We start from the raw sequence: 230,686 nt of genomic DNA, 5'->3' as shown, positions 1-230,686 counted from the left end.
ATGGTTGAGCCACAATACGTTCTCCCTGATAGGCAAACAGCAATATCAGAGTGATCAAAAGAGCTGAAATAGAAACGGGTTTAAATTTTGGAAGGAATTTTGACGTATACCACTCCTGCCCTTTCCTCGCGATGACTACTTTGTGTGTCAGATATCCGGCCACCAATGGGATCACCACAAAAACCACAATGGAGGCTGCCAGGGTATTCCACGGGATCGTGATGTCAGTGATGCCCAATAACAGTCCCACAATGGGAATGAACAAAATGAGAATAAGCAGATCATTTACGGATACCTGAACCAGCGTGTAGTTCGGATCTCCATCCGACAAATAGGACCATACAAAAACCATGGCCGTACAGGGGGCCGCACCCAATAATATGGCTCCGGCTATGTACTGATCCGCCAGTTCGGGGCTTACCCAGGCCGAATAGATCTGATCAAAAAAGATCCAGGCAAAAAAGGCCATCGTAAATGGCTTGATCGCCCAGTTAATGATCACTGTCCAAACCACGCCTTTGGGTGACTTCCCGATCTCTTTGAGCGAGGCAAAATCTACCTGCAGCATCATCGGATAGATCATTAGCCAGATCAGGATCGCAACGGGTATGTTTACTTTGTAGATCTCCCAGTCACTGATAACCTGAATGGAATCACCGGCCAGATATCCCACCCCTATTCCAATTCCAATACATATAAGTACCCAGAGAGTCAGATATCTCTCAAAGAATGCGATCCGTTTATCAGCCATGAATTAAGTGTATTATTGGTTTGAATTTATATGGATTTAATTACTTATGAGCGGGGATAAAAAAAAGTGGTTTTGAGGTATGCCGTGCCACGCGAAGGCTGTTGCTGCCAATGAAAACGTCTTCTGCATACCCCTTACCCTGTGAACCCATCAGGATCATGGATGCATCTTTTTTATCAGCAAATTCAGTGATCTCGATCCAGATGTTGCCATGACGGGTTTCACTTTGAACCTCCCTGACACCGATCCGTTTCAGGTAGTCCACTCGTTCCTGAAGTTTTTCCGGTTCACCCTCTTTGGGCATGGTCTGTACATTCAGCACGGTCACTGATGCATCCCGAAGTTCCTTCTGCTGAAATGCCTCCATGGCTTGATCGGCCGCCTCAGAAAAATCGATCGGCAGTAGTATATGTCGCCTGACGTTCTTACAAATAGAGACTTCCCCCTTACCCGGCTTATCGGATATGCGAAGCAGTAGCAATGGGACATCAGCCCGGTGGATCACCTCTGATGCCACACTGCCCAAAAACATATCAGCAAGCAAGGTGTGACCTTTATTACCGATCACCAACAGGTCAGCACCGATCTTATCCATAGATTCAAGGATCTCAGTTGGTGCATAGGCTCCTTTCTCAACTTTCAGGATCCAATCTGCCTGCAGGCCGTGTTTCTCGAGTAAGTCTGTGTAATCAGTCAATTTGCTTTCATAGGATGATCGGTCGAACTTTTCTTTACCGTTGGGATAATCTTTTGTCACAACGGTCAGTAGTGTCACTTTCTTAATTCCGATCTCTTTCAGATCAGCCATTCCATGAACCAGATCTTCACTGGAAGCTGACAGGTCGAGGGCAAGCATAGCATGTGAGAATGTCATAATGGATCTCCGTAAATCAGGTTTTTGGAAGTATGTACCTTATTTAAAATACTGTGCTTATTTAAAGAGAATATTAATTCAAGACCACAAAGCGGCTATTCAAGCTATTCAAATTTAACTGCCATACTTCAATGCCAGGGAAAGCTGTCCTGAGTGTAAGGCCGTATGCGTCATGATCCGCGCCAAAGCCTGTGCCTTGGTTACCGTTCCAAATTCAGCCGTCGTCACTTTCACTTCCCAATCTTCTATACCCTTGATGGCATCATCAAGCTCTTTTTCTGCTCTTTTGATCAGATCAAGCAACTCGTTCAGATCCGTAAATTTTCCACGGTCTTTAGCCAGCGAACCGATAGTCTGGGCTTTGATCTCGAGATCATTCCCAAATACATTTTTGGCAAACAACAACTCCACCTCTGCCATATGGCGAAGCATCCATCCTACTGAATTTGAGTCGGGATGAAGACGTTTGCTCAGATCTTCTGCCGTCACTGAATCAAGTTGATTTGTTAAGCGTGTCCTGCCGGTTTCCCACATCTCATACATCATGGTTCATTGTTTTAAATGCTGGGTTATTTTTACCTATATATGGTGCTAAACGCTTTCACCTGCGATCTTAACAGCAACCTGCCAATTGGCCGGTCGTATCAACCCGTGGTTTACAAACGGTTGGTTTTACGATGAGCATAATGGTTACATCCTGAGGGGTTTCCACTATGCGTCCCACAGCATACCGGATGGTGTGATGCGATGAATCCCCAAATTCGATCAACAGTTCTGCCTCATCCTTATACTCGATCTTTTCACCTACGATCTCAAAGATCTTGAGTGCTTTTTCTGTTCTCCATTCTGCTACATCCCTGGAATCTTCATTGATCCAAAGCTGAACCACTGTTTCATCATACTGATGTGCATTCCCACCACAATCCACTGAATCAACCTTATGGTTTTGAATTTCCGTGATGTGCAGGTCACCCGAAAGGCGCGTATCATCAGGTAAAATGAAAGACAGGTCTTTGTTGGTGTTTGATACTAAGGTATTTATAAAGGTGTTGGTATTCATTGGTGTAACCTCATGTGGATTGATCTCAATTCGATATAAAATTTACTCATGGTTGTCACCCCGAGTCGTGTTTTGGTGTGTAAAAGGTTGAAGTTGTATTGCGCGAGGGGTCTCAAAGCTTGAACCAGCGAGCTGTATTAAACATTGAGATCCCTCGTGTTAAAAAGATCGATCCTTGGCCACTTTTCAGCCACTCGGGATGACAACTTCAAAGACATTTTCTCGAGTTCACGGTTGATAATTAATTATTTGATCTCACTAAATTCATCATGTAGAACATTTCGGTAGCGATCTGCCGGCAACGCTCATCATAAACCTCTGCTTCCCGTTCTGTTCCGTCTGCTTCCTTGGGATCTACATAGGTGATCGGTTTTCGGAATTCGGCTCCCGATACAAAGGGACAGTTTTCATCGGCATCGGAGCAGGTCATAATGGCGGCCAAGTTATTATCAGGGTTGATATCATCATCAAATTTCTTGGAGAAGCAGATCATGGGTTGCGACTGTTCACTGAATGAAACTTCGTACCGGGGATTATCTCCGCCGGGATCCTCAACTTTAAAGCCTGCCCGTTCAATAGCTGCCACTGCCCGGGGATTGAGGGCAGTGGCTTCGGTTCCACCGGAATAGGTTTCGATCTTATCAATATCATAGAAGGCGGCAGCTGTTTGTGTCCAGATCTGCGCCAGGTGACTTCGCCGGCTGTTATGCGTGCAGATGAAGTTCAGTTTGGCCGGTTTGCCGGCCGATAGTTTGGTCCTGATATAATTGGCAACTTCCTTCAGGTCCTTCTTTCGATCTTCTGAAATGGAACTGAAGTCTGATACTAGCCTCGTTATATAATTTTCTAATGTTGGGTACATATTCTTACTTATCGGTTCTCCTGTACCGTAGGGGCAATTCATGAATTGCCCCTACGGTACAGGGCTGTTAAATTGCCGGCTACAATTTTTTATCAACAACACCCTGAGCCCGGCTCACATGAAGCTGCCTCATCAGATGCTATCATGGTAACTTGATTCTTCTCGCCACCCGCTTTTTGTGCAAATACGGTAATACTGTAAATGCCGGCTTCACCTGAATTGAACTCTTCAATTTCCTGCTCATTCAGATACTGGCTCAAAATATCGACCGGGATCTCGATCGGCTTCTCTTTTTGGATCGTTAAATTCTCAAAACCGGCTTCTTTGATGTATCCCAGGTATTCATCCTTCTGTATGGCTCCTGCCACACACCCGGCATACATTTCTGCATCTTCACGCAAAGCCTCAGGAAGCTCTCCCTCCAGAACGATATCAGATATGCTGAAATGACCCCCGGGCTTCAAAACCCTGAAGATCTCCGATATTACTTTAGGCTTATCAGGCACAAGATTAAGCACACAATTACTGACCACCACATCTGCGACACCATCAGCAACCGGCATGTCTTCAATATCTCCATATCGAAATTCTACGTTGTTGAATCCGAGTTTATCAGCATTTTCCCGGGCTTTTTTGATCATGGATTCTGTAAAATCAATTCCCAGTACTTTACCTTCAGGTCCTGTTTCATGTCGCGCCACAAAACAATCGTTACCGGCTCCGGATCCCAGATCGATCACATAATCTCCTTGTTTGATCTTAGCAAACTGAGTGGGCAACCCGCATCCCAACCCAAGATCGGCATCCTCGCTGTAACCCTCGAGCTCACTGTAATCATCCGTCATGATATTATATACTTTTACCGAGTCTCCACCTGCTCCGCAACAGCTCCGTGCGTTATAGTCCTTCCCTTGCCGGCTGATCTCATCATATTTTTTACGAACGGTTTCTTTGAGTTCTTCAGGAGATTTTATATTTGTTTTCATGATATGAGTGTATGGGTCTTTGTTAAATTCAAATTGGCTAGCTAATTCAAAACTATCAGCAACAGTTAGGATTCTTACTTTTCAGATCTGAAAAGAATTCATCCAAAATTGACCTGAATGCTGTCAGGTTATCTTCGTCCAGGCAATAACAGGTTCTGATACCTTCTATCTCACCTTTTATAATACCTGCTGTTTTCAATGCCTTCAAATGCTGAGATACCGTCGATTGCGCCAGCGGAAGTTCTTCCGTGATGTCTCCGCAATAACAGGCATTTCGGCGAGCCAGGATCTCAAGGATCGCTATGCGGGCCGGATGTGACAGAGCCTTTGCAAATTCTGCTGCTTTCACTTCTTTTTTACTAAATAATTGTGCTTTTGTAATTGCCATGATCGTTTATCGTAATTATACGATGAAAGGTAATGTGAATTCTAATCATTCACAACAATTAGTTCAATGCTGTAAGGGCGTATCGTACTAATCCATGCAATCAAACATATCGGTATTAAAAAAAAAAAAAGAGAACCCCGGTTCCCCGGAGCTCTCCTTGATCAGCACACCTCACAGTTATGTGAGACGTATATTTTGACACAGTTCTAATTTAGTATCAGAAGGAGTACTTGTATCCGACACTAATACTGCGATGTTCATTATAGCTACTAAAGATCTGATCAGCGGTATTGAAGCCCTGGTAAAATTCATCTCTGGAGTCATCAAGTAAGTTGGTTACATTCAGACTGACCGAGGATTTTCCTTCCTCTCCCAATGTTTTATTCAGGCTAAAGTTCAAACTGTGAAACGGCTGAGAATACACATCAGGGAAAAGTCCACCACCAACGGCTGTCAGGGTCTCTCCTTTTACGTTATAGAAGAAACCGGCATCAAGTCCCGCTTCTGCGTTATCGTAGGTGAAGCCTGCATTGATGATATAAGGAGCCTGCCCGGCCATATCCCGTGTATCATCCACATTCTGCCCTTCTTTTTCTCCATTCTTTCGGGCTATGAATTCCTGCTCGGTCATATCGATCACAGACCGTACCAGGGTCACATTCGTACTTATTCCGAAATGACGGATCGACTCCGAAATGAATCCCAATGATTTACGGATCTCAAATTCTGCCCCGTATACTTCTCCATCTCCCACATTTCGCGGCTGAAATTCACTGGAAGTTTGCTGAACCTGAATGCGAACGAGTTCGATCGGGTCCTGAAATGACTTGTAGAATAAACTGGCAGAAAGCATTTCATTAAGCCCCATATACTTTTCCCACCGGAGGTCAACATTATTGATATAGGTCTCCCTCAGGTTACCATCCCATTCTCCAATGGCAAACAGACCGCCATTAAAGATACGATCGGATACCGGATCGAGGATCTGTGCAAAGGAAAGCTCTTTGAAGGAGGGCCTTGCGATGGTTCTGGAATAGGCCAGTCTTAGGTTTTGGTCGTTTCCTAATTCATAGCTCAGGTTTGTTGACGGAAACAGGTCAAGGCCATCAAGTACCTTTTCGTTATCAAGGTTATTTCCGGTTCCACCCTGAGCAAACAAGGCATCCCGGCCCGTATGTCGCTGAGTATACTGTTCAGCTCTCAATCCAACATATATTTTCAGTTTTTCGAATAAACTGAATTCATTGGATACATAGGCTGCGTAACTGTTCACGTTTGAATTATAGGCATTCGGGTTCGGATCCGGGTTTCCTGACTGATAGTAGATGGTTCCACCGTTTCCATAAATATTTTCATCAACCAATATCTCAGATGGATCCCCTTCCAGGGTTGGTTGTGAACCGAAAAATTGCATATTGAATGAGAGGATCTCAAAATCCCGTTCTTTGTACACATAGCTGCCACCTAACTTTAGTTTAGCAGGCATGTCGAACAGGTCGTATTCACGGGTAATATCTAAACGGTTGGCATAGTTCACCTCGTCCATATATCTCCAGATGCGACTTGGGAACCCTCCTGCCCCGGCATTGAATCGTGGGTTTGCCCCTGTCAGCGATAGTGTATAAGCCGTTTTACGGATATCGGGATCGGTCATTGATGATAGGGTCATTGCTGATCTCCAATTGACCTCCCAATTGGTGTTATCAAAGTAATTGACCCCGTTCAACATCAAGTTGGTGATACTTCTCTGACCATACTCCAGATTATAGGAATCAGCCGTATAACCGGATTGCCCGGGAGCATCCTGACTATTATCAATAAAGAAATTACCGGCTGTACTCTCTCCATTCTGAAGATGCATGGCCGTCAACTTATACTTTGAGTTGTCTGCCTTGAATGCTATACCGGTTAAACCACCAAGAAGAACACTTTGCTCAGATAATGTTCCGTTTTGCCTTGTTGCATAGATAAGGTCATAAGCGGTCGGATCAGGTTGATTCTGATACTCACCCAACTGATAGTTACTGTAATGATTTGACGAACTCTTGTACGTCAAAGACATGATATAACCTAGCTTTTTATCATCGAACACATTGTATTGGTTACCGAGAGTAAAGCTGGCACTGTAATTTGCAAAATTGGTTGCGGTGTAAGGACCCAAAGTCGGATTGAAACCGTTTACGAAATCATACACTTCCTGACTTGAGTTTCCACTGATCGGGGATGGGATATCAGAGTTACCGGCACCCTCAGGGAGTTCCCGCGTACCGCTGTCAAATCCAAGAAAATCGGTATTGCTTCCATCATAGGTCAAAAAGTCACTGTTGAAGTGCATGTCAGGATTATAATCGAAGCTCATTGAGAAATCGTAGATGGGTTCTTCCGGAAAATCGATAGTTTCAATATCAACGATCCCACCTGTAAAATTAGCCGGCATCTCTGCTACAGCTGTTTTTGTGATCACCATGTTATTGATCAAATTAGTGGGAAAGATATCGATCTGTAAGCTGTTGCGGTCCGGGTCCAGACTTGGGATCTCAACCGAATTCAGCATGGTTTGAGTATATCGGTCACCCAAACCTCTTACATATACATACTTACCACCTTCCACAGATACGCCGGTCACGTTCTTCAGGGCTTCCGCTGCATCAGAAACTCCGATCTTTGAAAAAGCTTCAGCGGAAATACCATCAATAACATTCGCTGAATTCATTTTTGCCGTCATAATGGCGGCTTCGGAAATTGTAACACGTGATGAGGTCACTACCACTCCATCGAGTTCAGTAATAGCAGGATTCAATCGGATGTTACCAAGATTGGTTACCTCACCTTCATCTATCTCAACATCCTCAACTTCTATGGTTTGGTAAGAGATATAAGAGATTCGAAGGGTATATTCGCCGGGATCCAGTTGTAATTCAAACTTTCCGTCAAAATCGGACGTGGTTCCGGTTCCTTCACTTTGAATATATATAGTTGCACCGAATATGGGTTCGGCTGTTTCATCGTCAATTATAGTTCCTCTTAGTGTCCCTTTTTGAGCAAAGGCATTAAGTGAAAAACTACAAGCCAATAATAATATTGGCAGAAATTGTTTTATCATTTTCATTTGTGCTGATCTTTTTATTTCGAGAAAATGGGTGTTAATAAAAATTGCCTGCCCTTCTTTCATAAAGGGCAAGCAATTAACTGGTTGTCTATGTTTAAAGTCCTATGCTGCTTAGTGCACCTGAAACGCTGGCCCATGTGAAGCCGAATACACTTACATCTGCACCTACCGTTGCGCTTGCTACATCATTTACTGCAGTAACTTCAGCATCAAGTCCACCTGTGAAGTAATCTGCAACAGTAAGTCCGCTTGGGATAACCGCTTCGATATTGGTTATAGAATAACCGTTAGTGTTTGAGGCATAATCTGTGTAATCGCTTGAGATCACGTGAGCAGGTGAGCCTTCATTCACTCCCAGTCCAAAGAAGAATATGTTATTCATATTCACATCCGTGTTTGCATCCACATCGATCATAAGCTCAGAACCATTTCCTTCCATGTAGACGGTAGCATTCTGAATGGTATGACCTGTGCTTGTAAATGAACCTTCAGGGCCATCCAGCTCAAAAGCTGATCCACTTGGGCTTACAATAACAACGTTATCCAGGGTTCCTGACCAGGCCTGATCGGAGTCGATGGAATCATCACCGCTGTTCCATACCAGTACATTAGTTACATTCACTGTTCCGCCGAAGAATTCAACACCATCATCCTGATTCGCAACGATCTCGATGTTTTCAACCACGGTTCCGTTTCCTACACCACCAAGTGTCAGACCATTGATCTCGTTTCCTTCACCAATGTTGGCACCACCATGACGAATAGTTATGTATGTAAGTGACCCGGAACTATCAGTTGGGTCATTACCGCCGTACAGGCCATTTGGATCAGAAGATGGAATTCCTTCGATCTGAATTTCAACAACATCACCACTGGTATTGGAAGCAGAGATAGGGGCATTACCGAGAACGATCACTCCTCCCCAAAGTCCATTGATATCAGCATCCAGGTTTGGACTTCCGAAATTACCGGCGTCCACATCTTCCGGTGTGATCTCATCTGCAACAGAAGTAAAGATAATTGGTTGTGTCGGTGAACCATCGGCTAAAAGGGTTGCATCACGGGCTACAAGAAGAGCGGAGGCGTTTGACCCTGTTCCAGCTTCACCCTTAATAATAACACCGGGCTCTATCTCAAGAGTAGCACCGGCTTCAACAGTAATCCGTCCACCAAGCACATAGGTTTTACCATCTTTCCAAATAGTGTCTGAAGTAATATTATCAGTCACTGTAATTGTATTACTTACGTTTATTACAGCCGTTGCATTATCGGTCAGGCCATCTGAATCGGTTACTTCGAGTTCAACCGTTCCGGAACCTATTGCTGTTGGTATAAATTCAACTACCACTGTACCAGAGGTTGCGCCAACAGATGGCTCAGAAGTAATAGTGGCTGTGCCATTTTCTGCGGTTACACTGGCAGAGGCATAACCACCGTTAATGGTAATATTGAAAGTGATCTCTACCGGTTCGTCAACCGTTCCGCTAGATTGTGCCGGTGTTTCAACAGATGGGGCTTCTGATTGTTCAGCACCATTAGAGTTGTCGTCACCGCAAGAGATGAATAGTACTGATGCCAACGTAATTGTGGCTAAATACTTGAATGTATCTTTGAGTTTCATGGACTTTTTGTTGTTTTGAATATTGGATTTTGATTTCAAACAGAACCAGAAATTGAGTTTCACAACTTGGAATCAGATTTAATACTGCTGTACTGTTTTCACGAGCTAAAATAGAGGGCGCACGTTTATGCAATGTTACCCATGAATTATCCTTTAGTTATCCGAACTTTATGCTAATGTTAAGAAGGGCACTCATTAGCTTATTTCGATGAAGGGCATAAAAAAAGAGGCACTGAACCGTTCAGTGCCTCTTCAAACTATTAATAAAAATGGGGTATTATTCTTTTTCTTCCTCAGATGATGTCTTTTCTTCTTCAGCTACCGACTCCTCACTGATGATCTCAGCATCCGAAGCTTCTTGTTCAGCTTTCTTACTTTGAGCAGGAGATCCATCTGACTTACCATTCTTAGATTCCTTGGAATCTTTCTTCTCAAAAATGCCGTCCGGATATTTTCCGTGAGGCCGGTCTCCCAACAGGTCTCTTAATGCATGGTGATCAAGTACTTCTTTCTCAAGCAGGGTCTCAGCTAGTTTTTCCAACTCCCCTTTATGTTTCTTAAGCAGCTCGATAGTGCGATCATGATTCTTGTCTATGATATTTCGCACTTCCTGATCGATCTGCTGACTTGTGGCTTCAGAATATTTCTTATTGAAACCATAACTGTTTTCAGCATTTTGTGAATCTTTCAGGGAAATGTAACCAAGTCCTTCACTCATACCATATTCTGCCACCATGGCAAATGCCATTTTGGTAATTCTCTCAAGATCGTTTTGAGCACCCGTGGATATTCTGCCAAAAATGATCTCCTCGGCAACTCTTCCTCCAAGTAAGGCACAGATCTTGTCATCCAGTTCCTCAGTGGTCATCAGGAATCGTTCTTCCAGAGGTGTTTGCAAGGTATAACCCAATGCAGCCAGACCACGAGGAACAATACTTACCTTCAGAACAGGATCGGTATGTTCAAGGAACCAACCTACAATGGCATGTCCCGCTTCATGATAAGCTACTATCTTTCGTTCCTGAGGACTGATCAATTTATTCTTCCTTTCAAGTCCTGCGATCACTTTCTCAATGGAATCCTGGAAGTCTTCCATCTGAATATTTTCTTTCTCTCTACGAGCTGCCAACAGTGCTGCCTCATTACATAGATTTGCCAGGTCGGCTCCGGCAAAACCGGGAGTTTGAGAAGCCAACACTCTCAGATCGATATTATCACCGAGCTTAAGTTTTTTAGTATGCACTTTAAGTATCTCGACTCGACCATTCAGGTCAGGTTTATCGATCATGATCTGACGGTCAAAACGACCAGGTCGGAGCAGAGCAGAGTCCAGTATATCCGGACGGTTGGTAGCAGCCATCAGGATCACACCCTTATCAGAGTTGAACCCATCCATTTCACTCAGAAGTTGGTTCAATGTGTTCTCACGCTCATCATTGGATCCCATTGCCATTCCACGTCCCCGCGTTCTACCAATAGAGTCGATCTCATCAATGAAAATGATACATGGTGCTTTTTCCTTAGCTTGTTTGAACAGATCACGTACACGGGCAGCTCCAACACCCACAAACATTTCAACAAAGTCTGAACCACTCAGGCTAAAGAAAGGGACACTCGCTTCACCGGCCGTTGCTTTTGCAAGCAAGGTTTTACCGGTTCCGGGAGGACCTACAAGTAAAACACCTTTTGGAAGCACGCCCCCAAGCTTGGTGAATTTTTGAGGATTTTTAAGAAACTCCACAACTTCCTCAACTTCTGCCTTGGCTTCCTGCAAACCGGCAACATCTTCAAATGTTACCTTCGTCTCGGTCTGTTGGTCATAAAGAGATGCTTTATTTTTACCAATGTTGAGAACCTGTTGTCCCGGGTTCATTTTTCTGAAGATGAAGATCCAGATAACGATAAGTACCGCTATCGGTATCAGCCAGATAAAGATCCCGCTGAACCAGTCTTCCTCGATCCTCACGTCAAATGCTACGTTATTAGACTCAAGTATTGGTCGAATTTCATCATTTCGCAACATGGTAGTACTGAACTTTTTAAACTGTTCAGTTCCACTGGTGGCAAAAGGATTATTATTTTCAGATTGATCAGGGCGGGATATGATTCCATCAGAAAGTGCCTTATCTGAATATGTACCCGTGATATCAACACCATTAGTGATGGTAATATCAGAAACGTAGCCATTCTCTACATGGTCCAGAAATTCACTGTATTTAATTCGGTTACCGGGTTCAGCCGGAAAAAACAGAACTTGTGCCAGTAAAAGCACGAAGAATAAAACAAAAATACTCCAGGTAGGAAATTTTGGGGAATTACCTTTTCCCTTCTTCCCGTTTGGTTTGATCGATTTCTTTTTTTTGGGATTATTTTGCGCCATCAAATATTAGCTTATGAAATTTTTATAATAGAAGTAATATAAGGAACCTGATACTCAAATAAGTCAGATCAGGTTATTAGTGTAATGATTGAAACGGTAGTTTGGCAAAAAACGTGCCATTGCTCATGTTATGACAAATCATCAAACGAAACGAGATCCCCTTCTGCTGTTTGCATTTTCATACCCTCTTCATTAGGTCTCATTCTACCTATAACCACAAAATCATTGAATTCCTTGGCAAATTTTTCGACCTGTTTTTCGGGAAGCGTAAACATAAGTTCAAAATCTTCACCTCCAAAGAGCGCGTACCGGTCTACATCTTCCTGCATTTCGTCTGCTACCTGCCTTGTTTCTATGGCTATTGGTATAGCAGCCTGATATATAGTTGCCCCAATTTCAGAAGCTTCGCATATGGCACTCAATTCACTCACTAACCCTTTGGAAAGATCGATCATGGAGCTTGGGATCAAGCCATGTTCTTTCAGGCCCTCAACAAGGTCTTTTCTTGCTTTGGGAACCAGTTGTCTTTTTACTACAAACTGGTAATCCCCTAATTCAGGTTGCACGGCATCATCTCCGTGCTCTTCCCAGTGTTTTTTCTCTCTCATCAATATTCTAAGTCCGGCAAGGGCCCCGCCAAGGTCTCCGGTCACGCAAATTGCATCCCCGTCTTTAGCTCCCTTTCGATAACTGATCAAATTCTTATCTGCCTTTCCATACACACTTATAGAAACTACCAGATTGGCATGATTGGCTTTCAGATCACCGCCAACCAATTCAACTCCATATTCTTTGCCTGCAGTATATATCCCCTTATATAGGTCCTCGATCATTTGTACAGACATCCTATTAGGTGCTGCCAGATTGATCAACATGGTTTCCGGTTCACCGTTCATGGCATAAATATCGCTTACAGCAGCAGAAACGATCTTATAACCTAAATGATGAAAAGGAGTATAGGTAGGATCAAAATCCACTCCCTCAACAAAGGTTTCTGAAGTTAATAGTGTGAGACTGCCATCCTTTTCTTTTACAACAGCGGCATCATCACCTACTGACTGTATGACATTCTCGTTCTTAAATGAATCAAAGTTGGTGAGCTTATCTAACAGGCCTTTAGAGCCTATACTTTGAATGGTCTGAAAAGTATCGGACATGAATTATAGCTGGGTTAAAATAAAAAAAGGCACCTGCATCCGGAGACACAGTTGCCTTAAATCGTTATACGATATGCTTAAGGTTCGCGTCTTGTAGAGTAGTTGATCCTAAAGGCACTCGCTTTTTTCAGTTCTTCCTGTACATCGGTTAGAAGTCCGAATTCAGAGCTCTCATCTACACGCAATGATACAATCAATTTTGGTTGTTCACGCAGTTTATCGTACATGAGATTACGAATTGCTCCAATGTCTTCCACTATGGCATCGTCGATCTGAACTTTATCTTCACCAAGTTGATTACCCGGTAAACGTTCAGGACCAATGTAAACATATGAAAGCAATCGCTTTTGTTCGATCTTTTCGATGTTTTCAGCCTGAGTCAAATTGACCCTAACCTTTAGAGTTACTTCTCTCAACACGGTGGTAACCATGAAGAAGAAAAGAAGCATAAATACAACATCGGGCATCGCAGAGGTTGGTACCTCCTGCTTACTTCCACCTCGTTTTTTCTTGAAATGTGCCATTAGCTATCTCCCGGTTCTGCGATTGATATTTTCTTAGGATACATATCAGTGATCTGGTTATACTGAGGGCTGTCGTCCTGTAATGCACCGAAAGGTACACCATAGTTTGCCCGTGATGCAGCATCACGCAATTCTTTATATGCTCCCATAACCTCATCCAACATATCTACATAAATGCGATAGGGTGTCTGACGTTGTGTTTTCACAGATACAATGGCCATATCCGGAGATTCGGATAAATTAGGGTCATTGGTAGGGTTATCAATGAACTCTTTCAAGCGTTCTTTAACTTCTGTTAGTTGATACGGTTGATCATCCATCAATACGCGTCCTTCTGCATTCACCAGAATATTCATCAAGTTTCTCTCCTTGATGGGTGGTGGTTCCTGATCTTCTTGTAATGGTGGTGGTAGCACCAGACCAATACCGGTATCCACATTAATAGTGGTGGTTACCAGGAAGAAAATAAGGAGAAGGAATGCGATATCGGCCATAGATGACCCATTGATTTCAGCACTTTCCCGTTCTCGTTTCTTCAATAACATATTTGAGTCCTAACTAAAACTTAAATGTTCCACGAAGACCCGTAAGGGCGATCGTGAGTATCATAAAGGCCATCATAATGGTAGCGGTCAGCACACCAGCTTTGGCATATTCGCCAGTCACTGCATATGAGATACCGAACACTACAAATGGAACAGCCATCATTCCGATCTTTTTATAATCCTGCTTACCGAGCATGAGGCTTCTGACACCTGCAAATACCATCGTCAGAACACCCAGTAATATCAAACCGGCAGCAAGTCCTACACTAATTGTTTCCATTGTTGAATCCTTTTATTGATTTGAGTTCTTATTAGGCGTCGTTATCAGCCTTAGGAACAAGGTCTTTTCCTTCATTCAGAAGAATAATGGAATCAATAAGAGTGATGGAACTTTCTTCCATATCAGCGATCAGACGGTCAATTTTAGATACACAATAGTTGTATCCGATCTGCAGAATAATACCCGCTATCAAACCACCGGCTGTTGTTAAAAGAGCTGTTTTAATACCACCGGCTACAATACTTGGGGAAATATCGGCAGCAGCTTCAATATCATCGAATGCCTCGATCATACCTACTACTGTTCCAAGGAATCCAAATAGTGGAGCAATGGCAATGAATAGTGACAACCATACAAGACCTCTTTCGAGGAAGCTCATTTCAATAGAACCATAGGCAGAAATTGCTTTCTCTGCAGCTTCGATCCCTTCGTCAGACCGCATAAGGCCGGCTTGGAATACGGAGGCAACAGGACCGCGAGTTTGTGCACATAATTCTTCAGCAGCATCGATGCCACCTTCCTGAAGTGCTTCTTGTACGTTAACGATAAATTTACGTGTATTGATGTCAGCAAGGTTGAGGGTAATAATACGCTCAAGGAAAATAGCGAGACCGAGGATCAATGTGATCAATACAGGCCACATCCACCCGCCTTCGTTACCTTCGTTAAATTTTGCTACGACAACATTAAAAAACCCTTCGTCAGCAGGGGCTTGTAAAAGAAAAAGAGCAATCGACGATATCATGTCTACTCCACTAATTGTTTAATTGTTAAAGGCTAAGATTAATGAGCAAAAAGAATAGTTCATTTTATACTAAATGTCAAAGTAACATCGTTCTTAAAAAATCTTTTTTACGTAATGTTACTCTATTTGCGGAATTGATTCCCACACTCTTTAAATCCCATTTCTGACATTAAAAATTAGCACTTAATACCAGTTTTGCAACATGAATAGCAGGATTTCCCTGAACTGTTCGCCCATCATAGTTAAATGTTAAACGCAAGAGATCACTCGTTCTAAGGCTACCTGTGAACGACCAGATCAAGTTACTACCCTCCCCGGTCCCTTCTGTTAGTTCGTAAGTACCGTAAGTTGTTGACCGCCCATCTAAGCTTGTATTTCTATACTCCAAACTAAAATTCGCCTGTAGCTTTCTCATTATATAGGTACGCTGTACAGTTCTGACTTTCCACAATTCGGCCCGGGTTTCTTCAGTTTGTGCGAGATCGGTCTTATTTATATAGGATATACTCAGATCCATATTCCAGTTTCTACTAATGGTTGCATTGATTCCCGGAGTCAAAGAGTAACTTCTAATATCAAAATTCCTATTTGTGATGGTACTGCTGATCGTTGTGTTCTTTCCCCTGACCATATCAAACCTTGCCTGAGTCCTGCTGCCAATATCGATCATTGCGTTCAGATACTGAGTCAACAACTCTGTTTCAAGGGCCTCTCTGCTGCGCCGGTTCAAACTATTACTGTTGGTAATCCCAACTGAAACATCAGCACCCTTAACCGCCCCCAGGAGGTCAAGTTCCTGTTCCCACCGGATTCGGCCAAACAGGGTGGTTGAATCGTTTTGAAAACTATTCAATCTCAGTAGGTATACATTTCCAATTTCATCAGTGGTCGAGTTCTCAGTGATATCAATTCTTGATCTGAGGCTTAATCCTGAATACCAGGCCTGATTACTGCCTCCATTAAATGGCCGGAAGGTATTTATAAAACGGGTATTAAGATCCACAACGGGTAATAGATCGTCATTTGGCAAGAATTGCCTGATATATGTACCCTCATTGATACTTACTTCAGGAAAGAATTCGTCTATCTGTCTCACACCATCGTTATTCAGGTCATCCCACACATACTGTCCAATTTCAGGCCCCACTTCAATGTATGCTTCCTCAAGCAGTGCGCGGCGTTGCGTATTGGCTTCATAAAATACCTCACCTTCAAATAGGCTCATATCTGAACCATAATCCGTGACTGACCTTACCAGTATACCTCTTCGGTTTGCAACAGCCCCACTGTTCAAAAATGCGTCTGAAAATTCTTTGTTTCTGATACGCACCTCATTTGTCGTATTGAAATTTCCCGAGGGGTTAACGGAAAGTCGGTATCGCTGCTCGATCGCTTCTGCCCTTTTTTCAAAACGGTTATTCAATATACCTGCCTCACTTCTGTAGGCCATACTTACATCGAGGTCAAATGTCCTGAATGCAATTTTCACCCCCGGCCCAACGTCATAGAATTTTTCTGACCTTGGTAACAGTGAGTCTGATGATAGATTCCTTTGGTTTCTGTTTTCCTGCTCGAAACTCACATATGGCATAATTTGAGTTGAACCGACCTCAAAAAAAGTCGAAAGATCCCCCTTCTGCCTAAACCAATTGCCCTTTTCAATTAACTCTTTATCCTCACTTGTGACCCAATCCTGGGTATATGAAAAGCTAAGATCATCCGGCAGATCTATTGAAACGGAAGAATTCTGTCTCTTACCCTTAAAACGATTCAGGTCGATGGTGCCATAACCGGCAGAGATAATTGTAGAAGCATTGGGGCTTAAACTGGTCTTCACTTCATTGATGATTTCTTTCCCGACTGACCCTCTGTTAATATTCCAGGTCCTGTCAAACTCTATCTCTCTGGTTCGCTCAAAGAATTCAAAATTATTTCCGGTGTATCTTCGGTTGAATTGAGCGCTGAAGGTTCCCAATCCGGTATCGGTCTCTTTAATCTTTACTCCTGATGTGTAACCAATATCTGTATTATCTCCGTCGTCTGCATTTGAAAACCGATTGGCATCGTAATCACTAGTTGCAAACTCACCCGTCAATTCGATGTGATCATTTACATTGTACCCTCCTCTGAGTGCTATCATCTGTTTAGCTTCCGGGGCATCAAGCTCCCTGAAAGGGGTATAATCTCCGTTTCCTTCGCCTACCCACTCATACAAAAATCCGTTCGTTTGACCTGTTGCCCTCCGATAGCTTCCTTCTCCCTGAGGCACCTTCGTAAATTGAACTCTATATATAGATGAAGGGTCACCGGGCCGATGCTCGTATATTGTAAGGGGTTCAGCATTTATAGTAGTATCCACTTTCGTATAAAGTATATAACGCTCTCTCTCCTCTGCGGTTGCAATCTGAGCCCCATCGATCACAGCCTGATCCAGATCATCTCCCACCTGCTGAAGCAGCTCAATATCAGACGAACTTAGTGTACGCTGTGATAGCAATTCGTCTCCATCTGCCTGCCTTATCACTGTTGCACCAAGTTCCAACCTGCCATTAAAGAATGAAGTTCTTGTTTCTCCGGCAATTGCAGTATTGGTGAAATTTTGATCCAGATATTCATATTCAATGATGATCCTGCTTTCATCTGTAATGAGTTGCTGATTGGTAAATGTGATCTCCCCAATTCCATAATCAATGATATAATCATTTTCAGCCCCCCTGCTCACCCGTTGACCATCGATATACACTTGCTCCGTTCCAGCTAATATGGTTATAAACTCCTGCCCGTTTGAGTTTGTTAATCTATAAGGTCCCTGAACGCCATCCTGCCCGTTAAACCGCATTGACCTGTAAGTACCTCTGACCACAGAAAAAGCAGCCTGATAATCTCCATGATCCAGACTTAGTGCTCCGGTTGCTCCTTGCAACCTGCGGTTAAACCTTGCAAAAGAGCTGTTATTCAAGCTAAGATCCACGTCACCCATAGCCACTATGGAATTAGGAGCCTCGATCTCTATAAAGACCTTGTCAAACTCTCTCAGGTTTTGAGTGGTACCGTCAGGTTGAATTGGGATGCTTTGATCCGTAAGTGAAGCATTGATATTTATGCTCTCAGTCAATGCGCCGGAAAGTTCAAAATTCAATCCACTTTCCAGTGAAAAATCCTGATTGGACCCCACGATTATGCCACGACTCAAACTTCCGGATTGCCTGAGGTCTGAACCATAGAGTGTGTTACTTCCGGAATTTCTTAGTGCCATTTGCAGTGAATCCGGTTCATCATACCAGGAGCTGTCAATTTGCCTGGGTACAAGATTCTGATAATTCCTGGAAAAAGAATATGGCAATTCGCGGAATCTGATCTGAACATTATAGTATACGCTTACCCCTCTACTTCCCGGGAGAAAGCGTAACCTTCCCTCCTGCTCATTGAATATCCAAAGTGAATCTCCAATAACCGTATCGCCGGATGAGATATCAATGGTGTTTGGCATAACCCATTCACCAATGAAAAGGGAAGTATCTGTTGGCAGAGAGGAATACTTATATACACGCTCAATGGATGACTGAGCATTAGATTCAGACGTACCTAAAAAGCACTGCATCATAATGCAGATGGCATAGATTATAGCGTACTTGAAAGGCCGGGCTGTCAGAAAATTTAAATTTAGTTAGCAGTTGGTCAAGGCTAAAGCTTTCAAAGCTAATGGTCAACCGTTAACGATTTTTAAAAGCCCGAAGTCCTTTATCCAGAAATGCTATAAAATCTTCTTTTTTACTATAGCCAAGGCTCTGAGCGATCACCCTTTCAGTTTGGGGATCTACGATGGCGTAAGTTGGCAATGCTACGTTACCGGTCAGTTCAAACTGAAACATCTGGTTTTCGGGACCATCGGGACCACCGTCCGTATACAGTTTTACCAGTTCCATTTGCTCGAATCGTTCAACCACTTCAGCCAGTGGAAATACATTGGACTCCATAGCCCGACAGTTTGTACAGGTGTATCCTGTAAAATCAATAAAGATCGGAACACCTTCTTGAAGAGCAATTTCTTTAGAAGCTTCAAAATCCTTGGACCATCCTTCATCTACACTGTTAGCAGCACCTGTACCTCCAGTAGTACCGATGGATGCCACTAAACTGACATCCGTCGCTTGTTTTGGAGGTAAAAAAGCATCCCAAATTCCAAGTGAAGACCCCAAAAGTCCCGGTATGAGATAAAAACTAAATAACAAGAATGGAATGGCTAACAGCATTCTTCCTGTGGATATACTTTCCGGTTTTTTCTCATGCTTAAGTGAATAGCTGCCAAGCAGGTATAATCCTGTGAGCAGAAATATGGCGATCCATGCCGCAATTGTCAGGGGACGTGAAACAACTCCCCATTCCCAAACCAGATCTACATTAGACAGGAATTTGAAGGCTGCTGCCAATTCTATAAAACCGAGGATCACTTTTACGATATTCATCCAGGAACCACTTTTGGGTAGTGATTCCATCCATTTTGGGAAAACTGCCAATATTACAAAGGGGCTTGCAAAAGCAGCAGAAAAACCGATCATTCCTATGATCGGATAAAACCACTCCCCCCCGGTCGTGGCTGCAAATACTCCTCCAACGAAAGGTGCTGTACATGAAAATGAGACGGCACTGATCGTCAAAGCCATAAATAAAATACCGGCGACTCCTGAGCTTTGATTGCTTTTGCGATTCAACCAATTGGTAAGCTGATGGGGTAACTGAAGCTCGTACATACCCAGCAGGCTGAAAGCAAAAGCTACAAGAACAAAAGCGATAAATAAATTAACCCATGGGTTTGATGCAAAATTCTGAGCCCCGGAAACCCCGAACACGGCTGCCAGTAAAATACCTAAAAGTGTAAATGTAGCGACAATAGCTAAACCAAAGAGAAAGGCTTTACCTACGGCTTTGCCACCCTCATCCTGTTTGGCAAAATAGGATACGGTGAGCGGGATCATAGGGAAAACACATGGGGTCAATAAGGCTGCAAAACCGGCAAGAATAGCGATCCATAGGAAGGAAAAGATCCCATCTCCTCCAATGGCTGATTCTCTGATCTCAGCCTGTGAACCTGATACTTCGGCAGTATTACCATCAGAGAGCGCTTCAGATACAGGATCGGCTGCTACTCCGGTTACCATAACCCCTGCCACAATAGATTTAGTAGTAGGCGGTAAACATACCTTATCATCACACACCTGATAATATACTTCAATATCCAGGTTTTGCCTTCCTGTTTCAGAAGTTTTGACTGCAACAGGAATGGTGAACTCAGCAAAATTACTATGCCACCCTAATTCGGCTTCAAAGTTGGGATCGAATTCAATATCTGCATCCGATTCCTGAGCTTGTCCGACGATCACAAAATTGGCCGATTTGGCAGAAAATTCAGTGGGGAACGGGCCAGCGTCCTTATCATTAAGGACAGAATATAAGTGCCAATTACCTTCGATAGAGGCATCCACCTTAACTTCAAAGACCTCCCCCGCTAATACGGAATCAGGTGCTTCAGAGAGGGTGAATTTGACAGGATCAGGTATTTGTGCCTGAATAAAAAATGGGGATAACATCAGAATGATGATCCCCATTAATTTGATTTGCAATGATTTCATTTAAACTAATTTCTGTAGTTGTTCAGGTTAAACCTGTTCTAAGATGATGTACACTGAATGAAACTTACTTTTTTCGAAATTAGTGCCTGAAATCCCGAATGATTAGTATCATTCGTCTTTGACAACCCAAAATTTAACTTGTGGTTTCAGGTCACCTACCAGGCTTACAGTAGCGGTATATTCACCGAGACCTTTAACTTCCTGATCAAGTGTAATATCTTTTTTCTCAACAAGAATATCACGCTCTTCCAGTGCCTTGGCAATATCTGCGTTGGTAACGGTACCGTGGATCTTGTCTTCATCGCCGGTAGTTACTGAAATAGTAAGTGAAGTTACTTCAAGTTGTTTAGCCAGTTCTTTGGCTTCATTTACAGTCAATTCAGCCTGACGTGCAGCTTCTTTCTTCAATCTTTCAAGTTCCTGAATGGCTCCTTTAGTTGCCATTACTGCTTTGCCTTGTGGGATCAGGTAATTTCTACCATATCCATCCTTCACATCAACAACTTCTCCGGATTGTCCTAATTTTTCTACGTCTTCTCTAAGAATGATCTTCATAATACTGTTCTATAAATTTTATCGAAGGTTTTCAGCTACATACGGCATCAGTGACAAAAAGCGAGCTCGCTTGATGGCCGTTGTTAACTGGCGTTGATGTTTTGCACTTGTTCCTGTAACACGACGTGGAAGGATCTTTCCCTGATCGTTGGTAAAGCGCTGAAGGGTATCAACATCTTTGTAGTCAATGTACTCGAGTCCGGCACGTGTGAACTTACACTGCTTAACTTTGCGCTGATTCTTTTTCGGGTGTGATGGATTCTTAATCATAATTCAATTCCTTTAATGAGTTTTGCTGTTTAATCGTCGTCTTCTTCGTTGTCCTCATCTTCGTCTTCAATAGCGAAGATATCAGGAACTTCATTCTTTCTCTGAAGCTCTCTGTGACGCAACATTTTTGCATCATATTTGAGGGTTAAAAAGCGAAGAACGTTATCGTCAATACGTAACTGTCGTTCAACAGAAGCGATCGCTTCAGCAGGAGCTGTGAAGTACATATTCACATAGTATCCACTTCCTTTTTTGTCGATGTCGTATGCAAATTGACGCAAGCCCCACTCATCAACTTCATCAATTTCACCGCCGTTATCTTCGATAAGCTTGTTAACTTTATCAACGGTCTCTTTAAACATGTCCTCTTCGAGAACAGGATTTATGATATAGGTAAACTCGTAATAGTTTTTGCTCATTTTATATATGTTTTTCTTTGGGTGCTTTCTGAGATGAAAGCAGTCACTCTGGTACTTTACCGAGCAACAGAAGACCTGAAGATACGCTTTTTTTAGCCATTATTACAACAGCAGAATTGTATAACAAACTTTGTCTTTACTCTGCTTCTATAACCGTGTTCAGATATAGATTTAAAGTAATAAAATGATTCTCCGGTTACGGCATATAACCATGAATATGCTTAAGCCCCTTTTATGAGCTAACGTCCTCTATTGACCGGGCGAGATCAATATCCTTTTGAGTTACTTTATTACCTGCATCATGAGTACTCAATGAGATCTTAACTGTGTTGTATACATTGAATAATTCAGGATGATGTCCATGTTTTTCAGCTTCCAAACCAACCCTTACAATAAAACCAAGGGCTTCGCTGAAATCACCGAAGCTAAACTCTTTATTTAGCTTATCATCTTTGAATTCCCACCCGGTTAATGAATTAAGTTCTTTATCGATATTTGATCGCTTCATTGGGTCTGCCATATCTACGCTGTTTTAGATTATCGTTATTACTATTTACACTTACAGAGTGAGTCTGAATTCAAAATAGTTCCATAAACCCACCTTCATTTCTGATTTCAATGAATCACCTGTGAACTTCATTATCCCTTAATATAACCTGCCTATTGTTCGTGCTCTTAAATTAAATATTTGTGTAAACCCGGAACGCAAAAGTCATTTACAATATTTAAAGGATATGAGACACCACTTTTGATAATCTTTCAGAGGTTATTTAACTATCTCTATTATTTAAATATCGTTGGTTCACCTGTTCTAATAAAAGTCTAATTAACATTTTAAGAATATTTCAGAATTTGTATGTTAATGAGCATTAGAAAATTAATAACAAACCTAGTATTGTCTAAATTTTGAAGTCATTATCAGCTCAAAACCTCATTGCCTCTTTTATCAGCCTGATGGCTTTTTGGTATGTTATGAGTGGTTTTTTTGATCTAACACACTCTGTGATGGGGATTGTGAGCGTGGCAATCGTGATGGCTGTAAACTACAGGCTTAAGGCACACTCATATTTTGCTGATGAAACGGATGTGATCAAAGATCTGAGGTTCATTTATATGCCCTATTACTTTGGCTGGTTACTGGTACAGATCATTACTTCAGGGATACAGGTTGCCAGAATTTTGTTAAGTCCTTCTTTACCTATTAAGACATCCGTGGTAAAGTTCAGGGTTGAATTTCCTAATCCCCATTGTAAAATGATTCTCGGAAACTCTATCACTCTGACACCGGGCACCTTAACTGTTGACATAATCGGAGATGAATTCATTGTTCATTCCATATCACCGGTTTCATTTGAAAGCATTGCCAGTGATGTAATGCCTCAAAAGGTCTTAAAATTGTTTAAAGCAGAAGCTGAACAGGTTGTGTACGATTTCAGGGTCATCCATAGCAAAGAGGAGCTGATCTAATGGAAAGTTTCTTCCTTTACAGTGCCGTCATACTTACTGCTATTATTGCAGTGCCTGCCTACCGTGTCATCAAAGGTCCAACAGTTTTTGATCGCCTGGTAGGCACTAATGCCATTGCAACCAAAACGATCGTTTTGATCTGCCTTATTGGGTTCATTTATGACAGAATAGGCATGTTCATAGATATCACACTGGCCTATGCTATCCTGGGATTCGTAGGCTCGCTAACTATTGCAAAATACTTCTCATCTGAGAACACAAATTTCCGTTACGATGATTGAGATCAGTAATATCCTGACCATATTTTTTGTTGTTGCAGGTATCTTCTTTCTCCTAATCGGGAGTATTGGCACAATACGGCTGCCCGATTTTTATTCAAGAACTCATGCCACCAGTAAGAGTGATACCCTTGGTATGATGCTTATCATAATCGGTTTGATCATATATGAAGGCTTTAATATCAACAGCGGAAAGTTATTCCTCATACTCCTGTTCATCCTACTGGCTAACCCGATCGGTGCTCACGCATTGGCAAGGGCTGCAATTAATTCTGGGTTGATGCCAACCTTCAAAGATAATGGCAAGAAAAAGGAGGATGGCTGATGTATTGGGAGCTGGAACTTATTTTATTCATTTTTTTATTGATCACCGCACTTATTGCTCTTGAGTCTAAAGACCTGCTTGTAGCTGCAGTGATGTTAACCCTATTCAGTTTTTTGATGGCTCTTTTATTTACGACCATGGGAGCTGTTGATGTTGGATTTACTGAGGCTGTTGTAGGTGCAGGTGTCACCGGAATATTATTGGTCGTAGCAATTTATCAAACCACATTCAAAACAGAAGATTGAAGTACCTTAAACTACTTTTGATTCTTGTATTTGCGTTACTGCTTTTATTCGCTGCATCAGATCTTCCTTTTCGGGGAGATCCTGACAATAGAATGAATCAGCGAACGAGCATGACAGGTACAGAAGTGCCGGGAAATTACTATATCCGTGAGGCGTATAACGATGCTCACACACCGAATATCGTGACAGTGGTACTTGGTGACTATCGTAGTATTGATACCCTGGGAGAACAGATCGTGATCTTTACAGCCGGTATGATCACTTTCCTTTTATTAAGAAAACGGAGGGAAGACGATGATAAATAGGTCTCCCAGCCCGATCATTCTACTAGGCACCCGTTTCCTCAGCCCATATATCATGCTTTTCGGGTTTTATGTGATCTTCCATGGTCATTATTCGCCCGGGGGTGGATTTCAGGGAGGTACTTTACTTGCTGTTTCGCTGTTGCTGGTACGTATTGCCAGTGGGACCAGGATCGCAAACCTGCAGTTCAAAGATTATTTGGCAACCCCATATGCTGCCATTGGTGTTATTATCTATTTTGGAACCGGTTTACTCGCACTGATCATGGGAGGTTATTTCCTGGATTACGAACAACTTCCAATTCCGGGATTAGAAGGTGCAGACCTCAGATACTGGGGCATTCTGATCATTGAACTTGGTATAGGCCTAACCGTAATGACCGTTTTAGTCCTGATCTATGATAATATGGTAAAAGGAGAAGATTATGCTTGAGTTCTTTATGGGCCATTATGCTTACTGGTTTACCATGATCCTGCTATCGGTAGGATTGTATGGCATGCTGTTAAAAAAGAATTTGGTGAAAAAAACGATCGGCCTCTCGATCTTTCAGGCCGGTGTAATACTATTTTTTGTATCTGTTGCGATGAAAGAAGGTGCTACCGTTCCGGTGAAGGCTTATGACCTTCCTGTAAGTGAAGTGTCAAATTACATGAATGCCCTGCCACACACCTTAATGCTGACTGCCATTGTAGTTGGTGTGGCAACCCTTGGAGTAGCTTATGCCCTTCTGATCAATATTTACAATCGTTACGGTACCCTGAACGAAGAAGAACTTATAGATAAGATTCAATGATAGGATCAGAGATACCGGCCTTAATACCTGTTACCTATATTCTGTTTGCTATCCTGGTCCCACTTATTGGGTTATGGAAGCGTGAGATCGTATGGCATTTAAGTGTTTTAGGATCCGGATTGGCTACTTTCTTTTCAGCCTGGGGATTCCTTCATCTTATACAAACCGGTGAAACGATCCGCTACTTTTTTGGTGGATGGGCACCTCCCATCGGCATTGAATTTGTCTATGATGGACTGGCAGCCTTCATGGTTCTGGTCATTAATACCGTCGCATTTTTGGTTCTGATCCATTCAAAACAGGTCAGTAAGGCCGAATTCCCCGATAAAAAGATGCCGTATTACACAATAGCCATGCTTATGATGCTTGGTTTTAATGGCATGGTCCTAACGGGTGACCTTTTTAATTTATATGTTTTTCTTGAGATCTCATCCCTATCCAGTTATGCCCTGATCGCCATAGGAGAAAAACGCGCACCCCACGCTTCTTTCCGTTACTTGATAATTGGTACGGTTGGTGGATCTTTATATCTACTGGGAGTTGGATTTCTTTATACAGTAACCGGTACCTTGAATATCATTGACATGCACGCAATGTTACCGCAAGTGATCGGTCACTCTTCAGTAATAGCCGCACTCGTACTTATGGTAGCGGGAATTGGCGTGAAAGCTGCCCTTTTTCCTCTGCATGGGTGGCTCCCCGATTCGTATACCTTTGCCTCTTCCTCTTCATCAGCTTTGATCGCCCCTATTGGAACAAAGGTAGCTGCATACATACTTTTTAGAATTGTACTCTTTTTATTTGGAGTAGAACTGATCGACGACCAGCTTCCTATAACCACCATCATAGGTATTTTTGCTGGTATTGGCATTCTTTACGGTTCCATCATGGCAATTGCACAGTCGGAGCTCAAGAAAATGCTGGCCTACAGTTCAGTTTCTCAGATAGGTTATATTATCATGGGGCTTAGCCTTGCCAACCCATTTGGATTTATTGGGGCGATACTTCATGTTTTGAATCACGCTTTGATGAAAGCTCTTTTATTTATGGTCTCCGGAAGCTTAAGACTTAAAGAAGGCCATTCACTCATTACAAGGTTTGATAATAGTTACCGAAAAAAATACCCCTGGACGATGGCTGCCTTTACTACCGCAGCGATCTCAATGGTAGGTCTTCCACCACTTGCCGGATTTTTCAGCAAATGGTATCTCGCATTGGGAACCATTGAAAACAGCAATTGGATATTACTCTCGGTCATACTCATCAGTTCACTTTTAAATGCTGTGTATTTCTTTAGAATATTGGAAAAAGTCTATTTAAATGATCCCGATACTGAACCTTCCGGAGAAACTGAGATTGTAGAAAGAGACGAAGTTGGATTCAGTATGATGTTACCAATGGCCATTATGGCAATTGGTTTATTAGTAGTAGGTATTTTCAACGCTTATATCGTAAATGTAATTTTCACCATGTTTCCGGCAGGATTTTAAATAGGTAAATAATCGCAATGGAACTTACATATGTCCCTTTATATGCTGTACTGGTATCGCTGGCTGCGGTACCGTTCATCTTGCTGAGTTCAAAAAAACCGAATCTCCGCGAGTTCTGGACCATCCTTGCCGGTGTCATTAAATTCCTGTTGGTGCTCACCCTACTTCCATCAGCCTTGCAGGGAAATACGATTGAACTCGAATTGATCGAGATCGCCCCGAATTTACCGCTGGTACTCAAAGCTGATACCTTTGGCGTATTCTTTGCACTCATCGCCTCCGGACTTTGGATCTTCACCTCCTTTTACTCCATAGGCTACATGCGTGGTCATCATGAAAAAAAGCAAACACGGTATTTCGCCAGTTTCGCCGTTTGTTTGAGCTCAACTATTGGTATTGCGTTTTCAGGCAACTTACTGACATTTATTATCTTCTATGAGATGCTAACGCTTGCCACCTATCCCCTGGTTATTCACAGCGAAAGTAAGAAAGCCATTGCTGCCGGCCGCAAATATTTAAGCTATACTCTTACTGCCGGACTTCTGTTGATAGCCGCAGCCGGTATCACATATTCGATCACCGGAACGCTGGACTTCGTTCCCGGTGGTATATTTGGTGATGTCGAGCTAAGTAAGTCAATGGCAGTGATCATATTTTTACTGTTTCTTGGAGGCGTCGGGGTTAAGGCAGGTATCATGCCATTGCATAGTTGGTTACCATCTGCCATGGCAGCTCCAACTCCTGTCAGTTCACTTTTACACGCTGTTGCAGTAGTAAAGTCTGGAGTGTTTGGTGTGATCCGTGTGGTTGGGTTTATTTTTGGACCGGATGTAATGGCTCAGTTTGGTTTGAACGACATCTTAATGGTACTGGCCGGATTTACCATCATAGTAGCTTCACTCCTGGCCTTCGCACAAGATAATCTAAAACGAAGATTGGCGTACTCCACGGTAGGGCATCTTTCTTATATCGTTCTTGGTGTTGCATTACTAACCGAGACAGGACTTATTGGGAGTATCTTACATATTTCCTTTCACGCTACTATGAAGATCACCCTTTTCTTTTGCGCGGGGGCGATCATGGTGAATTTGCATAAAAAGAATATCAGTGACCTTAATGGAATAGCTAAAGTAATGCCATGGACCATGGCAGCTTTCACCATAGGTTCAATGGGACTGGCCGGAATCCCTCCGGTTAATGGTTTTGTAAGCAAATGGTATCTGGCATCCGGGGCCCTTGAAGGCGGAATGCTGGTACCTGTCATCATTTTTGTAGTAAGTGGATTACTGAACGTGGGATATTTTTTCCCCATTATCCAGAGAGCTTATTTTAGGAAAGGAGGCCCGGAATTAGAAGGTCATACCGAGGCATCCCCATTTATGGTGGTTCCTTTATTTGGCACGGCCGTTCTTTCCATATTATTTGGATTGAATCCTGATCTGTTTTTCCACTTTTTCGATATGGCTTCATCTGTAGCTTCAACCATCTTTAATTCTATCTGACCATGAAGAACTGGCACTGGATTTTATTGGGATTACTTTTGATCGTGAGTCTGATACTGGAATTTACCTATCTGGCTGACTACGACTCACATTGGTGGAACAGCATCCCGGCATTTTATGCTTTATGGGGCGGATTGGGAGCTATTATTCTGATATTTGGTTCTAAGTTTCTTGGCAAAATATTCATCTTAAGCAACGAAGATTATTATGATCGTTGAGCTCATATCTATACCTGCCACTATATTGATACTGGGTGCCCTTGTGTTGCCGCTGATACCGGAACGGGCAAGAAGCACTGCCTTCATTACCTTTCCTCTGATCGCATTGGGTATTCTCTGGAACCTGCCGGAAGGTGATCTGCTGCAGGTCTCATTTGCCAGTTATGAGCTGCAACTCCTGTCCGTAGATGGCTTAAGCCGTATTTTTGGTATCATCTTTTCACTCATTACCATTATTGGTGGTATTTACGCCTATCATATTAAAGACCTGGGCCAACAAAGTTCAGCCCTTGCATATGCAGGTGGTGCTTTAGGTGTAACATTTGCCGGCGATTACTTTACCCTGTTCATTTTTTGGGAGTTGATGGCTGCTGCCTCAGCCTATCTGATATGGGCAAGAAGAACCACCGAATCTGATAAAGCAGGAATGCGTTATATACTGGTTCACATTTTTGGAGGAGGGTTATTATTTACCGGAATACTACTGCATTTAAATTCAGGTGGGTCTTTGTATATCGAACAGATATTGCCTGAATACACCCTTGCCAATATATTCATCCTTTTAGGTGTGGCCTTGAATACAGCTGTGCCTCCCTTACATGCGTGGCTCGCTGATGCTTACCCAAAGGCAACAATTACCGGAGCCGTTTTTATGTGTGCCCTAACCACCAAATCAGCTGTTTATGTTATGATCCGGTTGTTCCCGGGCTGGGAGATCCTTATTTGGGTCGGTGTGATCATGGCAATATATGGAACGATATATGCTCTGCTGGCAAATGATATTCGAGAGATATTAGCCTATAGTATAATTAGTCAGATCGGTTATATGGTCACAGCAATAGGTATCGGATCTGAACTCGCCCTTAATGGTGCAACTGCTCACGCTTTTAATCACATTATTTACAAATCCCTGCTATTCATGGCAGCTGGTGCCGTGATCTTTTCAACCGGTACAAGTAAGCTAAGTGAACTTGGGGGGTTGGCTAAAAAAATGCCTTTGATCCTTGGTTTGTATATGGTCGGAGCGTTTTCAATTTCCGGAGCTCCCCTTTTGAATGGTTTCATCAGTAAGACGATGATCTCAGGTGCCATGGGTGACGCTCATCTTGAATGGCCTATTCTCTTATTAATCATTGCTACTATTGGTACCTTTATTCATACCGGTCTTAAACTACCATATTATACCTGGTTCAAGGAAGGATCTACTGAAATTGAACTAAGATCCATTCCCGGCAATATGAAGATCGCAATGGGATTTGGGGCTTTATTCTGCATCTTGTTTGGCTTGTCGCCCCAACTGCTTTACAATCAATTGCCATTTGTCACCGATTTCCACCCCTATTCAGTTTACAATGTCGTCGAAATGACCCAAATACTGGTTTTGGCATTCATAGCCTTCTGGTTCTTCAAAGATCGCCTGAATACCTCTTCAAGTATTTCACTGGATACCGACTGGTTCTATCGCAAACCGGCTGGTATCGTTGAAAAATTATTCGTGACATTGCCTAACCGTTTGTTTGGCAAAGCTGAACAGTTCGTTTATTCTATTGCAGGTCGGGTTTCAGTCCTTTCAAAGAATCCCCTAAAGCTACTTTTACCATCATTTGCTGCAGAAGGACGAGAAATAAGTTCTGACGGGTTTTCTGCTTCAATAGGTGCAGCACTCTCATTTATCTTGTTCGGCTTTATTGTCGCCCTTCTCGTGATCCTCATTTGAATCTTTCAGTAAGGAGCACCCCGTTCATATTTCTTTTCTATAAGAGTATAATCCGCTTATCTTTACTTCTGTAATAAATAACGTATTAAAATATCACGATCATCCAATTGAACAATTCAAGATCATTTTCGCTGTTAGTTCTGATCTTTGTATCAATATTGCCACATGCCTCTTTAGCACAGGATATCCCCGGAAACAGCAATAGAAATATTACTGTAATTGATACCCTGGAATACGCTTTCTTGCCGGCATTAGGGTATAATAGTGACTTTGGCCTTATGGGAGGTGGGATCGTGAGTCGATATTATTATAAGGATGGGATCAAACCTTTTAATTCTTATATGATAGCGAATGCCGTTGCATCTACAAAAGGGTTGTTCTCGGCTTCTGTACTTTATGACAAACCCCGGATTTTCACCAGAAGAGAACGATTAACTACAGAATTCTTCATTTCCAGGTTTTTAAACGATCAGTTTTATGGGGTTGGCACCTATGAGAACCTGACCCCATCAATATCAGATGATCAGGAATTCTATTACTACGAATCCTTCTCTTTTGGGATCGAAACCATACTCAGACATTCGTTGAATAAAGACCCTCTCGGGAGAACATCCGATATATATCTTGTGGCTGAATTTGATTATCACAACCCGGTGAATATCCAACCAAATTCATTTATTTACCAAATGAGTCCTGTTGGCTTGGAGAACTCAGGAACTGTCTCCCTTGGAACCGGCTATATTTATGATAGTCGTGACAGTGAGTTTGATCCACGTCGTGGATTTTACGGAAAGGCGGGTTTTCGATTGATCAAAGATTATACAAGGACAATTGACATTTTCCCTCTTTTTGAAAGTGAAATCAGAACCTACCATAGTTTCCATCTAATCAGGGATATCACTTTCGCCAACCGACTCACATTCAATCATTTATCAGGTGAAGCTCCATTCCGAAAATATCCTGTTATTGGCGGCGAGGAAACCATGAGAGGTTATCCTGAAAATCGCTTTATTGATGAAAATGCTTTATTGATGAATACGGAACTCAGGACTTGGCTGTTCGATTTTCCAACCTATGATGTAAAATTTGGAGGAACACTTTTCTTTGATATTGGCAGAACATTTAGCAACGACACTCCAATGCAGGACGTCATAGACGACCTTAAATATACCCATGGGTTAGGCGGAATAAGTTCCTTTTTTAACGAGAATTTTATATTCAGAGCTGACCTGGGCTTTTCTGAAGATGGTTATGGGCTCTATTTTACAGCCGGTTATCTCTTTTAACTGATCCCATTCTGGATCAATAGGTAGAACTAAGCAATTCCCGGTTTCTATACATGATATCTTTAGCCTTTTCCTTCAATAATGCAGCTGCATCCATAAGCATGAACTCATCATTGGGAAATGGAACTGAGTTTCGTTCAATTATATCTTTAGAGTCCTGACTCAATGCTCTCTCATCGCCGGTAAATGAACCGGATATGTGTTCAAAAACGGCTGTTACGCTAATATTTTCTGATCTCACCAATTGTTCAGTTCGCAGATCCACATAATCCAGGCTTCCACCAACCATGGCCTCTTTGAACTGACGCTGGGTTTGAATTTCAGCGGTCACATTCACCATATTCGGTACTTTAATGTCGTTACCCAATGAATCTTTCATAACGTTTCCACGGTCATCCAATACATATCTTGTGCCATCCTGAATCTCAGTGATCTCTGAGTATTTTTCACGCTCCAGGCCTTCAGGACTCATTGAAATTCTGTTGATATTCAAAGCAACGAAATAATCATATTCTACATCCTCATTTTCATAGACACTGTATTGGATCCATCGGTTATTAAGGTCTCCGAGGCTAATTTTTCTCAATTCTGATTCAAACCTATCCGGTAACATAATCTCTGAATTATTCTCTACGACAAACAATACCTGGTTCGTTCCAAGGTATGCTGCTTCTCTTTGAAGATCATTAACATCTTTATAATTGGGATAAAGTGATTGAACATTCTCAAATTCGTAAAAAGCCCTTCTTGCATTTTCCTTTCCACCCAGATCCAGGTAATCCAAACCCTGTTGATAGGCAGTTTCAGCTGCTTGTTCTTTTGATGCAATGAGCTGATCGTCATAGTTAACGATCCTGAATTCATTCATGAGTCGTGACGGTAGCGTTTTGATACGATCCTGACGGCGGTCCAATCTCCCATAAAGCTGATAAATGCGAACATAATTCTCGCTTCTACCCTCTTTTTCAAGAAATGAGATCTGCTCGAGGTCAAAGGTGTTTGCCTTGGTGTAAGCCTCTTTGAGTACATACAGCTCTTTGTCGTTACCGGGGTCTTTGCGAAGTTTTTTTACCGCTTTTTCAATGGCTCGATCATATTCCTCTTTTTGCAATAATTTTTCTGAAGAATTACATCCGGTCAGGATCAAAACTGAAAATAAGAGTACAAATATTCGTTTAACCATGTTTTACCTTAATGTTTGTTGATAAGAGAATGTAATAAAGACCTGATAAATTCTTCTATTAAAAAACAGCAATGGATCTTTGACGTCTCAAACAAAGAAATAAAATAGCCCTATACCACCTGCGATCCAGCAATAATAGGCAAAATAATGAAAACCTCGTCTTTTCAGGATAATAATGAGATATTTTAAAGCATAGTAACCTGAGATAAATGCAGCCAGAAAACCGATCACCAGGTTAATTAGTGCTGCATCTGAGATACCTATCTCCACAAGTTCTTTAACTTCCAATAACATAGCGCCTGCTATCACGGGTATAAGCATAAGAAATGAAAAGTTCGCTGCAGCTTCCCTTTTTACTCCAAGCCACAGGGCTGTAGAGATCGTGGAACCTGAACGACTGATCCCGGGTATCATTGCAAAAGACTGCGCTATACCAATAAGGAAACTCTTTGACAGTGAGACCTCATTGGATGTATCTTTCACAAACTTTGTGGAAAAAAGCATTAAACCGGTTAAGATCAGCATTCCGGACACTATTAACGGAGAAGAGAATATTGACTCAACTTGTTCTTCCAAGGTAAATCCAACGATCATAGCGGGGATCATACTCACTAAAATAAACCCGATCAGTTTAACATTCGGTTCCTCTTTATGTTCGGATGGAGCCCCTAAAAAGCTGATACCTGAACTAATGAGTTCCCAGATGATCTTACGGTAGTAGACAAGAATACTGCATAGAGTACCAAAGTGTACAACCACTTCAAATGTGATACCCGTTTCAACTTCAACCCCAAGAATTTGTTTACCTAAAACAAGATGCCCCGAACTGCTAATTGGTAAAAATTCGGTTAAGCCTTGAATAATACCTAATAAAAAAGATTGTAAAATGTCCATTTATTATATTTGTTCACTTTTTTAAGGCGAGAAAATAATCATATCATCAGCTAATACTAAATAAAGAAATCATAAATATGAGCGAATTCGCAGTAGATATGGAAGCACTGACCAAAAAGATAGAGAATGACAGTGCATTCATTGAAGACATCAGAAACGAACTAAATAAGGTAATCATAGGTCAAAAATATATGATAGACCGGTTGTTGGTTGGATTACTGACAAACGGGCATGTATTGCTTGAAGGGGTTCCGGGCCTGGCTAAAACGCTCACAGTTTCGAGTCTGGCAACAGTATTGGCAACCTCATTTCAGCGTATTCAGTTTACGCCAGATCTGTTGCCTGCCGACCTGATCGGTACGCTCATATATAACCAAAAAGAAGGTGATTTCTTCGTTAAAAAAGGACCGATCTTTGCCAATATCATTCTGGCTGATGAGATCAACCGTTCACCGGCTAAAGTACAGAGTGCCCTGCTCGAAGCCATGCAGGAGAAGCAGGTGACCATTGGTGAAAGTACCTTCTTGCTGGAAGAACCATTTTTAGTGCTAGCAACGCAAAACCCTGTTGAACAGGAAGGAACCTATCCACTTCCTGAGGCACAGGTTGACCGATTTATGCTTAAGCTTAAGATCGACTATCCTACTGAAAAGGAGGAAATGCAGATCATGCGCATGCAGGCAAAAACAGGGGAAAAAGAAAAACTTAATAAGGTGGTTGAACCACAGAAGATCCTGGAAGCCCGCAAGACGATTAACGAGATCTACATGGATGAAAAGGTAGAACAATATATCATAGATCTTGTGTTTGCCACACGTAAACCAAAAAATTATAATCTGGATGACCTTGAGGACCTGATCAGTTTTGGAGCCTCACCAAGGGCAACCATTAATCTGAATCTCGCAGCTCGTGCACAGGCATTTATGGAGCACAGAGCCTATGTAACACCGGAAGATGTGCGTACCATTGCTATGGATGTACTGAGACATCGCATCATACCTACCTTTGAAGCTGAAGCTGAGGATATAGGACCTGAAGACATTATAACCAAGATCATGAATAACGTTCAGGTACCATAGACCTTTAAACTATATCGGCCGGAAATTAAAAAGCCTCACACCCTTTCATCAGGTTGTGAGGCTTTTTTATCATGTCATGTCATGTCATGATCTCATTCATTTTCGTCTTTATCAGACTTCTTGTTCATTTGATCATAACCGATCGGAATGGCAAAACATAGAATTGCTAAAGCGGCGATTATGATTGTTGCTGCATCAATTTCCATTTCATTTTCATTTTAAGTTCATAGGTATAGCGATCCATTGTTATATGGAATGTGCTTTTGAAGTGTCTGAGATACCGATCTGAACTAAGTATGAAAATGAAATGGGAAGATAAGTTTTCTAATCCCAAGGCCTGGCTCGATATAGATGCTGTCTCTCTTGTACTCTTCCTGTTTATTTAGAAAGTGGTTGGCCCTTACCTGACTTTCCAGTAAAACATGTTGCTCTGTTGATTCCTCAGAATGAATGAGTTGGTTCTGAACATTCTGCGTTTCTCCTGACCCGTTGTTATGAAACGAATAGTATAATGCAAGCTGTGGCGGTAGTGACTCATCATTGATCTTTACCCCTGATTCTTGGATTTGCGATATGGCAGAGCCTGTACTAAAACCGCTAACTGAAGAAGCGGTCAGTATCACAAAACAAACAGAAATATATAAGATCCGTAACATTTTCATGAACGAATGTAAGGGTTTTTAGGTGTTTTATACATAAAAAAAAGCCTCGTCCAAATTAATGAACGAGGCCTTATATCATTTAGCTATAAAGTGAAGATCACTCTTCTTCATCAGATTTTTCTTCTGCTTCTTTTTTAGCTTTTGCAGCATCTGCTTTTTTCTGAGCTTCAGCTTTTTCCTTTTCTTCCATATCTGCTTTCAAAGCTGCCAATCCTGACATTTCACCAAGTGTTGGAGCACCGGTTTCCATGTTAGAGGTATCAACCTTCTTCTTGGCTTTTTTGGCCTTGTCCTTATCAGAATCCAGCTGGCTCAATTCAATGTTCTTGCTGTTTTCGTCAAAGTTAAGAACAAAGGCATCTTCTACCTTGTCGCCTTCCTTGTACTCAGCTTCTGTAGCTTTGGAGTAGTTAAGGAATGCTTCAGCTCCTAATGGAAGCTTAACAAATACGCCTTTATCAGTAGTCTTGATAACTTCACCTTCAACTTTGTTTCCGGGTGCGTATTCTTTAGCATATTTCTTCCAAGGGTTGTCTTCAACCTGCTTGTGTCCAAGTGTGATTCGTCTGTTGTCGAAATCCACACCAAGGATCACAACTTCGATCTCCTGATCTTTATCTACGATCTCGTTTGGATGATCTACTTTCTCAGTCCAGCTTAGGTCAGATACGTGGATCAGACCGTCAATACCCGGCTCAAGCTCAACAAACACACCGAAATTGGTGAGGTTGCGAACAATGCCTGTATGTTTTGAACCGACTGGGAATCTTTCCAGGATGTCTGCCCATGGATCTTCCTCAAGTTGCTTAACACCAAGAGATATCTTTTTCTCATCTTCGTTGATATTGAGGACAATACATTCGATGATGTCGTCTTTTTCAACTAACTGTGATGGGTGTTTGATATGTTGTGTCCATGACATTTCAGAAATGTGGATCAAACCCTCAACGCCTTTTTCAAGCTCGATGAACGCACCGTAATCGGCAATAGATACCACACGACCCTGAACTTTCATTCCTTCAGGATACTTCTCTTTGATTCCTTCCCATGGGTGAGGCTGCAGTTGTTTCAGACCCAGAGAAACTCGTTTACTCTTTTCATCAAAATCAATAACAGCAACGTTCATACGCTGATCCAGTGAAACGATCTCGTTTGGATCATCAACACGTCCCCATGAAAGGTCAGTGATGTGCAACAGTCCGTCAACACCACCAAGATCGATGAACACACCGAAGTCAGTGATATTCTTAACAGCACCTTCAAGCACCTGACCTGCCTCAATAGATTCAAGAATTTCTTCTCTTTGGTCTTCAAGGTCAGACTCAATAAGAGCACGGTGAGAAACAACAACGTTCTCAGCAGCCATATTCAGTTTTACAACCTGGAATTCCATGGTCTTGCCTACATAGGCATCAAAATCACGAACCGGACGAACATCGATCTGCGAACCGGGAAGGAAAGCATCAATGCCAAGTACATCCACAACCATACCACCTTTGATACGTCGTTTGATGTAACCTTCAATGATATCACCATTGTCATGTGAAGATTCAATTTTCTCCCATGCTTGCAGAATATCCGCTTTACGGCGGGAAAGAATGAGTTGGCCTTCCTTATCTTCTACGCGATCAAGGAAAACTTCGATCTCATCGCCCACTTCCATTTCTTCGAGGGCTTCATTGGAGAACTCATTAACCTGAATAATACCTTCAGATTTAAAGCCGATGTCAACAACAACATATTTGTCATCAACGGAGACAACACGGCCTTGTACGATTTCTTTTTCTTCAATTTCGTTGAGGGTATCTTCATACATACCCACCATCTCATTGTATTCTTCATCAGAGTATTCGTCAGAAGGTCTTTGAAGGTCTTCAAGTTTATATACATCACCTTCTACATCACCTGAAAATACGTGAGTAAGTGTTTCTTTTCTCTCTTCAGCAGCTGTTTCTTCTGCCTGGGTTGCTACTTCTTCTTCAGTTGCAACTTCTTCGGTTTCGTTCGCAGCTTTGGTTTCTTCGACCGGTGCTTCAGCTGCTTCGTTTTGTTCTTGTTTCGTTTCTTCTGTCATTATGTTTGGTTATTGGTTTACCTCACAATTGACTTTCAACTGTGGGATAAGTTAGGGTTTACTTTATGTATTCTGTTCTGATAACTTCGTTTTTATCATATTACTAATGAAAGTGACCTGATCTTCAAAAGTCATATCAGAGGTATTCACTTCAATAGCGTCATCGGCTTTTTTAAGAGGATCTGAACTTCTGTTCGAATCTCTATCATCCCGTTGAGCTATATTATTTTTAATTTCCTCAAGTGTAACTTCAGGATCGGTTTCCTTTATCTCATTATATCTGCGCCTGGCCCGGGTTTCCAGATCTGCCACCATATAGAATTTAAGCTCAGCATCAGGGAACACTGCGGTTCCAAGATCTCTTCCATCGGCTATATAAACGTCATGCTTGACTGCTTCTCGCATTAAATTATTTATATAGGCCCTGACTTTAGGATCTGAGGCTACTTCACTTACATTATCAGAGACATTCATATTTCTGATATCCTCGGTGACATCCTGCCCGTTTAAGAACGCATGAAATTTTTCTTTTTTGAAATAAAAGGAAATCTCACTTTCTTCAAGTTGTTCAAAGAACGATCGGTTATTGTTGTGGCTGTTCAAATAAACAAGAGTAGCCACGCGATACAACGCTCCTGAGTCAAGAAATTGAATCTGAAGGTTTGCCGCTACGGCTTTTGCTGTCGAACTTTTTCCTGAGCCTGCTGGCCCGTCAATTACCACTATCATAACAGATCAGTTAAATTAAACTTATATTGTTAATTATTCAATCATTTCTTGTTTAATATTTGCATAACTCTTAATTTTGGGATCTCGATAAAATTCGAGGAATGATTAATTTTAAAAGCATATTAAACAATGCCAATAACCCAACAAGCCAAAAAACGTGTACGTCAGGCTGAGCAACGCCGTAAGCACAACCGAAGCAGACGTTCTAAAATGAGAACGCTTATTAAGAATGTTTACGATATTTCTGACAAGAGCAAAGCTGAAGAGGCACTCAAAGAAGCTGTTTCTTACCTTGATAGAATGAGCGTTAAAGGAATTATCCACGAAAATAACGCAGCCAGAAAAAAAGCACAGCTTACTAAGTACGTTAACAACCTATAGATCTTAGTTGGATGGCCAACCCTGAGTCAAAAGCACTGCTTGTCATTTTAGATGGATTCGGGTTGGCTGAAGATCCAACCGTCAGCGCAATAGATAAAGCTGATAAGCCCTTCATTGATTCCCTGTTCGAGACATGCCCTCACTCCAAGCTTTCCGCGAGTGGGGAAAACGTAGGATTACCAGATGGACAATTTGGGAATTCTGAAGTAGGTCACCTAAATCTTGGTGCCGGAAGAATTGTTTGGCAAGAACTTTCGCGAATCAACAAAGCTATCAGAGACGGTTCATTCTTCGAGAATGAAGCACTATTGGCTGCTATTGAGAAGGCTAAAGAAAAAAATAAGATCCATTTGATGGGTCTCTTTTCTGATGGCGGCGTTCATAGCCACAACGAACACTTGTTTGCCCTGCTCAAATTGTGCAAACAACATGGTATTGAAAATGTCTATGTTCACGCATTCACAGACGGTCGTGATACCTCTCCACATGGTGGCATAGAGTATGCAAAAGAATTTGAACATCAAGCTGAAGAGATTGGTGTTGGTGAGATCGCAAGTATCATAGGCCGATATTATGCCATGGATCGCGATAACAGATGGGAGCGAATTGAGCTGGCTTATGACCTTCTGATCCACGGCAAAGGTGAAAAATTTGATAACACGGAGCAAGCCTTCAAAAGTTCGTATGAGAACAATATCACGGATGAGTTCATCAAACCCATTCTGATCAATGATGACCCGTCCTCCAGAATTGAAAAAGAAGATGCAGTTATCTTCTATAATATTCGAGGCGACCGTGCCCGTCAGATCTCAAGAGCACTAAATGAAAAAGACTTCTCAGAGTTTAAGGCTGAGAAACTTGATCTTCATTACACTACTTTCACTTCATACGATCAGACCTTTAAGTTCGCTAAAGTAGCTTTTCCTCCACAGGTACTTAACAATACCATGGGTGAATGGATCAGCCAAAAAGGAATGAAGCAATTTCGTATAGCTGAAACCGAAAAATATCCTCACGTTACTTATTTTTTCAATGGTGGAGTTGAAACGCCCAATGATGGAGAGGATAGAACAGTCATTCCCAGCCCGAAGGTTGCCACTTACGATCTTCAACCGGAAATGAGCGCAGAAAAGGTGGCAGACACCCTGTGCGAAAAGCTCTCAACGGAAGAATATCAGTTTGTAGTACTCAATTTTGCTAATCCTGATATGGTTGGTCACACCGGTGACATGAATGCCGCAATAGAGGCCGTTGAAGCTGTGGATATTCAGCTTAGAAAGGTTATAGAGACAGCAAATAAACATAACTACCGATCACTGATCATTGCTGACCATGGTAATGCTGACTGCATGATCAAAGAAGATGGAAGCCCTCATACTGCTCACACTACCGCCATGGTACCGGCTATCATTGTTAACTATCCTGAACAAATTAAGATGCATGATGGCATTCTGGCTGATGTATCACCAACAATATTAAAGCTCATGGGCTTGGATCAGCCTGAAGAAATGAGCGGCACACCATTATTTTAATACTTCTCTCAAGCATTTAGTTTGCATTTACTACACCGCCCTACTACCTTCGAGTAGTGATGAACTAAAGATGTGTTAGACACGTTTTTAAATACATCAATAGAAACTATTATATACCAAAAGGACTAAGGAACACGCCAGATGGAGGGAAATTTTTCAAGTAAGGTTCGTGATGTTATTCAATTCAGCCGTGAAGAAGCGCTGAGATTGGGACACGACTACATCGGAACTGAACATTTAATATTAGGAATTGTACGTTTGGGCGATGGTGTTGCAGTCCGGATCTTAAAAAACCTGGATTGCGACCTTTTTAAACTCAAAAAAACAATAGAAGATACTGTAAGAGGTACCGGCGGGTCGGTACAGGTCGGAAATATACCACTCACAAAACAGGCAGAGAAAGTATTACGCATTACCTATCTGGAAGCAAAACTGTATAAAAGTGACACGATCGGAACCGAGCACCTGCTTTTATCATTGCTCAGAGACGATGAAAACATTGCAGCACAGATCCTCCAGCAATTCAGCATTTCTTATGATGCTGTTCGGGAGGAACTTGATCTGATCATATCCGGTAAATCACGGGATGATCAAAGTGATTCTTCAACCATGAAAGCAAGTGCCGCTGCTTCAAAAGGACCCAGCGGCTCGGGCAGTTCCAGAGAGAAAAAAATGGATAAATCAAAAACTCCCGTCCTGGATAACTTCGGGCGTGACCTGACTGAGCTTGCTGAAGAAGGCCGCCTTGATCCGATCATTGGACGTGAAAAAGAAATTGAACGTGTAGCTCAGGTACTGAGCCGCCGAAAGAAAAATAATCCGGTCTTGATCGGTGAACCCGGCGTGGGAAAAACTGCTATTGCTGAAGGACTTGCTTCCCGTATCGTGGAACGTAAGGTATCCAGGGTTTTATATGACAAGCGCGTGATAGCTCTGGACCTTGCAGCATTAGTTGCAGGCACCAAATACCGAGGTCAGTTTGAAGAGCGGATGAAAGCCGTCATGACAGAGCTCGAGAAAACGGATGATGTCATTCTTTTCATTGACGAACTCCATACAATTGTGGGCGCCGGTGGGGCCAGTGGTTCCCTCGATGCTTCTAATATGCTTAAACCGGCACTCGCACGCGGTGAGGTCCAGGCTATTGGTGCAACTACTCTAAACGAGTACAGACAGTTTATTGAGAAAGATGGAGCCCTTGAGCGTCGCTTCCAGAAGATCATGGTTGATCCAACTACACCGGAACAGACCATTGAGATTCTGAATCAGATCAAATCAAAATATGAGAAACATCACAGTGTCAGATATACTGATGATGCCCTTGAAGCATGTGTTAAACTCACAGATCGCTATGTTTCTGACCACTTCTTACCCGATAAAGCAATTGATGCTTTAGATGAAGCCGGAGCCAGAGTTCACTTATCGAATATCACGGTTCCACAAAATATCATCGATCTGGAAGAAGAGATCGAAACAACCAGCGAAGAAAAAAATTCAATGGTTAAGAAACAGCGCTTTGAAGAAGCCGCACGACTGCGCGACAAAGAAAAACGTCTTATTGAAGAGCTGGAAATTGCTCAGCAAGAGTGGGAAAAAGAATCAGAAAACATTGTATATGATGTTAATGAGGAAGACGTGGCCTCTGTCATTGCTATGATGAGCGGTGTTCCTGTAAATAAGATCAGCCAGAAAGAGGGACAAAAACTTCTGAAGATGAAGGAAAGTCTCTCTGGCAAGGTGATCGGTCAGGAAGAGGCGATCATCAAACTCACAAAAGCTATTCAAAGGACCAGAGCCGGTCTTAAAGACCCTTCTCGCCCTATTGGTTCATTTATATTTTTAGGGCCTACAGGAGTTGGTAAAACAGAGATGGCCAAAGTTCTTTCAAAATATCTGTTTGATAAGGAAGACACCCTTATTAGAATCGATATGAGTGAGTACATGGAAAAATTCTCAGTTTCGAGATTGGTCGGAGCTCCTCCGGGATACGTTGGATATGAAGAAGGTGGTATCCTAACCGAAAAAGTAAGGCGAAAACCTTACAGCGTGGTGCTTTTGGATGAGATCGAAAAAGCTCACCCTGATGTATTCAACATACTGCTTCAGGTTCTGGATGATGGAATTCTAACTGACAGTCTTGGCCGAAAAGTAGACTTCCGAAATACGATCATCATCATGACATCTAATATAGGTGCCCGTGATATTCGTAACATGGGTAAGGGAATCGGCTTTGATACTGATGACTCACCTTTCGACTATGCGAAGATGAAATCCACTATTCAGGATGCTCTTAAGAAAGTTTTCAATCCTGAATTCCTTAATCGTATTGATGATGTCATCACCTTCAAGCCACTTGAAAAAGAGGACATTTTCCAGATCATCGATCTGTTGAATGAAGAACTATTTGACAGGATCAAAGAACTTGGCTTCGAAATACAAGTTACCAAGGCTGCTAAGGAGTTCATCACTGATAAAGGCTTTGATCAGAAATATGGGGCGCGTCCACTTAAACGTGCTATCCAGAAATACATTGAAGATCCTTTGGCAGAAGAGATCCTTGAAAATGAACATAAAGCCGGTTCTGTGATCAAGATCAAGATGAACAAGTCCAGAGATGGATTGGATTTTGACTGGACTGAAGCAGATCCTGCTGAGCCTGAGTCTGAAAATGGAACTTCAGCTTCTGACCATGAGGAAGATGCCTCAGAAGAAGCGAAGAAAGCATAACAGACCAATAATTCTATAAAATTTAAAAAGCCCTGTTCATTGAGCAGGGCTTTTATTTTATCCATACCTGTTGAAAACGTACCAGAAATTAAAATTGAATTCTAATATCCACAGGATTATTGAAACCCTCTAACCGATATCTGTAGGCACTATTTCTTTGCAGGGTAATCGGTACTTTAGAACTGACCCCAAGCTGACCATCAAATTCCTGCCTTTCAATAGTTCGCTGCTCAATATTGATCGCGTGAAATTCGATATCAGATAACCTATTACCCCTTGATTCAGCTGTCATAGCGACTATAGTATTCTCATCCGACACAAAGGTTGCAAAATATAATCTGGACCTGAAACTTGTGCTTCCAATTCTTTCACCGCTTAATATATTGTAGACTCCAACCCTTCCGTTAGATCTGATAGTGACAAAGTTTCTGTTTGTTGAAAACTCAAAATCCATGATCGACTGATCAAATGAGATAGTATTCAATTCATTGCCGAAACGATCAAACAATGATAGCTGGTCATCTCCACTTCCAAAACTTATCACCCCAATGAACTGTCCGTCATTTGATATTTTTACACTCCTGATGGCTCGGTCTGAGCTATAAAAGAAGTCTTCAGTAGTATAATTAGACTCCACAACCCTGGCTCTTGATCCTTCAATGCCATCTCGTACGATCTTGGGGTTGTATAAGACTATAGTTTTAAAAGCTGGGTCTGCAGCGAGCTCAGAGATAGATTCCCCTTCCGTACTTTGTGAACTGTTTGAGACTGATTGTGCTATATCAGCTCTGGCATCATAAAAAAGAAAGTTGGCAATATTTTCCCTAATTATGAATGAACCGTTCAAACCTGTATAGATCTTAAGAGACTCATCACCGGGAGCAGTTGATATATCAGATGAATAAAGCTGTTCAGAGCCAATTGAGTATATACCAACTTGATCTGCTTTCAGTACAGTAGAGATCCCGGTAATGCTATTAATATCACCGGATAGTACCGATGCTGAATTTAAAAATGAATCCTGCCCCAGGTTCACCTTTTTTCCGGCGACTGTAAAAACCTGAGAGGCATTATTTCCACTGACAGAAACTGATATTTGTGCAACTGCAGTAGTATTAAAAAGGAATAAAATTAAAGCGATTTTTGTGAGATAATTCATAAATACATTTGATAAAATTTTCGGTGCAAACTTACTGAAAAAAAATAAGAGCTATAAGTTTAATATGGATCTTGCCAGAGCTTGTAATTACTTATTTTAAACAGTACCATTTCAAAAAAAAGAAACCTTTGATCTCATTTTTAAGTGTGTTTCCACCCTATCGTGGTGGAATTGCAACATTCAGTGATTTCTTATTCGATCAATTACAGGGTAGAGTTGATATTAAGGCTTACAACTTTACTAACCTGTATCCTTCTCTTTTGTTTCCGGGTAAAAGTCAGTACCTGGATCCAAAGGATATCGAAACAGAATATGCAAACAGGTTACTTCATTCCTGGAACCCATTGAACTGGAAACAAACTGCCAGTGAAATTGCCATAGAAAAGCCTGAGCATCTTCTCATAAGCTATTGGCATCCGTTCTTTGTACCGGCTTTTATAAGGATAATTGCACACGTTCTAAAGAACTCTCCCGATACAAAAATCTCAATACTTGCACACAATGTCCTGCCGCACGAAAGGTTTCCACTTGGAAAATTCCTGACCAAGATATTATTGAAAAAAGCAGATCATGTCATAGTTCTCTCCGAAAAAAGTAGATCTGAAGCTGATACTCTTTCTATCAGTACAAAAGTCACTAAACTATTTCATCCTGTCTATGAACAAGATCACCCGGATAAAACGAGATCTAAACTGAGGAAGCAGTATAGTTTTTCCGATGACGAATTTGTTTTGCTTTTCTTTGGTTTGATACGGCCCTATAAAGGTTTGGATCTGATGATCAAAGCCCTCAATGAAATGGATCTGAAAGCTAAAGGTATCCGTCCGTTTATAGTGGGAGAATTCTATATGGATAAAGAACAGGTTCTGTCAAAAATTAATGAGACACATCGAAAGTTCTATACCATAATAGATCGATTTGTTAGCGATCAGGAAATGGCTGAGATCTTGACATTATCGGATGCTATGGTAATGCCTTATCGCTCTGCTACTCAAAGTGGAATTCTGGCAAATGCCATTAATTTTAAACTGCCCTGCATCGTATCCGATCTTGATGGCTTAACTGAGCATATTGAAGCGGATAAAAGTGCCCTGGTATTTCCTTCAGAGAATGTACCAGAATTAAAAGAAGCTATTTATTCGATCTTGAAAATTGATACACGCACGACTATAGTCAATCATTTGGAGAAGATAAAAGAAGAGCTGAGTTGGCAAGCGTTTACAGACCGTTTACTGGGTAAACTAATTGAAGAAAATCCTTAAAAGTATTTGCCTGCAATTAGTATGCTTCGTATTTTTGGAATCTGTTTTGAAAACGGAATCCGGGGAGTGGCGCAGTCCGGTAGCGCATTCGCTTTGGGAGCGAAGGGTCGCAAGTTCAAATCTTGTCTCCCCGACACAGAGATTTCCTGATTACTTGAATATGATCAGGAAATCTCACTTTTTTTGACATATTGTTAAGTTGAGCGCCCGTAGCTCAACTGGATAGAGCAATTGCCTTCTAAGCAATAGGTTACAGGTTCGAGTCCTGTCGGGCGTACTAACTTAGCTGCTTTAAAAGGCGACATGGCCGAGTGGTTAGGCAGAGGTCTGCAAAACCTCGTACGGCGGTTCGAACCCGCCTGTCGCCTCAGTAGTGGTTAAAGCTCTTTTTTGACTTATTGATTTTATGTATATGCCGCGTTCGTCTAGGGGTCTAGGACGCCGCCCTTTCACGGCGGTAGCACGGGTTCAAATCCCGTACGCGGTACTTTAAGATGGAGCTCGTAGCTCAGTTGGTTAGAGCGCTAGGTTGTGGCCCTAGAGGCCGTGGGTTCAAATCCCATCGGGCTCCCTTTTTATCAAGCTGTGGATATTCAAACCATCCACGGTTTTTTTATTGAATAGTTTTTATGCCGCGTTCGTCTAGGGGTCCAGGACGCCGCCCTTTCACGGCGGTAGCACGGGTTCAAATCCCGTACGCGGTACAACAGATCAAGCTTCCCGAAAACCGGGAGGCTTTTTTTGTTTATGCAGCTTTCACCTTTTGCTTTATTACTATTGACTGAACTTTTTTCTCAAACCTAACAAAATTTGCCCCGTTACAAGTGGGATAAAGCTCATTGATAGAATTACTCCCCACATTGCCATACTTGGTGGTGTCAGGCTTAGTACATCCGACAAAACAGGAAGATGAATGGCTGATAGCAATAATCCCAGACAAAGGACTATTGCACCCCAAACCCACCTATTTCTTGTGATCGAATTATAAAAGACCGCGGTGTTCACATCCCTCATATTAAAGACATGCCACAACTGGGATAATGCCAGCGTCAAAAAACTCATCGTAACTGCACCTTCATCGCTCACTTCCAGCCAGTGCATTCCTACCATAAAAGCTCCCAAAACTGAAGCAGTGATGATCAAACTGTATACCCCTATCATTTTCCAATGCCGGCCCGTCAGGATTGATTCATCTGAATCTCTTGGTTTTTCTCTCATTATGGATCTGTCCCCATCCCCCAAACCCAAAGCCAGTGCTGGGAATACATCCGTAACCAAATTGAGGAAAAGGATCTGAAGCGGCAATATCGGTAAAGGCATGCCGATAAATGAAGCTATGCCAACCACAGCCACCTCACTTACATTACACGAGATAAGGTAAAACACGAATTTCCTGATATTATTGAAAATGATACGTCCCTGCTCAACGGCCACCACGATCGTTGAAAAAGCATCATCTGTCAATACGATATCAGCCGCCTCCCGGGCTACTTGTGTACCCCTCTTCCCCATTGCGATCCCAATATCGGCCTTCTTCAAAGCGGGTGCATCATTTACCCCATCGCCTGTCATTGCCACGGTTTGATTTTCTTTCTGGTACATATCAATGATATCCAGTTTTTGCTTGGGATCAATTCGTGCATATACAGATGATTTTAGCCTTGTTTCTTTATCAATATCATATAATTCACTGCCGTGAATGACAATGCTGCTACTTTTTCCTTCCAGCCTCAATTCATTTGCGATATATCGGGCGGTTTCAACCTGGTCTCCGGTCACCATCACTACACTGATGCCGGCTTTCCTGCAATCTTCGATAGCCTGTTTCACACCTTTTCTTGGCGGATCCATGAGAGCAACCAGCCCAACAAAACATAGGTCACTATATGAATTTTCTGCGGGATCATCTGATGTCTTTGTTGCCAAAGCGATCATTCGATACCCCTGGGAAGCAAGTTTTTTGTTGAGTTCCTTCCAATATTCTATTTCCTCACTCTCAAGGTTTTTACAGGATCCATCTATAAAACAGGTGGAGCATGTCTCCAGTATGGCTTCGGGTGCCCCTTTTGCATAAACCCTAAATTGATCACCACCCATTCTGTTCCAGGTAGCCATCATCTTGGTAGTAGAATCGAAAGCTTCTTCCCTGACCTCCGGATGAGCTTTCAAAAGGTCCTCCTGTATCAAACCTCCTTTATCACCTAACTCGAGAAGAGCAATCTCTAATGGGTCACCTGTATTATCTTCTGAGTTTGCATGAAAAGTGGTATTGGTACATATCATTCCTATTTCCAATGCAAAACTAAGGTCATCATCGGTTTCCGTATTAAGTGGAATACCGGCTTCAGAAAAGGTCTTATCAGTTTCACCATTTACCAATATCTCCCTTCTATAAAGATGAACTTGTGTGGCTGTCATCTGATTTTCAGTCAGAGTACCTGTCTTATCAGTACATATAACGGATGTTGCCCCTAATGTCTCCACTGAAGAAAGTTTATTGACAAGAGCATTCTTTGCGGCCAAAGTTTTCAAACCTTTTGCCAGGGAGATTGTAGCCACAATAGGCAGCCCTTCAGGAATGGCTGCAACCGCAAGGGCAATACCCGTTTCGATCATTAATACGATCTCTTTTCCGCTGAAGATCCCTGTGATGACTATAGCTATGATAATACCAACCGTCACATAGATCAGCTTATATCCTAATTTATCAAGACGTTCCTCAAGTGGTGTTTCTTCGTCTTCTGTAGTTTCAACCAGTGAGGATATCTTACCCAGTTCGGTATTCATTCCAGTATCAACGACCAACGCAAGTCCGGCCCCTCTTGTCACAGCTGTTCCTTTATACAGCATGTTTGATCTCTCAGCCAATATGGTATCCACAGTAACAATTTCCTCATTCTTTGAAACTGGAAGGCTTTCACCTGTTAAGGCTGATTCGTTTGCCTGAAGCTTAGAAGCGCTGATGATCCTAAGATCTGCCGTTATTACATCCCCTCCCTCAACTACTACAAGGTCCCCGGGTACCAGATCTTCAGCATCTATTGCCATCACCTTTCCATCTCTCCTCACTCTGGTCTTGACAACACCGAGTTTATATAATGCCTCCATTGCGCGTACGGCTTTCAGTTCTGTCACAAAACCGATCAGGGTGTTGATCAGGATGACCACTACAACAGCCCATCCCTCTACCCATTCACCGTAAATAAAGGCGGCAGCTGCTGCAACTGCAAGTAGTCCGATGATAATACTTTTGAATTGGGCCAGAAGGACCGACCAGGTTCCTCTCTTTTTATGATAGCGAAGCCGATTCGGGCCAAACCTTCTTCGACGGGAAACTGCTTCAGTTGAAGTTAATCCTTGTTCAACATCCACCTGCAGGGCTTCAAGAATATCCTCTGAAGACAAGGAGTATGCCTTCTCTGGTGTATAATTATTCTCGTGTTCTTGAAACGAAGATGTCTGATTAATCAAATTCCATGCTCCCTGTTATGATTATGTCAATCAGGGCTTATCACTACCAAGTCATGTTACATAATATCATACTTATGTGCTGTCTCTTTTTTGATCTTTCTCTTAATAAGTCGTGCTCTTTTAATGATCTCTAAGCTAATATTATTAACGGTACATATTTGGTCAACTAATCCGCCCTCAGCAATATCTACTAAAAGCTTAGAAGCAAAAAATCCTTCAGGGTTTAGAATAATTATATCTCCACCATGATTTTTGAGTGACCTGGCTCCAGGTACGCCATCATGCCCATATCCACCTAAGAGAAGACCTAATGCCCCTGATCCTGCCTGCCTGGCAATTGAGCGAAAAGCTACATCGAGTGAAGGTCGCTCCTCATTTTCTCTTGGGCCTTTATGCAATCTGATACAATATCCTGAATTTCTCTGAACAACTTCTCCATGTTGCCCTCCCGGAATGATCCATACTCTGCCAGGCACCAATTCAGCACCGTCAAAAGCTTCTTCTATATTCAATTCAGATTCGGTATTAAGAAATTCAGCCAGCTTTTTTGTTAGGATCTTTGGGAAGTGAGAAACCACTATCATTGGTGCTGCTAAACTTGCAGGTAATTTACTTAACAAAGTGTAAATGGTTTTGATACCCTCTGATCCACATCCAAGTATCACGATCTTTGCTTGTTTTGGTCTTGACTTCTGATTCCGCAAAATGGGCAATTCACTTATCTTAAACTCGGTATTATTTTGAGCCATGTTCTTTAAAATATGATCGATCCGTTTTTTAAAGTGGTCATGTGCCATTAATACCGATGTTTGCTTCAATGGTATGGTGATGAAATCAACAGCTCCCTTATTCAAAGCTTTTATTATGCTTTCAGATCCCCATTCAGTTCTTTGAGCCAAAGCTACCAACAAAATATTGGGATTTCTGTTGGTGAGAATATCAAAGATCATTTTACCGGAGTCACCGTTTTCTTCCACATTAACAAATGCGATATCAAAATTTTCGGCTTCAACTATTGGCAATAGGTTCTCAAAATCACAAATAACCTTTGTTTCAACAGATTTATATGTATCCAAAATGTTGTAAAAAATTCGACGGACAAATACATCATTATCAATGACCAAAACTTTTATGAATTTCATTTTCGCCTCATTTCGTTTTTTATCAAATACGACCTACTCTCCTAATATTTTAATCATAAACAGGAAATGAGAATAATGATGTACGGTTTATCGGTTTCGGACATGTAAGGTTGTAGACTACAAGATATTAAGCTTATATCGGCTTCTCTTGGTTTTTCAGAGATACATTACTTACCAATCGAACTATTACATGATGTTCAGAACCATCTTGTTTCATATTAATATACGCTGTCTTTCCTTTGGCTTTCCTTACTACCCCATCTACCTCAAAAATTAGGTCGCCTGTTTCAAGCCCTTCATTATTTTCAACTACAAAAATATATTTTGTTTTACGATCAGGCATCATCCATTCTACTCGATAGGATTTCCATTGTTTACCGATCGATGGCCGTACTTCCATAACCGCCCCCTTAAGCTTCAATCCGAGTACTGATTCAAGGGTAACTTTATACATCCATCCCGCAGAACCGGTGTACCATGTCCAACCACCTTGTCCAATATATGGAGGCTCTCCATATACATCAGCAGCAACAGCATATGGTTCTGTTTTATAGGCTTCAATTTTTTGAGGATCTCGGCCAAAATTGACCGGATTGATCATGTGTAGATACTTAATGGCTTTTTCACCTCTCCCACTTTCGGCAAGTGCTTTTATTGCCCATAATGCGGCATGCGTGTACTGTCCGCCATTTTCTCTGACACCCGGTATATAACCTTTAATATATCCTGGATCTTTTTCCGTTTTATCAAAAGGGGGATAAAGTAACCGGATGATACCATCCTCTTCTGAAACCAGGTTCTCTTCCAGAGCAGTCAGGGCTTTTGAGGCTTTATCGGGAGTCGCAACTCCTGATATAACAGCCCAGGACTGTGAAATGGCATCAATTCTACATTCAGTATTCCGGCTTGAACCGAGAGGGGTTCCATCATCATAAAAGGCACGTAAATACCACTCTCCGTCCCACCCGTTTTCATTCAGGTTATTTGACAACTTAGTTGCCACTTCCCTGAATCTATGCGCTGTATCATTATCATTTTTGTTTTCGGCATACCCGGCAAAGCATACCAAGATTTGATATAGAAAAAATCCCAACCATACACTTTCTCCCTTTCCTTCATGGCCAACACGGTTCATACCATCATTCCAGTCGCCACCGCCTATCAATGGAATTCCATGTACTCCAAATTTCAGAGAAACCTCAATTGAACGAAGGCAATGCTCATATAAACTCCCTTTCTCGGTCGTTGTGTGTGGTTGCAGATATACCTCATGCTCATCATCCTCTAATTTACGAGCTGATATATAGGGCACTATTTCATCTAAAATATTTATATCACCCGTAAACTTAATGTACTCATCTACTACATATGGTAACCAAAGCCTATCGTCTGTGATACGTGACCGAATACCACGCCCTGTAGGTGGGTGCCACCAATGCAATACATCTCCTTCAGGAAATTGATGGGCCGCATGTAATAATATTTGTTTTCTTGTCAGGTTTGCATCAACGTACATTGCAGCCATACTGTCCTGTAACTGATCACGAAATCCAAAAGCTCCACCGGCTTGATAGTATCCCGTTCTTGCCCACATTCGGCACACTATAGTTTGATATTGCAACCAACCGTTCATCACGGTATTCAAAGAATCATCTGGGGTTGTAACTTGAATCATTGAAAGTGATTCATCCCAGAATTTGGTCACTTTTGTAAGTGACTTCTCAGTATTCTTTACTTCATGATAATATTTAATCAGCTTTTCAGCATCCGATCTGCTCTCAGTTTCTCCGATCAGAAATACAAATTCCTTCTCTTCATCAGGTTCAAGCCAGGTCTCAATTTTAAAGGCCGCACAAGGATCATCAGCAATACAAATTTCATTATTTAGGTCAGCTTTCTTGCATACCGATTCTGGGTTCTCCAATGAGTTATTTCTCCCAATAAAAGAAAGTCGATCCGTAGAAAATGAGAAGTTGTTTTCTTTGGTGTAGCTAATACAACTAGAAAATGCGATCCTTCCTGCAAACTCATTGTTATACCAATTTTGAGCAAACAGAGACTTAAAGTTTTCATCAAATTCCTGCAGTACATATCGGGATGATTGATCCCTGCGAACACCCATAACCCACTCATTGTATGAGAATAATGATACTTTTCTTCTTTTAGAACCGAAATTTTTCAATTTGATCTTTGATATCTTCACCGGATCTTTCACATCCACAAACTGGGTCAGCACTGATCTAATTTGCATGGTTGTATGCTTGAATGTCGTGTGCCCGAAACCATGCCTTACCTCATACTCAGATTCACCTGCTGCAGGTAACGGTGTTAGAGACCAATATTTTTTATCAAGTTCATCCCTTAAATAAAATGCCTCTGAGGGTGGATCCAATACCGGGTCATTAGCCCATGAGGTAAGTTTATTTTCTCTACTGTTTTTACTCCATGTATACCCGCCTCCACTTTCTGTTACGAGGAATCCAAATCCAGGATTAGCTATGACATTGATCCATGGTGCCGGAGGAAGTGTTGGTTCTCCGGTTTCTGAATTTCTTTTTGAAAAGATATGATACTCTTTTCCATCTTCAGTGAAACCACCATACCCATTGAAGAATTTTAACGATCGTGATCCATCGCTTTCAGCATTCAAATTAGGTTTAATTCGGCTATATGTAATATCATCGCTGATCTGGTTTTCATTTCGATACTGAGCTGACAACTCATCCAGGTTTGGGAAAGAGCCTTCCAATACTACAGAGGCATATGTTAGCATAAGGGTTAGGTCTTCTTCCGGGAGCCGTTCTGTGCGGTGTAAGATTACTTTGCCATGATCATGGTCTTTAAGCCTGTGTTGATGATGTTCCATGGCCGCCTGAATACCTTTTTCTACTTCATCTGCATAACTTGGCGGATGATCGTTTAAGATCAACAGGTCTGTATGTAATCCTCTATGTTCCCAAAAATGACGCCCTTTTAACATTCTTTCCACGTATTTTAACTGTTCGGCTTGCTTTACCCGAAAAACAACCAACGGTAGGTCTCCAGAGATTCCATAACCCCACAAATGAGACTGCTGATTACGGTTCTTACTGATGACTTCCCGCTTTGCCCGAAGTTTCGAATCATTATAGACAACATACGATGCCAATTTCTGAAACAAATGAAACTGTCCACTGCTAATTCCAATATGCTCCAGTTCCACATTATTATAGATCACTGATAGGTCGAAAGCACGCTCCACAGCAAAAGGATTATCAAATATGTCCGTGAGTTTTGTTGCACCTTCCAAAGTCTCCGCCCATCCGGTTCCAAAAGTAACTTCAATTTTCTCTCCCGGAGGGATCACTGCAATTTTGCGAATGCTAAATATTGGGTCTGAAACATTTCCAAGAGTACCGCTCAGTTGAGAACCTGAATCCATTGCCTTTGGATTTTTCAGGGATCTCCCTCTCCCGATAAATTTTGAACGCTCCGTCTCAAATTGCAATGGTTCAACCAAGCGATCCAGATCGTCACTTGCCAGTGTATGAACCAGATACACGGGACTCTCATCACTGCTTCTGGGTCTTCTCCAGGCAATTATGGAATGATGCTCAGCGAAATAGTCGGTTTGCACGAATAGCTTTGAAAAAGCAGGATGAGCTACGTGACTTTCCCAACGGTTCAATACGATCTCACCATAGCTTGTAAGTTCAATTCTCCTTTCCCTATCACTGTAATTTGTGAGTGTAATTTTCCGAAGTTCGATTGGATGGTCTGGTGAGATACATATTTCGGTTGTCGTATCTATCCAGTCATCAACACGCGATGTCTGGATTTTCCCATTATGAAGCCAGGAATCATATCGATCTGCTTTACGTTGAACCGGCTGATGAAAAGCGGACCAATACGACCCTGTCTCAACATCCTTGATGTATACAAATATTCCTAAAGGATCTTCCACCGCATCAGGTTTCCAACCGGTTAATGTAATATCCCGGTAATTTAAGCTACCTGAACCCGAATGACTCTCAATGACATGTAATTTTCCATTTGAAAGTAAATGTATTCTTGGCGGTGTATCATCAAGATCATTCTCATTAGCGTTTTCAATGATATGATGAAGACTTAGTTGCTCACCAGGTTCCAGTTCCACATCTATTGGGTGCGGTTCTTTGATCGGTATTCCTCTTGGGATACGTTCCTGAAGCAATAGCTCACATGCCTTGATCATGGGATCAGAATGGAAATAATTATGGATTGGCCAGCCTTTAAGTACATTCACCAATGCGATCATACTCATGCCGTGGTGATGAGCCATGTATATCTTGACCACTTTATAATCCTCTCCCTCTTCCAGGTGCTCTCTGGTAAAGTCAATCGCATCATAATAGCCCCTTAGTCCAAACGCACCCAGTTCATTAAGCTCTTTTAAGTTTCGATATGAAGATACCGGATCTACCATGAGTGCCAATAGTGTCGCATATGGAGCAACCACGAATTCCTCTGCCAATCCTCTTTTCAATCCCAATCCGGGAGCACCAAAAGCACGATATTGATAATTCAGATCCATATTCAGGATATTATATGCACTTTCTGAAAACCCCCAGGGCCTGTCGAAACGTTTGGCATAAGATCGCTGCCACTCAATTATGTGTTTATACGTATGACTTAACAACGTAAATGGATAAGATCGCATGAATAGCAGTGGCATCAGATATTCAAAGACAGTTCCTCCCCATGAAAGCAGGAATTCGTTTTGATTTAGACTTGTGAGCCGTCGTCCCAAACGGAACCAATGTTCTGAGGGAACATCCCCCTTGGCTATTGCCACCAGTGAAGCAATACGAGCTTCACTTGCCAGCAGATCATAACTTCCTTTATCAAGTTGAGCCCTGTCTACACTGTATCCGATACTGAATAACCCACGCTTTTTGATATACAGGAACCGAAAATCCATTTGTTCCACCAGATTGCGGCAGATCTCTTTTATAGTAACCATTTGTTTATGCAGGTTTTGCACTAAGTCTGGTTTCTCTCCCTCAAACCGATCTGCAAAAGATCTTTCCCCCGATTCTGAACCCGTCATTATTAATTCATTTTTGTAGGACTCAATTTGATTCAAAGGTGCCTCAAGCCAATGCATAAGGTCTTCGACAGTATCGTCACCAAGGGTATTTCTCAAACTCATAAGGTTCGATGCACTCAGTTGACTGGCGCAGTGCTTCAGAGATTTTAAAATTGGAATCGACTCTTCAACCAATATGGTATCAGTATCAATATTGTTCAACTCATCCGTTAACCTCTGAATGCAGGTTTCTATATTCAATTGTACATCAGCCTGATCTCTAATCTGTTCTTCAAATTCCCCTATAACAGATTTAACGGTTTCTACCGTATCCATTAAACCTTCCCAAAACGCCCCGTTTACATTTTTTTTATGCCAAATACTCTCAACAGCCTGAGCCGCCGTGATCAAACCGGCTGCCAGATTACCAGAATCTACTGTAGAAATATACCTGGGATTAAGCACTTCCCCCGTTCGGATCTCGTACCAATTATAAAAATGTCCTTTATACCGGTCTAGCCTTGACAAAGATTTTAGCGTTTTTTCTAACCTTGAATAAAGATCACTTACAGTTATGTACCCCATTTCATACGCTGCCACTATTGAGGTTAGTGCCAGGCCAATGTTTGTCGGTGATGTCCGGGCAACGGGTGGCAGTTCAGGATCTTTTTGATCATTATCAGGAGGGAGCCATGAATATTCTTCCTTCATTAACCGTTCAAAATAGTACCAGGTTCGTCTTGCTTTGGTTCTAAGATCCATCCTTTCTTCAAATGATAACTCCGGCACCTTATCTCTTATGGGCTGGCTCAGGAACCAGGCAAATACCGGTGAAGTGATCCACAACAGAGATATTGGAGCGATCACCCAAAGGTCAACCGGATCGATGAGTATAGCTACCACCAAGATCATCGTACCTAAAATAATCGAAACCGCCATCGACCTCATGTAAGAACTCAATGAATTGGCACTTACCTTTTCTGCATTTAAGGCCGGTGTCCATTCGAGCCTGTGTTTCCCAGATACGTATAATCGCCACCAAACTCGCACCATTGCGTCCACATTCAAAATAGCCTGATGTGGTAATATTGCTAAAGTTGAAATAGCCTGTATGGTATTTACTTTTAAATTTAGGCGAACTTTTTCAAAATAAAGTTTCCACTTTATTCGAGAGGGGCGATTCAATATATCCGTTGAAAAACTGATATAGATCGGAAATGCAAGAATACCAAAAGCCAAAAGTGTCCATAGTAAAGCTGAACCCGGTAGCCAAAACCATCCTGAAATGAACAACACCATCAAAAAAAGTGGATTCAATGATCGCCGTAGATTATCAAATATCTTCCATCTGGATAGTAGGTTGATAGGATTTTTGCTCCGGCCTTCCTGCCCCGGAACTCCAGGAAAAAGCCAACTCGCAATTTGCCAGTCACCCCGAACCCAACGGTGATTTCGTTTACAAAAACTATTATAATTGCTCGGGTAATCATCAAATAGTTCAATATCAGTACTAAGGGCCGTACGAATATATGTGCTTTCCAAAAGATCATGTGATAGAATGCGATCCTCCGGAAATCGTTTATTCAAAACTGCATCAAAGGCGCAAACATCATAAATACCCTTACCCGTAAATACACCATACCCAAAAAGGTCCTGATAAACGTCCGAAACGGCTGTTGTATAAATATCGATTCCAACATTTCCGGAGAAAAAGCGGGTAAAATGGGTTTTATAAGCTGAATCCGGAGCAATAGAAATACGAGGCTGAATAATACCGTAACCCTCCTTCACTATACCCATATCCTGATCAATGACAGCCCGATTAAGCGGATGCGATGCAACTCTAATCAGTTCTTTTATACTTCCCGGTGGAGTCCTGGTGTCTGCATCAAGAGTAATTACAAATCTTACCGGTGTTTGTTTTAAGTTTTTCTGAAAATTCCCAAACATAAAGTGAAACGGGTGATCATCATCCGGGTGACACAGCAGATGATTGAATTGTTCCAATTTTCCTCTTTTTCGCTCCCAGCCCATCCATTTATGTTCTGAACTATTCCATTCTCGTTTACGGTGAAGTACAAAAAACTTTTCCCCATAGCGGGAAGAGTAACGTTCGTTCAATGAGTCTACAGCCTGCTCAGCTGCTTCAAGAATATGACCATCAGAGAGCATGATCTTTCGGTTGGAATCAGCAAAATCACTCAACAGCACAAACTGTAATCCAGGGTCCGGATTAGCCAGTGCTGTGATCTCCAGTTTCTCAAGATGGCGTTTCACGTCATTGACATCATTCAGTATGACCGGAACCACCACAAGACTTCGATCTCCTTTGGGTATATCAAATTTTACCATCATTTTTGGCAGTACACGAGGTGGAAGGGTAAAAGCAAACAAACGATTAACTGTAGAAACTGATAGCTCTAAAGCCGGAAAGAATGCAATCATTATCACTGCCATCTTAATCAAGAAGACATTTGAAGCCGCCCCCGTCAAAAACCATAACATGGCCAAAAAAGCAGTCGTTAATAACAAGATCAGTAAAATATATAAAGGGGTATTGCCTTCAATCTTATTTCGGGCAACCTCTCCCACTGTCTTTTTATAATTAAGCTCTTCCCTAAACAGCTTGGTTCCATTACCGATCAAATAATATCCCACGTGGGTTGTTAGTACAGAGGGATCGAAAAATCTTGAGGCAGATGTTAGTTCGACATCGATTCGGTTTCCTTCAGTGATCTCCAGAACTTTCTCTGCGACTTCAATTTCTGAATAATCGGACCTCCCACTTAGTCGTTCAATGGTTCGTCGATACTGATCCTTGGTCTTATGATCCATCAGTGGATACACTCCCATCGGATCAAGCTTGAGAATTCGGTCAACTAAGGAACAATCTTCAACAAACTCTTCCCACTCTATTTCCGTTGAACGCCTGAAAGAGATCACAGCATTTTGAATGCTCACCTGCAATTTCGATTGACGTTGTGATTCTTCCCTGAGACTCTCGTCTAAGCTGGTACCAAAAGAACTGAACCTGTATTCGAACCAATTCTTAAGTTCACTGGTCATTATCCCTTCTGCACCTAGCTGAAGGGAAAGCTCAACCAACAAACTTAGATTTTGGTTACCGTCTTCTTTGGCACTCAGCCAGTCGATGATATTACGAAGCAGAAAACTTGGTTCACCGGTTTCGGCTTCCAGCCAATTTGATATTTGATCTTGAACTTCAACTTTAGATTCTCTCCTTTTTAGGATGGCGGTAGCTTTGACGGCTAATTGATTAACCAGTACCAACCTTACCATGATCGGTATCGCCCACAATTCCCCCAACCTGAAAGTTGAATCTTGCTGATAATGTTGGGTGTAAAGGGTCAGATTATCGATGCTGATGATATTATCTGTATGATGAGCAAGATTATAAACGAGGTCGTATACCCTCGGAAGCCCTTTATTGATTCCTGACTTTAGGTGAGGAATATTGCGCTGAAAGCCAATGGGGAAATCCGTTTCGATCTGTACGATCTGTTCCTGGATAATGTAGAAGTTGTCGATCAACCACTCCGCTGCGGGTGAGATATCCTTGTTTTCTTTTGCTGAAGTCGCTAAAACCCTATATGCCTGTGTTAGAAGCTCCTTGTCATGTTGAAGCAGTGGTTTGATGGGAACCATATCTTTCTTTTTCTCGGAGATCTCATGTCTGCGAGACAGTTCCCTGGCATCCTTCTTTAGTAACTCAGGTTGAAATAAAAGTTGGGAGACATGCTCCATCAATGATCAGTTAACGTGTTTCAATTATATTTTTCGTTCCATCCTTTTCAATTACTTCAAAACTTAAGATCCAGCCGCTTTTCTCTTCATCCACATAGATCTCTTCCGGGTGATTGATGGTTCGGTTCAAACCATCCACCTGAATTTCAAAAATGTCACTTCGGTCATCATATGTTAGCCCTTTAAGTGGCATCCACTGCGTTTCAGTCTGTTCTCCAATCTCATTATTCATTACCCGAATCTCTACATATTCAGGTGTTTCGTCTTTTAAGTATCTCCTGGTAAAACTATTGAAGTATTCTTTCCACTGATCCTTTTTGAGTTTTTTAATAGCCATAGTTCCTATTCCATTAAGTTCCTATTTAATAGTTACTCAATTTAAAATGTACTGGATCACTGAAAAGCAGGAGGAATCAACAATCTTTGACGGGGAATCTATTACAGCTTTATAATCTCTCTCTTTACAGAATATTAGCTTCAATTCTGCTAATTATCGATGGGTTATTTTAAACTGTTCACGGAACATAATACTGCAGATATGAAAACTAATATCATTTTAACCGGACTTTTGATCATATTTATGACCGGTCAACTTCGAGCCCAAGGAAGTACATATCGCAGCGGAAATATCGTCCGAATTTCTGATGCAGATTCTATCCAAACGCAGCTTTTTGCTACCGGGGGTACCGTGGAAATATTAGGCTGGATAGGCAACGACCTGATCTCAGCTTCTGATATACTGGTTCTTGATGGGGAAATAATGGATGATGCCATAATATCGGGCAGTGACTTATACGTTAGAGGCACAGTGCATGATCTATTGGCAGCTGCAGGAGAAACTATAGTTCTTGATGGACAGATCTATGGGGATGTTTTTGCCGCAGGCGCTACTATACGAATAACGAATAATGCCGTTATCAGAGGAAATGCAAATCTTGCCGCTAACCATATCATGTTTGAGGGAGGCATAATTGAAGGAAACTTAAAGGTAACCGGCCGTAAAATTGACCTGAACGGCGTGGTCAAAAGCAAAACACAGATCCATGGATACAATATTCATTTTGGACCTGAATACAGTGCTAATTTTGGAACCGATATTTTTAGCGACCGGCCAATTTATCCGGAGAATCTGGGAGATCTTCCAGAAGACCTGTTTATAAGTGAGAAAACACCCAATGTATTTCGCATCTTGCTTTTTAAGAGTGCTCTGTATTTTTCGCTTTTCATCGCAGGAATACTGTTGATCCAGACTTTCAAACGAACCAGTCGGGATCTGTACAAATTTTCTACCAGACAATTCTGGAAACATACCGGGATCGGTTTACTGACATTTTTATTCTATCCGGTATTGCTGATCATACTGGCTGCCTTGGTATTCACTCTGCCTATATCCTTTTTGTTGTTAATGGTATATGGATTATTGCTACTCATAGGTTATTTATTAGTAGCTATGGTAGTCGGCGTCAGCAGTCTAAAGTTTTTGAAGAAAAATGATACAGATATATCCTATAACTGGGGCCTCCTTGTTGGTATGGTATTGGTCGCAGTAATTGTAAACCTGCCATTTCTTGGATGGCTGTTTCACGCCATTTTCATCTTCTTTGGACTGGGAAGCCTGACCCTTTATCTGTGGCACATGCGTAACTTAACTCAGGTAAAAGCAAAGTCAACCTAATGGATCCATGATCGAGCAGCTTTTCAAATCGCTCCAACCATTTATACGCTGGGTGATTATTAAACCGGTCAGGGTCGTTTTGATCAGCCTTGGATTTGCCATTCTTGGATTTTTGATGGCCAACAACCTTACAATTGATACCGATCTATCGAAACTCATTCCCAAAAGTTATAACAGTGTACAGGCTTTAAATACACTTACCGAGCAGGTGGGAGGTGAACATGATGCCACCGTCGCGATCGAAAGCCCTTCTTTTGAAGCAAATCAAAATTTCGCCGATTCACTGATACCAAAAGCTCTGGAATTACAGCGGGCTAAATACGGAGAACCGTATTTTACGCGAGTAGAATATAAGCGTGAGATCGAGTTCATGAAGCGGAATGCACTCTATTTTGCCACTTCATCTGAATTGGACCTGCTAGAGGAATATCTGGAAGCCGAGATAAATGATGCCAAAAATAAAGCGAATCCCTTTTACTTTGATCTGGAGGATGACACCGGACTTAACACTGATTCATTGGGTAATGAACTAAACTCGAAATACGATGAACTGGTAGGCTCCGAATATAATATTTCTCCTGACTCTACGGTCCTTGTTGTCAAATTTTTCCCGAGTCATGCTCAAACGGAGTTAACATTTATCCGGGATGCTTATTCCGATCTCAACAAGTTAATTCGTGAGTTGAACCCCTCTTCCTTCCACCCTGATATGCAGGTTTATGCAGCAGGTCGCATGATCCGTACACTCATAGAAATTGAAACGATCGTCGATGATGTTAAAGGCTCATTCGGCATCGGGGTACTTATATTAATGCTGGCTGTGGTTGGATACTTTTATATTAAAAGTTATCGTATTCGATTCGGGAATGTGTTAAATGGCAGAAGACTGTTGACTCAGCTCAAGGAAGTTCCGGCTCATACGATCATTATGGGATTACCTTTGGTGCTTAGCCTGTGCTGGACTTTTGGACTCGCCTACCTGCTCTATGGTCACCTCAATATTATGACCTCAACACTTGGTTTGCTTTTATTCGGCATGGGTATTGATTTTGGGATCCATTTCTTTGCCCGGTACACAGAAGAACGTGGTACCGGAAAACCAGTAGAAGAAGCTATTGAGACCACATTTATGACAACCGGTCAAGCCATTTTTGCTGTTGGTATAACAACCGCTGCTGCTTTTTTCATACTTATGCTTGCCGATTTCAAGGGGTTCAGTGAATTTGGAACTATATCCGGAATTGGCCTGATGCTTGCGATAGTGGCTTATATCATTTTTTTACCGGCTTTGCTCGTTTTACTTGAACGCAGTCCATTTCTGAACCTTCATACCGAAACTTTAACACCACACAAAAGTGACGCTGAATTTCCTGTTGGTTCAAACAGAAATATTAACAAGTGGAAATTTATTTCCATGGGTGTCATTGGGCTTTCGGTAATCATAACTGCCATAGCTGTGATCGAAATTCCAAACCTTTCATTTGAATATGATTTTGGAGAATTAGAACCTGAATATGAACGTTATCATGAGATGAACAGAGTAGCTTCTACAGCCTCACGGGGCCGAAGTGATCGGAACTCAGCCTACATCATTGTAAACGATCCCTCAGTAGCTATTCAGGTAGCAGATATATTGAGAAAACGTATGGATATGGATTTCAGCTCCCCCACTATCAAAGAGGTTGAGATCTTTCAGGACCGTTATCCTTTTGATGTCGATAGTGCCAATAAAAAGATCGAGCGAATTACCAAGATCAATGAATTACTGGATGACCCTTTTCTTATCAAATCTACGAACCGGGATATTCTTAGGCTTAGGGAGGCCGCTTCTACACAACATATCATACCACTAGACAGCGTACCCGATTTCATAAAGGCCCCTTTTACATCTGTTTCAGGTTTAGTTGGGAATCTTGTGATCATTCGCCCTGCCGTAGGGTTATCTGATGGGCGTAACTCTATGGATTTTGCAGATGATGTGAGCTCAGTCACCTTAGCCAATGGAATCACTTACTATGCCGGTTCTACGTCTATTGTGGCTTCAGATATGTTGCGATTGTTAATGGATGAAGCTCCGCTAATGGTTGCACTCACCATAACCTTCATTATCATATTTAAGTTGTTGATCCTTAAAAATATCAAATGGGTGATCCTGGCACTTTTACCTTTGATTGCCAGCTTTATTTGGCTATTTGGAATAATGGTCTTATTTGGCTGGAAATTGAATTTTTATAACCTCGTGGTATTTCCAACCATTCTGGGTATTGGAGACGACAGTGGAATTCATATGGTGCATAGATATAAAGAAGAAGGAAAAGGATCGATCGGAAAAGTGCTTAGGTCTACCGGAGAGCATATTAGTGTTAGCATCTTTACTACCATGCTTGGTTTCAGTGGCCTGTTGTTTTCTATCCATCCGGGGCTAAGAACGATTGGAGAACTAGCCGTTTGGGGAATTGGTCTTTCACTGCTTGCAGCTTTGGTGTTGCTGCCAAGTATCATCTTTATGATGGAATATTTATCAGGAAGTAAACAAAAATAAATCACCCTACAATATTAGCCCGGAAAATACTTACATGATATTGAGTTATTACCCTGCTTTATAAGACCCTTTCATGGTATAGATTAATAACAGATTCTTTGACTTAATGGTAGTTAGTTTAAATAAAGTGTACAATCTTCATCTCTTTAAATAGAATGAAGATCAACTGGGAAAATATGCCGCCAGTTACTGATCAGACAGGTCTTTATTGATCTTTTTAGTTAGTGTATATCGGTTATCAATAAGGAATGCCCGTTAAACGGCAAACCAGAAAGCCGACCATTGAGGGTGCTTGTAATGAGCTGAGATCATACCTCAATAACTTGATGCGGACTATACCGACGAAAGGAAATGGCCGACTTTCTAATTATTGAGTAGCCCGAAGCTTAATTGCTTCGGGCTTTTTTTATGTAATTATAGATTACGGGTAGTGCAAGTCATGAGCATTACATTTTAGGAGTGGAAATTCCTACAACCCGATTCTCCTATTCCCTGCATCTGTTCACATTGGCATGAATTACATTAGGTCAGAGTCTTTGATTTAATGGTAGTTAATTTTAAAAAACAGCATAATCTCTGATCCTTTAAATAGAACAGGGATCAACCGAAAAAAGAAGCCGTCGGTTACTGCTAAGATCAATCCAATGGATTTTTTGAAGAGTATGCTTCGGTTATCAGTAAGGAATGCCCGTTAAACGGCATACCCGAAAGCGAACTGTTGAGGGTGCTTGTAATGAGCTGAGATATTACCTCTATTACTTGATGCGGTTCATACCGACGTAAGGAAACAGTTAACTTTCTAATTATTGAGTAGCCCGCAGTATTTATACTGCGGGCTTTTTTTATACCTGGATGCAGTGAATTCTACTACAAAAAAAATAAATATCTGCTGTCAGTAAATATTCATCTGGAGTATTAAGATCAGTGAGTGGTCTTAAATTTAATTACACTAATCCCTAATTCATCGCCATGGAGATCTCTAAAGTCAATATCCCTTCTTCTCCCCTAGATAAAAGATCACTGGACTATTTCAGAAAGATACTTTTGTCTAAACGTAAAAATGCTGAAGAAGAGATCCGCTTGCTTACTGAGAATATCAACATACTGGATAATGATAATGACCCGGATTATATGCCGGCCTCTGATATTCAGGAAGCAGGAACAGATACACAAAGCGACACTCTTAATTATCAGCTCATGGAGAGAACCCGAAAATATATCAAACAAATAGACGACGCATTGGAACGCATCGATAATGGAACATTTGGTATATGTCAGGCGACAGGTCAACCCATTTCCAGGGCTCGTTTAGAAGCTGTACCACATACACGATTTAGTATCAATGCGAAAAATTCAAACCTTTCTGATTATGAAAGTTAAATTGACCAAACTGAGAGAGGCAGTCCGCCAAAACCCGGATTGAAAAACCCATGTTCAAAAACCGACAGGATGCCGCAATTAAATTGGCAAGGGCTTTAGAGAAATATAGAGAGGAGAAGCCCCTGATATTGGCCATTCCAAGGGGTGGTGTTGAGATCGGATACTACCTGGCGAAAGTTCTTAACTGCGATTGGTCTATACTCATATCTCGAAAACTGGGATATCCAGGACAACCTGAGACCGCTTTTGGTGCTATTGCAGAGGATAAAAGTCTTTTCTTCAATCCACGGATCAAATCACATCTTGATCGAAGTTTGATAGAAAAGGTTATTAAGAAGGAGCAAACAGAGATCAAGCGGCGGATCCATACTTACAGAAAAGGAGCTCCGATCCCGGATATAAAAGACCGAACCATCATCTTAGCGGATGATGGTATTGCTACAGGGGCTACTCTATTTGCTGCCATTCAAATGTGCAAAAAAGCCGGGGCTGCTAAGATCATTATTGCTGCTCCGGTATCAGGTCCTGAGATCCCAAGGCTATTGAAGGATGTTGTATCTGATGTTGTGATTCTGGAAACACCTGAGAATTTTTACGCGGTATCCCAGGCATATGAGCATTTTGAGAATCAAAATGATGCAGAGGTACTAAAATTCATTAAACGATCAAAATTCAGAAATGAGCCATTAATGCTTCAAAAGGTATAAATATAAGCTGTATGAAAGGAAAGAGATATTATTTTAAACAAGAACGTACCCGGATCTTTGACGATGACCGCCACGACCCTTACCAAAGAACGCAGAAATTGCCTGATCCTACCATTTGTCCGGATTGCGGATCTGTTTTTACTAATGGGCGATGGACTTGGAAATCCTTAGAATTTATTGATAACAAACAGATCTGTCCGGCTTGCCAACGCATCCGGGACGATTATCCCGCAGGATATATCGAGGTCGAAGGATCATTTTTTCAGTCTCATAAAGATGAGCTCCTGAATTTGATTCGAAACCTTGAAAAACAAAAATCTGAGCAACATCCTCTGGAACGTATCATCAAGATCTCTGAGTCTGATGGTAAACTGACCATTACTACAACAGGAATGCATCTGCCAAAAATGATCGGGGATGCTTTGAGGAATTCGTATGAGGGTGAACTGGATATATCCTATGATGCTGAAAGTTTAGCTCGTGTACGCTGGATCCGGTAGTTTTTTAAGGTACAGCCTACAGATTATAATTTCTGATATTCTAGACTCTCCTTTATGTAAGGGTATTCCTTACCCTCATTTTGCCAAATACCTGACCGTACCGAATCCATGCAATATATATCATTGTCCTAACTTATCACTCATATCCCATCACCATGAAGTTATTGATCGTATACGGTACTGTAGAAGGACAAACCCGTAAGATCTGTGAAAGATTAAAGAATGAAGCAAGATTGAACGGACATACAGTCTCACTGAACAATTCCACCGGTCCAAATTTAAGTCCGTTTGGCTTTGATGCAGTCATAATCGCCTCTTCCGTTCATAATGACAAATTTCAGGACTCTATTGAGCAATATGCCGGTGACTATGCAAAGGTCATGAATAATGTTGTTGGCGTCTTTGTGACCGTTAGCCTGACTGCTGCCAATGATGAACCCGAGGGTTGGGAAGAGCTTGAAGAAATTACCAAGGATTTTTTGAGCCGAACAGGTTGGCATCCAACTTTTATCGAACATTTGGCCGGAGCTATTCGATACTCAGAATATAATTTCTTTAAAAAATTTATCGCCCGTAATATTGCTCCAAGAAACAACACTCAAACCGACAATTCAGATGACCATGAATATACGGATTGGGAACAGGTAAAACGGATCTTAACAAAGATCGAAAAATCGGTATCTGAAATTAGCAGAGTGTAAGTTATTTAACTTAAGACTACTTTACATTTTTAAATGTCAGTTCATTAATAACTGCTGCATTTGTATCGGGATAAAGCAGGATATCTTCAATATGGTGATAATGAAAAGCATTGATCAAAAATAGAACGGCCCAGGTACCCTGAAATGCAAAGAATATACCATCCCCGGGTAAAAACCACAGTCCAATGTATCCATTTATGATACCTGACACCACGCCCCAGAATAAATTCCCTTGAAAAGATATACCCTCTTTTTTGATCGTTGACCCTGTAACAAATCCGATCAACAAGCCAACCGTAATAAATGAGTACAATTGCATCAATTCAGACATGATCCTCTCCCGTTTTGTTATGTGTTAAATAATATAACTCAACAGCTTTAATATTAATGCAGGGCATTACCTGACATCCACAAATAAAAAACGGCAGGGAGGAATTCCTTACAAATAGATCCACTTGTTTCCCTGAATTTATATACAACCCTTTTGCTATTATTTACTACCAATTTAACATCCGTAAAAGAAATTTATGAAAGGATTGGATCTATATTTTATACCATGGGTTTTTTCAAATCTTGCAGGTCTGCTGATCTTATTCGCAACCTGGAAAAGCCCAAAGATCGGCAGGTTTATATTTGCTCTTTTATTTGGCTGGGCGGCCTGGAAGAATTTAACGGTCGTTTCTCAGACACCTGACCTCTACATCGAATTTGCTTTCCTTGCCATTCCGATCTATCACGATCTCATTCTAGGCTGGTTTGCTGACCACATAACCCCAATAGTCACATTGATAGCCATAGGGCAGGCATTAATAGCATTGGGCATGTTCATGTATGGTTATTGGGTAAAAATTGCATCTGCAGGTGCTATGATCTTTTTGATCGCAATATCTCCCCTGGGTGTGGGGTCTGCTTTTCCTTTCCCGTTAGTTGCTGCATATGCTGCTTTCCTGATCCTAAAAGAACGAGGTGATTTCTCATCTTTAGTTCCATTTAATAAGAAACCGGAAATAACTTCTAAAGGTCAAAAAAACCTGCATCGTATATGAATTTGCATGGATTCCAGAATACACTATCACAACAGATTTGGGCTCGAAAATACCGAATGGAGTCAGGTTCTTTTGGTACAGAAAAATCTATTGAAGATACCTGGAAGCGTATTGCTAAGGCATTGGCAAATGCCGAAGATAAAGAGCAATTAAAATGGGAAACAAACTTCTACCAGGCACTTAAAGCCTTTAAGTTCATACCGGGCGGGCGCATTATTGCAGGAGCAGGAACCAAGCATAAAGTGACTCTTTTCAACTGTTTTGTGATGGGGAAAATGCAGGATTCCATTCCTTCCATCTTCGAAAACCTAAAAGAAAGTGCCCTTACCATGCAGAAAGGTGGTGGCATCGGGTGCGATTTTTCCACCTTAAGGCCCAAAGGATGCATCGCCAAGACAAGCAATACCGTTTCTTCAGGTCCCGTTTCTTTTATGAAGATCTGGGACTCTATGTGTGCCACTATGCTTTCCACCGGATCTCGTCGCGGAGCGATGATGGCCACCCTGCGCTGCGATCACCCCGATATCTTTGAGTTCATAAAAGCAAAACATAAACCGGGTGAGCTCACAAATTTCAACCTTTCCATATTAGTAACAGATGAGTTCATGCAGGCTGTTCGGCAAGACAAGGAGTGGCCACTTATTTTTCCTACGGGTGATATCAAAGCAGAAACAACAAATTCAATTGTAAAAAAAGGATGGCAAAATACGGATTCCCCTCTATCCTACTCGGTCATGCGGGTGGTCAAAGCCCGGGAAGTCTGGGAGGCACTGATGAAAGCAAACTATCATTATGCAGAGCCGGGAGTACTTTTTGTAGATCACATCAATTATATGAACAACCTGTACTATTGTGAACATATTACAGCCACCAATCCTTGTGGAGAAGTCCCTCTGCCACCATATGGAGCTTGTGATCTCGGTTCCATCAATCTAACACAGTTTATCGACCGACCTTTTTCGGATCAGGCCAATTTAAAAGAGGAAGCCCTGAAAAAGATCACTGCCACAGCCGTACGCATGCTAGATAATGTGATCTCGATCTCCCGGTTCCCACTCAAAGTACAACAGCTCCAAGCATTAAAAACGCGGCGAATTGGTCTTGGTATCACCGGTCTGGCTGATGCTCTCATAATGATGAAACTTCATTATGGCAGTGAGGAAGCCCGATTGATGACCGGAAACATCATAAAGCTGATCGCACACACGGCTTATCAGACATCCATTGGACTGGCCAAAGAAAAAGGAGCATTTCCACTTTTTGATAAGCAACGATACCTGCAGTCACCGTTCATTAAAAAACTACCCAAACATTTAAAAGAAGGCATTGAGATGAAGGGAATCCGAAATAGTCATCTTTTATCCATCGCACCTACGGGGAGCATCAGTTTGCTGGCAGGAAATGTATCAAGTGGAATAGAGCCGGTTTTTGATTTTACCTACCACCGTAAAGTGTTGGATGCAGAGGGAAATACCGGATCGCACACCATAACTGATTTTGCCTATCAGAAATGGCTCATGGGGAAAAAGCAGCATGAGCCCCTTCCCGAGTATTTTGTAACGGCGCGACAGCTATCACCCAAAGATCATCTTAAGATGCAGGCTGTAGTTCAGCATTATGTTGATAATTCCATCTCTAAGACCATCAATATTCCTGAAGATCACCCTTTTCATGATTTCAAGAATGTGTATGAATTGGCCTATGAACTAAAGCTGAAGGGCTGTACCACCTTCCGCCCAAACCGAGTAACCGGCTCCATTCTTGAACCTGAAAATGGAGAAACGAATATCCATTGCTGTACTCCTGATCGAGAGGCGGATTAAGGTCTATATCCTCAGTACGGTCACTCCCGGTGAGAAACCGCCTCAAACCCCGCCATGATATCCAAAAGTTCTTCAGTGATGGAGGCCTGTCGTTCGTGTAAAAACTCATTTCGTAACTGATCCAACCGTTGTTCGATCTTCTTCTCAGCCCGCTGCATAGAACTTAGGCGACTCCCATTTTCAGCTGCCAGTGATTCGGCCAGGGCTCTGAATAACGAGACGAACAAATATTGCCGCAATAATGACATGAACAGCAGATCTATATCCATAGTGAACTGAGGTAAATTATTGGTAGGCCATGGGCGGTTGGTAAGGTGATCAAGCCAGGCTTTATTCAGTGGTAATAAATGCTGAACCCTGGGCGTAAATCCCTTTCGAGCCATTGGTTTGTTATGTATCAGAATGATGGAACCGATCTTTTGTTCCACCTGCCATTGCTCAATACCATTCAGTACAGCCAGTACTTCCGAACTGATACCTTCAACGCTCCCCGGTATCTCAAGCCTCTTGTCGACCGTAAACCCATCATTTTGCAAATGATCTGCCAGTCGCTCGCCCAACACCAGGAAATGAAGGTCTTCGATCTTAAAATCCCCAATTTTTTCATGGATATAGGCTGTTAGCGTTTCATCAAAAGGACCACATAGCGATTGTCCGGACCCAATGGCTATCACTCCTTTACTTGAATTATCTTCATTTTTCTCTATAGACAAAATGTTAGATCGAGCTGACCTCAATACGATCTGCATTCCCATTTCCAGGGTATCAAAATATTCAGCCAGAGACTTAACCGCTTCCTCAAATTGTCGAATGCTGACTGCTGACAGGATCTTCATGGTTCGGGTGATAGACTGAAGTTCCTCGGCACTATGTACTTTACGTTGAAGGTATTCCAGCTTTTGCATAGTTAACCCTCCTCCGGTGATAGCATGATCAATGGGCGAACAATATCCAACAGAAATTCCCGGTCATTTTCTTCAAGATGATCCTGCCAATTCATTCTATGATCTATTTCCTCCGACATAGAAGTTACTTTTGCACGAATTCTCTGTTTTAGAGCTGCAATATCTTTTGGAGGAATATCATCCAACAGATCAGATGTAGCTGCCAAGAGTATTACAATCTGTTCTTCCACAGAAACGGGACTCAACTGAGGTTGTTTCAGGATCTCCCTGATCAATCGTCCGCGACGAATCAGTTTTTGGGTTTCCTCATCCAGCCGGGAACTGAATCGTGAGAAAGCCTCGAGTTCTTCAAACTGGGCATAAGCTAATCGTAACTTTTTAGTAACTGATCGATAGGCCGGAAGTTGTGCATTGGAACCAACCCTGGAAACAGATCTCCCCGTATCTACAGCTGGTAAAACATCTTTTTGAAATAACACCGGTGACAAATATAACTGACCATCCGTAATAGAGATCAAATTGGTTGGAATGAATGCAGAGATATTCTGAGCCTGGGTCTCTACGATAGGTAAAGCGGTCATGGATCCGCCGCCATAAAGCGGTTTCAAATGAGTAGAGCGCTCCAATAACCGCGAATGTATGTAAAAAATATCTCCGGGATAGGCCTCCCGACCGGGCGGCCTTCTCATTAACAAAGCCAATTCCCGGTACGCCCGTGCATGCCAGGTGAGGTCATCATATACGATCAGTACGTCTTTACCCTGCTCCATGAAATATTCCCCAATGCTGGTTGCTGCGTACGGCGCTATGTACTGTAAGCCTACCGGGCTGTCACTGCTTGCCGAAACGATGATCGAATACCTCATTGCTCCTTTTATCCGCAAGTCCTCTATCACCCGGGCGATGGCTGCATTTTGTTTTCCAATGGCACAGTAAATGCAGATCATTTCCTTGTCATGCTGATTGATAATGGAATCTACAGCTATGGTCGTTTTACCGGTTTGGCGATCCCCAAGAATGAGTTCTCGCTGACCGCGGCCGATGGGAAAAAGTGCGTCGATCACTTTAATTCCGGTTTGCAGCGGACGTTCAACCGGCGCCCGGTGAATAATGGGTGGAGCCGGTCGTTCTACCGGGTACTTCTGTTTTGCTATAAGTGGTCTTTTCCCATCCAAAGGTCGTCCCAGGGGATCTACTACACGGCCAATCAATTCTTCACCTACCGGTATTTCCAGGATGTTACCGGATCGGTATACTTCAAGTCCGGCTTCAATATCCTTTTCCTCCCCTAAAAGAATGATACCAGTCTCATCAGCATCCAGGTTATAGACCAGGCCGGGACATCCATTTTCGAACCATACCAACTCTTCGGTTCCGGCATTGGGCAAGCCGGTGACACGGGCAAAACCTTCACCCACGGATATCACTTTTCCATATTCCCTTAGCTGCAACCTTTTATCCTGATTAAACACTTCTTCAAACCCTGAAAATGTACTTGATGCCACCGATATCAGAGATCGATCATTCATAGGATAGGTTCCTCAGTGGAATTCAGGGTTTCTTCACCGGCTGCGCGCCTTAAGATGGAAGCCATATCAGTTCTCATTTCTTCCAGATAGGATCTCAGATTCCAGCCCATTTTCCATCCGGAGGTCCTTATCTCGATACCCAACCCCAACTCCGGTCGTTCTGAAAAACCACATTCAACATCAGTGGTAAAGATCTCACGCAAAATTGCTATCATTTTTTGCTTGTCCTTTTCTTTCAAGGGGAAAGCGGTCGTGATCTCAAGTGTATGATCTGTGCTTTGAGTAAATATTTCGATCTGCTCAGGTGAAATGGTTTCTACCTTTTGAATGAAGTTGGTCAATACATGATGTTCCAGCTCTTGATCTGCTAATTCATGAATGATCTTTCGCACTACATCCAAAACCTTCTCGAATGAACGCTCTTCTAAATCCGTCAAAAATTGTTCTTTTTCCTCATCAATGGTCTTACGCCAGCGATCCTGCAGTTTTTCGATCTCATATCGTGCTTCTGTCAGTAAATTCTTTCGGTATTCTTCGGCTTCCTGCCTGGCTTCGGCCAACATTGACTTTTCATTTTCCTCAAAGTGGTCGAGTTTTTGTTGGTGATCTGACAATTTTTCCTGTGCGTCTATCAGGGTAAGGCGAGCCTCTTCCAGACGGTTGGTGATCTCTTTTTCCCGATTTTCCATTACCTGCTGAACCGGTTTATACAGAAACCGCTGCAACAACCAAAGCAGGATGAGAAAATTGATGATCTGTGCTACAAAAGTGAACCAGTCAAGTTCCACGCTACCCTCCCATCACATAATTCCAGAATGGATTGGCAAAAATGAGTATCAGTGCTACCACAAAACAATAGATAGCCGTTGATTCCACCATCGCCAGACCTACGAAAAGCGTTCGGGTAATAGCCGGTGTTTCATCAGGTTGCTGAGCAATGGCCATGAGTGCCTGAGCCAGAGCCTTCCCCTCTCCCAATGCCGGGGCGATCGAACCTATAGCGATCGTGAACCCTGCCGTAATGATCGATACCATGCCAATAATGCCTTCCATTTCCATAATTACTCCATGTTTGTGGTTAATGATCCTGTTTCTGTTTCAGATTTTTTTGCAGGATGTGTACGAGTGGCCGAAGCAATATAGACGAGGGCCAATATTGAGAACACATACGCCTGTATAACCCCGATCACCAACCCAAAAGCCTGCATGACCACCGGAAAGAACAAAGGACTCAAACTCAGCAACACCGCTACGATCAGGCTCCCACTCATTATGTTCCCAAACAAGCGAATGGCCAATGCCAGGGTTCTTGATAGTTCTCCGATTATATTGAACGGAAGCATCACCGGTGTGGGTTTGACGTACTGTGAAAAGTAATCTTTAAAACCCCGTGCACTCACACCAAAAACCGGTATCGCAACAAAAACGCTGAATGCCAGAGCAGCTGTTGTTGTGAGTGAAGCTGTTGGTGAATGCACTCCCGGTATCACCCCGATCACATTCGAGAATGTAATGAACAAAAAAAGGGTGCTGATGAATGGGAAATACCGGTCCGCTTTCTGCTGTGTGGCTTCCTCAATTTGAGTAACAATAAATACCACGAGTGATTCATAAAATGCCTGACGCCGGTTCATATCAATGCCTGAAGTTAAATTTCGGGAGATAAGCCAGCCCATTCCAACCAACAGCCCCATGATGAGCCAGGAATACAAAAGCGTGGCATTAATTTTCAAAAACCCCCATTCCCAATAGATGATATCATCAATATTAAATTCCATAGTCCTCTCCCGCCGACAAGTGTTTGACCGGTTTGAATCGCTGAATGAATACGGACCTTGTTATCAGAAACCCAATAAAGGCAACAGCTAAATACGTCCAACTAACCATCACTAACCAATAAAACGTTATCAATAATATCCCGATCCGAATAACAAAACTGCTGATCATCCATAAAACCGGATACAATGCGGTGTTGATCTTCTGAACACTAAGCCACAAACCTCCGAAATACAGAAAACCCAATCCAACACCGATCAAAAGTGGTAATATTAATCTGATCCATTCCATGTTATCCTCTTGATTCTTTTGTGATCCAATACCAGGCATTCATGCAGCCGATCCCAATTCCAAGAACCAGAAGCATCAGGGTCCAGGAGTATTTGCTTTTATAGCTATGATCTATCCAGATACCGAGTGCCAGCGCCAAGAGCGTTGGAATACTGACTGCCCAGCCTACCAAACCAAACATGCCCAATCCATACCAAAGTCCCTTATGCTTCTCTTTTCGGGCACGAAGCTTGCGAGATGATTTATCACCTATCTTCTCTGCCAATTGTTCTCCTTGTTTATCTTCTTCCAACTTTGCTCATAAATTTGAATTATTGGTGTTTTTCGAATTCCATAAACCGTAGCAGTAGATCAGCTTCCATACTTTTTAAAGCAATTTTTGATGCTTGATTCATCGCTTCCGTTTTTTTGAATTCCTTCAGGATACGCTGTTTCAATTCTTCCAGGGTATCCCCTTTTATAGCATTCAGTACAGAAACCAACACTTGCCTTCCACACTTTACCAAAACTCCTTCATCCACTGCGACATAGTGTTCCTGATCTCCCGATGTGTAAAGCAATATTCCGGTCTTCAAGACTGACACAAAATCCACATGCCGGGGTTCCAGGCAGAACGAACCATTTTGTCCTTCAGCAATCACTTTATCAGCCTGTACATCCACGATCATCTTTTCGGGCTCCATAACTTTAAGCTGCATCATGTTGTTTGACCTCGTCTATATTTCCGATCATGAATAATCGTTGTTCGGGTATGTTGTCAAATTCACCATCTAATATTCGTTCGCTTCCTGAGATGATCTCCTCAATTCCTACCATTTTGCCTTTCACACCGGTAAATTGTTCAGTAACGGCAAAAGGCTGTGTAAAGAATCGTTCTAAACGCCTGGCACGATTTACCAGCTGCCGGTCTTCAGAAGAAAGTTCTTCCATTCCCAGCATAGAAATGATATCCTTAAGTTCTTCATAGTGAGCCAGAGCCTCTTTTACAGCCTGAGCCACGCGATAATGCCGGTCGCCCACTATATGTGGAGCCAACATTTTAGAACCTGATTTCAGCAGATCTATCGCGGGATATAATCCCTGACTAGCCCGTTCTCTTGAAAGGACAATGAAAGATGAGAGGTGTGAAAACGTATGCGTCACAGCCGGATCAGTAAAATCATCGGCCGGAACATACACAGCTTGAATAGAGGTGATACTACCGTTTTTGGTGTTGCAGATTCGTTCCTGGAGTTGTGCCAGTTCGCTACCCAATGTGGGCTGATAACCCAGGCGGGAGGTTACTTTCCCCATCAATCCGGATACTTCTGAGCCGGCCTGCACAAATCGAAAAATATTGTCGATCAGTAAAAGAACATCCCTGCGATGCACATCTCTAAAATATTCTGCGATGGTCAATGCCGTCTGCCCTACACGAAATCGGGCACCGGGCGGTTCATTCATTTGGCCAAATACCATGATGGTGTTTTCCAATACGCCAGCGGCACTTATTTCCCGGTATAATTCCTCGGCTTCCCGGCAACGCTCCCCGATACCACAAAATAAACTGATACCCTCGTGGCGGGCTACCATATTTCGGATCATTTCCATGATAAGAACCGTTTTCCCGACACCTGCTCCTCCAAAAAGTCCGGCTTTTCCCCCTCTTTCAAGAGGTGAAAGCAGATCCATAGCTTTTATTCCGGTGGTTAAAATATCCTGTCCGATTTGTTGAGCTGATAACGGAACGGCCGGTTGAAATACCGATCGATATTCTGCAGCTTCGACCTCACCTTTCTCGTCGACCGGTTCACCGAATAAATTCAACATACGTCCCTTGAGATGTGGCGAAACCGGAATTTTGAGGGCATCACCGGTATCATAAAATACCGTTCCCTTTTGGAGTCCGGCAGTAGGGTTAAGTCCCAGTGCTCTCACGGTTTCTTCATCCACATGAGCAGTTACTTCTGCAAATATGGATCGTTTAGAGTCAGATACCAGCAGCGATTGCAATTCCGGAAGGTGCTGTTCAAAACGAATATCAATGACACTTCCTCGAACCGAACGTACCCGCCCGATGGCTCTCTCTTCACCGGCCGTTGCGATCTCTACCAAGTCGCTTTTCGGTATGTGGTTATTTTCATGCATGAAACCATGATCAAGCGGGTACTTCTTTTTTCTCGGCATTTATAATTTTTTCGATGGTGGATATGACACTATCTGGATTCAGTGATATAGAATCGATCTCACACTCTACCAGGAAAGTCGCGAAATCCGGATCATCACTTGGAGCCTGACCGCAAAACCCGACCTTTCTCTTCGATTCATGAGCCCTTTTGATGACATCACGTATGGCTTTCTTAACGGCTGGGTCATTTTCATCAAACAAATAAGCAAGCTCAGCAGAATCCCTATCAACACCCAAAATAAGCTGCGTAAGGTCATTGGAGCCGATCGAAAACCCATCAAAATATTCAGCGAATTCTTCCACTAATATATAGTTGGATGGAATTTCACACATCATATATACCTCAAGCCCATTTTCACCACGCTTCAACCCATTTAAAGACATTTCCTGTTGCACTCTTTCGGCCTCATTCAGTGTTCGGCAAAATGGGATCATTATGATCACATTTTTAAAACCGATTTCTTCACGAACTTTCTTTAGGGCCTTACACTCCAACTTAAAGCCATCACGATAACCTTCACTGTAGTAACGGGAAGCTCCTCTCCAACCGATCATTGGGTTCTCCTCGTGTGGTTCAAAACTACTACCTCCTATGAGGCGAGCATATTCATTGGTCTTGAAATCACTGGTGCGTACAATGACCGGATGAGGATATTGAGATGCAGCTATTTTTGCGATACCTGCCGATAACTTGTCCACAAAATAGGTCTCGTGATCCTTATAGCCTTTTGTAAGCTTTCTCACTTTCTCAAATTCTTGTTCACTCTCGATCTTATCAGGATGTACCAGTGCCATGGGGTGAATTTGAATATGATGGCTGATAATGAATTCCATCCGGGCAAGTCCAATACCCCGGGTCGGTAGTTTCCACCATTTAAAGGCCGACTCTGGAGTAGCCAGATTAAGCATAATATCCACTTTAGTAGGCGGTAATTTTTCCAGGTCTACTTCCTGAATTTTAAAGTCAACGAATCCCTCGTATACCTTACCCCGGTCACCTTCACCACAGGAAAGGGTGACCATATCTCCATTATTTAATATTTTGGTAGCATTCATGGTACCTACCACCGCAGAAATTCCCAATTCCCTACTAACAATAGCAGCATGGCAGGTCCTTCCACCAAAATCGGTTATAATACCTGCGGCATTCTTTAGCGAAGGTACCCAGTCCGGTTCTGTCATCCTTGTAACAAGAATGTGGTTGGATTGAATGTGCTTCAGGTCTTTGGGGCTTTTTACCAATTTCACTACCCCATGTACTACACTGCTTCCGATACTAATTCCCTGAGCTAATACCTCATTGTTATTTTCTTCAATGGTATATGTGGTTAAAACCCTTCCTGACTGCTGTGACTGTACTGTCTCAGGTCGGGCCTGAACAATGTATAGGTCTCCTGTGTCATCTTCTTTTACCCACTCAATATCCATAGGAGTTTGGTAATGTTCTTCGATGGCAACCGCCCATCTTGACAACTTCAGAATTTCTTTATCACTAAGTACAAATTGCTGACGTTCTGCTTTCTTGGTTGGAATGTTATGAGTATTGGTATTACCATCTTCTGAATAGACCATCTTAAGCTCTTTACTGCCTAAGGTCTTTTCAATAATAGGCGACCTGCTTTTATCCTTTAAAAATGGTTTGAATACATAAAACTGATCCGGGTTTACTGTGCCCTGAACAATATTCTCTCCCAACCCCCATGAACCATTTATCAAAATTGCATCCGGAAAACCTGTTTCCGTATCAACAGTAAACATTACACCGGAACAACTTTTATCGGCACGCACCATTTTTTGGATCCCTATTGAGAGGGCAACTTTCATATGCTCAAAATTCTTTTCTTCCCTATAGGATATAGCCCTGTTTGTAAACAAAGAGGCATAGCACTTTTTACAAGCCTCAATAAGTTCGGCAGTGCCCCTGATATTCAAATAAGTTTCCTGAAGTCCGGCAAAACTAGCATGTGGAAGATCTTCAGCCGTGGCACTACTGCGTACCGCAACATCTATATTTTTGGTACCATATTGGCTTTCGAGCTGTTTGTAATTTTCAGTGATCTGCTCGCCAATTGAGGCCGGGAATATGCCATTCAAAATATGCTGCCTGATACTGCTTCCGGTTTCCTCAAGAGATATATGACCTGCTTTAAATTCGTTTAAAATGGCATTTATTGGTTCTTCAAGATCATTTTCTTCTATATAAAGCCGATATGCTTCAGACGTAGTGGCAAATCCATCCGGAATATTGATGCCTTTTTTACCCAGGTTATGGATCATTTCCCCAAGAGAGGCATTCTTACCACCCACAAGCGGTATATGTTCTATTCCAATATCACTGAACTTCACTACAAGCTTTTCATATATCTCTTCCATGACTGCTCCTTTCCATTAACCTGTTACAGATCCGGTACCACCATTCAACGGATTACTGATGGTAAATGAATGAACTACTTCATCCGAAGTATTGATAGCCCTATTTGATCTGTCAGGTATCTTCATTATTTATTCAGCCTTCTTTTATCCCATTATCGTGGTCTGATCAAACTGCGATGACCTTTTTATGATTAAAAGGACAACCTTGTGGTGACAATCCTATTGGCAGGATCAGTGATGTAGCAGACATAGCTATCCTGAAGTAAGATCCGTCACGGTCAAGGTTGTCCAAAATAGTTGGTGTTTTAAAACCTCCTGGGTTCAGATCAATCAATTGTAACCAGTTTAGGTTGACTTACTTCCACTTTAGGGGCGGTAACAGTAAGTACTCCATCCTTGAACGAGGCTTTTATCTTATCTTCCTTGATCTTGGTTGGCAAAGTGAGGGAGCGAATAAATTCACCGAAATAGCGTTCCCGATGTAAATAATCTTTTTCCTCTTCTTTGGTTTCTTCCTTTCTGCTTCCTTTGATGATCAAACGGTTATCTTCGTAGTTGATCTTGATGTCTTTCTTTTGGAACCCGGGCAGATCAACCGCAACGATATATTCCTTCTCGGTTTCCATCATATCAGTATCCGGTGTCATTAGGTCCAAACCCATTAAACTTTCATTATTGCTTCTCAGGGTAAATGGGGACAGGTCATCAAAAAAACGATCCATTTGATGTTTTAATGATTCTATCGGAGATTGTCGGGTGTATTTCGCAATTCTGTTCATAATTCCTCAATTTAATTTGTAAGTATTTCTCAATTCTTCGGCTTAATGATACCTTACATAAAAGAAATACATTATTTGGGCTATATTATGACAGAACTTCCTTAGAAGGGATGTAGGTAAATGATGGGGAACTTTTTAGTGAAATCCCTTACAAAGAATAATCTCAGGTTTTTAGAAGGGTAAATATTTATTTCGCTTTCTTTTCATTTTCCACAAATTTTACGGCATGCATCATAAGTTCGGTGGCATTATCCAGGTTCAGCTTTGTTTTAATGCGTGCTCTGTATGATTCTACCGTTTTAACTGAAAGGTGAAGACGTTCAGCTATCTCCCTTGTATTGTTTCCCTGGCCGGTCATTTCGAATACTTCAAGTTCCCGGTCACTCAAAAGATCGATGGGTGACTGCGATAGATTTTTTTGCCCCGAAGCCATTCCCAATAGGAGTTTTTCACTGACCTCATCACTTACATAAATTCCACCATTCAATATTTTCCTGATCGCCTTCAGCATTTCATCACCGGCTTCCTGTTTCATGACATATCCTTTTGCACCGGCTCTCAAAGCTCGCTCGGCGTATAAGGTCTCTTCATGCCTGGAAACCACCAGGATCTTCAGGTTTTGGTTCATACCGATCAGGTTCTTAATAAGTTCAAGACCACTCATTCCAGGAAGGGAAATATCAACAACGGCCAGATCCGGATTAAGATCCATTGAAGTTTGAAGGGCTTCTTCTGCCCGGCTGAACTTTCCGACCACCTCAAAACCGTGCTCGGCATCCAATGTCATCACCAATCCCTTGAGCATCATTGGATGGTCATCCACTACAATTACTCGTTTTTTAAAGTTAAAACTCATCTTTTTGCTCCCTTTAATTGACTTTTTTATTCACTTGGAATCGGAATGATACACCTTACCCTGGTCCGGCCATCCGATGTATTATCAATGCTGAAATTACCTCCCAGAATTTCAGCACGGTATCTCATTGTATTTAGTCCCATCCCTTTTTGCATTTCTATCTCGATATCATTCATCAATCCATCCCCGTCATTCTCTACCAACAATACAATGTAATTCTCATCTTTCTTAATCTGAACCTTGATTTCCTTAGGCTTTCCGTGTTTTATCGCATTTTGTATGGCCTCCTGAACAATTCGAAATAGATGCAGGGTTGTAATATTGTCTTTTATCTCTAAACCCGGGCTGCAAACAAACCGGCAGCGCGTATCTGACAATAACTGAAACCGTTCGCACATTCTTTTCAATGCAAACTGAAGCCCCTCATTCTCCAGTTCTACGTGAGCTAGGCCATGTGAAAGTTGTCTTACCTCCTGATCAGCCTCATGGATCATATCAGTGATCTCATCTAACTCTGTAGCTAAAGAAAGACCATTGGCTCTAGCTTTTCGAGCCAGATTTCCACTGATCATAGCGATCGCTGAAAGCATTTGCCCAACTCCATCATGCAGGTCCTGCCCGATCTTGAAGCGTTCTTTTTCTGCTATTTTCAGGATCTCAGCCTCTAGTTTACGGCTCTCACTTATATCCCTGATGAGTCCGGTATAGAAAATATCATTACCGGCGGTAATTTTGCTTAGGCTTAGTTCAACCGGAAAAATGTGGCCATCTTTATGTATAGCCTGTACCTGACGTTTTTGGCCCATCAGCATCCTTCTCTTACCTACTAGATCCGCTTCAGCAAATTCTGATGTTGGTAAGGTGATAAACGATGATATCTCTTCTCCTACCATCTCAGATTCACGATATCCAAATATTTGTTCCACCGCAGGGTTCAAATTGAGAATATTCCCATTTTTATTGGTAGTGAGTATACCTTCTGCTGCAGATTCCAGAAAAGCTTCCACCCTTGCTTTATTCCTGGCAAGGTCACGCTCCATGATCTTCAGCCTGGTGATATCCGAGGCAGTCCATAATACCAATCCTTCTGACTGTGACTTATTCGGTTTTCTGACCTTAACATCGAGCCATTTCTTTGTTTTATTCGAAAGCTGGATATTTAAATTAAACGAAACGGTCTCTCCAACATTGGCCTTCTGCTTCCACTTATTGAAAAGCCGCTCCCCTTTATCCTGCTCTTTGTAGAGAAACCATACTGGCAGATCCTGGAGGTCCTGAAAAGAGAAACCCAAAACAGTTTCTATATATTGATTGGAGTACACAATTTTACCGTCCAGATCGGAGATAAGGATCATCACTGGAAGATCATTAAGCACTATCAGAGATTTATCTTCCAAATCTGATCTACTTGATCCTATGATTTCCATGAAGCTCATTTATACACTCCAATATTTGATGATATGACATGATAAATTAACGATTTATTGTCTCACCTTTATCATAATTATTTACTTAGAAATATATGTTAATGGACTTCCCTACAACAATGTAATCTTTTCCCCCACTTATAAAAGTTGCTTTGCCCTTTTATAGTTATGATCAGGATTTCATACTTATTCAATGGCAGGATCTAAAAATACTCTCTCCTATTTTAAACCTTAAATACGAGCTAATGAAAAAAAATGACATTATTGATCTCTATGACCTCATGATGGAACAGCTCCGGGATCTATACGATGGTGTGAATCGAAAACTGATATTCCTGGAAGAAGCGGTTGATATTTCTGAATCAGACGAGTTGGATGACCTGATCATCGTTCAGATCAAGCATACCAAACACCAAAGAGAAAGACTGCAACATGTATTTGAGATACTTAAAGAAAACCCCAAAGGGGAACATTGTGTTGGAATAAAAGCTCTTATTAAAAGTTCTATTGGCCTGGCCAACAGATGTCAGATCCCGGAAGTCAGGGATGCAAGCCTTATAACTTCCATACAGCATATTAATCATTATGAGGTGGCCGGGTATGGAACATCAATTGCGTATGCTAAGGTACTGGAGCAACACGACATAGCAGAATCCTTACTTAGCAATTTGCAGGAAACCAAAGACGCAGATATCTGGCTAAGTGAACTTGCTGAAAAAGACATTAATCGAAGTGCTACCTGGAATGCCTTAGTGGCAGCTGCCAATAAAACTGAAATTCGCTGAGTTACAGTTTGAAAAGGTATTCAATTAAAAAAATTATTAATTTGTGACCCAACGACGGCATTAAGTTAACCCTCAATTATATTGTACACAATATAGATCAACTTAATATTGTATATACGTATAGAGTCTTGTAAGCAAATCCTTTACAAGAACAGTTTTTTAAATGACTACAACAACCTTTTAATTTAAAACTGAAATTAAAGGAAGAAGCTAAAGCTTTTAAAAAAAGACAATAAAACCACCCAATGTATTCAGAGTTAATGAGGAAAGTATATTTGTAGTGAAAACAGACGATGCAGCTTATAAGGTTAATGGCGATAAAAAATTAAATGGCATAGATACCAACGTGGATACAGTATGTACAAGATGTGGTGCATTATACACCAATAATGAGTGGACCTGGAATACGCTTCCGGATAAATATGAACACGGTGTTTGTCCCTCCTGCAAGAGAATTGAACATAATGAACCTGCTGGCCGCGTTGTCCTGAAAGGCACCTATTTTTCCGGCCACAAGGATGAAATTATTCAATTAATCGAAAATATTTCGAGATCTGAACTTTCAGCCCACCCCCTTGAAAGACTTATGGATATGAGGAACGGAACAAAGGATACTGAATTCACAACTACCGGGATTCATTTAGCGAGAAGGATCGGAAATGCCTTACAGCTGGCATATGAAGGGAAGTTGATAACTACACTAACTGACGATGATCATCTTATCGTTGAATGGGAAAAAGACCTCTGATCACCATCAAAAGTAGATGAAACCCTTACATCTATTTGATCACTTGTATTACAAACTTTACTGAAGATAGCGGTTATAATCAATGTAACCGACAACGATGGAGATCGAAATGAGTCTGAAAATTAAGAACATACTCTATCCTACCGACTTTTCAGAAAACGCCAGGCATGCTTTGTCCTTCGCTATGAGTCTCGCCAAGGAGAACAAAGCAAAATTACACATTATGCATTCTATAGAGGAGCCCTATGATTTTGCTCCTATGGTAGAAAACATCAAACAAAATGTGACCCGTAAAGTTGAAAAACTTTTCGAGGAAATGATAGAGGATATACATGGGCAAAATGAATATGAAAACCTGAAAGTTAAAAGCCACTTATTTGAAGGCAGGTCAGTCTATTCCGTTTTGAATGCAACTTCAGAGTATGATATAGATCTAATTGTAATGGGTACACAGGGCAGAAGTGCCTTAGAACGTCTTTTCTTTGGCAGTACTACTTCAGAAATTGTTCAGCAATCTGAGGTTCCGGTTCTTGTTGTTCCTCCATACGGTGAGTATACGGGTTTTAAGAACATCCTGTTTACATCAGATTACGGTCCCCATGACATGAATGCCCTAAAATTTGTATGCGACCTGGCCTCACATCATGATTCTCTATTGAAGATCATTCACGTTACCAAATCAATGGATAGAAAAGAAGATCTACTGTTTCGCGGACTTAAGGATTATGTTGCTGAGAATATTAAATACACTAAGATCGAATATGAACTGATCGAATCAGAGGACCTTTTAAAGACCGTTAACGAGGAAGTGAATGAACATAATTTTTCTTTGATCGTTACGGTTCGGTATCAAAATTTATTTTCAATAATTGGCAAAAAACATTCAAAAGAAATGAGCCAGGGTACCATGGTTCCACTATTGGTTATGCCCGGGAAACCAGAATCTTCTAATGCTACTGTCATCATTTAAATCCGGAACTGAAATGAAACCTGAATCCAAGCGACCTAACACCCTGCATAATATCAAATTCGAGATACTCCCTGAGCAATTAACGGCTCCTGATATTTTTGAAGAGATCAGATGGGAAAATGATGGTGGACAGACACCGGACTTGATCAATATGGTAGATGATAGTGACCTACCATTTCATCCCGGAGCCACCTTTAAAGTGCACAAAGGAGAACTGATACGAGAAGGAGAGAGATATTTTTATTTGGCTGAGATAGAATTATTACCACCTGATCGATAATCAATGGTTATCAATCTTTAACTTTTTTAAGTAAGGAATTATATCCTTTCTTGAGATCTTTCCAGATCACTTCAACCTCTTTTTGTATTAGTTCGAAGGTCTCTTCCCCTGAACTTTCAAACATTCTCAGCTTATATTCCATTAACCTGCGTTTGTAACGAAGAGTATCCATACTACTGATCAGTTTCTCTTTTATTGAAAGAACCTTCTCATCGATCTCATACTCTAAATCGTTTAATTCATTATCCCATTTATTAAGGTCTGACCTGAATTTTTTTAAAAATCTCTTTCTTTTTCGAGTTAAACCTGTAGCTCTAGATTTGGAAATTGGCATGACTAATTGATTTTAAATGTTAATGCATTTCTAATTTTATACTTTTTTCCCAATAATCTTTAATGTCTTTAGGCAGAGTATCACAAATATCATCAAGTTCACCATCACTTATGTATGAATGCAGGATCATAACCACTGAACCAAAAGCATCCTGAGGCTTTAATTTAGGTGTACCCCTTAAAACCCTTTTTAAACGTGTCTCAATCTCGCTAACGTGAAATTTATCCGGTTTATCTGATACTGAATAACCTTCAAAATACATTCCCCGAATAAGAACCGGTAATTGGGCTGAAAGGTGAAAAACCTCTTGTATAGTTATTCGGTCCCGGATAATATGCATAACTTCCCTCAGCACCTTCCAGGCAATGTCTTTTCTTTCCCAAACTCCCAGCTGATTTGCTACGGACTCTATCCATTTAAACGCCTCGTTAATATTGGGATCAAAAAAAGTATGGTCATCAAAATGCCTGGATCTCTTGTTGTTTGACACTCTAGCTTCTACTTTTGGGGAACCATCCCTGGGAAGTTTTTCAAACCATTTGGCATATTTTTTGTCTTCCATATTGTGGCCTCATTTCCTGTTTTCTTGATGTTAAACATAGGAAACCACAATTGTAGATTGAGAGGGTGTATCCCTTATAAAATTGAAAGGAAATTGATTACAACGCTATTTGGTATTTACTCTCTTCAAGCAGACTTTAAACAATTTCACGTATCCTGGGTTTTTGCTTTTCTACATGGTTTTTGTTGATCAATTCCCCAAGTAATCCAGTCGAGAAAAACTGAACGCCTACCACCATCAATAATATGCCGAGAAACAGTAAAGGCCTGTTTCCTATTCCCTCACCCAAAACCATTTTTACATACACCATGTATAAATTTATGAATCCACCGGCAATCAATAATAAGACCCCGATGGTACCGAAAAAATGCATGGGTTTTTGAAGGTATCGCTGAACAAAAGTGATCGTCACCAGATCTAAAAATCCATTCATAAATCTGGATAGGCCAAATTTGGTCTTTCCATATTTTCTCGGGTGATGTGTAACTACTTTCTCAGCTATGCGGCCATAACCCTCTCTTTTTGCAAGCATAGGAATGTAGCGATGCAGCTCTCCATATAAATAAATATTCTCAACCACTTCTGCCCTGTAAGCTTTCAATCCGCAATTAAAATCATGTAGCTTGATACCGGCCACTTTTCGGGTTACATAGTTAAAGAATTTTGATGGAATGGTCTTTGAGACCGGATCGTGCCTTTCCTTTTTCCAGCCACTAACGAGATCATACCCATCTTTCAGCATTTGGATCATTTCCGGAATTTCATTCGGGTCATCCTGGAGGTCAGAGTCCAAGGTCACAACAAACTCTCCCCGGGCTTTTTCAAAGCCGGCTTGCAATGCTACGCTTTTTCCGTAATTATGATGAAATGAGATCCCGTGAATAAAAGCTTGCCTGGCCGAAAGCTCTTTGATCACACTCCATGAGTTATCTGAAGATCCATCATCCACAAAAATGATCTCATAGGTATACAGACCTGACAAAGCCTTTGAAATAGCTTCCTCCAGCTCTGGAAGTGACTCCTCTTCATTGTAAACAGGGATCACTAAACTTATATCAATATGTGAATCAGTATCCTTATCTTGCAAAATGTTACCTTTTATAAATGATCAAAATTAGTTTACTTTGGTAAAATAAAACGGTTTTAAAATACACTTTCTGCCTGCTATGAAAAAATTGTATTACTCAATGGGTGAGGTCAGCAAATTAACCGGGCTCGAACCTCATGTTCTAAGAAACTGGGAAAAAACCTATACTGAATTAAAGCCTAAAAAAAACAGTGCCGGTAATCGGGTCTATAAGGAAAGTGAACTGGCTTTGATCTTCAGAATAAAGGAACTGCTCCATGACAAAAAATATAGCACTGAGGGAGTACAGGATATATTAACAAATGGAGAAAAAAAGAAGACCTCTGATCTAAGTGCTGAAGCTCAAAAAGATCTGTCTGAGATCCGGGTATTTCTCAATGATCTCCTTGAGCGACTGTAGACCTGGGCACCTAAGATCTTGTGAATTCGTATATAACTGAGGGTAATTATCTCGGATTCAACGGGATAATTAATTTTTACACTATCACTCGTCTATAAGAGTATTTCTTTCCAAATAATCGGTAAAGATCCTAACAAAAATCAGGAAATTGTCTTAACTTCATGATTGCTTCATAAAGCAGGATCTGATTAAGCACAGTAAATGAATTCAGCTAACGAAAACGTATTTATTAACAGGCCTTTCACTGAGGTCATCTCTGATTACTATCAACTTACCAAACCGGGCATAACGATGTCCGTATTGGTGAGCATGCTCGTTGGTTTCATTTTGGGCAGTGGAACTGATATTGATTTTACCATTCTGATCCATGCTTTGATCGGAACATATTTGATAGCTGCAGGAACCGGTGCTCACAACCAATTCATTGAGCGGGTTTCTGATAAACTTATGAAAAGAACAGCAAATCGCCCGCTTCCTGACCAGCGAATTGATTCACAAAGTGGTAAGATCTTTTCCCTGACCCTTATCTTTACAGGATTATTCTATCTTATCCTACTCGTAAACCCTATTGCCGGTGCGGTATCATTTATTACAGCACTGATCTACCTGGGGGTTTATACTCCAATGAAGAAAGTATCACCGGTTAATATCGCTATTGGTGCCATTCCCGGAGCTTTGCCTCCTGTGGGTGGATGGGCTGCTGCAACCGGTAACATAGCAGAACCCGGCATGTGGTTACTCTTTGGGATCATGTTCTTCTGGCAGGTTCCTCATGTACTATCCATTGCATGGCTATGTAAGGATGATTACTCCAGCGCCGGTCTTAAAATGCTGCCGAAAAAGGACGATGAGGGTTACAAGACCTTATTCTGGTCTATGATCTGTGTACTTGGTTTATTCCCGGTTACCCTTGCTCTCTATCAGTTAGATATATCCGGGATGATATTCCTTGTTCTTGGGATGCTTTTTGCCCTGGGTTTTACAGCTTACACTATCAATTTTGGAATGAACCGAACCAAGAAGAACGCCAAAAAAATGATGTTTGCTTCTATTGCCTATCTGCCTTTGGTTTGGATCGCTGTATTTTTAGACCGATTCATTTCATTCTGAATCGTTGAGCAAATTTTAAGTCTTTGCCTTCAGATAGTTAGTATATCCTAAAAAAAGTGGCAGATGCCTTTATTCAAAGAACATCTATCACTTATTCAATTTGAGATATAATTACTTTTTAGACCTGAAACTTAGTAAATGTCCGGAAATCGTGACGGGTCAGCCTCGCTCATAATGGAATAGATCGCCTCATAGATATCTTCGGCATTTGGCTTGCTGAAGTAATCACCGTCAGATGCGTATGCCGGTCTGTGAGCTTTTGCAGTCAGGCATTTAGGCTCAGAATCCAGGTTAAAATATCCATCCTGATCTTCGAGAATATTTTGCAGTATGTATGCCGAAGCACCACCGGGAACATCTTCATCAACGATCAACAGTCTATTGGTTTTATTAAGTGACTTGCCAATTGTATGATCGATATCGAATGGAAGCAAAGTCCTTACATCTATCAATTCAATTGATATCCCCGCTTTATCCAATTGAGGTAAAAGACCCTCAATAATATTAAATGTGGAACCATAAGATACTACGGTTATATCAGTTCCTTCATTGACGATCTCCGGTTTGCCCAATGGTGTCGTGAATTCTCCCAGATTAGTTGGCAGGTCTTCTTTGAGCCTGTAGCCATTCAATGGCTCTACCACGATAGCAGGATCATCACCCTGTAATAATGTGTTGTAGAACCCGGCAGCCTGTGTCAGGTTACGAGGCACACAAAAATGCACACCTCTCACGCCATTGACGATCATTCCCATTGGAGACCCGGAATGCCAGATCCCCTCCAATCGGTGACCACGTGTTCTTACTATCAGCGGAGCCGCCTGACCTCCTTTGGTACGATATCGAATGGTTGCAAGGTCATCAGAGATCCCCTGAAAACAATACAGCAGATAATCCAGATACTGGATCTCGGCTATTGGGCGCAGGCCACGAATTGCCATACCTATTCCCTGACCTAGAATTGTAGCTTCCCGAATACCGGTATCACTTACGCGGATCTCACCGTATTTATCCTGCATACCCTCCAAACCTTTGTTGACATCACCAAGCTGGCCGGTGTCTTCACCAAAGACAAGTGTGTTAGGATATTGCTCAAAAAGCTTATCAAAATTATCTCGAAGCACAAGCCTGCCGTCTACTTTCTTTGGTTTTTCATCATACTCAGGCTTGATCTCTTCAATGTTTAATGGGGAATACTTAGTTTCACTGTATAAATGTGATGAGTATCTTTCGTGATTCTCTTCCATTGAATTTTCTACCCATTCTGCAAGTTTCTTACGAGAGGATCCCGATTTACCGGCTGTAACAGCCAGTGATTTCCTTGCAGCAGATAGAATATCTTTTCTGATGGCTGTTGGGTAATTCTTCAGTGCTTTCGCATATTCCCCGACTTCATTCACACCGGTTTCATCCAGCAGGGATGCTAAAAGATCCAAAACGATGTTCTTTTCCTCCTTGATCGGTTTCATAAATGCATCCCACGCCGCCTTCTTGGCTTCGTTGATCTCAGTCTTAGCCTCTTCTTCAAGCTTATCCAGCTCTTCATCTTTGGCAATGTCGTTCTCGAGGATCCATCTGCGCATTCTTTCAAGGCAGCAGTATTCCTCTTCCCATTTCAGGCGCTCGTCATCCTTATATCTTTCATGTGAACCGGATGTTGAATGCCCCTGGGGTTGTGTTACTTCCTGTACATGAACCAACACCGGAACATGTTCCTTTCGTGCTATCTCAGCCGCTTTTTCGTAGGTATCTAATAACTTTTCATAATCCCATGCTTTAACCGTAAGGATCTCATATCCTTCTTTATCTTCGGTTCGCTGGAAGCCACTAAGGATCTCAGATATGCTTTCCTTGGTGGTCTGATATTTCTTTGAAACTGAAATACCATAACCGTCGTCCCATACGGAAACCACCATTGGAATTTGCAATACTCCACCGGCATTTATGGTCTCCCAGAAAACCCCCTCAGAGGTACTGGCATCACCAATGGTCCCAAAAGCGATCTCATTACCCTTGTTTGAAAATTTCTTCCATTCTTTGCCCTTCAGAGCCTTTTCATTGCGGTAAACCTTTGATGCCTGAGCAAGTCCCAATAAGCGTGACATCTGCCCTGCTGTCGGTGAAATATCGGAAGCGGTATTCTTGTATTTGGTTTGATCTTTCCACTCCCCATCTTCATCGATCAGGCGGGAGGCAAAGTGTGAGTTCATTTGTCGCCCGGCTGAACTTGGATCTGCCTTTACATCAGCATGGGCATATAACTGAGCAAACAACTGCTGTGGAGTAACCTCCCCGATAGCCAACATGAAAGTCTGATCCCGGTAGTAACCTGATCTGAAGTCGCCCTCTTTAAACTGTTTTGCTAAAGCTATTTGTGGAATTTCCTTACCATCACCAAAGATCCCGAACTTTGCCTTACCGGTTAACACTTCCTTGCGTCCGATAAGTGACATGTGCCGGCTTACCCAACCCAGTTTAAAATCACTGAGGATCTCTTTTTTTTGAGCTGCAGTAAATTTCTTCGTCTTCGATTTTTTCTTCGCTTTAGCCATTTTATAAAATTAGTTCTGAAATTTGGTAAGCACCATCCGAAAGGGGCGACAGTATAAGGAAAAGCGCTTTTTTATGAAACAGGTTTTGGCCTTCTTAACGTTCTATATCAATCGCTAAGAAGGCTATCCACCATTATTCCGTAAAGCCGCCCTTGGTCATCTTGATCGGGTCCAGTGCCTTATCCAGTTCCTCATCAGAAAGATCGGTCATTTCTTTAGCCACTTCTTTCAGTGGACGAGATTCTGCAAATGCTTTCTTAGCTATTTTAGCAGCGAGGTCATACCCAATAATTGGGTTCAAGGCGGTAACCAGGATAGGATTTCTACCCACCATATCAGCGATCTGTTCTTTTTTGACCTTCAACCGTGAGACTGAACGATCAGCCAGATTTCTGGCGGCATTTGCCAATATATCGATCGACTCTAACAAGTTATGAGCCACAACCGGAAGCATTACATTTAGTTCAAAATTTCCTGCCTGCCCTCCAATAGTGATAGCAGAATCATTACCAATTACCTGTGCACATACCATGGTCAGTGACTCTTCGATCACTGGATTGACCTTACCCGGCATAATGGATGACCCCGGTTGAAGAGCGGCTAGCTCAACTTCACCAATACCACTGTTAGGTCCGGAATTCATCCATCTAAGGTCGTTACCGATCTTCATCATACCAACTGCAATGGTCTTAAGCTGTCCACTTAATTCTACCGGGGCATCCACCGTAGCCTGTGCCTCAAAGTGGTTTTCAGCCTCGGTAAACTTCTCACCGGTCAATTCAGAAATTTTTGCCGCAAAATCCTTTCCAAAATCTTTATGTGTATTGATCCCTGTTCCAACCGCAGTACCACCCTGTGGCAGTTCACTCACTCTTTCCAAAGCTGACTCAACCCGTTTGATCCCCAATTCAACCTGGCGGGCGTATCCACTGAACTCCTGCTCTATAGTTACAGGCATGGCATCCATAAGGTGAGTTCGGCCGGTCTTAACCACATCTGAATATTCTTTTCCTTTTTTCAGGAACGTCTCCTGCAGATGCTTAAGTGCCGGGATCAGATTATTATTGACTGCCTTAACAGCAGCTACTCTGATGGTGGTAGGGATCACATCGTTCGAACTCTGTCCATAATTGATGTGATCATTTGGATGAATAGTTACATCCACGTTATTTTTAAGTTCATTGGCTCTGTGAGCAATAACCTCATTGGCATTCATATTTGTTGAAGTACCTGACCCGGTTTGAAAGATATCGATCACAAATTCCTTGTCATGAATACCCTCAATAACTTCCTGGGCAGCAGCCTGAATAGCTTCAGCAACTCCCTTATCTAAAAGACCAAGATCTGCATTAACTGCAGCTGCTGACTTTTTAACGTATCCAAGTGCTTCAATAAATTCTCGGCTAAATTTGATGCCGCTGACAGGGAAATTATCGTGTGCACGTTGTGTCTGTGCCCCATAGAGAGCCTCTTTTGGCACTTTAATTTCACCCATTGAATCCTTCTCTATACGAAAATCACTCATCTTTCTTATTCCTTTTAGAGGTTAAGTTCATCGCTTTGCTTTCATTTGAATCCTTTCATGCAAAGCAAAGAAAATTTTATTTCATAGCCTTAAAAAGATAAGGAAAAACTATGTAGATGTTGTGAAATGGTTGTTAAAAATGGTCAGTCACTCAAAGCGATTTTGAGTACATCCTGTAGGTCTTGTCCAGTTTACCACCGATGCGTTCAGCAACGCGTATCATTTCCGGATTTGATTCAAGTACCCAACTCATTTCCGATTCGGTCTTATTTTCACCTTTCAGGCCGTTTTGTATGGACCGGTGATGTAATAATGCATCTATTCCCTTGCCCTGATGTTCCGGAACCACCCCCATAAGTGCCGTTCTAAGCGTGTTTAATTTCCTTTTTTTCCATAGCAATTTAAAGATCCCAAAAGGAAATAGATTCCCATTCATCGTTTTCAGGATCTCATTAATGTTTGGGATTCCGATCGAAAAGCCTACTGGCTTCCCTTCCATTTCAGCAATGTGTGCAAAATCCGTATCAATAATGAATTTCAGGTCTTTTGCGACGGCATCAAACTCAGCCTCGGTCAAAGGAATGAACCCCCAGTTCTTCTTCCAGGCCTGGTTAAAGATCTCTCTTACGATCCTGATCTCAGATTTTAGGTTTTTCAGGTCAACCGGCCGGATCTCGATATCAGGAAGCCGGTGTTTAACAATTTTCATGGCACGGTTCATCCTGTCCATAGAAACGGTTTCGGTATCAACCATATAGGCATACAGATCCATTTCTTTATCAAACCCGGCAGACTTGATGAGCCTGTCGTAGTAATCATAATTATAGGGCATCAATACGTAAGGATCCTTGTCAAAACCATCTATAAGTACCCCAATAGTATCCATCATACTTGGGCTGGCAGGCCCCATCACTTTATTCATTCCCTTATCTCGCAGCCAGTCAGAAGCTACCCGAAATAATAGGTTTGCAGTGTGTTGATCATCAATACATTCAAAAAAACCAAAGTGCCCCGTCTTTGAGTTATGGAACTCATTGAATCGATGGTCAACTATAGCCGCGATCCGCCCCACGTCCTTTCCACCTTTTTCAGCTATAAAAAGCTCTATTTCGGCATTTTGAAAAAAAGGATTCTTATCAGTATCAATAAGCTTCTTTTGATCCATCCGCAGCGGTGGAACCCAATGCTCTGCATCCTGATAAAATGAGTAGATAAACTCGAGGAATCGTTTCCGTTCATCTTTGGTAGAAACAACTGTGACACCGGAGCTATTCATTTGGTACTACTTTTTTGGGTTACTCAGTACCTGAATGTCCGTTTCTATCAATAATGCCATGTTTCAGACCCACTTTTCGGAAAGCTTCCAGTATCTGATCCAAATGTTCATCCGTGTGGCTGGCCATATAGCTTGTTCTAAGTAAAGATTGTCCTTTTGGTACAGCCGGAGGAACAACCGCATTGGCATAAACCCCTTCTTCGAATAGGTCCTTCCAAAAGCGGAAGCAGTCCATCATTTCACCGATCACAACAGGTATGATCGGGCTTTGACTGTTCCATACATTAAAACCAAGGTTTTTAAGTTCCTTACGCATGTAGTTGGCTATCTCTTCCAATCGCTCCAGTCTCCAAGGTTCTTCCTGAAGGATCTCCAGGGCTTTAAGTACTGTAGCAACATTGGCGGGAGGCATTGAAGCACTGAATATGTGAGCAGGGGAATTGTGTCTTATGAATTCAATAACTGGTTTATCACCAACTAAAAATCCACCCAGTGATGCAAAAGACTTTGAGAAAGTACCACTGATCAGATCCACTTTATCGGTCAGTCCAAAAACTGATGCAGATCCGCGGCCTCCATCTCCAACAACCCCTACTGCATGGGCATCATCTAAGTAAAGTCTTGCATTATACTTTTCTGCAAGTTCAACCAGCTTAGGAACATTGGCCAATGTACCTGACATTGAAAAAACACCATCGGTGATTATTATCTTACCGGATTCAGGGTCAGCACGCTGCAGCAACTTTTCAAGCTGATCCATGTCGTTATGGTGATAACGCACGGTTTTTGCATTAGAAACAAGGGTACCAACCACAATACAAGCGTGATTATCCTTGTCAGAAAAAATAATATCGTTACGCCCGGCTATGGTTTGTATTGAACCTTCATTGGTTTGATATCCGGTACTGAATAATACACATGCCTCCTTGCCCATGAATTCAGCAAGTTTTTCCTCAAGTTCGAGGTGGCTGTCAAGAGTACCATTCAAATACCTTGAGCCGGTACAACCAGTTCCGTATTTGGTGAGGGCATCTTGTGCGGCTTTGATCGTTCGTGGATCATTGGTCAACCCAAGATAATTATTGGATCCTGCCATGATAACACGGTGACCTTCGATCTCTACTATGGTTCCATCTGTAGCTTCAAGCGGTTTAAAATATGGAAATAATCCCGCTGCTTTAACTTCGTCGGCTTTTTTGAAATTATATGCCTTGGAAAAAATATCTGATTTCTTGGCGCTTGTTTTGTTATCGGCCATTAGGTGATTTCCTTAAAAAAGATTCTAAATAAACATCAAAATATAGTCGGCAAAAAGATCTTAACGCTTTATAATTAAGAATGTTATAAATACCGACTGCTGATATAAAAAGTAATTATCTGAGCAAAGATAATAAATTTATAAGAATGCTTCTGAATTACATGCAAATCTATGCCCAGGGTGAGAAATATATTGAACTAGTAACTGTCCTTTGTATCCAATAATTCCTGGTATGTTTCAAACAACATTTTAAAATGCCCTTCCATTGTCACTATATCATTTTCTGCAGCTTTTTTTGTTGCTTCAACCAGTTTAACCCTATCACGGTTTACAATATCCAATACAGCTTTAGTGAATGATTCACTGTCTCCGGGTTCATAAGTTTCACCCAATTCAGGATTTGCTATATCAGCAGCCCCCCCTCTTTCAGGAACTACTACCGGAAGTCCGCTACAAACAGCTTCTGCTACAACAATACCATATGTTTCAGCCGCAGAACCGTGTAAAAAATAATCAGATGACGCGAGAATATTGGCCAGTTCGTCCCTGTTTTCAGTGAAACCCATCAATTTTACGTGTTCTGATTTTCCTGCTTTGATATCCACATACTTTCTGATCGGGCCATCACCGAAAATCATAAGTGCCATTGGTTTTTTTTCCGAAGCTTTTATAAAACCATCGATCATGGTTCCCAACCTCTTTTCAGGGTGATGTCGACTGATAGCTATCATTAGATGGGCATCCTCTGGCAACCCAAAGTCTGCTAACAGTTTAGCCCTCAGATTCTGATCCCTTCTATTTGGTGAAAAGAAATCTTTATCGATCCCAAAAGGAACAGCAATGGGATTATTCACGCCGTGTTTTCCGATCCGGTCGGCCAGCCAGTTACCACTTACAATAGTTGCATCAAATCGATCACTCAGGTTCTGGAGGTATTTCCAGTAAAAGCCAAAAAGCTTATCGATCTTTTCAAAACCTATAGAATGACCAAAAAAGGTTTGAGGGTAGGCCGCTATCGGATCCTGATGAAAGATGAATGTTTTAACTGCATCACCTTTCCACCTCCCGGCAAACCAGCCGCCGGTCCATGGCGATGACCCTTCCACAATATCCGGTTTTTCACGATCAAGGATCTGATGTACGGCTTTTTCTCGCCACAAAATGTAGTACCTCCAGTCAACCGGTAAACGGGGACCTTTCACCCAGATAACACGACCACCGTCACGCTCTTCTTCACCCCAGTCTTCACCGGGAGCAACGATCACGATCTCGTGACCCATCTGAGATCCAAATTTAAGCTTTTGATTGATGTAGGTCTTAACTCCTCCACCCTGATCTGTATAAAACTCGGCAACGTCAATGATCTTCATAAAAGGGAGATCCTTAAATTATATTTTCTTTCTTTGTGGGGTATTCAATGCTTCCCTGTAATTTTGAAGCAACTGCCCATTAATTTGATCCCACTCATAACTGAGTGCTTTTTTTCTGGAGCTATCACCCATCTCTTTTCTAAGGCTTGCACTGCTGATGATCTTTCTCAGCTTGTTTGTAAAATCTTCTTTGTCTTGTGGTTCACCTAAAAATCCATTCACACCATCCTCTACCAACGAGCGACTACCGGTGGCGTTTGCCACAAGACAGGGCAATCCACAACTCATGGCTTCAAGAGTCACGTTACCGAAAGTTTCGGTATGCGATGGAAACATGAATACATCACTGCTGGCATAAGCTGTGGCAAGTTCTTCTCCGTTTAAAAAACCGGTGTAGACTGCTTCCGGCATTAACTTTTGTAGTTCTTCTTTAGCTGGCCCGTCACCCACTATCATGGCTTTTATATTTTTATTTTCAGCAGACAGTTTCTGGACACTTTGCCGGAACGTATCAAGTTCCTTTTCCCAAACAAGACGCGACACAAAGGTTATAACGATGTCATCGCTGTCAAATCCCTGCTCCTTTCTCCAGGCATCACTCCTTTTTTCCGGTGAAAAAAGATCTGTATTCACACCTCTTGCCCAGATCCTCATTTCCGTCTCAAAGCCATGTGGTATCAGTTCATCGATCATGGATTGAGAAGGAACATACACATGAGTACAGGCATTGTAGAACCAACTCAAATATTTCCAGGCCGCAGATTCGATAAGCGTTAACCCATAATATTTTAGATAGCTTGTAAAATGGGTATGATAAGAACCTACTAATTGAACATCATGTTTTTGTGCCCATTTTTTGGCTTTTAATCCACCAATATCCGGAGTGGCAATGTGAACCAATGTTGGATCAAAATCTTCGAGTGCTTTTTTTGCCTTACGTGACAATCCAAGAGTAGCTCGGTATTCCCCTCTTCCGGAAACCGGCATTCTCACTGAAGGCAGTGGGATCAATGTTCCATTATGCTCCAGGTCCGGCTCATCAATGGTTGGTCCAAATACCAGAACAGGGATGTCTTGGTCTTCAAGAAACTTGACCAACCTATTCAAAGTGAGGGAAACGCCATCTTTGATGTGATTATAATTTCCTGTAAAAAGGGCGATTCTTAATTCTTTCATAAAAATTTAAAAGCAGGTGGCAGATTCGTATCTTGATCGCCCTGCAATGAAATAGAGATTCTTATTATTTTATTTCTGTAAACAATCTTTAAATATAAGGAATTTAATGAAAGCCTTTGTAACCGGTGGAACTGGTTTTATAGGAAGTCATCTTGTTGAAGCACTTTTAGATTCTGGGCAATATAATGAGATCCGCTGCCTTGTCAGAAATAATGAAAAATGGCTGAGCGGTCTTAACTACAAAAAAATTTCCGGTGACCTCAACGATCTGAAAGCATTGGGAAAAGCCCTTGATGGAGTTGACGTCTTATTTCATGTAGCAGCTATTGTGAAAGCCCCGACAAAAAAAGAATTCACGCGCGCAAATGTCGAAGCCACTGAGAACCTGGTCAGGTTGGCTCAAAAAAAAGGGGTAACCAACATTGTTCTGCTTTCATCCCTCGCTGCAGCCGGCCCAAGTAATGGATCTCCAAAAACTGAAACAGATCCTATGGAGCCTGTCAGTATGTATGGGCATTCAAAGAAAGAAATGGAAAACCGGGTCAAACAAATTGCCACCGATAAAGACAGTATAAAGATAATTAGACCTCCTGCGGTCTATGGGCCCAGGGAAGATCAGATCTTTTCTTTCTTCAAAAGTTGTTCGAGAGGTATTTGCCCGATCATCGGGGATGGGAACAATCCAAGAGTATCAATGGTGTATGTAAGTGACTTGGTGGATGGCATATTACATGCAGCCCGTAAGACAGACAAAGGCACTTTCACATATTTTATTTCAGGTGAAGGAACTCATTCCTGGAATGAAATACGTGCGGTTACTTCAAAGGTACTTGGAAAAAAAACTATCCCACTTAAGATCAAACCAAACCTGGTAAAAAAAGCAGCGGCGGTTATTGAAAATATTTCATCATTATTTGGGATCTATCCCGTTGTGAATAAAGAAAAAGCTAACGAGCTTATATTGGAATGGACTTGCAGCTCCGATAAAGCTCAAAATGAAATGGGTTATTTACCCAAAATCTCACTGGCTGAAGGTATTTCACGCACCATTCACTGGTATAAAATGCACAATTGGTTATAAAACTATGAGATCATCTATCACAAAATTTTTGACGCTATTCTTTATTGTTGTTATCACCTTTCCTGTTCAAGCTCAGGATAGACTCATGCAGGATTTCTCGAGAGTGATGGAGATCCCGGAGATCATCGCAATGGAGTCTTCTCCAACCCATCTTTACATCCTGTCTGAAACTGAAGGTATGGTTGTTTTCAGAGCCTATTCCGATTCCCTTCAGTGGCTTTATACATCTTCAGGAATGCAAAGAAGAGGTGACACTATAATGGCAGATAGCCGTTTTGCATATCTTTTTGGAGACACTAACAGATTAACCATCCTTGAGCCCACTTCCGCTTTGGGGGTTTATTCTTCTACACTTCTTCCCCAAAAACCATTTGCAGCTGCCAGAATAGGCAATGCCCTTTTTATTGCTCTTGGCCAAAATGGATTAGGCAAGATCTCCCTTGAAACACCCGAGACTGTAGACTCAGCACCTGAGATCATTGGCAGAGGCCAGATCTCCGGCAACAAAGTTCTTGATGTACGATCTACAGCTCTAAGTAAACAATTATTTGTGCTTACCGATGCACCATCCCTGCTTGTATTTGAATATGAAGACCAAGCTTTGGATCTCAGTCAGAAGATCACTCTCAATACCAACCTCACTAACATATTTGTGGACAATGAAAATATCTGGGGAGCTAATGACAGAGGTGAGATTTTTGTGATCCGCTCTACCGGTATTGGACAACGATTAGGTACGGTGAACGAAAACGTTCACAGTATTTATAATTGGAGTAACAGAATATTTGTAAGAACGGCTAATGGGAAAGTGTGGGTATACAGTATGGATTCAAACTCACTGAATCCATGGAAAACTGATGGTGCAGCTAAAAATTTCCTGACCAAGAATAAAAACAGATTATGGATCGCTGAAAATGATAAGGTCTCTGAATTAAAAGTTGGTAATACATCCGGGTCAACTATCGCTGATAATAATACTCAAAACTCAGGCTTTAAGATCAAAGCTATTCCCAATCAGATCATAACTTACCCTGCCCCTCTGTTATTGCCACTGGAAATGGAAGGAAGTCAGTCTGCACAGGGTGTTGAATTCTCTTATCGATCAAATGTTAAAAATGCTCTTATCCGCAAACAGGGGTTTTTCTGGCAACCAAATGTAAATCAAGTTGGAAGTCACTGGTTCACTGTGGTTGCAACAGACAGTGACGGCCGTTCTGACAGTACCCGTTTTTTAGCAGATGTGAGGTCTTTTAATTCACCCCCACGATTTAGTCCGGTTAGAAATTCAAGCATTGCTGTGAATGAAAAGTATGAACTCAATTTCAGTGCCATCGACCCAGATAACCCTCAAAATTCGATCATCAGATTTATAGGTGTTGATATGCCGGACGGTGCGACTTTGAATGAAAAGACCGGAACATTTGTATGGACTCCATCAGACCGTCAAATTGGTGAATCCACCTTTAAAGTGATCGCGACGGATAAACTTGGAGCAGCTTCTTCTGTAGAGGTCACTCTTAACGTACTTGATATCTCACGAGATTCTCCACAGAACGGCAACTGATCAAAGAGCCGAAATTAATCGCAGTTCAGACTTACTCAATACGTGCAACCTAAGGACTTCCGTTCCGAACTTCTGAAATGGTACCGACACCACAAACGTGAAATGCCCTGGCGGGGTGAAGCCGATCCCTATAAGATCTGGGTTTCAGAGATCATGCTACAACAAACACAGGTTCAGCAGGCAACTCCCTATTTCCAAAATTTCATTTCACTGTTCCCTACCGTTTATGAACTCGCTAAAGCTGACCAACAAGATGTTTTGAAAGCATGGGAAGGCCTTGGATACTACAGTCGTGCCAGAAATCTTCATTCCGCAGCAAAAATGGTGGTTGATGATTTCAATGGTCGGGTTCCTCAGACGTACGATGAGATCATAAATTTGAAAGGTGTAGGTCCCTATACAGCGGCAGCAGTAACCAGTATAGCCTTCAATGAACCAAATGCCGTAGTGGATGGTAATGTCATCAGGGTGCTCACAAGGTATTATGGTATTGAGGATGACACCCGCAGAACCAAAACCCGTAGGAAGGTGCAGGAATTGGCTGATGAGCTCATTGATAAAGACAAACCGGGTGATTTCAATCAGGCCCTAATGGAATTAGGATCTGAAGTATGTACCCCTTCAAAACCCGTTTGTAACGAGTGCCCGGTACAGACAGGTTGTGTTGCTGCTAAAATGGCAAAAACCGCTGTGATCCCATATAAATCTCCGGCCAGGAAAAAACCTCATCATGTTATTGGTGTTGGTATTATTGAGCGTGATGCAGATAATAAGGTCCTGATCGCTCTTCGCCCTAACAATGCTATGCTTGGTGGGCTTTGGGAGTTTCCAGGTGGCAAAAAGGAAGAGAATGAGACCATTCAACAAACCGTTGAAAGAGAATTGAATGAAGAACTCGGAGTTGAGGTAAAGGCATATAGAGAGTTGATGAACTTCAAGCATACCTATTCCCATTTTTCCATCACCATGCATGCATGGCATTGTAAACTTCTTTCCGGGGAACCAAAACCAAAAGAAAGTCAGGAAGTGCGATGGGTTACGAAACAAGAGCTTGAGGAATACCCCTTCCCAAAGGCCAATAAGGTACTTACCGAAAAGTTAGTGGGATAACCCATATCATTTTATCGCGACACCGGCAATATGTAGAATGATCGGTAAAAAGACGGTCCTGCTATTGAATTCTTCGAGTTCTACCCTTTCAAATGAAGCCATCTTTATGCTGTTGCCGGTATCCCTGGTTACAACGCATCCGTTAAAAAACCATTTCCATGGTTTTTTTATAAGGTTCTGAAATCTGCATAACCATGTATGATGATCGGCTTTTATATGCTCAATAAAAACATACTTTCCTTCCTTTCTTAATACACGATGGATCTCTGATAAAACCTGATCAGGCAGTTCCACAGTACAAAGAACCAGGCTACCCAATACCATATAAACTGAATTCGAGGGCAGGTTAATATCTTCCGCTCCAGAATTATAGATCTCTATATCAATATTGAATCTAAGGGCTCTTTTTTGAAGGACCTTATTGTAGGAGTCATCTGGTTCAATCACTATCAATTTTGTGCCCGGTCTCAAATATCTGAAATTGGAACCATAGGCAGCCCCGATCTCAACTACTGTCGATGGATGACCTTTAAGCATTCGTCTCTTTCTTTTGCCATAATGGGCATCCATATAATGGTCTACCAGCGTTAAAAACCAATCATTAATTATATGAATCAATTTGACAGTATTTTGTTTGTATAATTGTGATATAACCGTCCATAAAATCGCTAACGGTAAAATTGTAAACCCCTTCAAAGTATAAAAATTCCTTGCCCCGAAAGAGAAAAAGATATCGAACGATCTCTAAGAATAAACTCATAAAACTTAAGCCATTTCTTGATGATCTGAATAATAAAATTGAGCAACCTGATTATATTAACGATGATCCGGTTCAGTTCATGCATGCATTTGAGAAAAAGAATGATCGTGAACTGGCTGGCTTCTTTGCAGCCACCATGGCCTGGGGGCGCCGGGATATTGTAAATGCAAAGGTGGAAGATCTGCTACTTCGAATGAACAACTGTCCGGCTGATTTTATCAGGAATTACTCGGACTCTGATGCCAAACAATTTGACGGTTTTAAGCACCGTACTTTCAAACCTGTAGATATGCATTGGCTCACCAAATCATTGCGATCCATTCTATTGAAGTTTGGTGATTTTGAAAACTTCTGGTCTTACTGTTATGATCTGGCTATGCGGGAAGAACGTGAACTTATGGCTGTATTCCATGAGCAGTTTTTTAGCTTTCATCCGGAAACACCTCAACGGGTTCGTAAACATGTATCAAATCCGGAAAAGAACAGTTCTGCCAAAAGATTGTACATGTACCTGCGATGGGTTGTGCGAAAAAACAGTCCTGTAGATCCCGGTACTATGAATTTTATATCACCAGCCGAACTTAAGATCCCCCTGGATGTACACGTAGCACGACAAGCCCGTAAACTTGGTCTTCTGTCAAGGAAGCAAAATGATTGGAAAGCCGTCATTGAACTTACCAAAAGAATGCAGGTACTGGACCCCAAAGATCCTGCCAGATATGACTATGCACTATTTGGGATCGGGGTTTTAGGCACTGACATACCGGATGAGTTGATCATCAACAAGCGGGTAGAGTGATCCTCACCGACGCAGAGCGTCAGAGCGAGGTAGTGGAGTTCCATCTAAAAGAAGATCCTGATTGGTTACTCACATTCTTCAACAATACGAATTACACCTGGTTCTGACACTCTGTGTCGGAACCAACCAGAGATTTGCATTAATTTTTTATCAGTAAAAGAGTTTGTATATTTAATGTTCCCAATTATGGGAACCAAAAATCAAAAGAAAGGATGTGATACTTCATGTTAGGAGTCGAAGTAAAAGACAACGAAAGTGTTGATCGCGCAATAAACCGCTTCAAGAAACTGGTAACTCGATCACGTGTTCTCAACGAATACAAAGATCGTCAACAGTATACGAAGCCTTCAGTTGAGCGACGCGAAGCTTTGAAAAAAGCCAAGCGAGAACAACGACGTCGCAATCGCGACAACTTCTAAACGAAGTGTAACGAATTCGAGCCCTCCGGTTTTACCTGAGGGCTTTTTTTATGGCTTGATGTAAATACCTGATACCATCTTTCTGTTTTGAATCAGGTGAAACAAGATCCTTGAATCCAAGTTTTTTTGCTTCTTTGATGCGTTGCTCTAAATGTGGAACAGTACGCACTTCTCCCCCTAACCCTACTTCACCGACAAAGGCCATATTTTGGGCTACAGCTTCATCCATCAGGCTTGAAACAAGAGCACAGCACACACCAAGGTCACCTGCCGGATCATTCAACCGAAAACCACCGGCAATATTCAGATAAACATCATGATTGGAAAAATTCTTGCCAACCCGTTTTTCCAAAACTGCCAGCAGCAACAATAACCGATTCCTGTCGAACCCATTCGCTGTTCTTTGGGGAGAACCGTAAGCAGATGGAGTAACCAACGCCTGAACTTCGATCAATAGTGGTCGGGTACCTTCAATCGTGCAAACCACCGCATTTCCGCTTACCCCTGCCGTTTTATCTGAAATAAATAACTCTGATGGATTGGAAACTTCGCTTAACCCATCTGATTTCATCTCGAAAACACCAACTTCCTGGGCTGCCCCAAATCGGTTTTTAAGGCTTCGCAATAGCCTGTATGTATATTGTTTATCCCCTTCAAATTGAAGAACGGTATCAACCATATGTTCCAGAACACGTGGTCCGGCGATGTCCCCTTCTTTAGTTACATGACCGATCACCAAAGTGGTAATATTCTTTCGCTTTGCCAATTGTTGAAAAAGTGCTGCACACTCCTTCACCTGCTGAATACTACCCGGCATACTTGATAACTCGGTTCTGTATACGGTTTGAATAGAATCCACGATCAATAGATCAGGCTGCATCTTTTGGGCTTCAGCTATGATGTTATCTACCTGAGTATCGTTGTAGATGAGCAGGTTTTCAGATTCCACACCTAACCGGGCAGCTCGTTGCTTGATCTGTCCGGCTGATTCTTCTCCGGCACAATATAAAATAGTCAATTCAGGATTGGCTTTAGCGATCTGGAGGGTCAGTGTACTCTTGCCAACTCCCGGTTCACCTCCAATCAATACATAAGAACCCGGTAAAAACCCTCCCCCCAATACACGATCCAATTCGCTGATATTACTTCTGAAACGGGTCTTTTCTGAGGTCTCTACATCTTCCAGTTTTTGAGGAGCCGCTGTAGACTCAAGTCCTTCAACTTTTGCTTTATGATTTGTTGACGACTTTCCCTTTGATACTGTTTTTTCTACAAAAGTATTCCATTCCCCGCACGAAGGACAGCTTCCATTCCATTTTGGGGAAATATACCCACAGTTGGAACATTCAAATTGGGTCTTCGTTTTCGCCATTCTAATCCTTATTAATTTCCACTACTTTTTGGTTCACATACCAGGTAGTTGCCATGATACCCAGGCCGATGCTAATGTAATAGCTAATGATCCTCCATAGAAATACAGCAAGACCAATAAAGCCTTCCCGAGCTATCAGTGGTCCCTGAAAAAGTACAAATAGACCTTCCACTCCTCCACTGCCACCGGGAGTAGGAACAACTAGAAATGCCAGGTTCATAGCCAAGCTTCGCAGAACCGATAGTATTTCAGGAGCTGGTAATAAACTGAGAACCACGATGGTTGGCAATGCAATTCTCATTAACCAGGACATAGTAGATAAAAAGAAGGCCTTCAACAGGAAACTGAACGGTTTCTTTCTCAGTTGATGGGCATATTCTTCAAGGTTTTCTGCTTCTATCTCGATCTTATCGCTCATTTTTCTAAGGATCGGCAGCTTGAAAACTATTTTGACCACTTTTTTTATGGCAGAGGGATTTACCAATACCCCATATGCCAATACGCTCGCATAACTCAAAAGCCCGAGATATAACAACCACATTGAAACATCGCCTACTAACCCTATTTCAGGTGGAACAACCTCGTAGAATATTCCGGCAAATAACAAGATCGGTATGGCCATTGCAAACCAAAGCTGATCCAATAAAACGCCATATAATATGATCGCACCCGAATCACCCAGCTTGAGGCCCTCTTTGGTCATCGCGTAGGTAGCCATTGGTGCTCCACCGATTGTTGATGGAGTGACAGCAGAAGTAAAGTCCCATGCCAGAACTACCCTGATCGAAGCCAGCCAGCTTAGTTGTTTATCAGCCAGAAACCTGATCTTAGCAGCTGAAAACCATACCCTAAGCAGGGATACAACAAGAGCGATGCCCAATCCCGGTAACCTTTTGGGAGCTAAATGTTTTAACACACCCGGCGTATAGGTCCAATATATAACAGCGCCCATTGTCACTAAACTCAAAAATACAGAGATGATCAAGTATTTTCGGGAAAATAATGACTGAGGTTGTCTTATATGTTTATGCTCCGAACTCAACTGATATGACCTAATGAAATGGATAAAAAAAGCCTTGCAGGAATACCTGCAAGGCTGATAAGATTTCAGGCAACTTTATGCCAGTGTGATGTCATCATTCAGATAAACGTCCTGGATCATATTCAGAAGTTTTACCCCTTCACCTAATGGTCTTTGAAATGCTTTACGACCACTGATAAGTCCCATACCACCTGCTCTTTTATTAATGATCGCAGTTTTTACGGCATCAGCAAAGTCGTTTGTACCTGAAGCTCCACCTGAGTTGATCAAACCGGCACGGCCCATAAAGCAGTTCGCTACCTGATAACGCGTCAGGTCGATCGGATTGTCAGATGATAATTCAGTATAGATCCGCTCGTCCAGTTTTCCATAGCTGGAATCACCGGAATTAAGCGCTTTATAACCACCGTTATTTGTCGGTTGCTTTTGCTTGATAATATCAGCCCCAAGAGTGGTACCGATATGGTTAGCCTGACCGGTAAGGTCTGCAGAACTGTGATAGTCAACGCCATCCACTTTAAATGCATTGTTACGTGTATAACACCACAGAATGGTAGCCATGCCTAACTCATGCGCGTAAGCAAAAGCTTGTGCTACTTCCTGGATCTGACGGTTTGATTCTTCTGAACCAAAATAGATAGTTGCACCAACAGCCGCAGCTCCCATATCATAAGCCTGATCGATCGTGCCAAACATGATCTGATCGTAGTTATTTGGGTAAGTCAAAAGTTCATTGTGGTTTATCTTTACCACGAAAGGGATCTTATGCGCATATTTTCTGGAAACTGAAGCTAGGGCTCCAAATGTTGAGGCAACTGCATTACATCCTGCTTCCATAGCAAGATTCACGATATGATCCGGGTCAAAGTAATCCGGGTTCTTGGCAAATGATGCACCGGCTGAATGTTCAATACCCTGATCAACAGGAAGTATTGACAAGTATCCGGTTCCACCCAAACGGCCATTGTTTAAAAGTCGCTGCAGATTCTGAAGTACCCTGTTATTTCTGTCGGAATGATACCAAACTTCGTCTACATAAGAAGCAGATGGTTGGATCAATCTGTCTTTACTGATGGTTTCACATTTGTGCTCTAAGAGTTCGGAAGCCTCATCTCCCAGTAGTTCTTCGATACTGTTAATTCCAAGTGACATAATTTATTTCCCTTATTTAAAATTGTTTTTTATGAGTGAGTAAGTGGGTAGAAAATATAAGCCTAAAAGAGGGAAATGGCTAAAGAGAACTTTAAGTAATTATCCAATAGCAGCAGACCATATAGTGCTATGCTTTTTTATTGAGCTCAGCATAAAACTGTCCAATAACCAGCAACTCACTGAAAAAAGACTAAAAGCTTTTCTCATTGAAAATTATACTCACGCACAAAAAATGACTGACCGTTCAATATTTTTTTATAAAACAAGAATACATCTGCCTGGTTTTGTTTTTACCAGGTTACAATTGTAACCGCTTTTATGCGCCTTAAATACCATATGAGGTCCCCCAATGCAGTTATAATAATTTTAAAATAAAGTTTCAGTACCTGATAGTAATATTGAAACTATTCTTCGTAGTTTTCGTTTTGTCAATCATGCAGAATACCAGTAATGATTCTTAACGAATATATATAAATGACTAACAGTCAGTAAATGGGAATAAAAGAACGTAAAGAGCGAGAAAAAAATCGGCGCAGAGACCAAATACTTGATGCTGCCATTGAGTTGACCGGCCTTCAAGGTTTCGAAAAAACCACCATGGATGAGATCGCAGAAAAAGCTGAGTTAAGTAAAGGAACTCTTTATCTGTATTACAAAGATAAATCCAGTCTTTATCAGGCTATAAAGAAACGTGCACTGCAATCTTTACATGAGCAATTCCTGGTCTCTCTTCAGCAGGACAAGCCGGGTTCAGAGCTCGTAAAAGGCATGGTTTTTTCATTTCTGGATATGATACAGGAGAACATCACTTTTACAAAAGCCATGTTGTTATACAGAAACTCCGGTTCCGTTGAAAATGAACAAGAATCCTCTATAGCTGAAAAATGTATTCACATTGAAAACGATCTGAATATGCTGATGTTGAAAGCCATACAGATCGGCATTCAGGATGGCAGTATCTCTACAAAACTGGATCCAAAGATACTCACTCTCCAGATAGGCTTCCAAATGAGAGGGATTCTCCAGTTTTATATTCTAGATAATAAAAATCAGGGGACAAAGATATTCAAGGATCAGGAGTTATCCCTCAATGAACTCATGGAGCAATTTTTAAATGTCCAATTCAGTCAATGATTAAAGGCATGCCAACAAGAAATTCTTTAAAACATCTTATCAATAATCAACCTAATGTCATGAACCAATTTTTACGCAGTTCCTGGGCGCTAACCGGGATGCTCATCATATTATTCTGTGTTGGGATATTTTCCACCTCTAATGCACAGGATATTCAACAAATAAGGTCAGCAGAAACGCAGACATTGGATCTGCGGCAGTCCATTCAGATCTCTCTTGCCAATAATACGCAAATGAAGCGGTCTTTACTTTCAGTCAGGGATGCTGACCAACAGGTGCGAAATGCCTGGAGTAATGTTATGCCTGAGGTGTCTGCTTCAGCAAATTACACACGAAATCTTGAAGTACCTGTTAACTTTATTCCGGCTATCATATTTGATCAGAATGCCGATCCTGATGAATTGATACCGGTTGCATTTGGAACAGATAATAACTGGCAAGGTGGCCTAACTGTCTCTCAAACCATCTTCAGTGGACAAGCCTTCGTGGGTATTAGCAGCTCTGAGCTCTATAAAGCTGCTCAATCTGAAGGTATGAGAGCAACAGCACAGGGTATAGTCACACAAACCCGGATCACTTATTATCAGGCGCTGGTTGCTAAAGAACGGTTACGATTAGTCCAAACACAGATCGAACGAGTCAGGGAGAACCTTGAAGATACCAAGAAACTTTTTGAACAAGGGTTTACTGACGATTATGCCGTACTGCAACTTGAAGTACAACTGAGTAATCTTGAACCTCAGCTAACTCAAGCTGAATTTGCTGTTGATGAAGCACTTCGTGAGTTACTAGATGTAATGGGATTACCGGTTCAACTCTCTGTTGATATCAAAGGAAATTTGAGTGATTACAGGATAGATTCAAACTCGTCCGCCGACCCAGAAAATAAAGAGTTGCGAGAGATCGACTCCATGACTCCCCTGGTTCTTAGTACAGATTCCGCAGAAATTGAACAGGCATTCGACCTGCGGGGTGACTTAAGAGTCTTAGACATTCAAAAACAACTGCAGGGTAAACAATTTGATGCCCAACGCAGCTCTTACCTTCCAACGGTTTTTGCTAATTATGGATTGAACTGGACCGCCTCTCAAAGGGGGAAGCCTGTATTCTTCGGAACCGAACAAACACGGGCAAGAGCTCAAACACTGACCATCGGTGTTCAACTTCCAATATTTCAGGGTTTCAGCCGTGATGCAGCCATTCAACGCTCGAAGATTCAGATCAAGGATACCGAGTTGCAGCTATATCAGGCTAAGCAAACCGCAAACAAAGAGATCTATTCAGCTAAACAAGGCGTTAGACAGGCTTTACAAACCAGTGACGCCTTGATGAAAGCTTTAAAACAGGCCGAACGTGGATATGAACGGGCATTGATCCGCTACCAAAACGGAGTCGGTTCACAACAGGAGGTCACAGACGCTGACCTTCAGTTGAGACAGGCTGAGATCAACTATGCACAAATGGTATCAGGTTACCTCTCGGCAAAGGCACAATATGATCAAGCTATCGGCCAGGTTCCTTTTGTAAGTCAGGATATCCAAGACATTAAAGAAAAAATCGAACTCAAATAAGATGAAAGTATTTAGCATGAAATTTCAAATATCGGTATTAGCAATATTCTTATTAGTCACGGCTTGTGGCAATGGTGATCAGGGAAATGGCGCAAATGAGACCCGATCCAGTACCCCTGTCTATGTAAATGAGGTTCAGACCTCCACATTCAGGCATTATGTGAATGTTCAGGGTGATGTTGAATCTGATAAAACGATCATGATCACCCCAAAAACATCTGCAACAGTAGAAGAAATTCTGGTTCGTGCAGGTCAACAGGTTAAAAAAGGAGACATTCTCGCCAAACTTGATGGTGAGATCACTCGTAACCAACTCGCTCAGGCCGAAACGCAGCTGGAGCTGGCTAAGACATTATTTGAGCGTCAGCAAAACCTTCGTGAACAAAACATCGGTTCAGAGGTAGAGTTTTTGCAGTCCAAGACACAGTATGAATCAGCCAGAAGTCAGCTTGCCAGCTTGAAAGAACAATATGACTACTACACCATCAGAGCCACCATATCCGGAACTGTTGACAGAGTTGACCTAAAAGTGGGTGAAACTGTAGGTCCTGCCCTACCCGTTTTTCAGATATCAAATTCTGATGCATTGAAAGTAACAGCTGAAGTTTCAGAAGCCTACATAACCAGAGTTGATGAAACCGACAGTGTGGAGATCACCTTTCCAAGTCTCAATATGTCAGTACAAAAACAACTGGATGTAGTGAGTAAAGCCATTAACCCTTCCAACCGAACATTTGGAGTCGAAGTATATCTGCCCGGTGGTGTTGAAGGGATCAGACCGAATATGATGGCAAGGGTCAGTATAAACGACACAAAGCTTGAAAACCAGATCGTTGTACCTGTGAATACGGTACAGCAGGCTAACAATATCAGATATGTTTTTGTAGCTGAAGAAACAGAAGAGGGATGGATCGCCAGAAACAGAGAAGTGACCACCGGCCTTAATTATGAAAATGACCTCATTATCACAAGCGGCCTGAACACCGGTGATCTCCTAATAACAGCAGGTTATGCAAACCTGTCTGATGGTTCAGCCATTTCCATACAAGAAAATTAACAGATCAGAACTGAGTAACAGAAAATGAATTTTAAAGAATTTAGGATCTCGAGTCTTGCGATCAACAACCGAACAACAGTATACCTGCTAACGGTATTGATCACCATCATTGGTATCTATTCGTACATTACGTTACCCAAAGAATCTTTTCCAGAGGTAGAAATACCAATTTTCAATGTCGTAACCATCTATGCTGGCGCATCACCGGCAGATATTGAGAACGTCATCACCCGGCCTATTGAGGAAGAACTACAAGGAATTGATGGGATAGATAAGATCAGCAGTGTTTCCAAACAGGCTGTATCTATTATCACAATTGAATTCACTACCGAAAAGGATAAACTTGTGGCCCAACAGGAAGTAAATGATGCTGTTGAGAAAGCCCGGACTGAACTGCCTGCCCAGCTTACACAAGAGCCACAGGTAAACGATTTCAACCTTGATGATCAGCCGATCTTAAACATTAATTTATCCGGTAATTTTGACCTGGTAGAACTGAAAAAATTTGCTGATGAAATACAGGATCGCATCGAGAGCTTAGCTGATGTGAATGAGGCTGAGATCATTGGGGCATTGGAAAGAGAGATTCAGATCAATGTGGACCTCCATAAGATGCAAGCTGTAGGCCTGACATTTGATGATATCAGAACTGCCGTTCAGAATAAGAACCTGACCATATCAGCCGGACAGCTCGAAATTGGATCCATGGAACGCTCTGTTCGTGTAGATGGAGAAATTGAAGACGCCGGTGACCTGGAAGAACTGATCATCACTAATGTGCAGGGTGATGAAATCTACCTGAAAAATATTGCCAGCATAGAAGATGCTTTTGCAGACCGCGAAAGCTACGCGAGTCTCGGTGGCGAACCTGTGATCACCATCAATGTAAAAAAGAAAAGTGGAGGGAACCTCATTGAGACCTCAGAGGCAAGTATGGCGATCATACAAGATCTGAAGGAGAATCAGTTTCCCGAAAACCTGAATATTACGATCACGGGAGATCAATCTCAGGACACAAAAGACAGTGTTTCAAACTTATTCAATACCGTTATCCTGGGATTCTTCTTTGTTGTTTTAGTATTGATGTTCATCATGGGAGTTCAGAATGCTGTATTTGTTGGGCTCGCGATCCCACTTTCCTCCCTTATTGCTTTTGCGGTTATGCCGACCATCGACTTTTCGATCAATATCGTTGTGTTGTTTGCACTTATTCTTGGATTGGGTATTGTGGTTGATAATGCTATTGTGATCGTAGAGAATATTTACAGGCATGTCAACAAGGGTGAAATGGGTAAAATGGAAGCCGCTAAAAAAGCAGCCGGTGAAATTGCACTTCCTGTGATCACCGGAACCCTTACCACAATTGCTCCCTTCTTCCCCCTACTATTCTGGGGTGGGATCATTGGCCGGTTTATGTTTTACCTGCCGGTTACCATCATTTTGACACTTGTAGCTTCCCTAATTGTTGCCTTGATCATGAATCCGGTGTTTGCCGTTTCCTTCATGAGTGAAAATGAGGACCACACTAAAAAAGAAGAAACGGATAACAGGTTTCTTTGGATCGCAACCGGTGTTGTTGGCGTACTCGCAGTTATATTTTACTTAACGGGTGGACTATTCGTAGCCAACCTTCTAATTTTCCTTTATTTGTTATGGTTGCTTGAACGGTTTGTACTTAAGCCGCTAATTCGCAAATTCAATGAGAAAACATTACCAAAGATTCAGTCCGTTTATCATGACCTGATCGAGTGGCTACTTGTTGGATGGAGACCCTGGATCACGCTGGGAGGTACCTTTGTATTTCTCATCTTCAGTATTTTTCTACTTGGTTTGGTTTCTCCAAAGGTGGTTTTCTTTCCGGAAAGTGAACCGAACTTCGTATATGTTTACAACGAAATGCCGGCAGGAACTGATCTTGATGAAACCAACCGTGTAAACCGCCAGATCGAGGAAAGGGTTTATGAAGTGATCGGCCGGGATAATCCTGTCGTAAAATCAGTCATTTCCAATGTTGCGATCGGTGCAAATCCTCCCAACAGTATTGATCCAACCCCCTCACCTAATAAAAGTAAAGTGACGGTGGAATTTGTTGACTATCAATATAGAAATGGTGTTTCCACTGAAGATATACTTAACGACATTCGCGATAATGTTCAGGATATTCCGAATACCACCATTACGGTTGAAAAAGAACAAAACGGTCCCCCTACCGGTAAACCGATCAATATTGAGATCACCGGAGAGAGTTTTGAAGAGCTGATCACACTAACTGAGAATGTTAAAAACTTTATTCAGAAGCAGGAAATTGAAGGCATTGAAGAACTCCGCTCAGACCTTCAGGTAAACAATCCTGAGATCATCGTTGATATTGATAACGAGAAAGCGAATAGCTACGGGATAAGTAACATCCAGATAGGTGGTACAATCCGAACTGCATTACTTGGCGAACCCATCTCGACCTTCCGTGAAGACGAAGATGAATACGATGTGACGCTTCGACTGTTAGAAGAAGATCGTTCTAATATCACTGATCTTATGAATATGAAAGTGGGTACACCAACCGGCTTCATTCCTATCTCTGCTGTAGCCACCCCACGTTTATCAAATAGTGTTGGTGCCATAAACAGAATTGACCTGGAGCGAGTTGCAACACTGTCTTCCAATGTTCTGACCGGATATAACGCAAATGAGATCAACGCTCAAATCAGGGAGGCCTTACAGGAATTCAATATTCCACAAGGGTATGAAGTGAACTTAACCGGCGAACAGGAAGAACAGGCAGAAACCGGGCAATTCCTTGTGGTTGCACTTTTTTCTGCCATCATGCTCATCTTTCTGATCCTGGTTGCACAATTCAACTCAATCGGGAAACCACTTATCATCATGTCTCAGGTCTTGTTCAGTCTTATTGGGGTATTCATCGGTTTTGCTACTTTTGGAATGGATATCTCTGTGGTATTGACCGGTATGGGCATCATTGCCGTTGCCGGAATTGTGGTAAAGAATGGGATCATTCTGGTCGATTATATCGATATTCTAAGAAATGAGGGTTCATCCCTTAAGGAAGCTGTAATTGAAGGAGGTTCTATACGTTTGAACCCCGTTCTGCTAACGGCAGCCTCAACAATTTTAGGGTTGATCCCCCTCGCCATTGGGCTCAACATCGATTTTTATGGACTTTTTGCCAGCTTTGAACCTAACCTATATTTTGGTGGAGATAACGCTAGTTTTTGGGGTCCCCTGGCCTGGACCATCATTTACGGTCTCGGTTTCGCCACTTTCCTAACCTTGTTTTTGGTTCCATCCATGTACTACATAGGCGTGAATTCAAAGCAGTGGTTCAAAGAGAAATTCAGTACAGTTCAGGAACAAGATTAATATATGATCCCATATTCAGTTTTAGATCTGGCAGTTGTAACCGAAGGCAGTGATGCGAAGGAAGCCATAGAGCGTAGCCGCGAACTGGCAATACATGCAGAAAAACTGGGCTACAATCGCTTCTGGATGGCTGAACACCATAATATGGAGCATATTGCCAGTTCTGCCACCTCTGTACTCCTGGGACATATGGCTGAGGCGACCTCGACCATTAGAATTGGTTCCGGTGGCATTATGTTGCCCAATCATTCGCCATACATTATTGCCGAGCACTTCGGAACTTTGGCAACTATGTATCCCGGGCGAATAGATCTGGGCTTGGGACGAGCCCCCGGCACAGATCAAACCACCGCTCACGCCATCCGCCCTGACAGAATGAAGGAGATCTACAACTTTCCCAAAAATGTAGCACTTCTACAAAAATATCTTTCCGGTGAAAATGCCGAAGCCAAGGTACGGGCTTTCCCCGGTGAAGGAACTGATGTTCCTATCTGGATCCTTGGTTCCAGCACCGACAGTGCCCATCTGGCAGCAAAATTAGGTCTGCCATACGCTTTTGCCAGTCATTTTGCCCCGCAACAACTCATGGAGGCCATTCAAATTTACAGGGAGGAGTTCCAACCTTCAAAGCAATTGAGTGAGCCTTATGTAATGGCCGGGATAAATGTGATAGCCGCTGATACCACTGAACAGGCAGAATATCTGTCAACTTCAACAAAGCAAATGTTTGTCGGAGTGATCACCGGAGAACGCAAGCCATTACCACCACCTGTTGACAACATTAATGATGTTATACCGTTACAATATCAGGCAGCACTGAAGCAAATGTTGGCTTACTCCTTCATTGGTGATACGCATAAAATTAAAGAGAGCTTATCCCAATTTATTGATCAAACCAACGTTGACGAAGTTATTACCGCTTCATATATCTATGATCATAAGGAACGTTTGAATTCCCACCGATTGTTTAAAGAAGTAGTCGATAACATGACCTTCAAAACTGCATAACATTTTTTGTACCCCGAAAACCAGGCCTCATCAGGTGAAACTGATGGGGTCTTTTTGTTTGAATCCGTTAGTTCTTAAAAAGACTTCAGAAATATCTTATCTTTCTTACTTGTTCTAAAAATCAAAAATAATTTAATCCTATGAATATCGGTCCAATAGAATTACCGGATCAACCTTTATTTCTTGCCCCCATGGAGGACGTAACTGACTCCCCATTTCGACAGATCTGTCGGCGTAAAGGGGCTGATATTGTGTTCACTGAATTCATCAGCTCGGAAGCACTCATTCGTGATTCTGACATTGCCATGCAGAAAATGGATTTCGAGGAAATGGAACGGCCATTTGGTGTTCAGATCTTTGGGGGACGTGAAGAAGCTATGGAAGGTGCTGCAAAAGTAGCTGTTGATCAAGATCCGGACCTGGTCGATATCAACTTTGGGTGCCCGGTATACAAGATCGTTAAAAAAGGCGCCGGTGCCGGATGTCTCAAGGATCTTGGAATGATGGAGCGCATGGCTGGAACTGTTGTTGATGCAGTAAAGGACCGTCCGGTTACAGTTAAAACACGTTTGGGATGGGATGATAACACCATCAAGATACAGGAAGTTGCACTGATGCTTCAAAATCTAGGAGTTAAAGCTCTTACGGTACATGCCAGAACCAGGGCTCAAAAGTATAAAGGGGATGCCCGCTGGGATTGGCTTAAAAAGCTAAAGGATACACCCGGTCTGGAAATACCGATCATCGGAAACGGAGATGTTACTTCACCTGAACTTGCAAAAAAAATGTTTGAAGAAACGGGTGTGGATGGTGTAATGATCGGGCGAGGTGCAATTGGCAATCCCTGGATCTTTGAGCAAACCAAACACTATCTTGAAACAGGTGAATTGATACCCGAACCAACTGTAAGGCAAAGAGTGGAATTATGTGCCGAACAACTCAGGCTTTCAGTTCAGCAACATGGTGAACGATATGGGGTCATCATCATGAAAAAACATTATGGACAGTATCTTAAAGGGGTACGAAATGGGAAAAAGCTTCGCATGGAATTAATGGAACATGATGAAATGCAACCCATTCTGGAATTGCTACTGAACTTTGATGAGACGGAGATTCACGCAGTAGCCTAATTAATATAAATTGATGAAGTGTGTCGTTTGAGTAATTCTTCATTACTGATATACTTGATCGATTCATCACCTGCGTTAAATTGAATCTTTTTAGTCGAGAAATCGTAGGCAGCTTAAACTGCACTAATTATAATTACCCACAATATGTTTACACGTATAGCCCGACTAATTAATTCATTCATTGGAGCATCTGCGGTTGCGGCAGCTCCTCTTAAAGCTATCACCGGCATAGTGATCAGTTTGATCATCCCTTATCTGTTGTATGCCTTTCTGGGTGGATTTGGCTTAGCTCTCGCTCTTGTTGGCATTATTTGGGGTGTAATCTGGTTTTCGAAAAAAAACGTCTGACATTGTACCTTTCATCATAAAATAGTCCCTGCAACTTACTTATTACAGGGACCATTTCAATTTTGATTCTTAACAATAGCCTGATACAAAGATCTATTCGGATTTCTCATCATCTTCTTTGGTTTTTTCAGCCCGTTCCCATGGAGTCCAGTCTATTCCTAAAGTATATTTCTGGATCCATTTGATCTCTTCAATATCTCGGGTTCGCTGATTTCTTGGCTCCCGGAATCCATGTCCCTCTCGTTTGAATTTGATATACCGTGTATCCACTTTTCCAATATCCTGAAGGTATGTAAAAAAGATCATGCTCTGTTCAGGAGTATCCACCCTGTCGTTGGCTCCATGTAAGAACAGGGTTGGTGTGGTAACTTTCGCAGCATGTGTTGCCGGTGATCGCATCCTGTAATCTTCCGGATTTGTCCACGGCTCACCGCCAATGTACCAAAGCCTTACATCAAAATTGAAGCCAAGGGCATACTCAGAAGACCAATCGGACACCATAGCCCCAAGAGAAGCAGCTTTGAATCGATCCGTTTTTGTGATCACGGTTCCACCCAGAATACCACCGTAACTCCAGCCACGTACTGCCATCCTGTTTGGATCGATCTGTCCTTCGCTGATCAACCTATCAACTCCGGTCATAAGATCCTGATAATCACCATCACCTATATCACGCATATTACCTCTCAGGAAATCATCTCCATAAGCTGTACTTCCACGTACATTTGGCGCAAGCTGAGTATAACCCAATCCTGCCCAAACATGGTATCTGGCAGAAAATGAATTCGTAAACACACCGGCGGGACCTCCATGAATATGCAGTAAAAATGGGGCTTTCTCGTTCTTCTCTGATCCTTGCGGAAGATACTTTATTCCTTCGATCTCCAGGCCATCGCTGCTTTCCCATGAAATAATCTCATAATCTGCCAGTATCAGGCTGTCTCGTACCATCGGATTCAGATCTGTTAAACGTGTAGGATCAGCTAACTGATCGATCTCGGCTACATACAGATCAGTTGGGGTCACAATATCCTCTTTCGTAAAAAGGATCCTGGATCTGTCCCGGTTAAAATCTACAACCCGTAATGTACCTGATATATCGGTATGCTGTTTCACTTTTCCATTCTCAGTATTTATGGAAAACAAATTGGTATTCGTTTTTACCGTACCACTGAAATAAAGTGTTTTCCCATCAGGTGATAACTCATAGCCTCTGATATCCCCATTATAATTCCCTGAGATCATTTCATATTGCTGATCTGAAGCATTCATCTTCCAAAGTTTGTCCTGCCTCAGTTCATGCTCTTCATCATCAGGAGCGCTGAAAATGAACTGATCGTTATCAGGAAGCCAGGTCAGGCTGTTTTCAGGAGCTTTATTATCTGTTAGCTGAATAGCGACGCTATCTCCTATCGTAAGTAAAAAGATCTCGGACAGGTTTCCCTGATTACGTCTGTTCTCAAATCGTGCTGTATAAAGTAATTTTTTCTGATCCGGGGATACTTCAAATTCACCAATTATATGTTCATCATGAGTGATCTGTGTCTCTTCCTTTGAGTCAACTTCGAACTTCCATACGTGATTCCACTCACCTTCCTGTTGACCATTCGGAGCTTCATCTACAAAAAAATGATCGTACCCGGCTTTGTATTTCTTCTCCTCTTCTTTAGACTTTGGCACATCCGATTCGAAGTAGATATTCTTACTATCTGAGGACCATTCATAGGAACCAACACTATTCTTATGTTCTGTCAGTTGAACAGCCTCACCACCGGCAGTTGGCAGCAAAAAGATCTGTGATTTATCATCTACATTTCTTTTCAGGGATAAGTACTTGCCATCCGGTGAGAATTTCAGGTCACTTCCTCCCTCTTTACCCAAATACTGATACTCTTCCTCACCCTGTGATGAAATACGATAATATTTTGTCTCATATTTATTGTCATCCCAGTTCAGTGTTGATTTACCAAAGATGACAAAATCACCATCAGGTGAAATAATGGGGGAACGCAGATTGACCATATTAAGATAATCATCTGTGGTCATCGCCCTTTTTTGCGCCACGGCAGGCAATCCAATTAACAAAAGAAGGAAAAGTAGAAACGGCTTTTTCATATCAACACTTTGGAGTTATTAAAATTCGCTCCAAAATAACATTTCCTTCCTCAAATCAAATTGAATTACTCCATAAATGAAGTGAGAACACCTCAATTTTGCATTGATTTACAGATGGTCACGCCCAAAAAATGGTTTGAGAACATCAGGAACCCTGACCCGGCCATTTTCCTCCTGATAAGCTTCCAGAATAGCTGATACCACTCTTGGCAGTGCGAGTCCAGAACCATTAAGAGTGTGAACCGTCTCAATATCCTTCTCATCCTTTCTATACCTTAGCTGCATTCTTCGGGCCTGAAAGCCTTCAAAATTTGAACAGGAACTAACCTCCAGCCAGCGTTTTTGTCCAGGACTCCAGACCTCAAGATCATATTTTTTACTTTGAGTGAATCCCATATCGCCTGTGCACATCAATAATGTTCGATATGGCAGCTCCAAGGCCTCAAGTAATGATTCAGCATGCTCACGGAGACTCTCAAGTTCATCATATGAATCTTCCGGTTTTACCATCTTGACCAGTTCAACCTTATCAAACTGATGAAGTCGGTTCAAACCACGGACATCCTTACCGTAGGAGCCGGCTTCCCGCCTCCAGCACGGGGTATGGCAAACATACTTTTTAGGAATTTCTTTCAACTCAAGTATCTCATCCCTGTGAAAATTGGTGACCGGTACCTCAGCCGTTGGAATGGTGAAGAACTCATCTCTGGGGATCACGTACATCATATCCTCTTTATCAGGGATCTGACCCGTTCCGCGTGCTGAATCCTCATTCACAAAATATGGAGCCTGTAATTCTGTGTAACCATTTTTCACGGCTTCATTGATGAAGTAATTGATCAAGGCACGTTGAAGTTGTGCAACAGGCCCTACATAAAATGGAAAACCGGCACCGGTTACTTTCACCCCGCGTTCAAAATCGACCCAACCGTGGCGCTCTGTCAATTCCCAATGTGGTTTCAGCCACTCTCTCTCATCCGGTTCGCCCCAGGTTTTGAAGGTCTCATTGCTATCTTCATTCGCACCAACAGGAACACTTGGGTGCGGCACATTAGGTATTCTAAGCAGAAGTTCATCACGCTCTTTACGTAACTCTTTTACTTTTTCATCGATCTCTTTGATCTGCTCTTTCATGGCAGATGTTTCCTTGATGATGGCCTGTGCTTCTTCTTTTTTACCTTCTCCCATAAGTTGACCGATCCTGGAAGACTTTGTATTGCTCTCGCTTCTTAATTGATCACCCTCGTGAACTTTTGCTCTCCATTTTTGGTCAGCAGTCAGCACTTTCTCAACTATTGAAGTATCTTTTTCCCCTTTGTTGATGATCGCATTTTCTACTGTTTTCTGGTTATCTCTGATAAAATTGATGTCGAGCATTGCCTGTTATTCTTTCTGATTGATTTTTCTCAAAGATAAGAGGTATTCCATTTTATATCGCACCTTTTTTAGAAGCAGCGATCAATTTGATGATAATTATTTTGGAAGCGCTTTTTTGATTGACTACCTAAATAATTAAGGTTATCATTGATCATTCAAAGTATTTTAAGGCATTAACCCCATTAAAATGAGCCAATTGTTAGACGAAACCGACATTGCGATCCTAAATCATCTTCAGGAACACGGGCGTGCACAGCGCAATACTATTGCGGAGATCGTGAATTTATCTGTGCCTTCTGTTTCAGAAAGAATGAAAAAACTTGAAGAGCGTGGTTTGATCGAAGGATATAAGGCTATTCTGAATAGCAAGAAATTCCACTTTGATATCACAGCTTTTATATTTGTTCAGGTTGATGGCTCTGAAAATTATTCCAACTTTGTTGATAAAGCTATAAGTGAAGTCGAAGTTCTCGAATGTCATTCCATTACGGGTGATGGTTCACACTTCCTTAAGGTCAGAACCAAGAATACAGGTTCTTTTGAAGCACTCCTATCCAAGATCCAATCTTGGGAAGGCGTGAGCAAGACCCGATCCAACCTGGTTCTTTCCAGCTTTAAAGAAACAAGACAGATACCTGTTGAGCACGCCACCGAACTTCTCAAGCAGTAAACTGTTTCCCATTTTCAGTGTAGTTTAAATTTACTTACTAAAGTAAGAATCATTAACTTACGCCAATCTGTCAGTAAGTAAATCAGAGGACGGTTTGAAAGATAGACTTCCGGCCTCAGTATTCATGAATCATTATATATGGACCGAGAAGTATTTCAGGAACAATACGGATTACTAGGTAAATCTGAAGCCATGCGGCAAGTGATCGATAAGATCATGCAGGTGGCAAAAACAGATATTACCGTTACCCTTCAGGGTGAAAGTGGCGTTGGTAAAGACGTAACAGCGAGGGCCATCCACGCTATGAGTAACCGTAGCAGGAATAATCTTGTGATAGTTAACTGTGGGGCTATACCGGAAGGTATTATTGAGAGTGAGTTATTCGGACATGAAAAAGGAGCCTTTACCGGAGCAGAAACATCCCGGGAAGGCTATTTTGAAAAAGCAGACGGTGGCACCATTTTCCTGGATGAGATCGGTGATACACCCAAGAATGTACAGGTAAAATTACTCAGGGTACTTGAAAACGGAGAGTTCTTCAGAGTTGGTTCCAGCAAGGTTCAAACAACCGATGTTCGAGTGATAGCGGCAACCAATCAGGATCTCTGGCAAATGGTACAGGATGGTGATTTCAGAGAAGACCTCTACTACCGTCTTGATACTGTGCAGATCAAATTACCGCCGCTCAGAGACCGACAGCAAGATATCATTCCCATATTCAGAAAATTCGTGGAAGAGTATTCTGCCCGTTATGATTCGGTGTTTAAGGGATTCTCTGACGAAGCTAGGGAATTGCTGATCTCCTACCGCTGGCCGGGAAATATCAGGGAGCTGAGAAATGTAGCGGAACAGTTGGTGGTACTTGAAAAATCCCAGTTTATCGACAAGGAAAAACTTCAAAAATATTTAAAGGGCAGGCAGCATCAGGGAAGCGCAGATAACCTGCCAATGGTTGCTCAAGGCGATCGTGAAAGTAATTCTTACGAAGACAATGAACCACTTGATAAGAAAGACCGCGAATTGGTCTACCGGGCATTGGTTGAGTTACGCAATGATATTGCAGATGTGAAAAAGATGTTTGCCAACTTTCTATACTCATCATTCTCAGCCAAAAACTTAAAAGCCCTACCTCCGTCTGTTAAAGAAGAGGTAGACAAAACCGATGTGTCTGGTGTGAATATCAATTTGGGCGATCATGCAACCCTTGGCATGCAATCCATGCCGGAGGATGAGGAAATAGAGACATCTGAAGAATCAGAATTGGCCGGTTTTCTCCAGAATGATGAGATACCTTCCATTGAAGAAGCTGAGAAATTTTTGATACAACAAGCTTTAAAACGTTTTGATGGTAACCGAAGAAAGGCCTCAGAAACACTGGGTGTCAGCGAAAGAACCCTTTACAGAAAACTGGATCAGTATGGGCTTGACTAAATTGCGTATACTTCTGTTGATCCTGATCAGCTTTAGTTTTTCAGGGTGTATTACTTATAGTTTTACCGGTGCCTCCATTCCCAGTGGAGTCAATACCATATACATCCCTTTCTTTCCCGATCAATCTAACAGTGGCTTAGGTGAACTTGGTGATCAACTCAATCAGGTTCTGATTGAGCGTTTTGTAAACCAAAGCCGGTTACAATTGTCAAATACGGAAGAAGATGCGGATGCTATTCTGGATGGTACTATCACTTCATACTCTAACCGGCCATTCAGTATAAGCGGTGATGAACAAACAGGGCAAAATCAGGTCTCCATTTCAGTTCGTGCTTCTTTTAAGTATGCCTCCAAAGAAGAGCCTGAATGGAATAAAACCTTCAATGGGAGAGCCACTTACGATCCTGCCCAAAACCCCATTGACGGAGAGCGAACAGCTGCCCGGTCTGCATTAGAACAAGTAGCCAACAATATGTTCAATGATGCAGTTAGTAATTGGTAGGCAAATAGCTTTGATTGTAAGTACACTACACGTTATTATTGATCAGCCTTAATTCTACCTATGCAAGATTTTCCATTTAACATTCCCAAATCACTCTCTTCTTATGTGGAGAAGTTTGATGAGGATCCTAAGCTGATCTCTCAAAAGCTAAAAAAACATCTAAAAAAGAGAGGTCCTGATGCTGTTGGGCATTTTTTACTCTCGTGGTTCTATCACCTGCGGGGCTTGGATAAAGAAGCTATAGCAGAAGCACTGAAAGCAAAGACCTACGCACCCGGAAGTCCCTTGATGGAACACCTGCACTACTTTCTGGTTCATCCCGAAAAATTTGATGCTACTGTACCCTCTTCATCATACAATTCGGGTACAACAAAACTTCAACAGGCCGCTCGCCATTCTTCTATTCTGGATCTGGATCGTCTTATTGAAATGCTTGAACAGGTTGAATCCAAACGTATTCAAATACCGGGTGAGGACGAAGATTTTGATGATACGGATCTCTCCAAGGATTCGGAAGAAGTGGATGACCTTGTGTCAGAAACCCTGGCCAAGATACATGCTAACCAGGGACGCTTGAAAGAGGCAATAAAAATGTATAAGTGCTTGATCGAGATCAACCCTGAAAAAGCAGAACACTATCAGCAACAGATAGATAAGCTAAAAAAGAAGAAAGACTAAAACTTATGATCCCTGAACAAAGGGATTGTTCTTCTTTTCGTGCTCAATAGTTGTCTCAGGGCCATGCCCCGGATAAACCACCGTTTCACCCGGTAGGGTATAAAGCTTTTCTCTGATGCTTTTTTCCAGCACATCAAAACTACCTTTATAAAGATCGGTTCGCCCAATACTCTCTTTGAACAAAGCATCACCGGCTAATAGTATCCCCTCTTCTTCAAAATAAAGGGATAGATGGTCTGGTGAGTGTCCCGGTGTATACAAACATTTGAACTTGAATGAGCCGATCTCGAATTCCCCATCCGTTGGTAAATTATCAGGAATAAAATCAAGGCCTCCCTGATCGATACCAAACATTTGAGACTGACTTCCAAAATTCTCCCATAAGAACCGATCCTCTGAACAGTAATATACCGGCACATCAAAATCTCTTAAAGTCCTTTTCAAACCCAATACATGATCCACATGTGCGTGAGTTAGCACTATGGCTTTAAGTTCACCGGATATACTTTTTTTCAGCTCCTGAAACTCGGGTTCTCGGGAAAAACCAGGATCGACAAGCACATGCTCATCTCCTTTTGTTAACAGATAAGTGTTTTCTAAAAATGGTCCGACTTCAAATTTTTGTATGTCCATGATCGGCTTAAATAAAAAAAGGATGTACCAGTTAAGATACATCCTTTAATAAAATTTTTGCTAAGCTTACTTATCTTCGCCTTTTCCGTAACGACGCTTAAAGCGGTCAACACGGCCGGCTGTTGATGTAAATGTATTGCTCTTAGTATAAAATGGGTGGTTTTTAGAATCTACCTCACTGCGATAAACACCATCTTTAGTGTCCATAGTGCTGCGAGTCTCGATCTCAGTACCATCGCTCATTAATACTGTAATCTCTTTGTAATCTGGATGAATTCCTTTTTTCATGGTCTTGTACTTGCTTGAAATTTGCAAAGGCCTTAAAGATAACACTAACTAAAACTGAATTCAATCTATTTATTACTCAAATTCATCATAGTCTTCATCGTCAAATCCTCCCAGGGATGAGAACATCGAACCAAGCATATCTGTGTAAAGTGTTTGGTCATCAAGGTCCTGCTTGCTGAGCATGGAATTTTGATGCAGTGATTCCAATACAAGATCTTTCCAGGCGTTTATTTCTTCCTTAGGGTTATTGCTGACATACTTCTTAACTAATGTGTCTAAGCCTGCGACCTGTTTTAAAGCTTTATCATATTCTTTATTCGTTAGGGTATCACTGATATTGATCTCATTTCCGTTGGCAAACCAGTCAGTGATCTCCTTGTAGACAGATTTCTGTTCATCATTTTTTGCCTGTGGGTCCGGGAAATTGAGCTTGAAGATCCCACTTATGGCTTTTCCGAGAATATGTTTGGCTACACTTATGGCTCCCTCCTGCTCACCTTCATAAACCAGTTCAATCTTACCGGTCAGCGCCGGTACCATGTGGAACAAGTCTGCAACCCGTACCGTAGTTTCTGACTCATCATTCAGTATAGCTCTGCGTTCAGCAGAAGAAACAACCTGTTCCAATGCGGTGATCGTCATTCGGGTTGACACACCACTATTCTGGTCTACATATTCTGAATCGCGTGCTTCAAAAGCTGCCTTTTCAATTATTTCACGGATGAAATCCGGAATATGGATCCGGATTCCTGATGGCCGTTCCTGCCATGCTTCCTGTTTGGTGATCTCAACTCCAATTCCCAATTCCTTCGGATAATGAGTGATGATCTGAGAATCTATCCTGTCTTTTAATGGGGTGATGATATTCCCTCGATTTGTATAGTCTTCCGGATTGGCTGAAAATGCCATGGCTACATCCAGCGGAATACGTACATTGAAGCCACGTATCTGAATATCCCTTTCCTGCATGATATTAAGTAAGGCTACCTGAATTCGAGGTTGTAGATCGGGTAATTCATTGATCACAAAAATGCCCCGGTTTGTTCTTGGAATTAGTCCGAAGTTTATCACATTCTGATCTGCTAGGGTCAGCTTTTTTGTTGCTGCCTTGATCGGGTCAATATCACCGATGAGGTCGGCAACCGTTGTATCCGGCGTGGCCAGTTTTTCCCCATAGCGGTAGGACCGATGGAGCCATTCCACAGGGGTATCATCCCCTTTCTCTGCGATCAGGTCTTTGGCAAACTTAGATAATGGATTCAGCGGATCATCATTGATCTCTGAACCTTTCACAACGGGGATATATTCGTCCATGAATTGAACCAACATCCGCAAGATCCGGGTTTTAGCCTGTCCCCGCAGCCCCAGCAATATCATGTCATGCTTCGAAAGAAGAGCATGCTGTATTTGGGGTAATACCGTCTTATCATACCCAAGGATACCGGGAAATAACTTCTCTTTGCTTCTGATCTTCTTGATCAGATTTTGCCGTATCTCATCCTTAACGGATACCGATTTCCAACCACTTTCTTTTAACTCACCAAGGGTGCTCGCTCTCATACTGCTTTTATTCTGAAATGAAATTTATGCCGTTTGCTCCTATAACTTTTATTTCAGGAGGTTCATTCAGGATAATCTCATTCAGAATATAAATTTGTGATGGCTTTAGCCTTAAGCATGGTTTCGTCCCATTCCTCTTCCGGGTCAGAATCACTTGTTATGGCGCCCCCGACTGGATACACTAATTTATTACCATCAATAATTGCCGTACGGATCACCACATTCAGGTCAAAATCACCATTGGGTTTAAAATAACCCAAAGCTCCCGAGTAGATACCTCTCTTGTATTCTTCAAAAACATCGATCGCTTTCATGGCAGCGATCTTGGGGGCCCCTGTCATAGATCCCATAGGAAAACAGGCCTTAATCAACTCCAAACTATCCGTAGCTTCGGGAATTTCACACTCCACAGTGGATACCATTTGATACACGGTTTCAAAACTTTGGATCTCAAATAACCCGGTGACTTTGACTGTCCCTTTTTCCGCAATTCTATTAAGATCATTTCTTACCAGATCCACGATCATAAGATTTTCGGCTCTTTCCTTTTCTGATGCCGCCAGTTTTCGGGCCGACTCTAACCCGCCGGACTTTGGAGCAGTTCCCTTGATCGGTTGCGACCATGCTGTATCTCCGGATCTACTTAAGAACCGTTCCGGTGATGAGCTGCATATCTCGAAACCTTCAAAATTCATGTACGCACCGAATGGCACGGGACCCAGTACTCTCATTTTTTCATACAGGCTCAGGCCATCTCCCTTAAAATAAAATTCCAGAGGATGTGAAAGGTTGATCTCATAGTACTCACCTTCATAGATATCTCTCTGCGCTTGTCGGATGGTTTCCTGATATTTATTCCGGTCAATACTTTTGATCGGCTTCAGTGTAATTGGCGAAGATTCATACAGGTCTTTTCGTAATTCAGGAAGTTGTCCTTTCAACACTTTACAGGAATATTCCTTATCGAATTCTATGAGAAATTCAGGTACAAAAAAGAACATTTCAGGTGTATCAACCAATGCCTTATTTGAGCTCTTGAGTTCTTCAAGGTGATTTTTGAGATCATATCCCAGGTAACCGAACAACCAATCTTTTTCTATGTTGAAAAAATCAGACAACGCCTCCCATGGATCCCCCCTTGTTTCTTCGATATGACCGTTTGTAGATAAAGTGATTTCATCTCCGGAAGCCCTGATCCACGTTTTCGGTTTCGCTGCCAGATAGCTTTTTGTGCTGGCCGGATGGTCCATCATTTGTGATTCCAGGAGCATCACTGCTCCCTCGGTCTGAAAATGATCGATCAGGTTTAATATGTAATTTCGATTTGTTTTCATAATATCGGGCGACCGATAATAAGGCTTCTTCAACTCTTTTTGAACGTTTTTTCGTATTATTGCTCCAATGATCTACAAAAATTTTATTAAACCGCTTTTATTTAACAAAGATGCAGAAGAAGCCCATGAATTAGGACTTAAGATCGCTTCGTTGACGCATCGTTCTAAAATCCTACAATTATTGGCTGCATCGGTCTATAGGACAAAGCACCCTTCCCTTGAACAGGACTTGTTTGGTTGCCATTTTCCTAATCCTGTTGGACTTGCTGCGGGTTTCGATAAGAACGGAACTACACCTAAAGCCATGCAAGCCCTCGGTTTTGGATTTGTAGAAGTGGGAAGTATTACGGCAAAACCCTCTGAAGGAAACCCAAAACCTCGTGCCTTTCGGATACCAAGAGATCATTCTCTCATTAACCGAATGGGCCTCAATAACGAAGGTGCAGATGTTATCACGAAGAGGTTGTCTGGAATGGACCTGAATATTCCCCTGGGGATCAATATTGCAAAAACCAATGATGCTTCTATCCATGGGGATGCTGCCCTTCAGGATTATCTCTATAGCTATGAGAAAGCTCAGTCTGTTGCTGATTACATTACCATAAATATTTCTTGCCCAAATACAGGGGAAGGTAAAACTTTTGAAGACCCTCAGGCACTCCGTGACTTGCTACAGACTCTGGAATTATCAAAAAGTGGGCGTAAACCCTCTTTGGTGAAGTTCACGGTAGATATCGAACGATCTGCTTTGGCAAAATTGATCGAAATTTGTGAAGATCTTGGGGTTGCGGGTTATGTGGCTACAAATACCTCATCAATCCGAGAAGGATTAAATACTCCAGAAACTATTCTCAACGAAATTGGTAATGGAGGGTTAAGTGGCCGTGCCATCCAGAAACGCAGCACACAGGTTGTAAAATGGATCAGTGAGATAACCGGTGGTAAAAAGCCTTTGGTGGGCGTAGGCGGCATTGACAGTCCTGAGGCAGCCATTGAAAAGATCGAAGCCGGGGCGCATTTGATCCAGATCTATACAGGCATGGTCTATGAAGGCCCCTCACTTGCCAAAAGAATTAATAAGGCTCTTATTGATCACCCGAAATTATAATTGTACAAGCCACAGGTACAGATCTGGCCTGATAGATCGTGGGATCGAAAACCACTATATTATTTATGATCCTATCCAGTTCTTCTGAAGTCTCTTTACTCACTTCATCTGTTAGCAATACATATGAATCAACCAACCCTCTATGATTGACCCTGAACCTGATAGATAATATATCCATGTTCGGGGTATTACTGATCAGTGACAGGATCTCATTCCTGCCGGACCTAAAATTCAATTCTCTTTCGATCTTCTCACAACTTACGTACCCCTCTTCTTCAACTTGATCAGGAAGCACATTTGCTTCATTATCAGGTTCCTGCTGTTCTGATGTATCCTTAACAATATCAGCCAGTGTGATCTCATCTTGTATCGTCTTCACTTTGTCTATCAAAGATGAACTCGGGTAAGTGTCAAGAAAGATACTTATCGTGTTTCTGGCGCTGTCAAATGCTGCACTTTGGTACGGAAACAACCTAAGCGGGTCTTTCATCAAATTGAGTGAATCAGATCTCACTGATCTTCCATTTTCGGAATCCAGGGAATCAGGCAATGCCATGAACAGGGAGTCAGAAAGGTTCCTGTCAACTAATGCAGAATCAAAGTTGGAATGGTCTTTATAATTTTGCCAGGCTGTTATTCTTTCAGAATACAACGAATCTTCACTTCCCGCTTTTAGATAAAGCTGTATCGATTCGTATAGAATGAGGTCAGACCTGGGTTGATTTGAAAAGCTTAAAGAAAGAGATCTTAGTGAATCAGCTTTTATGGTTATTGAAAGGCTGTCACTTTGCATGATCGTGTTAAATGCATCGATCAATCTCTCTGTTGCATTACTTTCACCAGCATCCCGGTTCTCACCTCTCAATTCACGGGCAAAACTACTGTTGGGATACTCCCGAAGGAGTTTGTTTGCATACTCCAAAGAACGTTCGGCATTCCCTGCACTTTCATATAATTCTGATAAAGAATACAGAGAAACCATATTGATTCGATCTTCGGAAGGGTTTTCAATTGCTTTTCTAAAATAGTAGGCAGCACTATCTGGCATATCCATTGAAAGATACATCAGGTTACCGAGTTCATACTGTAAGGCTGAGATCCTTCTTCTAACTGAGTCCTGTTCATTTTGGGTAAATGGAACTTCACTAAGGTCGATCTCTACATCAAGTAATATTGTCTGTTCTGTACCTTCATCTATTTCAGAAACCTGATCATCAACGATCTGTGTCCTCATCAGGCTTTGAACCCGCCAATTATCTGCCAGTGGTCTCTCTCCCCAGATCTGATAGAACTGCCGTTTAACCGTTTCCTGTAAGGCAGGATTATTCGTATTAAGGAATCCATTTCTGCCGGATGGGTCCTGATCCTGTACTCCAGATCGATCTACCGTCATTAAACGGTCTTCCCTGTTTCTCTCCTGTCGCTGTTGTTGTAATTCAAGGATCCGTTGCCTTCTAAGCACTGTAACAACGGAATCAAGTTCCTCTTCAGACAACAATCCCAATTGTAATAAACTGTCTTCTCGGGAAAGCTCTTTTTTGATCCGCGAATATGAACCAAATGAATTTGCCATTTCTGATGCATTGAAAGAAGCCGGCAAAAGATCTCTTGTAACATTTATTTGCGCTGCAGAATCATAATACACTGCAGCCATCATATAATCATCATAACCATACCGGTGGATCTCAGCCAGTCCGTTATAGCTCCTGGCCCTGATCTCAGGCTTTACAGGGGCATTATTTGCATGCAACACCCTGTTATAGAGCACTTCAGCCCTCTCATAATTTCCTCTCTGATGCTCTGTCCGCGCTAGCTCAAAATCAAGTTCTGAGAGATATTCCACATTTTTGTCATCCCTGAGCATATCATTGAAAATATCTGCAGCAATATCATTTCTTCCCATGAGTCTGGCCAATTCAGCTTTTTTACGCTGTGCAAGATATTGTAATCTGTAATCACTGTAGTGATCCTTTACCCTATCATAGACTCCATAAGCTGTCTCATAAATTCGGAGTTCCTCATAAACCTGACCTAAGAGGAAATACCCCCTGCTTTTTAAACTCTGACTATCCAGGTAAGGTACCGACTCTCTTAAGGCTTCTTCTGCAGCATTCCAGTTCTCCAATGCAACATAATGCTGAGCCAACATGGTTCTCAACTCTGCGATCTCACTATTATCCCATTGATCCTGATTAGAATTGAGTTGCTCACTGATGTAAGCTACCCCTTCTGAGTTCAATCCCATATCCAGATAGTTTCGGCTCTTCCAGAGTATGGCTTTTATTTGAAGCCCCTGATCTTGTGTGGTGAGATAAAGTTCATCAAATTTTTGGTCAGCAGAGTAAAATTCCTGTTGGTAATAGTAGGAACGGCCAATCAGAAATAATGCATCATCCACCCATTTGGACTCTTCATGTTTTCTAAGGATATCAGCCGATTTTTGTATGGCTCTTTCAAAATCCTGATACCCGGCATTGACAGGTGGCTGGTGTATGCGGATCGGTATGAGCGGATTATAATCCCTGGATTGGCTTACGTTTTTCTCTAAGCCGGCCCTATAGCTTTTTTTTGCATTGTAAAAGGTATTATAATAAGCATTGAAGTTTTTCCAGTTAGACCGTAACGAGGTACTGCATCCTGCAAACACAGCAACTACCAAGATCCAAAGAAAAATATTTCGAATACCCATATTACACACTAAGATACATGCTATTCTATCGTGCTAACCTTGATCATGTTGGTTCGGCCTCTCTTGGCAATGGGCATTCCGGTGGCAACGATCACACGATCGCCCTTTTTCACCATGCCATTTTCTTTGAGATAATCTTCCATCATTTTGACACTCTTGTCTGTATCGAACAGTTCATCCAGGCGTACTGAATATACCCCCCAAACCAGGTTAAGCTGCCGGCGAACCTTTCTGTTTTCCGTAAATGCCACGATAGGAACTTTTGGGCGAAATTTCGCGATCCTTCGTGCCGTATTCCCGGAATGAGTAATAGTACTGATAGCACTGGCTTCAACATTATCTGAGATCGTGACGCATGAAAACGCTAACGATTCGATCACCTGCTTTTCTTTCCATTCAGGTTTGCGGTATCCCAGGCTGTTGTATAATTGAGGTCTGTTATCTTCTATAGAACGGCAGATCCGATCCATTACATTCACAGCTTCCATGGGAAATGCCCCGGCTGCGGTTTCTCCCGAGAGCATGACCGCATCGGTTCCATCCAATACAGCATTGGCCACATCCGAACTTTCAGCTCTTGTAGGTCGTGGATTTGTGATCATGGAATCCAGCATTTGTGTAGCCGTAATGACGGGTTTTCCTGCAGATCTGCATTTTTCAATGATCATTTTCTGAACTACAGGGACTTGTTCAGTAGGGATTTCGATCCCAAGATCCCCACGGGCTACCATGATACCATCCGCCTCCTCTATGATCTCATCGATCACATCCAATGCTTCAGGTTTCTCAATTTTGGCAATGATAGCTGCCTGACTCCCCGCTGCGCGTACCCTTGATATAATATCTCTTACATCTTTGGCGGTTCTTACAAATGAAAGGGCAATGATGTCCACATCCTGTTTGATCCCAAATGCCAGGTCTTTAATGTCTTTTTCTGTCAGTGAAGGCACTGAGATCTTAACGTTTGGAAGGTTCACTCCTTTTCTTGACTTGAGAATACCACCTACAACCACTTTTGCTTCCAGTGAATCGGGTAATTGTGCTGTAACCTTGAATTCCAGTAAGCCGTCATCCAGTAATATGGTATTTCCTTCCTCTGCCTCACGAATCAATCCCTTATAATCAATAGGAACGATCTTACTTGTTCCTTCAACATCTTCAGCCGTAATCTTAACGGTTGAGCCGGTCTTCAGTTCCTGTGCCCCATCTTTCATTTGCCCAACACGGATCTTGGGTCCTTGCAGGTCCATTAGTACAGGAACACTGTATTTATATTTTTTAGCGGCCTTACGTATATGTTTAATGACCTTTGCGTGATCCTCATGAGTGCCGTGAGAAAAATTAACACGAGCTACATTCATTCCGTGCAAAAGCAGGTCTTCGATCTTTTCCTGGGTATTACAACTTGGACCTATGGTGCAGACAATTTTTGTTCGTCTCCTTGCAGAAATCATAAAGAGTGATTATTTAAGTGAGTGAGTACTTTTTTGATGATTAGCTAAAGATAGGTTAAATGTGGCAATCATTGGGAATTGATTTTTAAAAGATGAGGTCAAATTATGAGAGTTTTTCAGGTTTTCCATATAAAAGCATTTGTAACGATCGGCCTGGCATTCATTTTAGCAGCCTGTTCAAATACCTATGTAGAAGATATCAAACGGGGTTCAACTTATGAATATAAACCGGGACTGCCTGAACTTTGGTTTGAACCGGCCGGCACGATCACTGAAGAAGGGCAACCACTCATGAGGGTCGCAGGTACTATTCCCAAAAGCAGCCTTATCTATAAGAGTAAGGATGATACACTGATCGCATCCATCAGTGTAAATATTGAAGTTAACAATACAACCACAGATTCGGTTCTTTCAGATACTTTTACTGCTTCCATCACCAAAAATGAGGTCAATAATGATCTCAATGAGGAACTATACAACTTCTATAAGGAATACGAGGTTTCAGCAGGTTACTTCGATGTAGTTGTCTCTGTAATGGATCAGGCAACCGGTAAACTTATAGTCAGAGAAGAAAAAGCTCATATTCCGATCCTGGAAGACGGTGTTCGAAATATCACAAGTATTCGATTGCTTGCTAAACAGAACCAATTTTCGGGCGATTTTATACCTATACCGACCTATGATGTAAACCAAACAGCCGATAGCTTGAAATTCGTGTTTCAGGTAGCCAATACCTCCGGAGATGACTCACCACTTACCTTCAATGCCAGATTGATCAAATTCAGAGCTGATACAACCATTGCCGACCCCATGACCTATACCAATCGGTCAGCATCCAGTTTAGAATACAAGGGTATCGACATGCGCGATTATGAGGTCATTCAAAGTACACAAAGGCAATTGACACAACCGGGTAATGTAACGGTCGAATTTGTATTTGATAACCTGCCTCAGGGAAATTATCGTTTTGAAGTGGGGCAAAATATTGAGGAAAAGGGAGAACTCTATAAAGCCCGTGATTTTTCCATCAAAGGTGATAACTACCCACTGGTTCAATCTCCCAGGGAATTAGCTGAGCCTTTGATCTACCTAATGGACCCAAAAGAGTATGATCAGTTAATGCAGATCAGGTCAAAGGATTCTTTAAAAGCCGCTGTTGACAGGTTTTGGCTTAGAAATATTCAAAATTCATCTCTGGCTAGAAGTGTTATTTCTATGTATTACCATCGTGTGGAGGAAGCCAATAAAATGTTTTCAAATTTTAAGGATGGCTGGAAAACCGATATGGGTATGGTTTATATTCTATTTGGTCCTCCTTTCTATCAAACCAAGAGCCTTAACGAAATAAATTGGGCGTATTCCTATGACCTAACGGCTCCGGAATACAATTTTGTTTTTGAGAGAAATAAATCGAGGTCCGATGTTTATCCCTTTGAGCATTACGTACTTCAAAGAGATAATAAATACTTCCAAATTGAATATAAGGTCAGGCAGTTGTGGCTTTCAGGTGGGATCATAACTGCTACCTTGTAAACAAAACAGTCACTGCCTAAACCCCACACTATGCCTTCTGCAATGCTCCACAAAAGGCAAGGATTATCGCTTCGCTCTAAATGACACAGGAGGTTATGGTAATTACAAAAATTTAATCCTACCACAGTCATTCTGAGGGTACTCCCGAAGAAACTTGCCTATTTAGGCCATAGTTGTATTTCATGTCACTTCATTAGGTACTACCGACAAACTACTCAATGTAAACACCGATGCTTCGCAAAAGGCGAGGTTCATCACTTCGCTCTGAATGACTCTTGGTGGGACCAGTTTTTGTTTAATCCATCATTCGGTTCAATCTGATTATGTTTAAATAGTTTTTTTCGAAGAGAACCGGGTGATGGATCTTTATGCATTAACTTTTTAACCCAAGTTACTTTAGACCAAGGGACCACCATAGAATAGTAACTGATCATTGAATACTTAGGCATACTACTTCAAGCAGACTCCATCCATCACCCCGTCCTCTTTCGATTAAACTTGATTACCGATTCATACCGGACGGAATGATGGATTACTGGCGAACATTACTCCCCACCCCAATCACTACAAACATTCAACACATACCAGCCAACCATGCTCCACAAAAGGCAAGGTTAATCGCTGCGCTCTGAATGACCCTTTGTTGAATATTGAATCAATAGTAAAAACATGTATGTCATTCTGAGGGTACTCCCGAAGAAACTTGCCTATTCAGGGAAAGTTGTTTAAGCATGCACTAATTGTAGCTACTACTTCCATGGCATTCATTGCTAACTCAGATGCTTCGCAAAAGGCAAGGTTCATCGCTTCGCTCTGAATGATGATTAAAATTAACTGCATAAAAAAAGGCCGCTCTGTAAACAGAGCGGCCTTTAAAATGTACTTCAGTATGTTACTGAATTATTGATCCCACCAAACCGGGGTTAACGGCTCATCAGGACCCTGTGCACTAACAGCAGCGTTGTAGTTTTCTGTGTTGTTAGTAGCCTCAGAAGTTGGATACGTAAAACGTACCGGGATCTGATCCAATACACCAAATGGGTTAGGGGTCAATGCAGGGAAACCAAGACGTCTCCACTCAGACCATGCTTCATATCCGTTTGGATACAATGCAACCCACTTCTGCTCACCGATCAGTTCATCCCAGTTTGCTGAGTTGTAAACAACTTCAGGGTCAGCGATATAGTTGGAGTAATCTGTTCCATCTCCGTAAACACCCCACTGATTCCAGGAAGCTTCGATACCGGCATAGTAGTGATCAGCAGCAACACCTGTGATCCAACCGCGCTCAATGGCTTCTGCTTGCGCAAATTCCATTTCAGCTACAGTAATGATCGGCAGTGGTGCATCCTGAATACCAACACCTGGTCCACCGGCACCTATTGCAGAACCGGGGAAGGAGATCTCAGAGTTAGGTGTGTCACCTGCATTCTCAGCAAATGGCATTCCCTGTATCTCATTAAAAGTAACTTCACTGTCTCCATTACTAAAGTCAGGGGCCGGATTAGCATAAACCAGTATTCGGTTATCGCTAAGTCCTTTCATGAATTCAGCCATGGTCTCAGAGATCGCGTAATCTGTACGTGTTCTGAAACGTGTATACCATGGGTTTTCATTATCTGCACTTCCCAGATAAGGATACATGATATCCTCAGTGATAACGCCATCACTGATCGCGTCAGCAAACTCGTTTTCAGCCAGGGTCAATGAAGCCCCTGTGGTCTCAGATAATCTAAGTGCCGCACGGGCTCTTAAACTATTGGCAAAATTGATCCACTTCTGCATATCTCCTTCGAAAAGGATATCACCTGTTACGGCAGCAGAACCAAGATCGATCTGATCTGCGGCTGCTTTTAATTCTCCGATGATATCAGTATAAATCGCTTCCTGCATATCATAAGCCGGTTGCAGGTTTTCACTACCCTGAAGTGCTTCAGAATAGGGAATCATGCCCCAGCGGTCAGTGATCATCTGATAGAAATATGCTTTCAGAATTCGCGCAACCGCGATCTGATTGGCATTACTTCCACCTGATAAAACATCACCGGCAGTCTCTGAATCAGAGTTCAGATCTATAATGGTTTGAAGATCCTGCAAAGGACCTGTGTACCATCCATTGAAGTTAGCATTTACCTCTCGGTATTCCTGAGCTTCAGTATACTGTGTTTCCGTAATGAACTGAACCCAGATCGTTCCCATAACGGCACCTACCTTATCACTCATACTGCGTTGAGCATTTGTGAGCAGTAGATCTGTTCGAACCTGAGAAGGATTATTTGGATCAGTATTGATACTGCCAAAGTCATCACAACTCATGAACAGTCCCGTCAGTAACATAACAAGAACTAGTTTCTTTGCTGCTTTCATATAATTGTTATTTAGAAATTTCATAATAATCTGTCTCCTATGATTTAAAATCCAATATTGACATTAAATCCAAAGGAGCGAGTACCCGGTAGAGTACCACCTTCCCAGAATCCAAACCCGGTTGCATTATTCTGAATAGCTGAAGGATCAACTCCGTCAACACTAGAATAGATAAGCAGTGGGTTCATAGCAACCAATGACACGCTTGCACGGTTGATAGGCAACCTTTCAAGGGTACTGGCAGATAAGTTGTAAGTAAGTTCAAGCTCTCTAAGCTTCACATAACTTGCATCTTCCAACCATTCTTCCTTGTTGTAGAACATGTTACCCCAGTAAGAAACTGAGTTTACAAGGTAAGCCATATCGTTTCCGTTGGCATCAACACCTTCAAGAAGCTTACCACCGGAGTTAGAAGCTGCCTGATCTAATGGTATAGACACAACTTCGTTTCCATTGGAATCCAATACCGGATCACGCTGTGGGTTGCCTAAAGTGTTGTTTCCAACTGTCTCTTCTACAAGACCGGAATAAGCACCAAACATTCTAGAGATAGAATAGAACTGACCACCTTTCTGGAACTCAATGAACGCTCCAAGAGAGAAGTTCTTGTAGTTGACATCAAGGTTGAATCCACCATTCCAGTCAGGAAGGATGTTTCCAAGGTCTTTGTTGTATTCCAGTTCGTATGAAGTACCGCTGGAGTTGATGATCGGCTTACCATTTTCATGGTAGGCTGTTCCACCGTAACCACCGGAAGTGATTGCTCTACCCCATTCTTCGCCTTCAACTGCAAACAGCTGAATACCAAAGTATGCACTTTCAAGCAGTCGGGTATCAATACCTGCGGCAAGTTCGTCTACAACAGACTTACTCTTAGACCAGTTAAGTTGTGTATCAATGGTCAGATCTCTGCTTTCAACTGCAGTTGCACCTAAAGCAACTTCCCAACCGGTGGTGGTAAATTTACCGGCATTAACCAAAGTAGCACTATAACCACTGGATCCGGGAGCATCAAGCTGCAGGATCTCATTCTCACGAACAGAGTTATAATATGTCACATCAGTTCTGAGACGTCCATCCAGGAATCGCAGATCTAATCCCAATTCATAGTCGGACGAAATGGCCGGCTCAAGATCCGGATTAGAAAGCACGTTAGGAATAGACTGTGCAGGCTGACTTCCGTAAGGAGTCGAGCTGTTGAATGTTTGCAGAATTCTGTAAGGGTCAAGGTCACTTCCTACCTGCGCGATAGAAGCTCTTACCTTACCAAAACTAAGAATGCTCTGATCACTGAAAGCATCAAACTCAGTAAACACCAAACTACCGGAAAGTCCATAGTAGAGGTATGAGTTATTGTCTGATGGCAGTGCGGATGACCAGTCATTTCTTAAAGAAGCATCAAGGTATGCCAGATCACGGTAGCCCAATGTGGCTGTACCGAATAAACTACGTACCTCTTTTGCTTCTTTGTAACTCGTTACATTTGGTCTGTTGATAGACGCATCGATGTTAAAGAAGTTAGGTGTGGAAAGGCCACCAACGGTTTGCTGGATGGTAGAACTGTAATCCTGAGTCAGGACGTTACCTCCCAGGTACCCTGATAATGAGAAATCCTCAAAATCTTTGTTGAACTTGGCTCCACCCTCATAGTTCACTTCACGTCGTGAACGCTGAGCAATATAATACCAGTCTTCTTCCAAACCACCGGTTCCAATGCGGTCTTCAGCAGTAAAGGAATAGGTATCAAGGTGTAACTTACCGATCAATTCTATGTTCTCATTTACATTATAGGACAGGTTATAGTTACCATACAATCGGTCCCTGTCATCATTTTGAACATTTTCGTAAACGGTAAAATATGGGCTATCCCAATACAACGGACGAAGGTTTGTTGCAGAACGAATGTTCCACGACATGATCGTACCGTCATCTGAACGGTAATTTTGGAGCTTGTCCATGTCTAACTGACGCTGGAACCACTGGTTCATAGCCTGAGCAGGGTTACCCTGTACAGCAGAATAACCGGTAGCAGGACGGCCTTTACCTTGCGTATTCACATAATTGAATGATACACTTGAAGTCAGCTTGTTATTATGATTCAATGAACCATTAAAAGTAACAGCTGTTTTATCAAGTGTAGAATTTGGAAATACTCCACTTTGATTGGTGTTGTTCAAACCAGCACGATAAGCTGAATTACTTGAACCACCAGAAATGGAAAGTTTATTTGAAACCCTGACACCAGTGTCATAAAAATTACGAATATTGTCTTCATTTGGTGTCAATGGAATGGTTTTTCCGTAATCACTTACGCCATCACCATCAAAATCGGCATCATACCAAGACCACCATGGTCGGTATTGAGTACCATCCATTCTTGGGCCCCAGCTCTCATCGGCCGCATAGTTCAGTCCATTGTAGGTCTGACCATCTGCAGGGTCGGTGTACTGGATGAAATCCTGTGTATAACCACCAGCGTATTGATTCTGGTAATTTGGAAGGATGTATACATTCTCAAAATAGGTGCTGTTAGAGAAATCAACGCGTACGGGCTGATCTTCACCCATTTGGCCACTCTTGGTAGTAATAAGTACAACACCGTTGGCCGCACGGTTACCATACAGGGCAGATGCAGCAGCACCTTTCAGTACAGAAACGTTTGCAACACTGCTCAAGTCGATATCAGAAGCAAGGTTACCCAGGTCACGACCTCGGGCACTACCACCACCTGATACCAGGAATGAACTGTTATCAACAGGTGTACCATCAATAACGAATAATGGCTGACCGTCGGATAATCCGTTAACACCACGGATACGAATTCTTTCAGAACCACCCATAGTTGGACTCTGAACAACCTGAACACCGGCAACTTTACCGGTTAGTGCGCCAACAACGCTGTTTTGGTCAACGCGTGCAAGGTCTTCAGCATTTACATCCTGAACGGAATAACCGAGTGATTTCTGCTCACGGCTCACACCGAAAGCGGTCACAACCACATCTTCAAGCAGCTGAATATCCTGTGCCAGCTCAAAATCGAAGGTGTTGTTATTCGCGTTTACAGTGATCTCACGCTCAATGGTGATGTATCCAACGGAACTCACACGGAAAGTATAAGTACCATAATCAACGCCATCGATAGTGTATTCACCATCAATATTAGTAGCAGAACCGGTTGACAAATCCGTGATATAGATCGCAACCTGCGGAATTGGTTCACCAGTATCTGCATCAGTAACGGTACCGGTCACTGTTGTCGTCTGCGCAAAGGCAGCAGAAACAGAAACCAGGACCATGAACGAACTGATTAGTAGCTTTTTTAACATACTAGGTCCTCTTTAGTTTATTGTTAGATGAATCGGATGATACTTATTATAATCGTTCCCATCAAAATTTTTTCTAACATTTATTTACAATTCATATAAACTTCATATAGAGCTATATGGAATGATTATTCTCAAAACGAACTATAATAAATAGAAAGACCCTTTGTTTATATGTACATTGGCACTAAAAACTCATAAACGCATTGTCATGTCTGATCGAATTTCGTTACTAACTGCAGGCCTTATACTTAGCATCTTCTTTATTTTATCAGGGTGTTCAAATTCCTATGTGGATGATATTGACCGCGGTGACTCATACAACTACCGTCCCGGTTTTCCGGAATTAAGAACGGCAGCCACGGCTTACATCAACAGTGACAACAAACCGATCCTGAATATTACCGGTGAGTTGGTTAAAGGCAGCCTTATCTATGCCAATGAAAATGATGAATATATTGCACGTTTTACTATAGAAATCACTGTAAAAGAAAATTCAGATACAGGAAACATACTATTAAGAGAGAATTTCAGCGATGTGATCAGTAACGAAACGAATGCGATCGTAAACAGTCAGGACATCTATTTATTTGAAGACGAGTTTGAAGTTGACCCGGGTGAGCTATTGGTTGAGATCAGTCTGACAGACAATCAGTCTTCCAAACAAACCATTAGAAGAAATACTGTTACGGTTCCTGCCCCCGGCACCAATACTTCCGCTATTACAAATGTCAGCCTTCTAACCAAGAATTCTGATGCTGAAAATAACACCTTCAATCAGGCCACCACTTACGATATTCCTTCACGCATGGATTCCTTGCGCTTCCGTTTTCAGGCTATCAACAGGGATGCTGATACCGGTCTTAATGTAGAAATGCGTTTATTAAGGTTCGAATCGGATACCAGTATCGCCCGTCCCATGAACTACAGTGACTACTCCCCATCCAGTATTCAGCGCATAGGTATTGACTATGATGATTTTGAGGTAGTTCAGTCCTCCGTTCGTAACCTGACACAGCCCGGAAATGTTATCATAGAATACAATTTCCATGAACTTCAAAGAGGGAATTACAGGCTTGAAGTGAGTTCCGGTGAAGGTGAAGACCGGATATACAAAGCCATTGAATTCGGTATAAAAAGCCCCCATTATCCTTCTATAAAGAGTCCACAAGAGTTAGCACGCCCCCTGGCTTATCTGATGACCGAAAAAGAATATGATCAGCTGATGGCTATCGAAGATCCTAAAGCATTAAAGAATGCCATTGACCGCTTTTGGCTGTCTAATGTGCAAAACTCAAATAAAGCCAGGGAAGTGATCTCCCTTTATTATGAACGTGTTGAGGAAGCCAATAAGCAATTTTCCAATTTTAAGGAAGGCTGGAAAACTGACACCGGTATGATGTATATCCTGTTTGGCCCCCCAATGTATGTAAACACCTATACCAGCCAGATGGTTTGGTCGTACTCTTATAACCGGGAAGACCCTGAAACCAATTTTGTATTTGACCGGCCTAAGTTAAAAACTAAATTCTATCCTTTTGATAATTATATCCTTCGCAGAAATAACTATTACTATAACGTCCAGCGAAGGCAGATCGAACGTTGGCTGTCCGGCAGTATATTGAGCCGTCCTTTTTAATTAAGGTAAGTGTGGTATTCTGGCAACCCACATCGATAGTTTTTGATTATATATTGGAAGAGTTAAAAGTAGTAACCAGTAAGTCATTCAGAGCGCAGCAATGAACCTTGCCTTTTGCGAAGCATGGATGTTTGCATTGATTGGTTTGTTGGTAGTGCCTAATGAGGTGACATGAAATGCAGCTATGCCCAAATAGGCAAGATCTTTCTCCGCCGGCTGTCGGATCAAGTTGACCGGAGTTAGATTTAGTTTTTGTATTTACCTTAACCTCCAGCGTCATTCAGAGCGCAGCGATGAACCTTACCTTTTGCGAAGCATCGGTGTTTGCATTGAGTGATATGTTGGTAGTACCTAATGAGGTGACATGAAATGCAGCTATGCCCTAAATAGGCAAGTTTCTTCGGGAGTACCCTCAGAATGACCTATTTATTATGTTTAAGCATGAAATCTTACACCTACATAGTAACTAACCCTAACAAAACAACATTATACACTGGTGTAACAAATGATCTGAGAAGAAGATTAGTAGAGCATTATCTAAATCGTGGTTCCTCGGATACATTTGCCGGAAAGTATTATTGCCATCTTCTGGTTTGGTATGAAGCCTTTCCAACCATAAGGGAAGCAATTCAAGCGGAAAAAATGATCAAGGGAAGGAGTAGAAAGTGGAAAGAAGATTTAATTACCGAAAGAAACCCTAACTGGAATTCCATGAATAAGAATATCCTGGGAGAATGGCCACCGAATAAAACACTTCCAGCATAGTCATTCAGAGCGATAGCGATGAACCTTACCTTTTGCGGAGCAACGGTGTTTGAATTGAGTGGTTTGTCGGTAGTACCTAATGAGGTGACATGAAATGCAGCTATGCCCTAAATAGGCAAGATCTTTCGGGAGTACCCTCAAGATGACCGGGGCTGGATTAAATTTTTGAATCTTTTCTAACCTCCAATGTCATTCAGAGCGCAGCGATGAACCTTGCCTTTTGCGAAGCATCGGTGTAGGCAATGAATATCAAATTGGCAGTGGCTGTTTTCATTGGTAGTGCTTGACCTAATGCCCTAAATAGGCAAGTATCTTCTCCGCCAGTTGGCAGGATCAGAATGACAGACCGCGTATAAACCTCACAATTATAATCGAACAACCCGTCATTCAGAGCGCAGCGATGAACCTTGCCTTTTGCGAAGCATGGCTGGGTGGTATGCTAATTGTCTTTGAAGTATTGAGTGGGTTTTACTTGTTTTAGTGAATGGGTTGACATAGTTGAGGCTATTTGTATGATCCACCGATCCATCACCCGGCTCCGCTGTACTTATATTTTTGATCTGAATTTAGACTGAGCCGAATGATGGAGTCAGTTCATGTAATAATCCATCATTCCGTCCGGTATGCTACGATCTTAATGGGTTGCCAGGTTAGGACGAGGTGATGGATTATGGATGAATAAAATTTACAGGAGAGCTTAAAAGCGAAAGTGACAAAACACTTCGTAAATGATCATCAATAGATATTTACGGCAAATCCTTCAACTTCCAGGTAGGTTCTGACTCTTTCTCTGATCACAGAATTATTAGCTGAGTTAGTTGGATCCAAAATTGACCCATCAGGATTGACAAACACATCAGCCAGGTCAATTGTTTTACTTAACAATATGGTTTCATCAATATCACTGAGCGTCACAGGATCAAAGCTAAATACCCTGTCAATTGTTGGTGAGATCCTGAAATTAAAAATCTTGTTGTTAAAAGAACCTTTGATCACCATAGAGTAATTATTTTCATCCCCATAAAAATCATCGTCAAGGATACCTGCATTATCAGGAACCGGTTCAATGAACATTGAATATCGGTCAAATGTGACATTATCTGCAATACCAAGCCCAACATCAATAATAAGCCTGTCTTCAGTTGCATTTAGGTCATAGGTAAATAAAAAGGTACTTACCCCCTGTGAACTTTCCAGTTCTATATCATTTCCTGCTACAATAAATCGGTCTGTTGCAAATTTAAAATCTGTGATAATTAAAGAATCCTGATCAGCCGATGAAAGGGTATCTCCCAGGTTCTCAGCTTTAAAATAAAGTGACATCCTCTTTTCCACCTGAATGTCGTTATTAAACAGGTTACATCCCGTAAGAAATGAAATAGTAATTAAAAAACTTAAAATGGTAAAAACTGAATTGCGCATAAAATTGGTGAATTAAATTAAAAAAGCCATGCCCTTTGAAAGGCATGGCTTTAAATATAACTATTTATCTAAGATTATTGCGGTAGTGGTTCAAAGATAAATGTAGTGGATTGATCCAACTCAGGAGCAGCTGGAACACCATCTGCATCTTGTAGGTTCAGGATCAATGCAACATCCTCACCCGGTGCAAGAACCCCATCGATCACATCGATGGTAAATTCAGTTGCAAAAGCTCCGGCAGCAATAGTTGCTGAGGTACTGTTGAGGGTATAGTGTGTTCCTTCAACGGCTGTTGAGGATCCATCTACAGTAAAGCTAACGGATAGGTCAGAATCTCTGGCCTCGCCTATCAACTGAACCGCTACATCGAATGAACCGGAAGCCTGATTTGCTTCTTGCTGAAGCGGCTTGAACTCGATCTGAGCCGGTCCGTCGTATGTTTTCTCTACATCGCCTTTGTCAAACAAGTCATCACAACTGACGAACAAAAGCGGAATAAGTAACGCTATAAGTAATTTAATTTTCATTGGATAAAAATATTTTGAGTTAAATTTTAGTCGATTATCCGGGTAAGTTATTCGTAACCTGGATTTTCAACCAACAGGTCATTTACGTTTCTCAGACCGGATCCGATCTCAGCCAGAATTCTGTAAGAATCTGTACGCATTTTCAGTGTTCCATCAGGGTTTCTGACATCACGCTGTAAACGCTTAAGATCATAGAACCGGTGGCCTTCAACGCCTAATTCTCTCATTCTTTCATCCAATATCTCCGTTTCAAACGCCTGAAGATCAACCAACGCAGCAGCAGGTACTGCACCTGTGTTACGGGCATCTCTTAAAGCCTGAAGCGGTGCGACACCGGCAGCCGGGCTGTTAGCATCTTTAGCAAGTGCTTCTGCACGGATAAGATACATTTCAGCAAGTCTCATCATTGGCATATCATCAACAGAGTTACCTTTTTCACCACCAAACTTTGTTATGACAAGTCCGTTATCATTAACGGCGTCACAGTTTGTTGGTTGAGTCAATGGATTCAACTGTGTTGTAGTACAGTCTTCATACCACCCTAAACGGTAATCAGCAGCATCATACTTATCAATCAGGAACTGAGTTGGAAGCTGTGCAAGGAATCCATCTGCAGTATAGGTAGCCGGACCGTTGTTACCGAACCCTCCACCTTCTGTATCAGGATTGATTACGATAAGGAATAATGCTTCTGAATGTGCATTTGATGTTCTTTCATCAAACATATCTGCGACACCGGCAGCTGTGTTTTCCAATGGATTTGGGAAATTATCAATGGCATTCTGTGCGGCCGTTGCAGCAGCCCCCCAGTTACCTGCGTAGAGATTAACTCGAGCAGTCAAGCCATCAACAAATGCTTCAGTTACAAAGCGGCTATCAGAATTAACACCTGAAAGCAGAGTCTTAGCTGTGCTAAGGTCATTCAGGATCTGAGTATAAACATCATTCACAGAGCTTCTTGGTCTTAGATCTGCATCAGACAGGTCTAAAGTAGGCTCAGTACGGATAATGATACCGGCATCCCAGTTTCCTTCAGGACCCTGGCTAAAGTTACCCGGCTCATAACCATATACTCTCACCATGTTATGCATGGCAAAAGCACGAAGAGCTAAAGCCTCTCCTCTGTACTGATCCAAAGTTGCAGGATCTTCGAATACAGACGGTTCTACAGCTCCTATGATCAGATTGGCATCCTGTATGATCTCATACAATCCCCAATTGTTCATATGGGCAGTTCCACCGCTTGTTCCGGTAGCTTGTGTAAGTGCTTGAAAACGGGTAGAACCCGGTCGGTTACGTGTTTCATCGGTAAATGCACTCGGTGCAACGAAATATTCAGTAGTCATACTGAAATTTTCATGGATCTTGGAGTACATAGATGCTCTAAGTGCATCAACACCTTCTTCGCTGGTAAGAACCACCTCAGATGAAACGGATGTGGAAGGTTCCACACCATCTAACATACTGTCGCATCCGGTAAAGCCTACTAATAAGGCCATAACCAGTGCGTATTTTAGTGTTTTAAATTTCTTCATGTGATTATCTAATTTTTTAATTAAAACTGGATTTCAATACCGGCATTAACCTGGCGCTCTGTTGGATAAGAAGCTGCCGTCAGGTTGTTGTAGATATCATTTGGACTAAAGGCAACTTCAGGGTCATAGAATGGCCATGCAGTCCAGGTTACCAGGTTCGTAGCAGATGCAAAGAAGGTCACACTGCTCAGTCCAATTCTTTGAGTGAATCTGTCAGGCAGATTGTAGTTCAAAGAAACGTTCTTCAAACGAATGTAACTTGCATTGTAAATAGAAGCTGTACTTAGCTGAGTACGGTAATTCGCCGTTTCAGCAAAATCAGTTCCTGCTTCCATTGCACGTGGGTAATACGTGATATCACCAGGTAGTCTCCATCTATCCAATACTTCTGTTGTAAGGTTCATCAGGAAGTCAGGTGTTCTGGTAAAGTAGTAATCCGTATTCGGGAAAGCCCACTGTCCAAAACTGAACTGGAAGAATGCATCCAGGCTTAAGCCTTTATAGCTGAACGTGTTTCCAAAACCACCCACAGTATTAGCAACACCATCTTTGTAGTTCACGGCATCCACGGAGTTGGTTGGAGTGTAGGTGATGTTACCATCAGCGTCGTACCACATAGGGCGACCATCTGCAGGGTTCACACCGGCCCAGCGTACTACCTGGATCTGCCCGATAGGCTGACCTTCGATCAAGCTGGTGAACAGATCATCTTCACCAATTGGGTCACCATTTGGCAGAGAAAGGATCTCGTTGTCAGAGAAAGACACGTTGAAACGTGACTGCCATCTGAATCCTGAACGTACCACATTCACAGAGTTTACTTCAAATTCAATACCGGTGTTTCGTACGGCACCAATGTTCTCGGTAATACTTCCGTAACCACTGTCACTTGGTAGTGGACGACCGAAAAGTAGTTCCTCTGTATCTTTTTGGTACGCATCAATAGCACCAAACAGGCGGCCATCAAAGAATTCGTAATCAAGACCAATGTTGATCTCTTTAGCTTCTTCCCATCCAAGGTTAGCATTTGCTAACTGTGTTGGGCGAAGTCCTGTAGATCCTAAGTAAGAACCACTGGCAGAATAGAGACCACGTGCAGCAAAGTTACCGATCGCAGAGTTACCTGTAGTACCGTAACCAACACGTAATTTCAATTCGTTGACCGCATCAATATCCAGGAAATCCTCTTCAGAGATTCTCCAACCGGCAGAAACTGACGGGAAGAAACCCCAACGGGTATCCTGACCGAAACGTGAGTTACCGTCATAACGGGCCACAACGTTCAGGATGTATTTTTCGTCATAGGTATACTTGGCATTACCGAAGTAACTTGCCTGTCTCCACTCACTGTTGATACCGGCAGCAGTTGTTGGAGTTGAAGTGGCAGAAAGTACGGTAAAGAATGGTCCCGGTAGTCCGTCACCACGTGTTACCTGACTTTCAGAATAATCAGATCGGTACTCTGTTCCAACAAAACCGGAAACAGAATGAACACCGTCAAAAGTCTTGGTAGCATTCGCTATCAAGTTACCCTGGTAGTTCTCAACATTACGGTTGGCAAAACTGATCCAGCCATTTTGAGCAGGCGCAGCAATTGCTGAACGGTACTGATTGTCCTGTGTATTACGGTAATCAACATTCAGGCTACCATTGAATGATAACCAGTCGTTGGCCTGATACTGAAGTCTGATAGAGCTCAGGATCTGTGTAACAGTGTTCTCACGATCAACTTCGTTAGCCTGTACAGCCGGGTTGTTTGAAAGACCGAAACGAGTATTTGGGTTGTATGAACCGTCAAATAGGTATGGGAAACTCATCGGAGCTTCGAACATAGCCTGTGACGGAGGACAGTTAATAAAGTTACCATCCTGACAAACACCGGTCTGTCCTGAACGGGAAATGTTCAATCGAACGCTGGTTCTCCAGTTTTGAGCCAGTTCGTGATCGATATTGGTACGCAGGTTCAAACGGGTAAAGTCTGAATTAAAGGCTGTACCTTCAGTTCCTTCGTAACCACCGGAAATACGGAAAGTAGTAGAAGAGTTACCGCCGGAAGCAGAAACGTTATACTTCTGAGTCACACCTTCGTCAAAAATAAAGTCCTGCCAGTTTGTATTGGCAAGCTGATCACCGGCTTCCACAGGACTGCCGAAGAATCCTAAGAAGAAGTTTCGGTAAGCGTCTTCATAAGCGCTGTAATCGCCACCGGGAGTTACACCGGCATTCAATGCCCAGCCTTCACCCATGTACTCAACGTATTGATCAGAATTAATGTAGTCTACATTTCTGGCAAGAGAACGAACACCGGTCTCGGCGCGCGCGGTAATTTGTGTTGGACCTGCAGTACCATCTTTGGTAGTAATGATCACAACACCGGCAGCTGCCTGAGCACCATAAATAGCCGCAGAAGCCGCATCTTTAAGTACCTCAATAGACTCAATGTCACTTGGGTTCAATGTGTTAAGTGGGGATGTACTGGCCTGAGATGATAGCTGAGCAAAAGAGATCTGCACACCATCAACAATATAAAGAGGCTCAGTAGCCGCATTAATAGATCCGTTACCACGGATATTTACACGGAATGCACCACCCGGGTTACCGGACGTAGTGGTAATGTTTACACCGGCAGCACGACCCTGAAGCAGGGATTCTGTGTTCTGCAGTGAAACGTTTTCAAGATCTTGTGAAGAAACAGTTGAAATAGAACCGGTCACTTCCCGTTTCTGCTGTACAGCATATCCGGAAACAACGAATTCATCCAGACCAACAACATCAACACTTAACTCAACGTTACGTGTCACGGTTCCTGATCCGATCTCAACAACTTCATTTACTGTTACGTAACCAACATAGCGGTATGAAACAGTATAGGTACCGGCGTCAACTCCGGTAATTGTGTAATTACCATCAACGTCGGATTGGGTACCTCTGTTTATGGATTCAATATAAACAGTCGCACCGATCAACGGTTCTCCTGTTTCAGCATCTGTAATTTGCCCCGTTAAGGTGCCGCTTTGTGCATATGCACTAGCCGACAATAACAAAGCAAATACTGTAAATAGTAGCTTTTTAAACATAGTAGCTTTGGTTTAGATTATAGGTTAAGACAAAAAATGTTTAACAAACAGTTATCAAATGTTTAACAAACATGTATCAGTTCGGATATTATTTATAATAAACTTGAAATACAAAAATATAATAAGCTAAATAGCCGTTCATTATAATTAGAGGGGAATTTTCATTTTAATGTTGAATTAACCGGCACCGGGAGTTTAATACCCGCTCAACTAATCCATTAGTGCCCATTGGATTAAATAATCAGAATAACTTCGGAAATATCTCAGGTCAGGAGAACGGGCTTTTGTTGAGGATCTGCTGCATGGCTTCATCCAGAAGCTGCTGATATAACTCCTCCCTTTCCATAACTGTGTATCTTTTCACCGAATTGACCTTACCCCATGCGGCCGGCTGGCCCGTTTCGTTATCCCAGATCAGATATTTGGTCTCAAATCTCAGCCTGGTTTCAGTTTCCATCTCATGTCCGGCATAATTACCCCCTCCTGTTTCAATATCATACATTTGATAATTGAATTGATCCAGTATCAGGGTAAAACGGGAATTGATCTGTTCACTTGTCAGGGAAGTATTGTCCTTAGGCCCCAGGATCTGAAACTGAGACTCGGATCCCAATGGCAAGTCTTTTAACTCAAATTGACTGCCTTGCAGGTAGGAAGCGGTGAGTATCTCTTTAACATCGGCCTGAGTATTTTTTTCAATATAAGTAGGCAGATATTGTTCAAAGGTCCCGTTCTCTTCATTTTCAAGCTTTCCAAACGTATATCCCGGAAAATATTCAAAAAAAACCTCCGCCTGTATTGGAAGTATGCTTAAGGTGGTGTTTCGCTCCCTGTCATTATATTCAGAAGCCAAGTATTGATTTGAAGTGGAAGCGCAAGACGTTAAAAGAAATAGAAATGGCAGTGTTAATAATAGAGATGGTCTCATTTGTATGATAATGTTCTTCTTGATGAAATTAATAAAAGAAAGCGATAGCCCCTTAACTATCGCTTTGAATGTAGGTATAAAATAATTGTCTTATTTATAAATAAGAAATAGAAATAAAAGAACTTCTCAGGAATTTACTTCATTGAATTTACTGACTGCCATTGCTACATCAGCCGGGTTCGACATATCGAGTCCTCTTTCTTCTATATATCTCTCAACATCTTTATTTCCATCAAAATAGCGCATAACCCTTCTGTTGTTGAGTTTCCTTTCGTAAGACACGTCATCACCTTCTTTAAAATAATATCGCTCATTATGAGAATAAGAAGCCTGCTTGGTTGCTGAACCATAGCCCGAACTGGCGTTCTCACTGAAATTAACTTCATGCTTGATCAAAAAGGATAAAGCCCCTTCAGCAGCTACTTCTACGAATTCATCCCCATCAAGACGCTTGGATTCATACCCTCTTTTAAAGGTTCGGTCCTTTCCATCTTTTTTAAGGGTAAACTGCCTTATACTGGCCGGATCAATTCCGTAGGTTTGGTCTCCGGTTCTATATTCGATTCTATTTTCATAGATGTTATAGTTCATATATAGAGCCGAGGCACTGCGGCCACTATATATCTCAAAAGATCCCTCAGTAAAGTCGTCAGAAACATAGGGACTGCCGGATACTTCTGTCTTTTGTATCGTAGGGATCACATTGCGGGATACCATATCCTTGATATCATTTTCATCAAGTTGATCCTGCGCAGTTATTGATGCAGGAAATGCTATTAGGACTAAAGTCAGTGTTATTGATAAAATCTTAAATGTTTTCATTGTACCATTAATTTAACGTTATGTTTTGGTCAGAGATCTGTTGTTAGAATAAGTCCCGTTCTCCATCGCTGCTTTTGTCTGTATTCTAAAGTATAGTAATAGATCTCTCTTTGTAGTATGTAATTATCAAACGGGAAGTATTTACCCCTTATATCGGAGACTCTAAATAAATAATTTCTTTCCGGATCATCCAAATTATACGTATAGGATAATATTACCCTGCTGTTCAATACATCATTTACGCTCCAGGGAGGCCCAAACAGGATATAGACCATTCCCAGATCTGTTTTCCATCCCTCTTTATAATTTGAAAATTGCTTGTTTGCCTCTTCTACCCTGGTGTAATAGAGTGAGATCACATCTTCTGCCAGATTTGAGTTTTTAATATTGGATAACCAAAACCGATCCATGGCCACCTTCAGGGAATCTTCATCTTCAATTGACATAAGCTCTTCATACTCACTGTCGGTCATTATATATGCCAGAGGCTCTGCCAGTTGGCGGGGAGTCTTCACCGCTGGGTAATAAGCCGGCTTGATTCCGAATTCCCTCCCCCCTTCAGTACGCAGATCATCTTTCCCTTCTATAAAGATCTCAAGGCGATAATTGCCCAATTCAAGATCACCGTATGCATATTCTATAAATATATAGCCATTTTGATCAATGGTTCTTGAACCGGATTGAATGATCTCAAACTCATCATACTCAATGCCCTGATAGCGTATACTCGACCTTGGATAGTTCTGAATGCTCATGGGCCAGGCTATGGATGTGTCAGCCTTGAATTTCTTCAGGTTCGAGCGAATATCGATCGGTGAGTCAGAACTATTGTTGATCTGAACCATGAATTTTAGTGAATCAAGATTAGCAGGCACATCATAGGTCGTAACAGGAACGAACTCAGATCCATCTATAGAATTCTCTTTACCAAAGATCTGTACCTCAGATATCGAAACAATTCCCTGATCCACGCCTTCGATCTCAGTCCTGTTCGTTCTAAGCATCTGCTTACCCGAGTTTTCATCCGTCACTGTCACACTCACTTCATATTCTCCGGGCTCAACCTGAAATTGTTCAGAAAACCTGTACAGGTCCTGACTGTGGATCACCGTATTATCATCGGCAATTAAAGCCCTGGAAAAGAGGTCTTCGGCTACAATTTCATCAGTTTCAATTTCCCGGACTATGATCTCTATGGATATATCAGCCTGAATTTTTCCTGCATCATTTTGTTTGTAGATAAGACCTCCATATACCACATCACCGGAAACCTCAATGGTGGGCATCCCGCTTTCATTATAGAAGCTGGTCGTGGAGAGTCTAAGTTCAGGTAAGCCTGCCTCATAATTATACCACCCTCCTCTCTGAACATTATCTATATAACTGTCGGAGCAGGACCAGCCGAATAAGCTCAGTATAAGTAGCCCAAAAAGTAAATTAATATTAGGTCTAAGCATTATGGTAATAATATCTGATAACCTGACACGTGCCTTAGTTAAACTAAGTGAATCGAATAATATTATAATAACACGTTTTAAACTATCTGCCTAATAATTACATCAAAATCCGAACCACCGTTCTTTTACGATCTTATTTTTTAAATGATGACAGCCCGACTTTATCTTAGGAAATATCTGCAAATGAGTGTAGGTCTATATTTTCAGATTCGTACACGGTCAACTTAAATCATATTGGTCCTGCATAATTTTACAGAAAAAATAAACTATTAAGAAGTGTAGAGAGACGTCATAAACAATAGATTCAGTATAAGTAATTATTTTATAATTACTATAACATGTTCATGTTACAATAATAAATACTTGCTTTATTAAATTACAGGGGTTTAAACATTTCAAGTTTCTCGATTTATCGAAACATTCATTCAATATGACTTATTTGTTGCGTTCTTTATTGATTTTTTTCATTTGTCTCTCTTGGGGAACCGTTTGTTATGCACAATCAAATTCAATACTTCGTTATGTGATCCAAGAGAAAAGCGGCCAACCAATTGTTAGTGCCAATGTATTACTTTATGAGGGAGATAATGATGATTATTCTGATTATGGTATCACCAACCGGGATGGTTTTGTAGAATTCAGGGGCTTAAAAGCCGGTCGTTATCGTATTCAAATATCTTTCGTCGGCTTTGAGACCTTTGAAGCATTTTATGAGATCGGAGAAAATGAGACCAAAATTGAGCGAATAACTTTGCGGGAAAGTATTGGCAAATTAGACGAACTCGAAGTCGTTGAAAAAGGAGAAAATACCGGCACTGTTGGAATTACCAAAATTCGTGCTGACGATATAGGCCGAATTCCATCAGCCACCCTGGAAGGTGATCTTATGGCCTACATCGAAAGTATGCCTGGCATAGTGAGCACTGGCGATCAGGGTGGAGACCTCTATATAAGGGGAGGAACTCCTTCACAAAATCTGGTATTGGTTGACAACATTCCACTCGTGAAACCTTTTCATATCTCCAACCTATTTTCAGCATTTCCAGAAAAAGTTGTTAATAATGTCTCAGTAATGGCAGGGGGATTCGATAATCGCTATATGAACAGCACCTCAGCGATCATTGATGTTAATTTGAAAACGGGTAACCTTGAGAAGGTACAGGGCAGTGTAGGTTTCAGTCCATATCTTTCATCCGTATTTATTGAAACCCCGCTCAAAAAAGGAATCTCATCACTCATGTTAAGTGGTCGAAAGTCAAACATCAAAAATTTTTCCGGCTATTTGGGGACTCAGAAACAGAACATGGAATTTTATGATCTTATAGCCAGATATTCCCTGCAAGGTGAGAGTTTCAATTGTAGTCTTAGCGCTATTCACACCAATGATGAGGGGCAGATCAATACCCAACGTAATACAATTTTGGGTTGGTCAAATACCGGTGCCGGCATCAGGTGTTTTGGGTTTGATGAAACTTTTGATCACCCATTTGAAATATCCGCCGGGTTTTCATCTTTCAGGAATTCTGAGGGCAGCGGACTTGAAAACGAACGGTATGCCCGTGTAGATCAGGGATACCTTAGAATTGATCTGCAGGAACAATTACAGGTTCTCACTTTTGATTATGGAGTTAATGTCTGGTATCAGAGTTTTGAAGGGCAGGCTAACGAACGATTTACAACCTTCGATGAGGGCATTAGTACTATTGCTTCAATTATACAGCTTTATGTGAAAACAAAATGGCAAGCAACACCGCGTTTGATTCTTGAGCCCGGAGTCGGGACTCAAATTACCATGAATTACACTTCAGGATTCGAACCACGACTACGCATACAGTACAATCCCTTTAACAACAATAGAACTGAATTCAGTGTAGCAACCGGATTGTACTCCCAGATCATGGAGGGCATATCAGATCCAAGAGATGCCGGGTCCACATTTACACTATACACTCCTACACGGCAGGGTGATCCGCTTCAAAGAGCATTTCATGGTATTGCCAGCTGGAGGAACCGCATAGGCCAAAATTGGTCGATCAACCTGGAGGGTTATTACAAAAAACTTAAATATATCCCTGTTCCACGATGGTCCCAGGAAGTGGGTATTGAAACTGAGACTGTACGGGCAGAAGGTAATTCCTATGGCCTCGACTTTCGTTTGAAATACGATAACGGTCCCTTTTTTGGGTCCATTGGGTATGGTCTGGGTTACATCAAGTATTCAGCTCAGGGAAATGATCTAGGTAACTGGGCAGGTAACGAGTTACTTAGCTACTATCCTGCCCATGACCAAAGGCACAAAATAAATACCTTGTTGAATTATCAGTACAAAGGTTTCGATCTAAGTTTTAACTGGGAATTTGGGTCCGGCTTTCCCTATACCCAAATTTATGCAACGGACCTGCGGATCAATGTTCCCTATTCCGATCCCACAACTCAACCGGGAACCGCAGCTGCCTATTATACCGAACCATACAGTAAACGGCTTCCTCTTTATCATCGGTTAGATGTATCATTAAAACGGTTTTTTGACCTTTCACAGAATATGAGGTTAGGTGCTGAAGTCGGCGCGATCAATGCTTATGATCAGGAAAATATATTTTACGTGGATATTGTAGAATTTGAAGTGGTCAACCAAACCCGCTTGCTGCCCTATTTATCATTTAGTTTGAATATTAATTGAAACCATAAAATTTAATGAGTAAGTATCAATTTCTGCAATTAATTGGGTTAATAGCCGGTATATCCATTTTCGCCATATCATGTGATACATCCATAGAGCCTATTGTAAAAGAGGGCAAAGAATACTCGATCTATGGCCCTCTGAATATTTCGGAGTCACCCAATTTTATACGTGTTCACAACAATAAAGCGTTACTAAATCAGGAAGGAACCCTCCCGATGAATGTTAAAATGACATTCACGAATCTGGAAAACGATCAATCTGAACTCATGGAAGACCAGATCGTTGAATTTGATGGTCTATATACCCATAACTTTAAAATTGATATGCCAATTGAATTTGATACCCGATACCGGATCGAGTTACAGGATGGAGAAGGAGTTTCTTCAGATATCACAACGGTGACAACCAAAAACGCGGCTCTTGATGTTTTAACTGATAATGCAAAATGTGCAGGTAAGTATCGCATTCAATTATCGGAGATCGATCTGGATGCCGGTGAACGTTTGGATGTTGAGGTGGGGGCTAAAGCCGGAAATACCTGGTTATGGACTACTAAACTAACCGATAACAACTACGATCAAAGCACAAATACCCTATCTTTTGTCTTCTCTCCCAATGATATTTCTATTTTACTTTTTGGAATATTTGATTGGATCGATTGCAGTGAATTCTCCAGCGATAAGATCCGATTCAAATTCACACATATCGGTTATATGGAAGGAAATGATCACCTTTCGATAGATGATGCAACGGCTCTCTCAGAACCATCTCCCAACCAACAGATCGTACTGAGTAAATATTCAAAAGAAACAGAACTTCGGATACACCCTTGTGAATTTGATGACAACCCGGAGTCCTGTTTATATGTTAACTGACCCTACCATTATTTAAGGATTATGACCTTTTTTAGGCAAAGTTTTTAAGTGTTTTTCGAATGATAGCTACACACTCCATAAGCTGATGTTCCGTCATCACCAATGGCGGGGCAAAACGTATGATATTGCCATGCGTTGGTTTGGCAAGTAAACCGTTATCCTTCAATGCCACACAAAATCGCCAGGCGGTATCACTTTCTGGTGAGTCATTTATGATCACGGCATTCAAAAGTCCGCGACCTCTAACTTTTACGAATAGTTCATTTTCATCGACCAGTTTCTGCATTTCGGCCCTGAAGGTATTCCCCAGTTTTCGGGCATTCTGCGCCAGTTTCTCATCTTTAACAACTTCAAGAGCTGAAATTGCCACCTTACATGCCAGTGGATTACCTCCATAAGTTGACCCATGCTGACCGGGTTTGATCACTTCCATGATATGTTCATCAGCCAGGACCGCTGATACCGGATAGGCTCCTCCGGATAGTGCTTTACCGAGGATCAGAATATCCGGCTTGGTATACGTGTTTTGCTGCTCGCAATGCCCCTGACAATCACAGTTCCCGCACACAGCCAATAAACTACCGGTTCGGGCAATACCGGTCTGGATCTCATCCGCCATAAACAATACGTTCCTTTCGCGGCAGAGTTCAGCCATTTGAGAGATGTATCCATCATCAGGCACAACCACGCCTGCTTCACCCTGAATCGGTTCGGCAAGTACTCCGGCAATATTTGGTTGATCCAGTGCTTCTTTTAGTGCCTCAACATCGTTATATGGTATCTTAATAAAACCCGGAGTGTACGGACCAAAGTTCTTGCGGGCATCCGGATCATTTGAAAATGAGATCACGGTTGTGGTTCTCCCATGAAAGTTATTTTCCAGAACGATGATCTGAGCTTCCTCCTCAGGGATCCCTTTCTTTTCATATGCCCATTTCCGGCAGATCTTGATGGCTGTTTCCACTCCCTCAGCCCCTGTATTCATAGGCAGAACCTTATCAAAACCAAAATACTCAGTCACATACTTTTCATACTCACCAAGCACATTATTATAGAATGCTCTTGAGGTCAGGCACAAGGTTGAGGCCTGATCTGTCAGTGCTTTTGTGATCTTTGGATGACAGTGCCCCTGGTTGACCGCAGAATAGGCTGACAAAAAATCGAAGTACTTATTGCCTTCAGAATCCCATACATACACACCCTCTCCTTTTGATAGTACCACCGGCAGCGGGTGATAGTTATGGGCGCCATATTTGTCTTCCAGTTCAATTGCTTGCTTTGATGTGATCATATAATTCTGTCTATTTATTTTTTGCTGAAAATAGGAAAAGCATCACTGAAACAAGAACAAAATTATTTCAAATTACCCTTGATATCGAATGGTATTTAGCCGTATATTTAAGTCTTGACATCGCGGGGTGGAGCAGCTGGTAGCTCGTCGGGCTCATAACCCGAAGGTCGTAGGTTCGAATCCTACCCCCGCCACTACAAAAAGCCTTCTGATTAATTTCAGAAGGCTTTTTTTATATTCATGAGAAAATCGATGACTCATGTTTATTGTTTACGCTCTATACTCACCTTCGCATCAAAAGATCTACATTGGGTACACATCAAACCTGGAGAAACACTTGCTTTCTCATAACTCATTAGGTAAAAAAGGCTGGACCATCAAATATCGTCCCTGGGAATAGGTCTACACAGAAGAATTTGATACTAAAAAGGAAGCCATGCGCAGAGAAAAACAACTGAAATCAACTAAGGGACGTGTATTTATATGGGAAGTAATAAACGAAAAATTTAACTAAGCTCGTCGGGCTCTTATCCGCCGATTGGCGGACGCAGGTTCGAATCCGACTATAATCCGACCACCGGCGGGCACGTCACTATCAAAAGATCTATATTGGGTATACCTCAAATCTCGAGCAACGCCTGCTTTTTCTGATTTTACATCATACGACATTTCAATGTCTCCGCGCTCTAACACACCTGCTTGAAATCCCTATTCCAACTTTAGTGAATTTAAACGCTATTGAGCCCATATGAAGCTTTTGGTAGATTTGTAGAAACAATTCAACAATAGGAGTTACGAATGCAAGATAATTTGAATATCAATCCGGATAACGTACGTAAAGTTTTAGGTAAACATATTCTCACTGATGGGTACGACATGGTACTTGACCTCAAAAAAAGTGAGGGAGCTTACCTTCTCGATTCCAAATCAGGGAAGAGATATCTGGATTTCTTCACATTCTTTGCATCCAACCCATTGGGTATGAATCACCCAAAACTGGCCGGCGACGATGACTTTGTACAGCGTCTGGCTCAGGTGGCGATCAACAAACCCTCCAACTCTGATATCTATACCGAAGACATGGCCCGGTTCCTGGCTACCTTCGACCGGGTTGGAATTCCTGATTACATGCCTTACTCCTTTTTTATATCAGGTGGTGCCCTGGCCGTGGAAAATGCCATGAAAGTAGCCTTTGACTGGAAAGTGCAGAAGAACTTTCAGAAGGGATACCGTCAGGAAAAAGGCCATAAGATCCTCCATTTTGAAAAAGCTTTTCACGGGCGTTCCGGATACACCCTGTCGGTCACTAATACAGTCCCAAATAAAGTTAAATACTTTCCGAAATTCGACTGGCCTCGTGTGGTTAGTCCTGCCATGACCTACCCTGCCACAAAGGATAACATAGAAGCAACGGCTGCGCAAGAAAAAATGGCCATAGCTCAGGCGGAACGTTATTTTGAGATCTTTAAGGATGATATTGCCGGTATTCTGATCGAACCGATACAGGGTGAAGGCGGTGACCGACATTTCCGCCCGGAATTCCATCAGGCTTTACGTGACCTGGCAGATACCCATGAAGCCCTGCTTATTTATGATGAGGTACAGACCGGGGTTGGCATGACCGGAAAGTTCTGGGCTCATGAGCATTATGTTAAACCTGATATTCTTGCCTTTGGTAAAAAAGCTCAGGTATGTGGAATTCTGGCAAACACAAGAGTAGACGACATTGAAACCAACTGTTTCCACGTATCATCCCGGATCAATTCAACCTGGGGCGGTAACCTGGTGGATATGGTTCGCTTCGGGCGTATTCTGGAGGTAATAGAAGAAGATAACCTGGTGGAGAATGCAGCCACTGTCGGAGATCATCTGAAATTAAAACTTGAAGATCTTGCTGACAAACACGAGTACCTGTCGAATCCAAGAGGTAAAGGATTGTTTTGTGCTATTGACCTGCCCAACACCCATGCCCGCGATCACGTGATCAAGGAATGTGTAGCCAATGGACTGATGATCCTGTCGTGCGGTCCAAATACGGTGCGCTTCCGTCCACCTCTCACCATTACCAAAGATCAGATCGATGAAGGGCTCGACATTCTCGAAAAAGCTTATAAAGCCAAAGTAGATGAATGTCCGGTTGTTGATTGATAAATGATGCTTTCAGGTTAATACTTACGATGGTATTATAGATGCCTACTGTTTAATCATAGACTACAGATCCAGGCATTGAAAACCGTTATCAGTTACCTTCCCTTTTCCGATCAGGAGTTTAAAAATGTGATCGCAACTGTGATCTCATTTTTACTCCTTGGTTTTTTGTTACGTGTGTATGAGATCATACTCCTATCTCAGAATTTCACGCTTCCTGAAGGATCATTTCTCATTTACCTCAAAGCTCTGGTTCCCGATCTTTTCTTGTTTTCATTCTGGGGGCTTACCTTGATCGCTTTTTGGGCAGTACTCGCCAAATTTATTCCAAATTACGCTTCTAAGAATGTCAAAGCATTCATGGTGCTGTTTATTGTAATCTACATCGCCTTGATTCAGTATTTTAGTGAAGTGTTGGTTCTTCTCGGGGTCGACCTTTGGGCCTATAACTTCTCAGAGATCGGTGATACTGTGAGCACTTCGGTCCGTTTTGGGCTTAAAGAACTGGTCCCATTGGTCATCTTCCCTTTTGTTTTCCTTTACACAACTAAGGTTCTTGGCAGATCACAATTCAGCAATGCATTCCAAAACATCTTTTTGATCATACTTGCAATATGCGCCCTTTTGAGTTTCCTGACCTATCCTTCAAAAGGTGAATATGAGCATGAGTTAACCTATGCGCTTTCAGTAAATAAGGCTTCCTATTTTTTTGGTGAATCAGCCGGTCTTGTGTTTTCCTCATTTTCAGAAAAGCAGTATTCCGGAGAAGAATATCCATTTATGAAGGAACCTGAAACTGAGGATGTTTTAGGTCCATTTCTGAACCACACTGACCGGTTACCGAATTTTGTATTTATCATTGTTGAAGGACTGGGAGGAACCGTAGTAAACCCTAATGCCTCATACGGAGGTTTTACCCCCTTTTTGGATTCCTTATCAAGTAAAAGCCTATACTGGACCCACTTTCTATCCACAAGCGGTCGATCTTTCAATGCTCAACCCTCCATTTTCGGATCCCTGCCTTATGGGAGCAGTGGCTTCATGGATCTTGGCTATCGCATGCCCGAGCATCACTCTTTCATTTCCATTCTGAATAACAATGGATACCAAACCAATTATTTTGGTGGATACGATACAAGTTTTGATAACCTGGATCTTTTTCTGGAAAGGCAAGGAGTCGACCTGTTGATCAATTCTTCCCGCTTTCCCGACACCTATGAGCGAATGGATGAGATCGAGGGGGGATTCAGCTGGGGATATTCCGATCATGACCTTTATGATTTTGCCTTTACATTTCTGGATGACTTCAATAGCGCCACTCCTCGTCTCGATATATATTTAACCCTCAATTTTCATGAACCGTTCATTATTCCAGATACCCAAAAATTCGATCGGATCTTTGAGGAACGGCTTTCTGACCCTGACCTTCCTGCATCAGATACACAAACTTTTCGAGATCACCCTGAACTATTCAGGGCACTACTTTATACCGACGATTCCATCCGGCAACTCATTAACCGATACAAACAAAGGGATGATTTTGAGAATACGATCTTTATTATCACCGGAGACCACCGCATGGTCCCGATCCCTCATCGTGATCGTATCGACCGCTATTATGTTCCATTCATGATCTACTCTCCTCTACTCAATCAAAGCAGAGAATTCAAAGGGGTGTCGTCTCATCTGGATGTAGCACCAACTCTGATCGCATATCTTTCTCAGAATTTTGATAATAAGTTCGCAACCCCGGATCAGGTACATTGGCTTGGAAGCGAACTCAGTAGCAGCGAAGAATTCGTTTCAAATAAGAATATCCCTTTTATGAGAACCAAGAATAACATGGTTGATTATCTGTCAGGCGAGTATTTCATCTCTGATAACCGGCTTTACAGGTTAAATGAAGGGATGTTGCTTGGTGAGATCAATGACTCCGGGATCAGAGAGCAGTTAAATGAGGAGTTTGAGACCTTTAAAGCCAGGAATGACCACGTAACCACAGAAAATAAACTTATTGAACTGTCTGAGTCTCAAATACGTGAATTGAACAATCTCGAAAACGAGATACAATTTCTGCGTAATGAGAACCTCACTGAACTAAATGACCCTCAATTATTCGATATGGCTCGGGATTCGGCATTTTCATCAAATTATGAGTATGCATTGATCGTCATTAGGCATGTATTGAGACGCTCTCCTAACTATCATGATGCAAGATTACTGTATGGTCGCACTTTGGCCTGGAGTGGAGAATATGGAAAAGCTATTTCCGAATTCAGGGAAGTCATGAAACGAGCCCCAAATTATATGGACACATATAATGCCCTGACTGATGTCCACTATTGGCAAGGCAAACATAGAATAAGTTTGGAATATGCTGAAATGGGTTTGAAAATAGATGATACCTATATCCCGCTAATTTTCAGGAAAGCCCGGTCTCATTATCTACTTGGCAGCATAGACAGTGCTAAAGTCTGGGTCAGAAAAGGGTTAGAGCAAGATCCTGACAACATGAATTTACGTGATTTGCAGGAACAACTATCTGAGAATTAGAATTTATAGACCACACCACCATTCAGGGTTATAACACGGATAAAGTTATCCGGATCAAAAGTAAGTTCCTGCCGGGCCAGATCCAGTGAAATGAAAGCTGACAGATTATACCTGAGTTCTTTATAACCATCTACGCCTATGAACTGTGACTCTGTAAAGAATACATCTCCCGAAACATCCTGAAAACGGCGCTCTTCCGGATAGAACCCAAACCCTCCCCTGATAGTAATGTAATTTTCAGGTCCAGCCAGATACCTTCGTGCAAGTAAACTCAAAGAACGCGAAACACCTACAGAATTTGGGGTGATGTATGGACGTACTGTAAATAACCAGTTTCCCTGATATTTTGATATGGTTCCCGTATAGATCCAAACATCACTGTTAAATTTCAGGTATCTGAAACCGGCTGATACTTCAAAAGCGGCTGGCAGGTTCTTATAAAGTTCTGCTCCTGCCCTGAATTCCGGGAACAGGGCGCTTGAAGAATATCCCGCACTCACATACCCATACCACCCCTCGGCTATGGATGGATAGAAATCTAGTTCGGCCTGTATGCCATCGTCAGAAAATCGTCGCTGATAATTTACCCTGCCAATGATCGACCCGTAATCTGTTCGGCGAGAAAGCTGGACATAAGCTTTATGTATGTCATCAAAGACATCCTCAAAGGTGTCGTAAGTGTAAGCTGTTGTGAGTGTATAATCCTGACCTGAAGTTTTGATACTTTCTCTAAGCTGTTGGGCTTCTTCATTAGATTTATCGATCTGTTCCAGCTGGTTCAAAATCTGCAACGCCTCTTTTTCCTTGCCTGCAGCATTGAGTGCTTCAGCTCGTTTCAATAATACATCGCTGTCAACAGCATGATATTTTACCACCTGTTTTGAATATTTCAGCATGGCTGTTTCATGCCCGGCCCAGCGCTCATTATCAATAGCAGCAAAAAGTGCATCTTTATATTCAGGTTGCCTTTCAAGCACATAATTCAATTCCTTCCGGGCTTTATCATAGCTGCCATCCCAGGCATAGGTTCGTGCGATCAATATTCTCACATCGTGATAATCCGGTGATCGTTCAAGAATAGCATAAGCCAGCTCCCTCGCTTCCTCTCTTTTTCCATCAAATGCCAGCTCACGAGCTTCCATGAAGGCCACATCTACATTTTCAACCGTTTGGGCGAGGGTCATCTGTGCAGAAAGAATCAGAATTACCAACAGAACGATGCGTTTTAGTACACAATAGGGTGTCCAATTAAAATCGGCCTGGCGTTGATCAAGGTATTTCATAATATTCACGATTAACTCAATATTCTTCAAATTCCCAGTTCTGAGCTGATGATAGAGTACACATCAGGGATGATCCCATTATCGATCAATACGTGCAATATAAGAGCCACAATTATGATCGTGACTCCATAGATCACTGCCCAGTATTTAAATGAGCCGAACACATTTGATATCGATCCCTTCAATTTCTTATATCCCTTGTTTATATCCCCCCTGGTGGCCAATCCGGTCCGCGTCATAACTCCCCATTCCTTATCTCCTTTCATATAGTCTATCAGACCCTTAAATCTCCACCATGTATGGATCTGCCTGTAACCGATATTCTCTAAAAATGCATATGTAGTAAGAGTGGCAATATTGCCCAAAGTGGGGTATCGGCGAAATGAAAGTTCCTCACACAGAACCGAAGTTACCGACAAAACCATGCCAAGAAATACTGAAGCGGTTAGAAACAGCAACACAAATGTTGAGTTGAATCCACCGAGTAAAAGCACGATCAGCAAATAAGCAAAACCCAGTAATTCAACTACAGGGCCCAACATTTCGATGAAGAAAAAATAGGGCATAGCCAGCATACCCAGTCTGCCGTATTTTGGGTTAAGCAACATTTTCCTGTGTCGCATCATAGTATCTGCCAGACCACGCTGCCAGCGATTTCGTTGCCTTCCCAAAACCGACCAGCTTTCAGGCACCTCTGTCCAGCAAACCGGCTCCGGTAAAAAACGCACCCTATACGATTCCCCTTTTTCCCGATAGTGGCGATGCAATCTTACAACCAGCTCCATATCCTCTCCAACCGTATCATGGAGGTAACCGCCAACCTCAACCACGGCTTTTTTATCAAATACACCAAAAGCACCGGAAATGATCAGGAGGCTGTTGAGGTAATCCCAACCTACTCTCCCGAATAAAAATGACCGCAGATATTCCACTGTTTGTACCCTCCCAAGATAACTTTTTGGGAGATCCACCTTTTTGACAATATTATCTTCTATCGTGCAACCATTGGCGATCCTCACAATTCCCCCAACAGCAACTACATCTTCCTCTTCCATGAAAGCCTTGAGCAACTTAAGCAGCACATCAGGTTCCAGGATAGAATCCGCATCAATGGAGCAAATGAGATCTTTTGATGCCACATTGATACCGGCATTTAAGGCATCTGCTTTGCGTCCATTCTCTTTGTCAACTACTTTGAGTTCCGGATAAGTTGCTGACCGATATACCTTTTTGATCGGTTTATGTTCGATCGGCAATTCCACGGGTTGATCTATCTCGTACAGCTCAAAATGATCCTTCAGAAGTTTGAGGGTATTATCGGTACTTCCATCATTTATTACGACTACCTCAAAATCAGAGAAATGCAACTGAAGCAGAGCTTCAACGGATGCAATGATGTTGACCTCCTCATTATATGCCGGCGACAAAATACTGACCGGCTTATATAAATTTGAGTTGAATAATCCCTTGAGGTTAAATACCTGATAATAGTTTTGCTGATGGCGAATGTAAAAAAATGAGATCAGGACGAGCAAAATGTATGTCAAATTCACCGCAAGGAAATACCCTATGAAGACCCATTCGACGGGCTCCATGACATTGACGAATTGTTGTAGTATTTCTCGGATCTCAGCCATCAAAAGTTGCTTTCATCATGCTTTTCGTTCATATACATCAATATATATTTTGCGATCTGCTTCATATCAGGTTCAGGAACCTCTTGTACGATATCTGTTTCCTTCACCTCATTCTGGAGTAACGCAAAAACCGCGGACTTTTTTACATTGTTATTCGGATGGTGCAGGAGTTTGAAGAAGGAACTAATATCCTTCTCACTGCCATAATCACTCAATTCAGATACCGCAGCCACCACTACGTCCGGATGATCATGATCAAGATACCTGCGTATCACATCAATGCTTTTGACGTTATTGAATTCTCCCTGGGCCATTATGATGGCTACTATAACGCCTGGATCACCCCAATGATCAGATGGGTTTATCAGTTTTTCGAGCAGGAAATTCACAAGATTATAGTACCCTATCTCCGTAATTCCCTTAATAAACAGTGCCCGGTTCTCAGATGGAATTTCCCTATCCTCAAGTACCTCTTTTAGAGCTTCACCTTCTCTTTCATTTTGGTCATCCTCGTCAGAATGGAACTTGTGAAACAGTTCGATCAGAGCCATATCTGAAATAGCGTTTTTCTTAGCTACGGAACTCAGGGCCTCCATCCTTAGGTTCACATCCTCACTTCCCATCAATGCAGTTGCAGCAGAGAATACCAGCATTTGGTTCGGTGACTTCAGATATTCTTTCAATCTTTTGATGACCTTAAAATTTATCAAACGAACGTTACTGAAATAGTTACAGGCCTTTACCCGGTCTACGTCATCTTTTGAGGTAAGTAATTTATAGTGATGGTCAAAAATTGGGTCAAGAAACAACAATTCCTTTAGCCTGTCAGCTTCTGCTCCTTCAACTTGTGTCAGCATCTCTGTGACGATCTTTTCAAATGCATAATACTCCAGTTTTGCTCCCGTAAATTGATTTTCAACCTCTTTTTCATCTCCATCTTCCAAAAAATCAAGGATATGGGGAAGCAACTTTTTCCGGTATTGTTCGACCTCAGCAGACCATTTTCGATGTCTAAGGCGAATATATATGGCACTGACAAATAACAATAAGGTCAGCCCTAATAGGATCACTGATACTACAACAAGCAAATATATAGAGACATCCATATAAGGGGCTGTTTAGGTCTGCACTAGCTTCCCAGGACTTCCTCTATCCTAAGCATTAGTATATTGGGTTTGAACGGTTTTTCTATGTACCTGATAGCCCCGAGTTTATGCCCCTTCATGATATCTTCTTCTCGGTTCTTACTGGTAAGCATGATCACCTTGATATCTTTAGTCTCATTATCTTCCTTGATGTTTCTGAGTACTTCAAACCCATTCATGCTTGGCAGCATAACATCAAGAAGTACCAGATCAGGCTGCAGCTCTTTTACGGCTTCCAGTCCTTCTTTACCGTTCGCTCGATGTTCGACCCGGTAACCGCTTTTCTTCAGCTTATATAACAATAGTTCATAAATAACTTCGGTGTCCTCGATCACAAGGATCAGCGGGGAATCATTACTCACTATATACCTTCCTTTTTTATTTAGTGGTCCTCAATGATATAAAACGAATATACAGGCAACAAGTTTTAAAAGTATACTCTATATACCACCCAATAAGTCATATTATAGTGAAGGTCTGATAAATTTATTCAATTAAATTAAACAAGCTGATGACTTTCCGGCTGTATTACCATTTCATTTAGAACGGAACCGGTAGGTTGGTCGACAGCATAATAAACAGCATCGGCGACTTCCTTTGTGGTTAGCATCATATCCTTTTTGACTCTCATATTAACACGATCATCATCCCAGAATGGGGTATCTACACCTCCCAGATAGAGCAATGAAAATCTTGTCTTCCCCCTTCTTTGTTCTTCAATGAGTGCTTTTGTAAACCCCTGGATCGCAAACTTGGAAGCTGCATAAACTGAAGCATTTTTCATCACATACTTACCCATGGTACCCGGAAACATTACAACGGAAGTCGGCTCATCCTCTTTCATATGCTTCATTACCGTTTGGGTTACCAAAAACGTTCCAAACACATTTACATCAATGATCTCTTTGGCATCAGCGGGGTCAATATCCATGAAAGGCTGGATAATTCCCTGCCCAAAAGCATTGATGAGTACGTCAATTTTCCCAAGCTGCCCTTCAACTTCATTAGCCATTCTCTCAACAGAGCCGGGATCGGTGGCATCAGTCTCTATTGCATATGCTTCTCCCCCGAAATCATTGATCTCTTTAGCCACTTCTTCAGCTTTCACCTTATTTCTGGCAGCCAAAACTACCCTTGCTCCGGCCTCACCGAACTTCTTAGCTGTTGCACTTCCAATTCCGCCGGATCCACCGACGATCAGTACGATCTTACCTTTCATTGTGTTATTTCTTTCTTGATGAATAGTCACACCTGAAAATCAGATCTCAAAATATTTCGTTCCGTCAGTCCACTTTTCTATAGTTGATTCGCCAGTTCAAATTCCAGGTTCTGCCCCCATCGATCGATGATTCCCAATCCCATTTCAACGAATCCTCGGTGATATTGTAGAAAACCATGCGTTGTGTAAACAAGGTGTCTCCCCCAATTTCCTGAACTTCGGTTTGAAAGATCCGTTTGGTACCGTCAATTCTGCCATAGAAGTCAAAATAACCTCCCTGGTTATCCGCCCACGCCTGTTTCCATGTTTGAGTTCCGGCATCATACACAGAAATACTGGTCCCCATGAAACCTGCCATTTGTCCTTCATTTACCCGGAAGTTTTCCTGGATCACTTTTCCATCCAGGGTTTTCTCAATAAAATTTGTACCACGTCCGACCGTTCCACCGGCTTCCTCCCAGGTTACTTCCCATCCACCCAGCCAAAAATCGAAATAGGCTTCAGGGGCAATATCCAGCTCGTTAGAGAATTGCTCATCAAATGGTTGGGGTGTTTGTTTTGTCTGGCAGCCTAAGAACGAGACTGAAATGAATAGCAGGACTGAAAAGCAATGTTTCGACAGTAAATTCATCATCTAACCTATATTTATTTAATTCCTATGTTACCATACTAGGTGAATAGGATCAAAGTTTCAAAGGTTTGAGCTAGTACGTTTCCTCACTTTCGCTCCGACGCAGAGTGTCTGAGCGAGATGATCGTGGGTCGTTAGAGGTCCTTGGAAGTAGTTGGAGAAGTCTGGGTATGATCAAAAGATCAAACTTGATATCAATGCCTGACAAAATCTTTCTTACAACACTTGACCTCGTTCAGACGCTCTGCGTCGGAACGAATAATCAAGCCATGAAAGATAGAGAGTGTGTATAAAACCGATATATCTAAACCTAATTAACCCGCCATTGCCTTAGGCAACACACTCTCGTAGATCTCATCTGCATCAGTTACATCGATCGAAAAAAGATCTTTGATAATCAGTTTTTCACCTTTCACTACACCAAGCTCAAAAACCGGAACCCCGGCTTCCTTAAAGTGATGTTTTACCGTTTGAAGCTCCGGAGCTGGTATAGTAATAACAACACCTGATTGAGCTTCACTATACAGAATTTCATGGATAGAACCGTTCAACGTTTCAACAGAAAGTTCGGCGCCTTTCTTACCAAATATTGCCATTTCAGCTAATGTAGTTGCAAGACCACCATCAGACAGATCGTGGGCCGCATTGATCAATCCCAGCTTAATTGCAGTCAGCAGGGTTTCCTGAAGTTTAACCTCAAAATCCAGATCTATTTCCGGGGCATCACCGGTTGTAAGTCCGTGAACGGCTTTTAAATATTCACTGCCTCCAAGGCCTTTTCGATCAGCTCCGATATACATTACCACATCACCCTCATTTTTGAATGCAGGCGTAGTTCTGTGTTTTTCTACATCCTCGATCACACCAAGCATTCCAATGATAGGAGAAGGGAAGATGGCAGCTTTAGGGTTTTCGTTATAAAAACTGACATTCCCACCTGTTACCGGAGTGTTTAGTGCACGACAAGCATCGCCCATTCCACCCAATGCTTCTTTGAAAGTCCAATAGACTTCGGGTTTATATGGATTACCAAAATTCAAACAGTTGGTGATAGCCATAGGCTTGGCACCGGAGCAAACTACATTACGGGCTGATTCTGCCACCGCAATTTGTCCCCCTTTACGCGGATTTAAATACACATATCGGCCATTACAGTCTGTTTTGGCAACCAACCCCTTGTTCGTTCCTTTGATACGGATCACACCTGAGTCGGAAGCACCGGGGCCGGTAACCGTATTTGTTCTCACCATCGTATCATATTGCTCGTGAACCCACTTTTTAGAAGCGATGTTCGGTGAGCCAAGTAATTTCTTTATGATCTCATTATGATCATTGGAGTGGTCAAGCGAATTAGAATCAAAGTTTTGTACTTCTTCCAGATAATCAGGTTTCTTTGTCTCACGGACATACTGCGGTGCTCCACCACCTAGTACTAAATGCTCTGCAGGGATCTCCGCTTTGATCTCACCTTCTTTCCAATAGGTGACCTTATCGCCTTCTACCACTTCCCCGATCACCACAGAGTGCAGATCCCATTTTTCGTAAACGTCAATGATCTCCTGCTCACGGCCTTTTTCAGCAACGATCAACATACGTTCCTGACTTTCAGATAGAAGCAATTCATAGGCCGTCATACCATCTTCACGGGCCGGCACTTTATCGAGGTCCACTCTCATGCCTTGTCCCCCCTTGGCTGTCATCTCGGAAGAGGAACAGGCTATACCTGCAGCTCCCATATCCTGCATTCCAACCACAGCGCCGGTTTTTAATACTTCCAGACTTGCCTCAAGTAGTAATTTTTCTGTAAAGGGATCACCGACCTGAACACTGGGGCGTTTAGCTTCACTTTCTTCACTGATCTCTTCGGAGGCAAAAGTTGCACCATGAATTCCATCACGACCTGTACTAGCTCCCACGATCAATACCGGGTTCCCAATACCTTCAGCAATAGCAGAGGCCGTCTCTCCTTCTTTAACCAATCCAATGCTCATGGCATTTACAAGTGGATTACCTTCATAACTTTCATCAAATACCACTTCACCGGCGATCACCGGAACCCCGAAAGAATTACCATAATCACCTATACCTCTCACAACCCCATCCAGCAAATACCTCACTCTGGGATTTTCCATAGAGCCAAAACGCAGGGAATTCAGGCTTGCCACCGGTCGGGCACCCATGGTGAAGATATCTCTGTGAATACCTCCAACTCCTGTCGCTGCTCCCTGATAGGGTTCTATAGCAGACGGGTGATTGTGACTCTCGATCTTAAATGCACAACCAAGTCCATCTCCAAGGTCCACCAACCCGGCATTTTCCTCACCGGCTCCAACCAATAGGTTCTCACCTTCTGATGGTAGCTTTTTCAGCTCTATGATCGAATTCTTATACGAGCAATGCTCACTCCACATCACGGAATACACACCCAACTCCGTAAACGTTGGAGTGCGTCCCAAACGGGAAAGTATCATTTCATATTCTTCTTCTGTGAGTCCGTGATCTAAGGCAAGTTCCAGGTTTACTGTTGGTTCCTGAATGGCAGATTTTGACATTATGGTAAATAGAATTGGGATTGAACCGATCTATTTTGACCGGCTGAATTAAGACGGAATAGAAGGTACGATTATTTAAGAAAAGCCTCTAATGGTTTAAGCAGATTAATTACCTGCAAAAACCATTAATGAGTCCTGCCAATATTTTATTCACTTACGTGATCAAATCATTTACCAAACCGATCGAATAAAGATCTGCTTAATTCTTCCCTGTGTTCCGGGTGAGCTATATTAACCAGCTCTTCAGCTCGTTGTCCCATGTTCTTTCCATATAAATTAGCGATGCCATATTCCGTTACCACATAATGAACGTGCGCCCGGGTCGTAACAACACCGGCACCCTGCTTCAGATGCGGTACAATACGGCTTATCCCTTTTCGGGTCACGGAGGGAAGTGCAATGATAGGTTTACCTCCAGGAGACAAAGAAGCTCCACGAATGAAATCCATTTGTCCGCCTACTCCTGAATACTGATAGGTACCAATTGAATCGGCACAGATCTGACCGGTAAGGTCTACCTCTACCGCACTGTTGATGGCGGTTACCTTTGGATTCCGTCTGATAACTGCGGTATCATTTATATAGGCAATATCCAGCATGGCAACTGCCGGGTTATCATCGATAAAATCGTAGGTTTTTCGAGTACCCATCACAAAACCACTGACGATCTTGCCGGGGTGAATTTTCTTTTTCTTACCTGTTATCACCCCTTTTTCAACCAACTCGATGACCCCGTCGGAGAACATCTCTGTATGAATTCCCAGGTTTTTATGCCCTGTCAAGCTTTTAAGTACCGCATTGGGTATAGCCCCTATCCCCATCTGCAAGGTAGCACCATCATCTATCAATTCAGCGCAAAACTGACCTATCCTCATCTCAGCCTCATCAGGTTCAGGTACAAATTGTTCAGGGAGAGCATCATCCACTTCAACCAGGGCATTTATTTGATCGACATGTATAAGACCGTCACCATGAGTTCTGGGCATATTTGGATTCACCTGCGCTATCACATACCTGGCTGTTTGAACCGCAGCCACAGTAGCATCCACTGAAACACCCAGCGAGCAATAACCGTGCTTATCAGGGGGAGATACATGAATAAGTGCAACATCCAGAGGCATGATGTTGTGCCGAAACAGATTCGGGACCTCACTCAAAAAAACAGGCACATAATCACCCCTGCCTTCATTTATGGCTTTTCTAACATTTGCACCAACAAACAAGGCATTAACAAAAAAGCTGTCTTTATACTCAGGGTCCGCATAAGGTGCAGGCCCTTCAGTATGCAGGTGAACCACTTCTACCTTTTTGAGTTCATTATGTCTGCGGGTCATGGCCTCCACCAGTTGTACCGGTGTTGCTGAAATGCCGTGTACGAATACCCGATCCCCTGACTTTATGATCTTTACCGCCTCATCTGCCGTTCTGTATTTGCTCATGTCTCTTTTATTTGATTGATGATTTTGAACAAATAATAAACAACCATTGTGAATTTTTCTTTAAGGTCTTCTTCCAAATGCCTGTAAACAACTGCCGGTCAATCTCTCACAAACATTGATCAGAATTAAAAAAAACTTTGCAGTTTATTGCTTCTGCACGACAATATTCTTAAAATCTAACATCTATATTAGAATTTGAATATTCGGTTTAATAAACTCCTATGAGACTAATTTCACAGGGCTCACAATATGCCATATCTGCTATTATTGCGATATCTAAGCATGCCGGAAACGGAGCCATTTCTGCATCCAGTTTATCTAAATCATTGAATTGCCCTACAGCCTACCTCTCTCAGGTTCTCGCAAAGCTGAAGGAGCCCGGTATACTCAAATCACAACGGGGATTGAATGGTGGAGTATACCTGGCGAAACCGATCGATCAGATAACAATGATGGATGTAATTTCCGCTATTGACGGTACCGAATTCTTCGATAAGTGTTTCATGGGGATAGAAGGATGCGGTAATATTGAACCTTGTCCTTTTCATGAATTCTGGTCTATTGAAAGAAAGAAAATTGAAAAATGGCTACAGGATACCACCTTTGCTCAGGTTGATGAAAAAATGACTCAAACCTGGTTCGATCTTCGTTTGCAATTTTCAAGTGGGGTGCCTTCATTAAGTTAATGCAGCCAGCAGTCGACACCATATCATCTGAGATTTGCTACCACTGCGGTGAGGACTGTACTGACGAGACCATTCATTATGAGGACAAAGCTTTTTGCTGCAACGGTTGTCGCTCAGCTTTTCAGCTCCTGGATGAAAGCGGCCTGTGTAATTATTATGACCTGGATTCAAACCCCGGAATAAATTTAAAGAATTCTAAGCATCGACCACGGTTCGATTATCTTGAAGATGATGAGGTCATTGACCGTATATCAGAATTTCGGGATAAGAACCGATTATCACTCAGTCTTTACATTCCGAATATACACTGTACATCCTGCGTGTGGCTGCTTGAGAACCTCCAAAAACTGGATGCCGGAGTGCTTCAAAACAGTGTTAATTTTTTGAAACGTGAACTTTCTCTTCTCATTGATACTGATACTACCAATCTTCGTGATGTTGTAGAGCAGTTGGTTACGATTGGATATGAACCGGAGATAAGGTTAGATAAACTGGACTCAAGATCTGTGTCCTCTCATCAAAACCGCTCTTTATGGCTGAAAATGGGAGTTGCAGGTTTTGCATTCGGGAATATTATGCTGTTCAGCTTTCCCGATTATCTAGACACGACGGGTAGTGGGCTGGGTGGAAATTTCCATGTCTTTTTCGGTGCACTGAATATCATACTTGCCATACCTGTGTTAGTATATAGCAGCAGTGACTACCTCAGATCTGCTTTCGCTGCTGTTAAACAGGGTGGTATCAATCTGGATGTTCCAATTTCGATCGGTATAGTCGCACTATTCAGCCGCAGTGTATATGAGATCGTAACTATGACCGGCACCGGATATATGGATTCATTTACCGGTCTCATCTTTTTTCTTTTGATCGGGAAACTTGTTCAACAAAAGACCTTTCATCGTTTGTCTTTCGATCGGGATTACCGTTCCTATTTACCTATTGCAATAAATGTATTGGATGAACAAGGCAGAGAATATTCATTATCACTGGATAAGCTTGAAACCGGAACTAAAATCAGACTTCGCAATCAGGAACTTGTGCCCTGCGACTCAACGCTTGAATCAGATCAGGCCTACTTTGATTATAGTTTTATTACCGGTGAATCGGAGCCTGTTACAGTGAATAAAGGTGAAAGAGTCTTCGCCGGCGGCCGACTCATAGGTAGTTCAGCACAATTGCAGACAGAAGAGCGTGTAGCAAACAGCTATCTGACAAAACTCTGGAATCACGAAGCCTTTCAGAATAACGACAAAGAATTAAAGCTTACTACCTTCGCCGATAAGATAAGCCCGTATTTTACCATGGCTGTTTTGGGAATCGCCTTTTTATCCGGATTCTACTGGCTGCAAAGTACGGGAATGGATGCTGCATTGTCAGTTTTTACTGCTGTTTTGATCATTGCATGTCCATGTGCTCTTGCATTATCCACTCCTTTCACTCTTGGTTCAGCCCTGAATGTACTTTCACTTAACGGTTTGTTTGTGAAAAACCACCTTTTGATCGAAAATTTATCCAAAGCTTCGGCAGTGGTATTTGACAAAACCGGTACCCTCACAAATTCTGATGCCTTTAACATTCAATTTTTTGGTGATACACTGACCGATCATGATAGTAAGTTGGTGGGAACCGCTGCTGGTAACTCGATCCACCCATTGAGCCGAAAAATTGCTGACATAACAACTTTAAACGGCTCCCTTAATCCTGATACGTTTCATGAAATACCCGGTAAAGGGATCTTTGCAACCATTGCAGGCCACACAATTTGCATGGGATCACGGCAATTCATTTCAGATCAAACAAAACTGGATCTTCAGGAGATTCCGGTTCACGAATTTATTGGCTCCACTGTACATCTTGCCATCAACAATGAGTATCGGGGATTTTTTGGGATCAAGGCAGGACTGCGAAAGGGTATATCAGGTTTATTGAAGCAACTCAAAGAACAGGTTCGTTTATATCTCATATCGGGAGATAATGAAGGGCAGCGTCAGGAATTTGAAACTTATTTTCAGGAAAGCGATTCCCTTTTATTCAACAAAAAACCTGAAGAGAAATTAGACTTTATTACCGAACTTCAGAATGAAGGGCGATCCGTGATCATGGTTGGGGATGGGTTGAATGATGCCGGAGCTCTGAAAAAGTCAGATTTTGGCATTGCTCTCGCCGATGATGTCAGTTCCTTTGCACCGGCCTGCGATGCTATACTGGAAGGAAACTCTTTGAACAAACTTCATAGCTTCATAAACTTTTCACAGAAAAGCATGAATATCATCATAGCTAGTTTTGTGCTTTCCCTATTGTACAATACTATCGGTTTGGGTTTTGCTATAACCGGACACTTATCACCTTTAGTAGCTGCTGTTCTTATGCCGCTAAGCTCGATCAGTGTGATGGTGTTTACCTTTTTAACTACACGATATTTCGCACGTAAGGGAGGGCTGGTAATATGGAAGTGATCTATATGCTGATCGGTTTCAGTTTGCTCGTGGCCCTGATATTTCTCGGCCTGTTTTTCTGGGCGGTACGTTCCGGACAGTTCGATGATCAATACACCCCTTCTATGCGTGTGCTCTTTGATAAAAAATCTTCAGATAAAAAAACCAATAACCAAAAACATCGGGATGAATAAATGTCATCATCAACGTTAGAAACCTTTCATTACGATAACGATATTGTCCGAAAATTCGGGGTCGCCTCGCTGGCGTGGGGCCTCATCGGTTTTATCGTTGGGCTAACCATTGCCCTAAAATTAATCTGGCCGGATTTTCTTGGCTTTATACCTGAACTGAGTTACGGACGGCTTCGACCACTGCACACCAATGCGGTGATCTTTGCCTTTGCCGGTAATGCCATCTTTTACGGTGTTTACTACTCGCTGCCAAGGCTTACTAAAACTCCGATGTGGAGTCAGAAACTCAGTCAGATCCATTTCTGGGGATGGCAGGCGATCATTGTCTCTGCGGTCTTAACCCTCCCTTTTGGTTTCAACACCAGTAAGGAATATGCTGAACTCGAATGGCCCATTGATATCGCTATCACCATTATATGGGTGATATTTGGCATCAACATGATCATGACGATCATGAAGCGCCGGGAAAAGCATTTATATGTAGCCATTTGGTTCTACATAGCAACTTTTGTTACTGTAGCAGTTCTCCATGTCGTTAATTCGTTTGAAGTCCCTGCAACACTGCTGAAAAGTTATCCGATCTATGCCGGTGTTCAGGATGCACTTGTACAGTGGTGGTATGGGCACAATGCAGTGGCATTTTTCCTAACCACGCCATTCCTGGGTATCATGTACTACTTCATCCCGAAAGCGGCTAACCGACCGATCTTCTCATATAGATTATCTATTGTTCACTTCTGGTCATTGATCTTTATCTATATCTGGGCTGGACCACACCACTTGCTTTATACCGCACTTCCGGGTTGGGCTCAGGCTCTTGGTACTGTTTTCAGTTTGATGCTGATCGCACCAAGCTGGGGCGGTATGTTGAATGGATTGCTAACCCTTCGTGGTGCATGGGATCGTGTTCGTGAAGATCCGGTTCTCAAATTCCTGGTTGTTGGTGTAACCGCTTATGGTATGGTTACATTTGAAGGCCCGATGCTTTCCATTGCAAATGTGAATGCGATCGCTCATTACTCAGATTATATCATTGGTCACGTTCATAATGGTGCCCTTCTGTGGAATGGTGGCCTGACCTTTGCGATGCTGTACTATATCACACCACGTATATATAAGACGAAGCTCTATTCCATCAAGTTGGCAAATATCCACTTTTGGTTTGCCACTATGGGGGCCATATTCTACGTGATCCCAATGTATTGGGGTGGTATCACACAAAGTTTGATGTGGAAAGAATTCACAACTGAAGGTCTTCTTCAATACCCAAACTTCCTTGAGACTGTAACCCAGATCATGCCAATGTATGGCTTGCGAGCGATTGGTGGTACACTGTTTATAATTGGTGCTTCTTTTGGGGCCTATAACTTATGGAAGACAGCGCGTCAGGGATCATTTGAAGCAGAGGAAGTTGACGAAGCTCAGGCAATTATCGATCCGGCTGCCGGAACCAATGAAAAATGGCACCGTCGCCTTGAAGGGCGCCCACTTCAATTCACTGCTCTCACCCTGGTTGTGATCCTTATTGGAGGTATTATCGAGTATGTACCGACTGCTCTGGTAGATTCCAATGTACCAACTATAGCCAGTGTGAAGCCATATACCCCTCTGGAGATCGAGGGTCGAGACATTTACATAGCAGAAGGTTGTAATAACTGTCACTCGCAGATGATCCGGCCATTCCGTTCAGAGACCGAACGATATGGTGAGTATTCAAAAGCCGGGGAATTTGTTTATGACCATCCATTCTTATGGGGATCCAAACGAACCGGTCCTGACTTACACCGTATAGGCGGCAAGTATCCCGATAGCTGGCACGTACGCCATATGTACGACCCAACGTCCACCTCTCCCGGATCCATTATGCCGGCTTACCCCTGGATGTTCACTCAAAAGGCAGATATTGAAAGTATACCCAACCGGATCTCTGCTTTACGTACCGTAGGGGTACCTTATGCTGAAGGTTATGAAGAACTGGCAATTCGTGACTATGAAGCGCAGGCAAACAGTATCGTAAATGGTTTGAAGCAGAATGGTTTTGGTGAGATCGAAGGGATTGAGATCACATCCGATTCCAAGATCGTGGCTATGATCGCATACCTGCAGCGCATGGGAATTGACATAAAAGGCAATAAGAACCCGTGGGAAGACCTGCCATCTAATGAGCGACTACAAGCTAATTTTAAACCTCAGGTTGAGGACTGATCGTCATGTATAAAAACGTGCTCCGCGCAATGGAAGACATCGGCATATACCCCAGTATTTCCCTGATCATATTCTTCGTGTTCTTTGTGGGACTGATCATATATCTGATCGTAAAAGGGAAAAAGCACTGGGAAGATGCTGCTAATCTTCCCCTTGAAGATGACGACAACATGAACATTAAAAATTCTGACCAATGAAAGTATTTGATGACGAAAAAGATCTGCTAATGGATCACGAGTATGATGGAATCCGTGAACTGGATAATCACATGCCGGTCTGGTGGCTGTGGCTGTTTTACTTTACCATTGCCTGGGGCGTGGGATACCTGGCATATTATTACATGCTTGGTGGACCTACTCAGGAAGAATTATACGAACAGGAAATTGCCGCTGCTGCTGAAAAGTATGGGCTGGAGCCTCAAGGTGAGGGTGGAGAAGGTGCCGCACCCGTTCAATTTGAGTGGGCCTACCTTGAAGATCAGGACCGTATTGAAGAAGGGCGTGAGATATACATGAGCAACAACAACTTATGTTATACATGCCATGGTGGAAACGGTGAAGGCCTGGTTGGGCCTAACCTCACAGACAATCTCTGGATCCATGGTTGCAGTGCTGCGGAAGTTGCCAGCAGTGTAATTGAGGGATACCCTGATCGCGGGATGATCGCTTATGGTAGTGGCGCAAGACTGACCAATGAGCAGGTTCAAAGCGTGATCAGTTATATTGCATCCATTCAGGGCTCTGAACCGGCAAACCCAAAAGCTCTGGATCCACGGGCTTCAGAGTGTAGTTTATAGTTCAATTATAAAGTGACGGGGAAATACCCGGGTGCCCTGTCACTTTTTATTTTATTCATAATATCATCAAGAATTAACGATATCATTAGAGAGTGAGTGGTCATAACAAGTATAGGTTATCACTCGATTTTAATATTATTAGCGTGAGGTAAAAAATGGCTAAACCAGAGGAAGATCGTCGTATTGATAAACAAAACTTTCGTGATCACCTTGCCACGGTAAATGAGGAAGGAAAGAGAAACTGGATATACCCCAAAAAACCCAGTGGCAGGTTTTATAATGCTAGAAATATCGTAGCAGTATTATTATTGGCTTTCTTTTTCAGCGGACCGTTCATCACTATAAACGGGAATCCACTTCTTCTTCTAAATATACTGGAGCGTAAGTTTGTGATCTTTGGTGTAGCCTTCTGGCCGCAAGATCTGCATTTACTACTTTTTGGAATGTTGACCTTCATCCTGTTCATCGTTCTTTTTACAGCCGTTTTTGGACGACTCTTTTGTGGATGGGCATGTCCGCAAACCATTTTCATGGAAATGGTATTCAGGCGAATAGAATATTGGATCGAAGGTGACTCTGCTGCTCAGATCAGACTGAACAAACAGGACTGGAATTTTGAAAAGATCCGAAAGAAAGTAACCAAACATACTGTATTCTACGGAATGGCTTTTCTGATCTCTAATATGTTTTTGGCTTACATTATTGGCAAAGACCAACTTTTTGAGATCATTACTGATCCCCCCTCAGAACATGCAGGTGGGCTTGCTTCCATGATCATCTTCAGTGGGGTCTTTTATGGAGTGTTTGCTTTCATGCGTGAACAGGTTTGTCACTTTGTATGCCCGTACGGCCGAATGCAATCAGTTATGCTGGATAATAATTCTATAAACGTAATGTACGATTACGTACGGGGTGAAAATCGAGCTAGTGTTAAAGACCGGTTCCAACTGGAAAACAGAAAGGCTACGCTTGAGGATCTTGGTTTCAGTGCCGATACCGAATTTGGTGATTGTATTGACTGTTATCAATGCGTAAAAGTTTGTCCAATGGGTATAGATATCCGTAATGGAACACAGCTTGAATGTGTGCATTGTACCGCCTGTATTGATGCTTGCGATTCGGTTATGGACAAAATTGATAAACCAAGAGGGCTGATCAGATATTCATCAGAACATGCCATTCGTGAAGGTAAACAAAAAGTATTGACACCACGCGTGGCCGGCTATTCCGGCATCTTACTGATCTTATTGACTACATTTGTCACTTTACTGACCTTACGGCCCGACACAGAAACAACCATTTTACGTGAACCCGGCACCTTATACCAGGAGTTACCGGGAGATCGGTACAGCAACATATACAACGTTAAGGTGCTCAATAAGACCTTTGAAGATATCCCTGTTGAGATCAGGTTGATCACACCGGAGGGCACCATTGTATCACTTGGTATGGTTGAGCTTGTGGAGTCCCAAAATTCGGCAGAAGGTCGCTTTATGGTTCAGCTATCAGAAGATCAGCTTTCCGGTTCACAAACCGAACTTACGTTTGAGGTATACTCGGGCGATGATAAATTAGAAACTGTAACTTCCGGATTTTTAGGTCCGGCCAACAATTCCAACGATTAATTTTATGAAAGAGAAATTTAACTGGGGTTCCGGGATAACCATTGCCATCGTAGTATTTGTGTTGGCAACACTGAGTACTGTAAGTTATCTGATAAGCCTTGAATTCTATCTTGTTTCAGAGGATCACTACGAAGAAGGTGTTCAATATCAGGAAACCATCGATGGTCTTCAAAGGGCAAAGAATCTTGATACTCCGGTATTGATATTATTTGATGAACCAACCGTATCCATCAAGATCACCTTCCCTCAGGCTCTTATCACCGATTCATTATCCGGTCATATAACTTTTTACAGGCCAAATGATTCCGAAAAAGATAAACGCTTCAAACTTCAGCTCGATGAAAATGGCAGACAATCCATCCCGGTTTCAGACTTTGAAGATGGTCGCTGGAAGTTAACATTGGAGTGGAAAGCTGATTCTCTAACCTATATCGATCAGAAAAACATCTTTATCTAGCTTTAAAGAAACTAGATAAAGGCATCTCTTTCAATCCTGAATATTCAGTGATCTCAGCAATTCTTTGAAGTCACTGAATACAAGATCTGCCAGCTTATACCCCTGCTCAATTGGATTCTGAGTATACCAGGCAACCTGCCAGCTCGCTTTTGCTCCACCAACTACATCAGAGGTAAAAGAATCGCCAATATACAGAATATCAGGTCTTTCAAGCCCTGTCAGTTCGGTGGCATGGTCAAATACTTTTGGATGAGGTTTCATCTCTCCAACCTCTTCTGAAATGACAATATGGCGAGCGGTTTCTTTCAAGTTGAACCTGTCTACTTTCAGCCATTGTGTTTCGGCAAAACCATTGGTAATTATACCGACATCATATCGTTCTGTGATACGATCATAACAATCTTTGGCACCATCGATCCATTCCCAGTGATTCCTGTAATAATTCATATATACCTGCCCGGCTTCCTCATGAACAGAATCATTTATTCCAAGTTCCAAAAACGTTTCCCGAAAACGACGTTGGTGCAGTTCATGTCGATCTATCTCACCACGCCCATACGCCTCCCAAAGACCTTTATTGATATGATGGTATGTATTTATTAAGTGCTCTTCCGGTATGTCATTAAAAATTTCAAAATGTCGATGTACGTCACTTAGTCCGGCTTGTTCTGCCTTTTTGTGGTCTAATAACGTATCATCCAGGTCAAAAAAGATGAATTTTGGATTGAGTTGTGACAATGGAATAGTTTTTGATTATTGTTATGAATACAAATAAACAGAAGATTAAAACAATTAATACATCTGCTCGTATAGGGGCATCAAATAAACCACAAATTAGAAACTCATGAAAGCTAAATTTTTGATCATTATCGGAGTGTTGGCACTCCTCGTTTTTTACGGAATCAGCGTTAATAACAGCCTTGTTACGGCAGAAGAAGAAGTTAACAGTGCCTGGGCACAGGTCGAGAATCAATATCAGCGCAGATCAGATCTGATTCCCAATCTCGTAAATACCGTAAGGGGTGCTGCAGATTTTGAATCACAAACCCTTCAAGATGTTATTGAAGCACGAAGCCGTGCTACTTCCATTAATATCAATGCCAACGACTTGAATAATCCCGAAATGTTTCAGCAGTTTCAGGAGGCCCAAAGCCAGCTTAGCGGTGCTTTATCCAGATTGCTGGTTACCGTGGAACGGTACCCTGAATTGAAGGCCAATCAAAATTTCAGAGATCTTCAGGTACAGCTTGAAGGCACTGAAAACCGTATTGCTACAGAACGTATGCGTTTTAACCAGGCTGCCCAAGGATTTAACACCAAAATTCGAAAATTCCCAACCAGTCTTTTTGCATCCATGATAGGGTTTGAGCAAAAAGAATACTTCCAGGCTGAACAGGGGGCAGAACAAGCTCCTGAAGTGGATTTTAGTAATTAAATTAGTAATAGAAAGTAGACACGAGGTGTAAGACATGAGATTTTAGACACTAAAGATCGGTCTTTCATCTTATGTCTAAAATCTTACGTCTCAAATAAAACGTATGGCAAAATTTTTAACAAAGGAACAGGAAGAACACATCGTTGAAGCAATTCAACAGGCCGAAGAAGCAACTTCCGGTGAAATTCGTGTTCATATTGAAAAAAAATGCAACGCTGATTCTCCCATCGAAAGAGCCAGACAGGTATTCTCTGAGTTGAAAATGCATGAGACAGAACTGCGAAATGGTGTGATCGTTTATATAGCCTGGAAAGATCACAAAGTTGCAATCTGGGGCGATCAAGGCATTCATGAAAAGGTTGGACAATCGTTCTGGGAAGATGAAGTAAAACTACTCATCTCCTATTTCAAAAAAGAGGATTATGAAACCGGGATCTCAGAAGTCACTCTACAGATCGGTCAAAAACTGAAAGAGTATTTCCCTTATCAACAGGGTGATATCAACGAACTATCAAATACCATCAGTTATAACAAAAACATTGAGGATGATGCGTAAACTTCTGACCCTCCTATTTTTAGTTTTTCTAACTATACCCACAATTGCACAGGACCTTGTACCCGACCAACCCACCGGCATGGTCAATGATTATGCAAATATGCTGTCCCAGTCCGAAGAAAGGCAGCTTGAAAATAAACTAAGGGCATACCGTGATACTACAACGAATGCCTTCGTTATTGCCACGATTGAAAGCCTGCAAGGTTATCCAATTGAAGATGTTGCGCTTAAAATACATAATGAATGGAATATTCAGTATGAAGACCGAGGTAATGGTGTATTGATTTTAATTTCTGAACAAGACCGTGCCATGAGAATTGAAGTCGGTTACGGCTTGGAGGGTGCTATTCCCGATATTATAGCCGGTAGAATCATCAATGAGATCCTCACCCCAAGTTTTCGGGCTAATGATTACTACGGTGGTCTGGATCAATCCATCAATGTTCTAATAGATCTTGCTGCAGGCGAATTTGAGGGATTTCCTGAACAAACTTCATCCGGTGATGGATTTCCTATAGATGTCCTTATCATTTTCATCATAATTATTTTCATACTCATCACACGAGGTAAAGGCGGTCGCAGACATTCCATAGGCTCCGGGGGAATTATCTTTTATGGAGGAGGATTCGGCGGGGGCAACCGTGGCGGTGGAGGTTCCTTCGGAGGAGGTGGCGGTTTCGGTGGTTTCGGCGGAGGTGGAGGATTTAGCTCCGGCGGCGGCGGTGCCAGTGGTGGTTGGTAAGAAAGCCCGGCGGAAATTTTAAATTTAAATGAATAACCGGATGGTCACCCTGGATAGAAATACTATTTAATGGATGACCTTATTTTTCGTTTTGAACTTTTAATTTTGAATTTCCAATGCCTGCTCCAAGTCTGCAATGATATCCTCAACTCCTTCTACGCCAACTGAGATCCGAACCAAACCATCAGTGATTCCCGCAGCTTTTTTGATCTCATCAGCCACAATTGAATGCGTCATAGATGCCGGATGCTGAATGAGTGTATCAACCGCTCCAAGACTTACAGCGAGGGTACATAACTTAACATTGTTCATAAGTGAAACACCGGCATCAAACCCACCTTTTAGATCAAAGGTGATCATTCCCCCATACCCATTTTTCATCATATTCGTTGCAAGTTCATGCTGTGGGTGTGATTCTAATCCCGGATAAAACACATGGTCCACCTTCGGATGTGCCTCCAACCATTTTGCGACCTTCATAGCATTTTCGTTATGCTGTTTCATGCGTAATGGCAATGTCTTGATACCGTTCGTTGTTAACCAGGCATCCATGGGTCCGGCTATTCCACCAAGGTTTTTACGGAAAAGAAAGGTGTTGGCTTCTTCAAAGAGTTCTTTCTTTGCTACCATTGCACCACCGATCAAAGTACCATGCCCGCCAAGGTATTTTGTGGTTGAATGAACTACAATGTCTGCACCCAATTCAAGCGGTTGTATATGATAGGGGGTTGCAAAGGTATTATCTACCATGAGAAGTGCATCGAAGGATTCTGCAAGCTGAGCTATCGCCTTGATATCAGATATCCGTAAAGTTGGATTGGCAATACTTTCCAGGTATATCAATTTCGTTTCGGGATGCTCATTCAGTAGATGTTCGATATTTCGGATATCAGAAGTATCTGTGAACGAAACGGACAAGCCGAGCCCTGGTGCTTCTTCTTTTAGGAATTGTGACGTACAACCATACAGATCGTTTTGGGCAATAATGTGTCCACCATAGGCAAAACTGATAATTCCAGTGGATATCGCCGCCATTCCGCTCCCAAATACCATTCCCATATACCACTCCGGATCATTCAGGCTATACGTCTCAAGGGCACAGATCGTTCTTTCCAACTCCTCTACTGTTGGGTTACCAAGTCGTGAATAAACGTGGCTAGCTCCACCCTCTTCATGCCGAAATGCCTTAGCTCCTGATTCTACATCATCAAATACGAATGTAGATGTCTGGTAGATCGGTGAGGTATGAGAACCATACTGATCTTTTTTCCCTTTTCCGCCATGAATGGCAGCTGATGCAAATGTAGGTCTAACTTTGGTCTTCATGATAAACTGGGATTGGAGATTGATCTTTGATTGTATTTAAAACGATGCTTGTATGAAGCCGCTCAACATCCGGCAGAGTGGTCAACTTATTTCTCATGAGTTGCTCATAATCTTTGGTGTCTTTAGCAACCACATGCAGTAAGAAGTCACCATCGCCCGTGGTATGATAACAAGCCAGGATCTCTGGAATTTCTTCAATTGCCGAAGTGAACTCCTCCATCAAATTCAATTGATGTACCTTTAACGTCACCTTGACAAAAGCAGTGAATCCCCGGCTTACAGAATCCTTATTGATTTTTGCTGAATACCCCTCAATAACACCTTCACGTTCAAGACGCCTAACCCTTTCAAGGGTTGGTGTTGTGGTCAAACCAATTCTTTTAGCTAACTCATTATTGGCGATCCGCCCCTCCTGTTGAAGGATCTGTATGATCTGTTTGTCGGTTTGATCTAATTTCGGAAATGCCATAACAGAATAAATAACTGATTGAACACGATAAATTTAATCAATTATACTGTTAATTTCTAATATTGAAGATACTTAGACTTTTATTTCCCTTATATTAGTCTTTAATTCTTTTTTGAAACTTTTAAAGAATTTTATTCTAACACTAAGGATGATCTATCAATATCACTTGAAGGTCCATAGCATTTTTTCCGGTTCGACCGGTTAGAATATGGGTTCCCATATCTTTGTGAAATTCATATGAGTTATATGCCTGGAGGTATGCTTCCGGCTTTAAATTCTCCTTTCTAGCTTTCAGTGTGCTCATTGAATTGACAATGGCACCTGCGGCATCCGTTGGACCATCAATTCCATCTGTTGCCAGACTCATCACAGATACCGGATGTTGTCCTTCAATCGATATGGCTGCCATCAGTGCCAGGTGTTGATTTCTCCCCCCTTTGCCCTCCCCTTTAACATTGACCTTACTTTCACCAAAATATACCAATGCTGCCGGCTTCACTATTTCCCCTCTCTTACTAAGAACACTAATGGCTTCACTGCAGATCATCTTTGATAATTTAGAAAGGTCCATATCGTATGCTTTTGAGGAAATACTCACATTAAACCCAATTTCCTGAAGCTTTTCCCCAACATCCATGGCTATCAATTTAGCTGCAGAGATAACCTCCACATTATGTTTCTCCCATTTGTTATTTTCCGGCTTGGGAGTCTCCTCAACCTCCTCATGCATTCCTTTAGAGATAAATATTCTTACTGAATGAGGTAATTTAGACCAGATCTTATATTTCTTGACAACCGAAAAGCATTCTTTGAAAGAAGTTGGATCAGGCACCGTGGGACCACTTCCAATAACGGCAGGATCATCACCCGGAACATCCGAGATTATCACTGAAAACAAGCTGTGATCAGAAAGCAGCTTACCCAACTTCCCTCCCCCGGTCTCACTTAAATGCTTACGTACCGTATTGATCTCGTGAATGGATGCACCGGAGTTCAATAGCAACTTGTAAACCCGGCTCAAATCTTTAGTTTCTAATTCACCAACGGGAATGCAAAACAATGAGGATGCCCCCCCTGAAAGACAGAATAACACCTGATCTTTTACCGGGATCTTTCTAGCAAATTCCAGTAACTCATAGGATGCTGAAACCGAATCTTCATCTGGATAAGGGTGAGACCCCATAAACACCTGTGTGTAATTTAATTTCTCAGGTATTGAATCGGTAATGATCAACCCATCTTTGATCCGATCTCCAAAATAATTTTCTGCCTGACGGGCCATTCGTAATGAAGCTTTGCCGGCACCCAATATCCAGATAGGCCTATCATCATCGAGCTGTGAATATATATTATTTAGCTTCACATCTTCTTCTTTACCGACTGTAACTACCCTAACCAAATCATTTAAGATCTCAGACTGATGGTTCAGCTTATCTTTCATAAATCTTTATTTTCTTTTCTCAAGCAGGGCAAACGCAACCACACTGATCGATACCATTGGAGTAAAGTATCGGGTTAAAAGGTCACTGATCGCCAAAAGCCACGTATTCACATTTATTGACAGATAAAATACCAAACTGCCCATTAGCAGTACAACAAAATGTGAAAGCAATAACACTATATAATACTTTCTATCAGAACCGACTATGATCAAGCCAATTATTCCAAGTAAAAAGAAAAAACCATAAGGAATTTTGTAGGACCAAACTTTCTCTGTGTTTTTATTTGATACCGGATAATTAAAATCGATTATACGGGTATCAATCCTGTTTATGGTGATCTCAGAGTCATGTGAAGAATAATAGGATTTAACCCCACTGATCTGATATTGAAACAGGGCTGTTCTCACCTCCGTAAGGATGAGAAAATGAATCAGCAGATATAAGCTGATCAGACAAAATTTCTTAAGATAGATCATTTGTTCAGGGACCTGAAATTGAGGTCTCAGTATAATTCACCCATATCATCCATAACAAAAAGATGAATAGGTAAAATATTGTGGTGGTGGAGTAGTCATGCATAAAATCAAAAAAAGAAGGATAATAAGCCTGAGTTATTGCCAGTAATATAATTCTCAATAGGTTGACCAGGTAAATCAGACATACACCTAAAAGACTGAAACTCAGTTTATTCTTCCATTCTCCCGGATATGCATAAATAAAACCCATAAATAACCCGATTGCGGTTATACCATTACAGCCATCTACGATCTCAACGCCGGGAAATTCATTCAACCCCATGACCCGACCAAAATTGTACACATCAAACCCAAATATCTCAAGAATACCGACTCCAACCTGTACAATATTCAGAGACAACCAACGGTCCAGGTCACCCGCAGGCAACAACCACAGATCATATACCAGATACCAAATCACAAAGAAGCCAAATGCTTTGGCAATAAACTTGATGATAGGTGAGTTCATTTTAGTGGTTTAATTATTTGTTTCTTAACTTGCTGCATTGATTATCAGTATAGCATATCGCACTTAAACAATCTAATTTCAAAATCTTTCGATACTGAATGCGACAAATAAAATATATTGTTTTCGGTTTACTTTTTTCGGTACTGTCCCTCCCTCTTCTTGCACAAGATGTTGGTATCGACTTTCAGAATATTAAAGTTGATCAGCTTAGTGATGCTCAAATAAGTCAGTTATACCAACGTATGCAAGACCGTGGTCTGAGTATATCTGAGGTGGAGCAACTTGCATTGACGCGTGGTATGGACCCTGCAGAGGTCAGTAAACTGCGAAGGAGAATTAATGATGTCCGTTCTAACTCAGGTAATACTACCCAGGAATCTGATGAAGAACGAGGACGAACACAGCAAGGACAGCCTCAGGGCCAGCTTCCTCCAGGCATGATCCCGCCTTATGATAGTGTTAGAGTTGATACGGTAGATGTGCTTCTAAACAAGCAGAAGCAGGATTCTTCCACCGTATTTGGAGCTAATATATTTACAAATAAGTATCTGACTTTTGAGCCGTCGGTAAACATACCAACTCCGGCAAACTATGTACTTGGACCCGGAGATGAGATCGTGATTGATATCTGGGGAGCTTCTGAGAATACCTATCAACTTCCGATTAGCCCTGAAGGTGCCGTTAGTATCAGTAATCTGGGGCCTGTTTATTTAAATGGAATGACCATTGAGGAAGCCCGTGAGAGGCTGACCAATAAACTTTCAGAGATCTATTCTGGCCTAAAGGGAGAGAATAAGAACACTTACGTACAGATCTCGCTGGGTGATGTAAGAAGTATTAAAGTTAATCTTATTGGTGAAGTTAATGTACCCGGAACCTATACCCTTTCGTCTCTCTCAACGGTGTTCAATGCCCTTTATGCAGCCGGTGGGCCCAATAAAGATGGTACTTACAGATCCATCAAAGTACTGCGTGACGGTTCAGTTTTTAAAGAGATCGATCTCTATGATTTTTTGATCAATGGTGATCTTGGGTCGAATATTACTTTACGAGATCAGGATATAATCAAAGTGGATCCCTATAAAAACCGTATTCAGGTTAAAGGTGAATTTAAGCAAGTTGGCCTGTTTGAAACCCTTGAGGGAGAAACCTTCGAAGACCTACTCGCTTATACCGGCGGATTCAATCAATACGCCTATACTAAACGGGTCAAAGTTGAGAGAAATACAGATACAGAAAAAAGAGTACTTGATATTTTATACCCTGATCAAGCAAACACTGTATTACAGTCAGGTGACATAATAACGGCCCAGCGTGTACTTGACAGGTATGAAAATAAGGTTGAGATTGAAGGCCCCGTATTCAGGCCCGGTGTCTATCAACTAGAACAAAATCAAACTCTCCTAACGCTTATCAATAATGCTGAAGGACTTATGGGTGATGCGTTCATGGAAAGAGCCATTATTTACAGAACCCAACCTGATTACACGGTAGAGGCTATTCCTGTAAATTTAAGTAACCTGATTGCAGATTCTGCCTCTCACGATATTGAACTCATCAAGGATGATCGCATCAAAATTTCATCGATTTTTGATCTTAGGGAATTTCGTACTGTAAGGATCTCAGGTTCAGTATTAAGCCCGGGAAGTTATCCATATGTAGATAATAGCTCCTTAAAAGACCTGATCTTTGAAGCTGATGGATTCAGAGATGAAGCCGCACCTTACAATATAGAAATTGCACGAAGGATCGAAGATGACCGGTCGGGAACTATCCATAACGAAATTGCAGAGATCATAACAGTAAATATTGAAAATGGACTGACCTATTCTGATGAATTGGATGAAATCGATCTCAAACCGTTTGATCAGGTCTTTATTCGTAAATCACCTTCCTATGAAACCCAACAAACGGTCAAAATATCCGGAGAAGTTTTATTTCCCGGTGAATATGCAATCCCTTCCCGTGATTTCAGGTTAGTAGACCTGATCAATAAAAGCGGTGGCCTCACTGAATTTGCTTACGCAGAGGGTGCTTCCTTAACAAGGGATATTCAAGATGAGGTTGATCAAAGAGAAGTTAATCTGGCAGATTCAGTTTTAGATCAAAGAGTCAGGTCACTTTCAAAAGTAGGTATACGTTTACAAGATGCACTCAACAACCAAAATTCCAGTTATAATCTATTGCTTCAGGCTGGTGACGAAATTAACATTCCAAAGCGCCTTGAGACAGTTCAGGTACGAGGTGAGGTTCTTTATCCTATCAACGTCCGATATGAAAACTCAAAATCGTTCAAGAGTTATGTGGGCTCTGCGGGTGGGTTTACCGAACAGGCCAATACCAAAAGGGCCTATGTTGTATATGCGAATGGTGAAGTGGATAGAACGAAAAAATTTCTCTTCTTTAAGAATTATCCTGACGTAGAACCGGGCTCAACGGTTATCATTCCACCTAAAGAAGAAAAACAAAAAATGAGTACTGCAGAACGTGTCACTGTACTATCTACCATCGTTTCCCTTGCAGCTATTGTAACCAACACGATATTCCAGATCCGACGAAACTAATCACCAAACGAAAAGGGAATCCGTTCTGAATTCCCTTTTCTTTATATAATTGAATGTATTTCTGTTTAAGACACTAACTCAGAAACTTTTCCTTCTCCTTTTGGTCTGGTTGGAGTTTCATTCAGGTATTCTTCCAGCGTAAATTCGTCAACCTGAATAGCATCATTCCTGGCGATCTCGGTTTTCTTAACAAGCTCAGCTTCTTCGCTTGTGATCACTCCTTTTTCAACCGCTAGGTCAGCTATTTCCAGATAAGGTTCCTTGGGCAGTTCTTTAGCTTTTGTGGCTTTATAAAGCTTTTTAAAGACAGGCCAGGCTTCTTCATTTAACTTCATGGTATATTCATATCGACCCAATGCAGATTCTTTGTCTTTTGGCAGATACATTCCATAGGTGATATGATCTCTGTCATCACCTCTTACCTGCATAGCCTGTGCTACCTTGTGTCCAAGTTTATCTGACGGGTACGTTCCGATCGGATTCAATCTTCCCCATACTCCAACCAATCTAAACAGCCAACTCAAACCGGGTACCTTGATCTCTCTTAAAATCCCTTCAAAGGCTTGCTGGATCTTAAAGAAACTGTACTCCATTGCCCACTCAAAGTAAGCTCTGTCTGCCTCTCTGCGTCCTTCAGCTTCAAACCGCTTCAGGGTTCCTGAGGCCAGATATAAATAGCTGAGAATATCGGCATAGCGTCCGGCAATTTTTTCTTTCATTTTCAAAGCACCGCCATATGAACCCAATGCAAGGTCTGCAAAGAATGCAAAGGAAGCGGATGCCCAGGATAGTTTCCTGAAGTATTTTGAGGCCGGTCCGCTAACAGGTGAACCGGCGAGCCTACCCCTTGTCACACTAAGGATAATGGACCTGAACATATTTGTGACCACATGTCCGATGTGTTTCCAGAAATTATTATCAAATTTATTGACATCCTTGTTCATAAGGGCATCGATCTCATTATAAGCATATGGGTGACATCTGATCGCACCCTGACCGAATATCATGAGAGTTCTGGTGAGAATATTTGCCCCTTCCACGGTAATGGCAATTGGAAGAGCCGTATAGGTGCTTGCGAATATATTTCGTGGGCCTCTTGAGATACCCGCTCCACCAACTATATCCATTGCATCATTAGCGATCTCCCTACCAAGCTCAGTAAAGTTATACTTGGCAATAGCTGTTACCACAGCTGGCTTCTGACCTCTGTCTAGCCCCCCGGTTGTATAGCGCCTTGCGGCTTCAAGCAGGTAAGTATAACCTCCGATGCGAGCCATCGGCTCCTCAATACCCTCAAATTTACCAATGTTGAGCCCAAATTGTTTCCGGATGGCAGCATAAGCCCCGATGGCTCTGGTTGCCACTTTGGAACCACCTGCACTTTGAGCCGGAAGGGAAATACCACGTCCAACCGCCAAAGATTCCATTAACATTCTCCACCCATTGCCTGCTCCATCGACTCCTCCAATAATTGAATCAACTGGAATTATGACATCCTTACCATCGATCGGGCAGTTATAAAATGGAATTCCCAGTGGATCATGTCTTCTGCCAAGCTGAACCCCTTCTGTATCAGACGGGATAAGCGCACAGGTAATACCTCTGTTTTCCTTTTCTCCGATCAAATGATCAGGATCCTTCAGGTTAAATGCCAAACCTATTACCGTAGATATAGCTGCCAGAGTGATATACCTCTTTTCAAAATTCATTCGGAGATAGAGCTTTCCATCTTCTCCTTTGAATACAACGCCTTCCGAACGCATACTTCCGGCATCAGAGCCTGCGTTTGGCTCAGTAAGTCCAAAACATGGTATTTCCTTCCCGGTTGCCAATCGAGGCAAATAATGGTCTTTTTGCTCTTCGGTTCCGTAATGCAGCAGAAGTTCAGCCGGACCTAAAGAGTTCGGAACCATGACCGTAGTAGCCAGGGGGCCGCACCGGGAGGCTAATTTGGCTACAATGGCACTATGAGCAGTAGCAGAGAATTCGAGTCCGCCATATTTTTTAGGGATGATCAAACCAAAGAATTTTTCTTTCCTCATGAATTCCCAGACCTCATCTGTAAAGCCTTTTCTAACCATCACATCCCAGTCCGTAACCATTTCACAAAGCTGTTCAACAGGTCCGTCCACATAAGCCTGTTCTTCCTCAGTAAGTTCAGGATAATCCTCCTCTAAAATACGTTTCATATCCGGTTTACCAGAAAAAAGTTCACCTTCAACCCAAACGTTTCCGGCTTCGATCGCAGTTTGCTCTGTTTCGGAGATCTTTGGTAGAAAGTTGATAGCATCCAGCAGTTTCATAAGAGGTCCGCTCAAAACCAACCTTCGAAGCGCTTTCAAATTGAATACCAAAACAAAAACCGTATATGCTATAAATAACCATACAGGAGCATTCAGACCCGCTAAACCAGCATAACCGGCTATCGCCCAAAGCCATAATGGAGCACCTGTAAAACCCAGCACCATTAAGATCAATAGGGTTGATCCTATCGAAGCCCATAAAGGCACCTCAGCAAAAAATCCAAGTATTTCAGTAATAGCTTCCATGTTATTCTCCATTTTTTAAGTGACCGCAGCACGGACCAAAAATCCCTGTATTATGTGCTCGATCGAATATTCAATAAATTGTTCTTTGTTTATACGACTGTCTAACCTGCCATTGGAAATCACAGACACGACACCATGTAATTGAGCCCATATCGAATAGGCTGCAATCAAAGGTTTTTCCACATCCATCTGCCCATTCTCTACACTCTCCTCAATGGTTTTAACCAAAAGTTCATAAGCACGTCTTGCCTTTCGGAATTTCTCCTTAGGATATCGTGCCATCGAATCAGACTTCACTTTATAAATGATCTCATACTTTTCAGGAAATTTCAGTCCAAACTCAACATATCCTCTTATGATCGCCTTGAACCGATCGATACTGTTTCCTACCGGTAAGGCTTTTCCTTCTATATATCGGCTGAGATCCTCCACAGATTCTTCGATCAGGGTATGCAACAAATGGTCTTTATTTTCAAAGTAAAGGTATATACTTGTCGCTGTCACCCCAGCCTTTTTTGCGATCTTACGCATGGATAATGATTTATATCCATCCTTAAACAGCATTGACCGGCTGATTTCTAATATTTCATCTCGCAGAGGTTTTACTTCGCTCATTTCCTGATTTTGGTTAACAGTGTTAACTGATCTAATTTAACCAATCCAAAGCGAAAATCAAGAGTGGGTTCAAATTTTATGATTTGAAGAGCCTGAACCGATCAAATTTTGAAAGAGAGGTATTTGATCGTCTTACCTTTTTGGATATGCATATTCTCGTAGTAGGTTATTATCGACAGTTTTGGATCATCCGGCCGATTTTTGTGAACATCAGGTTCATCCATGATAAGCTCAAGTCCCTCTTTCTCTATGACCTCTTTGGTATATTCATACAGGATATCGCTATCAGTTTTGAGATGAATGATAGATCCCGGCTTCATGACCTTTCGGTACAGCTTAAGAAATTTCGGATGAGTAAGCCGTTTTCTCTTTTTCTTAATATAAGGATCTGAGAATACGATCCAGGCCTCGTCAACCTCATTTTCTCCAAAGTAAAGGTCCAGGTGATCGATAAAGGACCGGAAATACCTAACATTATGCAATCCTTTTTCAAGGGCTTCCTTAGCTCCAACCCAAAGCCTGTTACCTTTAACATCCAATCCCACATAATTTTTGTCTGGCTCTATCTGAGCAAGACCTATGGAATATTCCCCCTTCCCACATGCAAGTTCCAAAACAATAGGTTGGGACTTGTCAAATACTTTAGAGTTCCACTCTCCTTTTGGTGGCGGATTATCCTTACTGAATTCTGTGTATACCAACGTGTTTTCGAGATTGGGTAACTCTTCCATACGCTGCTCTTTGATCTTGGGCATAGGTAATGAGAGGCTATAAAATTTGAATTATGTGCGTTTACAATTTATGGAGATAATCGTTTTATATCCCACTTATTCCCTACTCTTTCAAATTTGATCCGATCATGAAGTCGACTTCTTCTCCCCTGCCAAAACTCAATAACTTCCGGTTTTATCCTATATCCACCCCAGGATTCAGGTTTTGGAACATTACCCTCCGAGTATTTTTCTTCAAGCTCTTCAAACCGCTTTTCAAGAAATTTTCTGTTCGGAACCACTGAGCTTTGATTTGAAGCCAGTGCCCCTATCTGACTTTTATATGGCCGCTGTTTAAAATACTCCTCACTTTCTTCCTGAGATAGTTTTTCAGCAGTCCCTTCAATACGAACCTGCCTTTCTAATTCAAGCCAAAGGAAACACAAAGCCACATTGGGATTCTGTTCCAGTTCATTTCCCTTATCACTTTGCTGATTGGTATAAAAGACAAATTCTCCATTTTCTATACCTTTTAGAAGCACAACCCTTGAATGAGGCTTGTTGTTTGCATCAACGGTTGAAAGAGTCATAGCATTCGGTTCAGGAACCTCTGCCTTCATAGCCTCTTTCATCCAGGATTCAAATTGTTCAATGGGATCCGAACTAACATCAGATTCATCAAGGGAATGTTTGCTGTAATCTTCTCTTAACTTTTGAAGCTGTTCTTTTTTCATTTTATCCTAACCAAAATATTCAGGTTCGTTACCCGGTTTCCATTTTATGTTACATCCAATACTTGGGATCTGTTTATCCTCAGAAATGGTATTACCTTCCAGAACAGCATCCAGAGCTTTCCGAAGATCTTTACCTGTAACCGGCTTGTCATTTTTGGGTCTGCTGTCATCGAACTGACCCCGGTATACTAACTTTTTATTCTCATCAAATACAAAGAAATCAGGAGTGCAGGCAGCCTTATACGCTTTTGCCACCTCCTGAGTCTCATCATACAAATAGGGAAAGGGATAATTCTTTTCAGCCATTTTTTCCGGGGAATCCTGTGGATATTTATCTACATCGTTCGAGCTGATTGCAATAAACCCAATTCCTTTTGAAATATATTCATTGGCTATATTAACAAGCTCATCTTCAATATGAAGCACATAGGGACAATGATTACAAATAAACATGATCACAAATCCCTTACTTTGGTTGGTGTAGGTTAGAGACAGGTTCCCTCCATTGACACTCTCAAGATTGAAATCAGGAGCTTTGATTCCGAGTTCCAGCATGGTTGATGGTGTTGCAGACATTGTATTACTGAATTTTGTTATGTTATCATTATAACTTCAAAATGTTAATACCGTTACAAAGATATCGAATGATGGAGACAAAATTATATTCGATATAATTTTGAATTACTATCATCTACTTAAACAACATGCCTGCGTTCTTAATTCATAAATGAGTGATCACATAGTATATTGATCAATGATCATACTCATTCTTCATGAAGAAGATTTGAAGCAAAAGAATGCCCGCCCATTTAATAAAATGAACGGGCATTTTTAAATGTCTTGTGTTCAGTTCAACCCCAAAACACCTGTACCCTGCTCAAAAATGATGTCTACAGGGATATTCTGTTCAGATAATTTTTGCAATGACGATTTTAGTTGCTCTGTTTCAACTGCATACTTTTTCACAAATGAATCCACAGCATTGTAGTCACCATTTCCCTGAAGAGTCAGGATCTTTTCTGATAAGGAAGCAACCGCTTCATCAACCCGGTCAAAATTTATGCGGTAGGTTTCAGTTTCCTTATCGTAATCGAATGCACCCATTTCCTGGAAATAATTGAACCGAATTAGGTTTGCTCTCCCGTGGGCGCTCGATGATCCAAATCGTATAGACCTGAATATACTGGCAAGAAAGGTAACATAATCTTCTTCAGGACTGCCATTATCTATCATTCCTTTATCTCTTAGAGCATCCACCATATACAGTCCCAGCACATCAGCTTTTCCTTCTTCAAGGGCTGAGGCGTGGTTTCTCAGTGCTTCTCGCACTGTTCCGCTACCATCAATGGTGTTCTTGATCCCCAGCCCATGTGCCACCTCATGGAACATCGTATTACCAAAAAAGGCATCAAAACTAATATATTGCCTTTGGCCTTCAGCGATCAGTACTTCTGATATGGGAATCAGGATCTTATCATATTTTGCACGCATTGAATTCTTGAGCTGCAACCGACGGGTACCTTTTGCCAGTTGAACCTCTTCATCATTTGGTAAATTAATGGCTATGGTCTTTGAACCAGCATTCGCATCCCCTGCATAGTATACTGCATCGTAAGCATTCAGGTCCGAATCACTTCCCGGTGTCTCAGATTTATATTCCTCAGGAACGGGAAGACCTCGCTGTAGTTCAGGCAATACATCAGCATATTTCGAAAGTCTGTCACTCCAGGATTTATCTTTTATAAGTACAAAAGCTTCATGTGCCGCTTTATATCCAAAAAGTTGATCTTCGTAGGTCTCAATTGGACCAATGACCAATTCAATGGTATTATTTTTCATGTCCATCCATGCCAGGTCACTTTCCTGATATTCATCGTTTAGCAAAGCTTCTGCCCTTAGTTCAAGATAGTTCTTAAAACCGGCATCTTCTGCCATATCAGCAGCCTGTTGTAATAATTCTGCAGCCCTTTCATGCTCATTAGCGAAAGCCTCGTGATACGGTATTGTAATAAGGTTCCCATCGCCATCTCGACGAACCAGAGTATACAGGTCATCCTTGGCTTCTGAATCCCATGCTTCAAACTCTGCAGTCAGCATGTCATCAGGATAAAAATTAGCGCCGGCCGGCTTACTCCCCACACCCGCAATGAATGGCTCATTCCCATTCAGGCGATCCCATGGGCCATAATTGATCTCTGCAAATTGCTGTTCTTTTTCATCCAGTTTTGAAAGCAATTCCTCTTTATCTCCGTAGGCTTGCAGCCAGAATACTTTCTCCATCTCCTTAGCGGCTTCAATAAGCAGAGGGATCATTTGTTTTTGATTTTCAGTCAGTTCAGACAGATCTGCATCTAATGTGAATGAAGTATATTGATCAAGCCTGTCCTCGATACTCATGGATACTTCTTCTTTTTGCGTGATGCATCCCGATACCACCATTACCATTATTATCACTGTGATAGGGACTCTTTTTAAATTTTCCATACTTACATGGTTTAAAGGTTAATTTGAAGTTTCAATTTCGGAATGCATTCTAAATTCATCCCTTAAAATATTTCTATTTTTTAGTTCGGTAAGTATCAGTTCTGTCACATCACTTTGGAAAGGGAATTCATATCGGATATCCAGCACGTAAGCCTTTACTTTTACCTTCAGGATAAACCGGCGTTCATGCATTTCATTTTCCGTCATAATGCTTATTGGCTTCTTCATATAAACATATTTTGAAGAAATAACAGCTTTGTAAGCTATCTGCTTAACTTCCTCAACCGGGCAATCAGCCGGTAAATATATATTAGTGACAACTAAACAATCCAAAGCTCCGGAGTTTGCGTTGGAAACAGCCGTACGGATCAATTCACCGTTAGGTATAGTCACTACTGAATCACCGGGGGTCACAATTCTGGAAGACCGGAGGCCGATCTGCTGTACTTCCCCATAATGGTCCTGGAATTGAATCTTATCCCCAACCTGAAAAGGCCGATCCAGGATCAGCATGATACCTCCGAAAAGGTTTTTCAGCACATCCTGCGAGGCAAGTCCAACCGCTATACCTACCGATGCCAACACCGTGATCACAGTTGCATAAGGTGGTTGTATGATTCCCGCAATAGCAATGTAAATTGCTGCCGTCCATATAAGCACCCGGGCGATCGGAACCATCCGCTTTATCTTCAGGCGATATTTTGAAGTTCGTTCGGAAAAATTATCCAGAATCGCACTTAAGAAGGTTGTAAAATAGTATGTTATAACAAAAAACAAGATGATCAATACCACTTTTTGCCAGGATATTACTTCCTCAAGCTGTGCAATAGCTTCTCCACTTTCGGATGAAAATGTTGTGGTATCTGATTCAATAGTATTTGGTTGCAATGCATTGGTTAATGAATCCAATCGCGATAATCTTACCTCAAGCAGTGAATCCACTCTTTTTGAGATAAGGATCTCTGTATTCTTATCCAGCTGTTTAACAGAATCAGCGTTGGCGGTAGTATCAGCCTGCTGATATGCATATATGGGCTCTGCTATGGTCAAACTCATGAGTACCATTGTAAAAAGGCTAACCAATATTTTCAGCTTTTTCATCTCCATAACCATCAATGTATAAAGTTAGCTTCTTTGAGAACCCTTACTACTTGCCTGTAGATCAGATGATTTAGTATATACCCTTCATTGCCCTCAACCAAAATTGAACTGGAAGCAAGCCTTGAAACCGTAAGTCTGCTTTCACTTAAAGGCTGATGCATAATTTTACTCAGGTCTTCAGGATATAACGAGTCATGTAATACAAATGCGGTCAGTGCAAACAGGTCAGAGCTATCAAGATTCTCAATCCGGTCGATTGAACTGAAATTAAATGGTTTTATATAAAAGTGGGTATCATCAAATTCCTTAATGGAACGGATCCAATAGATCATGGCAGTAGATGGGTTACCCTCAGATAACTTAGAGAGTTTTTCAAAAAATGTATTTCTCAAATACTCCTGTGTTTTTTCTTCATCATCCAGATTCTTTTTAAAAGCCCTGCTTTTTTTGGACGATTCATCCGGAAGAAATCTCAGATCGTATCCGCTGGCATTATGCCTTCTGAGAATTAGTTCCTGAATCTGTTCCAAACTCAGGTTGTCCGACTCTGCCGCATGTGTAAAGTAGTTGGATATATTGAGTACTTTATTAAGGTATAGCCAGCCATAGCGGGTACAACTTACCATCCACAGAATTTCTTTGTTAGTCTCTGAGATCAGGTACAGGAGTTCTTCAATTCCTTCAAATCCCGATATGCTCCTTATGTAGCAATCCTGAATATTCTCAAGTATGACCACCACTCTTTTTTTCTTACGTCTTATTGCCTCGATCAGGTCTTGAGTTTTTTCAACATCACTGACCTTCAGAGCCGTGGCTATTTGGCTTATGATCTTATGCTTATCAGCTACTGTGCCCTCAAACTTTACTTCAATGATATCGTTCTTGTTTAAGACCTCATCTTCTATCATTTTGATGAATAAGCTCTTACCGCTTCCTTTTTCACCGACCACAGCAAAAGAGGATGGAAAGTTATTCTGCCACAGTTCGTAACCCTTTTTAAAATTATCAAACTGGGTAGGTCGCCGGATGAAAAAGCGGGCATCCACTTCTTTATGGAAATCGAATAAACGCCGGTAAATGAATGGAAGCTTAGCGATCTTTTCATCTGTCTCTGAGAGAAAAGTAGCCAGATCGACCTTGGTACTTTCAAGATCGCCCTTCTTTGTAAATCCCAGGAGATCTCTTACTGTTACAATGTATGAGCTGATCTTCTTGTGGCAAAACCGGTATAAGAGCTCCAAGCGATCCACAAACCGTGCCCAGATCGCTTGCGCCTTCGATTTCCAGTCGACCGCAGTCTCTTTAGCCTTATATTGCGCCCCGGCCATTCTGACGTCACTTACATCTTGTTTATCAAGCAAATTGGCTAATTTTGTGAAAGCGGTATTTCGCTGCTCATTCAGTTTCCTGACCAAATCCTGCTTACGAGAAGAGACACTTTCCTTTAATTCGTCAAGTTTATTCCTGGCTCGTATCAAGCCTTCTTTGGCGACTTCTACAGGATCTTCTTCATCCGATTTTTTAACCTCACCCGATATTTCAAGATTCGTGATTATGATCTGTTGGATCTCGTTGATCTCTGCGGATACTTTTGTTAGGAATTGTTCAGGTTTAATCTCCTTTGGAACAAATTGATTTGTGATCTGATTGTTTAAAACCCGCTTAACAAGTGTTTTCCACTCTACTTCCTCAAAGTCAAAAGATGGCGGGAACACTGCCAGGTCGAGTTTTTCCACTAAAATAGCTTTATCAGGCAACCCATTGGTCCATTCCTGAATAGCTGAAGTAAAGCGATCCAGTTTCGTACTGAGTTCAGCTTCCTCAGTGGCTTCACTGATTGGCCTGATGAGCTTATTTTCAATAAACTCTTGTATCTGATCCCTTTTCTCACTCCGTCCCCTTACAATATCTTCTGCTTTTTTAGCATCCTCATCATTTTCCTCAAATAGATGAATTGTTGACTCCAGTAATTCAGACAACTCATTCATCGGGTCAGAAATGCCAGCATCAAAAAATTGTGAAATGGAATCTGAGAACCCATCGATCCTTTCCTTTACTTGTTCGTAAAGTTTTACGAATTCTTTGGAAAGGGTCAGCTTATTGGCAAGGGCTAACTTGAGTTCCCGCCAATTCTCAGACCGACTTTCATAATTTTGTCTGATCTGATTTTCTTTACGGTTGATCTGAATATCTGAAAAATCATCACCACTCATTTCAATGGTTCCTACAAGCGAAAAAGCATTCGAGATCTTATCCTGCTTTTGTCTTAAACTATCTTTGAGATACCCCTTGTGGGCTTTAAGGATATTATCAACCTCCTCGATAGCCTTTTCAAAAAAGATCTCGATGTCTTCCTCGTTGGGAACCGTTAACCTTTGATCATCCGATTTATCTTCATCAACGTTGTTTACTTCATCCCCATCCCCTTTCTGTTCATTGATCAGTTGAAAAAGGTTGTTTGAATGTAATATCCGGGCTTCAACTTCAAGTAGGATATTACATTCAATTCTTCTTAGTTCATTATCCCAACTTCTAATCCATTCATCCAGATCTAAAAAATGAAACTTCACAATAGATCGAACGGGAACCGTTTGCTTCCAATCTTGAGATGGGTCATTTTCATTTGACCTAAAGAGTTTTGATAACCCTGCCAAATACCCTCGCCAGGCTCTTTTAACAAATTTATTGGTTCTTACAAGAAATCGGTCATCTTTAATACTTTTGAACCGCTCTTCTTCCTGAACCAACTCTATACTCTCCGGCAGTTCTTCGGCAATATTATTTACAGCCTCAAGCCAGGGTACCGGAGAATCTTTCCCTGTGTTAGCGTCCTCTTCATCTGATGATTTCTCAGTTGGCTTGATCTTAAGAAGCAGATCGTTGAATGCTTTTTCCGATTCCCCTTTTTTCAGCCTTTCCAATGATAACTTAAGCAGCTCTTTAAGCTGTTGAGCATCTTTATCAAGCTGGGTATACAATTCGTTCTCAATATTCTTGAGCCATTCCCCGTTAAGCTGTTTAAGTAAGGTATCTCTGGAGATATCAGGATCCATGCGTTTGATGCCCTGCTGAATGAAAATTTTACGTAAAATCAGTAGTCCAATATAGCTCATATTGTCAAATTATCATATGATGCTATGTTGTAATGACTTAAATACACTTTATCCTTTTTTCCCAACTCTTTCAATGGTTTAAAGAATATCTTACATTAGGAACATCATCTATTTAGGCTCTAAACTCTTTCACATAATTAACCCCGGCAATAAAATGCGCACAAAATATACTGTTCACGCGCTTGCTTTGTTGTTCATTTCGTTGGTAAGCACTGATCTACTTGCTCAGAATGTTCTTGATAGGGTCTCAAATACCGGACGCAGCGATGGTTTAGGATATGTTGTCAGATACCATCTTTCTGCCCCTGTAGATTCTTTCGAGATCATTCAGCCTGCAAACGACCTTATACAAATGGTCTTGTATGATCAGGATCTAGACACGACCGGACTACAACTACCCGAAAGAAGTGAAAAATTGAGAGAAGTTCGCCTTTATGATCTTGATTATGGCTATGGTGTGGATATTTATCTGGATGAAAACGCATATTATAAAGCCAAAGCCTATAACGATAAAAATGGAAGTGATATCCTTGTTGCTCTCACTCGCTCATCCAAAGAAGAAATTGAACGGCATTCCCAACAGTTCATTGCAAGAAATTGGTATGAGGAGATCATTGGTGAAGACCCTCTGGATGTTTCTACAAATTTGATGGCCTCAAATGGTTCATCCTATAGCAATGTAAAGAATAAACTTAAATTTGATAAGGTTGTCATAGACCCCGGTCACGGCGGGTCAGATCCGGGGTCGATCGGGTATAAAGGAGTAAAAGAAAAGGATATCACTCTTGCCGTTGGGAAGAAACTTGGCGAATACATCAATGAACATATGCCAGATGTTGAAGTTGTTTATACGCGTGAAGATGACAGTTATCTTGGCCTTGCAGAGTTGGGACATTTTGCTAATCTGGCTGAAGGAGACCTTTATGTATCCATTCACTGTAACTCATTTCACAACCGGCATGTAAACGGTACCGAGGTTTACTTTTTGGGACTTCACAAAAGTGATGCAGCATTTGAAGTAATGAAGCGAGAGAATAGTGTGTTCAAGGAAGAGGTCAATACGGATCTGTCAGAAGAGGATCTGCTTGTTTATGAACTGGCACACAGTGGTTTTATTTCCACGAGTGAAAAAATTGCATATATGATCGATGATCAGTTCAAGAATCGCGCCCAACGGAAATCCAGGGGAGTCAAACAAGCAGGATTCCAGGTATTATTTGAAGCTTCCATGCCTGCTGTTTTGGTCGAACTCGGTTTTATTACAAATCCTGCAGAACAACGGTTCCTAACCAGTGATTATGGTCAGTCCATCATGGCTTCTGCCTTGTTCAGGGCTATCAGAGACTACAAAGTTGAATATGAAAGTAAGCAGGCATATAACACTGCTTCAAATTGATAATATAGTACATGTCTAAACCTTTAGTGATCGGAGTTGCCGGCGGTAGCGGATCCGGTAAAACAACCGTTGTCAATTACCTTTGTGAAGAATTTTCTACCGATAACATCCTGCGAATTGAGCATGATTCCTACTATCGTGAACTGGGACATCTTCCTTTTAATGAACGGGTAAAACAAAATTTTGACCACCCGGCCTCATTGGAAACAGAACTAATGATCCGCCATGTTGAGGCACTTATGGAGGGATACCCCGTTGAAGTACCGGTATACGACTTTGAACTTCACACCCGTAAGGATGAGACTATTACAGCAACCCCTTCGGATGTAATTCTGATCGATGGAATTTTGATATTTTCTGAGCCGGATCTTCTGGATCTGATGGACGTGAAGATTTTTGTGGATACTGATGATGATGTCCGCCTGTTGCGCCGCTTACAGCGCGATATTGAGGAAAGAGGCCGAAGCCTGGAAAGTGTATTAAGCCAATATGAAAAATTTGTACGCCCCATGCACCTTGAGTTTGTTGAACCAAGTAAACGATATGCCGATATCATCATCCCTCGCGGTGGTAAAAACAAAGTGGCTCTTGAAATGGTTACGGCTTTGATCCGGGGAAAAATGCGATCCTGACCTTTTTACATTTCGATCTAACTCGTGCCTACTTATTTGTCTCAATTTTCTTCTCAAGCCTTTCAATACCCTCAAATACCAGATAAGGTCTTACCTTAGATTCTACTTCCAGAATTGAGTTAATAACCGTAGCATCACCCCCGGTGATGAATAAATCAAAATCTCCAAACTCTTCTTCATATTTATTCAAAAATCCAAGAATGCCCATTTTATAAAAGCCGGCCTGTCCCCATTTTATTGAATCTATTGTACTTTTACCCGGCCACAGTTTTGGGATCTCTAACTCAACAAAAGGCAGTGCCGGTGCTTTTTGGCTTAACACCTCTGAAAATCCCCATAAACCCGGAATGATAACCCCACCATGATAGACATCGTCCTGGTCCATGAAGTCAATGGTAGTTGCCGTTCCGGCATCAATAACAACCACAGACTTATTGGTTTGATTAGTGGCTCCATAACAAGACAAGAACCGATCGATCCCAAGACTTTTTGGTGTTTCATAATTGAGAAGATCACGGGGAATATCGGAAACGGTGACTTCAAGTGTCTTGTGCTGATCCAACTCTCTTATAACTGCCTCAGACACATCATCACGAACACTCGCAATAACTATTCGATCAAATGAATCTGGGTGTTTTTGTATCCAGTTTACTAACTCTAAGGCTGTAAACAATCGTTCATCTGTCAGGACCATCCATTGCGTACCTTTTTTATAAGCTCCTTTTATGGTAGAATTACCTATATCCAGGTAAAGTGTTTTTTTTGAGGTATCCGAATCGATTTTACTCATCTTTTTGTAGTACTTTTAAACAAACAATTTAAAATAAAATACAGTATTAAAATGGATCTTAACTCAAAAATTGCCATTGTTACAGGTGCAAGCAGCGGAATTGGGGCTGAATTTTGCAAAATGCTGGTAGAAAACGGGTCTACAGTATATGGCCTTGCACGAAGCAAAGATAAACTGACCAAACTTAAAAGTGATCTTGGTGAACAATTTAATCCAGTCACAATGGATATTACCAATAATGAATCACTGGAAAAATGGGTCAATAAAACCTTTGATGCAGACCATCAACCCGATATTCTGATAAATAATGCCGGTGTCATGTATTCTGCCAATGTTGATGATACCACGCTGGAACAATGGCATACAATGATCAATGTGAACCTGAATGGAATTTTTTATCTCACACGCCTCATTGTTCCATTGATGAAGGAAAATGAAAATGTATGCCATATCATAAATATCTCTTCCATTGCTGGTATCATGGGCAATCCTACAATCTCAGGTTATAATGCCAGTAAATTTGGGGTCAGGGGGTTCAGTGAAGCACTTTTCAAAGAACTGCGATATGATGGGATCAAAGTAACCTGCGTCTTTCCAGGTTCTATTGATACTAATTTGTTTGAAAAGATCGATGGTGTTGAAAATCATCCAAATATGATGAAGACCACCGATATTTCAAATACTGTTAAATTTCTGTTGGAAACGGATGATAATTACCTGATCAATGAGATCACGATGCGGCCACTTAATCCTAAGAATCCAGATGCTGAAGAGTAAACACTATATTTACCTTTTAATGAAGCGAATAACACCCTTGCTCACTTTTCTGGTGATCTTGGTTTTCAGCGGTTGTTCAAGTCAGGGCTCACCGGAAAAACCAGATGATCTGATTCCCGAGGATCAGTATATCGACCTGCTCATTGAAATGCAGCATATACAGTCATATAGGAATGCTGAACCGGATAGTGTGAACGCTGACTCCCTGAAGGAAGTGGTCTTTAATTCCTATAACGTAACTGATTCACAGTTCCTGGCAACGCACAAATACTATCAATTACAGCCAGATCTACATCTGAGGCAAATCGATTCTGTTTTGAAAAAACTGGATAATGAAGAGCTTAGAATTCGTGCTTTTATCGACTCAATCCAGTCCCTAAGGCAAAAGCGTGATTCACTACAGACTCCTGACAGTTTGGATCAACAAAATTCATAGCTCTCAGTTGACCGTATAACATCCGGGTTTGGTATTTACAGTGGTTACTTTTTCCTCCTTTATAAGGTGGCGTAATATTTGATCTACTTTTTCTCTCTTAAGGCCCGTTTCCATGACCAATTCTGATATATTTTTTATTCCGTCAGTTAACAATTCCTGAATTTTGAGAAACTCCTCATTTGTTGGTGGAGCTGATCTGGAGTTACGACTTTTCAAACAATTATCACAATGCCCACAAGAGGCAGCATTCAAGTCACCAAAGTAACTTCTTAAATACACTTCTCTACACCGGGAGGTATTAACATATCCGTGCATATGTTCAAGCTTTCTCAATATGTTATTTCTGTATGACTCTACATCTTTTTTAGTGACAGGAATTTTACGGGTACGGGCTTCTAGTACTTTTACCCTTGTTCTTTCATTATGATATTGGTACTTCAGGATCTTATCATTTCTGCTAAGTACATCAAGGCCCTTGATCAGTGCATTATGCCTGATATCCAGTTTATCCAGAATCAGGTTCTCATCCAGAAATACAGTATCCCTGAATGATTCAGGCCCAAATAATCGCTCTAATTTATCAACAAATTCAGCTTTATCGTCATTATCGGAACGGCTTTTGTAGTCTCTTAATCCATCACTGCTTAGAACAAATTGTAGTTCCAAAGCCGGTTTCATTTCCTCCTGCATACTGAGCACATCGAACTGGTCCATAAGTTTCAGGGCAGATCTCAATTTACCATATGAGATTTTCCCCCTTTTCGACATTGATCTGATCTCAAGTGTCTCACTTTCCTCCATCACTGATCCAACCGCCAAATTGAATGTATCACATAAGATCTGGTATACGTGATCCAGTTCATCATACCCAGGATATCGCTGTTCTATCCGATCAATGGCTTTTGTGTGGTCTGAATCACGAAATAACAGGATCGGGAAGCTTTCCTTTCCATCTCTACCTGCCCTGCCCGCTTCCTGGTAATAGGCTTCGAGTGAATAAGGCATTTCTTCGTGGATCACATACCGGCAGTTGGGTTTGTCTATACCCATTCCAAATGCATTGGTAGCAACCACCAGTGGGGTTTCCCCATTTATCCACCTTTGTTGAATGGATCTTCGTTTTTCGGGATCAATTCCGGCATGATAGGCTTCGGTATTGATCCCTAATTTTGAAAATTGTTCAGCAAGTACTTCACAATTTCTGCGGGTTCCGCCATAGATCAAACCATCTCCTTTCTGTGCAGCTTTTTGAACCGACTGTAATAAAACCTGCTTCTTTTTGGGGGCATGAGTAACCCACCATTTCAGGTTTGGTCTTGAAAATCCCTTAGATATAACTTTGGGCTCGTTAAAACCCAATGAATCGACAATATCCTGTTGAACCTCCGGTGTTGCCGTTGCGGTTAAGGCTATCCATCTGCACTTTTCTGCTATACTTTCAAGAGACGATCTTATTTCCCGGTAAGATGGACGAAAGTCGTGCCCCCATTCACTGATACAATGCGCTTCATCTATAGCTATGAGATCAATATTCAGATTGGGCAATTCTGCCTGCCACAGATCAGTTTTAAGGCGCTCCGGAGCACAATACAATAGTTTATACATTCCGTTTCTGGCATTGACTAGTCTTTGCTCAACTTCATAAGAGGAAATAGTACTATTTATAAATGTAGCTGAGATCCCTTTATCTTTTAGCTGCTGAACTTGATCCTGCATCAATGCCACCAGAGGAGAGATGACTAAGGTCATACCCGAAAAAACAGTTGCCGGTGCCTGATAACACAACGACTTTCCTCCACCTGTAGGAAACAAGACCAGTGTATCAGTACCCTCAATTACAGAGCGTACAACCTCATCCTGGCCTTCCCTGAAACTATCAAAGCCCCAGTACCGTTTTAAACTGTTTTCCGTTTTATTATAGAGATCTTCCAATTGTATCTGTAATTACTTTGGCTCACAAAATACAAAGCCCGCCCGAGACTTCTATAAATTCCCCGAAAATCCTAAACATAAAAAAAGCCGCATCCATAAAATTGGATGCGGCTAAAAGTTTAATTAGGTACTGATAGCTTACCAGTCACTTTTCTTTTCTTCACTCTTATTTGCTGCTAAAGCTTCCTTAATGCTCGGTGGCAGGATTACAGCATCAATAACGTGCACAACTCCATTTGATGCGTCAATATCAGCCATCACTACATTGGCATTGTCTACCATTACATCACCATATTTGATACTTATCGTTGCATTGCTGCCTTCAACTGTACCGGCTTTCATACCATCTTCAAGATCACCGGACATAACTTCAGCTGGAACCACATGATAAGTGAGTACTGCTGTCAGTTTATCTTTATTTTCCGGTTTCAGTAACATTTCCAGCACGCCTTCAGGCAGTGCTTCGAATGCTGCATTCGTAGGCGCAAATACGGTAAACGGTCCATCGCCCTGTAGCGTCTCAACCAGTCCTGCAGCCTTCACTGCAGTAACTAAAGTGGAAAGGTCATCGGTTGCAACAGCGAGATCTACTATATCACTGTCCTGTGCTTTTAAATTTGTCGAAAAGAGTAGGGTTGCAACAATTGCAAATACTCCCGTTAATTTACTTAGTGTTTTCATGTGTCTCTATTTATTTGATGAATAGTTACCGATATAATGCAACTTCAGCACTTTTCATTCCAAATTGAAAATAAAGATCACATTTGTTTCACCAGCATGGATACACTTTTTTTTCCATTCTCTGTCACCTGTTCTGCTACCTGATTGAACCCCAGTTTGTTATGAAAAGCCATGGATAATGGATTCGGCGGTTTTATATTGACCTCACAGGTTACATATTTTTTATCTGAGTTCTCAAAAAGATGGTGATATAAGGCTGTTCCAAAACTTTTACCTCTAAAAGGCTCTGCGATCACAATTCGGTCTACATAATCGAAATTGTCATAATGATTATTAAAAAAGGCATAGTTCAGACTGCCATAATCGAGGCCCGACTGAAGGACGATCATAAAACCTGCAAGTTCATTGTCACTTTCGATCACAAGAAAGGGATCCGCCTGTTTTAAAAAACGATCCATATCAGAAAGCTGAACCTTGCTCACATGAGGAAGAGCTGCTTCATTCAGTTCCAGTACTTTCGGAAGATCACTTTTTTGGGCTAACCTTATCTTCATCACAAAACAGTTGGGATTTGTTATACTAAATGATGAGATTCAAACTCATTTAAATGAATCAAGTATAACGAACTCATGGATTGCAAAAAATCACATTTTCAAATAAATAATTCCTTTACCTACCTGAATTGTGCCTATATGTCGCCCCTTATGAGACGTGTGGAAGAGGCCGGACAAGAAGGTGTTAAAAGAAAACGTGACCCGTTTCAGATCTCTCCGGATGAGTTTTTTGGTGAAACGGATGAACTGAGATCTGAATACGCAAAACTTATAAATGCGAATGATCCAAAGAGGATCGTCACCATTCCTTCTGTATCCTACGGCATGGCGAATGTAGCAAAAAATCTACCCCTTTCAGAAGGAGATAATATCATCGTTGTGGGAGAACAATTTCCAAGCAATGTTTACCCATGGCGAAAAAAAGCTATAGAAAACGATGCTGAGATCATTACGATCAAACCACCCAAAACAACAGAGAACCGTGGCAGAAAATGGAATCAGGAAATTCTGGCTGCTATTAATCCCAGAACCAAATTAGTGGCCGTAGCCAATGTTCACTGGGCAGACGGCACTTTATTCGACCTTAAAAAGATCAGAGAAAGAACCAACGAGATCGGGGCATGGCTTGCTATTGATGGAACACAGTCAGTTGGTGCCTTACCATTAGATATACAAGAAATTAAGCCGGATGCCCTGATCTGTGCCGGATATAAGTGGTTGATGGGCCCCTATAGCATAGGGCTTGCCTATTACGGGCCGGCACTTGATAATGGAGATCCCATTGAAGAAAACTGGATCAATCGCTACGAAAGTGAGGATTTTTCTAACCTGGTAAACTACAACGACCGGTACCAGCCCGGTTCATTGCGATATGAGGTCGGTGAACACAGTAACTTTATCCTCATCCCCATGATGCTGGAAGCTGTACGTCAGCTTAATGAATGGGGGCCCGGGAATATTCAGAATTATTGTAGGAACCTTGTATCTGATGGTATTTCAGAATTAAGGAAAGCAGGTTACTGGATCGAAGAAGAAGGATTCAGAGGCTCACATCTATTTGGAATACGTTTGGGTAAAAATCATGATATGGATATAGTAAAAGGTAAACTCGATAATGAAAATATCCTTGTTTCTTATCGTGGAGATTCAATCCGTGTTTCTCCGAATGTATATAATACAACTGAGGATATTTCCTTGCTCATTAAGTCTTTACTTACATGACCAGCGATCAACAAACACTGCTTATAGATTGTGAGGATGCCAAAGGTCTGATTCATCTCATCACTGATGTCATATATCAGCATGACCTTAACATCATACTGAACAGGGAATTCGTAGAGCACCAAAGCCGGCATTTCTTTATGCGCACGGTTATTGAGGGGGCCTTCGATGCTGAATCATTGATCGCAAAATTAAGACAATACCTACCTGAAAATGCCAATATTCGTTTGAGCAGTCATCGGAATAAAGACATTATTGTCATGGCTACAAAAGAACATCATGTTTTGGGGGATTTACTGATCAGGAATGAATTTGATGAGAATCGAGCTAATATTCAGGCAGTTATTAGTAATCACGAAGAATTACGACATTTTGTAGAACGTTTTGATATTCCTTTTCATGTGATCTCTCATAAAAATAAAGATCGAAAAGTTCATGAAAAAGAGATCCTCGCATTACTTGCCAACTATAAACCGGATTATATTTTCCTTGCAAAATATATGCGTATTTTCACCGCCGAGTTTATTGAGATCTATCGAAACCGGCTGATCAACATTCACCATTCATTTCTCCCTGCTTTTGTTGGAGCCAAACCGTACAAACAAGCTTATGAAAGGGGAGTTAAGATCATAGGGGCAACTGCCCATTATGTAACTGACGATCTGGATGAAGGCCCTATAATTTATCAAAGTACAACCCCTGTAGATCACCGATATGATGCCAATGAAATGGCTCAGGCAGGACGTGAAATTGAAAGTAAAGTAATGGCTGAAGCTGTCAAACTGGTTTTAGATGACAAGGTCTTTATTTATGGCAACAAGACAGTGATATTGGATTGATATTTGAATTGAGCTTTGCTCAAGTTATTGGTACCAAGCTTTAAAAATAAAATAGCGGGTCATTTTCATGAACCGCTATTTTTTGTAAAGAATTTTAGGGCAGGTAATTAGTTATAGGTCAATCTCCACTAACTACGGCCTTCATGTAATCCTTTCTCATTTCTGCAATAGCAGATATGGAGATTCCAACCGGACATACGGCCTCACATTCAGCAAAGTTCGAGCAATCTCCGAAACCTTCTTCTTCCATTTGCTCAACCATAGCTACTACACGATTAGACCGTTCTATCTCGCCCTGAGGCAACTTATTAAGGTGAGCGATCTTAGCTCCGGTAAACAATGAAGCCGATGCATTCGGGCAAGCGGCTACACAAGCACCACAGCCTATGCAAGTTGCATAATCAAATGCTTCATCTGACTTCTCTTTCTGTATAGGTATAGAGTTTGCTTCTACCGCTGACCCTGTTTTTATGGAAACATAACCACCGGCTTCTATAATGCGGTCAAAAGCAGAGCGATCAACCACCAGATCCTTGATGACCGGGAACGCTGCCGCTCGTGGTGGTTCAATGGTAATGTGATCTCCGTCCTTATAATTACGCATATGAAGCTGACAAGCCGCTACACGTTCTTTAGGGCCATGGGCTTGTCCGTTGATCACCAGATTACAGGATCCGCAAATACCTTCACGGCAATCATAATCGAACTCAACCGGCTCTTGTCCTTGAAGTATCAGTTCTTCATTCAGAACATCCAACATCTCCAGGAAAGACATATGTTCGTTTACTGAATCCAATGTGTACTCTTCAAAATGTCCCCTGTCATTAGGGCCATTTTGTTTCCAGTATTTTAAATGAATGGTCATTTCTTTGCTCATAATGTCTTCCTTATTTGTAACTACGTTGTTTTAGCTCAACGAATTCAAATTCGAGATTTTCTTTGTGAAGGGTTTCCTCAAGTTTGCCATTCAGGCCCTTGAATTCCCAGGCTGCTACGTAAGAATAATCTTCATCATTACGTAAAGCCTCACCTTCTTCAGTTTGATATTCTTCGCGGAGGTGACAACCAGCAGATTCTTCTCTGTCAAGGGCATCAACAGCCATCAGTTCAGCCAACTCAAAGAAATCAGCTACCCTTCCGGCAAACTCCAGATATTTATTATAATTATTTTTCTCACCCGGCACTTTTACATCCTTCCAGAACTCCTCACGTAATGCGCGGATCTCTTCAATGGCGGATTCAAGCCCTTCTTTATTACGGGCGATACCGATCTTATCCCAAACGATCTTACCTAAAGACCGATGGAAATCGATGATGGTCCGGCTACCATCAATATTCAGTAGTTTATCGATCTGAGCCTGAGCAGCTGATTCTGCTTCTTTAAAGGCGTCGTGATCGGTTCCATAGCGTTTACCGGGCTCTTGCTTAGCCAGGTAGTCACCAATGGTATATGGCAATACAAAATAACCATCAGATAACCCTTGCATGAGAGCACTGGCTCCAAGTCTGTTGGCACCATGGTCAGAAAAATTAGCTTCACCGGCTGCAAACAGTCCCGGCACGGTAGTTTCGAGGTTATAATCAACCCAGAGCCCCCCCATGGTATAGTGTACGGCCGGATAAATTCTCATTGGCCGCTCGTATGGATTTTCACCTGTGATGTTTTCATACATCTCGAATAGGTTTCCATACTTGGCTGAAATGGTATCTTCTCCATCACGGTTGATGGCATCACGGAAATCAAGGTAAACTGCCAGACCGGTATCTCCTACTCCAAGTCCGTCATCACATACCATCTTCGCATTACGGGAGGCAACATCTCGAGGCACCAGGTTACCGAAACTTGGATAGCGTTCTTCCAGGTAGTAGTAACGCTCATCTTCAGGAATATCGTTAGGATGACGATCATCCCCTTTCTTTCGCGGAACCCACACCCGACCGTCATTTCTCAAACTTTCCGACATCAGGGTTAGTTTGGATTGATAATCTCCGGAAACCGGAATACATGTTGGGTGAACCTGAACGTAACATGGATTTGCAAAAGCAGCGCCACGTTTGTGAGCCCGCCATGCTGCAGTTACGTTTGAATTTTTAGCGTTTGTAGATAGATAGAATACGTTTCCATACCCACCGGTAGCAAGCACCACCGCATCAGCTTCATATCGGCAGAGTTCACCGGAAACAAGGTCTCTGGTGATAATACCACGGGCTTGCCCGTCTATCACAACCACATCAAGCATCTCATGGCGAGGATGATATTTGATATTTCCATTGTGAACCTGACGCATCATTGCTTGATAAGCACCGAGTAACAACTGCTGTCCGGTTTGTCCACGAGCATAAAATGTTCGTGATACCTGAGCACCTCCAAAAGAACGGTTGGCGAGGTTTCCGCCATACTCACGAGCAAATGGAACACCCTGTGCTACAGCCTGATCAATAATTTCATTTGATACCTGAGAAAGACGGTACACGTTCGATTCCCTTGATCGGTAATCACCACCTTTGATGGTATCATAGAACAGTCTCCAGATACTGTCGCCATCATTCGGGTAGTTTTTGGCAGCATTGATACCGCCCTGAGCTGCAATACTATGCGCACGGCGTGCAGAATCCTGAATACAAAAACTTCTTACGTTATATCCTAGCTCAGCAAAGCTGGCTGCTGCTGCTCCACCGGCCAAACCGGTACCAACCACAATGATCTCAAATTTTCTTTTATTATTGGGCGACACAAGTTTGATGTCCTTGATGTGCTTATCCCATTTTTCTTCTAACGGTCCGCCGGGTACTTTTGAATCTAATTTCATAATGCTAAATCTATATTCGTAATTCTCTTTATGTCCTATTGGTTCAAACTGACCCGCTTACCAGAATGTATAGCGGTATGGAAATGAAGCCGAGCATTAATACTATAGCAAAAATGTATGCTCCGACCTGAACCTTTTTGGATGTTTCACCGTGCTTCATTCCAAGGGATGTAAAAGCACTCCAGGCACCGTGAGACAAATGCAATATGGTGATAGCCAAAACAGCAATATAGCTCAGTGACACTAAAGGCTTATTGAATTCTTCAATGACCAACTTTCTCAGATCTCTCATTTGGGTGCCATCTATAGTGGTCATATATGTTGGACCAAACTTGAAATGCCAGATATGGAGTACCAGAAAGATGAGAATGATGGTTCCGGAAATGATCATACTTTTCGAAGCCAGTGTCTGATGGCTTGGACCACCTTTGGTCTTATAGGTGTTGTAACCTTCAGGACGGGCTTTTTTTCGCTGTCTCCAAATGGAGATACCCAAAATAGCATGATACAGGAAGAAGAAAGCTAATGCGGCCTCGATCACATAAAGCAGAGGCCCTAAACTTTCGAGGGTGTGGGTGTAGAGGTTAAACGCGTTTTCCTCTCCAAAGATCGAGAGGTTACCTGCCAGGTGTCCGACCAGAAATAACATAAGACCAATACCGGTGATCCCTGTCATAACTTTTCGACCTACCTGAGAATTCAGTGCTTTAGTAAATGAAGGCATGAAACTATTACTTAGATATTTTTCAGTTGGTGATAAACAAACAGTATTGAACTTTCTAAGGTTTCAATAAATTTTGAAACTTTATCAAAAAGCTAAACTGCGCTGAGAAAATCGCTTTTTCCTCTTTGAATAACAAGGCAGAATAGGTCTAAATACGGCAACAGGATTCAACTTTGGTGATCACAGAGATCATTCACAGCATTTGTTCCTGCTCACCCTGAATTTTTAGAGTATGTGTGAGAAAGATTTGAAATGAAATTAGGCTGTTGGACCGTTACATTTGGAGCATCAAATACTTACTATTGAAAACCATTGATAAAACATACGAATCTTCCTTCAGGGAGCGCGGCTCCAAGTTCATGGGATATCTTTTCCCGGCTGAAACTGAAGATATCTTTCAAAGCAAACTCGACGAGCTAAAGTCCAAATATCCTGATGCCACCCATCATTGCTGGGCGTGGCGATTGAATCCGGCTCAACCCAAAGAATTCAGTTCTGATGACGGGGAGCCTTCAGGTACAGCCGGACTTCCTATTTTAAATAAGCTTAAATCCTTTGAGATGGTAAATATTGGGTTGGTAGTTGTTCGTCACTACGGTGGCACAAAATTGGGTAAATCCGGACTCATTGAGGCTTATGGTCGCGGGGCGTCATTATGCTTAGAAAAGGCAGAACTATTGGCCATCAAACCTGTACATATGTATGAGATCGTGTACCCGTATCCCGAAGAAAATTCCATCCAGAAATTGATCAATGACTTTGACCTTACAGTGGTTGATTCAGAATACCTGGAAAAGATCACACTTATTGTAGCCTGCCCAAAAACAAAAGCCGGACTTTTTGAAAAAAATATTAGCAGCATGGAACATTTACAGATCCATTTTAAAGCCAAACAGGAAGATTATATCAGGGTTTGATCGCAAGCATCAGGAATTTATATGTTCTTCGAAACGAATTTCACAAAAATGCAGCTTAGTCTGCAAACCCTTACTTTCAAACAAAATTGCAGATCATGAAAATATATACCAAGAAAGGCGACAGTGGTAATACATCTCTCTTTGGAGGGCAACGTGTGTCCAAAAGTTCTAAACGCATTGATGCTTATGGCACAGTTGATGAACTGAATTCAATTTTAGGCATGGCCACATCATTTGGTTTGTCTGAAAAAGGCGCAGAGTTTATTGAAACCGTACAACAGCAGTTATTCATATTAGGAGCCGATCTGGCTACCCCCGCATCCAAGGACGTCCGGATCAACCGGATCAGCCATAATGAAGTGGAGTTTCTGGAGAAAGCCATCGATGAGATGGAGGAAGAACTGGAACCTCTTAAAAACTTTATACTTCCGGGTGGTGCCCAAGCCGGAGCCACACTGCATTTTGCACGTACTATTTGCAGACGAGCTGAACGCATCACGGTTGAATGCCGCCATGAAGAAGAGATCTCGGAAGTGGCCATCATGTACATCAACAGGCTGTCAGATTTTCTTTTCGTACTCGCACGCTTTGAAAATAAAGATGCGGGAGATCAGGAAACTCCGTGGATCCCTGAACGCTCCAAATAGATACAACACCCCTACACTGAATTTTCAATTCTAATAACACTATTTTTATGGCATTAATGATTTCTGTCTCGGGGATTCGGGGCATTTTCGGCACAGACCTTACTCCTCAAAATCTTTCAAAATTTACAGCCGCCTATGGTACCTGGCTCAACGGTGGAACCGTAGTGGTTGGACGAGATTCCAGAGTGACTGGAAAAATATGCGAAGATATCGTTTCAGCAACGCTTGCCAGTGTGGGTTGTGATGTGGTGAAAGTAGGAATTGTCCCCACCCCAACTGTTGCCATGGGGGTTTTAAAACACAAAGCCGCCGGAGGTATTATCATATCAGCCAGTCATAATCCCGCTGAATGGAATGCTTTGAAATTGTTGAACGAAAAAAGTGAATTCCTCGATGCCGATCAGGGTAAACAAGTGATCGAGATCGCAGAGTCGGGTGAATTTGATTACAAATCCTATGACAAGATCGGAACTATCACGGAAGACCACGATCTGTTGGATGATCACATTGATAAGATCCTGGAACTGCCATACATCAAAAAAGAAGAGATCGCTGCAAAGAATTTCTCTGTAGCTGTTGATGCCGTGAACGGAGCCGGATCTGAAGCTATTCCCAGACTTTTGGAACGCCTGGGGGTTAACACCGTTCATAAGATCCACTGTACCCCAAATGGACTATTCCCACACAACCCTGAACCACTGCCCGAACATCTAACTGAGATCTGCGGCTTGGTCAAGGAAAAGAAAGTAGATCTTGGTGTGGTCACAGACCCGGATGGGGATCGCCTCGCACTTGTTGATGATACCGGAAAATTATTTGGTGAAGAATATACTCAGGCAACAGCTTTCGATTTTATCCTTTCCAAGAAACCCGGTGCATGTGCCACAAATCTATCCTCTTCCCGGGTATCAGATGATGTAGCTCGTGAACATGGTGAAAAATGCTATCGATCAGCTGTTGGGGAGATCAATGTGGTGAAAGTCATGCAGGAGCATGATGCTGTGATCGGCGGAGAAGGCAATGGTGGGGTGATCTGTCCGGATCTTCATTACGGCCGGGATGCATTGGTCGGCGTTGCCTTGGTACTTCAATTATTGGCCGAAAAGGGAATGAGTTCTTCTGAATACCGTTCTACCCTGCCTGACTATTATATGAGCAAAAATAAGATTCAGCTAAACGAATTGGGTAAGGATGCTGATGATGTTCTTGAAATGGTCAAAGAACATTTTTCAAGCCTGGATCCAAATACCATTGATGGTGTAAAGATCGACTTTGCAGAAGGCTGGGTGCATCTTCGAAAATCAAATACGGAGCCCATTATCCGTATTTATTCTGAAGGACGCACACCGGAAGCAGCTCAAGCTTTTGCGAATAAGATCTTTGATCTGCTTAAGTAAATTATGCCAGGCCTCAGAACGCAGCTATAACTCAGCGTGTTAAAAACTTACAATTAAAATCAAATTATTGAAGCATGTTGACCTGGAAAGATCTTAAAGAATTTGCCAAGAATGGTAATCCTGAACCGGACCGAAGAGTGGAAAAGACTGCTGAGGAGTGGAAGAAAGAACTCACTGATGAACAATATGCCATCACCCGTTTAAAAGGCACTGAACGTCCGGGTTCCAGTGATCTTTGTTATAAATTCGACCCGGGGATCTATTCATGCGTATGTTGCGGTACGGAACTTTTTGATGCCGGGGAGAAATTCGAAAGTGGTTCCGGATGGCCTTCTTTCACCCAACCGATCAAAGAAAATGCCGTGAAATATGAAATGGACACCTCTCACGGGATGGTTCGTATCGAAGCCTTGTGCAATGTTTGCGATGCCCATTTGGGTCACGTATTTCCTGACGGTCCAAAACCAGGTGGATTGCGTTATTGCATGAATGCTGTGAGCCTGAAAAAAACCGAGGATGCATAATAATTACTGATTGTTATTTCTTATCCCCTGTTTACTTTTGTATTTTCTCGCTCAATTTTCATCAGCTTTTGAATAAATGATCATATCAATGACCGGTTTCGGTCGCGGTGAAACCTCTGAAAATGGGATCACAGCTACCGTTGAAATCAAATCACTGAATAGCAGATATCTTGACGTAAGCACACGACTTCCACAGCGTTTACAAGATAAGGAACTGGAAGTGAAAGAATTAGTTCAGAAATCCGTGAATCGTGGAAAACTCAATATCACGGTAAATGTTTCAGAAGCTGACTCTGCGGGCCCCTCAATTGCAGTAGATACCAATAAAGTTATTGGTTATTCCAAAATTATCAAGGAATTGAAAGAAGCTGCCGGCATAAAAGAACCTGTTACGATCAGAGATATTACTCAGTTCAATGATGTTTTCATCAATAAGGAAGAAGATGAAGCGATACTGGAAGAAAAATGGGAAGTAGCTGAAAAGGCCCTTCAGGAAGCCCTGAGATCACTGCTCAAAATGAGGACACAGGAAGGTGATCAGCTAAAAAAAGATCTGATCGACCGAATCGATTTCATAGACGATAATATTGAGATCATTACTAAAGAGACAAATGGTCGGGCTGAAGAAACCCGGGAAAAACTTTTGGAGCGCATCAACAACCTTATCGATGAAGATAAGATCGACCCTGAAAGGCTAGAGATGGAAGTTGCCATCCTTGTCGATAAAATGGATGTAACTGAAGAGATCGTCAGACTCAGATCACACCTCAAGTTTTTCAAGGAAGCGGTTGAACAACCTGAACCGGCGGGAAGACAGTTGAATTTCTTGACTCAGGAGATCAATCGTGAACTTAATACAATAGGCTCTAAAGCAAACAATTCTGAGATCGCTCAGTATGTGGTAAAGTGTAAGGAAGCCCTGGAACAGATCCGCGAACAAGTCCAAAACGTCGAATGATCTAATTCAAAATGAAAAATTAAAGGTTCAAAATTATCTCTTTATTTTTCATTTTTAATCTTGAATATTTAATTCCAGAATGGCTCAAAAAGGCAAAGTAATCATATTGGTGGCACCCAGTGGAAGTGGCAAAACAACCCTTGCAAGGATGCTTTTTGAGGATTTTGAAAACCTAAAGTTTTCTGTATCAGCAACCACACGGCCACCCCGCGAAGGTGAAAAGGATGGAATTCATTACCACTTTCTTTCCGATGAAGAATTTGACAAAAAAATAGATAGTGGTGACTTTCTGGAATGGGAGGAATTCTATGGCGGAAAGAAATACGGTACATTGCGTTCAGAGGTTGATAAAAAACTAAATTTGGGCTATTTTGTTCTGCTTGATATCGAAGTAAAAGGTGCCGTTAATGTAAAACAGATCTACGGTGATGAATGCCTGAGTTTATTCATTAAGCCACCTTCTATAGAGATCTTGAAACAGCGTTTGACCGACCGAGGGACTGAAGATGATGAAACACTTTCTCTGCGGCTTGAACGTGCAAAAGAAGAACTTACATACGCTGATCGTTTTGATCAGGTAATTATAAATGATGACCTTGAAACGGCTTACAGGAATGTTAAGCAAGCCGTTGTCAAATTCATGAATCAAAACTGATACCATCCATGGCAGTCAAAACATTAGACATAGAGAAACTGAAATTTAAAACAGGTAACAAATATGAGTTACTTGTTATCCTGTCGAAGAGAGCCCGTCAGATAGCTGCTCAGGAAAAATTGGAGCTTGACGAAAAACTGCAATATTTCGAAGGGTTTGAAGAAGAAGACGAGTTTTCCTTCAACGAAGAGCAGGAAAACATTTCAAAAGCCTTTGAGAAATTACCACACGCTACTCAGCGGGCGGTAACTGAAATGGAAAATGACCAGATCTATTACCGTCACCCTGACAAAGAAGACTGATCATGCTCTCCGGTAAACGCATAATTCTTGGTGTTACCGGGGGTATTGCAGCATATAAAGCTGCATTTCTACTTAGAGAATTTCAAAAAGCGGGAGCTGAAGTCCGTGTCACCATGACACCCTCGGCCACCCGCTTTGTTGGTTTAGAGACCTTTGCATCACTATCAGGTCACGATGTGGCTGTTGATATTTTTCCGGGGGAAGGGGAATCCACAGATTGGACGCGGCATATCAATTGGGGAGAATGGGCCGACCTGTTTGTGATCGCCCCATGTACGGCTAATACCCTCGCCAAGGTCGCGAACGGCATTTCGGATAATATGCTAACAAGTACCGTTTTAGCTGCCCGATGCCCCGTCCTCATCTGCCCTACTATGGATGGTGAAATGTATGAAGCACCCGGTGTTTCCAAAAATTTAAAAACGGTCAGACAACAAGGTTATCACTTGTTGGAGCCTGAAAGCGGGTATTTAGCCAGTGGTCTGGAAGGCAAAGGGCGATTACCGGAAATTGAAGCAATTCTCAATAAGGCTTCAGAAATTATAGGTTCTATAAAAGGACCCCTGGAAGGCAAGAAAGTGATCGTCACTGCGGGACCAACCAGAGAGTATATCGACCCTGTGCGATTCATATCAAACCCAAGTTCGGGTAAAATGGGCATTTCTATGGCACAGGCTGCACAGAAACTTGGAGCTGACGTAACCCTTATCCACGGCCCTCTTTCTATTCCAATCCCTGATGGTATTCACACTGAAAAGATCGTAAGCGCTGCAGATCTGTTTGAAGTCGTACAGAATTATCAGAATGCTGATGTCATCATAATGGCAGCCGCAGTTTCTGATTTCACCCCGGCTAAAGTTTATGACCAAAAGGTCAAGAAGTCAGAGGGCGAAGATAGTATCCCTCTTAAAAAGACCCAGGATATTCTGGCTTGGCTTGGGGAACATAAAAAAGAGAGTCAAACCCTGATCGGATTTGCCATGGAAACGGAGGACCTGATCAAGAACGCTACCCAAAAACTTGAGAGGAAAAATGCTGACTTTATCATAGCAAACTCTCTCTCAGAAAAAGGATCAGGCTTTGAATCCGATACTAATAAAGTACATTTATTGAGTACCGACTCAGATAAATCCTTCGAAGGCCCCAAGCAAGATATTGCGATAGAAATACTGAATACGATCTTTAGATAGGTATCGTGTGTTGGAATTTGAGAATTTTAAGGGTTACAGAATTAGTTTCTACAATACAACCTTTCACATCATCCCTAACACAACCATTTGTACACACGATAGGTCTTTGCAATTTTGCATCCTAAAGCTTCCAGACTTCTTCTCATGATCCAGTTCTTTTCACTCACAAACCCACCTTCCAACACTTTTAAGTTTGGATAGTGTTCTATAGTCCACTTAAATCCTTCAATAAAAACCAGAGCTTCCAAACCTCTCCCCCTATATCTGGGATCGGTTCCAAAAGCCAACGGCCGAAATTTGACCGCTCTTTTCTTAAATCCGAACAAGCGGGGCAATTGCCACCATTTTAAGGTGCCACCTGTTTTGGCCGATATTTCATGCAGATCAGGCACACTTACCAGAAATGAAGCCGGTTCACCATCCACAAAGGCGATCGGAGATGTTCCGGGCATCAATACGGGCTTCAATTTCTTAACCATCTGACGGATCGTTTCCTCACTGATCCCAATAAACTCTTCCTCCCTTTCCTGTATGATCTGCTTGTGAAATGCCCGATTGTAGACCTGTCGGATCAATTCTCCATCCCGCATTAAATTCTTTTTGTCAATAGGCCGTATCACAACATTTTCTTTTGATCTCAATCGATCCGTAATTTTCAATAACCGTTCCGGTAGCGGTTGATCCAAATGCAACTGATACATATAGAGGTCATCAAATTTTTCCGGTTTGGTCTGCTCAATAAGCTCTTCATAATATTCCGGGTGATAGAGCATTCCATAAACATTATGATCCTCGAAACCACCGATCAAAACACCCCAGAACGTGTCATTTTCTCCAAAATTGATCGGTCCCCGAAAACCTGCATTGCCTCTTTCACTATGCCATTCTTTTGCAAAATCAATGATCGCTTGTGCCACCTCCGGTTCTTTTTTCATCTCAATGAACCCAATCCCACCAAGTTTTGGGTTATATGCTTTGTCTTTTTCTGGATCTGTGAAGACCGCAAAACGCCCCACTACCTCATTGTCATCATACACCAAAAACCGCTCACATTCTCCTCCTTTTTGGTACCGTTCATTTTTATCGGGGTTGAATACATTTTCAACTTCAAACCTGAATGGCGGTCTATACCACTTATTTCCCTGATTTAATTTTTTGGGGAGCCGGTGAAACTCATCAATCTGTTCTTTTGAAGTAATTTTCCGGACCTGAATTGTCATATCCTTTTATGGCAGAAGTTTATAGATTTTGCGTAAGTTAAATTACTGAAATTTAGATACCAACTACGGTTCATGTTTAGTAAAGAAAACAGCAAAAAGATCATTACAGGCCTGCTATTCGTTTCATGTGTGATAAGTGGGATCATATTAGCTGCTACCCCTGAAAGGGCTGTTTACAGGTTAGAATCGGATCAACAGCTTGATTCGTTGATCAATTCACATTTTAGCAGCTCGCAAATTCTTCCAGGACAGATACGCACTTCCGTTATCAGGATCGATTCAAGTTTTTTCAGGAAGGAGCACCGGGTACGTGTACCAACTAAATTTTCCAAGACACTTTTTCATGTTGACCTGCATCAAAACCTTCAAAAATTTGATGTTGAGGTCCCGGCTATTATAAAATTTCCTTCACGTGATATGCACATATATGTATATCATGAAGATACCGTTATACGAACTATACGTTTGACAAGCGATCCGGAACTCGATTCTCTATCCACTCAATGACTCACAATGCCTGACCGAAATAATCTCTTAAAACGGTTCGAACTCAAAGAGTTTCCACAACCTGACCTTGTTAGGTTAAAGCATCCCATATTTTTATGCCACGGATATGGAGCCATCGGTTCAGTTATTAAAAAAGGGCCACTGCACGATCCCTGTATGCAAATTCGTGGACATGGTGTTGCTGCTATTGCGCCGAATATTGTACCCTATGCAAGAATTGAAACAAGAGCCGAAAACTGGGTACGATTGATCAATGAATTTTGCAATGATTTCAATTGTGATAAGGTAAATGTGGTCTCTCACAGCATGGGAGGATTGGATATGCGTTATGCTCTTTCGAATCTCGGTATAGCTGATAAAGTGGCGAGTCTAACCACCATAGCAACTCCTCATCATGGCTCTCCCTTAGCTGATCTTATTCTTAAAACGCCTGAACTGGTTACCGAAAAACTAAGCGTGATGTTCGATTGGTTTGGAGATAACATCTACCCAAAAATTAAGAGTGATGCCTTAGGGTCTCTTGAGCAGCTCACAGCGGATTACACTAAGCAGGTCTTTAATCCTGAGAATCCGGATGTGGAAGACGTTTCCTATTATTCCTACAGTGCAGCCGTTGGAAAAGGCACCAAAAATTCTGTTAATCCGGTACTCAAATTTCAGAATAACCAGATCTTTGACAGGGAAGGGGTAAATGACACGTTTGTATCTGTTGAAAGCGCAAAATGGGCCAAACATATAGAAACAATACCCTTATCTCACATATCTCAGATGCATTTGCAGATGAATAAGGAAAGTCAGAAAATTTATGAATTGTTTTGGTTGAACCTGCTGAAACACCTGGCAAGTAACGAACATTGACTATTCGTTCAGGCTCCTTTCATCAACATTTTCAAGCAAACGATAAGCTGTAAGATCATAATGGATCGGAGTGACTGATGCCAAACCTTTGTTCAAAACATGAATATCGGAATCATTTCCCTCGTCAAGTAATTCAAACTTACCGGTCAGCCAGTAGTAAGCACGGTCAAAAGGGTCTACCCTGCTTTCATATTCTTCAACATAACGGCTATCTGCCTGACGAGTCCATTTTATGTCCGTAAATTCACCGGCCGGAGCATTTACATTGAGTGTTATTCCACGGGGTAATCCATTTTTAAGAACAAAACTGATCACTCTCCTTGCTGCTTCCTGGCAACCTCTTAAATTGGCATCCTCACTGAAATCTGTACAGCTTACAGCAATGGATGGATAACCAAGTATGGTCCCTTCCGTTGCAGCACTCACGGTACCCGAATACATAATGTTAATGCCGGCATTACTTCCATGGTTGATCCCGCTTACCACCAGATCAGGTTTTCTATCCAAAAGCTGCCCGTGAGCTAATTTCACACAATCAGCCGGGGTACCGTTTACAGCCTCACCATCAAACTTTCCGGCAACGGTAAATTTGCTTGACCTCAGGGGAACCTGAATCGTAATGGAATGCCCAACCGCACTTTGTTCTTTATCAGGTGCAACGATGTAAACATCTCCAAATTCAGCAGCTACCTCTGCTAAGGCCTTGATACCCGGTGAAAAGATTCCATCGTCGTTACTAACTAAAATAAATGGTCTACTGGAGTCGCTCATCCGCCGTATTGCTCGTCTTTGTTTGGAAAATCTTTACTCTTAACATCTTTGATATAATTCTGAACAGCCTCGGTCATAACTGAATTCAGATCTGCATATCTCCTCAAAAATCGTGGATTGAACTCTTTATTCAATCCCAGCATATCGTGGATCACTAATACCTGTCCATCGCATGAAGGGCCTGCACCAATACCAATAGTTGGAATGGATAATTCAGCAGATACTTTTGCTGCCAGGTCTGCAGGAATCTTTTCAAGAACCAGCGAAAAGCACCCTGCTTCCTCCAGCAATTTGGCATCACGGATCAGATCATCAGCTTCTTCAGTTTCTGTAGCCCGTACTTTATAGGTACCAAATTTATAAATGCTTTGGGGAGTCAACCCTAAATGGCCCATCACAGGAATTCCTGCGTCCACAATTCTTTTAACGGTATCAACAATGTACTCTCCTCCCTCAAGCTTGACGGCATGGGCACCGGCCTCTTTCATCATGCGTCCCGCACTAATAAGAGCCTCTTTAGTGGTTACCTGATAACTCATAAATGGAAGATCTGCGATCACTAAAGCCCGATCGACTCCACGCACCACACAAGAAGTATGATAGATCATATGATCCAGTGTCATCGGTACCGTAGTTTCGTGACCGGCCATCACATTACTGGCTGAGTCACCAACCAATATGATCTCAATGCCGGCCTGATCAATGATCTGGGCCATGGTAAAATCATAAGCCGTCAGCATGGAGACCTTCTCCCCTTTGGCCTTCATATCCACGACGGTCTGGGTGGTAATTTTAGCTGGCTTATCAGAAGATTTCTGGGTACTCATACATTCTCCCGCTGAACCAATGCCGCAGAAGCCTCAAGTTCGCAAGCTACCTTTCCATCAACGGTGGCTTTGCCTGTCATGGTTACAAAATTCCGTTTTTTGCTCCCAAGTTCGACTTCAAGCATCAGCTGGTCACCGGGAACAACTTGTTTCCGGAATTTACATTTGTTGATGCCTGTAAAAACCATGAGTGTATTCTCAGGATCCTCTGACTGCGACATAAGCATTATGGCCCCGGCCTGAGCTAAAGCTTCAACCTGCAACACTCCCGGCATAATGGGTTGCCCAGGAAAATGACCATTAAAAAATTCCTCATTCGCAGTAACGTTTTTATAAGCTTTGATGCTCTCAGCGTCTACCTCTAACACACGGTCTACCAATAAAAAAGGATACCGATGTGGCAGTATTTTTTTGATCTGTTCTATATTCATTAAACTATCTTTTTTTATTCGGGAAAGAATATACTATTTCTTGACCACTCCTACATAAACGTATGCAATTCCGGCGGTTAACTTTACAGCTCTCCGGCTTTCGTAAGAATCGGATTCATCCATCAAAGACAGAAATTTGTCCCCGGCCGGGAATTTTGCACTGGTTCGTGGTAAGTACGTGTAAGCCTCTCTGTTTCCACTTAACCATCCGCCAATTGCCGGCATGATATGCTGACTGTATAATTCATAAGGAAACTTCATCAACCCCCTTGGCTGACCAAATTCAAGTACCACAACCCTTCCACCCGGTTTTACGACTCGAGCCATTTCTTTCAGTGCTGTGACCGGTTCATCCACATTCCTTATGCCGAAAGCGATGCTTGCGATATCAAATTTATTATCATCATAGGGAAGATTCATGGCATCAGCCACTTCAAAATCGATGACCAATCCGGCTTTTTCAGCTTTATCAGGAGCCGGTTCGATCATAGGAGCACAAAAATCGGTTCCTAATACATACCCGGAATCACCCACTGTTTTTTTGAATTCAATAGCCAGGTCACCGGTTCCGGTGGCGCAATCCAATACATGATCACCTTCATGGGCACCACTTTCAAGAACGGCTTTTTTTCTCCATGCATGATGCACTCCAAACGAGAGAACACTATTTATCCGATCATAATCATCGGCTATGTCTGCAAACATGGATCTTACTTTTTCACTCATACTTTTTTAATTCATTTAGCTTTCTAAAATCAAAAAACAAGAAGCTGATTAAAATGGTTCTTACAGCCTGAAAAGATAAGCAAATAATGACAGTTCAATTAGTAAAGATTGATGAAGATTTAAACCAGTTCAACCAGGTGATCGGTCATATTCAGTCTAACCGCTTCAAAAGTGCCCGCTTCCCAATACAAATGATTGATCGCCCCATTTTGATGCTCGATCTTATGCATGTTTTTCAACCCATATCCCAGCCATTCGGATAACAAAATTCGAGTCAATCTTCCGTGGATCATGAATACAATATTCTCATTTTCAGTTGCCTCAAGCACATCTATGATCTTTGCATTTGCCCGGTTAAAGGCTTCCTGTGGCGATTCCCCATTACGGGGTGCAAAATGCACATTCCCGGACTTCCATTGTTCATGAACTTCCAGCACATCTCCCTTGATCTCTTTGAATGATTGCCCCTCCAATATCCCAAAATTGATCTCATCCAGTTCTGAATATTTCTCAACTTCCAGCTTCCTTTCACTTGCCAAAGGTTCTAAAGTTTCATGGGTTCTCCTCAAACCACTGGCAACAATTCTATGAATATCATATGGTTGAAGGGCCTGCTTGATTGCTTCAGCTTGTCTCCTCCCAACCTTATTTATGGAAGCATCAATACTTCTCCCTTGAATAATTCCTGCCTTGTTATTGTCTGTTTCTCCGTGACGGATAAAAAATAACTGCCTCATAAATATTGATAAGTTCTGTAAATACTTATTTTTTCTTTTTTGTTTTATGATAGTTGGCAACTCGGATCAGTTCTTTCTCCATTTCTTGGACTTTTCCAGTCAGGTTCCCCGTCTTCATTCCATACCTGATTAGCAACATATTTAACACCCGATCTTGCTTTGAAATAGATGATTCTGTTCCAAACTTACTCCTGATAAAGTTTAAAAGCATCCTTAATAAACCAACCTTGTAAAGGAAAAATAGTCCCAATCCGTACCAAATAGCACTGAAATCAATAGAAATTCCTAAATCTGAAATAAAATCATTGAAGGTCATACCAATCAAAAAGATGGCGGATACTGTATAAACAAAACCATCGTTATTAAGAACCTTTGCTACCGGAGTGGTGGCAACATTAACAAACACACTCGTATTGAAGTACCAGGCAAAATAAAAGAGCAACGAGATCCCCATTGCAATAAGCGGATTCACCGTTGCGTATACCAAAATAAAATAGAGCATAAGAGCCAACCCATCTGAACTCTTCACCCAGGCATCTGCTTCTCTGATTATCTTTTCCAATGTAAATTCTTTCAGCAAACCGGGTACGTACCTTTCGATACCATCTCTTGTAATATGATACCAACTACCCTCAGAAGTTGTGATGCCATTGGGTAGTTCAAGCATCTGCCACTCATTTCGTCCTCTTTTAAAATTTTCCATGTACTGAATATACCCTTAATAAGACACTCTTTCATGCCTGGGCAATGGTTACAACAGCAATTTTTTTACAATTTGAGGCTTTAAGTACAGAAGCTAATTCAAAAGAAGTAGATCCTGTGGTAAATACATCATCTACAATGATGATATTTTTCTCATTTATGGTATCCTGAGTTGTAACCCTAAACGCATTCTCAATGTTCTTTCTTCGTTTTTCAAGAGAAAAACCCGTTTGGGTCATAGTATTCTTGACTCGCAGAACAGCATGCTTAGGCAATATCTTCACTTTGGTTACATCTGAAATACCCTTTGCAATATAATAAGCCTGATTATATCCCCGTACTCTCCTCTTTTTGGAATGCAGTGGAACCGGTAGCAGATAATATTCTTCTTTACTAAAGTCCTTGAACAATGGATTTCGCTCCATGCTTTTTGCGATCTGTCTCCCTATATCCACACCGACTCCCGTAATTCGGTGATATTTTAACTGATGAAGCAGTTCCTGCAGATATCCTCCTTTATCAAAGGTCCAAAGTGCATGTTGAAATTGTATCCCCTCAGGCAGAAGAACTCCTTCGGATGTTGACGAACCATTGGGAGTCGTTTCTTCAAATTTTGAACCCAGACATTCCACACAGATCACATTTTCATAGGCTGATAAACTATGTCCGCAAACCACACAAACTTTTGGAAATAATATTTCCAGCAACCCATCCTTGAACCGTTTTAGACCCATATCTATCCCCGTTATATTTAAAGCAAAAGTTTGCTTTTCCTAACACAATATATTACTTAGCTTCTCTCAGATATTGTTTAGACTCAAATTGGATTCTATGTCTCTTGGAAAAGATCTTGCCTTTATACGCAAAAAACAGAACCTCTCTTTAGAGGATATACAAAATGAAATAAAAATTCCGCTTTTAACGCTGAAAAGTATTGAAGATGGATCCATATTCACCGATTCCGGTGAAACAAAAACGTATATCCGAAGTTTTGTTAGAAGTTATGCCAAAGTTCTTGGCATTCCGGATACTGAGATAGTACAGGCTCTGAATGAAATGGAAGCCGGAACTTACTCAGGTAGCCTTCTGGCTGATACTAAAAGGCCGGATGAAATAAATCAAAGGATCGAAAATATTGATCCTGAAGGTTCTGAACCGATTGAGGAAGAAACAAAATCAGACCCCAAACCAATACCAACACCGACACCCACCCCAAAAGAGCCTAAAACATCTCCTCAAACTGATGTCCATTCTGTAAATTGGGCAGATATGGGGAAAAAATTCACTTCCGTCAGACAACATTCAAATCTTTGGGTGATCATCTCATTTCTTGTTGTTTTAGTGATCGCCATACTGGCAACTATATTCTATTGGGACAGTCTTTCAGCAGTATTCAGTAGTGATGAGGTAGAGAAGCCACAAGTTGAATCAGTTCAACCTTCTACAACAGAAGATGATTCGCAAATACCCACGGCAGGAAATATTCCTTCTGCGACTCAAAGCCCGGATACGATCAACCAAATACCGGATCCGGTTAACAACACCCCGATAATACTGGGAGATACACTTACAGTAACGGTGTATGCTGCTTTTGACAAACTGGAACCTGTTAGAGTCACAAGTGATTTTAACTGGAAAACAAATCCATTTTGGATGGAACAGGGTGATGCTTTTAATTTTGAATTTCGTGACAGTTTATTAGTGGATGGCCAATACAGTCGCATGCTATTACTGTTTAATGGCCACATCATTGAAAATCCACGCCAGTCTTATTTTGATGAGACCTTTAATGCAATTTTGATCACAAGATCTATATTAGATCAGCCGGAATTTCTTGAACCCGCCCCCGCTGTATTTCCATTAGAGGTCGGGGCTCCGGATAGTACCGAATATGTTATAAGATTTTAGTATCCCATTATTCATGAATAAGAGTGAAGCTAAGGAGCGAGTAAAAGAATTACGCGAACTTTTAAACAAGGCAAATCAAGCTTACTATCAGGAGGCTCTCCCCTTCATTAGTGATAAAGAGTTTGATGATAAACTCAAAGAACTTCAGAAACTTGAAAATGAGTTTGGCCTGCATGACCCGGAATCCCCTTCCAAACGTGTTGGTGGAGATGTTTCCTCAAACTTCGAAACAGTCCAGCATCCGGTTCCTCTCCTGAGTCTTGATAACACCTATAATGAAGATGAACTAAATGATTTTGATGGGCGTGTAAAAAAGATCCTGGGCCATGATGATTATGACTATATGGTCGAATTAAAATTTGATGGGGCTTCCATTCGGCTGAGATATGAGAATAGAAAGTTTGTACTTGGTGCTACCCGTGGGGATGGGCAACAGGGGGATGATATCACCAACAATTTGAAAACCATCCAGGATATTCCTCTAGAATTACCCGAAAATGTGCCTGATGTTGTTGAAGTGCGTGGTGAAGCTTATATGGAAAGAGAGGCTTTTGCCCGGTTGAACGAACGCAGGGAAGAAGAAGGCCTTAATGTGTTTGCCAATCCACGAAACTCCACGGCCGGCTCCCTGAAAATGCAGGATCCGAAAGCGGTGGCGCAGCGTCCTATCCGTTTCTTTGCATTCGACATGCTGTTGGATGGTGAAGACGATTCACTGACTCAATATCGTAAGGCGGAAATGTTACAGGAATTTGGTTTTCCTGTATCACAACACTATCGCATATGTTCGAAAATTGATGAGGTACACTCTATTATTTCAGAGTGGGATGAACTTCGTCACAAACTGCCTTATGAAACGGATGGCGTGGTCATCAAAGTAAATCAAAGCCATTTGCGTGATCAGTTGGGAAGTACTTCTAAATTCCCACGATGGGCTATCGCTTATAAATTTGAAGCTGAACAAGCCACCACTACCGTAAATGATATCACTCTTCAGGTAGGCCGGTTGGGAACTATCACACCGGTTGCCGAACTTGAAGCGGTTGAACTGGCGGGCACCACAGTTAAACGCGCCTCATTACATAATGAAGACGAAATCAGGCGCAAAGACATACGGATCAACGATACCGTAGTAGTGGAAAAAGCAGGTGAGATCATCCCTCAGCTCATAAGTGTGGTCAATCCTGACCGGGAAGATCGTGATCCCCCCTTCAAGTTTCCGGATCATTGTCCGGCCTGTGGATCTGAACTGATCAAATATGAGGATGAGGTTGCCTGGCGATGTGTTAATCCTACCTGTCCCCCACAGGTTCGAATTAGAATCGAACATTTTGCCTCCCGTGATGCCATGGATATTGAGGGGCTGGGTGAATCTGTGGTTGATCAACTGGTCTCAGCCGGGCTCATACAAACCTATGCTGACCTTTATGAACTGCAAAAAGAACGGATCATTAAACTTGAACGAATGGCTGAAAAAAGTGCTCAGAATTTGATCGATGCCATTGAAAAGAGTAAGGAACAGCCTTTTGAAAGAGTTATATACGCTTTAGGGATCCGCTTTGTGGGCAAAACAGTCGCAAAAGATCTAGCCAAAGCTTTTAAAACAATGGACCGGCTTCAGACACTTTCAAAAGAAGAACTCGAAGCTGTCGACTCAATTGGCCCCAGAATTGCTGGATCAGTGGTTTCATTTTTTCAAAATGATAAGAACCAGCAGATCATAAATAAACTCAGAGAATACGGACTCCAGTTTCAACAGAAAGAAGAAACCCTTGTTTCAAATATCTTTGAAGGAATGAAATTTGTACTGACCGGTTCACTCCCAACATTTACACGTAAAGAAGCAGCTGACCTGATCGAAAAACATGGGGGAAAAACAGCCTCTTCAGTCAGTGGGAATACTGATTTTGTTCTGGCAGGTGAGTCGGCTGGAAGTAAGTTAGACAAAGCAAATAAATTGGGTATTACTGTAATTGATGAAGCGCGATTTAGGGAAATGATCGGAGAATAATCCATCTCCATAAGCTTTTTGGTATTGAGCTCTTACTCTTCATCAATTTTCCCTATCTTCGAAAAAATCACCCTAGTCTACTCCAAATGGATATTAAACCCCTTGATACAGAACAGATAGGATTAAAGACCCTTGAAAAGCATTTGATCCGTTCTAAAAGTAAGGTTTCACTTAAGATCGGCTTACCAAAAGAGATCTCTTACGATGAACGCAGGGTATCACTCACTCCGGGTGGGGTTTCTGTTTTAAGAGCTAACGGTCACGAGATTTTTATTGAAACAGGAGCAGGTGATGCTGCAAATTTTTCAGATCAGGAATACGCAGATGCCGGAGCTGAAATTGCGTATAGCTGTGAGGAAGTTTTCAAAAAGTCTGAGCTTATCCTGAAGATCGCTCCCCTTATAGAGGATGAGTTCGAGTACCTTCAGCCCGATCAATCAATTATATCAGCACTGCATATTGGCAGTCAAACAAAGAAATACCTGGAAACCTTTGCCAAGAAATCCATCACGGGAATTGGTTATGAATATATTCGCGGTGAAGATAAAGAGTTTCCTATTGTTCGAATGATGCATGAGATAACCGGGTCGATGGCCGTTCAGATCGCTTCTCACTATCTGGAGAGTATGAGTGGCGGGCAGGGGATCATGCTGGGAGGAATATCGGGGGTGCCTCCTGCTACAGTTGTTATTCTCGGAGCTGGTATTACAGGTGAGTATGCCGCACGTACAGCATTGGGATATGGAGCCCAGGTATTCGTGATGGATACCGACCTGACTGCTTTACGACGTCTTGAAAATGCCCTGGATCGAAGAATTATTACAGCCGTTGCAAATCATCAATATTTGAATTCAGCTCTCAAGTTTGCAGATGTGATCATTGGGGCTGCTATGGCTGAGGGAGAGCGCTCCCCTTGTTGGGTTACTGAAGAAATGATCGCTTCAATGAAACCGGGAAGTGTTGTTGTAGATA

Annotated in this window: 200 protein-coding genes, 7 tRNA genes and 2 riboswitches (2 of these 209 only partly in view); of the genes, 94 read left to right on the top strand and 113 right to left on the bottom strand. The window is 41.9% G+C overall.

Going from position 1 to position 230,686, the window contains the following annotated elements; genetic code table 11:
* The 21 genes from arsB to AC13FX_RS07535 form a co-directional block, all read right to left on the bottom strand.
* Positions 1 to 751: the 5' portion of an ACR3 family arsenite efflux transporter gene (arsB, locus tag AC13FX_RS07635; RefSeq protein ID WP_482879951.1), read on the bottom strand. 284 nt of this gene lie to the left of the window's left edge; 751 of the gene's 1,035 nt are visible here — the first part of the coding sequence; it begins with the start codon at positions 749 to 751; the stop codon falls past the left edge of the window.
* A gap of 40 nt (positions 752 to 791) precedes the next feature.
* Positions 792 to 1,625 (bottom strand): universal stress protein, encoded by an 834-nt coding sequence (locus AC13FX_RS07630; protein WP_482879950.1) that lies wholly within the window; start codon positions 1,623 to 1,625, stop codon positions 792 to 794.
* Positions 1,626 to 1,739: 114 nt separating this feature from the next.
* A complete protein-coding gene (locus tag AC13FX_RS07625) occupies positions 1,740 to 2,171 on the bottom strand; it encodes a DinB family protein (protein ID WP_482879949.1) in 432 nt (143 codons plus the stop codon).
* 67 nt (positions 2,172 to 2,238) lie between these two features.
* Complete coding sequence (locus AC13FX_RS07620; RefSeq protein ID WP_482879948.1) at positions 2,239 to 2,685, bottom strand: DUF6428 family protein; 447 nt, start codon at positions 2,683 to 2,685, stop codon at positions 2,239 to 2,241.
* A 241-nt stretch (positions 2,686 to 2,926) separates the two neighbouring features.
* On the bottom strand, positions 2,927 to 3,589 hold the full coding sequence (locus AC13FX_RS07615) for a low molecular weight phosphatase family protein (RefSeq protein ID WP_482879947.1): 663 nt from the start codon (positions 3,587 to 3,589) through the stop codon (positions 2,927 to 2,929).
* Between the two features lie 50 nt (positions 3,590 to 3,639).
* A complete protein-coding gene (locus AC13FX_RS07610) occupies positions 3,640 to 4,521 on the bottom strand; it encodes an arsenite methyltransferase (protein ID WP_482880155.1) in 882 nt (293 codons plus the stop codon).
* Positions 4,522 to 4,588: 67 nt separating this feature from the next.
* Positions 4,589 to 4,921, bottom strand: a complete 333-nt coding sequence (locus AC13FX_RS07605; RefSeq protein WP_482879946.1) for an ArsR/SmtB family transcription factor — start codon at positions 4,919 to 4,921, stop codon at positions 4,589 to 4,591.
* Positions 4,922 to 5,138: 217 nt separating this feature from the next.
* Positions 5,139 to 8,030, bottom strand: a complete 2,892-nt coding sequence (locus AC13FX_RS07600; protein ID WP_482879945.1) for a TonB-dependent receptor — start codon at positions 8,028 to 8,030, stop codon at positions 5,139 to 5,141.
* 94 nt (positions 8,031 to 8,124) lie between these two features.
* A complete protein-coding gene (locus AC13FX_RS07595) occupies positions 8,125 to 9,651 on the bottom strand; it encodes a hypothetical protein (protein ID WP_482879943.1) in 1,527 nt (508 codons plus the stop codon).
* A 277-nt stretch (positions 9,652 to 9,928) separates the two neighbouring features.
* Positions 9,929 to 12,031 carry an ATP-dependent zinc metalloprotease FtsH gene (ftsH, locus tag AC13FX_RS07590; RefSeq protein ID WP_482879942.1) on the bottom strand — a complete coding sequence of 701 codons (2,103 nt, stop codon included), beginning with the start codon at positions 12,029 to 12,031 and terminating at the stop codon, positions 9,929 to 9,931.
* Positions 12,032 to 12,159: 128 nt separating this feature from the next.
* Positions 12,160 to 13,188, bottom strand: coding sequence for a thiamine-phosphate kinase (thiL, locus tag AC13FX_RS07585; protein ID WP_482879941.1), 1,029 nt, complete (start codon positions 13,186 to 13,188; stop codon positions 12,160 to 12,162).
* Positions 13,189 to 13,265: 77 nt separating this feature from the next.
* Positions 13,266 to 13,712 carry an ExbD/TolR family protein gene (locus AC13FX_RS07580; RefSeq protein ID WP_103665615.1) on the bottom strand — a complete coding sequence of 149 codons (447 nt, stop codon included), beginning with the start codon at positions 13,710 to 13,712 and terminating at the stop codon, positions 13,266 to 13,268.
* A complete protein-coding gene (locus tag AC13FX_RS07575; protein ID WP_482879940.1) occupies positions 13,712 to 14,257 on the bottom strand; it encodes an ExbD/TolR family protein in 546 nt (181 codons plus the stop codon). The genes AC13FX_RS07580 and AC13FX_RS07575 overlap by 1 nt, the downstream gene beginning before the upstream one ends.
* A gap of 13 nt (positions 14,258 to 14,270) precedes the next feature.
* On the bottom strand, positions 14,271 to 14,537 hold the full coding sequence (locus tag AC13FX_RS07570) for a hypothetical protein (protein ID WP_482879939.1): 267 nt from the start codon (positions 14,535 to 14,537) through the stop codon (positions 14,271 to 14,273).
* Positions 14,538 to 14,568: 31 nt separating this feature from the next.
* A complete protein-coding gene (locus AC13FX_RS07565) occupies positions 14,569 to 15,282 on the bottom strand; it encodes a MotA/TolQ/ExbB proton channel family protein (RefSeq protein ID WP_482879938.1) in 714 nt (237 codons plus the stop codon).
* Positions 15,283 to 15,451: 169 nt separating this feature from the next.
* Entirely contained in the window at positions 15,452 to 18,886 is a 3,435-nt protein-coding gene (locus AC13FX_RS07560) for a hypothetical protein (protein ID WP_482879937.1), read from the bottom strand.
* Between the two features lie 109 nt (positions 18,887 to 18,995).
* Positions 18,996 to 20,912, bottom strand: coding sequence for a protein-disulfide reductase DsbD family protein (locus tag AC13FX_RS07555; RefSeq protein ID WP_482879936.1), 1,917 nt, complete (start codon positions 20,910 to 20,912; stop codon positions 18,996 to 18,998).
* 108 nt (positions 20,913 to 21,020) lie between these two features.
* Complete coding sequence (rplI, locus tag AC13FX_RS07550; protein WP_482879934.1) at positions 21,021 to 21,467, bottom strand: 50S ribosomal protein L9; 447 nt, start codon at positions 21,465 to 21,467, stop codon at positions 21,021 to 21,023.
* Between the two features lie 18 nt (positions 21,468 to 21,485).
* Positions 21,486 to 21,737, bottom strand: coding sequence for a 30S ribosomal protein S18 (gene rpsR, locus AC13FX_RS07545; protein ID WP_482879933.1), 252 nt, complete (start codon positions 21,735 to 21,737; stop codon positions 21,486 to 21,488).
* A 29-nt stretch (positions 21,738 to 21,766) separates the two neighbouring features.
* Positions 21,767 to 22,156 carry a 30S ribosomal protein S6 gene (rpsF, locus tag AC13FX_RS07540; protein ID WP_482879932.1) on the bottom strand — a complete coding sequence of 130 codons (390 nt, stop codon included), beginning with the start codon at positions 22,154 to 22,156 and terminating at the stop codon, positions 21,767 to 21,769.
* Positions 22,157 to 22,388: 232 nt separating this feature from the next.
* The gene (locus AC13FX_RS07535) at positions 22,389 to 22,664 is read right to left on the bottom strand and encodes a 4a-hydroxytetrahydrobiopterin dehydratase (protein ID WP_482879931.1); all 276 of its coding nucleotides are present in this window, start codon (positions 22,662 to 22,664) and stop codon (positions 22,389 to 22,391) included.
* A gap of 398 nt (positions 22,665 to 23,062) precedes the next feature.
* Between AC13FX_RS07535 and AC13FX_RS07530 the strand changes: the two genes are divergently transcribed.
* From AC13FX_RS07530 to AC13FX_RS07475, 12 genes are all read left to right on the top strand, one after another.
* The gene (locus tag AC13FX_RS07530) at positions 23,063 to 23,623 is read left to right on the top strand and encodes a Na+/H+ antiporter subunit E (RefSeq protein ID WP_482879930.1); all 561 of its coding nucleotides are present in this window, start codon (positions 23,063 to 23,065) and stop codon (positions 23,621 to 23,623) included.
* Positions 23,623 to 23,904 (top strand): MrpF/PhaF family protein, encoded by a 282-nt coding sequence (locus AC13FX_RS07525; RefSeq protein WP_482879928.1) that lies wholly within the window; start codon positions 23,623 to 23,625, stop codon positions 23,902 to 23,904. The genes AC13FX_RS07530 and AC13FX_RS07525 overlap by 1 nt, the downstream gene beginning before the upstream one ends.
* Positions 23,897 to 24,226, top strand: a complete 330-nt coding sequence (mnhG, locus tag AC13FX_RS07520) for a monovalent cation/H(+) antiporter subunit G (RefSeq protein ID WP_482879927.1) — start codon at positions 23,897 to 23,899, stop codon at positions 24,224 to 24,226. Before AC13FX_RS07525 ends, mnhG begins: the two co-directional genes overlap by 8 nt.
* Positions 24,226 to 24,471 (top strand): Na(+)/H(+) antiporter subunit B, encoded by a 246-nt coding sequence (locus tag AC13FX_RS07515; protein WP_482879926.1) that lies wholly within the window; start codon positions 24,226 to 24,228, stop codon positions 24,469 to 24,471. Before mnhG ends, AC13FX_RS07515 begins: the two co-directional genes overlap by 1 nt.
* Positions 24,468 to 24,776, top strand: coding sequence for a hydrogen gas-evolving membrane-bound hydrogenase subunit E (mbhE, locus tag AC13FX_RS07510; RefSeq protein ID WP_482879925.1), 309 nt, complete (start codon positions 24,468 to 24,470; stop codon positions 24,774 to 24,776). Before AC13FX_RS07515 ends, mbhE begins: the two co-directional genes overlap by 4 nt.
* Entirely contained in the window at positions 24,766 to 25,206 is a 441-nt protein-coding gene (locus tag AC13FX_RS07505) for an MnhB domain-containing protein (RefSeq protein ID WP_482879924.1), read from the top strand. The genes mbhE and AC13FX_RS07505 overlap by 11 nt, the downstream gene beginning before the upstream one ends.
* A complete protein-coding gene (locus AC13FX_RS07500) occupies positions 25,199 to 25,567 on the top strand; it encodes a cation:proton antiporter subunit C (RefSeq protein WP_482879923.1) in 369 nt (122 codons plus the stop codon). Before AC13FX_RS07505 ends, AC13FX_RS07500 begins: the two co-directional genes overlap by 8 nt.
* A complete protein-coding gene (locus AC13FX_RS07495) occupies positions 25,564 to 27,057 on the top strand; it encodes a proton-conducting transporter transmembrane domain-containing protein (RefSeq protein ID WP_482879922.1) in 1,494 nt (497 codons plus the stop codon). The genes AC13FX_RS07500 and AC13FX_RS07495 overlap by 4 nt, the downstream gene beginning before the upstream one ends.
* A 17-nt stretch (positions 27,058 to 27,074) precedes the next feature.
* Positions 27,075 to 28,559 carry a monovalent cation/H+ antiporter subunit D family protein gene (locus AC13FX_RS07490; protein WP_482879921.1) on the top strand — a complete coding sequence of 495 codons (1,485 nt, stop codon included), beginning with the start codon at positions 27,075 to 27,077 and terminating at the stop codon, positions 28,557 to 28,559.
* A 2-nt stretch (positions 28,560 to 28,561) separates the two neighbouring features.
* Entirely contained in the window at positions 28,562 to 28,777 is a 216-nt protein-coding gene (locus AC13FX_RS07485) for a hypothetical protein (RefSeq protein ID WP_482879920.1), read from the top strand.
* Positions 28,767 to 30,494, top strand: coding sequence for a Na(+)/H(+) antiporter subunit D (locus AC13FX_RS07480; protein WP_482879919.1), 1,728 nt, complete (start codon positions 28,767 to 28,769; stop codon positions 30,492 to 30,494). The genes AC13FX_RS07485 and AC13FX_RS07480 overlap by 11 nt, the downstream gene beginning before the upstream one ends.
* A 107-nt stretch (positions 30,495 to 30,601) precedes the next feature.
* Positions 30,602 to 31,780, top strand: coding sequence for a BamA/TamA family outer membrane protein (locus tag AC13FX_RS07475; RefSeq protein WP_482879918.1), 1,179 nt, complete (start codon positions 30,602 to 30,604; stop codon positions 31,778 to 31,780).
* Between the two features lie 16 nt (positions 31,781 to 31,796).
* Here AC13FX_RS07475 and AC13FX_RS07470 read toward each other — a convergent pair whose 3' ends face one another.
* Positions 31,797 to 32,963, bottom strand: a complete 1,167-nt coding sequence (locus AC13FX_RS07470; RefSeq protein ID WP_482879917.1) for a hypothetical protein — start codon at positions 32,961 to 32,963, stop codon at positions 31,797 to 31,799.
* An 87-nt stretch (positions 32,964 to 33,050) separates the two neighbouring features.
* Positions 33,051 to 33,857 (bottom strand): undecaprenyl-diphosphate phosphatase, encoded by an 807-nt coding sequence (locus AC13FX_RS07465; RefSeq protein WP_482879916.1) that lies wholly within the window; start codon positions 33,855 to 33,857, stop codon positions 33,051 to 33,053.
* A gap of 77 nt (positions 33,858 to 33,934) precedes the next feature.
* Here AC13FX_RS07465 and AC13FX_RS07460 point away from each other — a divergent pair, with 77 nt between their 5' ends.
* Entirely contained in the window at positions 33,935 to 34,936 is a 1,002-nt protein-coding gene (locus AC13FX_RS07460; RefSeq protein ID WP_482879915.1) for an AAA family ATPase, read from the top strand.
* A 290-nt stretch (positions 34,937 to 35,226) separates the two neighbouring features.
* Here AC13FX_RS07460 and AC13FX_RS07455 read toward each other — a convergent pair whose 3' ends face one another.
* The 3 genes from AC13FX_RS07455 to cmk all read right to left on the bottom strand — a co-directional run bounded on the left by AC13FX_RS07455 (position 35,227) and on the right by cmk (position 38,401).
* Positions 35,227 to 35,592, bottom strand: coding sequence for a hypothetical protein (locus tag AC13FX_RS07455; protein WP_482879914.1), 366 nt, complete (start codon positions 35,590 to 35,592; stop codon positions 35,227 to 35,229).
* Between the two features lie 103 nt (positions 35,593 to 35,695).
* A complete protein-coding gene (rpsA, locus tag AC13FX_RS07450; protein WP_482879913.1) occupies positions 35,696 to 37,672 on the bottom strand; it encodes a 30S ribosomal protein S1 in 1,977 nt (658 codons plus the stop codon).
* 63 nt (positions 37,673 to 37,735) lie between these two features.
* Positions 37,736 to 38,401, bottom strand: coding sequence for a (d)CMP kinase (gene cmk, locus AC13FX_RS07445; RefSeq protein WP_482879912.1), 666 nt, complete (start codon positions 38,399 to 38,401; stop codon positions 37,736 to 37,738).
* Between the two features lie 129 nt (positions 38,402 to 38,530).
* Between cmk and rpsT the strand changes: the two genes are divergently transcribed.
* The 3 genes from rpsT to AC13FX_RS07430 all read left to right on the top strand — a co-directional run bounded on the left by rpsT (position 38,531) and on the right by AC13FX_RS07430 (position 43,041).
* Positions 38,531 to 38,782 (top strand): 30S ribosomal protein S20, encoded by a 252-nt coding sequence (gene rpsT / locus AC13FX_RS07440; RefSeq protein WP_103665587.1) that lies wholly within the window; start codon positions 38,531 to 38,533, stop codon positions 38,780 to 38,782.
* 11 nt (positions 38,783 to 38,793) lie between these two features.
* Positions 38,794 to 40,314 carry a 2,3-bisphosphoglycerate-independent phosphoglycerate mutase gene (gene gpmI, locus AC13FX_RS07435; RefSeq protein ID WP_482879911.1) on the top strand — a complete coding sequence of 507 codons (1,521 nt, stop codon included), beginning with the start codon at positions 38,794 to 38,796 and terminating at the stop codon, positions 40,312 to 40,314.
* Positions 40,315 to 40,455: 141 nt separating this feature from the next.
* On the top strand, positions 40,456 to 43,041 hold the full coding sequence (locus AC13FX_RS07430; RefSeq protein WP_482879910.1) for an ATP-dependent Clp protease ATP-binding subunit: 2,586 nt from the start codon (positions 40,456 to 40,458) through the stop codon (positions 43,039 to 43,041).
* An 88-nt stretch (positions 43,042 to 43,129) separates the two neighbouring features.
* On the opposite strand, the gene AC13FX_RS07425 is transcribed toward AC13FX_RS07430, so the two are convergent.
* Entirely contained in the window at positions 43,130 to 44,200 is a 1,071-nt protein-coding gene (locus tag AC13FX_RS07425; protein ID WP_482879909.1) for a hypothetical protein, read from the bottom strand.
* Positions 44,201 to 44,328: 128 nt separating this feature from the next.
* Between AC13FX_RS07425 and AC13FX_RS07420 the strand changes: the two genes are divergently transcribed.
* The 7 genes from AC13FX_RS07420 (at position 44,329) to AC13FX_RS07390 (ending at position 46,166) form a co-directional block, all read left to right on the top strand.
* Positions 44,329 to 45,462: a glycosyltransferase gene (locus AC13FX_RS07420; RefSeq protein ID WP_482879908.1), complete on the top strand. Its 1,134-nt coding sequence runs from the start codon at positions 44,329 to 44,331 to the stop codon at positions 45,460 to 45,462.
* 60 nt (positions 45,463 to 45,522) lie between these two features.
* Positions 45,523 to 45,596 (top strand) — tRNA-Pro (locus AC13FX_RS07415).
* 69 nt (positions 45,597 to 45,665) lie between these two features.
* Positions 45,666 to 45,739, top strand: a tRNA-Arg gene (locus tag AC13FX_RS07410).
* 20 nt (positions 45,740 to 45,759) lie between these two features.
* Positions 45,760 to 45,830 (top strand) — tRNA-Cys (locus AC13FX_RS07405).
* A 46-nt stretch (positions 45,831 to 45,876) separates the two neighbouring features.
* Positions 45,877 to 45,949, top strand: a tRNA-Glu gene (locus AC13FX_RS07400).
* A 10-nt stretch (positions 45,950 to 45,959) separates the two neighbouring features.
* A tRNA-His gene (locus tag AC13FX_RS07395) sits at positions 45,960 to 46,033 on the top strand.
* A 60-nt stretch (positions 46,034 to 46,093) separates the two neighbouring features.
* A tRNA-Glu gene (locus AC13FX_RS07390) sits at positions 46,094 to 46,166 on the top strand.
* 70 nt (positions 46,167 to 46,236) lie between these two features.
* On the opposite strand, the gene AC13FX_RS07385 is transcribed toward AC13FX_RS07390, so the two are convergent.
* The 4 genes from AC13FX_RS07385 to AC13FX_RS07370 form a co-directional block, all read right to left on the bottom strand.
* Positions 46,237 to 48,867, bottom strand: coding sequence for a cation-translocating P-type ATPase (locus AC13FX_RS07385; RefSeq protein ID WP_482879907.1), 2,631 nt, complete (start codon positions 48,865 to 48,867; stop codon positions 46,237 to 46,239).
* Positions 48,868 to 48,989: 122 nt separating this feature from the next.
* A complete protein-coding gene (locus tag AC13FX_RS07380) occupies positions 48,990 to 50,075 on the bottom strand; it encodes a chemotaxis protein CheB (protein ID WP_482879906.1) in 1,086 nt (361 codons plus the stop codon).
* 133 nt (positions 50,076 to 50,208) lie between these two features.
* Entirely contained in the window at positions 50,209 to 58,887 is an 8,679-nt protein-coding gene (locus AC13FX_RS07375; RefSeq protein WP_482879905.1) for a GH36-type glycosyl hydrolase domain-containing protein, read from the bottom strand.
* A gap of 10 nt (positions 58,888 to 58,897) precedes the next feature.
* Positions 58,898 to 59,224: a DUF5335 family protein gene (locus AC13FX_RS07370; RefSeq protein WP_482879904.1), complete on the bottom strand. Its 327-nt coding sequence runs from the start codon at positions 59,222 to 59,224 to the stop codon at positions 58,898 to 58,900.
* Positions 59,225 to 59,425: 201 nt separating this feature from the next.
* Between AC13FX_RS07370 and AC13FX_RS07365 the strand changes: the two genes are divergently transcribed.
* From AC13FX_RS07365 to AC13FX_RS07340, 6 genes are all read left to right on the top strand, one after another.
* The gene (locus tag AC13FX_RS07365; RefSeq protein WP_482879903.1) at positions 59,426 to 60,562 is read left to right on the top strand and encodes a DUF8173 domain-containing protein; all 1,137 of its coding nucleotides are present in this window, start codon (positions 59,426 to 59,428) and stop codon (positions 60,560 to 60,562) included.
* A 7-nt stretch (positions 60,563 to 60,569) separates the two neighbouring features.
* A complete protein-coding gene (locus AC13FX_RS07360) occupies positions 60,570 to 63,104 on the top strand; it encodes an efflux RND transporter permease subunit (protein WP_482879902.1) in 2,535 nt (844 codons plus the stop codon).
* Between the two features lie 274 nt (positions 63,105 to 63,378).
* Positions 63,379 to 63,471: riboswitch (TPP riboswitch) on the top strand.
* A gap of 343 nt (positions 63,472 to 63,814) precedes the next feature.
* Positions 63,815 to 63,907, top strand: a riboswitch (TPP riboswitch).
* A 166-nt stretch (positions 63,908 to 64,073) separates the two neighbouring features.
* On the top strand, positions 64,074 to 64,484 hold the full coding sequence (locus tag AC13FX_RS07355; protein ID WP_482879900.1) for a TraR/DksA family transcriptional regulator: 411 nt from the start codon (positions 64,074 to 64,076) through the stop codon (positions 64,482 to 64,484).
* A 50-nt stretch (positions 64,485 to 64,534) separates the two neighbouring features.
* Entirely contained in the window at positions 64,535 to 65,191 is a 657-nt protein-coding gene (locus AC13FX_RS07350) for a phosphoribosyltransferase (RefSeq protein WP_482879899.1), read from the top strand.
* A gap of 11 nt (positions 65,192 to 65,202) precedes the next feature.
* Positions 65,203 to 65,691 (top strand): BCAM0308 family protein, encoded by a 489-nt coding sequence (locus AC13FX_RS07345; RefSeq protein WP_482879898.1) that lies wholly within the window; start codon positions 65,203 to 65,205, stop codon positions 65,689 to 65,691.
* 155 nt (positions 65,692 to 65,846) lie between these two features.
* Positions 65,847 to 66,392, top strand: coding sequence for a flavodoxin domain-containing protein (locus AC13FX_RS07340; RefSeq protein ID WP_482879897.1), 546 nt, complete (start codon positions 65,847 to 65,849; stop codon positions 66,390 to 66,392).
* A 16-nt stretch (positions 66,393 to 66,408) separates the two neighbouring features.
* Here the strand turns inward: AC13FX_RS07340 and AC13FX_RS07335 are convergent, their stop codons facing one another.
* A complete protein-coding gene (locus AC13FX_RS07335; protein WP_482879896.1) occupies positions 66,409 to 66,723 on the bottom strand; it encodes a hypothetical protein in 315 nt (104 codons plus the stop codon).
* A gap of 196 nt (positions 66,724 to 66,919) precedes the next feature.
* On the opposite strand from AC13FX_RS07335, the gene AC13FX_RS07330 reads away from it, so the two are divergent.
* Both AC13FX_RS07330 and AC13FX_RS07325 read left to right on the top strand, forming a co-directional pair.
* Positions 66,920 to 67,438 (top strand): hypothetical protein, encoded by a 519-nt coding sequence (locus tag AC13FX_RS07330; RefSeq protein ID WP_482879895.1) that lies wholly within the window; start codon positions 66,920 to 66,922, stop codon positions 67,436 to 67,438.
* The gene (locus tag AC13FX_RS07325) at positions 67,435 to 69,261 is read left to right on the top strand and encodes an adenosylcobalamin-dependent ribonucleoside-diphosphate reductase (protein ID WP_482879894.1); all 1,827 of its coding nucleotides are present in this window, start codon (positions 67,435 to 67,437) and stop codon (positions 69,259 to 69,261) included. Before AC13FX_RS07330 ends, AC13FX_RS07325 begins: the two co-directional genes overlap by 4 nt.
* Before the next feature lie 20 nt (positions 69,262 to 69,281).
* On the opposite strand, the gene AC13FX_RS07320 is transcribed toward AC13FX_RS07325, so the two are convergent.
* From AC13FX_RS07320 to AC13FX_RS07260, 13 genes are all read right to left on the bottom strand, one after another.
* Positions 69,282 to 70,166 (bottom strand): F0F1 ATP synthase subunit gamma, encoded by an 885-nt coding sequence (locus AC13FX_RS07320; RefSeq protein WP_482879893.1) that lies wholly within the window; start codon positions 70,164 to 70,166, stop codon positions 69,282 to 69,284.
* A gap of 2 nt (positions 70,167 to 70,168) precedes the next feature.
* Positions 70,169 to 71,695, bottom strand: a complete 1,527-nt coding sequence (locus AC13FX_RS07315) for an alternate F1F0 ATPase, F1 subunit alpha (protein WP_482879892.1) — start codon at positions 71,693 to 71,695, stop codon at positions 70,169 to 70,171.
* Positions 71,692 to 72,483: a F0F1 ATP synthase subunit B gene (gene atpF / locus AC13FX_RS07310; protein ID WP_482879891.1), complete on the bottom strand. Its 792-nt coding sequence runs from the start codon at positions 72,481 to 72,483 to the stop codon at positions 71,692 to 71,694. Before atpF ends, AC13FX_RS07315 begins: the two co-directional genes overlap by 4 nt.
* A 1-nt stretch (position 72,484) precedes the next feature.
* Positions 72,485 to 72,754, bottom strand: a complete 270-nt coding sequence (locus AC13FX_RS07305) for a F0F1 ATP synthase subunit C (protein ID WP_482879890.1) — start codon at positions 72,752 to 72,754, stop codon at positions 72,485 to 72,487.
* Positions 72,755 to 72,756: 2 nt separating this feature from the next.
* A complete protein-coding gene (locus tag AC13FX_RS07300) occupies positions 72,757 to 73,473 on the bottom strand; it encodes a F0F1 ATP synthase subunit A (protein ID WP_482879888.1) in 717 nt (238 codons plus the stop codon).
* Positions 73,463 to 73,762 (bottom strand): N-ATPase subunit AtpR, encoded by a 300-nt coding sequence (locus AC13FX_RS07295; protein WP_482879887.1) that lies wholly within the window; start codon positions 73,760 to 73,762, stop codon positions 73,463 to 73,465. Before AC13FX_RS07295 ends, AC13FX_RS07300 begins: the two co-directional genes overlap by 11 nt.
* A gap of 1 nt (position 73,763) precedes the next feature.
* Positions 73,764 to 74,054: an AtpZ/AtpI family protein gene (locus AC13FX_RS07290; protein WP_482879886.1), complete on the bottom strand. Its 291-nt coding sequence runs from the start codon at positions 74,052 to 74,054 to the stop codon at positions 73,764 to 73,766.
* A 19-nt stretch (positions 74,055 to 74,073) separates the two neighbouring features.
* A complete protein-coding gene (locus tag AC13FX_RS07285) occupies positions 74,074 to 74,463 on the bottom strand; it encodes a F0F1 ATP synthase subunit epsilon (RefSeq protein ID WP_482879885.1) in 390 nt (129 codons plus the stop codon).
* Positions 74,450 to 75,889 (bottom strand): F0F1 ATP synthase subunit beta, encoded by a 1,440-nt coding sequence (atpD, locus tag AC13FX_RS07280; protein WP_482880154.1) that lies wholly within the window; start codon positions 75,887 to 75,889, stop codon positions 74,450 to 74,452. The genes AC13FX_RS07285 and atpD overlap by 14 nt, the downstream gene beginning before the upstream one ends.
* 10 nt (positions 75,890 to 75,899) lie before the next feature.
* A complete protein-coding gene (gene ppsA / locus AC13FX_RS07275; protein ID WP_482879884.1) occupies positions 75,900 to 78,302 on the bottom strand; it encodes a phosphoenolpyruvate synthase in 2,403 nt (800 codons plus the stop codon).
* A 326-nt stretch (positions 78,303 to 78,628) separates the two neighbouring features.
* On the bottom strand, positions 78,629 to 79,081 hold the full coding sequence (locus tag AC13FX_RS07270; protein WP_482879883.1) for an Hsp20/alpha crystallin family protein: 453 nt from the start codon (positions 79,079 to 79,081) through the stop codon (positions 78,629 to 78,631).
* 187 nt (positions 79,082 to 79,268) lie between these two features.
* Positions 79,269 to 79,937, bottom strand: coding sequence for a response regulator (locus tag AC13FX_RS07265; RefSeq protein ID WP_482879882.1), 669 nt, complete (start codon positions 79,935 to 79,937; stop codon positions 79,269 to 79,271).
* Between the two features lie 26 nt (positions 79,938 to 79,963).
* Complete coding sequence (locus AC13FX_RS07260) at positions 79,964 to 81,334, bottom strand: PAS domain-containing sensor histidine kinase (RefSeq protein ID WP_482879881.1); 1,371 nt, start codon at positions 81,332 to 81,334, stop codon at positions 79,964 to 79,966.
* Between the two features lie 275 nt (positions 81,335 to 81,609).
* Here AC13FX_RS07260 and AC13FX_RS07255 point away from each other — a divergent pair, with 275 nt between their 5' ends.
* The 4 genes from AC13FX_RS07255 (at position 81,610) to AC13FX_RS07240 (ending at position 84,147) form a co-directional block, all read left to right on the top strand.
* Positions 81,610 to 82,149: a YciE/YciF ferroxidase family protein gene (locus AC13FX_RS07255; RefSeq protein ID WP_482879880.1), complete on the top strand. Its 540-nt coding sequence runs from the start codon at positions 81,610 to 81,612 to the stop codon at positions 82,147 to 82,149.
* A gap of 280 nt (positions 82,150 to 82,429) precedes the next feature.
* Positions 82,430 to 82,897 carry a BCAM0308 family protein gene (locus tag AC13FX_RS07250; protein ID WP_482879878.1) on the top strand — a complete coding sequence of 156 codons (468 nt, stop codon included), beginning with the start codon at positions 82,430 to 82,432 and terminating at the stop codon, positions 82,895 to 82,897.
* A 109-nt stretch (positions 82,898 to 83,006) separates the two neighbouring features.
* Complete coding sequence (locus AC13FX_RS07245) at positions 83,007 to 83,867, top strand: universal stress protein (RefSeq protein WP_482879877.1); 861 nt, start codon at positions 83,007 to 83,009, stop codon at positions 83,865 to 83,867.
* Positions 83,848 to 84,147 (top strand): hypothetical protein, encoded by a 300-nt coding sequence (locus tag AC13FX_RS07240; RefSeq protein ID WP_482879876.1) that lies wholly within the window; start codon positions 83,848 to 83,850, stop codon positions 84,145 to 84,147. The genes AC13FX_RS07245 and AC13FX_RS07240 overlap by 20 nt, the downstream gene beginning before the upstream one ends.
* 10 nt (positions 84,148 to 84,157) lie before the next feature.
* On the opposite strand, the gene AC13FX_RS07235 is transcribed toward AC13FX_RS07240, so the two are convergent.
* The 3 genes from AC13FX_RS07235 to AC13FX_RS07225 form a co-directional block, all read right to left on the bottom strand.
* Positions 84,158 to 84,481: a sll1863 family stress response protein gene (locus tag AC13FX_RS07235; protein ID WP_482879875.1), complete on the bottom strand. Its 324-nt coding sequence runs from the start codon at positions 84,479 to 84,481 to the stop codon at positions 84,158 to 84,160.
* A 19-nt stretch (positions 84,482 to 84,500) separates the two neighbouring features.
* Positions 84,501 to 85,043, bottom strand: coding sequence for a DUF2267 domain-containing protein (locus AC13FX_RS07230; RefSeq protein ID WP_482879874.1), 543 nt, complete (start codon positions 85,041 to 85,043; stop codon positions 84,501 to 84,503).
* A gap of 136 nt (positions 85,044 to 85,179) precedes the next feature.
* On the bottom strand, positions 85,180 to 86,130 hold the full coding sequence (locus AC13FX_RS07225; protein ID WP_482879873.1) for a glycosyltransferase family 2 protein: 951 nt from the start codon (positions 86,128 to 86,130) through the stop codon (positions 85,180 to 85,182).
* 79 nt (positions 86,131 to 86,209) lie between these two features.
* Between AC13FX_RS07225 and AC13FX_RS07220 the strand changes: the two genes are divergently transcribed.
* Both AC13FX_RS07220 and cyoE read left to right on the top strand, forming a co-directional pair.
* Complete coding sequence (locus tag AC13FX_RS07220) at positions 86,210 to 86,530, top strand: MerR family transcriptional regulator (protein ID WP_482879872.1); 321 nt, start codon at positions 86,210 to 86,212, stop codon at positions 86,528 to 86,530.
* Positions 86,531 to 86,731: 201 nt separating this feature from the next.
* The gene (gene cyoE / locus AC13FX_RS07215) at positions 86,732 to 87,640 is read left to right on the top strand and encodes a heme o synthase (protein ID WP_482879871.1); all 909 of its coding nucleotides are present in this window, start codon (positions 86,732 to 86,734) and stop codon (positions 87,638 to 87,640) included.
* A gap of 131 nt (positions 87,641 to 87,771) precedes the next feature.
* Here cyoE and AC13FX_RS07210 read toward each other — a convergent pair whose 3' ends face one another.
* From AC13FX_RS07210 to AC13FX_RS07185, 6 genes are all read right to left on the bottom strand, one after another.
* Entirely contained in the window at positions 87,772 to 90,192 is a 2,421-nt protein-coding gene (locus tag AC13FX_RS07210) for an alpha-ketoacid dehydrogenase subunit alpha/beta (RefSeq protein ID WP_482879870.1), read from the bottom strand.
* Positions 90,193 to 90,325: 133 nt separating this feature from the next.
* On the bottom strand, positions 90,326 to 91,717 hold the full coding sequence (locus AC13FX_RS07205; protein ID WP_482879869.1) for a class II fumarate hydratase: 1,392 nt from the start codon (positions 91,715 to 91,717) through the stop codon (positions 90,326 to 90,328).
* 151 nt (positions 91,718 to 91,868) lie between these two features.
* Positions 91,869 to 92,993, bottom strand: a complete 1,125-nt coding sequence (locus tag AC13FX_RS07200) for a GNAT family N-acetyltransferase (protein ID WP_482879868.1) — start codon at positions 92,991 to 92,993, stop codon at positions 91,869 to 91,871.
* Between the two features lie 19 nt (positions 92,994 to 93,012).
* Positions 93,013 to 94,251, bottom strand: a complete 1,239-nt coding sequence (locus AC13FX_RS07195) for an aminotransferase class I/II-fold pyridoxal phosphate-dependent enzyme (protein WP_482879867.1) — start codon at positions 94,249 to 94,251, stop codon at positions 93,013 to 93,015.
* Between the two features lie 197 nt (positions 94,252 to 94,448).
* A complete protein-coding gene (locus tag AC13FX_RS07190) occupies positions 94,449 to 95,621 on the bottom strand; it encodes a glycosyltransferase (protein WP_482879866.1) in 1,173 nt (390 codons plus the stop codon).
* Positions 95,622 to 95,639: 18 nt separating this feature from the next.
* A complete protein-coding gene (locus AC13FX_RS07185; RefSeq protein ID WP_482879865.1) occupies positions 95,640 to 96,797 on the bottom strand; it encodes a glycosyltransferase family 4 protein in 1,158 nt (385 codons plus the stop codon).
* A 106-nt stretch (positions 96,798 to 96,903) separates the two neighbouring features.
* Here AC13FX_RS07185 and AC13FX_RS07180 point away from each other — a divergent pair, with 106 nt between their 5' ends.
* Genes AC13FX_RS07180 through mutY form a run of 3 tightly spaced genes read left to right on the top strand, consistent with a single transcriptional unit; the run spans position 96,904 to position 100,552 of the window.
* Positions 96,904 to 97,878, top strand: coding sequence for an NAD-dependent epimerase/dehydratase family protein (locus AC13FX_RS07180; protein WP_482879864.1), 975 nt, complete (start codon positions 96,904 to 96,906; stop codon positions 97,876 to 97,878).
* A 4-nt stretch (positions 97,879 to 97,882) separates the two neighbouring features.
* Positions 97,883 to 99,442 carry an Ig domain-containing protein gene (locus tag AC13FX_RS07175; RefSeq protein WP_482879863.1) on the top strand — a complete coding sequence of 520 codons (1,560 nt, stop codon included), beginning with the start codon at positions 97,883 to 97,885 and terminating at the stop codon, positions 99,440 to 99,442.
* Positions 99,443 to 99,484: 42 nt separating this feature from the next.
* Positions 99,485 to 100,552, top strand: a complete 1,068-nt coding sequence (gene mutY, locus AC13FX_RS07170) for an A/G-specific adenine glycosylase (protein ID WP_482879862.1) — start codon at positions 99,485 to 99,487, stop codon at positions 100,550 to 100,552.
* A 6-nt stretch (positions 100,553 to 100,558) separates the two neighbouring features.
* On the opposite strand, the gene AC13FX_RS07165 is transcribed toward mutY, so the two are convergent.
* Positions 100,559 to 101,170 (bottom strand): class I SAM-dependent methyltransferase, encoded by a 612-nt coding sequence (locus tag AC13FX_RS07165; protein ID WP_482879861.1) that lies wholly within the window; start codon positions 101,168 to 101,170, stop codon positions 100,559 to 100,561.
* 92 nt (positions 101,171 to 101,262) lie between these two features.
* On the opposite strand from AC13FX_RS07165, the gene AC13FX_RS07160 reads away from it, so the two are divergent.
* Positions 101,263 to 102,111: a TIGR02757 family protein gene (locus AC13FX_RS07160; RefSeq protein WP_482879860.1), complete on the top strand. Its 849-nt coding sequence runs from the start codon at positions 101,263 to 101,265 to the stop codon at positions 102,109 to 102,111.
* Positions 102,112 to 102,335: 224 nt separating this feature from the next.
* A complete protein-coding gene (rpsU, locus tag AC13FX_RS07155; protein WP_103665567.1) occupies positions 102,336 to 102,530 on the top strand; it encodes a 30S ribosomal protein S21 in 195 nt (64 codons plus the stop codon).
* A 31-nt stretch (positions 102,531 to 102,561) separates the two neighbouring features.
* Here the strand turns inward: rpsU and radA are convergent, their stop codons facing one another.
* The 3 genes from radA to AC13FX_RS07140 form a co-directional block, all read right to left on the bottom strand.
* Positions 102,562 to 103,902: a DNA repair protein RadA gene (gene radA, locus AC13FX_RS07150; RefSeq protein WP_482879859.1), complete on the bottom strand. Its 1,341-nt coding sequence runs from the start codon at positions 103,900 to 103,902 to the stop codon at positions 102,562 to 102,564.
* A 1-nt stretch (position 103,903) separates the two neighbouring features.
* Positions 103,904 to 104,860 carry a lysylphosphatidylglycerol synthase transmembrane domain-containing protein gene (locus AC13FX_RS07145; RefSeq protein WP_482880153.1) on the bottom strand — a complete coding sequence of 319 codons (957 nt, stop codon included), beginning with the start codon at positions 104,858 to 104,860 and terminating at the stop codon, positions 103,904 to 103,906.
* A 159-nt stretch (positions 104,861 to 105,019) separates the two neighbouring features.
* Positions 105,020 to 106,096 carry a class I fructose-bisphosphate aldolase gene (locus AC13FX_RS07140; protein ID WP_482879858.1) on the bottom strand — a complete coding sequence of 359 codons (1,077 nt, stop codon included), beginning with the start codon at positions 106,094 to 106,096 and terminating at the stop codon, positions 105,020 to 105,022.
* Between the two features lie 492 nt (positions 106,097 to 106,588).
* On the opposite strand from AC13FX_RS07140, the gene AC13FX_RS07135 reads away from it, so the two are divergent.
* From AC13FX_RS07135 to AC13FX_RS07105, 7 genes are all read left to right on the top strand, one after another.
* A complete protein-coding gene (locus tag AC13FX_RS07135) occupies positions 106,589 to 107,230 on the top strand; it encodes a TetR/AcrR family transcriptional regulator (protein WP_482879857.1) in 642 nt (213 codons plus the stop codon).
* A gap of 8 nt (positions 107,231 to 107,238) precedes the next feature.
* Positions 107,239 to 108,801 (top strand): TolC family protein, encoded by a 1,563-nt coding sequence (locus tag AC13FX_RS07130; protein ID WP_482879856.1) that lies wholly within the window; start codon positions 107,239 to 107,241, stop codon positions 108,799 to 108,801.
* A 16-nt stretch (positions 108,802 to 108,817) separates the two neighbouring features.
* On the top strand, positions 108,818 to 109,858 hold the full coding sequence (locus AC13FX_RS07125; protein WP_482879855.1) for an efflux RND transporter periplasmic adaptor subunit: 1,041 nt from the start codon (positions 108,818 to 108,820) through the stop codon (positions 109,856 to 109,858).
* A gap of 24 nt (positions 109,859 to 109,882) precedes the next feature.
* On the top strand, positions 109,883 to 113,236 hold the full coding sequence (locus AC13FX_RS07120; RefSeq protein ID WP_482879854.1) for an efflux RND transporter permease subunit: 3,354 nt from the start codon (positions 109,883 to 109,885) through the stop codon (positions 113,234 to 113,236).
* 3 nt (positions 113,237 to 113,239) lie between these two features.
* Positions 113,240 to 114,244, top strand: a complete 1,005-nt coding sequence (locus tag AC13FX_RS07115) for an LLM class flavin-dependent oxidoreductase (RefSeq protein WP_482879853.1) — start codon at positions 113,240 to 113,242, stop codon at positions 114,242 to 114,244.
* A gap of 140 nt (positions 114,245 to 114,384) precedes the next feature.
* The gene (gene dusB / locus AC13FX_RS07110) at positions 114,385 to 115,374 is read left to right on the top strand and encodes a tRNA dihydrouridine synthase DusB (RefSeq protein ID WP_482879852.1); all 990 of its coding nucleotides are present in this window, start codon (positions 114,385 to 114,387) and stop codon (positions 115,372 to 115,374) included.
* Positions 115,375 to 115,518: 144 nt separating this feature from the next.
* Positions 115,519 to 115,722, top strand: a complete 204-nt coding sequence (locus tag AC13FX_RS07105) for a hypothetical protein (RefSeq protein WP_482879851.1) — start codon at positions 115,519 to 115,521, stop codon at positions 115,720 to 115,722.
* 93 nt (positions 115,723 to 115,815) lie between these two features.
* Here the strand turns inward: AC13FX_RS07105 and AC13FX_RS07100 are convergent, their stop codons facing one another.
* Complete coding sequence (locus AC13FX_RS07100) at positions 115,816 to 117,837, bottom strand: S9 family peptidase (protein WP_482879850.1); 2,022 nt, start codon at positions 117,835 to 117,837, stop codon at positions 115,816 to 115,818.
* A gap of 108 nt (positions 117,838 to 117,945) precedes the next feature.
* Positions 117,946 to 119,214 carry a serine--tRNA ligase gene (serS, locus tag AC13FX_RS07095; RefSeq protein ID WP_482879849.1) on the bottom strand — a complete coding sequence of 423 codons (1,269 nt, stop codon included), beginning with the start codon at positions 119,212 to 119,214 and terminating at the stop codon, positions 117,946 to 117,948.
* Between the two features lie 187 nt (positions 119,215 to 119,401).
* Here serS and AC13FX_RS07090 point away from each other — a divergent pair, with 187 nt between their 5' ends.
* The 4 genes from AC13FX_RS07090 (at position 119,402) to AC13FX_RS07075 (ending at position 122,495) form a co-directional block, all read left to right on the top strand.
* Positions 119,402 to 119,884, top strand: a complete 483-nt coding sequence (locus tag AC13FX_RS07090) for an Lrp/AsnC family transcriptional regulator (RefSeq protein ID WP_482879848.1) — start codon at positions 119,402 to 119,404, stop codon at positions 119,882 to 119,884.
* A 138-nt stretch (positions 119,885 to 120,022) separates the two neighbouring features.
* Positions 120,023 to 121,315 (top strand): sigma-54 interaction domain-containing protein, encoded by a 1,293-nt coding sequence (locus AC13FX_RS07085; protein ID WP_482879847.1) that lies wholly within the window; start codon positions 120,023 to 120,025, stop codon positions 121,313 to 121,315.
* Positions 121,263 to 121,817 (top strand): LptE family protein, encoded by a 555-nt coding sequence (locus AC13FX_RS07080; protein ID WP_482879846.1) that lies wholly within the window; start codon positions 121,263 to 121,265, stop codon positions 121,815 to 121,817. The genes AC13FX_RS07085 and AC13FX_RS07080 overlap by 53 nt, the downstream gene beginning before the upstream one ends.
* A gap of 60 nt (positions 121,818 to 121,877) precedes the next feature.
* Positions 121,878 to 122,495 (top strand): hypothetical protein, encoded by a 618-nt coding sequence (locus AC13FX_RS07075; RefSeq protein ID WP_482879845.1) that lies wholly within the window; start codon positions 121,878 to 121,880, stop codon positions 122,493 to 122,495.
* A gap of 3 nt (positions 122,496 to 122,498) precedes the next feature.
* On the opposite strand, the gene AC13FX_RS07070 is transcribed toward AC13FX_RS07075, so the two are convergent.
* The 4 genes from AC13FX_RS07070 to AC13FX_RS07055 form a co-directional block, all read right to left on the bottom strand.
* Positions 122,499 to 123,128 carry an MBL fold metallo-hydrolase gene (locus AC13FX_RS07070; protein ID WP_482879844.1) on the bottom strand — a complete coding sequence of 210 codons (630 nt, stop codon included), beginning with the start codon at positions 123,126 to 123,128 and terminating at the stop codon, positions 122,499 to 122,501.
* 66 nt (positions 123,129 to 123,194) lie between these two features.
* Positions 123,195 to 123,416, bottom strand: coding sequence for a 50S ribosomal protein L31 (gene rpmE / locus AC13FX_RS07065; RefSeq protein WP_411323262.1), 222 nt, complete (start codon positions 123,414 to 123,416; stop codon positions 123,195 to 123,197).
* A 72-nt stretch (positions 123,417 to 123,488) separates the two neighbouring features.
* A complete protein-coding gene (locus AC13FX_RS07060; RefSeq protein WP_482879843.1) occupies positions 123,489 to 124,976 on the bottom strand; it encodes a sigma 54-interacting transcriptional regulator in 1,488 nt (495 codons plus the stop codon).
* A gap of 77 nt (positions 124,977 to 125,053) precedes the next feature.
* Positions 125,054 to 126,310, bottom strand: a complete 1,257-nt coding sequence (locus AC13FX_RS07055) for an anthranilate synthase component I family protein (protein WP_482879842.1) — start codon at positions 126,308 to 126,310, stop codon at positions 125,054 to 125,056.
* A gap of 67 nt (positions 126,311 to 126,377) precedes the next feature.
* Here AC13FX_RS07055 and AC13FX_RS07050 point away from each other — a divergent pair, with 67 nt between their 5' ends.
* Positions 126,378 to 127,418 (top strand): quinone-dependent dihydroorotate dehydrogenase, encoded by a 1,041-nt coding sequence (locus tag AC13FX_RS07050; RefSeq protein ID WP_482879841.1) that lies wholly within the window; start codon positions 126,378 to 126,380, stop codon positions 127,416 to 127,418.
* Here the strand turns inward: AC13FX_RS07050 and porW are convergent.
* Complete coding sequence (gene porW, locus AC13FX_RS07045) at positions 127,396 to 130,107, bottom strand: type IX secretion system periplasmic lipoprotein PorW/SprE (RefSeq protein ID WP_482879840.1); 2,712 nt, start codon at positions 130,105 to 130,107, stop codon at positions 127,396 to 127,398. The genes AC13FX_RS07050 and porW overlap by 23 nt on opposite strands.
* Before the next feature lie 20 nt (positions 130,108 to 130,127).
* Positions 130,128 to 131,561: a pyruvate kinase gene (gene pyk / locus AC13FX_RS07040; RefSeq protein WP_482879839.1), complete on the bottom strand. Its 1,434-nt coding sequence runs from the start codon at positions 131,559 to 131,561 to the stop codon at positions 130,128 to 130,130.
* A 105-nt stretch (positions 131,562 to 131,666) separates the two neighbouring features.
* On the opposite strand from pyk, the gene AC13FX_RS07035 reads away from it, so the two are divergent.
* Positions 131,667 to 133,094, top strand: a complete 1,428-nt coding sequence (locus AC13FX_RS07035; protein ID WP_482879838.1) for a GWxTD domain-containing protein — start codon at positions 131,667 to 131,669, stop codon at positions 133,092 to 133,094.
* Between the two features lie 900 nt (positions 133,095 to 133,994).
* On the opposite strand, the gene AC13FX_RS07030 is transcribed toward AC13FX_RS07035, so the two are convergent.
* Together AC13FX_RS07030 and AC13FX_RS07025 are read right to left on the bottom strand one after the other, a co-directional pair.
* Complete coding sequence (locus AC13FX_RS07030; RefSeq protein WP_482879837.1) at positions 133,995 to 135,485, bottom strand: SusD/RagB family nutrient-binding outer membrane lipoprotein; 1,491 nt, start codon at positions 135,483 to 135,485, stop codon at positions 133,995 to 133,997.
* Between the two features lie 20 nt (positions 135,486 to 135,505).
* Positions 135,506 to 138,787, bottom strand: coding sequence for a SusC/RagA family TonB-linked outer membrane protein (locus AC13FX_RS07025; RefSeq protein ID WP_482879836.1), 3,282 nt, complete (start codon positions 138,785 to 138,787; stop codon positions 135,506 to 135,508).
* A 208-nt stretch (positions 138,788 to 138,995) separates the two neighbouring features.
* Between AC13FX_RS07025 and AC13FX_RS07020 the strand changes: the two genes are divergently transcribed.
* Positions 138,996 to 140,423 carry a GWxTD domain-containing protein gene (locus AC13FX_RS07020; protein WP_482879835.1) on the top strand — a complete coding sequence of 476 codons (1,428 nt, stop codon included), beginning with the start codon at positions 138,996 to 138,998 and terminating at the stop codon, positions 140,421 to 140,423.
* A 441-nt stretch (positions 140,424 to 140,864) separates the two neighbouring features.
* Complete coding sequence (locus AC13FX_RS07015) at positions 140,865 to 141,188, top strand: GIY-YIG nuclease family protein (RefSeq protein ID WP_482879834.1); 324 nt, start codon at positions 140,865 to 140,867, stop codon at positions 141,186 to 141,188.
* 735 nt (positions 141,189 to 141,923) lie between these two features.
* On the opposite strand, the gene AC13FX_RS07010 is transcribed toward AC13FX_RS07015, so the two are convergent.
* From AC13FX_RS07010 to AC13FX_RS06980, 7 genes are all read right to left on the bottom strand, one after another.
* On the bottom strand, positions 141,924 to 142,511 hold the full coding sequence (locus tag AC13FX_RS07010; RefSeq protein WP_482879833.1) for a hypothetical protein: 588 nt from the start codon (positions 142,509 to 142,511) through the stop codon (positions 141,924 to 141,926).
* Positions 142,512 to 142,684: 173 nt separating this feature from the next.
* A complete protein-coding gene (locus AC13FX_RS07005; protein ID WP_482879832.1) occupies positions 142,685 to 143,137 on the bottom strand; it encodes a hypothetical protein in 453 nt (150 codons plus the stop codon).
* Between the two features lie 47 nt (positions 143,138 to 143,184).
* A complete protein-coding gene (locus tag AC13FX_RS07000) occupies positions 143,185 to 144,672 on the bottom strand; it encodes a RagB/SusD family nutrient uptake outer membrane protein (protein WP_482879831.1) in 1,488 nt (495 codons plus the stop codon).
* 20 nt (positions 144,673 to 144,692) lie between these two features.
* Complete coding sequence (locus tag AC13FX_RS06995; RefSeq protein ID WP_482879830.1) at positions 144,693 to 147,749, bottom strand: SusC/RagA family TonB-linked outer membrane protein; 3,057 nt, start codon at positions 147,747 to 147,749, stop codon at positions 144,693 to 144,695.
* A gap of 268 nt (positions 147,750 to 148,017) precedes the next feature.
* On the bottom strand, positions 148,018 to 148,602 hold the full coding sequence (locus tag AC13FX_RS06990) for a hypothetical protein (RefSeq protein ID WP_482879829.1): 585 nt from the start codon (positions 148,600 to 148,602) through the stop codon (positions 148,018 to 148,020).
* A gap of 201 nt (positions 148,603 to 148,803) precedes the next feature.
* On the bottom strand, positions 148,804 to 149,499 hold the full coding sequence (locus AC13FX_RS06985) for a hypothetical protein (protein ID WP_482879828.1): 696 nt from the start codon (positions 149,497 to 149,499) through the stop codon (positions 148,804 to 148,806).
* A gap of 29 nt (positions 149,500 to 149,528) precedes the next feature.
* Positions 149,529 to 150,956 carry a GWxTD domain-containing protein gene (locus AC13FX_RS06980; protein WP_482879827.1) on the bottom strand — a complete coding sequence of 476 codons (1,428 nt, stop codon included), beginning with the start codon at positions 150,954 to 150,956 and terminating at the stop codon, positions 149,529 to 149,531.
* A gap of 523 nt (positions 150,957 to 151,479) precedes the next feature.
* Between AC13FX_RS06980 and AC13FX_RS06975 the strand changes: the two genes are divergently transcribed.
* Together AC13FX_RS06975 and AC13FX_RS06970 are read left to right on the top strand one after the other, a co-directional pair.
* Positions 151,480 to 153,636, top strand: a complete 2,157-nt coding sequence (locus tag AC13FX_RS06975) for a TonB-dependent receptor (RefSeq protein WP_482879826.1) — start codon at positions 151,480 to 151,482, stop codon at positions 153,634 to 153,636.
* 14 nt (positions 153,637 to 153,650) lie between these two features.
* Complete coding sequence (locus AC13FX_RS06970; protein ID WP_482879825.1) at positions 153,651 to 154,514, top strand: hypothetical protein; 864 nt, start codon at positions 153,651 to 153,653, stop codon at positions 154,512 to 154,514.
* 31 nt (positions 154,515 to 154,545) lie between these two features.
* On the opposite strand, the gene rocD is transcribed toward AC13FX_RS06970, so the two are convergent.
* Positions 154,546 to 155,805, bottom strand: coding sequence for an ornithine--oxo-acid transaminase (rocD, locus tag AC13FX_RS06965; protein WP_482879824.1), 1,260 nt, complete (start codon positions 155,803 to 155,805; stop codon positions 154,546 to 154,548).
* A 121-nt stretch (positions 155,806 to 155,926) separates the two neighbouring features.
* Between rocD and AC13FX_RS06960 the strand changes: the two genes are divergently transcribed.
* The 4 genes from AC13FX_RS06960 to AC13FX_RS06945 all read left to right on the top strand — a co-directional run bounded on the left by AC13FX_RS06960 (position 155,927) and on the right by AC13FX_RS06945 (position 160,506).
* Positions 155,927 to 155,999: transfer RNA gene (locus AC13FX_RS06960), tRNA-Met, on the top strand.
* Positions 156,000 to 156,064: 65 nt separating this feature from the next.
* Entirely contained in the window at positions 156,065 to 156,205 is a 141-nt protein-coding gene (locus AC13FX_RS06955; RefSeq protein WP_482879823.1) for a GIY-YIG nuclease family protein, read from the top strand.
* A gap of 398 nt (positions 156,206 to 156,603) precedes the next feature.
* Positions 156,604 to 157,953, top strand: a complete 1,350-nt coding sequence (gene lat / locus AC13FX_RS06950) for an L-lysine 6-transaminase (protein WP_482879822.1) — start codon at positions 156,604 to 156,606, stop codon at positions 157,951 to 157,953.
* Between the two features lie 78 nt (positions 157,954 to 158,031).
* Complete coding sequence (locus tag AC13FX_RS06945; protein ID WP_482879821.1) at positions 158,032 to 160,506, top strand: sulfatase-like hydrolase/transferase; 2,475 nt, start codon at positions 158,032 to 158,034, stop codon at positions 160,504 to 160,506.
* Here AC13FX_RS06945 and AC13FX_RS06940 read toward each other — a convergent pair.
* From AC13FX_RS06940 to AC13FX_RS06905, 8 genes are all read right to left on the bottom strand, one after another.
* A complete protein-coding gene (locus AC13FX_RS06940; RefSeq protein ID WP_482879820.1) occupies positions 160,503 to 161,789 on the bottom strand; it encodes a YaiO family outer membrane beta-barrel protein in 1,287 nt (428 codons plus the stop codon). The two genes, AC13FX_RS06945 and AC13FX_RS06940, sit on opposite strands and share 4 nt — an antisense overlap.
* 26 nt (positions 161,790 to 161,815) lie before the next feature.
* The gene (locus AC13FX_RS06935; RefSeq protein ID WP_482879819.1) at positions 161,816 to 163,426 is read right to left on the bottom strand and encodes a glycosyltransferase family 2 protein; all 1,611 of its coding nucleotides are present in this window, start codon (positions 163,424 to 163,426) and stop codon (positions 161,816 to 161,818) included.
* Positions 163,426 to 164,532, bottom strand: coding sequence for a HEAT repeat domain-containing protein (locus AC13FX_RS06930; protein WP_482879817.1), 1,107 nt, complete (start codon positions 164,530 to 164,532; stop codon positions 163,426 to 163,428). The genes AC13FX_RS06935 and AC13FX_RS06930 overlap by 1 nt, the downstream gene beginning before the upstream one ends.
* Positions 164,533 to 164,555: 23 nt before the next feature.
* Positions 164,556 to 164,933 carry a response regulator gene (locus tag AC13FX_RS06925; RefSeq protein WP_482879816.1) on the bottom strand — a complete coding sequence of 126 codons (378 nt, stop codon included), beginning with the start codon at positions 164,931 to 164,933 and terminating at the stop codon, positions 164,556 to 164,558.
* 137 nt (positions 164,934 to 165,070) lie between these two features.
* Positions 165,071 to 165,790 carry an SDR family oxidoreductase gene (locus AC13FX_RS06920; RefSeq protein ID WP_482879815.1) on the bottom strand — a complete coding sequence of 240 codons (720 nt, stop codon included), beginning with the start codon at positions 165,788 to 165,790 and terminating at the stop codon, positions 165,071 to 165,073.
* 64 nt (positions 165,791 to 165,854) lie between these two features.
* Positions 165,855 to 166,424 (bottom strand): hypothetical protein, encoded by a 570-nt coding sequence (locus AC13FX_RS06915; protein WP_482879814.1) that lies wholly within the window; start codon positions 166,422 to 166,424, stop codon positions 165,855 to 165,857.
* A gap of 311 nt (positions 166,425 to 166,735) precedes the next feature.
* Positions 166,736 to 168,973 carry a phosphoribosylformylglycinamidine synthase subunit PurL gene (purL, locus tag AC13FX_RS06910; protein ID WP_482879813.1) on the bottom strand — a complete coding sequence of 746 codons (2,238 nt, stop codon included), beginning with the start codon at positions 168,971 to 168,973 and terminating at the stop codon, positions 166,736 to 166,738.
* Between the two features lie 167 nt (positions 168,974 to 169,140).
* Complete coding sequence (locus AC13FX_RS06905) at positions 169,141 to 170,412, bottom strand: acetyl-CoA hydrolase/transferase family protein (protein ID WP_482879812.1); 1,272 nt, start codon at positions 170,410 to 170,412, stop codon at positions 169,141 to 169,143.
* Positions 170,413 to 170,633: 221 nt separating this feature from the next.
* On the opposite strand from AC13FX_RS06905, the gene AC13FX_RS06900 reads away from it, so the two are divergent.
* The 8 genes from AC13FX_RS06900 (at position 170,634) to AC13FX_RS06865 (ending at position 178,810) form a co-directional block, all read left to right on the top strand.
* Entirely contained in the window at positions 170,634 to 171,098 is a 465-nt protein-coding gene (locus AC13FX_RS06900; protein ID WP_482879811.1) for an RrF2 family transcriptional regulator, read from the top strand.
* Positions 171,098 to 173,554 carry a heavy metal translocating P-type ATPase gene (locus AC13FX_RS06895; RefSeq protein WP_482879810.1) on the top strand — a complete coding sequence of 819 codons (2,457 nt, stop codon included), beginning with the start codon at positions 171,098 to 171,100 and terminating at the stop codon, positions 173,552 to 173,554. The genes AC13FX_RS06900 and AC13FX_RS06895 overlap by 1 nt, the downstream gene beginning before the upstream one ends.
* A complete protein-coding gene (gene ccoS / locus AC13FX_RS06890; RefSeq protein WP_411321612.1) occupies positions 173,545 to 173,727 on the top strand; it encodes a cbb3-type cytochrome oxidase assembly protein CcoS in 183 nt (60 codons plus the stop codon). The genes AC13FX_RS06895 and ccoS overlap by 10 nt, the downstream gene beginning before the upstream one ends.
* On the top strand, positions 173,728 to 175,932 hold the full coding sequence (ccoN, locus tag AC13FX_RS06885) for a cytochrome-c oxidase, cbb3-type subunit I (RefSeq protein ID WP_482879809.1): 2,205 nt from the start codon (positions 173,728 to 173,730) through the stop codon (positions 175,930 to 175,932).
* Between the two features lie 5 nt (positions 175,933 to 175,937).
* Complete coding sequence (locus AC13FX_RS06880; RefSeq protein ID WP_482879808.1) at positions 175,938 to 176,129, top strand: cbb3-type cytochrome oxidase subunit 3; 192 nt, start codon at positions 175,938 to 175,940, stop codon at positions 176,127 to 176,129.
* Positions 176,126 to 176,728, top strand: coding sequence for a cbb3-type cytochrome c oxidase N-terminal domain-containing protein (locus AC13FX_RS06875; protein WP_482879807.1), 603 nt, complete (start codon positions 176,126 to 176,128; stop codon positions 176,726 to 176,728). The genes AC13FX_RS06880 and AC13FX_RS06875 overlap by 4 nt, the downstream gene beginning before the upstream one ends.
* A 155-nt stretch (positions 176,729 to 176,883) precedes the next feature.
* Positions 176,884 to 178,353: a cytochrome c oxidase accessory protein CcoG gene (gene ccoG / locus AC13FX_RS06870; RefSeq protein WP_482879806.1), complete on the top strand. Its 1,470-nt coding sequence runs from the start codon at positions 176,884 to 176,886 to the stop codon at positions 178,351 to 178,353.
* A gap of 4 nt (positions 178,354 to 178,357) precedes the next feature.
* Positions 178,358 to 178,810, top strand: coding sequence for a FixH family protein (locus tag AC13FX_RS06865; protein ID WP_482879805.1), 453 nt, complete (start codon positions 178,358 to 178,360; stop codon positions 178,808 to 178,810).
* A 30-nt stretch (positions 178,811 to 178,840) separates the two neighbouring features.
* Here the strand turns inward: AC13FX_RS06865 and AC13FX_RS06860 are convergent, their stop codons facing one another.
* On the bottom strand, positions 178,841 to 179,548 hold the full coding sequence (locus AC13FX_RS06860; protein WP_482879804.1) for an HAD family hydrolase: 708 nt from the start codon (positions 179,546 to 179,548) through the stop codon (positions 178,841 to 178,843).
* Positions 179,549 to 179,654: 106 nt separating this feature from the next.
* Between AC13FX_RS06860 and AC13FX_RS06855 the strand changes: the two genes are divergently transcribed.
* The 3 genes from AC13FX_RS06855 (at position 179,655) to AC13FX_RS06845 (ending at position 181,543) form a co-directional block, all read left to right on the top strand.
* Positions 179,655 to 180,245 carry a LemA family protein gene (locus AC13FX_RS06855; protein WP_482879803.1) on the top strand — a complete coding sequence of 197 codons (591 nt, stop codon included), beginning with the start codon at positions 179,655 to 179,657 and terminating at the stop codon, positions 180,243 to 180,245.
* A 103-nt stretch (positions 180,246 to 180,348) separates the two neighbouring features.
* Entirely contained in the window at positions 180,349 to 180,801 is a 453-nt protein-coding gene (locus AC13FX_RS06850) for a TPM domain-containing protein (protein ID WP_482879802.1), read from the top strand.
* A complete protein-coding gene (locus tag AC13FX_RS06845) occupies positions 180,791 to 181,543 on the top strand; it encodes a TPM domain-containing protein (RefSeq protein ID WP_482879801.1) in 753 nt (250 codons plus the stop codon). The genes AC13FX_RS06850 and AC13FX_RS06845 overlap by 11 nt, the downstream gene beginning before the upstream one ends.
* Positions 181,544 to 181,642: 99 nt before the next feature.
* Here the strand turns inward: AC13FX_RS06845 and AC13FX_RS06840 are convergent, their stop codons facing one another.
* The 5 genes from AC13FX_RS06840 to xrtX form a co-directional block, all read right to left on the bottom strand.
* Positions 181,643 to 182,869, bottom strand: a complete 1,227-nt coding sequence (locus tag AC13FX_RS06840; protein WP_482879800.1) for a trans-sulfuration enzyme family protein — start codon at positions 182,867 to 182,869, stop codon at positions 181,643 to 181,645.
* Entirely contained in the window at positions 182,853 to 183,338 is a 486-nt protein-coding gene (locus AC13FX_RS06835) for an Lrp/AsnC family transcriptional regulator (protein WP_482879799.1), read from the bottom strand. The genes AC13FX_RS06840 and AC13FX_RS06835 overlap by 17 nt, the downstream gene beginning before the upstream one ends.
* A 142-nt stretch (positions 183,339 to 183,480) precedes the next feature.
* A complete protein-coding gene (locus tag AC13FX_RS06830) occupies positions 183,481 to 184,779 on the bottom strand; it encodes a glycerate kinase type-2 family protein (RefSeq protein ID WP_482879798.1) in 1,299 nt (432 codons plus the stop codon).
* 6 nt (positions 184,780 to 184,785) lie between these two features.
* A complete protein-coding gene (locus AC13FX_RS06825; RefSeq protein WP_482879797.1) occupies positions 184,786 to 185,256 on the bottom strand; it encodes a hypothetical protein in 471 nt (156 codons plus the stop codon).
* A 4-nt stretch (positions 185,257 to 185,260) separates the two neighbouring features.
* Positions 185,261 to 185,764 carry an exosortase X gene (gene xrtX / locus AC13FX_RS06820; RefSeq protein ID WP_482879796.1) on the bottom strand — a complete coding sequence of 168 codons (504 nt, stop codon included), beginning with the start codon at positions 185,762 to 185,764 and terminating at the stop codon, positions 185,261 to 185,263.
* Between the two features lie 98 nt (positions 185,765 to 185,862).
* Between xrtX and AC13FX_RS06815 the strand changes: the two genes are divergently transcribed.
* Positions 185,863 to 188,328 carry a polysaccharide biosynthesis/export family protein gene (locus tag AC13FX_RS06815; RefSeq protein ID WP_482879795.1) on the top strand — a complete coding sequence of 822 codons (2,466 nt, stop codon included), beginning with the start codon at positions 185,863 to 185,865 and terminating at the stop codon, positions 188,326 to 188,328.
* A gap of 65 nt (positions 188,329 to 188,393) precedes the next feature.
* Here AC13FX_RS06815 and AC13FX_RS06810 read toward each other — a convergent pair whose 3' ends face one another.
* The 8 genes from AC13FX_RS06810 to AC13FX_RS06775 form a co-directional block, all read right to left on the bottom strand.
* Complete coding sequence (locus AC13FX_RS06810) at positions 188,394 to 190,877, bottom strand: acyl-CoA dehydrogenase (RefSeq protein ID WP_482880152.1); 2,484 nt, start codon at positions 190,875 to 190,877, stop codon at positions 188,394 to 188,396.
* 15 nt (positions 190,878 to 190,892) lie between these two features.
* Complete coding sequence (locus tag AC13FX_RS06805; RefSeq protein ID WP_482879794.1) at positions 190,893 to 191,492, bottom strand: TetR/AcrR family transcriptional regulator; 600 nt, start codon at positions 191,490 to 191,492, stop codon at positions 190,893 to 190,895.
* Between the two features lie 101 nt (positions 191,493 to 191,593).
* Positions 191,594 to 192,247: a tRNA (guanosine(46)-N7)-methyltransferase TrmB gene (gene trmB / locus AC13FX_RS06800; protein WP_482879793.1), complete on the bottom strand. Its 654-nt coding sequence runs from the start codon at positions 192,245 to 192,247 to the stop codon at positions 191,594 to 191,596.
* Positions 192,248 to 192,291: 44 nt separating this feature from the next.
* Positions 192,292 to 192,936, bottom strand: a complete 645-nt coding sequence (pdxH, locus tag AC13FX_RS06795; protein WP_482879792.1) for a pyridoxamine 5'-phosphate oxidase — start codon at positions 192,934 to 192,936, stop codon at positions 192,292 to 192,294.
* A gap of 6 nt (positions 192,937 to 192,942) precedes the next feature.
* Positions 192,943 to 193,512, bottom strand: a complete 570-nt coding sequence (locus tag AC13FX_RS06790; protein ID WP_482879791.1) for a thioredoxin family protein — start codon at positions 193,510 to 193,512, stop codon at positions 192,943 to 192,945.
* A gap of 270 nt (positions 193,513 to 193,782) precedes the next feature.
* Entirely contained in the window at positions 193,783 to 195,375 is a 1,593-nt protein-coding gene (locus tag AC13FX_RS06785) for a dipeptidyl-peptidase 3 family protein (RefSeq protein WP_482880151.1), read from the bottom strand.
* 63 nt (positions 195,376 to 195,438) lie between these two features.
* A complete protein-coding gene (locus AC13FX_RS06780) occupies positions 195,439 to 196,521 on the bottom strand; it encodes a mechanosensitive ion channel family protein (RefSeq protein WP_482879790.1) in 1,083 nt (360 codons plus the stop codon).
* Between the two features lie 11 nt (positions 196,522 to 196,532).
* Positions 196,533 to 199,634, bottom strand: a complete 3,102-nt coding sequence (locus tag AC13FX_RS06775) for an ATP-binding protein (RefSeq protein ID WP_482879789.1) — start codon at positions 199,632 to 199,634, stop codon at positions 196,533 to 196,535.
* A gap of 154 nt (positions 199,635 to 199,788) precedes the next feature.
* Between AC13FX_RS06775 and AC13FX_RS06770 the strand changes: the two genes are divergently transcribed.
* Positions 199,789 to 201,030, top strand: coding sequence for an N-acetylmuramoyl-L-alanine amidase family protein (locus tag AC13FX_RS06770; RefSeq protein ID WP_482879788.1), 1,242 nt, complete (start codon positions 199,789 to 199,791; stop codon positions 201,028 to 201,030).
* Positions 201,031 to 201,041: 11 nt separating this feature from the next.
* The gene (gene udk, locus AC13FX_RS06765; RefSeq protein WP_482879787.1) at positions 201,042 to 201,662 is read left to right on the top strand and encodes a uridine kinase; all 621 of its coding nucleotides are present in this window, start codon (positions 201,042 to 201,044) and stop codon (positions 201,660 to 201,662) included.
* Positions 201,663 to 201,690: 28 nt separating this feature from the next.
* On the opposite strand, the gene AC13FX_RS06760 is transcribed toward udk, so the two are convergent.
* A complete protein-coding gene (locus tag AC13FX_RS06760; protein ID WP_482879786.1) occupies positions 201,691 to 202,452 on the bottom strand; it encodes a type III pantothenate kinase in 762 nt (253 codons plus the stop codon).
* Between the two features lie 51 nt (positions 202,453 to 202,503).
* Here AC13FX_RS06760 and AC13FX_RS06755 point away from each other — a divergent pair, with 51 nt between their 5' ends.
* Together AC13FX_RS06755 and AC13FX_RS06750 are read left to right on the top strand one after the other, a co-directional pair.
* Entirely contained in the window at positions 202,504 to 203,229 is a 726-nt protein-coding gene (locus AC13FX_RS06755) for an SDR family oxidoreductase (RefSeq protein WP_482879785.1), read from the top strand.
* Positions 203,230 to 203,248: 19 nt separating this feature from the next.
* Positions 203,249 to 203,665 carry a DUF4296 domain-containing protein gene (locus AC13FX_RS06750; protein WP_482879784.1) on the top strand — a complete coding sequence of 139 codons (417 nt, stop codon included), beginning with the start codon at positions 203,249 to 203,251 and terminating at the stop codon, positions 203,663 to 203,665.
* 3 nt (positions 203,666 to 203,668) lie between these two features.
* On the opposite strand, the gene AC13FX_RS06745 is transcribed toward AC13FX_RS06750, so the two are convergent.
* The 3 genes from AC13FX_RS06745 to AC13FX_RS06735 form a co-directional block, all read right to left on the bottom strand.
* Positions 203,669 to 205,597 carry a RecQ family ATP-dependent DNA helicase gene (locus AC13FX_RS06745; RefSeq protein WP_482879783.1) on the bottom strand — a complete coding sequence of 643 codons (1,929 nt, stop codon included), beginning with the start codon at positions 205,595 to 205,597 and terminating at the stop codon, positions 203,669 to 203,671.
* 138 nt (positions 205,598 to 205,735) lie between these two features.
* Complete coding sequence (locus AC13FX_RS06740) at positions 205,736 to 206,278, bottom strand: fasciclin domain-containing protein (RefSeq protein WP_482879782.1); 543 nt, start codon at positions 206,276 to 206,278, stop codon at positions 205,736 to 205,738.
* 77 nt (positions 206,279 to 206,355) lie between these two features.
* The gene (locus AC13FX_RS06735) at positions 206,356 to 206,832 is read right to left on the bottom strand and encodes a GNAT family N-acetyltransferase (protein WP_482879781.1); all 477 of its coding nucleotides are present in this window, start codon (positions 206,830 to 206,832) and stop codon (positions 206,356 to 206,358) included.
* A 75-nt stretch (positions 206,833 to 206,907) separates the two neighbouring features.
* Here AC13FX_RS06735 and AC13FX_RS06730 point away from each other — a divergent pair, with 75 nt between their 5' ends.
* Both AC13FX_RS06730 and purU read left to right on the top strand, forming a co-directional pair.
* Complete coding sequence (locus AC13FX_RS06730) at positions 206,908 to 208,053, top strand: aminotransferase class V-fold PLP-dependent enzyme (RefSeq protein WP_482879780.1); 1,146 nt, start codon at positions 206,908 to 206,910, stop codon at positions 208,051 to 208,053.
* Positions 208,050 to 208,892, top strand: a complete 843-nt coding sequence (gene purU, locus AC13FX_RS06725) for a formyltetrahydrofolate deformylase (RefSeq protein ID WP_482879779.1) — start codon at positions 208,050 to 208,052, stop codon at positions 208,890 to 208,892. Before AC13FX_RS06730 ends, purU begins: the two co-directional genes overlap by 4 nt.
* A gap of 118 nt (positions 208,893 to 209,010) precedes the next feature.
* Here the strand turns inward: purU and AC13FX_RS06720 are convergent, their stop codons facing one another.
* From AC13FX_RS06720 to AC13FX_RS06710, 3 genes are read right to left on the bottom strand one after another with little or no spacing between them, the layout of a single operon-like run.
* Positions 209,011 to 209,769 carry a succinate dehydrogenase/fumarate reductase iron-sulfur subunit gene (locus AC13FX_RS06720; RefSeq protein ID WP_482879778.1) on the bottom strand — a complete coding sequence of 253 codons (759 nt, stop codon included), beginning with the start codon at positions 209,767 to 209,769 and terminating at the stop codon, positions 209,011 to 209,013.
* Positions 209,770 to 209,779: 10 nt separating this feature from the next.
* Positions 209,780 to 211,702 carry a fumarate reductase/succinate dehydrogenase flavoprotein subunit gene (locus AC13FX_RS06715; protein ID WP_482879777.1) on the bottom strand — a complete coding sequence of 641 codons (1,923 nt, stop codon included), beginning with the start codon at positions 211,700 to 211,702 and terminating at the stop codon, positions 209,780 to 209,782.
* A gap of 43 nt (positions 211,703 to 211,745) precedes the next feature.
* A complete protein-coding gene (locus AC13FX_RS06710; protein ID WP_482879776.1) occupies positions 211,746 to 212,426 on the bottom strand; it encodes a succinate dehydrogenase cytochrome b subunit in 681 nt (226 codons plus the stop codon).
* 302 nt (positions 212,427 to 212,728) lie between these two features.
* On the opposite strand from AC13FX_RS06710, the gene AC13FX_RS06705 reads away from it, so the two are divergent.
* The 8 genes from AC13FX_RS06705 to coaBC all read left to right on the top strand — a co-directional run bounded on the left by AC13FX_RS06705 (position 212,729) and on the right by coaBC (position 219,016).
* A complete protein-coding gene (locus tag AC13FX_RS06705) occupies positions 212,729 to 213,343 on the top strand; it encodes an IMPACT family protein (protein WP_482879775.1) in 615 nt (204 codons plus the stop codon).
* 95 nt (positions 213,344 to 213,438) lie between these two features.
* Entirely contained in the window at positions 213,439 to 213,990 is a 552-nt protein-coding gene (locus tag AC13FX_RS06700; protein ID WP_482879774.1) for a cob(I)yrinic acid a,c-diamide adenosyltransferase, read from the top strand.
* A gap of 47 nt (positions 213,991 to 214,037) precedes the next feature.
* Complete coding sequence (gene glmM, locus AC13FX_RS06695) at positions 214,038 to 215,387, top strand: phosphoglucosamine mutase (RefSeq protein ID WP_482879773.1); 1,350 nt, start codon at positions 214,038 to 214,040, stop codon at positions 215,385 to 215,387.
* Positions 215,388 to 215,461: 74 nt separating this feature from the next.
* Positions 215,462 to 215,911: a peptide-methionine (R)-S-oxide reductase MsrB gene (gene msrB, locus AC13FX_RS06690; protein WP_482879772.1), complete on the top strand. Its 450-nt coding sequence runs from the start codon at positions 215,462 to 215,464 to the stop codon at positions 215,909 to 215,911.
* Between the two features lie 76 nt (positions 215,912 to 215,987).
* Entirely contained in the window at positions 215,988 to 216,869 is an 882-nt protein-coding gene (locus tag AC13FX_RS06685; protein ID WP_482879771.1) for a YicC/YloC family endoribonuclease, read from the top strand.
* 79 nt (positions 216,870 to 216,948) lie between these two features.
* A complete protein-coding gene (gene gmk / locus AC13FX_RS06680) occupies positions 216,949 to 217,524 on the top strand; it encodes a guanylate kinase (protein WP_482879770.1) in 576 nt (191 codons plus the stop codon).
* Positions 217,525 to 217,532: 8 nt separating this feature from the next.
* Positions 217,533 to 217,826, top strand: a complete 294-nt coding sequence (locus AC13FX_RS06675) for a DNA-directed RNA polymerase subunit omega (protein ID WP_482879769.1) — start codon at positions 217,533 to 217,535, stop codon at positions 217,824 to 217,826.
* Positions 217,827 to 217,828: 2 nt separating this feature from the next.
* Positions 217,829 to 219,016 carry a bifunctional phosphopantothenoylcysteine decarboxylase/phosphopantothenate--cysteine ligase CoaBC gene (gene coaBC, locus AC13FX_RS06670; RefSeq protein WP_482879768.1) on the top strand — a complete coding sequence of 396 codons (1,188 nt, stop codon included), beginning with the start codon at positions 217,829 to 217,831 and terminating at the stop codon, positions 219,014 to 219,016.
* A 74-nt stretch (positions 219,017 to 219,090) separates the two neighbouring features.
* On the opposite strand, the gene AC13FX_RS06665 is transcribed toward coaBC, so the two are convergent.
* Positions 219,091 to 220,236: a hypothetical protein gene (locus AC13FX_RS06665; RefSeq protein WP_482879767.1), complete on the bottom strand. Its 1,146-nt coding sequence runs from the start codon at positions 220,234 to 220,236 to the stop codon at positions 219,091 to 219,093.
* A 72-nt stretch (positions 220,237 to 220,308) separates the two neighbouring features.
* Between AC13FX_RS06665 and AC13FX_RS06660 the strand changes: the two genes are divergently transcribed.
* Positions 220,309 to 220,743, top strand: coding sequence for a hypothetical protein (locus AC13FX_RS06660; RefSeq protein ID WP_482879766.1), 435 nt, complete (start codon positions 220,309 to 220,311; stop codon positions 220,741 to 220,743).
* Between the two features lie 6 nt (positions 220,744 to 220,749).
* On the top strand, positions 220,750 to 221,601 hold the full coding sequence (locus AC13FX_RS06655; protein WP_482879765.1) for an alpha/beta fold hydrolase: 852 nt from the start codon (positions 220,750 to 220,752) through the stop codon (positions 221,599 to 221,601).
* Here AC13FX_RS06655 and surE read toward each other — a convergent pair whose 3' ends face one another.
* From surE to AC13FX_RS06620, 7 genes are all read right to left on the bottom strand, one after another.
* Positions 221,602 to 222,372 (bottom strand): 5'/3'-nucleotidase SurE, encoded by a 771-nt coding sequence (surE, locus tag AC13FX_RS06650; protein WP_482879764.1) that lies wholly within the window; start codon positions 222,370 to 222,372, stop codon positions 221,602 to 221,604.
* Positions 222,369 to 223,199, bottom strand: a complete 831-nt coding sequence (gene panB, locus AC13FX_RS06645; RefSeq protein WP_482879763.1) for a 3-methyl-2-oxobutanoate hydroxymethyltransferase — start codon at positions 223,197 to 223,199, stop codon at positions 222,369 to 222,371. The genes surE and panB overlap by 4 nt, the downstream gene beginning before the upstream one ends.
* A complete protein-coding gene (gene fabZ, locus AC13FX_RS06640) occupies positions 223,196 to 223,630 on the bottom strand; it encodes a 3-hydroxyacyl-ACP dehydratase FabZ (RefSeq protein ID WP_482879762.1) in 435 nt (144 codons plus the stop codon). Before fabZ ends, panB begins: the two co-directional genes overlap by 4 nt.
* Before the next feature lie 33 nt (positions 223,631 to 223,663).
* Entirely contained in the window at positions 223,664 to 224,356 is a 693-nt protein-coding gene (gene ubiE / locus AC13FX_RS06635) for a bifunctional demethylmenaquinone methyltransferase/2-methoxy-6-polyprenyl-1,4-benzoquinol methylase UbiE (protein WP_482879761.1), read from the bottom strand.
* Between the two features lie 119 nt (positions 224,357 to 224,475).
* Complete coding sequence (locus AC13FX_RS06630) at positions 224,476 to 225,093, bottom strand: histidine phosphatase family protein (protein WP_482879760.1); 618 nt, start codon at positions 225,091 to 225,093, stop codon at positions 224,476 to 224,478.
* A 25-nt stretch (positions 225,094 to 225,118) separates the two neighbouring features.
* Positions 225,119 to 225,796, bottom strand: coding sequence for a hypothetical protein (locus AC13FX_RS06625; protein WP_482879759.1), 678 nt, complete (start codon positions 225,794 to 225,796; stop codon positions 225,119 to 225,121).
* A 31-nt stretch (positions 225,797 to 225,827) separates the two neighbouring features.
* Positions 225,828 to 226,529: a ComF family protein gene (locus AC13FX_RS06620; RefSeq protein WP_482879757.1), complete on the bottom strand. Its 702-nt coding sequence runs from the start codon at positions 226,527 to 226,529 to the stop codon at positions 225,828 to 225,830.
* A gap of 97 nt (positions 226,530 to 226,626) precedes the next feature.
* Between AC13FX_RS06620 and AC13FX_RS06615 the strand changes: the two genes are divergently transcribed.
* The 3 genes from AC13FX_RS06615 to AC13FX_RS06605 form a co-directional block, all read left to right on the top strand.
* Positions 226,627 to 227,703, top strand: coding sequence for a helix-turn-helix domain-containing protein (locus AC13FX_RS06615; RefSeq protein WP_482879756.1), 1,077 nt, complete (start codon positions 226,627 to 226,629; stop codon positions 227,701 to 227,703).
* Between the two features lie 13 nt (positions 227,704 to 227,716).
* On the top strand, positions 227,717 to 229,714 hold the full coding sequence (gene ligA, locus AC13FX_RS06610) for an NAD-dependent DNA ligase LigA (protein ID WP_482879755.1): 1,998 nt from the start codon (positions 227,717 to 227,719) through the stop codon (positions 229,712 to 229,714).
* An 86-nt stretch (positions 229,715 to 229,800) separates the two neighbouring features.
* A protein-coding gene (locus AC13FX_RS06605) for an alanine dehydrogenase (RefSeq protein ID WP_482879754.1) crosses the window boundary here: on the top strand, positions 229,801 to 230,686 show its 5' portion. The gene runs 329 nt beyond the window's last position; only the first 886 of its 1,215 coding nucleotides appear in the window; the start codon lies at positions 229,801 to 229,803; its stop codon lies beyond the right edge, outside the window.

Source organism: Gracilimonas sp. B-17 (genome assembly GCF_056857935.1).
Note: the sequence above shows the minus strand (reverse complement) of the source record. Positions and strands in the feature narration are given on the sequence as shown.

Bases quoted from the DNA above. Each gene is read 5' to 3' on its own strand.
- AC13FX_RS07630 (WP_482879950.1), bottom strand. From the start codon at position 1,625: ATGACATTCTCACATGCTATGCTTGCCCTCGACCTGTCAGCTTCCAGT.
- AC13FX_RS07625 (WP_482879949.1), bottom strand. From the start codon at position 2,171: ATGATGTATGAGATGTGGGAAACCGGCAGGACACGCTTAACAAATCAA.
- AC13FX_RS07620 (WP_482879948.1), bottom strand. From the start codon at position 2,685: ATGAATACCAACACCTTTATAAATACCTTAGTATCAAACACCAACAAA.
- AC13FX_RS07615 (WP_482879947.1), bottom strand. From the start codon at position 3,589: ATGAATTGCCCCTACGGTACAGGAGAACCGATAAGTAAGAATATGTAC.
- AC13FX_RS07605 (WP_482879946.1), bottom strand. From the start codon at position 4,921: ATGGCAATTACAAAAGCACAATTATTTAGTAAAAAAGAAGTGAAAGCA.
- AC13FX_RS07600 (WP_482879945.1), bottom strand. From the start codon at position 8,030: ATGAAAATGATAAAACAATTTCTGCCAATATTATTATTGGCTTGTAGT.
- AC13FX_RS07595 (WP_482879943.1), bottom strand. From the start codon at position 9,651: ATGAAACTCAAAGATACATTCAAGTATTTAGCCACAATTACGTTGGCA.
- ftsH (WP_482879942.1), bottom strand. From the start codon at position 12,031: ATGGCGCAAAATAATCCCAAAAAAAAGAAATCGATCAAACCAAACGGG.
- thiL (WP_482879941.1), bottom strand. From the start codon at position 13,188: ATGTCCGATACTTTTCAGACCATTCAAAGTATAGGCTCTAAAGGCCTG.
- AC13FX_RS07580 (WP_103665615.1), bottom strand. From the start codon at position 13,712: ATGGCACATTTCAAGAAAAAACGAGGTGGAAGTAAGCAGGAGGTACCA.
- AC13FX_RS07575 (WP_482879940.1), bottom strand. From the start codon at position 14,257: ATGTTATTGAAGAAACGAGAACGGGAAAGTGCTGAAATCAATGGGTCA.
- AC13FX_RS07570 (WP_482879939.1), bottom strand. From the start codon at position 14,537: ATGGAAACAATTAGTGTAGGACTTGCTGCCGGTTTGATATTACTGGGT.
- AC13FX_RS07565 (WP_482879938.1), bottom strand. From the start codon at position 15,282: ATGATATCGTCGATTGCTCTTTTTCTTTTACAAGCCCCTGCTGACGAA.
- AC13FX_RS07560 (WP_482879937.1), bottom strand. From the start codon at position 18,886: ATGATGCAGTGCTTTTTAGGTACGTCTGAATCTAATGCTCAGTCATCC.
- AC13FX_RS07555 (WP_482879936.1), bottom strand. From the start codon at position 20,912: ATGAAATCATTGCAAATCAAATTAATGGGGATCATCATTCTGATGTTA.
- rplI (WP_482879934.1), bottom strand. From the start codon at position 21,467: ATGAAGATCATTCTTAGAGAAGACGTAGAAAAATTAGGACAATCCGGA.
- rpsR (WP_482879933.1), bottom strand. From the start codon at position 21,737: ATGATTAAGAATCCATCACACCCGAAAAAGAATCAGCGCAAAGTTAAG.
- rpsF (WP_482879932.1), bottom strand. From the start codon at position 22,156: ATGAGCAAAAACTATTACGAGTTTACCTATATCATAAATCCTGTTCTC.
- AC13FX_RS07535 (WP_482879931.1), bottom strand. From the start codon at position 22,664: ATGAAGCGATCAAATATCGATAAAGAACTTAATTCATTAACCGGGTGG.
- AC13FX_RS07525 (WP_482879928.1), top strand. From the start codon at position 23,623: ATGGAAAGTTTCTTCCTTTACAGTGCCGTCATACTTACTGCTATTATT.
- mnhG (WP_482879927.1), top strand. From the start codon at position 23,897: ATGATTGAGATCAGTAATATCCTGACCATATTTTTTGTTGTTGCAGGT.
- AC13FX_RS07515 (WP_482879926.1), top strand. From the start codon at position 24,226: ATGTATTGGGAGCTGGAACTTATTTTATTCATTTTTTTATTGATCACC.
- AC13FX_RS07505 (WP_482879924.1), top strand. From the start codon at position 24,766: ATGATAAATAGGTCTCCCAGCCCGATCATTCTACTAGGCACCCGTTTC.
- AC13FX_RS07500 (WP_482879923.1), top strand. From the start codon at position 25,199: ATGCTTGAGTTCTTTATGGGCCATTATGCTTACTGGTTTACCATGATC.
- AC13FX_RS07495 (WP_482879922.1), top strand. From the start codon at position 25,564: ATGATAGGATCAGAGATACCGGCCTTAATACCTGTTACCTATATTCTG.
- AC13FX_RS07490 (WP_482879921.1), top strand. From the start codon at position 27,075: ATGGAACTTACATATGTCCCTTTATATGCTGTACTGGTATCGCTGGCT.
- AC13FX_RS07485 (WP_482879920.1), top strand. From the start codon at position 28,562: ATGAAGAACTGGCACTGGATTTTATTGGGATTACTTTTGATCGTGAGT.
- AC13FX_RS07480 (WP_482879919.1), top strand. From the start codon at position 28,767: ATGATCGTTGAGCTCATATCTATACCTGCCACTATATTGATACTGGGT.
- AC13FX_RS07470 (WP_482879917.1), bottom strand. From the start codon at position 32,963: ATGGTTAAACGAATATTTGTACTCTTATTTTCAGTTTTGATCCTGACC.
- AC13FX_RS07465 (WP_482879916.1), bottom strand. From the start codon at position 33,857: ATGGACATTTTACAATCTTTTTTATTAGGTATTATTCAAGGCTTAACC.
- AC13FX_RS07460 (WP_482879915.1), top strand. From the start codon at position 33,935: ATGAGCGAATTCGCAGTAGATATGGAAGCACTGACCAAAAAGATAGAG.
- AC13FX_RS07455 (WP_482879914.1), bottom strand. From the start codon at position 35,592: ATGTTACGGATCTTATATATTTCTGTTTGTTTTGTGATACTGACCGCT.
- rpsA (WP_482879913.1), bottom strand. From the start codon at position 37,672: ATGACAGAAGAAACGAAACAAGAACAAAACGAAGCAGCTGAAGCACCG.
- cmk (WP_482879912.1), bottom strand. From the start codon at position 38,401: ATGATAGTGGTAATTGACGGGCCAGCAGGCTCAGGAAAAAGTTCGACA.
- rpsT (WP_103665587.1), top strand. From the start codon at position 38,531: ATGCCAATAACCCAACAAGCCAAAAAACGTGTACGTCAGGCTGAGCAA.
- gpmI (WP_482879911.1), top strand. From the start codon at position 38,794: ATGGCCAACCCTGAGTCAAAAGCACTGCTTGTCATTTTAGATGGATTC.
- AC13FX_RS07430 (WP_482879910.1), top strand. From the start codon at position 40,456: ATGGAGGGAAATTTTTCAAGTAAGGTTCGTGATGTTATTCAATTCAGC.
- AC13FX_RS07425 (WP_482879909.1), bottom strand. From the start codon at position 44,200: ATGAATTATCTCACAAAAATCGCTTTAATTTTATTCCTTTTTAATACT.
- AC13FX_RS07380 (WP_482879906.1), bottom strand. From the start codon at position 50,075: ATGAAATTCATAAAAGTTTTGGTCATTGATAATGATGTATTTGTCCGT.
- AC13FX_RS07375 (WP_482879905.1), bottom strand. From the start codon at position 58,887: ATGGAGCATGTCTCCCAACTTTTATTTCAACCTGAGTTACTAAAGAAG.
- AC13FX_RS07370 (WP_482879904.1), bottom strand. From the start codon at position 59,224: ATGGCTATTAAAAAACTCAAAAAGGATCAGTGGAAAGAATACTTCAAT.
- AC13FX_RS07365 (WP_482879903.1), top strand. From the start codon at position 59,426: ATGAAAACTAATATCATTTTAACCGGACTTTTGATCATATTTATGACC.
- AC13FX_RS07360 (WP_482879902.1), top strand. From the start codon at position 60,570: ATGATCGAGCAGCTTTTCAAATCGCTCCAACCATTTATACGCTGGGTG.
- AC13FX_RS07355 (WP_482879900.1), top strand. From the start codon at position 64,074: ATGGAGATCTCTAAAGTCAATATCCCTTCTTCTCCCCTAGATAAAAGA.
- AC13FX_RS07350 (WP_482879899.1), top strand. From the start codon at position 64,535: ATGTTCAAAAACCGACAGGATGCCGCAATTAAATTGGCAAGGGCTTTA.
- AC13FX_RS07345 (WP_482879898.1), top strand. From the start codon at position 65,203: ATGAAAGGAAAGAGATATTATTTTAAACAAGAACGTACCCGGATCTTT.
- AC13FX_RS07340 (WP_482879897.1), top strand. From the start codon at position 65,847: ATGAAGTTATTGATCGTATACGGTACTGTAGAAGGACAAACCCGTAAG.
- AC13FX_RS07335 (WP_482879896.1), bottom strand. From the start codon at position 66,723: ATGTCTGAATTGATGCAATTGTACTCATTTATTACGGTTGGCTTGTTG.
- AC13FX_RS07330 (WP_482879895.1), top strand. From the start codon at position 66,920: ATGAAAGGATTGGATCTATATTTTATACCATGGGTTTTTTCAAATCTT.
- AC13FX_RS07325 (WP_482879894.1), top strand. From the start codon at position 67,435: ATGAATTTGCATGGATTCCAGAATACACTATCACAACAGATTTGGGCT.
- AC13FX_RS07320 (WP_482879893.1), bottom strand. From the start codon at position 70,166: ATGCAAAAGCTGGAATACCTTCAACGTAAAGTACATAGTGCCGAGGAA.
- AC13FX_RS07315 (WP_482879892.1), bottom strand. From the start codon at position 71,695: ATGAATGATCGATCTCTGATATCGGTGGCATCAAGTACATTTTCAGGG.
- AC13FX_RS07305 (WP_482879890.1), bottom strand. From the start codon at position 72,754: ATGGAAATGGAAGGCATTATTGGCATGGTATCGATCATTACGGCAGGG.
- AC13FX_RS07300 (WP_482879888.1), bottom strand. From the start codon at position 73,473: ATGGAATTTAATATTGATGATATCATCTATTGGGAATGGGGGTTTTTG.
- AC13FX_RS07295 (WP_482879887.1), bottom strand. From the start codon at position 73,762: ATGGAATGGATCAGATTAATATTACCACTTTTGATCGGTGTTGGATTG.
- AC13FX_RS07285 (WP_482879885.1), bottom strand. From the start codon at position 74,463: ATGATGCAGCTTAAAGTTATGGAGCCCGAAAAGATGATCGTGGATGTA.
- atpD (WP_482880154.1), bottom strand. From the start codon at position 75,889: ATGCATGAAAATAACCACATACCGAAAAGCGACTTGGTAGAGATCGCA.
- ppsA (WP_482879884.1), bottom strand. From the start codon at position 78,302: ATGGAAGAGATATATGAAAAGCTTGTAGTGAAGTTCAGTGATATTGGA.
- AC13FX_RS07270 (WP_482879883.1), bottom strand. From the start codon at position 79,081: ATGAACAGAATTGCGAAATACACCCGACAATCTCCGATAGAATCATTA.
- AC13FX_RS07265 (WP_482879882.1), bottom strand. From the start codon at position 79,937: ATGAGTTTTAACTTTAAAAAACGAGTAATTGTAGTGGATGACCATCCA.
- AC13FX_RS07255 (WP_482879880.1), top strand. From the start codon at position 81,610: ATGAAAAAAAATGACATTATTGATCTCTATGACCTCATGATGGAACAG.
- AC13FX_RS07245 (WP_482879877.1), top strand. From the start codon at position 83,007: ATGAGTCTGAAAATTAAGAACATACTCTATCCTACCGACTTTTCAGAA.
- AC13FX_RS07240 (WP_482879876.1), top strand. From the start codon at position 83,848: ATGCTACTGTCATCATTTAAATCCGGAACTGAAATGAAACCTGAATCC.
- AC13FX_RS07235 (WP_482879875.1), bottom strand. From the start codon at position 84,481: ATGCCAATTTCCAAATCTAGAGCTACAGGTTTAACTCGAAAAAGAAAG.
- AC13FX_RS07230 (WP_482879874.1), bottom strand. From the start codon at position 85,043: ATGGAAGACAAAAAATATGCCAAATGGTTTGAAAAACTTCCCAGGGAT.
- AC13FX_RS07220 (WP_482879872.1), top strand. From the start codon at position 86,210: ATGAAAAAATTGTATTACTCAATGGGTGAGGTCAGCAAATTAACCGGG.
- cyoE (WP_482879871.1), top strand. From the start codon at position 86,732: ATGAATTCAGCTAACGAAAACGTATTTATTAACAGGCCTTTCACTGAG.
- AC13FX_RS07210 (WP_482879870.1), bottom strand. From the start codon at position 90,192: ATGGCTAAAGCGAAGAAAAAATCGAAGACGAAGAAATTTACTGCAGCT.
- AC13FX_RS07205 (WP_482879869.1), bottom strand. From the start codon at position 91,717: ATGAGTGATTTTCGTATAGAGAAGGATTCAATGGGTGAAATTAAAGTG.
- AC13FX_RS07200 (WP_482879868.1), bottom strand. From the start codon at position 92,993: ATGAATAGCTCCGGTGTCACAGTTGTTTCTACCAAAGATGAACGGAAA.
- AC13FX_RS07195 (WP_482879867.1), bottom strand. From the start codon at position 94,251: ATGGCCGATAACAAAACAAGCGCCAAGAAATCAGATATTTTTTCCAAG.
- AC13FX_RS07190 (WP_482879866.1), bottom strand. From the start codon at position 95,621: ATGAAGATCATTGACGTTGCCGAGTTTTATACAGATCAGGGTGGAGGA.
- AC13FX_RS07185 (WP_482879865.1), bottom strand. From the start codon at position 96,797: ATGAAAGAATTAAGAATCGCCCTTTTTACAGGAAATTATAATCACATC.
- AC13FX_RS07180 (WP_482879864.1), top strand. From the start codon at position 96,904: ATGAAAGCCTTTGTAACCGGTGGAACTGGTTTTATAGGAAGTCATCTT.
- AC13FX_RS07175 (WP_482879863.1), top strand. From the start codon at position 97,883: ATGAGATCATCTATCACAAAATTTTTGACGCTATTCTTTATTGTTGTT.
- rpsU (WP_103665567.1), top strand. From the start codon at position 102,336: ATGTTAGGAGTCGAAGTAAAAGACAACGAAAGTGTTGATCGCGCAATA.
- radA (WP_482879859.1), bottom strand. From the start codon at position 103,902: ATGGCGAAAACGAAGACCCAATTTGAATGTTCCAACTGTGGGTATATT.
- AC13FX_RS07140 (WP_482879858.1), bottom strand. From the start codon at position 106,096: ATGTCACTTGGAATTAACAGTATCGAAGAACTACTGGGAGATGAGGCT.
- AC13FX_RS07135 (WP_482879857.1), top strand. From the start codon at position 106,589: ATGGGAATAAAAGAACGTAAAGAGCGAGAAAAAAATCGGCGCAGAGAC.
- AC13FX_RS07130 (WP_482879856.1), top strand. From the start codon at position 107,239: ATGCCAACAAGAAATTCTTTAAAACATCTTATCAATAATCAACCTAAT.
- AC13FX_RS07125 (WP_482879855.1), top strand. From the start codon at position 108,818: ATGAAATTTCAAATATCGGTATTAGCAATATTCTTATTAGTCACGGCT.
- AC13FX_RS07120 (WP_482879854.1), top strand. From the start codon at position 109,883: ATGAATTTTAAAGAATTTAGGATCTCGAGTCTTGCGATCAACAACCGA.
- AC13FX_RS07115 (WP_482879853.1), top strand. From the start codon at position 113,240: ATGATCCCATATTCAGTTTTAGATCTGGCAGTTGTAACCGAAGGCAGT.
- dusB (WP_482879852.1), top strand. From the start codon at position 114,385: ATGAATATCGGTCCAATAGAATTACCGGATCAACCTTTATTTCTTGCC.
- AC13FX_RS07105 (WP_482879851.1), top strand. From the start codon at position 115,519: ATGTTTACACGTATAGCCCGACTAATTAATTCATTCATTGGAGCATCT.
- AC13FX_RS07100 (WP_482879850.1), bottom strand. From the start codon at position 117,837: ATGAAAAAGCCGTTTCTACTTTTCCTTCTTTTGTTAATTGGATTGCCT.
- serS (WP_482879849.1), bottom strand. From the start codon at position 119,214: ATGCTCGACATCAATTTTATCAGAGATAACCAGAAAACAGTAGAAAAT.
- AC13FX_RS07090 (WP_482879848.1), top strand. From the start codon at position 119,402: ATGAGCCAATTGTTAGACGAAACCGACATTGCGATCCTAAATCATCTT.
- AC13FX_RS07085 (WP_482879847.1), top strand. From the start codon at position 120,023: ATGGACCGAGAAGTATTTCAGGAACAATACGGATTACTAGGTAAATCT.
- AC13FX_RS07075 (WP_482879845.1), top strand. From the start codon at position 121,878: ATGCAAGATTTTCCATTTAACATTCCCAAATCACTCTCTTCTTATGTG.
- AC13FX_RS07070 (WP_482879844.1), bottom strand. From the start codon at position 123,128: ATGGACATACAAAAATTTGAAGTCGGACCATTTTTAGAAAACACTTAT.
- rpmE (WP_411323262.1), bottom strand. From the start codon at position 123,416: ATGAAAAAAGGAATTCATCCAGATTACAAAGAGATTACAGTATTAATG.
- AC13FX_RS07060 (WP_482879843.1), bottom strand. From the start codon at position 124,976: ATGAGAGCGAGCACCCTTGGTGAGTTAAAAGAAAGTGGTTGGAAATCG.
- AC13FX_RS07055 (WP_482879842.1), bottom strand. From the start codon at position 126,310: ATGAAAACAAATCGAAATTACATATTAAACCTGATCGATCATTTTCAG.
- AC13FX_RS07050 (WP_482879841.1), top strand. From the start codon at position 126,378: ATGATCTACAAAAATTTTATTAAACCGCTTTTATTTAACAAAGATGCA.
- porW (WP_482879840.1), bottom strand. From the start codon at position 130,107: ATGGGTATTCGAAATATTTTTCTTTGGATCTTGGTAGTTGCTGTGTTT.
- pyk (WP_482879839.1), bottom strand. From the start codon at position 131,561: ATGATTTCTGCAAGGAGACGAACAAAAATTGTCTGCACCATAGGTCCA.
- AC13FX_RS07035 (WP_482879838.1), top strand. From the start codon at position 131,667: ATGAGAGTTTTTCAGGTTTTCCATATAAAAGCATTTGTAACGATCGGC.
- AC13FX_RS07030 (WP_482879837.1), bottom strand. From the start codon at position 135,485: ATGAAATTTCTAAATAACAATTATATGAAAGCAGCAAAGAAACTAGTT.
- AC13FX_RS07025 (WP_482879836.1), bottom strand. From the start codon at position 138,787: ATGTTAAAAAAGCTACTAATCAGTTCGTTCATGGTCCTGGTTTCTGTT.
- AC13FX_RS07020 (WP_482879835.1), top strand. From the start codon at position 138,996: ATGTCTGATCGAATTTCGTTACTAACTGCAGGCCTTATACTTAGCATC.
- AC13FX_RS07015 (WP_482879834.1), top strand. From the start codon at position 140,865: ATGAAATCTTACACCTACATAGTAACTAACCCTAACAAAACAACATTA.
- AC13FX_RS07010 (WP_482879833.1), bottom strand. From the start codon at position 142,511: ATGTCACTTTATTTTAAAGCTGAGAACCTGGGAGATACCCTTTCATCG.
- AC13FX_RS07005 (WP_482879832.1), bottom strand. From the start codon at position 143,137: ATGAAAATTAAATTACTTATAGCGTTACTTATTCCGCTTTTGTTCGTC.
- AC13FX_RS07000 (WP_482879831.1), bottom strand. From the start codon at position 144,672: ATGAAGAAATTTAAAACACTAAAATACGCACTGGTTATGGCCTTATTA.
- AC13FX_RS06995 (WP_482879830.1), bottom strand. From the start codon at position 147,749: ATGTTTAAAAAGCTACTATTTACAGTATTTGCTTTGTTATTGTCGGCT.
- AC13FX_RS06985 (WP_482879828.1), bottom strand. From the start codon at position 149,499: ATGAAAACATTTAAGATTTTATCAATAACACTGACTTTAGTCCTAATA.
- AC13FX_RS06980 (WP_482879827.1), bottom strand. From the start codon at position 150,956: ATGCTTAGACCTAATATTAATTTACTTTTTGGGCTACTTATACTGAGC.
- AC13FX_RS06970 (WP_482879825.1), top strand. From the start codon at position 153,651: ATGAGTAAGTATCAATTTCTGCAATTAATTGGGTTAATAGCCGGTATA.
- rocD (WP_482879824.1), bottom strand. From the start codon at position 155,805: ATGATCACATCAAAGCAAGCAATTGAACTGGAAGACAAATATGGCGCC.
- AC13FX_RS06955 (WP_482879823.1), top strand. From the start codon at position 156,065: ATGTTTATTGTTTACGCTCTATACTCACCTTCGCATCAAAAGATCTAC.
- lat (WP_482879822.1), top strand. From the start codon at position 156,604: ATGCAAGATAATTTGAATATCAATCCGGATAACGTACGTAAAGTTTTA.
- AC13FX_RS06940 (WP_482879820.1), bottom strand. From the start codon at position 161,789: ATGAAATACCTTGATCAACGCCAGGCCGATTTTAATTGGACACCCTAT.
- AC13FX_RS06935 (WP_482879819.1), bottom strand. From the start codon at position 163,426: ATGGCTGAGATCCGAGAAATACTACAACAATTCGTCAATGTCATGGAG.
- AC13FX_RS06930 (WP_482879817.1), bottom strand. From the start codon at position 164,532: ATGGATGTCTCTATATATTTGCTTGTTGTAGTATCAGTGATCCTATTA.
- AC13FX_RS06920 (WP_482879815.1), bottom strand. From the start codon at position 165,790: ATGAAAGGTAAGATCGTACTGATCGTCGGTGGATCCGGCGGAATTGGA.
- AC13FX_RS06915 (WP_482879814.1), bottom strand. From the start codon at position 166,424: ATGATGAATTTACTGTCGAAACATTGCTTTTCAGTCCTGCTATTCATT.
- purL (WP_482879813.1), bottom strand. From the start codon at position 168,973: ATGTCAAAATCTGCCATTCAGGAACCAACAGTAAACCTGGAACTTGCC.
- AC13FX_RS06905 (WP_482879812.1), bottom strand. From the start codon at position 170,412: ATGAGCAAATACAGAACGGCAGATGAGGCGGTAAAGATCATAAAGTCA.
- AC13FX_RS06900 (WP_482879811.1), top strand. From the start codon at position 170,634: ATGAGACTAATTTCACAGGGCTCACAATATGCCATATCTGCTATTATT.
- AC13FX_RS06895 (WP_482879810.1), top strand. From the start codon at position 171,098: ATGCAGCCAGCAGTCGACACCATATCATCTGAGATTTGCTACCACTGC.
- ccoS (WP_411321612.1), top strand. From the start codon at position 173,545: ATGGAAGTGATCTATATGCTGATCGGTTTCAGTTTGCTCGTGGCCCTG.
- ccoN (WP_482879809.1), top strand. From the start codon at position 173,728: ATGTCATCATCAACGTTAGAAACCTTTCATTACGATAACGATATTGTC.
- AC13FX_RS06880 (WP_482879808.1), top strand. From the start codon at position 175,938: ATGTATAAAAACGTGCTCCGCGCAATGGAAGACATCGGCATATACCCC.
- AC13FX_RS06875 (WP_482879807.1), top strand. From the start codon at position 176,126: ATGAAAGTATTTGATGACGAAAAAGATCTGCTAATGGATCACGAGTAT.
- ccoG (WP_482879806.1), top strand. From the start codon at position 176,884: ATGGCTAAACCAGAGGAAGATCGTCGTATTGATAAACAAAACTTTCGT.
- AC13FX_RS06865 (WP_482879805.1), top strand. From the start codon at position 178,358: ATGAAAGAGAAATTTAACTGGGGTTCCGGGATAACCATTGCCATCGTA.
- AC13FX_RS06855 (WP_482879803.1), top strand. From the start codon at position 179,655: ATGAAAGCTAAATTTTTGATCATTATCGGAGTGTTGGCACTCCTCGTT.
- AC13FX_RS06850 (WP_482879802.1), top strand. From the start codon at position 180,349: ATGGCAAAATTTTTAACAAAGGAACAGGAAGAACACATCGTTGAAGCA.
- AC13FX_RS06845 (WP_482879801.1), top strand. From the start codon at position 180,791: ATGATGCGTAAACTTCTGACCCTCCTATTTTTAGTTTTTCTAACTATA.
- AC13FX_RS06840 (WP_482879800.1), bottom strand. From the start codon at position 182,869: ATGAAGACCAAAGTTAGACCTACATTTGCATCAGCTGCCATTCATGGC.
- AC13FX_RS06835 (WP_482879799.1), bottom strand. From the start codon at position 183,338: ATGGCATTTCCGAAATTAGATCAAACCGACAAACAGATCATACAGATC.
- AC13FX_RS06830 (WP_482879798.1), bottom strand. From the start codon at position 184,779: ATGAAAGATAAGCTGAACCATCAGTCTGAGATCTTAAATGATTTGGTT.
- AC13FX_RS06825 (WP_482879797.1), bottom strand. From the start codon at position 185,256: ATGATCTATCTTAAGAAATTTTGTCTGATCAGCTTATATCTGCTGATT.
- xrtX (WP_482879796.1), bottom strand. From the start codon at position 185,764: ATGAACTCACCTATCATCAAGTTTATTGCCAAAGCATTTGGCTTCTTT.
- AC13FX_RS06815 (WP_482879795.1), top strand. From the start codon at position 185,863: ATGCGACAAATAAAATATATTGTTTTCGGTTTACTTTTTTCGGTACTG.
- AC13FX_RS06810 (WP_482880152.1), bottom strand. From the start codon at position 190,877: ATGGAAGCTATTACTGAAATACTTGGATTTTTTGCTGAGGTGCCTTTA.
- AC13FX_RS06805 (WP_482879794.1), bottom strand. From the start codon at position 191,492: ATGAGCGAAGTAAAACCTCTGCGAGATGAAATATTAGAAATCAGCCGG.
- trmB (WP_482879793.1), bottom strand. From the start codon at position 192,247: ATGCCCAAGATCAAAGAGCAGCGTATGGAAGAGTTACCCAATCTCGAA.
- pdxH (WP_482879792.1), bottom strand. From the start codon at position 192,936: ATGAAAAAAGAACAGCTTCAAAAGTTAAGAGAAGATTACAGCAAACAT.
- AC13FX_RS06790 (WP_482879791.1), bottom strand. From the start codon at position 193,512: ATGTCTGCAACACCATCAACCATGCTGGAACTCGGAATCAAAGCTCCT.
- AC13FX_RS06785 (WP_482880151.1), bottom strand. From the start codon at position 195,375: ATGGTGGTATCGGGATGCATCACGCAAAAAGAAGAAGTATCCATGAGT.
- AC13FX_RS06780 (WP_482879790.1), bottom strand. From the start codon at position 196,521: ATGAAAAAGCTGAAAATATTGGTTAGCCTTTTTACAATGGTACTCATG.
- AC13FX_RS06775 (WP_482879789.1), bottom strand. From the start codon at position 199,634: ATGAGCTATATTGGACTACTGATTTTACGTAAAATTTTCATTCAGCAG.
- AC13FX_RS06770 (WP_482879788.1), top strand. From the start codon at position 199,789: ATGCGCACAAAATATACTGTTCACGCGCTTGCTTTGTTGTTCATTTCG.
- udk (WP_482879787.1), top strand. From the start codon at position 201,042: ATGTCTAAACCTTTAGTGATCGGAGTTGCCGGCGGTAGCGGATCCGGT.
- AC13FX_RS06760 (WP_482879786.1), bottom strand. From the start codon at position 202,452: ATGAGTAAAATCGATTCGGATACCTCAAAAAAAACACTTTACCTGGAT.
- AC13FX_RS06755 (WP_482879785.1), top strand. From the start codon at position 202,504: ATGGATCTTAACTCAAAAATTGCCATTGTTACAGGTGCAAGCAGCGGA.
- AC13FX_RS06750 (WP_482879784.1), top strand. From the start codon at position 203,249: ATGAAGCGAATAACACCCTTGCTCACTTTTCTGGTGATCTTGGTTTTC.
- AC13FX_RS06740 (WP_482879782.1), bottom strand. From the start codon at position 206,278: ATGAAAACACTAAGTAAATTAACGGGAGTATTTGCAATTGTTGCAACC.
- AC13FX_RS06735 (WP_482879781.1), bottom strand. From the start codon at position 206,832: ATGAAGATAAGGTTAGCCCAAAAAAGTGATCTTCCGAAAGTACTGGAA.
- AC13FX_RS06730 (WP_482879780.1), top strand. From the start codon at position 206,908: ATGGATTGCAAAAAATCACATTTTCAAATAAATAATTCCTTTACCTAC.
- purU (WP_482879779.1), top strand. From the start codon at position 208,050: ATGACCAGCGATCAACAAACACTGCTTATAGATTGTGAGGATGCCAAA.
- AC13FX_RS06720 (WP_482879778.1), bottom strand. From the start codon at position 209,769: ATGAGCAAAGAAATGACCATTCATTTAAAATACTGGAAACAAAATGGC.
- AC13FX_RS06715 (WP_482879777.1), bottom strand. From the start codon at position 211,702: ATGAAATTAGATTCAAAAGTACCCGGCGGACCGTTAGAAGAAAAATGG.
- AC13FX_RS06710 (WP_482879776.1), bottom strand. From the start codon at position 212,426: ATGCCTTCATTTACTAAAGCACTGAATTCTCAGGTAGGTCGAAAAGTT.
- AC13FX_RS06700 (WP_482879774.1), top strand. From the start codon at position 213,439: ATGAAAATATATACCAAGAAAGGCGACAGTGGTAATACATCTCTCTTT.
- glmM (WP_482879773.1), top strand. From the start codon at position 214,038: ATGGCATTAATGATTTCTGTCTCGGGGATTCGGGGCATTTTCGGCACA.
- msrB (WP_482879772.1), top strand. From the start codon at position 215,462: ATGTTGACCTGGAAAGATCTTAAAGAATTTGCCAAGAATGGTAATCCT.
- AC13FX_RS06685 (WP_482879771.1), top strand. From the start codon at position 215,988: ATGATCATATCAATGACCGGTTTCGGTCGCGGTGAAACCTCTGAAAAT.
- gmk (WP_482879770.1), top strand. From the start codon at position 216,949: ATGGCTCAAAAAGGCAAAGTAATCATATTGGTGGCACCCAGTGGAAGT.
- AC13FX_RS06675 (WP_482879769.1), top strand. From the start codon at position 217,533: ATGGCAGTCAAAACATTAGACATAGAGAAACTGAAATTTAAAACAGGT.
- coaBC (WP_482879768.1), top strand. From the start codon at position 217,829: ATGCTCTCCGGTAAACGCATAATTCTTGGTGTTACCGGGGGTATTGCA.
- AC13FX_RS06665 (WP_482879767.1), bottom strand. From the start codon at position 220,236: ATGACAATTCAGGTCCGGAAAATTACTTCAAAAGAACAGATTGATGAG.
- AC13FX_RS06660 (WP_482879766.1), top strand. From the start codon at position 220,309: ATGTTTAGTAAAGAAAACAGCAAAAAGATCATTACAGGCCTGCTATTC.
- AC13FX_RS06655 (WP_482879765.1), top strand. From the start codon at position 220,750: ATGCCTGACCGAAATAATCTCTTAAAACGGTTCGAACTCAAAGAGTTT.
- surE (WP_482879764.1), bottom strand. From the start codon at position 222,372: ATGAGCGACTCCAGTAGACCATTTATTTTAGTTAGTAACGACGATGGA.
- panB (WP_482879763.1), bottom strand. From the start codon at position 223,199: ATGAGTACCCAGAAATCTTCTGATAAGCCAGCTAAAATTACCACCCAG.
- fabZ (WP_482879762.1), bottom strand. From the start codon at position 223,630: ATGAATATAGAACAGATCAAAAAAATACTGCCACATCGGTATCCTTTT.
- ubiE (WP_482879761.1), bottom strand. From the start codon at position 224,356: ATGAGTGAAAAAGTAAGATCCATGTTTGCAGACATAGCCGATGATTAT.
- AC13FX_RS06630 (WP_482879760.1), bottom strand. From the start codon at position 225,093: ATGAGGCAGTTATTTTTTATCCGTCACGGAGAAACAGACAATAACAAG.
- AC13FX_RS06625 (WP_482879759.1), bottom strand. From the start codon at position 225,796: ATGGAAAATTTTAAAAGAGGACGAAATGAGTGGCAGATGCTTGAACTA.
- AC13FX_RS06620 (WP_482879757.1), bottom strand. From the start codon at position 226,529: ATGGGTCTAAAACGGTTCAAGGATGGGTTGCTGGAAATATTATTTCCA.
- AC13FX_RS06615 (WP_482879756.1), top strand. From the start codon at position 226,627: ATGTCTCTTGGAAAAGATCTTGCCTTTATACGCAAAAAACAGAACCTC.
- ligA (WP_482879755.1), top strand. From the start codon at position 227,717: ATGAATAAGAGTGAAGCTAAGGAGCGAGTAAAAGAATTACGCGAACTT.